Here is a 222018-nt window from a genome sequence, read left to right as displayed (position 1 = left end):
TATGCCGCTTTGCGTGCAAGCCCCCGAACCCCCATCCGTTGGCGACAAGCGCGGCGGTGCCGTAGCGCCACGCCGGCCCACCCGGGTTCGCCGTCCAGTACCGCGGCTCACGGCCGTGGACCCGTCTCTCGCCGTCCCGCTGGAGCAGCAGGTCTATTATGCCCTGCGCGAGGCCCTTATCGAAGGACGGGTGTCGGCCGGCACCGGGCTTTCCGTGCGATCGCTGGCCGAAGCCTTCGGCGTCAGCGCCGCCCCCGTCCGCGATGCGCTCAAGCGGCTTGAAGCCGACGGCGTCCTGTTCGTCCGTCCGCGCAGCGGCTTCTGCACCCGTCCGCTCAATCTGAACGAGTACGAAGACATCCTCGCCGTGCGCCTGCAGCTCGAACCCCAAGCTGCAGCCATTGCCGCAAGCCAGGCTTCGAAAGCACAGATCCAGGCAATGCGCGAAGCGCTCGCGCGTTACAACGCCGCGCTTGCCGATGGCGCCAGCAGCACCGAACTGGCGGCCGCCAACCAGGCCCTGCACTTTTCGATCTATCGCGGGGCAGGCAACGGCGTGCTGCTGGGCGTCATTTCCAATCTTTGGGTGCGATTGGGCCCGGTGCTTGCCGAGGTCGCCATCGATCTGATTGCGGGAGGGCAAGACCATCATGAGGTGGCTCTCCTTGCCATAGAAGCAGGCGAGCCTCAGCGCGCCGCCAGGGCCATAGCCGACGATATCGGCAGCGCTGCCCGCAGCATTCGCGAGACCATCGCGCGGTTGCAGGCCGTCGCGCCGGCTGCAACCGGGGATTTGGCCCATGTCATGCCCCTAAGGTCAAGCCCGAAATCTTGATCAAATTTCCGCAGGAGGTGTAGGCGCAGATGACCTGGCAGAATGCGACAGCTACCTCGCCACGAGCGGCTTGGGCAACGGTTGCGATCCTCACGCTCGCCTATGTCTTCTCGTTCCTCGATCGACAGATACTGGTGCTGCTTGTCGCGCCCGTGCGAGCAGACCTACAGATCGGCGATACCGCTTTCAGTCTGCTGGTCGGAGCAGCCTTCGCCCTGTTCTACGCCTTCATGGCCTTGCCGCTTGCCACGTATGCCGACAGGGGATCGCGTAAGCGGCTTGTCATGGCGGGCGTTGCGGTATGGGGCAGCATGACCGTTCTGTGCGGTCTCAGTCAGACTTATGCCATGCTGTTCCTTGCCCGTATGGGCGTCGGGATCGGCGAAGCGGCCCTCACGCCGACGACTTATTCGTTGATTGCCGATCTTTTTCCGCCCAGCCGACGCGCGCGCGCCATGGGGGTCTTCACCACGGCGTCCTTCATGGGCAGCGGCCTTTCGCTCCTTGCTGGCGGAGCAGTGGTTGCCGGTATCGGTGCGCTTGGCCCCGGCAATGCGGTATTCGGCCTCAAACCCTGGCAGCTTGCCTTCGTCGCCGTCGGTACGCTTACGCTTATGCTGCTTCTGCCTCTGTTCAGGATGGTCGATCCGGCACGCCCGTACCGCAGCCCCGCAAGAACCGCCGTGATCGGCCGGGGGGCCGCGCACGTCTGGGGCAATCGTGCAGCCTATGTCGGCCTCTTCGTCGGCATCCCTTTTGCCAATATGATCATGTACGGTGTGCAGGCGTGGCTCCCTTCGCTGTTCATCCGCAGCTATGGCTGGAGCGCAGAGCGCGCCGGTTACATGCTCGGCACCGTCACCATCGTGGCAGGCGTTGCCGGCGCCCTGGGCAGCGGCATGATCGCGGACCGCTGGCGGGCGAAAGGCCAAGCGGATGCGCCGCTTCGGCTCAACGCCGTGCTCCTGCTGCTTGCCGTGCCGGTACCGGCGCTTATCGCCTTTGCAGCAAACGCAGATTTGGCGCTTTTTGCGAGCGCGCTTTTCGTGCTGCTCGCCTCGCTCACGGTCCCGCTCGCGCCGACCGCGCTTCAGGCGATCACGCCACCGGACGTGCGCGCCCAGGTATCCGCGCTCTTCCTGCTGGTCGTCAATCTCGTCGGCATCGGCATCGGCCCGACGGCAGTGGCCTTTGTCAGCGATCTCATTTCCGGTGGGCGAGGGGCCATCGGCCCCGCACTCGCGCTTGTCGGAACCGGAAGCTATCTCGCTTCGGCAATCGTATTGTGGGCGGGCCTTGGCTCATTCCGGCGGGCTGTGGAACAACGCGAAGGACAAGATCATGTGGCTTGACCGTTTCCTGGGTCTATCGCTCGCCCTTGCGACGATTGCCGCGATTCCGGCAGTGCAGGCTGCTCCCCCGCCACCGGAGCCCCTACCGCGGGCAGGACAAGCCGAAATCCTGCGCGACCCTTGGGACGTACCGCACATATACGCCGCAAAGGAGGAGGACTCCTACTTCGCGCTAGGGTTCGCGATGGCGCAGGATCGCATCGCCAGCCTGGCCTTTAGCGTGCGCAGGGCGCGGGGCGAGCTCGCCGCCATTTTCACCCCGGCCGAAATTCCCGCGTTCGCCAAGCCGCTCGCCACGACCCGCGACGATCTTGTGGCACTCGATTACGAAACGCGGCTGTGGCAGCTCGAAAACCATGCGAAACGTGCAGCGAGCCGTCTCGACCCGCAAGTTCGCGCCGATTATGCCGCGTTCCTTGCGGGCATAGCATCCTGGCGGCGCCAGAATCCGGACAAGGTGCCGGTCTGGGCCCCGGCCACGATCACGCTTGCCGACCTGGTAGCAATTGGCCACGCCGACGTCTGGCTTTCCTATTGGGGCGGGATCGGCACCGACGATTGCACACGCGGCGGGGCAGAGCCTTTTCGCCCCAAGTCTCAGCCAAGGGGGGCTTCCAATGGTTGGGTGCTGATGCCGTCGCGCACGACCACGGGCGGCGCGATCCTGCTATCCGATCCGCACGGCCCCATCGACGGCCGCTTCGTCTATGAATACCGTCTTCACTCACCCACCCTGTCGTCGGCCGGTTTCGCGCAAGGGCCGATGCTGCTGGTGGCTCGCAATCAAAATGTCGGGTGGGCCTTTACCACCGGGTCGCCCGACGTTTCGGATTGCTATGTGATCAGGCGCAGCGCGCCGGGAGCCTGGAGCTACCGGTTCGACGGCACCCTGCGCAAGATCGAGCGGTTCGCCATACGGATCGACGTAAAAGGCGCGTCACCCCTCGCTCTTTCGGGCGCATTCACGCGCCACAACGGCGTCTATTCGCCGGTAATAGCTTACGATGCAACCCGGGCATGGGTGGTCTCAACGCCCTACATCGAACATCTCGAAGGCATCCATAATGCCGCTTGGCGGATGAACCGCGCGCGCTCCGTGGCCGAGCTCGCGCGTGCGCTGGACGTATCCGGAGCGCCGATCCAGAACATTACCGCAGCCGATACCGCGAGCCAATCCTATTACGTTCATCTCGGCATGACCCCGCGCCGGCGCGCGGGTTTCGACTGGCTCAAGCCGATCGACGGAAATACGGGCAAGACCGCGTGGCAGGGCTATCACCCTTATTCCGACATGGTCTCGGTAACCTCGCCGGCAGAAGGTTTCATCGAGAACAACAATGTCGATCCCCGCTTCATGTACGACGATGGGCGCGATGCGCATACCGCTGGAAAGCCCGAATACCTGCTTAGCGAAGGCTGGGCCCCGGCGAACCGCCGGACCGACCGGGCCGATCGCTTTTTGCTGGCGCTTCGGGAAAAGGCGCTGTTCGACGAGCAGGCGGCACGAAATCTGGCAGTGGACGTAACCGTTTCCCGCCATGAGCGCTGGATCGATCTTGTTCGGCTCGCCGACACCGAAGGGCGACCGCGTTTTACGGCCGATCTTGTTGCCTTCGATGGACAATTGCTGGCGGAGTCCACATCGGCCATGAAATTCATGCTCTGGCGGCGGGCCTTGCAGGCTGTATTAACAGCGGCCACGGCACAAGATCTCGCCGCATTCGTGATGCGCGGCGCTCCAGCGTCTCCAGACCTCATTGCCTTGGCAAGCCGCGCATTGGCAACCGCCGCGGAGCAGTCTGCCCAGCTCCCCACGGGCGACGACACCCGATATGGCGACATATTTCGCATTTCGAGCGACGGAGTGAGCCTCCCCATGTCGGGCGGGCGCCTTGGTGCGGATATTGCCCCCGGCGCAAAGCCGCCGATCGAATGCAAAGTCGAACCCTTGCTCTGCCCAACCACTCTGCTGGCCGTCGGCTATGGCCCCCCCTCCGCGGACGGCATGCGCACGGCGGTGGTCGGTTCGCGCATGATGCGGCTCGATTTCTATTCATCGAACGGGATACGTTCCTACACGATGCAGAACCCGGGGACGAGCCTGGACCCGGCCTCGCCCCACGCCACCGATCAGTTGCGCGAACTGGTCAGCAAGCGCGTGCTCAAACCCGTCCTGTTCGACTGGCCGGAACTAGCCCCGTCGATCGTATCGCGAACCACGGTCAACGCCGCAGAGCGGACGGGGGCATCGCTTTCGCCCTAGCCGTTCAAAGATTCCGAATAAGGCTGGAATCGATCTCTTCGATGCTGCGCACACCGGTCAGCGCCATTGCCACGCGAAGCTCGCCGGCCAGCAGTTTCAGCATCTGGGCAACACCCGCTTGCCCGCCGCTGGCGAGTGCGTAGGCCCAGGCGCGGCCAAGCATGACCGCGTCGGCTCCACTTGCCAACATGCGCAGAACGTCAAGACCCGAACGCACCCCGCCGTCGGCAAAAATCGTCTGCGCATCGCCGGCCGCTTCGCGGATCGGACCGAGCGCCCTTACCGTCGATATCGCTCCATCCAATTGCCGACCGCCATGGTTTGATACGACGATCGCGTCGGCGCCGAACCGGACCGCATCGCGCGCGTCTTCGGGATCGAGAATGCCTTTGACCACGATTTCGCCGGACCAGGCGTCGCGAACCGGCTCAAGATCGCGCCACGTCACCGATTGGTCAAAGTTTCGGCTTGTCCAGCCGAGAAAATCTTCCAGCCCGGTCATGTCGGGAATGTGCTGTGCAACATTTCCGAGTACCAGGGGTCGTCCTCTCAGGCCGACATCCAGGCACCACCGGGGGCGGCGCAGCGCCTGGGCTAGGCGCCGCATCTTACCATCAAAGCCTGGCGATCCTGCCAAGGCAGATCGATAATCCCGGTTGCGCCTGCCTGGCAGCGGGACGTCGACCGTCAGAACCAAAGTGGTACAGCCGAGCGCAGCGGCGCGCGCGAGCATGGCGGCAACAAACCCTCGATCGCGGGTCATATAGAGCTGGAACCATGGAGGGGCTTTCGCAACGGCGGCAACCTCTTCGATGGGGCACAGCGAAAGGGTGGAAAGGGTGAAAGGTATCCCCGCCTGATCGGCGGCACGCACCGCCTGGCATTCGCCCCGCCGCGCCGTAAGACCCGCAAGCCCGACCGGGCCCAAAACCACCGGTAACGCAGCGGGCCGCCCAAGAAGGTTTGCCGAGAGATCGAGGTCCGAACAATCGCGCAGCACGCGTTGCCGCAGGGTCACGGCGTCCAGATCGTCCGCGTTGCGGCGCAAGGTGATTTCGTCGTTCGCGCCGCCCTCGATGTAATCGAACAGAAAGCGCGGCAGCCTTCTGCGGGCGCGGTCCCGGAAATCGCCGAAGCAGACTGGCTGCATGCCTCACCTTTTTTGATCAAGATTGTGGGTCGAAGACAATGCGATCGATTGCTGCCACCCCCGCCTCGAGGATGGCGCTTCGCCAGGTCGCGGAAGCAGGGTAGAACTTTTCCCGCGACCAGAGCCGCAGCGGCAGAGCCTCTTCGCTCTCCAGCGAGCCATAATTGGCGTGGCATGAAAAATCCCGAAGCAAGTCGATATCCTCGCTTTCGCCGTCGGTGCCGAACTCGAGGCCTATCGAGCTTACCTCGGGCCGATGGTCGAGGTCCTGCCAACTGTCGAAAGGCGCGCGCGGATGCGCGGGGATCATCACGTCGCCCCCCTGTCGGAAAATCTGCTTTCCGAACCAGTGTTCGGTCCGCTCATGCCCCTTGCTGCCCGGTGCCGTGGACGGAATGAACAGAGCTTCGCCCGGTGCGCCAAAGCCGGTATGGATATCGAGGACATCGATGCGTTTTGTGGCGCCCAGATAGTGTGCAGCGCAGTCGTCCACCAGGCGGCTCGACCAGGTCGGACCGTTGCCGTTGAAAGTCATGCCCTGGGGAAACACGTGCTGCCCGCGGCGAATGGCAGCGACGACGCGGTCTGCGCCCTCCTGCGCGATCAAGCGCGCAAAGGCTTCATCGGCTCTTCGCGCAAAGGCCCTGAAACCGCTCGCGGGTTTATCGCCCGCTCGTGTTCGGCATAGAGCGTGTTGGTCGGGAACTCGGGTCCGCGATAGGACAGGTTGCGGAAGATATCGACGTTGTCCTCGTTTTCCCTGCGATCCCATGCCGCCCCCCATGGATTGACCAGATGGACCAGCAAGATGGCGGTGTCTTTGGGCAGGCACCGTGCTTTGTTGGCTGACAGCCACGCGCACTGCACGGCCGACCCCGCATAGCCCTCGATCCCGTGTACGCCCGAAGTCACGGCGATGACGCGAGGCGCGTCGGCGGGGCCGAGCCAGGCGGTGGCGGACCCGATGACGGTGCCGCCCGGGCCGCGAGCGGGATGCGGATGTTCGGTCACGACCGCGCCGGCCGATTCCACCGCGGCGATAAACCGCTGGTTTGCTTCCGATACCGTGTTCGAGAACGGAAAGTCGGTCATACACTCCCCCACTATAGCCGTACATTGATAAGGATTTGATCAAAATAGTCTATAGGACGAGCGGGCTGATCTGCGGTGATCCTGTTCCAGCCCGTGCTCCGGGACGAGTCCGGCGCAGGCAAGGTCGTCGACATGGTCGTCGCTGCACACATGTCGAGCATAAACGAAGCCTGGTTTCGAGCGCGCTTGGCCTCGACCGGGGTTCGCCCGGCCAGACCCGAGTGCCGACGCTGGGTGTTGTAATAGGTGATCCACCGGCCAAGGCCAGCCCGTAACTCGGAGCCAGTCTCGAAGGCATGGAGGTAGACGCACTCGTACTTCAGGAAGCGCCAGAGCCGCTCGATGAAGACATTGTCCATCCACCGCCCTCGGCCATCCATGCTGATGCGGACCTCGGCGTCGCGCAGCAGGCTGGTGAAGGCGAAGCTGGTAAACTGGCTGCCCTGGTCCGTATTGAAGATCTCGGGCCGACCATAACGGGCCAGCGCCTCCTCCAGACCAGTTGCCCGATCTTCGCGTGAAGCTTTTCCACCTCGCTCTCGCTGGCGGTCTTGGCCATAGCCCGCACCGGAGAACGTGCCGGCCATCCCGTCGATGGCCTGCCCCTTCCAGGATGCGATCATCGTATGGTGCACGTCATGCTTGGCGGCCAACTCCGCCAGCGTCAGGTCACCCCGGATTGCCTCAAGCGCCACCTTGGCCTTGAGCCGCAGGCCAGAGCAGCTAAATCCGCGCTGTAGCGCTTCCTCGTCGTCTTCATTCCCGTACCAGTCCTTCAGGTCGGGATTAGCTTAGGTCGTGAACTCATAAATGAGATCAGCGGACGATCTTCGGGCCATCCGGCAGAGAGGTGAGGTAATCTGCGATTGCGCTAGCCGTTGCCGTAGCGGCGTCGGGGTCTACGACTGATAGTCCCATATGATCGGATGCTATTCCGATAAGGTAAGTTGCCGCTTCGTCTTTCGAATCGCCGCGACATAGCTTACTGACGACCTGCAACAGATACCCGTCATATTCGTCGGCGCATCCTTCGCCGCAATAGCCGTTCTCATCCGCCAGACCGATCGGGTCCCAAAGCTTCCAACCGATCTCGCGCAAGCGGGAGAGCTGTATTTTGGGGTAGATCCTCATGCCGGGACTATAACATCGTAATCGGAACTCGACCAATCACCCTTTCCATTTCCACCGTTTGCTGATTCAGCGTCGGCATGAGCCGATATGACCTGACCGACTTCGAGTGGCGCGTGATCGAAGCGCTCTTGCCCAACAAGCCACGCGGCATGCCGCGTGTCGATGATCGCCGCGTGCTGAACGGCATTTTTTGGGTGCTGCGTTCTGGTGCGCCTTGGCGCGATCTGCCGGAGCGCTACGGCCCGCGCACCACCTGCTACAACCGCTTCGTGCGATGGCGGAAAGCAGGCGTGTGGGACCGGATGATGGACGCCATCACCGCCGCCCACGATGGCGACATCCAGATAATCGACAGCACATCCGTTCGCGCTCACCAGCAAGCCGCGACAGCAAAAGGGGGGATCGAGATCATTGTCTCGGTCGTTCCCGAGGCGGGCTCACGACCAAAATACATGCAGTCGTCGATAGGCAAGGCCTCCCGATCCGACTGAGCTTGACCGCAGGGCAAAGCCACGACGGCCAAGCTGCCGACGATCTGCTCGACCATGTCGGTGTCGGAACAATCGTGCTGGCCGACGAGGCATACGATGCCGACCGCATCCGGGGGACTCTGCGCGAAAGAGGTGCGTTCGCCAACATCCCACCCAAGTCCAACCGCCGATCAAAACCGTACTTCAGCACTTGGCTCTACCGTGAGCGGAACCTGATCGAGCGGTTCTTTTCAAAGCTGAAGCACTTCCGCAGAGTCGCCACACGATACGACAAGCTGGCCGAAAACTTCCTGGCTATGGTCCAACTCGCCTCAATGCGGCTGCGGCTCCGCGTTTATGAGTCTACGGCCCAGCCGCTGCTCAATTTCGGGATCGCCACCCGGCAATCCCGTCCAGTCCAAAATCCGGTCGCTTCCCTGGCATATCGAGCCGTCACCGAGCAGGACCAGAGGAAGCGACGTGGCTGAAGCACCCAAGCGTTTGGTGCGCAGCATGTGCGCCCTAGGCGCTAGCCGCTCCTCATCATACACGATCCCCTGACGATCCAGGACCCAGCGCGCCCGCTCGCAATAATGCGACGGCGGCAGGGTCAGGAGCAGTAGACGGCGGTTCTGGTTTCCGGTCACTCGGCCATTGTACTGCATTCGTCCGCCTGTAGTGTACGTAAAATCCACTTTCGTGTAGTCACCCCTACCAGCACCTTCCCGCGTCGCTGCGGCCTCTCGCCGATGTGCTCTGGGCAGTCCATACCAACGACTACGACTATGCCGCAAAGGGCGGCCCTGACGCGGTCTTAGACGAATATCAGGCCGTGTTCGTATCGCGCACGATCGAGGCAGAGCATCCGCTCGTGCGCGTCCATCCCGAAACCGGCGCACGCACGCTCGTACTGGGTAGCTTCTTCAAGCGTTTCGTCGGTTACAACCAGACCGATAGCACGCGGCTGTTCGAACTGTTCCAGGGCCACATCACCCGGCTGGAAAACACCGTGCGCTGGCGCTGGCAGCAAGGCGACGTGGCGATCTGGGACAATCGCGCCACCCAGCACTATGCGATCGACGACTATGGCAGTGCCCATCGCGTGGTATGCCGGTTCACCCTGTCAGGCGATGCCCCCGTCGCGATCGGCGGGCGCAGAAGCCGGGCCATTGCAGAGTAGGAAGGCCGATACCGTATTGAGCGAGCCTATTTCCGCCTTTTCACTTTGCTGAAAATGACATGGACAAGAAAATATAATATATTTATTGCGTTTTCTAAATAGAAATAAAACAAATGAATCTAGGCATAAAACTCATTTCGGTCTGAAATTGATATCCCCCAAGGATGAGCGGCAATTTTCAATTCGCTCATGAAATTGAGCTTCTGGGGGACAAATGAAAAACCGGACAGGTTCCGCGGCTCTGCGCCGCGTTTCTCGGTTTGCGCTCTGCATAACGTCATACTTGGCGTTAACCACGCAACTTGCGGCACAAACATCGCCGCAAACATCACCTGTGCCCGAAGCACCAGCCGCCCGTGCGGAAGACGGGGGTCTCGGCGAAATTCTGGTAACCGCGTCCCGACGTCAGGAAAGCGTGCGGCGCACCGCCATTGCCGTCACCGCGTTCAACGCCGATACCATTGCCCAGCAGCAGATCGCGACGTTCAGAGACCTGTCGGGCGGGAGAGTCCCGGGGCTGCTCGCGCCAAATCGTTCAACCGCCTACACGACGCAACAATATTCTATCCGCGGCATCGGCGAGATCGATACCTACCCGGAACCGGCGGTCGCGGTCTATATAGACGACGTCTATCTCGCCCGAACCGTGGGCTCCCTTTACGATACGCCCGATCTGGAAAGAGTCGAGGTGCTTCGCGGGCCGCAAGGTACGCTCTACGGGCGCAATTCCAGCGCCGGCGCCATTCGTTTCATAACAAAGGACCCGGTCGCCGACCCGTCGCTCGATGTTCGGGCGACGTATGGATCGTTCAACAATGTCAATCTCCAGGCGCGGCTCAATGGCCCGCTCTTGCCCGACGATGCGCTGAATGGATCGTTCTCGATAATCCGCCATACGCGCGACGGGTGGCAACACAGCGTGCCGCTCGACCGCGACGTAAACGATATCGATATCTGGGTCGTGCGCAGCAAGCTCAAGTCGCAAGTGGGGGATCGGCTTTCGTTGACCCTGTCCGGCGATGCGATGTTCGACCGGTCAAGCCAGAGTTACTATACGCCCGTGAACCAGCCGGACGGGCGCACCGGTACGGGCCAGGCGACCGACCCCGATCTCACCTGGTCCGACACTTTGCCCTATAACCGGACCACGACCTACGGCGGTTCGGTTACGGCCGCTTACGCGATTGCGGATCAACTCACGCTCAAGTCGGTCACGGCCTATCGCGGCCTGCATGGCCCCATCTATTACGACAACGACGGCGTGACCGCGATCAAGGGCGACAGCTATGCCGGGTTCTGGCAGAACCAGTTTACCGAGGAGCTCAACCTCAATGGGGAGTTCAATCGTTGGAACTTCATCGCTGGCATCTATTACTTCCAGGAATATTTTCACAATCATCGCTTGAGCCAGTCCGCCGGCGCCGCCGTGGACAATGTCGGCACGGTAACGCGCACCAACAACTGGCTGCGCACAACAAGCTGGGCCTTTTTCGGACAGGCGAACATCAAGCTCGATGATCGCCTCACGCTCACCGCTGGCGGGCGCTGGACGACCGACCTGCGCAAGTTCCGCAACATCGGTGAACAGGGAAGAGGCTGGTCACTCCACGATCCCCAGGAATGGAACTATGATCCGGAACAATTCTTTCGCCAGTGGCCGAGCGGCGTAAGCCCGTCGGCGACGTACACATCGTTCGACGTCACCGCGAAGCCGGCCCGGTTCTCGCGTTTCACGCCCAAACTCGGACTGCAGATCGACTGGACCCCCGATGTCTTTCAGTACGTCTCGTGGTCGCAAGGCTTCAAAAGCGGGGGGTATGACCTTCGGACAAATTCTGCCGTGGGGTCGGCAACGCCTTATCGCCCGCAGATCACCACGACATACGAGGCCGGCCTGAAAACGCGCCTGCACGGGGGCGCGGCTACGGTCAACATCGCTGTGTTCTACAATGATATCGAAGATCTTCAGGTCCGTGCGTCGAGTACGGCCGCGCTCGGCGCGGTCGTCAATCAGCTTATCAACGCAGGCAAGGCGGCTTCGTGGGGCGCTGAACTGGAATTCAGCGCCGTGCCTGTCAAAGGTTTGACGCTGAACGCGAATGCGGCATGGCTGCGAACGAAGTACCGCACTTTTACCGCAACGCTCCCAGCCAATGTGGCGGGGCGGACGACGCTGATCGGGCTGGACTTTCCCTACGCGCCGGAATGGCAATTGAGCGGTTCGGTCAACTACCGCTTACCTCTCGATACGGCCGGGGCCTGGCGGGTGGGGGCCGATGTTCAATACGAATCGCCGCGATATGCCGATATCTACAACACCGAGCAGACCAAGGTCAGAACACAGACTTACGTTAACGGCACGATCAACTATACCGCCGAAAACGAGCGATGGAACGCCGGTGTGGCAGTGCGCAACCTGTTCAATCTGCGTCGCTCGCAATTCGGCGGCTTTGCGCCTGCCAACGCGGGGCAATATCCACTTGACTATCGTGCCTATAACGAGCCTCGAACGATCAATCTGACGATCGCTTACGCCTTCCGCTGACGGTCCATGAAACCAGAAGATGCCGTGGCTTGGACAAGCTATGAACAACGCAAATCTGCGCTTTAGCCGTTCTTGCTGGAATAAATGCAACGGCTGCGTTCAGTTGCCGGGGAACGACGCAACCGGGGCAGTCGGGCTTCCCTTCGCGCACAGGAATTTTGATGGAACGGCTTGCTGTTTTTGCCGACTGGCTCGGTTCGACGGGCATTGCGCATTTCGTGACAAGCGCGGCGTGGATCGTGCCGGAACTTCAGGTTCTGCACATTCTTGCAATCGCCGCGCTGGTGATCGCCGCGCTGCTGATAAACCTGCGGAGTCTGGGCCTCGTGGACGAGAGCCTGCCGGCGGAAATCTATTTGAACCGGTTCCTGCCGGTCATCGGCGTGGCCATCGCTATCCTGGCGACGAGCGGCTTCCTGTTGATTGCCAGTGAACCGGACCGGGCTCTTTTTCGCAGCGTTTTCTGGATCAAGCTCGGCCTGATCGGCTTTGCGCTGCTGCTCACCTGGTTGCAAAGCCATCTGCTTCGGCACGGCAAGCCGTCGAACGTCGTTTGCTTCTTCATCGCGGTCGCGTCGCTCACCGCCTGGAGCGCCGTGATCTTTGCCGGGCGGTGGATCGCCTATGCCGATGCCTGGCCCGGCGCACCCGCATAAGCATATCCCGGAGCTATCAGATGACGATCGATGATCTTGCCGGTTGGATCGGCGAAACCGCCCTGGCCCAGATCCTGACGGACAGCGGTTGGCTGTTCGGAACGGTGGAAGCGCTCCATGTGCTGGCGCTCGCACTCGTGCTTGGCTCGATCGCCATAGCCGACTTGCGCCTGCTTGGCATTGCGATGCAGGGAGACGATGCGCGCGCCGTGCTACGGCGCTTTCTGCCGATAACCTGGATCGGCTTCGGCCTTGCCGCGGCAAGCGGGTTGGTCATGATCTTTGCAAATCCGTTCGGCTACTTCGGCAACTGGTTCTTTCAAGGCAAGCTGGTTCTCCTGGCACTGGCCGGGCTGAACATGCTTGGCTTTCACTATCTGATTTCGAAGAAAATCGACACGCCGGGAGCCTGGGCGCCGAAACTATCCGCGATAATTTCCCTGACGCTATGGTTCCTCATCGTCAATTTCGGCAGGTGGATCGGGTTTTCTATTTAATAAGTGGCCGGGCGTCATTTGACATGTCGAATTTGCTCATTTGACCGCGTTATTGGGAAGACGCTTTCTTCTCTATGTCGATAAGGCGCGCCTGCAAGACCTGGCCGCTATCCAGCAGTGTCACTTTGCGAAACCCACCCCCGGGTTTGCCATCGCGCAACGGATTGACTTCGACTGCCACGCGGTCGCCCGGTTTGAGCGAACGGCGGGTCCAGCCCAGCCGGGTCAGGTTGCCCGGGCTGGTAAGCTCGACCGCCCAGACCTGGCCCGCCGGTGCCGCCAGCGTCACGAACAGCGAAACGTGCGGGTTTACCCAGCGGAATTCCCGCACCGTGCCCTGCAGCGTGATCACCTTGGCAGGATCGAACATCGCAAAGCTGTGATGAGCGGAAGCAGGGGAAGCAGACGCGGCTGCGGCAAGGATTGCAACGGCGCGGACATGACGCATGGCGGCCCTCATGGCTGTGGTTTCGGCAGGATGTTGCCGTCCTGCTGATGGGTGGGAACATAGATCGGATTGCCCCAGCGGTCCTTGGCTTCCTCGAAATCGCCCTGGCGGCAGACCCCCTCGGTGATTTCAAAGCTGCGTTGGCGGTTGCGGTAATAGATGCGCCGGGTTTCCCACGACCGGGTCAGAATGGCTGGCGCTTCGATCGTCAGGTCGAAAGCCAGCGTGTCAGGCGCGATGAGGTGGATTTTTTCCCGCACCGCCATGCCGCCGCCGCTCGGAATGCCGACCGCTTCGCTCACCGCCAGCAAGACCTGCGGCAGGATACCCTTCGTTTCCACGACCAGCGCGCCATCTTCCCAATGGCCGACCGAATAGCCGTGGAAGCTGGGGTCGGGATCGTCCGGCATCGCCCGGCCGTCGGTCCAGATGCGCCGGAGACGATTTCCGTCGGATTCCCCCAGCAGGGTCACCCGGCCGGGCGTGAACAGGAATTCAAGCGCATTGTGCGTGATCAGGATCAGGCTGGGCATGCCATGCGGAAGGCAATCGAGCAAAAGACCGTGCGGCCGCCCCGCCTTTTCCTCCGCCGTCCAGTAATCGACCTGCGTCTGCACCTCGGGCTTCCAGGGAACGGGATTGGCCGCGATCTGACGGTTCTGGTCCGAAACGTCGGGCGACCAAGCGCCGGACCAGTCGGGTAGTTTCGCCAGTGCCGCCCAGTCGGCCGCACGGGGCGCGGGTACGATGCGGTCCTGTTCCTGCGCCCAAGCACCGCCGGGAGGCGGTAGGGAGGCCAGGGCGCCGGCTATCAGCAACAGGCGGTGCGTCATTTCGGGGGCTGCTGGCCGGGTATCGTGCCGATGCCCAATATCTGCCCGGTCGCCACGATCGTTGCCCGTTTGAACTGGCCCGATCGCCGGCCGTCCCGCATCGGATTGATCTCCACGATAACCTTGTCTCCCGGTTTGAGGGACGTGCGCGACCAGCCCATCTTGCTGAGATTGCCCGGGCTCGTCGGCAGTTCCAGCGACCAGAGCCCGGGTGCGTAACTGCCCACCGCGCCGGCGTTTATCCAGAGGATCGCGTGGGGCGCGGTCCACTGGAAATTGCGGACGACCGCCTCGAAGCGCATCGGCTTTGCCGGATCGAACATCGAGAAACTGTGATGGGCCACGGCAGATCGACCGGGCGCCATGCAAGCCAGGAGCGCGGACAAACCCAGAAAAGCACGTTTCATCGCTGCGCTCCGTTGGACGATTTTGGTGAGGCTGGAACACCCTGGTCAGGCGGGACGGGCGCTCCCCCGGGGTCCTTGGGAATCGGGGTGAACACGGCGTTGCCGTTGGCGTCGACATCATCGAAGAAATCGCCCTGCCGGCACGATGACTCGACGAAATCGTACTGCCGTTCACGGTGACGGGTGAACGTACGGCTGGCTTTCCACGGCGCGGCCAGAACCTTGGGCGCGTGAACCACCAGTTCCCAGGTCAGTTGGTCCGCCCCGGTCAGGGTAATGCGCTCTTCCACGCGCATGCCGCCATTGTTGGGAAAGCCCACCCCCTGGCTCAGCGGGATGAACACCTGCGGCAATATGCCGATTGTGTCGATCACCAGCGATGCCCCTTCCCAGTGCCCGATCGAATGGCCGCTGAACGTCGGGTCCGGATCGGGCGGATGGCCACGTCCGTCGGTCCAGATCCGGCGCAGCCGGTTGCCATCCAGTTCGCCCAGGATCGTGACTCTGCCGGGCGTGACCAGGAATTCGACCGAATTGAGCGTCTGCGTCACGCTGCTGGGCAAGCCTTCGGGCAGGCAATTGGTGTAGATGTTCTGCGGTGTGCCCGAAGCGTCCAGTTGCTTGAGGCGTTCCACCTGAACCGCAACGTCGGGCTTCCACTGCGGCGCAGTGGTGCTGCCGGGGCCGAACTTGTCGAGCGGTCCGGGTGTCCAGACGCCGGACAGGTCAGGAAGATCGGCGATGGCCGACCAATCCTGTCGTGAGAGCGCGCGATTGGCCTGCGCCTCTTCGGCCAAAACGGGCGTCGCCCCTGAAAATGCCGCGAATGACAACGCGAGAGAAGCGACCAGAACGCTTCGGATCGTCATTTCATGCTGTCGGGTGATCAAGTTTTCGCTCATCGGCTGCTCGGCATATTTATTGCCGCGCTTGCCCGTCGAACAAAATCCAAAAATTCTCGTTTCGTCTTGAGGATTATTGTGTGGACGAAAGCGGTGGGGTGGCGCGTTTTTCATGGCCTGACCACTGCATCGGAATTCTACATGGGCAAAGATCGCGTTCTCCACAAGTCCTTGTTGCGCCGGCCCTGGACGACAGCGATCGCCGCCGTGTTGCTGGTGTTGTCGGGCGGGGTGGCGACGCTTGCCTGGCGCAGCAATCCGGACCGGGGCAACGAACCATCGACGCTTGTCGTGGGCGATCAGCGCGGCGGCGTCCGCGCCTTGCTCAAGGCGGCGGGGGAACTCCAAAATGTACCTTACAAGATAGAATGGGCGCTGTTTCCTGCCGCTTCGCCCTTGCTTGAAGCACTGGGCGCTGGGGCCATCGATGTCGGCGGGGTCGGAGGCCCTCCCTTCGCCTATGCCTATGCCAGTGGTGCCAAAATCAAGGTCATCTTCGCAACGCGGGCCGTGTCGGGGCACGGCAGTGGGACATCGGCAATCATTGTCGAAGGCCGGTCGCCGATCCGGACCTTGGCCGATCTGCGGGGGAAAAAGCTCGCCACGGTAAGGGGCTCGGCCGGCCAGGATCTCGCGCTGCGATTGTTCCAGCGCCACGGACTGAAAGCCGACCAGGTAACCTGGGTCTATCTCAACAACAACGACGCCAAGGCCGCCTTGGCCAGCGGTGCTGTCGATGCCTGGTCGACCTGGGGCTCCTACACGGGTCTGGCTTTGACTGCAGACAAGGCCCGATCCATCGCCAATGCCCGCGCATTGCCGGCGCAGGCCGCGTTCTACGCCGCGCACGGCGGCGCTATCGCTGGCAAGGCGCCTTTGCTTGCCGATTTCGTGGCGCGGCTTTCGCGTGCCCGCAATTGGGTTCTGCGCAATCCTGATCGCTATGCGCAGGTCCTTTCGCAGGAAACCGGGATTCCGCTCGATGCCGCCCGCCTGACGGTGGAGGACGTGCTGACCAAGCCTGTTCCGATCGACGAGCGGCTGGCTGTCGAACTTGCAGGAATTCTGGAACGATACAAACGCGCCGGCGTGATCGAGGCGGCGCCTGATATTTCCGGGGCATTCGATCCGCAATTCTTCCGCGCCTCGCAAGCCGGCGCGGCGGCTTTGCCATGACGACCCGCGCGTTGCTCGGCCTGCTCGTGGCGGCATCGGCGATGGCGGCAAGCGCGGTACAGGCTTCCCGCTCCGAAAGCGCCGACCGCATCTGGAACAACCCCGATATGCGGCACATCGCCTTGCGCCGGGGCGCCAAAGCTTTTGCACGGCATTGCGCCGAATGCCACGGTGCCGATCTGAAAGGGCGCGAGGCGGCCCATGCGCCCGACCTGACCGATGGTCATTGGCTGTATGGCGGGGAAGACATCGACACCTTCATCATGCGTCCGTCGGATATCGAACGCACGATCCGGTACGGCATTCGCGCCGATCATCCACGTACGCGAAACTGGCCCGAGATGCCCGCGCGCGGTATCGGCCACAGCCTGGAGCCCGATGAAATCGCGGCGGTTACCGAATATGTGCTGAAGCTGAGCGGACAATCGCGCGATCCAACCAAAGTGGCATTCGGCCAGCAGGTGTTCGAAGGCGAAGGCGGCTGCGTCGATTGCCATACGGCCTAGGGATGGGGCGACACGGCCATAGGCGCAGCCGATCTCACGCATCCTGAAACCTATCTGTATGGCCGGGATCGCCAGGCGATCGCCGCGAGCATCACCGAGGGGCGCCGCGGCAGCTCGCCGGCGTTTGCCGGCAAGATGACCCCGGCAGAGATCAGGGCCCTTTCGGTCTATGTCCTCTCCCGCGCCGCCACGCGGAAATACAATTGATCCCGACCGCGCGGCAATCCGGATGGCAGGCCTGCGCGCATCGCGCCAGCCGGTGGGCAAAGGATAATAAGCCTATCTGCAAAGCTCGTTGGTCACCGCCGCGGGTTTGGTCCACCAGCAGGCGGTGGCGGCAGAAAGGGGAACCATGATCATATCCAGGTGCTCGCGCGCAATGCTTGCGGGGCTTTTCGTCTACGCAGGTTGGGCATGGTCGGGCCCGGCTCTGTCTGCGCCGGCATCGCAAGTGGCGCAGGTTCATGCCTTAGCCCTGCCGATCGATGCGCATCTCGATCTGCCCGAAACGTTCGATCCGGCCCGCGCCGATCAGCCAGGGCAAGGGCAATTCAGCCTGGACCTGGCACGCCAGGGTGGCTTGAAAGGCGCGGTGATCGCCGTGTTCGTGCCGCAGGGTGACGACTCCCCGGCAGCCCAGGCCGCCGCAACGGCAGGCGCGCTGCGCAAGCACGCGATGATCGAAACCTTGGCCACGGCGTGGCCAGCCCAGGCGGCGCGTGCTTCAAGTCCTGCGGACTTTCGCCGGATTGCTGCATCCGGCCGCCTCGCGGTGATCGAAAGCGTCGTCAACGGTGGCGCCTTCGTGCGCGATGCCGAGGATATCGATCCCTGGGTCCGGCGCGGCGTGCGCATATTCGGTTTCGTTCATGCCGGGCACAATGCCCTGGCCGACAGTTCGCGGCCGGCCAAGGCACGCAGAGAGGGGCTGGGGCGATGGGGCGGCCTGTCTCCGGCGGGCAAGCGCGTTCTGGCTCGCCTGAACGAACTGGGCGTGCTCGTCGATGTCTCGCAATTGAGCGATGCGGCCTTTGCCGATGTGCTGACGCTCAGCACGGCGCCGGTCATCGCCACCCATTCCGACGTGCGCGATCTCGTCGACAATACGCGCAATCTTTCGAATGCCCAGCTCGATGCGCTCAAGGCCAAAGGCGGGGTGATCGCGATCAATGCCTTCAGCGCCTATCTACGCCCGCGCGATCCGGCTTTCGCCCAGCGGATCGTGGCGCTGCAACGCGAATACGGGATTGCCGACGGGAAGACGACTCTGCCGCCGGACAAGGCGCTAGAGTATGACCGGCGCTATCACGAACTGCGCGCCCAGGAACCGCGCGCCAGCGTGAAGGACCTTGTCGATGCGCTGGATCACGCCGTGCAACGCATCGGCATCGATCATGTGGCACTGTCGAGCGATTTCAACCACGGCGGCGGCGTCATCGGCTGGGAAAATGAAAGCCAGGCACGCGCTGTGACCGCGGAACTCCTGAAGCGAGGCTACGCGCCGGCCGCGATCGCGAAGCTGTGGAGCGGGAACATCCTGCGCGTCTGGCAGGCGGCACTCGCCGCGCGACGATGACAGGGGTTCCTGTCCGGCCTGCTCATCGCTTTCGCCGAACAGTCGTTTTTCTTGAGTTTGCCGCAGGCTGATGTCCGATTTCGCTACCTTCAAAACCCGTGCCCTTGCCGATCTGCCAGAGCGGCTCGATCTGGCTGCGCTTGCACCGGAGGAGGTGGTCGATCTCGGCTCCCTGCCCCGGGTACTGACCCGCATCGTCGGGCTCACCCGGCCCTATTGGCGCACGGTCGCGCTTGCGACTTTGGCCACGTTGGGTACCAGCGCGGCCAGTCTGGCACTGCCACCCCTGCTTGGCCGGGCGGTAGACCTGGCGCAGGAGGCCTATGGTCATGCGCCTCACGCGGGGCCCGGCGGCGCGCAGATCCTCTATCGGCTCTGGCCTTTTGCCTTGGGCATCGTGCTGCTGGGAGTGGCGCGGGGGCTGCTGTCGATGGCGATGTGGTATCAGGGCGAAAAGGTCGGTCAGCATGTCGGCCATGATCTGCGAATGGCCTTTTTCGACCGGTTGCAGGTGCTGGGCTTCGATTTCCACGACCGCGTTCACACCGGCGAACTGATCACCCGCGGCATGCTCGATCTGGAAGGCGTGCGCGGCTTTGTCGAACAGGGATGGCAAAGGGTGGTGCTTCTGGTCCTGCTGCTGGGCATCGGCGCGGTGCAACTGGTGGCGCTCGATCCGGTGATGGCGCTGGTGGCCTTGTCTTTCGTGCCGGTCGTGGGCTGGCTGGCCGTGGATACCGGGTTTCGCATGCGGATCATCTGGGCGCGGCTGCAGGAGCGCAACGCGTGGCTCACCCGGATCATGGAAGAGAATCTGCAGGGCGTGCGCGTGGTCCGTGCATTTGCCGCGCAGACGTTCGAACTGACGCGTTATGCACATGCTTCGCGGCAAACCCTGCGCCTTGCCAATTATCGCATCCGCGTGCGCTCGGGCGGGCTGGCCGCCATGCAGACGGCCTTTTTCGCGGCCATGGGCCTGGTGCTCTGGCTGGGTGGAGAACGGGTTGCGGCCGGGCGGCTGAGCGTGGGGCAGCTGACGCAGATCCTGGCCACCATGACGGTTCTGCAAATGCCGGTGCGCCAGATCATCATGATCGTCAACGCGACCGCCCGGGCGGCGTCCTCGGCCCAGCGGCTCTTTGCGGTTATCGACCGCGCGCCGCGCATAGCCGACCGGCCCGATGCCCGCGGGCTTCCCGCGCCTCGCGGCGTGCTGCGCTTCGAGAGCGTATCCTTCCGCTATCCGGGCGCCGAGCAGGACGCGCTATCGGACATCAGCTTCGCAGTCGGGCCTGGCCGCGTGCTGGGGATCGTCGGGCCGCCGGGAGCCGGCAAATCGACGCTGGCCCATCTCATCCCCCGTTTTTACGGGGCCAGCGCAGGGCGGATCACGCTCGATGGCATGGCGGTCGACGATCTTGAACTTTCCGCCTTGCGCCGCGCCGTCGGGATCGTGGCGCAGGACATCTTTCTGTTCGACACGGCGGCGGCGGCGAACATCGCCTATGCCGTGCCGGATGCGCCGCGTGCCGATATAGAAGGCGCGGCGCAGACGGCCCGGATCCATGACCACATTGCGGCCATGGCACAAGGCTATGACACAAGGCTTGGCGAGCGGGGCGTGAGCTTGTCGGGCGGGCAGCGCCAGCGCATGAGCATCGCGCGCGGATTGCTGGCGGCACCGGCGGTTCTGGTGCTCGACGATGCGCTTTCGGCACTGGATACGGCAACCGAGGCGCAACTGCGCAAGGCCTTGCGGGAAAGCCGTAAGCACGGGGCCACGATCATCATCGCCCATCGCCTTTCCGCCCTTACCGATGCGGACGAGATCATCGTTCTGGAGCGGGGACGGATCGCGGAGCGCGGCACGCACCGCGATCTTGTGGCGCATGAGGGCGGCTATGCGCGCCTATGGGCCTTGCAACAGGCCGGCGCGGGCGCGGTGCGAGAGGTTGCGGAATGAACGCACCGGTCGATCCGCGCTATCTGCAGGACGAGGACGAAGTGGTCTTTGCCCGTTTCGACGGCCGGGTAGCGCGGCGCTTTGGCGCTTTCGTACAGCCCTACCGGCGCTTGTTGTATGCGGCGCTGGGGGCGGTGGCGCTGTTCGCCCTCTGCCAGCTGGCCTTTCCTCTGGTGATCCGTGCCGGGGTGGATGCGGCAGTCGGCGGGGGCGCGGGCTTTCACCGTGCCGTCGGCGTGTTCGGCGCGGTCGTGCTGGTCAATGCTGTTGCCGGCTATTGGCAGGAGCTCTGGGCGGCGCGCCTCGCACAGCAGGTGATTTTCGACCTGCGCAGCGCGATGGTGGCCCATTTGCAGCGCGTTTCGCTCGCGGTTCTGGATCAGACCCACGTCGGGCGGATCATGTCGCGGCTTCAGGGCGATGTGAACGCCTTGCAGGATTTCCTCGAAACCTCGGTCTCCGCTATTGGCGATCTGTTCCTGCTGATCGGCATCTGCGGCGCGCTGTTGTGGCTGGACTGGCGGCTGGGGGCGATCACCCTGACGGTATTGCCGGTCATGGTGGCCATCCGCGCCTGGTGGTTGCCCCGGGTGCGTGCCACCTTCCGCCGGGCGAGAGACGCCGCGTCCATCGTCAACGCCGCGCTGGCCGAAAACATCAATGGCATCCGCACGGTCGTCGCCGCCCGGCGCGAGCGGCACAATCTCGATGCATTCGGCGTGAAGGCGGCCGCCAATCGCGATGCGCAGGTCGCCGCGGCCCGCGCCGCCCATGCCCTGATCCCGCAGGCCGAGATTCTTACCGGCCTGGCGCTGGCCGTGATCGTGCTGGGTGGCGGCTGGGCGGTGGCGCAGGGACACATCGCGATGGGCGTTATGGTGGCCTACATTTTTTACGTCCAGCGCTTTTTCGACCCCATCCGCACGCTCACCCAGCAATATACCGTGATGCAGCGCGCCATGGCCGGCGGGCAACGCATTCTCGAAGTGCTCGATGTGCCCGTCCACATCGCCGATGCACCCGATGCGGCCGTGCTGACCGTGCGCGAGGCCGGGATCGAGCTGGATCACGTGACCTTCGGATATCGCGCGGGCCGGCCGGTGCTGCATGACGTTTCGCTCAAGCTCGCCCCGGGAGAGGTCGGCGCGCTGGTCGGCCCTACCGGTTCGGGCAAGACCAGCATTGCCGGGCTGGTGAAGCGTTTTCACGAGGCCTGGGAAGGCAGCGTGCGCGTCGGCGGGCTCGACGTGCGCGCGGTGACGCAAGCTTCGCTCGGGCGCACCGTCGGGATGGTGCTGCAGGAGCCGTTCCTGTTCACCGGCACCGTGTTCGAAAACATCCGGTTCAACAGCGGGGCAAAGGGCGAGGCGATCATCGCCGCCGCGCAGGCAGTGCACGCCCATGATTTCATCAGTGCCCTGCCGCAAGGTTATGATACCCAGCTTGACCAGCGCGGCAGCAATCTTTCGCAGGGTCAGCGGCAATTGCTGGGCTTTGCCCGCGCTCTCGTTGCCGATCCGGCCGTGCTGATACTGGACGAGGCGACTGCCAACGTCGACAGCTTTACCGAAGCAAAGATCCAGGCGGCGCTGCGGTTTCTGCTCAAAGGGCGCACCAGCCTGATCATCGCGCACCGACTGGCCACGATCCGCGATGCCGACCGGATCTTCGTGCTGGAGGCGGGCCACCTTGTCGAACAGGGGCGCCATGCGGAACTGCGGGCGGCAGGAGGGCTCTATGCGCGATTGGTGGCCAAGGGCGGCAACTCGTTCGACGATTGATTTCCGAGCAGCGGCAGAAGCATCTGCCCCTGCCGCTCCACTTCGACCAGATAAGGCGTGTCCGACAGGATGAAATGGGTGATGCCCAGCGCTTCATAGGCCTTGAGCGCCTGGGCCACTTCCGGCGCCGATCCCACCAGCCACGTGCTGGCCGCGCCCCCGCCTCCGAAACGCGCCGGGGCGGTGTAAAGGCAGGTGTCGAGCACGTCGCGTTCATGGTGCAGCCTATTGAGCCTTTCCTGCCCGGTGGCGGCCCCCTGCTGATGCACCCAGCTGGCCTCGCTCCAGCCTGTGGCCATGGCTGCCACTTTGGCATGGGCCGCGTCCCAGGCCTGCGCGCCGGTTTCCCGCACCAGCGTGGTGATCCGCAGGCCGAATTGCAGCGGGGGTAGATTGCGGTCGATCTGCTGGCTCAGACGCTTGAGGCGATCGATGCGTTCGGCAAGGCCCGCCAGCGGCTCGCCCCAGAACAATTGCACATCGGCCTGCGCTGCAGCGACCAGTTCGGCCTCGGCCGAGGCGCCGCCGAAATAGAGCGGCGGATGCGGGCGGCCCGCGCGCGGAACGATCGGGGGAACGAGCGATGCGTCTTGCGCCTGATAGAATTCGCCCGTGAAATTCACCCGTTCGCCGGACCAGAGCCGCCGCACCAGGGCCATGAATTCCCGCGAGCGGGCATAACGGCGCGATGACAGGCCTTCGCTGTCGCCATAGGCGGCAAACTGATCGCGGCCCGAAACGATATTGATGCGAACCCGTCCGCCGCTCATATGGTCGAGCGTCGCCGCGGCGGTGGCGAACTGGGCGGGCTGCCAGTAACCCGGGCGGATCGCGATTAGCGGTTCGAAACGCGCGGTAACCGCGGCCAGCGCCGTTGCCAGGGTGAACGTGTCCAGCCGGCCCCAGCTTGTGCCGATCAATGCGCCTTTCCAGCCATGGCGCTCGATCGCGCGGGCTTGTTCGACAAGGGCGGCAAGGCTGTTGTGATCGGCGCGCGCGGTATCGCCGCGATGGCCGCCCTCGTGCTGATTGGGAACATACCACATGAATTGGCTTTCGGGCATGGCCTGACTGTAAAGCGAGGCCAAGGTTACCCAATGCAGCTTTCGAAATAACGCTATTTAAAATCCCAAACGATCAGCCGATTCAGCCATGACAAACATTTCCCGGATCGGGTTCACGTTGTTTTGAAAAGGTCATAGATCACACGGGGATTGCAATTATCATTTCCCACGCGGTGCTATCAATCTCCTGTCCACCACGCCAACGTCGGCGCGATGGAGCAGTCAGCCATATCTGGGCAACTGGAGAAGATCGATGAGTGCACTTGCCGAACTCGAAAAAGTCAACGCCGCCGGCCTGACCTATACGCCGCTGCACCCGACGATCGGCGCAGAAGTGGAAGGCGTGGACCTTTCCAAGCCGATCGGCGATGCCGTGCGGGATGACCTGAAGGCCGCAATCCTGAAATACAAGGTCATCTTCTTCCGCGACCAGAATGTTGATCGCCGCCAGCATCTCGATTTCGCGAAGCGCTTCGGCGCGATCTACACGCCGCCCTACACGGAAGATCGTCTGATCGATCTCGATGGCGAGTCCGGCCTGCACCGCATCGGCGCCGATCCCTACGAGCGCGAACGGTTCGAAAGCCAGCGCCGGCCGGGCATCATCTACGATGGCTATCATTCCGATACCAACTGGCGCATCGTGCCGAGCTGGGGCGCGGTGCTGCGCGCGGTGAGCCTGCCACCGGTGGGCGGCGATACGATCTGGGTGGACGCCGCCGCAGCCTATCGCGATCTGCCCGAAAGCGTAAAAGCGCGGCTGGAAGGGTTGCATTCGATCGTCGATTTCCGCGACTCCCTGGCCCGCGCCGGCCATGATTATCCGCTGGTGGCGCATCCCGTGGTGCGTACCCATCGCGAAACGGGCGAAAAGATCCTGTGGGTCGATTTCGGGAAGCATCCGCAGATCGTGGGCGTTTCCGAAGAAGAGAACCGCGAGCTTTTGGGCCTCATCCTCGACCGTTATCGCAAATCCGAATACCAGGTGCGCTTCCGGTGGAAGCCCGGCTCGATCGCCTTCTGGGACAACCGCGCTACGGTGCATCGTGCCGTCCGCGATTATGGCGATTTCCCGCGCCTATTGGAGCGCGTGCTGATCGACGAAGAGCCGCTCTGGCGCAATCTTTGAAAACGGAAGACGGGAACGGGATGAGGGCGCGCGGAGTCAATCGTGCCCCGTCACGCCTTCATTATCGGTGGAACAGGCCAGATCGGCCGCGCCATAGCCAGCACCCTGCTGGCTGCCGGATGGGTGGTCTCGATCGCCTCCCGCAGTCTGCGCCCGCCGCCAGCCCAGCTTGCCCGTACGGGCGCAAAATTCGTCGTCCTTGATCGACAGTGCCCGGACGGGCTGGGCCGCGCCCTGGGTGACGGCGCCGATGCCCTGATTGACGTCACGGCCTATGGCGTCGCTGAGGGCCGCCAGCTTCTTGCCTTGCAGGGCAATGTGGGCGCCATGGTGGTCGTGTCGTCATCCAGCGTCTACCGGGATGATGCGGGCCGGACGCTGGACGAGGCTGCGCAGAACGGCTTTCCCGACCTCCCCGACCCCATTGCCGAAACGCAACCGACAGTCGCGCCCGGCGATGCGACCTATTCGACACGCAAGGTCGCTCTTGAGCATCTGCTGCTCGACAAGGCCTCGGTTCCCGTCACGATCCTGCGCCCCGCAGCGATTTACGGCCCAGGCTCCATCCATCCCCGCGAATGGTGGTTCGTCAAACGCATGCTGGACGGCCGGCAGGCAATACCGCTGGCCTATGAAGGGAAAAGCCGCTTCCACACCTCATCGGCGCACAATATCGCCGAACTGGTCCGCGTCGCGCTCGACCGGCCTGGCACCCGCGTCTTCAACATCGCCGACCCGGCCGCTCCGACCGTCGCCGAGATCGGTGCTGCGATTGCCAGGCACAGGGCCTATGCCGGCCAGTTGGTGCCTGTGGCCAGTACCGCCTTTCCCGCACGGATCGGTCGCACACCATGGTCCGTGCCGTGCCCCTTCGTGCTCGACACCAGCGCGGCGCTGGCGCTCGGCTACGTTCCGGTTGCGACCTATGCCGAAGCGGTAGGCGCAGTATGCAACGATCTTGTCGATGCAGGCGCGCGCGAAGACTGGCAGGCCCGCTTCCCGATCCTCGCCGCCTACCCCTATGACCTGTTCGATTATGCGGCCGAGGACGCAATTCTCGGCAAAAGTGTGCATGAGAACCGATGATGGCGATGATCAGACCCTATGGTTGCGCGGACTTCGACGCCGTTACCGCTATCTGGCTGGATAGCTGGCGCTCGACAGGGATCCCCTCGCCCGTGACACTCGAAGACCTCAGGGTAAGATGGCCAGACGCGCTTGCTAGGGGCTGGATGGTGGACGTTGCGGTGCGCGGGTCGGATATCGTGGCATACATCGCCATCGACGAAGACCGCATCGAACAACTTTTTGTAGCACCTGCATTTCAAGGGCACGGGATCGGCAAACAACTGCTCGATCATGCGAAAATCCGAATGCCCGCAGGTTTTCACCTTACCACGGCCCGGGAAAGCCGGGCGGGCAGGTTTTACGAGCGCGAAGGTCTGACGCCGGGCATCGAAACAATTCACCCGAGGTTCGGCCACCGGGTGATCGCGTATCGCTGGCAACCTGCGGAAAAACCTCGCGAGCCTTAAGATCTGGGTGCCGGCGCCTTGTGCATTGATCGCACTTCATAAGCCTGGGCTATGGCAGGCCGCCGCTTCAGCCGCACCTTTCAAGGTGGTCCAAGGGCTATCGAACGCCATGCGGACCTGGATGGCCGAGATGGCCAGCATGCTGTGCCAGAGCTGGCGCAATAGAGAAACCGGGGGCGAGTTCTCTTGGCCGATACGGGGTATTGCAGCATGATGCATGGCAGGCGTCCTTGTGAAGAGGAGAACTGCCACTCAAAATAGCGGCCAACACCCCCCGCCGGCCAACCAATTGATCGACGAACATCATTATCGGTGATTATGATATCAGCATGCGCAGAATCCCCCCTTTGGCCGCTGTCCGGGTCTTTGAAGCGGCCGCGCGTCATGAGAATTTCACGGCCGCCGCGCGCGAGCTGGGAATGACGCAGGCTGCGGTCAGCCACCAGATCCGCGTGATCGAAAGCCATCTGGGCCAGCAACTTTTCCGGCGCGAGCGCCAGCGCGTGGTCCTGACGGATGTGGCCCGCCGCGCGGCGGGAAACCTGAGCCAGGGCCTCGACATGATCGAGGCTGCGTTTGCAGAAATGCGCGCCGACGACGAAGGCCGGCTGACGATCTCGACCACGCCGACATTCGCGAATGCCTGGCTGGCGTGGCGGATAGGACGGTTCCAGATGCGTTATCCCGGTATCGCTGTCCGTCTGTTGACGCAGGAAAAGCTGGCCGATTTTTCCGCTGACGGTGTCGACGTGGCCGTGCGGTCGGGATACGGATCATGGCCGGATATTGCCGCGCACCGTTTGATGGAGCAGAATTTCACGCCGATGTGCAGTCCAGCGTTCCTGGCGGCGCAGGGCGGGCAGATCCTGGCCGAAGACTTGCTGCGTCTGCCGCTGATCAGCCCGCAAGATCCGTCCTGGGCCTGCTGGCTGGAGCATGCGGGGCTGGCTCAGGCCGACAAAGCATCCTTGCAGGGCGTGCGGATGGATTCGCAGGCGAACGAGGGCCATGCCGCCATGGCAGGGCAGGGCGTGGCCATGCTGACACCGTTTTTCTGGCATCAGGACCTGGCCGAAGGACGGTTGGTTCAATTGTTCTCGCAGGTGTCCAGCCTGGGCATGGCCTACTGGATCGTCTATCCCGACCATCGCCATCGGGCGCGCAAGATACGCCGTTTCCGCGAATGGCTGCTGGCCGAGATCGGCGCGCTCGGCCAACCGCGACAGGGGTGACCCTCTTATCAAATGATGCACGCAATCTATTCCGATTGCTCATTGGCAGGACCGGCGCGCCGCTCGTATTCGTCACGCCTATGCCGCAGTTCCAAAGATGGGTCCGGAGCCCGTTGCCGTAGTCTTTTGCTGACGTTTCGGCAACTCCGGCGCGTGCTTCCGCTGGACGATTTCATCAGTCAGGGCAATTTGCGACCGGTGCTTCGCTAACCGCGCAAGGCCCGGGCAGGATTGATCTTGCCTCGCACGCCGCCCACTTGCTTCATCACGCCCGTCAGGAAAGAGTATCAAGCCGATGAGCCAGTCCCGCCAGCTTCACCTCGGCGCATTCATGCGGCCGGTGTCGATCCATACCGGCGCCTGGCGCTACCCCGGCGCCTGGCCGGATGCCAACTTCAATCTTGCGCATATCACTCGGCTTGCCCGCACGCTCGAGGCTGCGAAGTTCGATGCCTTCTTCATGGCCGATCACCTTGCCGTGCTGAACATGCCGATCGAGGCGCTCAAGCGCAGCCACACGGTGACGTCGTTCGAGCCGTTCACGCTGCTCTCCGCGCTGGCCATGGTGACCGAGCGGATCGGCCTCGTCGCCACGGCCTCGACCACCTATGACGAGCCCTATCACATCGCCCGGCGCTTTGCCTCGCTCGACCATATCAGCGCGGGGCGTGCCGGGTGGAACATCGTGACCACGGGCAATCCCGAAACTTCGCACAACTTCGGAAGCGATCAGCACCTGGCGCATGCAACGCGCTATGCCCGCGCGCGCGAATTCTACGATGTTGTCACCGGGCTGTGGGACAGCTGGGCCGACGACGCCTTCGTTCGCGATGTCGACCAGGGGCTCTATTTCGATCCCGACAAGCTCCATGTCCTGGGCCATCAGGGTGATCACCTCTCGGTGCGCGGGCCGCTCAATATCGGCCGGCCGGTGCAAGGCTGGCCGGTGATCGTGCAGGCCGGCGCATCCGATGCCGGTCGCCAGCTGGCGGCCGAGACCGCGGAAGTGATCTTCGGATCGGAAGGCACATTGCAGAGCGGCAAGGCGTTCTACGCCGACGTGAAGGGGCGCATGAAAGCGATCGGGCGCGATCCCGATCACCTTAAGATCCTGCCCGCGGCCTTCGTGGTAGTGGGCGAAACGGTGGAGGACGCCCGCGGCCGACGCGCGCATCTCGACAGCCTTGTCCACTATGACAGCGGCATCCGCTCGCTGTCCATCATGCTGGACTACGACGTTTCGGGCTTCGATCCCGATGGCCCGCTGCCGGAGATCCCGGAAAGCAACGCGAGCAAGAGCGCGCGCGAAAGGACGATCGCGATGGCCCGGCGTGAAAACCTGACCATTCGCCAGCTCGCCGCACGTGCCGGCAGCTATGCCGGCCTGGCCTTTGTCGGCACCGCGCAGACGATTGCCGACGAGATGGAAGCATGGCTCCACGAGCGCGGATCGGACGGCTTCAACATCATGTTTCCATGGCTGCCGGGCGGGCTGGACGATTTCACCGCACAAGTCGTGCCCGAGTTGCAGCGGCGCGGCATCTTCCGCAAAGAGTACGAAGGCAGCACGCTGCGCGATCATCTTGGCCTGCCACGCCCGGAGAACCGCTTCTTTGCCAAGGTCCCCGCGGCGGAAGCAGCCGAATAGGCCCGTGCGGGTTCGCGCTTTCGCGTCCGCCGCTTCGATTGACGATAAGGCAACTCGGCTTTGCAACTCGTCATAACGCGCGGCGCGGACACCCTGATAGACCCAGGGTTCGAACTCGATCAGCACAGGGATCCGGAACATGGCCGATATCGTGAACAAGACCGCGCTGATCGTCGGCACGGGGCCAGGTATCAGCGCCTCGGTCGCACGCGCGCTGGCCGCGCAGGGTTACCGTCTGTCGCTCGCTGCGCGCAATCCCGACCGGCTTTCGGCCCTCGCTGCCGAAACCGGTGCGGCAACCTTTACCGTCGATGCCAGCAATCCAGCTGACGTCTCCGAACTGTTCCGCAATACCGAGCAGGCGATCGGTCTTCCCGAGGTTGTCGTGTTCAACGCCTCGGGCCGTTTGCGCGGACCCGTCGAAGGGCTCGACCCGGAGGTGGTGCGCCGGGTCATCGAGGTTTCGGCCTATGGCGGCTTCCTTGTCGTACAGCAGGCCGCACGACGCTTGGTCCCGCTCGGGCGCGGGGCAATCCTGCTTACCGGTGCCACGGCGAGCGTGAAGGGCTTTGCGAATTCGGCCGCGTTCGCCATCGGCAAGTTCGGCCTGCGCGGCCTTGCCCAGAGCGCCGCGCGCGAACTCGCGCCCAAGGGCGTGCACGTGGCCCATTTCATTATCGACGGAGCGGTGCGCAGCGCCGAGCGGCCCGACCCGGTCACCGCGCCGGACAGCACGCTCGATCCCGACGCGATTGCCCAGACCTATCTGGCGGTGCTCGCCCAGCCGCGCAGCGCCTGGACCTGGGAGCTTGCGGTGCGGCCCTTCGTGGAGCCGTTCTGAGCAGGCCCGCGCGGCGCTGACGCCGGATCGGATCCGCGGTGCCGAAAAGGCCCGTTTGACGGGCCGCAAAGACTCTATCTTTCGATAGAATTGAAGAATGCAGAGGGCCACGAAGCTCCGCGACGAGCCGAGGTGTGTGTGCCGGGCGGATCGGCCTGGCGGAGCGAAGCCCGAATGATCAGGTTTGAGGACGTGCACAAGCGGTTTCCCGTGCCGGCGGCGCGGCATTGGCCGGCGCCGATCTCGTTGTGCCGCGCGGGGAGGTTTTCGGCATCATCGGCCGGTCCGGCGCCGGCAAATCGACGCTCGTGCGCCTTATCAACGGCCTCGAGCGGCCGAGCGCCGGGCGCGTGACGATCGGCGGGGTCGATGTCGCGGGGCTCGATCCTGCTGCGCTGCGCGACCTGCGCCGGCGGGTGGGGATGATCTTCCAAAGCTTTGGCTTGCTGTGGTCGGCCACGGCGGCACAGAACGTGGCACTGCCGCTGCGCATTGCGGGCACGCCCGCAGCCGAGATACCGGCCAGGTGCAAGAGCTGCTCGGGCTCGTCGGGCTTTCCGACCATGCCGGCAAGTATCCGGTGCAACTTTCGGGCGGGCAGAAGCAGCGCGTGGGCATCGCGCGCGCTGGCGACACGGCCCGACGTGCTGCTTTGCGACGAGGCGACAAGCGCGCTCGATCCCGAGACCACGCGCGAAGTGCTGGCAGACCGATGTGATGGTCGTGACCGTCGCGGTGATGGTCGTGCTCGTCCAGATCCTGCAAATGCTTGGCGACCGCGTGGTCCGCCGCCTCAGCCGCCGATAGGAGAACGCCACATGCTGCGTCGTCTTGCCGCCCTTGCTGCACCTGCCCTGTTGCCGCTTTCCGCCTGCGGCAGCAAGCCTGCCACCGAGGGGTCGAACGGACCGCTGACCGTTGCCGCCACCGCGATCCCGCATGCCGAGATCCTCGAACATATCAAGCCCGCGCTGGCGAAACAGGGTGTTGACCTCAAAGTGCTGGTGCTCAACGATTTCGTCCAGCCCAACGTGCAAGTCGCCGAAGGCCGCGTCACGGTGAACTACTTCCAGACCAAGCCCTATCTCGATGAGTTCAACGCGAACCGCGCCGTGAAGCTGGTGACGATCGCGGGCATCCACGTCGAGCCGCTGGGCGGCTATTCGCGCAAGTGGAAGACGCTCGATCAATTGCCCCAAAGCGCAACCATTGCCATTCCCAACGAGGGCAGCAACGGCGGCCGCGCGCTAGCGCTGCTGGCCAAGGCGGGCGTGATCACGCTGAAACCGGAAGCCGGGGCGCTCGCCACGCCGCGCGATGTCGTTGCCAATCCGAAGAAGCTGCAGATCAAGGAGCTGGAAGCGGCCACTCTGCCCCGCGTGCTCGATCAGGTCGATCTCGCGCTGATCAACACCAACTATGCGCTGGTGGCCGGTCTCAATCCGGTGCGCGATTCGCTGGTGATCGAGGACAAGACCAGCCCTTAAGTGAATTACGTTGTCGGGCTGGAAAGCGCGAAAAGCGATCCGCGCGTGAAGAAGCTGGTGACCGCCTTGCGCAGCCAGGACGTGAAGGACTTCATCGAAAAGAAATATGGCGGCGCGGTTATCCCGGCGTTCTGACCGGGCCTGCCCGGCAACTATCGGTCCGGCTGCTTCTGCGCGCGCAATTCCAAGATATAGGGCGTATCCTGCGGCCTTCGCAACATCTTGGGATGCGGGTTGGCAAAATCGGCGCGGCGCCAGGTCGTCTGGCGTACGATCCCGAGATTGACCCCGGTCAGCGCCTGCTCAAAGTCGCACAGGGCATGAACGAACGTCGGCATTTCGAGGGTGGCGTCGGGGGTTTGAAAGCCGGCCTTGACGCCCTTGCTTGCCAGTTCGGGATGTATCTCGATGATAGCGACGTGACTGCCGGGGCGCACGAGGCGCGCCGCCTTCCGGAGCGGAGGTCTCAAGTCCGCAAGGTGTTCGAGCGTCAGGCAAAAGAGAACCAGATCCGCACTGCCGTCGGCGAACGGCGTGACCTTGCCATAGCCGCCCTGCACCAGGGTTGCTCCGCCCACGACTGTCGCAGCCTTTGCGAGCATATTGGCAGACGCGTCGACGCCGCCCAGCGATCGGGCGCCTTGCTCGGCAAAGTAGGCAAGGTTGCGGCCGCTACCGCATCCAAGCTCGACAATATCGCGGCCTGGGGCCAGGGCCGCCAAGCCCGCGATCACTTCGCCTGCGCCGATGACCAGGAGGTGGGAACGTCGTCGTACACGGCTGCCCAGAGGTCGTATGTCTCCGCAACGTCCAGCCGCACGGTGGCTCGGTCATTGGCCGTCGGCCCGGGGTGACGCTGATCGCGCAATCCGGCAGGCTCGGGCTCCTGATCCATTGCCGCCTCTTCAGCATCCGCCTGCACGACGAAAATCCCTGACAACCATGGCGAATTCGTACAGGCTGGATGTGGCACCCTCAAGTGGGATTGCGACGTTCGCGTTCAAGACGCCGGATCTGCCCCGCCCTCTCCACGCACCCAGCCAGGGCGCGCGAGGCACGTTTCGATCATCTGCCGGACAACGGCAATCAGGCTTGGCCCAGCATCTTCTGCATGAACGCCAGATCGAGCCATCGCCCGAACTTGCGCCCCACTTGCGGCAAACGCCCCGTCTGAAACCCAACGCAGCATGCAGCGCGATCGAGGCGGTATTGCCGGCATCGATGCCGGCAATCATCGTGTGGAACCCTGCCGCCTGGGCGTGGTCGACAAGCGCCAGCATCAGTCGCTTGCCAACCCCCGCGCCGCGGGCATAGGTCGCGATCTTGCGGTAGGCATCGAGCATGGCGAGCGTGGTGATCTTGCCGATGTCCGTCGAGGCATAGGCACCACCCAAGGCTCCGACGCCAAGATCGAGCAGGAGCCCGCCACCTACCAGTGTCACGTCCTTCTTGCGGGCGGAGCCCGTGGCTATCGGAGGGCTTGGGCATGCTTGATACTCCTCAGCGGTTACGCTCGAGACTGCGCTCGGGCAGGTCGATCTCGATCCCGGGTTTCTCGGCCGCTTCCTTGCGGGCGGACTGGGTATTCCTGCCCTGTCCGCCCGCATCCGCGCTCTTGCCTGCGCCGGCAAGGTCAAGGCCATGGGTTGGATAAAGGACCCGCCCCGGCGTGCTGGTCTCAAGGTCTGACGGGATGATGGGGCTGAAGCTGCCCGCCCGTGCAGGATCGATCCGGCTGATATCCCTTAACGGCTTCTCACCCGTCGTCTCGAGCGCGCTGAGCTTGTCGCCGGTGTTGTGTGATATTGTCTGGAGCAGCTTGTCGCGATCGTTGGTGAAGATCTCGACGTCCTCGCGCACGCGGGTCAGCATCACGTAGCTCAGGCGCTGGTTCGACAGGTTCTGCTCGGAGGAGTGCATGGCACCGATGCCCTTGTCGGTCGTCATGCCCTGGGCCTGGTGCATGTTGATCGCGTAAGCGAGCCCGAGCCGCTCGAGCATCCTGTCGCCATGGGCGAGCTCGATGACCTCTCCCTTTGCCGTCTCGACCTTCACGCCATGCTCGCCAATCGACAGGACCCGGGCGCCTTCGGAGTTCAGCAGGCCGCGCTGCTTGTCGTTATCGGTCCAGCGGATGCGATCGCCTGCGTAGAGGGTCATGTCCATTTTCTCGGAGAGTTTGAGCACATCGCGCTTGTCGGCAGGATCGATCTTCTGCAGATCGAATCGGATTTCCCGGCCGCGATCGTCGCGCAGGACGACCCGGCCCTTGCTGTCCGACCCGAGGACGTCGTAGCGCCCGACGAGAAGGCCAGCTTCGTTGTCCCGCCGGGCAACCTCTAGCATCAACCCCGTGCTGTAGATCCGCGCATGGCGCATCTCCTCCCTCGTCGCGTTGACCTGCTGCAATGTCGTGAGCCGCAGACCCTCGCCGCTGATCGTCCCCTCACGCTTCAGGCCATCCTGCACGAGCGCATTGAGCTCGGAGCGTGCCGCCCTGCCCGAAGCGTAGATCGCGGTGCGTTCGCGGTCCTCCGCCGACAGGCTCAGCCAGCGGTCGGCGGCTTTCTCGAGGTAGTCGTTGCCATGTGCCTGCACCCGTTCCCCGAGGACCTCGAAGGCTTCCCTAAAGCTGCCGGCGCGGCTCAGTCCCGCCACCTGCTGCATGTGCTCGGTCTTCTGGCGCTGGCTCGTGTCGAGCCGCGCCACGGCGGGATCGTGGCTCTGAACGAGCCCGAACGCCTTGCCCCAGTCGATCGAAGGCAGCTGCTTCGTATCCCCGAGCATCCACAGGCCATCGAGTTTGAAGGCATTGGCGATGGTGACGAGGTTGTTCATCGGCTCGTTGGCGAAGGCGCCGACTAGGCGGCCTTCGATGCGCACCGCCGGGCCAAGGGGCTCTGCTGAGGCAGCGGTGGTCATGGCGATCGAGGTCGATGATCCGGTCGAGCTCTGACCAGAAAGGCGCCGTCGGCGAAGGCACAGGCACGGATGATAGGATCGCGGCGATACCGTCCCTCGTCGATGATCCGAGCGGCAATTGCCTCGGGATAGTGGCGGACATCGACCCGGCCCGGGGGCGAGCCGCGCAGGTCGGCATGATGGATAAGCGCATAGTGTCTGAAGCCGAGGTCGGCGGTGACCGCCTCCATCAGCAGGGCAAGGTCGCTGGGCGACGCTGCCGCTCGGGCGGAGCGAATGAAGGCATCCGCCACGGCTACGCTTGGCGCCAGCCGCGACCGCCATCGGTCGGCAGGCATGCTCGGCTTTCCCCTCCCGCCGGGTCAGCCCGGCACCCAGACCCGTTCCCAAGGGCGCAACTGCGCGCGATCCGCAACGCCGCCGACATTCGGCGCCAATATTGCGCCCGCTCTTAATCCATGCACTGCAGGCGATGGCCCAGCAGGCCTATCCCGGCGGGTCAAATGGCCTGCGCGACAGGATGAAGCCGGCCAGATCAGGATGGCATCTCCCCTCGCGACGCTGCCGGGCGAGCGGCGACGCCTGAATGGTCGCGCGCGGGCGGGTTATGCCGAGGAACAGGCCCCCGACAATGGCCAATGCGGCCATGATCTTCCAGGCCTGGAGCGGCTCGGAGAGATACCAGGCGGAGGCTCCGAGTCCGAAGGCTGGCACGAGGAGCGCCAGCGGTACGATCCGCGACGCCGGATGCCGGGCCAGTAGCCAGTTCCACACGGCGTAGCCGAAGAGGGCGTTGGCAAGGGACTGCCACAAGACAACCATCCAGCCACCAAAGCTGGCATGGACAATGCTGCCAAGTACCCGACCCGGGCCGTCGACCAGAAGGGTCGCGGCAACCAGTGGCGGAATCGCGAAGAGATTGCTCCAGGCGACGAGCGAGATGGCTCGCGCTGGCCGGGCTCGGCGCACGATGATGTTCGCACAGGCCCAGGCGAGCGCAGCCCCAAGAACGCAGGCAATGCCGAGGATGCTGGCGTCGCCGTCCGCGACGTGGCCGCCGATTACAGCAATGCCCAACCCTGAAATGACGAGGCCCAGGACATCACGCCGGTCGAGGCGCTCGCTCCCTGCCAGGGCAGCGATGACCGCGGTGAAGAGGGCCTGCATCTGGAGCAAGGTCGAGGCCAGGCCGGGCGAGACATGCCCGTTCATTGCATAGAGCATCAGCCCGAACTGAAGGGCGCCGCTAAGCAGGCCGTATGAGACGAGCGTGAGCGGCCGGACGTCGGGCCAGGGCAGGAAGGGCAGCAAGGGCACCGAGGCAAAGAAGATGCGCAGCGCCCCGAGGGTCAGCGGGGAAAATTCCGCAAGGCCCTCGTGGATCACCACGAAGTTGGTTCCCCATCCCAGTGTTTGCCGCGGTGATAAACGCCGCGAACAGCATTGCTGTCACCGTGGGCCAAGCCGCGTTCAATTGCGTCTGGATTCCAGAGGCCGCTCTCGTTGAGCATAGTGGAGGCCGTAGCCCGAAGACCATGGGCGGTCACTTCGTCCTTCGTGAAGCCCATCCGTCGGAAAGCGGCGTTCAAGGTGTTTTCGCTCATCGGGCGGACGGAGGCGCGGGCTGACGGAAACACGTACCCTTCAGTGCCGACCATCTCGGCAAGTTCTTTGAGATACCCGACTACCTGTTTGGACAACGGCACGGCATGAGGGCGGCGCGCCTTCATCTTTCCCTCTGGGATGCGCCAGACGCCTTCTTCGAGGTCGATCTCCTTCCAATCGGCATGCCGCAGCTCGCCAGGGCGTACAAAGACATGGGGTGCGATGAGCAACGCGTACCGGGTGATGAAGTTGCCAGTGTAGTCCTGGATCGCACGGAGCAGCCCACCAAGATCCTTCGGCTCAAGGATCGCTGCATAGTGCTTTGCCTTGGGCGTGATCAGCGCCCCGCGGAGCATCGTCGTCGGGTCGCCTTTGCAGCGCGTCGTGGCAACCCCATAGCGAAACACGCGGCTCGCAAAGGATCGGGTCTTTTTGGCGGTCTCGTGCTTGCCCTTCGCTTCGAGGCGCTTGAGGGGAGCCAGCACCTCGAACGGCTCAATCTCATCGATCGGGCGGCTGCCGATGGCATCCGTCAGCTGGTCGAGGAAGAAGTTGGCCTTGATGATGGTCGCATCCGCCCGACCGTTCTGGACCATCATCTCATCAATGTACTCGCGTGCCACCGCCTCGAATGTCTGGGCGGAAAGGAATTCCGAACGGATTTTCTTCTTGCGCTTGTCCATCGCTGGGTCACCGCCCGCCGCGACTTTGACCCGCGCCTCATAGGCCGCTTGGCGTGCGTCCTTGATATTGATTTCGGGATAGGAGCCGATCGATAGCTTCTTTTCAACCGCGCCGATTCGATAGCGGAATCGCCAGAGTTTTCCGCCCGATGGGGACACCTCGATGTACAATCCGCGGTCATCGGCGACCTTGTACGGCTTGTCCTTTGGCTTGAGTGCGCGAAGCCGGGTTTCGGTCAGAGGCATGTGTGGGCCTTTTCCCAATGTGGTTTTCGCAAAGGCCCGTAAAAGGCCCGCAAAAATGTGCGGAACCCCCGAGAAAAGGTGGGACAATCCGGCACGATCCAAGGGCCAATTCCCTTGGATTTCTGCGGATTTAATACACTTGCTGGGTTCTTCTGAGAAGAACAAATGGTGCCCAGAAGAGGACTCGAAAGTGGCCTATTCCGGCGCGGAAAACCGCCATTTCTTGAGAGACATCATGAGGCGATACCCTCATCGATACCCTGGAACTTTTTATCGGAATGGTTCGAGTCCTGAAGGCTCCAGATCGTCAGCTTACATTGCTGATTCGTCGCCCGCTTACATTGAGCCCCTCTTTGATCGACCCATATTATTGGATGCTCGTTCTGAGCGATATGAACACCTTTATAAATCAAATAATGCTGTTGTTTGATCGATAGCCTCATAGCCCGGGTCATATTTTTGGAGATGCGTTTACGAATCTCTGCTCCCGATGATGATAAGAAAAGGGACTAAAGCCGGAGCATCTCGCCAAGGCGATCGGACGCGCTTCTTCACGGCCTATGGCTGAAGAGCCGTGCGGCCTTTCAGGTGTCTAACCGATGATGGTTGCTTCCTGGTCGCCGACCGTCAGCGTGTAGCCGAATTGGGCGGACGGGCGCGACGCAGCGATCTGCGCCAGGCTGGGGGCATCGTTGGTCACGACAATATGGATGTTTTGGCCTCGGGCATGGGCGGCGTCGACGATCCATTCGAGCGTCTCGTGGTCGGGGTTCCCATATTTGCCATTGGCCGAGATGACATAGGTCGCGGCCCGGACCTTCCGGAAGAAATCGCTGTCGGTGTTGCGGTCGCTGCCGTGGTGCTGAACCTTGAGGAGATCGATGTCGATACCCCCTTGCGCATCAAGGAGGCCAGCGGCGCCGAGCCCTTGCAGGATATGATCGCCGCGCGCATCGCCGGTGAGGAGAAAACGCTTGCCGCCCTCTTCGGCGAGCAGGACGATGCTGCTAAGATTGGGAATGCTCTTGTCGACATTGGCCAGGGCATTGGGCTGCCCGGCGGCGACCTTGGGGAGATTGTCGCGAACCCAGTCCAGCCATTGCTGGCGCAGCGCGTCGAGATTGGACTTGGTCGGACCGACGACGCGCAGGCTGAGCGTTCCGATCTTGTGGACAGGATCAGGCAGGCTGTCGGGCGAGATAATCGCGCCGCCGAACGCGGCATTGATCGGCACGCCCGACCGCTTGGCGCTGCGCTCGAGTTTATAGCCCTCGCTAATCCCGAGGAAATCGATCTGGCCCAGGGTCATCGCCATGTTGGCGGCACCGGCAAAGTCGAGGATCGACTGGATGCCCTGGGAGATTTCCTGGTCGGCGGTGTCGATCGTGTCGGTGAAGGCATTGTGCCATAGATCGCCGACCTGGAAGACGGGATCGTGGTTTACGGTGCGGCGCTCGAGCTCGGCGAAGAGGTCGAGCACGCCGATGATATGGTCCGCATCGACATGGCTGACGACGACCAACTCATAGGTGCCAGTCGGCCCCACGACGGCTTCGAGATAATCGGCTGCATAGTCGTCATAGGTATGCGGCGGACCGCCATCGATGAGAATGAAGCGGCCTTCGCTGCTTTCGAGCAGCAGGCAGTCGCCGTGGAAGGCATTGATGGCATGCAGTTTCACGGGTTCTCCACGATGCTCACGATCGCGCCGGTCGCCGCGAACGCATAGGTTTGCCGGTCGGTGGTGAGGAGGTCTGCGATCAGGGTCAGGGTGTAAATTCCGGCTGGCGCGTCCTCGACGCGGATTATATGGACATTGTTGTTGGCGTCGCGGTCGAAATGGATAGGAAGGTCCGCCCAGGCGAGTGGCGTGTCGATCTTGAGCAGCGAGGCGACCTTGCTGTTCGACAGCCATTTGTTGCCGAGCGCGCCATCGTCGAGCACGGCCATCAGGGTGTTCTGGAGGCCGCGCGCCGGTGGATCGGTCCAGGCGAGGCAGATCGAAAGTGGGCCCGGCGCATCGAGCGTGAGCTGCCAGCGGAAGCGCTGGCCGAGATCGGTGAATACCCAGCCGGTCGTGGCGGGGCTATCGACGAAGACCAGTCGCAAGTCCGGCGCGGTGTCGTTGGGAAGGGTGCGCCGCATGTCAATGCGCCCGAAGCCCTGATGGTAATTCGGATAGCCTTCGGGATCCGCCATTGCATCCCAATGGGTAAGCGGCACGGTGCCGTTGATGAGCGTCGCCTTGAGAAGGGCCGCGCTGGGATTGTGGCCGCGCTGCTCGCGATAATATTGGCGGATCAGGGCCGCGCAGCCGGCGGCAAGCGGCGCCGCCATGCTCGTGCCGCCCATGAAGGCATAGTCATTTGTGCCGGGATAGGCGCCCCAGAAGTTGCGTAGCGGGGCATCGGACGAACGGGTAGAGGCGATGTCCGTGCCGGGTGCGATGAGATCGGGCTTGACGCGTTGGTCGTCGACGGGGCCGCGCGCGCTGAAAGCCGCGAGGCCTTCGCTCTCGCTCGAGATCGTTTCGCTACCGATCGGATCTAGCGGAAAGGTCGTTTTCCAGGCCTGAGACCAAGAGAGCTGCGCGAAGCCGCCAGTGGTGCGCGAACTGCGGCTGGCGCCGACGGTCAGGCAATTCTTGGCGGATGCGGGTGAAGCCATGGACGGATAGTCGATGAAGCCCTGGCGCTTCTCCATTCTGCCCGGGAGGCAGCTTCCGTCATTGCCCGCGGCGACGACTGGGAGAAAGTCGGGATTGGCGTAGACGAACGCGTCGACCTGAAGCGAGGTGGCGCCGTAACGGGCATGGAGAAACGCGCCCCAGCTATTGTTATGGATGCGCACGCCTGCGTCATAGGCCGGTTGGAACAGGCGCTTCAGATCGGCGGGCAGCCCACCGAGCCGGCCGTTTACATCGAGCAGCGACTGAAAATAGAGCCGGGCGCCTGGCGCGATGCCGGCGAGCTTGCCGTTCGACCGGTTGCCGCTACCCAGGATCGAGCCAGCGACATGAGTACCATGGCCATTGGGATCGGAGGTGACGCCGGGCCGACCGAGGGGCACGAGGCCGACGATGCGGCCGGCAAAATCGGGATGATTGCTGTCGAGACCGGTGTCGGCGACGCCGATGATCTCGCCGGTGCCGTCGAGCGTGGTCACGCGTGTTAGGCTGTTGCTGTCGCGATCGACCCCGAGTAGCGGCCGGGCCATTTCATGGAAGAGCGTCGGCATGCGCACAGCCTGCAGCTGGGCGATCTGCGGCACATCGGCGATATCGACGAGCGCCACATTGTTGGGGAGGAGGCGCAGGACCTGATTGGATCGGTCGACAATGGTGGCGCCAAGCTTCTCGAGATCGGTGGCGACGGTTGTGGGATCGGCATCGCTATGCAGGGTCGCTTCATAGAGCTGGGCGCCGATCGTCTGCGAGTCCTGGTCGACCCGGCCAAGGTCGGGCATGCTGTAGCCGACCGGCGCGAGGGTTTCGGCTGCATCGAAAAGGCGGACATCGGAGATGAAGTCGAAGCCGAGCACGGCTTCGCGGCTAGGGAGTCGGGCGACATACCAATCGGCATGGTCGCGCTCGACGATCTCGATACCGCTGGCGACCAGAGCGCGCTTGCGCCCATTGCTGAGGCCGCCTGCGATCTTCAGCAGGAAATATTCGCGCTGCCCGTCGGGGCGCTGCACATCTGGCAAGGCCATAGGCGCGAACTCGGCGCCAGTGCGAACCGAGAAGGTCTTGAAGCCGCCCGGCCCGCCGTCTGCCGCCGCGTCCGGCAAGGGTGTCACGCTGACAGTCAGGCCCTTCTCGGCCATTTGCTTGACGAGGTCTTCGTCACCGACGCCCTGGACATAGCCGTCGAAGCGCTCGGGCTCGGCCATTTGCGGCGAGTTCAGAAAGGGCTCGGCCTGCGCGCGCTCGTCCTCGTGCGCGGTGATCGCCTTGATGAGATAGCGCATTGTGCCTCCCCCGGGGCTGAGAATCGACAATAGCAGATCGTCGCCACTTGAACCATCGAAGTCGTTCCTATTCTTTCATTTCGGAAACAATTCTTGGTTGCGTACGCGAAACTTACTTGCACGCGGGACTTGGATCAGCATACCAGACGGTATTGGCTTCGGGGGGCTTGGCCGAATTGATGAGACGCGTGCGCACGGCCTCTGTTCTTCATATCAAGGGTCCGCGCGGGGAAGACGTACCCTCGACCGGCCATCTGATCTTTGAGACCAGGCAAGGCGAGCAGGAGGCGCTGCGGCTCGAACAGCTAGCGCCCGGTCGGCTTGGCTATGCGATTGCCCGCGATGCCCAGCCGATGGTGGCAATCATCGTACCGGAAAAGCCGGGCTATTGGAGCACCCGGTCGGAAGAATGCTGGGACGGCGCCGATATCCTCAGCAAGGCGCTGGACGATGCCGACGAGCCGAGTTGGTGGCATCGGTTGCTCGGTGATCATGTGGACGATCCCGAGCGGGGCAGCGGCATCAAGATCGGCGTGATCGACGGCGGATTCGCGCCGATGGCGGGCATCGACCATATCGTTCGTCGCGAGGTGTCCGAGCCGCCGCCGATGGTGTTTGCCAAGCGGGGCTTCTGGCGCCATGGCGAGATCGTGTGCCGGATCATCGGTGATCGCGGCGCGCCCGCTGCGGCTGCTGCGATCGCGCCCGGTGCGGAGCTCTATTTCTCGAATGCGAGCTTTTCGCAGGCCACGCTCGACGATGCGGCGTTCCGCTTCCCCGCCGATGACGGATCACCGGACGACGAGCTCGATCCGCGGCTGGTGAACCGGGCGGTTCGCGACTTGGCCGAGCTGGTCGGCGTCGACATCCTGAATCTGAGCCTTGGATCGTTCGAGCCGCCGCTCGAGGCATCGGGGCTCGCCCAAACGATCCGCAGCGCGCGGGAGAATGGCACGATCGTGATCGTGGCGGCCGGCAATGAGCCGCGCAATGAAGCGGCATTTCCCGCCAATATGGAGGAATGTGTCGGCGTCGGTGCCTTCGGGGCGACGGGATGGGGTGCGGACGGAAGCGTGGCGCGTTATCTCTCCGATGGTGCGAACGAGGATCAGCTCGGCGCGCTCGACGAACTGGAGATCTTCTACTATGAGGAGAGCGCTTGGGGCGATGGCGTCAATCTGGTCGCACCAGGGGTCGGCATCATCACGTCACGCGATGGAAAATTGGCTTTCGATGTGACGGGGACGTCGTTCGCGGCGCCGATCGTGAGTGGGCTGCTGGCCGTTGCGCTCGCGCAGGACGAGCACTATCTCACGCTGCCACGAGACGAAAGTCGAGCGCGATATGCTGAGGAAAAGCTGGCAACCCTTTGCCGCGACAGTGGTTTCGATGTCGAGGGCAATTATGGCCTGCCCTCCCTCGAATGAAATGTTTACTTTTTCTGGCGATGATCCGGAGGCTATGGTAGGTCGCGCATGATGAAGCAGTTTATCCTGACGATGCGAAGCGACTTCGCTGAGCGGTATAAGCACAATGTGAAGGTGCTTGACGGCAGGACATTACTCTGCGGTCTCGACACCGCGCGCCTCATTGGATCGCTCGGCTACAGCATGCGGGTCGCGGTCGCGCCTGAGGAAGTTCAGGCGATGATGGACGCGCTCGACGACCGGTTCCTGATCGAGCCCGATCATGTGCTTCACACTTTTTCCAAGCGCGCTAAGCCGCGTCTCTCGCTGGCCCGACGCGTGAGCCGGCGCGCACCGGCGCTACGCGCCTGACGCCGTCGCTGACGAAAGCCGGCAGCCAACCAACTCCCCGCGCCTGATCGACCGCGATATCGTGCGGCATTCGCGTGCGGCCCTGCTGGCAGCGGATCGTTATCCGAAGGATCGAGAGCCGCGGTGCCCGCGCGGCCAGGCAGCCGCCACGCCTTTTTGCTTTGCCCGGTCTTTGTCTCCCCCGCAGAGGGGCAAGGCGCGACCGGCAATTTTGCATCCATCAAAGGTCTTTGATGCAATCTGCGCTCAATAGTATCCAAATTGGCGCGATGTTTTATTAGAGTCGCCATCATCCAATTCTTGACATCAGGCGCGCGCCCAATAGTCTTTCACCGGCTGAGAGTTCATCGTTTCTTAGAGCGCCCGATAAGGCCTGGGCCGCCTGATCCGGCTTGGGGGGAACAGCTGATGATGCGCGAGGATGCTTGGCTGGCGATCGGGAAAGCCATGGGAACAGGGGTGATTGCCTGCGCACTCGCCTCTTGCGGAGCGTTCAAGCCGCTCAAGGTCGAGAAGTTACCACCGCCCAAGACCATGCAGGAGGGCGTTGAGCTGAATGCGGTAGCCGTCTATTCCAAGTCTTGGCCCGAGTTGATCGACAGTCTTTCGCCCAAATTCGGGAACACGCCCGACGGCGCGCTCGCCCAGGTCGACCAAGTTCAGAGTTTCGCTGACAATCGCTTCTTGAACGCGATGGGCATCGGCGCGCAAGCAGGCGTCCAGTTCGGCCCGCAGATCTCAAGTTCGGACGAGACGACGCGCTCGATTGCCAGCAACGACGCGAGCGGCACGACGGTGGTCAGCAAGGACGATACGAGTCGCACGATCACGACCAAGCGGGAATCGAGCAATGCTTCGCCCGACCTGCCGGCGGCATCGGCCGGCGCAGGCGGCGGCCGCTCGGCAACCTCGCTTCCCGATCTCATCGGCGCGACGCGCAATCCCTCGACCGAGCCCTTTTTCCGCTATTCGGCCGCGAACGCGCTCTATCAGGAGATCGCACTCATCAATGACGCGGTGGCGGGTATTCCGGCCTTCCGGGACACCAAGCCATACATCGTGCGCCTGCGAGTGAGCGTGAAGCCCTATCGGCGCGACTTGCCCTGGGATCTCTACGCGCACTTCACGCTGTTCGAGGACCAGCCGAACGGGTCGAAGCCGGTGATCGTCCTGCCGATCCTGTCGACCGAGTCCTATCAGGGCACAATGGACGCCTCGGCGCTCCAGCAAGTCCTCGATCTGCGACTGAGCCTGCAGGCGGCGGTAAGCAACGCCAAGGCCGGGGCGAGCTTCGACAAGCTCAACGACCAGCTCACCAGCTTCCTGACGCGCCGCTATGAATCGACTCTGCATGTCGGTGGCGCGAGCGGCCGCAGCCTGCAGGTCAAGTTCGGCGCCGCGCGCGACAAGACAGGGTTCGCGCTCGAGGACCGGGACCATTTCGTAACAATCGTCGCCTATCTCAAACCGCCCTATCGTGACGAGGATCCGCGCTCCTATCGTTTCTATATGGACTATGAGGCGCGGAATTCGGAAACCGGTGTGCCGGTTACCGACAACAGCCAAGCATTCTACGAGAAGGTGGCGCCTGTAGTGGCCCGGCTCGGGCTTGTTGAGACCGATATCCGCACCGACAGTGTCGCGCGTCCCACCGAGACCCTCACCGAAGCACAGGGCGGAACGAAGGTCGACGGGCCGGCACAATTGTTCTGTGACCCGAAGATCGGGCGTTTGCTGTTCAATTTCGCCGACGACATCGGTCTTTATGACGGGCGGCGCGCCATCCTCAATCTCGCCGAGTGCTTCAAGCCGAGTTACTCCCGCAATGCGGTCCTCGCCAATGCGCTGTACCTTGTCAGCAAGGTCACCAATGCCCGGACGCTTGCGTCCGACACCTCGTTTAGCTTCGACCTCAAGCCGTTGTCGGTGGTCAAGGACGTGACGTTTAACGCGCGCGCAGCACCGCAGGTTCAGGTGACGAGGAAGGCCTTTACGGTGGCGGTACCATATGCGGGTGATCTCGACCTTGAGAAGGTGACGGCGTTGCTCACGCCCGATACGGATGCTAAGGCCGGTGCCTTCGAGCCACGCACGATCGCGCTAAAGACGACGGGACCCGTGTCGCAAATCGTGATGGACTTTCCGCCGCTGGCGAGCATGCAGTTCGACAGTTTGCCGGCGGCGGTGGTGACCAAACTCAAGGAGCCGGCGGGCTGGGACATCTGCGTCGCCGTTGCGCCGCAAGACGTCTCGGATTGTCCGACAACCGTGCCTGCGCCGGCCTCCGTCGTGCCAGGGGTCTACATGCGCGCCCTTTCGGCCGGTTACAGCAAAGCGTCGGCCGCCGACCCGCCGAGCTTCGCGCTGGCCACGCCCACGCAGAGCGTCAAGCAGGCGGCTGACGGCACGGTGACGTTCGGGGTTTATGTCGAGCCGCCCCAGGGATTGCCGGTCAAGCTCACGGTAACGGGCGGGGAACTGGTCGTCGGGGGCGCCGCGACCCAGGAGATTGCGGTCACAACGAAAGGCATGGTGTCGCTGACTGTCCGTAATTCGACGCCGGGCGGTCTCGTCGTCGTGCATGGGTTGAGCGTGTCGATAACTGATGTCGATGCCAAGACGACCAAGGACCTGTCGATTGCCGTTCAGGCGGGCGCGGCCGCGCCGCAGAACAAATAGGAGGATCTGGACATGCCTGAACCTGCGCCGCCTGTCGAAGCCGCACCGCCGCCGCCCGATGACGGCCGTCGCATCCCGCCGCCGGAAGATGGGCGGCGCATCCCGCCACCGCTTGTGACTGCGCTGATGAGCGCGACTCTGTTCGGAGCGATCGCCGGGCTCGGCGTCGGCGCGCTCGCCCATTTGCTTCGGAGCGATCGGCAGGATCGATAGCGGCTGCTTTAGACCGGTTGTCCCACGTGAGACGTGATACCGTCAGACAGCTTTGCGCTGGTTGGCGTTGACCTGGGCTTCCGGTTTCGCTTCAGAGCAATGGCGGAAAAGCTTCGACACAGGCACCGGCGTACGCCAGCGCAGTGAGGGCGGTTGGGCGCGCAACATCCTCAATTACTAAGGAACATCCACGGATTTTGCAGAAGAGGACTCGAAAACGCTATATTTATCTCTATAATTCAGTATCTTACTATGGACGCCATCGATCGATACCATAATCGATACCCTGGGACTTTTTGCTTCGGAGGTTCAAGTCCCTCGGCGCATGTTCAAGCGCGAAATCGAGTCCGTTAGCGGCGTGATTCGCTCCAGGCGTTGATCGGCACGAAAACCTAATTTCCGCGCAGCGCAATAACCTAAAATCCGAACGCCCCAGACAACTCGACCCAACCCCGGAGGCTGGCCGAGTCATCCCGCCTTGATGAGCAAGCGCCTGGCCCGATCAGCAATCAGATCGGCAAACCTGGCAAAGTTCTCACTGCCTGGCAGCCTCTGTTTCAGGCTGCTGTCGGGCGCATCCAATTGCGCCAAGGTCGCTTCGCACAACTGCCGTATGCGACGCCGAAGATAAGGGGCACCAATATTGACGTCCTCCGCGAACTGATCCCAGTGGCGTGACTCGATCTCTTCCAGCGTTGCCTTCTTCGCAATTTTCATCGCCAGCTTGGGCGATAGATCGCGATAGGCGACCGTGGAAAGTAGGTCATAGAGCGGCGCAAGCCGGATTGCCCCATCGATGTGCAGCAGGCTGAAATTCTTGGCGTGCGCGTCGGCATTGCCGATGATCAGATTGAAGATGGCCGCATCCGCCAGCTTCAATATGTCGCGCGCGGGGCGGGTGGCGGCCTGGCGTAGCAGAGCGAAGCTGTCCTTGAACGTGGGACCGCCTTCGCTGGCATATTTGCGCTGTGACGGGACGCCCAACGCCTGGGCAAAATCTTCCTGATGAAGGCGAACCAATCGGCCGTCGGCGTCCCGAGTTCGGTCGTAACGCTCGATCAGCAGGAAGGATTGATCCTGAACCCTCCGCATGGTGACCGATGCCACGTCCAGCCCGATCTCTCGGGCCAAGGTCATGCAGTAGTATTCGTTCTCGGTCGTCTGCTCGAACCGCGCGATCGGTGGCTTGAGAATATGGCTGGTGGGCTGCCCCGGTGCCGGGAGCGCGATATGATCGTCGATCAGCAGGACGGGCAGCTTGGACTGCGCGCCCGCCAGAGATAGGCGCAGACCGCCTTCACCGGCGAGCATAGGCCTCATCGGCAGATGCTGCAGCAATTGCAGCAAATGCCCATCATCAAGAATGTCAGGCGCTCCGCTCGCAGGTGCTGGTGGAAGCTGACCTTCCGGCAACAGCATCAGTGCGCCGGCGACTTCGCCGCCGAGATGCTCCAGCAACTGGAATTCATTTCCGGCCGAAACGCCTAATGCCCTGGCAATCGCGCTACGCTGCCCCTCTTCCGGCAGGATACCGCCGAAGAAGGAATGACATACCCGTCTGCCAAACGGCTCCACCTGCTTTGGCAACGAGAAAGACAGCGCTGGCGCGTCGGCGTCTTCGAGCCATTCGGGTGCGTAGCTGAACCCCATGTCGCCATAGTCGTTGAGGTGCAGGAATCCGGCGACCTTACCGCCCCACCATATGGAAAGCTGCTTGCTCATTTGATGCGTGCCGGCGTTGCAATGGAAACATCGCAGCCGAGGGTCGCAAGAACCTGCAATGCCTTGCCCAATTGCAGCGTCGGCTTGCCTGCCTCCAGATCGACGATGAAGCGCACTCCGACACCGCAAGCTGCGGCGAGCTCTTGCTGCCGCAACCCTTGCGCCTTGCGTTCTTCCCGAACGATCCTGCCAAGTGCGTTGCTATCCATATTCCCGAGCGGGAACATAAATCATCCGACCCGCCTAAACAAGGCGATTATTCCCGATCGGGAAATTATTTGATGACCGGATCTTCGAAGGGCTGAATTATTCCCGATCGGGAATTTCCTAGCGACTCTACGAAATCAGCCCGGAAAAAGTCGTGTGACAAAACCTATGACTTAATTTATTCTAATCCGAGGATTAATCACATGACCACTAACTCCGCAAGCCAGCGTGATTGCCTGACCAGCCTACTCCAACGCAGTGTTCTTCTGCGTGCTCGGGAGCTTCGCAACGCCGGGATAGCCTCGGAAACGATTGCGCGCGCGGTGAAGGCCGGCGAGATCGAGCGTGTAGCGCGTGGACTCTACCAGCACCCGGACGCACGGATTGATGCCGCGCACACACTCGCGGAGACCGCGAAGAAAATCCCCAAGGGCGTGATCGCCATGGTTTCGGCGCTCGCATTCCACGAACTCACCGACCAGATGCCGCGCAGAGTGTGGGTTGCGATCGGCCGTGGAGACTGGTCGCCCGTCGCTTTCTATCCTCCCACGCGGATTATCCGGCTCAGCGAGAAATATCTCCATCAAGGCGTCGAGCATCACATGATTTCGGGCGTCAGCGTCCCGGTCTACTCGGTTCCGAAAACGCTCGCCGATCTGTTTCGAAACTCCAGGCTGGTCGAACGCTCCATTGCGGTGGAGGGGCTGCGCGCGGCCCTTGCCCAGCGCAGAGCGACCCCGGGCGTGATCGCGCAAGCGGCCATCGCCGGCGGCGCATGGCGTATCATGCGGCCTTATCTCGAAGCTCTCACCTGCTAGCGCTCTACCAATCGCTTGATGCATCGGTAGGGGATGAACGTGGATCGCCCGATCTTGACGGTTTCGATCTCGCCGGATTGGATAAGCTCATAGAGGGTCGAACGGCCGATACCCGTCAACTTGACCGCCGTCTTGATCCGCACGGTGAGCGGTTCCATCGGCAGTGTATCCTGCTCGGCTATCGCCTCGAGCGCTTGCTTCCGACGCTCGCTGTCGCTCAGCCCGCGGGTCATGATCTAATCCGCGAACGCGCGAACCCGCGATCGCTTTCGAGAAAAGCCGTCAGCATCGCGGGGATGAGTTCAGCGATCGGTTCTTCACGCCCATAGGCTGCGGCGTAGAGCGCGGCATAGTCCTGCAGCATCTGGTGCAAGTCGGGTGTGACGGTGATCGGCAGTTTGATCGGCGTCCTATCCGGCAGCTTGGGAAGCTTGAGTTCCGGCATGTGTTCCTCCTAACCACGCCACGGCGCGAGAATGAGATCTCGATGTACGATGAGCCGGACGGGAGCGCCGGGCCGGATGGTGATGGTCGGTTGGATCTGCAGATTGCGGGATGTGATCTGGTCGCCGGCGCGCGACACGTTCTGCTGCGTCGATTCCCGGATCGCCTGGACGAGATCGCTCTCGCCGGAGAAGGTGACGTTCGCGCCCACGCCGAGCAAGGTCGAGATCGCGACGCCCTTGAGCAGCGTCCAGGTATGAAAATCGACCTTGTCGGCGAGCCCGGCATAGCCTGACGGGTCCGTAGCCGGCACGTTGTCGAGCCGGATTGAACTGCCGTCCGGGAAGATGATCCGCTGCCACACGACCAGCGCGCGCTTCTGCCCGAAGGCGACTACACTATCGTAGCTGCCGATCAGCCGCGCACCCTGCGGAATGAGAAGGATGCTGCCCGTCGCGCTGTCGAACACCCGCTCGGTAACCTGGGCGGTGACGAGACCGGGGAGGTCGGACCTGAGTCCGGTGATCAGGCTCGCCGCGATGACAGTGCCGGCGGACAACATGTTTGGCGACGCCGGCGGGCTCAACCGATGCTCGTTGACGTCGCCGCCGGTGTCGCGCGCTGCGACGAAGTCGGCCTTCCGTTGCTGGGCATTGGGATCACGATCAGGATCGATGGCGATGCGCGACGCATTGCTCGCTGCAGCCGGGGGAGATGATGATGTCGCATCCGCGCTGCGGGTCGGGTCGGTGCGAATGCCGGATTGCACCAGCAATCCCGACTCGCGCGCCGCCTTCAGCTCCGCGGCCTGTCGATCGCGTTCGGTGGCGGCGGCCTGGTCCGCGTGCCCGGTTCCGCCGTTCGCCGGATCGAGGCCCATCGCACGCTGATGATCGAGGATCGGTCGACCAAGATCGCCTGGCAGTGGCGGTCCGAGCTTCGGCACGTCGCCATAGCTGCCCGGCAGACCGTTCAGTGTATCGGCCGGCGCTTTCGCCGCGACCGACTGGTCGTCGGCTTGTCCAGCGAGATTCAATGCGGACGGCCGCAGCGCAACCCAGGCCGTTGCGATCAGGCTGACGGAGCCGAGCGCCGCGATCACAACGACGGCGCCCCGCTTGAAGCGGATCGCCCGCGCCGGCTGGGCGCGAAGGGCGAGCGTTTCCGGGTCCACCTTGCCCGGTGCGGCGGGGGTCTCGGATGCCGGTGGGGCTGCCGCCTCGGCGGTCATGATCCCCTCCGCTTGGGCGCGCCTTCCGCCACCCGGCTGATGCGGACAATCTGCTGGTGCTTTGTGCCGAGGCGAAGTTCGGCAACATCGAAGATGCGATCGACGACGTAGAAGCGGCCCTTCACGCGATAGTTGACGAGTTGGGCCTCGCCTTTCGCATCCACCAGGAAGATTGGCGGCGCCTCGCCGACGGCGAGCGTTGCCGGGAACTCGATGAAGGTCTGACGCCCGTCGTCGAAAGCACGAAATGGTCGCCAGGCCGGTCGATCACCGGAGACGGCATAGTTGAAATGAAGCTGCTCGACCTCGATCCCGGCCGCCACCGGAGCCGCCGCCTCGGTCGCTGCGGCGGCGCGCTTCAATGCGATCAGCGCATCCTGGGGATAGGTCCAGGAGAGTGCGGCCATCGCCGTCTTCATCACGCTGGTCAGCGCGATATGATAGCTGCGCCGGTCGGTGGTGATGACGAGATTGGTCGACAGGCCAGCGCTGAACGGCTTGACCAGCACATGGGCTCGCTTTTCCGCGCCCGACCCGCTTGTAGTATCGCCGATCACCCAGCGCACCGTGTCTCCGCTTGCCACGGCGACCAGCGTCTCACCCGGTTGCAGCGCGATGTCGGTCACCCGCTCGGGCGCGGTGATGACATGATAGATGGCGCCGTCGGCGAACGGATAGACCTGCGCGGCGTTGATGAAGCCCTGCGCGACGGGCTCGATCGTCGCCGCGCGGTTGGCAGCTGCGACCGGCGTGGTTTTGTGTGTGGTCGCCTCCGCGGGTTGGGCAGCAAGGATCAGGCAAGGCGCCAGCAGCGCGGCGGCTGCGAGAGTTCTAGTCATGGCTGGGTCTCCGTATTGACGGTCGGTTGAGCGGCAAGGTTCGGGTCGAGCGGCGAGCCGAGCGGCACGTCGCTGGGCGGCTGAGTGGTGCGCGCGGGAGCAGTCGACGCCGCGGGCTCGAGTTCGCGGCTCCAGTCGATCGCGTCGATGTAGATGCCGAGCGGGTTCTTGCCGAGTGTGTCGGCGGATGCCGGTGGCTTCGTCAGGATCGTCAGGATGCCGGTCCAGTGGGAGGAGCCAGCCTCACTCCCACGCTCATAGGCCGTCTCGGTCCATTTGACCTGGAATGAGCGGTCCGATGCCCGGACGACGCTGGTCACCTGGACCGACACGGTGCGCTCGCCGATTTTGGCGAAGGGGTCAGCAGCACGGGCATAGTCGCCGAGGAACTGGCTTCCCCGCGTGGTGGTAAAGTCATAGGCGGACAGCCAGTCGCGGCGCATCAGCACAGGATCGAGCGAGACCCCGCGGACATTCTCTATGAACTTCGCCAGATGCCAGGCGATCTGGGGGTCGGTGGGGTGATAGCCCGCTTCGGCTTCGGTCACCGCCCGGGCCTCGCCCAGGCGATCGACCTCGACGACATAGGGCGTGACACGGCTCTGCAGCGATTGCCAGATGAGCGCGCCCGACATGGCGGTCGACAGCGACAGCGTGCCGAACGCCATCAGGCGCCAGTTGCGGGCCTGGACACGCGCCGACCCGATGCGGTCATCCCAGGCCTGGCCAGCGCGTTGATAGGGCGTCTCGGGCTCGGGCGTCTGCGCGTAGCGCTGGACGGCGCGCTTAAAGAACATGGGGCTTGAAGATCATGGCTCAATCTTCCCTTTCCTTGATGTCGGGGGTGGCGGAGGCGCCGCCGCGATCGCCTTCCTTCAGCGTCTGCATGGCGACATGGCGGTGGTGACGGGCGTCCTGCTGACGGCGCAGCGAGCGTGCCCAGGACGGAGCGCCGTCAGCAGCACCGCCCGAAGATGATCCATTCGAATTGGCGCCGCCGTTGAGCGCGGACCAGGCGGCGTCACGGCCGCGTTCAGCCGCCTCGCCCAATCCCAGCGCCGTCGATGCTTTCTGGCGGGCGGCGCCCGCCGCCGCCTGCGCCATGCCGCCGATACCGGTGCCGACACTCGACGATCCGGCGGCGGTCTGGCCTAGCTGGTAGGAGGCTGAAGCCGCCGAACCCATGGTCGTGCCGGCCCGGATCGCACCGAGCGCAGCGCCACCGACCGCACGGGCCGCGCCCATCGCGGCACCGCCGCCAAGTGCGACGACGCCGGCCGCGCCGATGGTCGTACCGACCGTTGCACCTGCGCCCAATTGCGGTGCGCCAGCCACGAGGCCCGAGGCGATGCCGGGGCCGAAGATGCCGAGGCCGAATAGAGAGAGCGCGCCGAGCGTCAGGCTCATCGCGGCGCCGAGATCGGGTTCCTGCCCCTGCATCGAGGTCGTGAACTCGGCGAAGAAATTGGAGCCGATGCCAACGATCACGCCGAGCACCATCACCTTGATGCCCGACGAGACGACGTTGCCGAGCACGCGTTCGGCCAGGAAGCTGGTGCGATTCCAGAGCGCGAAGGGCACGAGGATGAAGCCGGCCAGCGAGGTCAATTTGAACTCGATGATGGTGACGAACATCTGCACGGAGAGGATGAAGAAGGCGAGGATGACGATCACCCAGGCGAACAGCAGCACCGCGATCGTCAGGAAATTCTCGAAGAAGCTGACGAACCCCATCATGCTCGACGCCTGCTGGAGCAGCGGCCAGGCGGCCGAGAAGCCGGTCGAGGCGACGCGGCCGGGCTTGAGCAGATCGTCAGCCGACAGGGTTCCGCCCCCGGCGGTGAGCCCGGCCTGCGCGAACGATTTGAAGATGATGTCGGCAAGGGTCGAGAAGCTGTTCAGGATGAACGCGAACGCGCCGATGTAGAGGATCTTCTTGATGAAGCGGCCGATGACATTGTCTTCGCCGCCCATCGCCCAGAACAGGCCGGCAAGCGTGATGTCGATGCCGATCAGCGTGACCGTCAGGAAGTGGACGTCGCCGCCCAGCAGCCCAAACCCGCTGTCGATGTAGCGGATGAAGGCCTGCATGAACCGGTCGATGACGCTGAGGTCGTTCACATGACTTTTCCATCAAGAGGGGTGCCGCGGGGAGCGCAAGGGGAGCATCACGCCCCCCGCGGCGACGGCGGCGGGAGGCGAAACCGCCGCCGCCTGGCCGGCGTCCGACTACTGGGGCGTGTAGGCGGTGCCGGTACCGAGGAACTTCGTCGTGGCGGCGCGTCCTTCGGCCTCGGCCTGGGCACGGCGCGCCGCCTCCGTGGCTTCGGCGCGGTATTGGGCCGCCATCAGGTTCTGGAGCTGGAACTGCTGCTTGGCGGTCAGCGCGAGCAACTGGTTGGTCGCCTGTTGCGCTTGCAGCGCGCCCTCGGCGCCCTGGCTTCGCGAAACGATGCCATTGAGGGTCTGTGCGTCAGCCTGGACATTCTCGACGACCTGCGCCTGCACGCCCATCGTCTGTTTGTAGGCCGCCATCTCGGTGTCGAGCCGCGTCCGCGCCGCAACAACCTGGCTGTTCATGGTCATCGCCTGGTTGAAGTTCTGGGGAAAGAGCTGGCGGAATTGCTGGTCGAGACCGTCGACACGGAACTGGATGCCCTGCGCCTGGCCCATCAACTGGTCGATCTGCTGGAGCGTGCTTGTGATCGCCTGGATCTCGGGAAAGCCGATTGTCGTGAGATTCTTCGCCTGGTTCATCAGGCTCTGGGCCTGATTCTGAAGCGAGCGGATCTGGTTGTTGACCTGCTGGAGGGTTCGCGCGGCGGTGAGAAGATTCTGGCTGTAGTTGCTCGGATCGAACACGGTGAACTGCGCGTGGGCGGGCGCACTCGGCACGATCAGCGCGACTGCGAGTGAACCGACGGCACCGGCCCCGAGCGCGGTCGCGATCAGATATTTGCGGACGGGAATAGGCATCACACTTTACTCCTTGGCTTGGGGGACGGGAAAATCGGCGAGGAGGCCGGCGGCCCAGTCGAGACCGCTTTCTTCAAGAAAGTGGGCCGCGAATTCCTCGGGGCCGTGCTCGGCCAGCAGAACGTCGATGCGGGCTTGGGTCGCGGGATCGGAGGCGCCGCACAGGGCGAGGGCAATCGGGCCAAGGCCCAGCTCGAACAGGCGGTTGCCGCGTGCGGATTGCAGGTAATAATGCCGCTTCGGCGTGGCGCGGCTGACCAGTTCGATCTGCCGCTCATTGAGGCCGAACCGCTCATAGGCAGCACGCGACTGCGGTTCGATCGCGCGGTCGTTGGGCAGCAATATGCGCTGCGGGCAGCTTTCGATGATGGCGGGCGCGATGCTGCTGTCGGCGACGTCCGCAAGACTTTGCGTCGCGAACAGCACCGCGACGTTCTTCTTGCGCAGGGTCTTCAGCCATTCGCGGATGCGGGCTGCGAACAGCGGGTGATCGAGGAAGATCCATGCCTCGTCGAGCACCAGCAATGTCGGCCGTCCGTCGAAGCGCTCCTCGAGGCGGTGAAAGAGATAGGTCAGCACCGGGGCGACGACGCCGGCCTGTCCCATCAGCGACTCGGTCTCGAAACACTGGACGTCGGCAAGCGCGAGATGCTGTTCCGCCGCGTCGAGGAGCCGGCCATAGGGACCGTCGAGCGTATAGGCGTTGAGCGCGGTGCGCAGCGCATTCGATTGGAGCAGCATGGCAAGCCCGGTCAGCGTGCGCTCCTCCGGGGGCGCCGATGCGAGACTGCCCAGCGCCGACCAGACGGCATCCTTCACCTCGGGGGTGACGATGACTTTCTCGTGCGCCAGCAGCGCCGCGATCCATTCCGCTGCCCAACTCCGCTCGCTGGAGTCATCGATCCGGCGGAGCGGCTGGAATGCCAGGGTTTCGCCACTGTCCGCGCCGAGGCCTAGGGCATGATGGGCGCCGTCCATCGCCAGCACCGCCGCGCGCGCCGAATAGCCCTTGTCGAAGATATAGATCTGGGAGCCGGCATAGCGCCGGAACTGCAAGGCGATGAGCGCCAGCAGCACCGACTTGCCCGCGCCCGTCGGGCCGACGACGAGCATGTGGCCGACATCGCCGACATGGGTCGCAAGTCGGAACGGCGTCGATCCGCTGGTCTGGGCGTAGAGCAGCGGAGGCCCGCCGAGATGCCGGTTTTCCGTTGGGCCTGCCCAGACCGACGACAGCGGCATGAGATGGGCGAGGTTGAGGGTATGGACCAGCGGCTGGCGCACATTCGCGTAGGCGTGGCCGGGCAGCGACGACAGCCACGCTTCGACCGCGTTGACGCCTTCGCGCTTGGCTGTGAACCCGAGGCCATTGACGATCCGCTCGACCGCGCGGACCTTGTCCTCGGCACGGTTGCGGTCGGCGTCCGATACCGTGATCGTCGTGGTCAGGTAGCCGAACGCGACATGATCGCCGCCGAGCGCCTGCAGTGCGAGATCGGCGTCGACCACCTTGTTGTCGGCGTCGGTGTCGAGGAGCTGGACCGGCTGGTTGTACATCACCTCGCGCAGCAGCGCGGTGATCGACTTGCGCTTGTTGAACCATTGCCGCCTGATCTTCGTCAGCGTCTTGGTCGCATCGGTCTTGTCGAGCGCGATGAAGCGCGTGACCCAGCGGTATCCGAAATCCTGGTGATTGAGCGCGTCGAGGATGCCGGGCCGGCTGAGGTTCGGGAATCCCAGCACCGTCAGCGTGCGCAGATGGGTCTGCCCAAGCATGGGCTCCAGCCCGCCCACCAGCGGCGTATCGGCGAGCAGGGCATCGAGATAGATCGGTGTTTCCGGCACGGCGACCGGGTGACGGCGGCTGGAAATGGTATCGTGGAGATAGGTAAGCGTTTCCGCGTCACCCAGCGCCCGTACTTCGGGCATGAAGCCCGACAGGAGGTCGAGCACGCGGTCGGTCTCGGCGATGAAGCCGGCGAGGCTGGCGTGCCAGTCCCGGCCCTTGGCATCATCCGGTCGCTCGACCAGTGTCCGTCCCGCCGCATCGCTGCTGTCGGCGGGCGGCAGCCAGACCAGCGTGCCATGGAAACGACTTTCGAAATGCTGGCCCTCGGCTTCGAACCCGGCACGCCGCTCCTGCTCGACGAGCCAGGACGCGGCGTCGGGAAAGGCGCCATCGGGATAGCCGAGCGCTTCGCGCCGCTCGGCCTCGAAGAACAAAGCCCAGCCCGAGCCGAGACGCTTGAGGACATTGTTCGCCCGCGCGCAGGCAGACACCAGTTCCGCCTCGGTCGCGCTTTCGAGATCGGGACCGCGAAAGGCGAAGCTGCGCTGGAAGCTGCCATCCTTGTTGAGGACGACGCCGGGTGCGACCAGTGCGGCCCATGGCAGATGGTCGGCGAGTCGATCGGCGCGCGAGCGATATTCGGCAAGATTCAGCATGCCAGATATCCTTTCTGGCGGAGATGGCGGAGCAGCACGGGCACGAAGTCCGGGTCGCGCCGGGCGGCGAACACCGCGATGCTGTGGCCGATCGCCCAGATCGCGATCCCGACCAGCCATTGCTGCAAGCCCAGGCCGACCGCCGCCGCGATCGTGCCGTTGACGATTGCGATGCCGCGGGGCGCACCGCCCAGGAGGATGGCTTGCCCCAGGCTGGCGTGGATCGGCGCCTCGAATCCCTCGATGTGGCTCACGCGACGAGCGCCCCACCGCCGAAGCTGAAGAAGGACAGGAAGAAGCTCGAGGCGGCGAACGCGATCGACAGGCCGAAGATGATCTGGATGAGCTTGCGGAACCCGCCGGCGGTCTCGCCGAACGCGAGCGCCAGCCCGGTGGAAATGATGATCAACACCGCGACGATCTTGGCGACCGGTCCCTGGACCGATTCCAGTACCTGCTGGAGTGGCTGCTCCCAAGGCATGCCTGCGCCGCTGGCATAGGCGCGGCTGGTCATGGTGATCGACAGGCCGAGCATCAGCCCGGTGGCGAAGAAGCGGTCGCGGTTGGGAATGCGAAAAATGGTCATGTCAGTCTCCTTCATGGTCAGGGGTCAGGGTCGGGGTGAGATCGACGACGGCGTAGCCGCCGTCGGGGGCGAGCCCGGCGACGCGGGCGATCGTCTCGATGCGCCGCGAGGTGCCGCGCCCGGCGATGAAGACGATCATGTCGATGGCCTCGGCGACCAGGCGGCGCGGCACGGTGACCACGGCTTCCTGGATGAGCTGCTCGATCCGGTAGAGCGCGGATGCCGCACTATTGGCGTGGACGGTCGCGATCCCGCCGGGATGGCCGGTGTTCCAGGCCTTGAGCATGTCGAGTGCCTCGCCGCCGCGGACTTCGCCGACGATGATCCGGTCGGGTCGAAGGCGCAGCGTCGAGCGCACGAGATCGCCCATGGTGACGGCGCCGGGCCGGGTCCTGAGCGCGACCGTATCGGGGGCCGGAGATTGCAGCTCGCGGGTGTCCTCGATCAGGATCACCCGTTCGTCGAGATGGGCCATCTCGGCGAGAAGCGCATTGGCGAGGGTCGTCTTGCCCGAACTGGTCCCGCCGGCGACGAGGATGTTGCGGCGGTCGACGACGGCGAGCGACAACAGGCGCGCGGCCTCCGCCGACATGATGCCGTCGGTCACATAGTCCATCAGCGTATAGATCCGCGCCGCGGGTTTCCGGATCGAAAAGCACGGGGCGGTTGATACGGGCGGCAGGATTCCCTCGAACCGCTCCCCCGCGCCGGAGCCCAGCGGCGGCAGTTCGGCCGACACGATGGGCTTGTCGCCGTGCACCTCGGATCGGACATGGGATGCCACCAACCGGATGATCCGCTCGACTTGGGGCGCATCGAGCTTCACGTCGGTATCGACACGGCCTTCGCCGAGGATATCGATGCGCAGCGCGCCGTCGGGATTGACCATGATCTCGAGGACGCGCGGGTCGCTGAGTGCAGCGGCAATTGCCGGCCCCATGGCGGTACGCAGCATGGCGCGGCGGCGTTCCGTCGAAACGCTATCGGCGGGAGGCGGCATTATGATGCAGCTCCATCGGTCTCGGAGGGTATGAGCGTCCGCCTGCCGCCGGCGAGGTGCCGACCGACCTGCGCGACGAATGCCTCGAAGCGGTCACGCCCGATCGCGCGGGCTGCGGCATCGGCTTCGGGCAACGGCGCCGTCACCATCAGTTGGTAGCGGACGAACAGCGCCAGGCTCTCCAGCAGCACGTCGATGTCGCGCCGCGCGCCAGCAAGCTCGCGGGTCAGGCGGTCGAGACGAACCTTGAGGAGGTCGTCGACTTCCTTGGTTCCACGGCGCGCCAGCCAATCCTTCAGCGCATCGTTGACGAGGTGGCTTTTGTTGCCCCGCGGACCGGCCGCGAGCGCTTCCAGCGCGTCGCTGAGTTCGCGGTCGATATAGAGGTTCTGGCGGATCTTCATCGCGGCCTCAGAAATCCGGTATGAGGTCGCGCTTCGCGCCCTCGTTGATGGCATGACCCCGGACGACGGCGTTTTGCCCTTGCGCCTGGTCCATGGCGCGCTTGTCGGCGGCGACATCGTGGTCGTCGGGCACGATCTGGGGATCGCGCGTTTCGGCGGCGTCGGTTGCCCTGGAAACCTGTTCGGGAAGGCCGGGATGGCGCTGCTGCTGCATGCCGCCATCGTCCTCGCCGCCTGCCGCGTCCTCCGCTTGGTGCAGGCGGTCGTCGGTGCTGCGCACCTGGTTGGACCAGTCGTCGCCGCGCGACTTCGGGCGGTCGACATATTGGCCCGATGCCAACACCGGCGCGGTAGCTACGCGCGCGGCGAAGTTGCGGTCGCGGAAATAGCGCAACTTGAGCGCCCGGATTGGCGCGAGCCCGGAGACGAGCACAAGCTCCTCGTCGGGCGAAAGCTGCATCACCTCGCCCGGCGTCAGGAGCTGGCGGGCGGTTTCCTGGCGGCTGACCATGACGTGGGCGAGCCAAGGTGCGAGCCGGTGCCCGGCATAGTTGCGCATCGCGCGCTGCTCGGTCGCAGTGCCGAGCGCGTCGGAAATGCGCTTGGCGGTGCGCTCGTCATTGGTCGCGAAGGCAACGCGGACATGGCAATTGTCGAGGATGGCGTTGTGGTCGCCATATGCCTTCTCGATCTGGTTGAGGCTCTGGGCGATCAGGAAGGCGCGGATGCCGTAGCCGGCCATGAAGGCGAGGCTGGTCTCGAAGAAATCGAGGCGCCCCAATGCCGGGAACTCGTCGAGCATCATCAGGAGCTGGTGCCGGCGCGAGGATGTGCCGGGCTGGTCCAGTCGCTCGGTGAGACGGCGGCCAATCTGGTTGAGCACGAGGCGGATCAGCGGCTTGGTGCGGCTGATGTCCGATGGCGGGATGACGAGGTAGAGCGACAAGGGCCGCTCGGCCTCGATCAGGTCGGCGATCCGCCAGTCGCAGCGCGACGTGACCTCGGCGACGGTCGGATCGCGATAGAGGCCGAGGAAGGACATCGCGGTCGACAGCACGCCAGAGCGCTCGTTCTCGCTCTTGTTGAGCAGCTCGCGCGCGGCGGAGGCGACGACGGGATGTACCCTGGGGTTCTTGTCGTCGCCGAGATGATTGGTGGTCATCATCCGACGGAGCGTGGCGACGAAGCTGCGCTGTGGATCGGAGAGGAAGGTCGCGACGCGCGCGAGCGTCTTCTCCTCCTCGGCGTAGAGGATGTGGAGGATCGCTCCGACCAACAGCGAATGGCTGGTCTTCTCCCAATGGTTGCGGCGTTCGAGCGCGCCTTCGGGATCGACGAGGATATCGGCGATGTTCTGCACGTCGCGCACCTCGTCGGTGCCGCGCCGGACCTCGAGCAGAGGATTGTAATGCGCCGACGCGGCGTCAGTCGGGTTGAAGAGCAGGCAGTGCGAAAAGCGCGCGCGCCAGCCGGCAGTCAGTGTCCAGTTCTCGCCCTTGATATCGTGGACGACCGTCGAGCCGGTCCAGGACAGCAAGGTGGGCACAACAAGGCCCACACCCTTGCCCGATCGCGTTGGCGCGAACGCCATGATATGCTCGGGGCCGTCATGGCGAAGATAGCGGCCACCGAGCGTGCCGAGCATGACACCCGCGTCGCGATGCAGCCCGGCGCGCTCGATCTCGCGGGGGCTTGCCCAGCGCGCCGAACCATAGGTGGTGACGTTGCTCGACTGGCGCGCGCGCCACAGCGAACCGAAAATCGCCGCCCCGCAGCCGACGAAACCGCTGGCACCGGCCAGTATCCCCGCCTTGTCGAACACGATCGGGGCATAGGCATCATAGTGATACCACCAGCCGAACAGCGCCCAAGGATGGTAGATGGGTATGGTGCCGAGCCGGAACCACGGCAGGCCGAGTTCGGGCTGGTAGGCCAGCATCGCCGCCGCCCACTGCGTCGCAGCCCAGACTCCTGCAATGACGATCGCGAAGACGACAAGGATTTGGCCGATGAGCAATTTTGTGGGTGTCACGTCGAGGCTCCCGCCCGCCGAACAGGATCGGCCTGAGCGGATTCAGACTCGGTGACGGAAGCCAAAAACGGAACGGCGCTGATGGGTGCAGATAGGCTCGCTTCGGTCCGTTCCGGCCAGATACCGGAACCGGAAGCTATCCGGCAGGTGTCGCCCGGCGGTTAGAGGCCGGCGTCTATCCGGAGCTGCTCGATGCGTTCGCGCGAAACGGTCTCGACGAGATCGCGGAGGGCACGGACAGCGTGCGACAGCGCATCGAGGTCATCATTGTCGATCTCGTAGCTCGCCGAATACCGCGCCTCGACATAGGCGCGCTTCAGAAGTTCAAAGCGGCGTCGGTCGATCCGGGAAGCGCGCGGCCATGCATCGATCAGGCGGGGGTCGCTGTCCTCGGCAAGCGAACGCAGGAACTTGATATTGTGCGAGCGCGGAAAATACAGGGTGCGAACAAGCAGGAAGCAGATATAGGCCCGCTCGGTCGCTTGATGGAGCAGGAAAGCCGCATCTTTCAATTCGCCCTCTTGAAGTGCGAATGCTGCCAGTTTGATCCCGCTGTCGACCTTGGCGAGCCAGTCTTGGAAGTAGGTGGAGGCCATCTCATAAGCATCGGCGGCCGTCAGCGGCTGCGGCGTGGCAAGTGCGCTCCCGGGCAATTCGTAGAGAACGATCCCGTCGCGCGCGATATCGACCCAGAAATATTCGCCACGGCTCAACGCCTGGTTCACCTCCTGCAGGGTATGGACGATGATGTTCACCGGCCGCGCGATCGAGGTATCGCGCAGGATTTTGTCCTCGGCCACGTACCAGTAGTCGGCGAGGTCGGTAAGATCGGGATGGCTGACGATGATCAGCAAGTCGTAGTCGGACTGGTAGCCATTCTCGGGTTCATCGACCCAATCGTCCCGCGCATAGCTGCCGAACAGGATGACCTTGAGAATACGCCCGTTCTTCTTCCACGGCTGGTTCGCGCGCGCCGTCGCTTCGGCAAACTCGCCCATCAGCAATTGCTTCACCCGATCCAGCTCGCCTTGCTGGATCGAGGGCAGGTGATCGACATCAGAACGCACGGTGGTGATTCTCGCGAGAGATTAGGCGCTTGGCAAGCCTCGACCGCGCGCATGTGCACGCCGATGACCCTGCCTCACGAGCGTAGCCTTGCAGATATCGAACGCGCCTGCGCATCGCCCCGTCGTTTCCCTTATTTAAGTCCGCTTGCCTTGACTAACTGCCTAATTAATTGAAGCGCCACTCGCTTAAATAAGGCGCCCGGTGTCACCCTCGAGCGACATCACCAGCCAGTTATTGATCTTCGATACCGCTATCCCTACAAGAGTTGGATCGAATTTGTGCGGCCATTTCAGTCGCTTTCCCAGAAACTTTGGCAACCGAACCAAGATCGCATTCCCAGGCGATGATCACGTGCCATTGAGCGGCATGCAGTTGATCGAGTACCGCCGCGTCGCGAGCGACGTTGCGACTGAACTTCTCGATCCAGAATTCGGTGTTGGACTTGGGCGTCGTTGCAATCTTGCAGCCTTCGTGCCGGTGCCAAAAACAGCCGTGCACGAAGATGACCGTGCGATATTTCGTTAGGACGATGTCCGGCTTTCCCGGCAAGCGACGTCCATGGACCCTGAACCGAAATCCGAGCCGGTGAAGTGCCTTCCGCAGGGCTACCTCGGGCTTCGTATCGGTGGACCGGATTCGCGACATCCGTTCGGATCGCTGCGCCGGGGTAAGGGTATCGACCATGCTTGCTAGTCGTCCTTCGCCCCGCGCCGCGCCTCCAGCTCGAAGAAGGGCAAGCCGCGGACCACTTCGCCGGGCACATCGAACGACTTGTAGAGGCATTGGTGTACTTGGAGCGACTTCACCCGTTCTGCCATCTCGGCGGCGCCGCCCGTCAGCCCCAGCGCGGACAGCTCGGCCGGCGTGACGTTCGGAACCTTGTGGACGAACCAACTGAGCAGCGGCTCTCGATAGTCGGTCGCGTTCACCTTGAAGTGCCGCAGGTATTGCGACGCAAGGATAACGCCGGTCCCGAACTCCCGGCCTTGCAAGAGCAGCTTGCGCAGCACGTCGAACTCATACCGCATGATGTTGTCGGCTTCGTCGACCAGCAAATAGGAATCAACCGCGCGAAGCTGCGGGTCGCTGCCAATGAAGGACCGCTTGGGCGTACGAAGCATGTTTTCGTAGAACATGTTGAGCATGACAGCGACGAGCATGTTCTTGCTGCGATCGTCCTGGCCCAGGGCATCGAGCGAGATGACTACCACGCCATCGAGAAACTCGTCGAATGGCTGCGTGTCGCTCGTCTTGGCGGCAAACACCTCCATGTCCACCAGGTCGTCGATGATCGCCATGGGCGAGTCCGACTTACCATCAAGCAGCTCGGCATAGGCCGCATGGACATCGTAAAGTGTTGGTTGTTGCCCAGGCAAGCACGCGTCATAGGCAGCGCGAACCGCCCGCTTGAGCTTGTCGCGCTGTACGGGTCCGATGCCGGTGTAGATCTTGTCGAGTACGTCGGCGAAGAAGCGGAACCGATCGAGCCAGGGCGCGGCGGCATCGCCGATCGCACTCGTGTCGAAAAGGTTGAGCGGCAGCCGGTATGGCTTCACGACGCGCGCGCCCGTTGCCTTGACGAACTCGGGACTGCTATAATCGCGCTTGTAGTCGAAGATCAGGAAGCGCGGCCGGATTCCGCGGTTGACGGCTGACGCGTCCGAAATCTGCATAATTAGCGACTTCAGCAGCTGCGTCTTGCCCGTGCCCAGATCGCCGACCACGCCCATGTTGAGCTGGTTCAACCGGGTGTCGGAAATATTTAGCTGGACCTCGCCGGGTCGGAAACTGTCCACGGTGGTGCCGATCGACAGCACGATCCCGGTCAAAACCTCGTCCGGCGTGGCCACGACCGGCATTGCGACCGGGGTTGGAACCCGCGCTAGCTCGACTGCGACCGGCGCCGCGCCTTCGTCCCCGGTGGGCGCCGATGCCGCCTCGGAGGTTGCTTCCGCATCCGGGTCTGCATGGGGTTGCACGAGGCCCGTGGTAAACGCGCCGGCGGCCGGGAAGAGATCCCATTGCCCAACCCTGGCCCGGACACTGTCGTAGAAGGCCAGTGGGTCTCCGGCGACAACTTGGCCGGCGTCGCTGCTGCCGATCGTGATGGTCTCGTCGAAGCCGTCGTCGTCACGGTCGCGCACGCCGCTGCGAGGACTGTCGTCCACGATTATCAGTCGGCCCCGCTGGTCGACCGAGACGCATGGTCCTGGATCGAGGATGGCGGATGCGATGCGCTCATGGAGCGACGCCCATTGTGCCTCCCGGCCAACGACATCTGGATGCTGGCTATAGACCCGCATGCCAAAGCCGATGATCGAGAGCAACAAATGCTGGAACCCAAGGGCCCAGGCGACCGGCTGGCCGTCGTGCGGGAGCATGCCGGCAAGAAGCCGGGAAAAGGTCCGCGCTTGCTCCAGCGCGTCGTTCACCTCCGACGGCGGGAACACGGACCCGGGGCGGCACTTCACCTCAATAGGCGTGAGGTGGATTCGGACGCCATCCGCCCCGAGCTTGACGCCCACGACCAGAAGGTCGGGACGAGAGAGGGAGGTGTCCTTCCGATCCTTGCCCAGGGATTTTGCGAGATCGGAGAAATACCCCCGAAACGGATCGACCGGCACGATGATGCAGACGGTGACGTCCTCGCCGGTGCCATCGATGACCGGGACTAGGCTCTCGCCAATGTTCGACAGCCGAAACCGATCCTGCAGTAATCGGACGGCCACGAACAAGCCAAGGTCGCCCGTCGCGCCGGCATTATCGCCAGCCAGGCCCCTAATCGTGGGAATCCCGCGGCGAGCGATCTCGAGCAAGACGTCCTGGACTTGGTCTGGCTCGATGGCTGCACATCCCGGGAGGCGGCCAAGCGCCTTTGAAAGGGCTTCGCGATCCGCCTGTTTGACCCGCGACAAAAGGTAGTAGCCGTTCGTATCGCCAGCCCGATGGGAATAGGACGGCATGTCATAATCCCAGAGGTAAGCGTCCTCCAGCCATCCGCCGAGGAAGCAGGCTGGATCGATCGCCGAGGACGAGACCGCGACGAAATCGGTCCGCCGCGTCTCGAGCATGTCGCGCACGGCGTTGACGTTCGGCGCGAATCGCATGCCGGTCCGACGATCGCCAAGGCTCTCCATCGTGCCAACGCAAGCCGCGACCTTGTCGGCAAGGACATCGCCGGAGGTCGACCCAGCCAGCGACTGGCGTGTCTCGCTCAGGAACGCACCAGGGAGCTGGCGGCGGACCCGATGGCGCAGCAAGCCGCCATGGCCAATTGGTGATCGACCCGAAACCGGCGCGGCGCTGGGCTCGGACATGTCCAGCTGCGCAATGATCCCAAGGTCGGGCCGGGCGGTCGCCGGCTGGCCATCGAACCACCGCACGCTGTTGCGGGTATCCTCCGACAGGTTGGCGATTGTTGCATCGTCCGGGCGTGAGTCGCCATCGCGGTGGTCATATATCTCGACGAAGCGCGGCCCCGCCGCCTGGCGGGGGGCGCGGCCGTCGCCATCGCGGTATCGATCCGAGCACCAGTTAATGAGGCCCTCGTTGCAAGCATCCGTCGTGCCGCCGGCGCTTGCCACCACGACACCGACGACCGGCTTTGCTGAGAGGAGGCCCGACACATCCTCCAGCGCTCGGGCGACCTGTGCCGCGCTAAATCCAACGGAAATGCCGCCAACCGAAATGCCGAAAGCTTCGCCGAATGGGGCGATCCTCGACCGGCTGGGAAGGCGGCCAAGTCGCTCGCCGTTCCACAAGACCGACCAGTAGTCGGTGCCATTTTCCACGGCTAGGAAATCGACCTTCTCGATGCCGCCAGGCGATCGAAGCGACAGCGTCAATAGGTCGGGGACGCAGTCGGGATCGAGGACGCTAACCGCCGGGCACGGATTCCCCCCGGACTCGGCCTCTAGCAGGACGCCTTGGGCAACAGCGTGCCATGCGAGACGGAGCGGGTGGAGCGGCGACAGCATGATCGCGTCGGGTATCCGGGAGATGGTCCTGCGATCATCCTCCAGCGACGTGATGATACCCACGTCGACCCAGCATGCCACGTCGGGTTCGGCGGCGAGCCACGCTTGGTAGGCGTCGAGATACTGCTCGACGAGGGCGCGGAAATCCTCGTCGCTAACGAGCCACTTCCCTAGTTCGGCCGACTCCATCAACCCAGTTTGGTCGCCAGTGCCGCGAATGCGCGCCGCAAGTTGCTGCCTCGCTTCCACGAAGCCAATTGGCGGCTGGAACTCGGCGGCGTCCGGGCGCGGATCCTGTAGAAAGCGCCCGGTAGAGAAGATTGGTCCGGTGCCGGTGCCCCAGACGGGCTGGACCCAGGCGTCGACATAGTCGTCGGCGAGCACGATCGGGAGATACGATCTCCCGGCGGAATCATCGGACAGCATCCAATCCTGCAGGCTCGAAGCCCGGGCGCTCCGGTTCAGCTGGACGACGGGCTTTGCCTCAGAAGGCTCGATCGCCCGACGATTGGCACGGATCAATCGTTCAAACTCGCTCCGGCAGCCCTGCTCGACGACGTCGTCGACCGCGAGGAACACGCGGCAGGTCTCGTGCGATACCGAGCCGTCCGCTGCTGGCCGGCTGAAGCCAATGTCAACTTGGTAGTTCGTTTCCGCTTCAACCTCGACCTGATGGAATCCTTCGCGCACGGGACGAACGACAAGTTGCTGGATGGCATCGATGCGATCCTGGGTATCGTCGGCAGTGCCTGTTGCCCCGGCGTCCAGTTCGACTCCTGGCGATGTGAACACCAACAGTTCGTAGCGACCGCCGCCGGGCACGACCAGACTCGTCTCAAATTCTGGCGCCCCTTTGGCGCGACGCGTAGGCTTGCGCGGCGGGGTCAGCTTGCGGGCGAGCCGGCAGGCGACGAAAATTCCGGGCTGCCAAGTCGCGAGCGACACGATCTTGATCGCGCCGGGTTTGAAGCCGTCGGCGGACGCCGCGTACCGAAGCGGCGTCTTGTGGCCGGGCGGCGCTTCATCGAGGAAGACAGCTTCCTCGTCGCCGACCCGGATCTCGCCGAGCTTGTTGCCCTTGCCGCGCTCGATCGACACCACGGTGCCCGTCGCGTCCGGGCCGACCGTCTCGAATGTGAGTGCAACATTGCCTTCCACGAGGATCGGCATGCCCTTGGCCAGCGGGACAAGCGCATTCGAGCAACCCATTCGGATGTCGCCCTGCGCGGCGGCATCCTCGGTCAGCAGCTCCGACCACTTCTCGGTTGTTAGCGCCCTCCACCAATCAGGTGCGACCGGCATGTCCAATCCGCTGTCCGGAGCATAGTAGGCGGCCGTCGCCCTTTCGAAGGCCGTTGGAAGGTCGCATGCCTCGCGCAAGTGGGCGAGGAAGGTGTCGAGATGGCGACTGTCTTCGTCGCTGGCATTCTCCTGCGCACGACGGACGCCGGGACCGAACCCATCAGACATGGCATCGGCGATCTTCTCCAGGACCGCCACTTGCTCGCGGGATGATATCGTGCCGTCGCGCATTGGCGGCATCCCGCAAGCAAGGCTGACCTGCTGCGCTGGCGTGAGGCCGGCCAAGCCCGGCACCACCGAGAACAGGCGCGAGAGCACCTTCCACGCGGCGGCGCGCTGGGTTCGCTCCGGATCCATTTCATCCGCGGCAGAAGCCGCTCGGCCAACCAAGGTCCGCGCATCGTCGCGCTGCTGCTGTTCCTGGATGCCTGCCTGAACAACGCCGACGCGTACCAATTCCTGGATGAACTCGTCCGCCCACCAATCCTCGAAGGGCACGTTGCCCCCGTTGTTGGCGGCAGCGACGCCGAACTCATCGGTCGTTGACGTCACGGAGCGCATGCTGTGCTGGCCCGGAGGGACAAGGGCCAGGAACGTCGGCTGGGAGGGTGAATTGCGCAGGTTGAGCAAATGGGTGTCGTCGCAACAGCCAGACACGCCGACCGGCGGGTTCTCCTCGCCCGGGGCCAAGCTTGGCAGCTGAAGCAGGATGGGCACCTTCGGACCTACCTCGTCATCGACGGCCAACAAGTCGAAGACCTTAGCCAGGATTTCCTTCTGGGGGCCGTGGAAGATCAGCCGCACTTCGCCATGCTCGCCGCCCGGGGCTTGCGAAAGCTTGTCACGAATGAGATCCGCGATGGTGGATGCCAAGCGGTTCATGCGGTTTCTTCCTGGCGGGTAGGAAAGGGCGGCACGAGCAGCATGCCGCTTTCCGCATCGGGGCTGTCGAGCACCAACCCGAGCATGCGTAGCTGGTGGCCGAGGTCGTTTGTCGCGATATCCCTATAGTCGACGATCGCCCCGTATCCGGCCAGATGCTGGGAGAGGCGGCGCACCGACCGTGGCCCTGTTGTGCCTGCCAAGGAGCAATGCACCAGCGCCAGCACGCTGACCGGTCCCAGGCCGACAACCCAGGGACTCGAATTGCTGGTGCCGCGCTTTCGGAGCGAGAAGCCCTGATCATAGCCGCGCAAGACCGGGTTCGCGGCCTGCCGCTGGCCGAGGACGTGGCGCGCGAATTCCATGATGTTCGAGCCAATTCCCTTCTTGCACAGGAGCGTACGAGTCTCACGTTCGGATACGTCGGCCAAGACATCGTGGACCCCGGTCGCCTCCACGGCGCTCGCGCTCGCCCGCACGCGTTCGCAAACTTCCGCGACGGCGGCCGCCGATGACAATGACGTTATCTCGATGCCGGCGGCCTGCAGCGCCCACAGCGTCGCGTTGAGGCCGAGACGGGCCTGGAGAAAGGCTGACGCGCGGTCCTTGATACCGGGAAGGGCGCGATCACCATAGGACAAGAACTGGAAGGCCTTGGGGTAAATCGCTGAGCGCGCCGCCGCCGCGTCGGCGGGACCGTTGCCGTCGAGCGCGCCCCTAATGCATTCCCATGACTTGGCATGGACGTCGCACAGCCAGATGACATGCGCGACCGCAGCAAGCCTGATGATCGCCTCAAGAAGGCTCGTCCATTGCCGGCGGGTCATCGAATCCTTGGCGGAAATGATTGAGCCAAGATCACGGACGAAGCGCCGTGCCGGATAATCCAAGCCATCTCTGTCGGCCGGGTCGAGCGTCGATTGCTCACCAGGCTCGACGGCCGCCCAGGCTGGCTGTTGCGACCAAGCCTCGATCTCGGCTTGGAGGAAGCGGGCGAAGATGTCGTCGTTTTCGGTCACCGAAAGGGCATCGAACAACGCTTGCCAAGTCTCCGTCGCCGTTACCGCGTCAGGCGACCCGAGCCACACCATGCGGCGGATCAACGCGCCTGCCGGCCATGAATTGCTGCTAAGCCGCGCCGATCCTGAGAAGACCGTGGCTTGGGGTACCAGCGGCGTAACCTGCACGAACCTCTTCGAGGATTGATTCGGGAGCTTGGGGCTTTCCAAGACTGAATGGAGCAGCATATGGAAGGTGTCCGCGTCGAGCGCCGCTGCATCTGGCTTGCGCGCCCGATCACGGTACCATTGGACTTCCTTGTCGAGGTCGCGCCCGCGCTGCGGCACGGTGCGTTCAGTTGCACCCTCCAGGCCGACATGCCGGTACAATGACGACAGGATGACCTCGGAGCTTGCATATTCGGGAGCGGGCGACATCGCGAGCGCCGAATCCTGATAGGCCGCATGGGAGGTGCGCCACGGTTCCTCCCTGAATTTTGCTAGCGTCATCGGCCCCCGCCTTCCTTGCGAATGGCGAAGCCCGTCCGCCGTTGAACGACCGACGTGCCGCTTGATCCAATCCGGATACGAGCCCGGTCGAGCACGAGCTTGTCCCTAACGATCGGGCCGGAAAGACGCGCACGCGTCGTATCGAGCAGCGCGAGCACGGTTCGCGGCAGCGACGCCACCGACATTCCCTTCTCGAGTTCCTTCACCGCCTTGAAGAGGTCGTAGGTCAACGCAGTTGGCTGGCCCGATCGACCATCGCCGACCATTAGAAAGCAAATCGGGGACGCCGGCCTTCCGGCCTTCTCTGCATCAAGCGGCTGCACCGAGCGGGACGGCACGACCAGGGTCGCACGCCGGATCATCGGCGGCAGCGGTTGGCCGAAGGTCGTCGTCAGGGAAATTTCGAAGTCCTGGTTCCGGTTTAGCAGCTGTTCTACCTCCTGCGCGACATCGAACAGGTCGTCGCCGGCAGTGTCCTCAAGCACGCGCTGGAAATCCTGGAGGATCGGCGCATCGAGCACGGCGGCTGTTCGGGTCCCAAGAGCCCGCCGGACGAGGCGGCAAGCAAAGTCGCGGACGAAGCGCTGCACATTGGTGGCCGATGTTGGCCTTTTCCGGCGAACTCCCCCGACCGACAGCGCTGCGTCAAGCTTGGCCAACCGCTCGACGAGGTCGACCTCGAGCCGCGATAGCACCTGCAGCTTCCGGACGTAGTCCAAGCCCTCTAGGACCGAGCGACTGAACCTGACATCGATCTCGCGGAGCGCAAAGCGGGTATTCTTGGTCGCCTGCACTTCCGTGTCGGGGTCGGTGAGCGCGGGGTCAAGCAGTTCGGCGACGCCTTCGAGTGCGCTGCCGATCATTGCGGGCAGGTATGCCGTCCGGCGGGACGACAGGAACCACTGCAAGCCCATCGCAGTGTTGTCGTCGTCCAGCTCAAGTTCCTTGATCTCGCGCATGAGGGCGGGACCGGCGTCGCGCTCCCAGCGGTGGAAAAGCGCATGCTGGTATTGCGAGGCGACCAATTGGAAGATGGCCGTCGATTGCTCCTTTGACGGCTTGCCGCCCCGGCGCGCTATCTCGTCGAGGCCAACGAGCTTCCCTGCCCATTCACAAGGTTCGAGGACGGCTTCCCGGGGCGATACGCGGTGGCCGGCAAGCAGGTAGGATGCCAGCGAGAATAGGTCGCGAAAACTCCAGCGCTTCCCGCTCGCCACCTCGAACCATCGAAGGATTTGTAGGAGCGACGTTTCCTCGCGTTCGCGCGCCAGCCGCTCGCGGCTGCCGCAAAATGGGCAGGAGGCGCCACCGGCGCACGACCCAGGTGCGGGCCATTTCTTGTCGTCGAGCGCGGTGCGCAACAGGCTCCGCGCTGGTTCCTCGCCGCCCGCTAGAGGTGGGAGGAGCAACGATTCCGCATCCATGGGCCACACGGCAACGTCGGAGAAGCCGGCGAGCGGCCAGCAAGATGGTGCGTCTGGAGCCAGGCTAACCGCGCGCGTCACGGCTTCGAGCAGGCGGCGAGAACCTTCTCGGTCGTTGTCGATTGCCTCAATCAGCGCATCATCAAGCACGCCGCGGTTCACGCAGCACAAATAGGCCTCGCCTGGACCGGCTGCCTGCACGGCGTTGAGCTCCTCGAGCAGGAGCTGCGCGGCTTGCTTGCCTGCCGCGCCAACGACAGCGGAGGCATCCTGGACGATCGACAAGCCCAGTTGGCGCGACCCAATCCCGAGACCCGTTGTATCGACGCGGACGAGCCGCGGAACCGCCGTACCCTCTGGCGGGAAAAAGGATTTCCTGAGCTCCGCCGCAAGTTTGCCATCGGCGCCCAACGCCGCGTCGAGCCAGCCCACCGTTGATTCGATCGCCTCGGTCTTGCCATTTCCTGGCCCGCCAACCAGCATCAAGATGCGCGGGACGCTACCTGACCCGGACGCGATCGATCCAGCCCAGGCTTCCAGGCGATGCAACAGGTTCGTCTCGAACACCGCTTGGCCTGGCCGGCCGCTGCCTGCATCGAATAGGCGGCGAACGCCGCCCGACCGGTTGCCGGCCCAATTCAGGAGTTGCGCCGGAAACGGCGCCACTATGGCTTCCCCCGTCATTATACCCCCTAGGCCGTCGCGACGGTCGGTAGTTCCGCTGCGCCGTCGCCGAACAACGATTTCGTTAGGGCGACTTCTTCAAGGAGCTTGCGCACCGCGATGCCGATCGCGCGCGCAAGGTAGGGCGGCACGGCGTTGCCAACCTGCGTGTAGCGCGGGCACTCCTTCGTGCGCCGGTCGCCACCGGTCGTGAACTTTCCCTTGAAGGCGAACCAATCCGGGAACGACTGGAGGCGAGCGCTTTCGCGAACGGTCAAGATGCGCGGCTCGCAATAATGGAGAATGTCGTCCGGCAAGGTGGTGACTGTCGGGGCGGGTTCGCCGCTGTCCATCGGATAGATCCGGTGCTTCTTGAGGCCGTAGGTCTTGCGGCTTTCGTCATCCATGCGGACGCCTTTGCGACATTCCACGAGGATGCGGGCGAACCGTTCCCTCACGTCGTCACGGTGCCGGGCGAGGCGCATGCTATCCATGCTGCCATCGTGCCCGGCTTGCATTAGCCGCTGGTAGGTCGTCGTCGGCGCGCTATATTTTACCTCGCGGAAGCCGCGGGTCGATTCCGGGTCGGTGCAGTCGATCATCTCACGGCCAGCGGTCTCCAGGTCTGATAACGCACTGGAGGCGCTGACCGCCTCTGGAAGGCCAAGCTCCTTGAGCTGCGCGAGCCTCGCTTCCTCGAGCAGCACGAACATGCGCGAGATACCGCCATCCAGCCATTCGCACAGGTCCCTCCGGATGCCGACGGCGATCAGGCGAGAGCGACGCTGGGGTACGCCGAACCGGGATGAATCCACCAGCATGGCCTCCATCTTATACCCAGCCACGTCGAGGCTATCGACGAGCTTGTCATAGAAGGACTTCGGCTTCTCAACCTGCTTGCCGGGAACCGGGAGGTCCACGACGTTTCGACGCGCATGGGCGACGCGCATCCCCGGCACGTTCTCTAGGATGAGAGCCTGTGGCTGGAGTGCGGCGACGACCTCCACATATTTCTCGAACAACAGGTTGCGGGGGTCTCCCTCGACGCGCCGCCCGGCAAAACTGAAGCCCTGGCAGGGCGGTCCACCGGCCAACACGTCGATCGTGCCCCGCAGCCCGACCAAGTCATCCTTGTGCTGCGCGAGGAGGAGTTCGATGTCCCAAGCCTGCTTCGCAAGCCAGGCCGGCCAATCAAAGGCGACCGTAGACCGTGGGCTATCGATGAAGTTGGCCGAAAAAGTCTCGAAGGCCATCGGATCGCGCTCGACCGCGAACTTACCCTTCAATCCTGCCAGCGACAGCCCAAGTGAAAGGCCCCCGCACCCTGCAAATAAATCGGCGAAACTATAGGACTTCATCGGCCACTAAATACCTCGTTGGCTTGCAGGCTATCCGGCAAGGCTAGCTTCAAGTTCCCATCATGCTTGGCCAAGGAAAATAACGGCCCAGGCCAGAGGCCTGGCCGGCGACATTGTCTCGACTTACCCGGGCCCATCAGGAGCATAGCAACGTCGCAACGATCATACCATCACGAAGAGGCGGACCGATCTCGCCGCGTCGCTATCAGCATGGCGGCGCTGGGAAGCTCGGAAATGGCGAGCGCTCGCGTCACAAACGGAGTTCTCGTTGCATTCCTAGCCGACGCTCGGCCGGTCGCTGCAGGCTTCGTTCAGCTCATGAAATGCTCGGTCCACTGCGACCGCGCCCGATCGACCAGCTAATGCCGTCGCCGCGCATCAATCCCGAGACCGATTTGCCGACCTGCCGCTCCAGCGCCGGGTGCCACGGCACCAGCGTGAAATCACGTGATCGCTCAACTAGCGCGAAGCGCCCGCTGACGAGATCAATCGAGCGGCGGTAGACGCCCTCGATCCGAGCGCCCTCGGCAGCTTCCCGGAACGGCATTTTAAGTTCGTCTGCGAGCTGCCCCGCAACCCGGAGCAACTCGCGCCGCTGAAGCGCGGCGATCATGCCGTTCGGAAACGTCGTGCTGCCGCCCGTCTCCTCGGCCAATCCCTGCGCCACCAGCCACTGCCGCCGACGCGCCTGGGCGTCGCGCAGGTCGTGGCCGAATCCGGCATCGCGAACAGGCTCGGGCGCGGCCGAAACAAGCTCGCGGTCGATCCAGGTCGCGGCGTCGACATCGGCCAGTCTATCGAGCGGCTGCGCCGACAACATGGTGATCGCGACCGGACGGTCCCGCAGCCTCGCTGTCTCATGGGCCGCCACGCGCTCGAGATGGTCCGGCGCGATGATCCAGTGGCCGGACGGCTCGCGCTCGACGATACCCGATGTCCGTCGCATCGCCTCGAGCCGCCGGACATGGGTTTCAGCGAAGGCCTGCGTGGCGGTCGGATCGTGGCGAAGGTGGCCATCGACATCGTATCGTCCACCATTGGCGGCGGCGACCGCGACGATGGTCCGATCCACCTCCCGTGCTGTCGGCCTGATCGGATCGATCCGCACGATCGCACCACGCGCCAAGCTGGCGTCGGTTTCCGTGCCCCCTTCGGCGAAGCTCAGGACAGGCTTGCCGATCGCCACATAGTGGCTGCGCCCGTCCACGCCATCGACGATCAGGAAATGGCTATCATCATGCTCGTCGGCGAGCCCGTGCGCCAGCACGCGACCGACCAGCGGGCGGGCATCGGGCGCGGCCGGATCGTAGATCGCCTGGTCGGCCGGCGCCCGGACGGTCGCAGTGCGCGAAAATTCGCGCTGCATCGTGCGGATGATGTCGCCGCGTTCGCCCAATGCGCGGAGCGTATCGGCGAGGTCCGGCGCGAGCCGGAAGCGACCGGCGCCGAGCGGGTCGGCCAGGCCCAGGCGCGACAGCTTCGCCAGCCGGCCGGCGCGCAGCGTCTGGTCGAAGGCGTCGCGACCATTGGTCGCCACCACCCGCTCGGCGTCCGCCCCCTTGAGCAAGGCCCGGTCGATGGAGGTCAGGCGCTCCTGCTCGACTTCGGCGCGCAGCGTCTGCGCGATCTCGCGGTGGGTGCGTGGGCCAAGGTCGAGATCGACCAGCTCGGCGGCGCGCTCGCGGATGCCGGTCGTCATATAGTCGCGGGCGATGACGAGATCGGCGCCACGATCGTCCTTCCCGCGCACGACGATATGGGTGTGCGGGTGGCCGGTGTTGAAATGGTCGACCGCGACCCAGTCGAGCTTCGTCCCGAGATCCTCTTCCATGCGCGCCATCAGCCGCCGGGTCAGGGGTTTCAGGTCCTCATACTGATCCCCGTCCTCGGGCGAGACGATGAAGCGGAATTGGTGGCGATCGCCAGCCCCGCGTTCGCCAAACGCCTTGCCGTCGATGGCGACGGCATCACGCCCGTAGAGCGTACCCCGCTCGCCCTCGCGCGTCGTGCCGTCGCGCTGGAGATAGCGCAGGTGCGCGGCAGCGGCCGACGCGCCCTTGCCGGCGAGTTTGACGATGCTTGCCTTGACGACGACGCGGCGGCTGTTCGACGCCGCATGTCCGCCGCGGCTGGCGAGCATCCGGCTGACACCCGCGCCACGCCCGATCCGGGTGCCCGAGTACGCTCCCCGTGCGAGGCCCGGGGCAGCCATGCCGCTGCGCGCAAGATTGGCGGCGGCAAGCACGCGGCCGAGATAGCACCGGGCGCGCTTGCCGCCCTGCTGGCGCTGGCGCCCAAGGCGCGGTTCAAAGCTGTCGTCGTCGGCCATTATCCTGATTCCGGGGGCATGGGGGGCAAGCATGACGCCCAGCGCTCCCCATGAAAACCGGTGCCGCCGAACATGGCGGAATGCCGTCCTTTCGGCGCGGAACGGCACTGGCGTCCAGAGGACAGTGCCGGTCACGGGTCCAAAAAACGATGTGCAGACATAGGCTTATGGCGCACCAGTGCCATAGCTTTATCTTGCCTTACGCCGCCCTCCCGTCTGAACTGCCCCTGCCGCCTATTTCCGCCTTCCTGTTGCCGGTCTATTTCGCCCGAGCCGAGGCAAAAGGAAGCCGGGACACGATGCCTGTCCGGCACCCTGTGCCGGCGTTTCCGATGCCCCGATCAATGTGTCGCGGCAAAGGCTTTGCGTGCCTGGCGTTCGCTCCTGAAGCTGCGCCGCCCCATCAATCCATGTGCGTTGCCATCGCCATCGACGATGCTCACCGCGACGAACCAGCGGCCATCCAGACGCCCCACGATCGCCACCCGATCGAGCTCGAAATCCTCCTCTTCGATGCTCTCATACGCCCCGAGCCAACGCTCCGACACGCGCGCATCCCATAGGAAATCGCTCTCCTCCGCCTCTAGGAACCGCTGCGCCAGCGCCTCGCCGGCACCCCGTCCGAACTCGATTTCGAGCCCTGCTACCAGCGTTGTCACTACGCGGTCCGACGCCGCACCGATGGATTGAAACATGGTCATGATCGCCTCCTTCGCTTGAAATCCTCCTCATTGAGGACAGACCTCCGAAGACGGGTGGCGGAGCGGCTGTCTGGGCCGCTGGAGGCGCAGCCGGAAGCGCCGCGCAGCGGCGGCGGAGGAACCCATTTTGTTGCGCTGGAACAAACAAAAGCGCGTGCGAAGCACGCTCTATCTCGCGGCAAAATTGGAGGGGCCGCCGGCCTTGCACAGCCGCTTCACCGCCCGTCATGCTGGTCCTTGCTCGAGACGAGCCCCTCCAACGTCCGCCGTCGCGCGGTGCCCTTTCAACCGGCACTGTTTGACGCTGCCGTCTATGCCCGCTCAGCGGGGTCCGCGAACCGCGAACAGCATATCCGGCGGTTCGTCCGGCGGGCGCGATGGTGATGGAGCGACGGATTGCTTGCTGGTCCGAAGCGCGACGAACAATGCGGGAGGCGGCTGCTGCGGAAGGGATTGCGGCGGCCCCGAAGGCATACCCGACACTTGCGCGAGATAGGCGCGCGTCTCGGCCGGCAGTGCGCGACCGGACGCCAGATGCGCGGCATAACGGCCGGGACCGGCATTGTAGGCGGCGAAGAGTCCGGGATAGCCGAAGCGGTCATACATCGCGCGCAGATAGGCCGTGCCAGCGAGAATGTTGTCACGCGGGTCATGAGGATTGCCGCCCAGGCCGTGCGCGGCGCGCATCGCCACCCAGGTCGCCGGCATCAATTGCATAAGGCCCATCGCGCCCGCGTGGGATGTGATCGGTCGCCCGCCAAGCATGGTCTGGCCACCGCTTTCGGCGCGAATCACCCGTTCGATCCACGTCACCGGCACGCCGAACCGCGCGGAAGCCTCGGCGATCTCTGCCCGCCAGCGATCGACGGGATCGGCAGCGGCGGGATACGCGATCAGCAGCGCGACGGCGAGCGCGAGCGGTTTCAGCGCAGCCACAACGGGGTCGCCTTGCCGATCACATCCTGCGCCAGCGTCGCACCGAAATAGCGGCCGTCGAACGAGTCCGGAGTCTCTGCCATGAGCAGGAAGACCATGCCCGGCCCGAGCCAGACGCATCCCTGCCACGCGGGCAGATCGCGGCCTTCCGCATCGGCGGCACGGCGGATTGCTACCGGCCGGCCGTTCACCATCACCGCGCGATCCACCGCACAGATTGTGTCTCCGGCGATGCCGGCGACGCGCTTCACCAGCGGCACATTGCTGGGCAGATAGCGGCGGCTAGCGGCCAGTTGCCGCGCTTCGGCCGGTGGCCAGGCGATCACCATGTCGCCGCGCCTGAGTGTCGCGCCGGGCGACACGGCATAGAGGCCGATCGGCGCGCTGGCGCTTGCGTTCCAGACCAGCCGGGGCAGCGGTGGCAGCGCGATCATGAGGCCGAGGCAGGCGATTCCGGCGCCCAGCACCGTGGCGTGGCGACGCAGCCTCGTGCGGCGTGCGCGGGCGGCGCGCAGCGCGTTGCCCCAGGCGAACAGCGGCAGGTCGCGGCGCTCAACCACGGTCGCCTCCGCGCGCGCGGGCCGCCGACCACGCCTCGATATCGTCGATATGATAGCGCCAGGTGCGGCCATGCAGGCGGCATTTCGGCCCCGTCCCCGTCTGGCGCAGGCGCTTCAGCGTCGAGTAGGCAAGGCCGAGATGAAAGGCCGCCTGCTTGGCGGTGAGGAAGGGGCAGGTCTCGCGCGCAGCCTGCGCACGTTCGGCGGTGTCGTCCATGATCCCAGTCCATCCGTGCCGGTGCATCGTGCGCCGGCTGATGAGCGCGGATTGGATCGATCCGGCCGTCTTCGGCAGGGTCGCAAATCGACCCACGCGATTCCGACCCCCTCGTTTCGGGCCGGTGGCGATGCCCCGCGCCCTTGCGGGACGCGGGGCGCCGGGTTCAGTCGGCCGGGCTCTTGAGGCTCGATTTCCTATAGCGGCGTGGGTTGAACCGGGTGGCACGGGCTTTCGTCCGTGCAACGGAAAGCGGACGGTGCAGACGCCCCCGCCTGCAGAGTCCCTCGCGAGCTATGGCAAAACCGGCGCACCGCTTCATGCCCTGCGCCCTTGGCGGACGCGGAGCGGTTCGCTCAATCGGCCGGGTTCCAGATGATCGCGAAGGCGTCGTCGTCATCCTGCCCGGCAGCGCGGCCGAGATTGGCGTAGAGCCGACGCGGGCCGAATTCGGGGGCGGCGAGCGACAGCGACACATAGTCCTTGCCGCTCATTTCGCCGCGCCGGACCCATCCGGCCCCGACCTCGACACCTGCCGCCGAGACGCGATAGTCGGGCTGGGTGTCGCCGGACTTGCGGGTGTTGGGAATGATCTCGATGTCGGTGCGAATCGAGAGCGTCTTGAGCTGGCCCTTGAAGCCTTGTCCGTCGCGGGTGACATAACCGATGGCTGGCATTGTTCGTCTCCTGAAAAGTCGCCCCGAACCGTTTCCGGGCGATGGGCGGACCGGAGGGACGGTCACAGCGGGCCTGCGAACCGAAGGCCGGAGCGAAAGCGGAGGACCGGAGCCGGAGGCTTATTTGAAGCGCAGCGACCGCGAGGAGCCCGCCTTGGCGGGCGGGGAAATAAGCCGCGCGGCGATGGTTTCGCGGGGTCGCGACCGCCCCAGGTCATGCGCCCGAGGAGCCGGAAACGGTGCGGGACACGGCAGTGGTAACGACGTCAATGCCGCCGGTTCAACCCTCGCGATGGATAGGTGGTGGACTGCGCGGACGCACCATCGCGCCATCGGATCGACCGCCCAAACGCACCACGGCGACACCGCCAGCGTCGCCGTTGGCGTGACCGATAGCGACCGGTCAGGGCTTCGGGTCAGGGGTAGAAGGCGATAGAGGCCAGCGACACATGTCGATGACCATCCTCCGCCTCCTGACCGGCAGCGACGCGCTCCTGCTGATCGCCGCCGCGCCGCCGGGCCAGGGGCGCGTCGGCTATGTCATCGATGATGATACCTTCCGGCTGGAGAGCGGCGAGCGCATCCGCATTGCCGGGATCGATGCGTCGGAAACCCATGCGGGACAGGCCAGATGCAGGGCCGAGATCGTGCTCGGACGATCCGCGACCGCGCGTGCCCGGATGCTGCTCGACGGCCGGACTGTCACGATCATGCGGGTCGGGCGCAGCTATAATCGCACGGTCGCGCGGGTGACGCTGGCCGGTCGCGATGTGGGATCCGAACTGGTGGCGACCGGCGTCGCGCGCTGGTGGCCGCGCTGGCAGCGCAAACCCGACTGGTGCGCGCGCGCACGCTGATGAGGACAAGGGAATAGCCGCGTCCCGGCCGCCGCAGCAGGTCGGGGCGCGGCCGATCGTCAGGGCATCAGCCGCAGCGGCGGCACCGCGCAATTGCACGCCGCGAAGTGGGCGAGGACCGCCTCGTTGCTGCCGAGACGTTTGACGGTGCAACGGCCGATCAGGAGACAGTCGTCCTCGTTGGCGGCATAACAGTGCACCTCGCCCGCGCCGGTGAACACCGCACGCTCGGCGCCCCGTTGGCCGCAATAGGCGCCCGACCAGCGGGCGAAGGGCAAGCCATGCGCGATGCACCAGCTTTCGCGGCGCTCGAACCGGCCCCAGGGCACTTCATGCGTCATGAGTTCAAGCGGCACGCCCTCGCGAAACATCGCGGGCGCGAAGGTTTCGCCGTCCCATCCGGTGGACAGTCCCTCTGTCTGAACGAGAGTGGCGAGATCGGGCAGCAGGGATCGCAACAGGGGTCGCCGCCGATCGTGATGCTCGCGGATACGCGGTCGGCCATGATGGCCTCCTTGCCCGCGCGCGCAAGCCCGTCAGGGCGAGGGCGCGCGGCCGAATTTTTTCGGGGTATGGAAGATGCGGGCGGCGGGGTTCGCGCCCCGCCGCCCGCAAGGGATCAGGCGGCGAGCCGGTCGGCCTCGTCGTCGGGGCCGGGCAGGGCCGCCACCGCGCCGGGTGCGCTCGGATCAGGCTCGTCGTCGCTCGGGTGGAGCCGCTCGACCTCGCGCGCGGCCTGCGCCTTGGCATGGGCCGCGACAGTGCCGATGCCGCCGCGCGCGGTGTAGGCGGCAGGCGGGAACGCCATCCAGCGCGGCACCCAGTTTTCGCGCCGGTCGCGCCCGTTGGTGCCGTCAAGATGGTCGCGGACGATGCGCTTCAGCGTCGAGGTCTTCTCGCCTGCATTGGCACTGGCCACGCTTTCGCCCGCCACTTCGGCGACGATCCGGATCAGCACTTCGCGGTCGCGGATCAGTTCGAAGAACGCATCGTCGGCCTGCCAGCAGCGGGCCATGTCGACGCCGATTTCCATGCCCACCGCCTCGACGGCGGCGCTGCCCGACGCCAGCGTTTCGCCCATGACGATGGCGATCACGTCCATGACGACCATGTCGGGAAGGTCGAGCAGCCGCCGGAACAGGCCGACGATGCCATAGTCGTCGCCATTGCCGCCGGTCACGGTCGGTTCCTCGAGCGAGAAGCCGAGCACCGCCAGCACGGCACGGCGATGTTCGTCGAACTCCGCCTCGGCCCGGCTGTTGTCGATGCTGTCGCGCACCTCGTCGTTGCTTGTTCGTTGCGGTTCGGGCTTGACCGACCAGAGGTGCGAGCCGGTGATGGCATGGGCCACCATCAGCCGCAGCGCGATCCTCGGATGGCCAAGCATCGCGGCGCGGACGGCGGCGTGGCGGTGCAGGTCGATATAGGTCTGCATCGTCGACGTCACCTCGGGTCGGGCCTGCTTTTGACCGGTCCCGCCACCGTTCTCCGACCCTTCCGCTTTGGCGAGACGCGCGGCCTCCTTACGGCTGATGTAGCCCTCATGGACGATCACCTCGCCGGAGGCGCGCACGTCGAGATAGACGCGCCCGCCCTTGCGCTTGCCCGCCTTCTCATATTCCCATGTCGAGAAATGTGTCGTGGGCGGCACGACGATCGCGTCGGCCCAGCCCTGTTCGACATAGGCCGCGCGCCGCGCCTCGATCTCGGCATTCTGGGCGGTCCAGAAGGCATCGGCATCGGCGGCATACCGGTCTTCGCCGAACAGGTCGGCGATGGTCGCAAGCCCGCTCGCGTCCACGTCGAACAGCGCATGTTTCACCGGGATCGACTGCCCGCCAAGCAGCCATGATTTCAACTGGTGGCCGGTCGGCAGATAGGCGTTCTCGTCGTCGGCCAGCGCCAGCCACGCCTTTTGCTGGCTCTTGGACGCCATCGTCAGATGGCGCACGGTCGCCGCGTCGATCCGTTCCTTGCGGTGAAGGTCGCGGATGGCGGGGAGCAGGTTGCCGAGCGCGAGCACGCGCTTGACGACGAGGTCGGGCAGTCCGAACGTCGCGGCGATGTCCTCGACCTTGCGACCCTCGCGGACGAGGCGGGTAAAATTCTCCCATTGCGTCACCTCGTCGGGGTCGAGCCTCGCCATGTTCTCGATCATCGAAGCCTCGATGGCGGCGGCGTCGTCGCCCTCGTCGAGGATCGCACAGGGAAGCATGGAGTCTTGGGGCTCGGGTATCACATCGCCCGCCGCGCGCCGTTCCTCGGCGACGATCTTCGCGGCGTGGAAGCGGCGGCATCCGGCGACGATCTCGAAGCCGTCGGGGGCGCATCCTGCGCCGGGCTCAGGGCAGGGTTGGGGGCGGACGATGACCGGCTGGATGACGCCACGACTGCGCACGGTCGGCAGGATATCGGACACGTCCGGGGCCTTCTTGCCGTAACGCATGTTGGCCTTGCTCACGACCAGCTTGTCGAGCGGGATAAAATCGAGTTTCATGGTCAGCACTCCTTGTGGGTGCCGGTCCGTCGCTCTTTGCGGGTAGGCGGACCGGCTTACGATATGCGACGTTACGCGCCGCGCGTCATCCGCCTTTCCCGCCCTCGGGATCGGTCGGAAGCTCGGGGACCGGCGCGGACTCGATGCGCCAGATGATGGATTGGGCTTGGCTGATCGAACCGGCCCGCCGCGCGATGTCGGCCCAGACCGACAGGCTGGCGGTCGTCGAAAAGCCGATATCGCGCTCGATGCCGAGGCCGAACGACAGGCGGATGTCCGCCAGTTCGGACAGGCTGAAACAGCCAAGTTCGGGACAGCCGAACCCAAGATCGGCCAGCCCGAACAGCGTGTCGCCATCGTCATGAAGCTCGGTCGCGAGCCATGTCGCCGCGCCCAGTGGATTGAAGAATTTGACGACCGGCGCGGGATCATGATCGCTCTCGGCGGAGCGGACAGCGTTCAAGCGCAACGCGGCGTGAAGTTCGGGCGTGAGCAGGATCATGCCGCCCTCCGTTCGCCAGTGTCGTCCTGGGTAGCCTCGGCTCTGGCTTCGGCGTGCCGCGCCAGCAGCCAGTCGGCAGCCTTGCTGGCGGCGCTCGCCGCGCGGAAGATCGCGCGATTGTCCTCGCGCAGCACATCCAGCCAGCTACCGAGATAGTCGGCATGGCGGACGGTTGGGACGATGCCGAGGGCTGCGCAGAGAAAGGCCGAACCCATTTCGGCAATCAATTCCTCGCGGGCATACTCCTTCGATTCAAAGCTGCCTGCGAGGTTCCGATTCAGCCGCGACTTGTGGCCGCTGCCGTGACAAAGTTCGTGCAGGCAGGTCCGGTAATAATTGATCTGCTCGAAGAAGGCCGGTTGCGGCGGCACCTGCACATAATCCTGCGCCGGGACATAGAAGGCGCGATTGCCGCCGACGCGGAACTCGATGCCGCTTGCCGCGATCACTTCCTCGGCGACCGGCACGATCTGGCGCTCGGGCAAGGGGACCGGATCGGGGGCGAGGCCGGGGCGCAGCCCCTCGCACTGCGCGACGTTGAACACGGTGAAGCGTTTCAGGAACGGAATGGTCCTGGCGTCGCCGCCGGTTTCGATGGCGCGCGCCTTCTCGGCCTCGGGGGTGAAGCGGTTGGCATAGACAACGGTCGTGCCGCGCTCGCCCTTCCTGACCGCGCCGCCAGCCTCCAGCGCCTGCTTGAAGGTCAGCCAGCCCTGCGAGGGAAAGCCGTGCTCGATCACCGCGCCCCACAGGATCAGGACATTGACCCCCGAATAGCGCCGCGCGGTCAGCGCATTGCGCGGCAGGGCGGGACCGATCGCGCCGCTGCCCGCGTCGGGCTGGCCCCAAGGCTGGACCCATGGGAAGCGGCCCGCCTCGAGCTCGCCGATGATCCGCGCGGTCACCTCGTCGTAGAGGTTCGCGCGGGTTTCCTCGCCCCCTTCGCTTTGCGTCCGCGCCTGGGCGGGCACGGCCCTTCCACCCTTGTTCGCGTGAGGTTTGCGACCCTTGCCGGACACGCGATGGCCAGTGGATGCACGCATCGTTTACCTCCTCAAGCCGCCCGAAAACCACCATGGCCTCCCCGAAAAGCGGGGGTGGGCGGCAAGATGCGACCGGAAAGGCCCGCCGCGAGCGGCGTCGGCACGCAAGCCGGGGTCCCCGTCGCGCCAGCGATGGGGTGGCGCAGGGCCGAAACGATAGTGGAGGAGCCGGTCCCGAGCGCAGTCGAGGGCCGGCTTGCCGGCGACGCGGGCGGGCCTAGCAGGGAGCGCCGCCCACCCGCGCTTGACCGGGAGAGGCCACCAGCAGCGCCGCCGCGCACAAGCGCGGCGACCGCGTCAAGGACGGGCGACGCCCGTCCGCCAGCGCCAGCCGATCGTTACCGTCAGGACGAGACCCGGTGAAAGCCGGGGCTCGGTGGCGAAGACGACGGAAAGCCTTGACGCCGCGGAGCCATAGAGCGCGGTCGCGCCGTCAGGCGCGAGGTGCCTTCGAAGACCGCTCCCTCTTTCCAACGGCGGTGCGCGATTTACACGACCACCTCGGCACCATCGATTATGCCGATGGCCGATCGTGATCCCATTCTTGTCGTTTCCGGGCGTTCCAGCATTGTCAAACAGGACGGTGTTGCGGTGGAGGACAATATCGTCCGGCTCGAGGACGAACCCGGCTGGTCGCTCGAAGTGGTCAACTCCAGGGCACTTCGACGGTGTGCGATGTTCAGTTCGCTACTGACGCGGCCGATAGGGACGCATTCCGACAGGCGGTTGCGCAGGAAAGCATCGCCTGTTTTTTGGACAGCGCCACGGTATTCCATGTCCCAGCCGATAGCATTTACCGGCAGCAGGCGACCTAAAGCCGGTCGTTCACTTAGTCCAGGGCGAAAGTCCGGTTTAGACCTAAGCTGCCACTTTCGCCGGCCAAGCCGACGGTCGGAATTTCGCGCCGCCGGACATGCGAAGGCCAGCGGCGTCAGGCGACCTGTTCGCCTTCGCAGGGTCAGTATCCACCGCAGAGCGCGGGCGTGAGACCTCCTAGCCTCGTTTCGACATTTGCGTGAGGGCCAATTCGGATTCATCAGCCAAGATCTAAATCGCGTCAGTTGACGGTTGAATGTTCGTCAATTGACGCCTACATGGCACTTGATGTAGGAGTTGACCATGGCGGACATCATCAAGCTGGGAGCCAGTGCTCCCCTTACCCCAATAGACGTCCAAACCTTCTCGAAGAGCGAGGATCGCAGCCGGCTGTCGGGCGTCGCGCTCAAGGCCTTCCGCGCGCTTATCGAGCATTGGGGTCTGTCCAATGCGGAAGCCGCCGCTCTTTTGGGGGTGAGCGACAGTACGTGGGACCGGATCAAGCGCGGTGCCTGGGACCAGCCTCTTTCGCAGGACCAGCTAACCCGGGCATCGGCGGCGATCGGCGTCTACAAGGGTCTCCATCTGCTCTTTGCGGACGAGATGGCCGATCGCTGGCCCAAGCTTCCCAATCGCGGCCCGATTTTCCAGCGGGCGACGCCGGTCCAGGCCATGATCGAGGGCGGTATTCCAGTCATGCTGGAGACCCGCCGGTATATCGACGCCGTGCGGGGTGGTCTCTAAAGCATGCTGGAAGGGCTGACCATTACCCGTGACGCCCTTCCGCGAACGATCCGCCTCGTCACGACGGCGCGGCTCCGTCCGCCCGTGCTCAGCCAGCTGGTCGATGCGGACGAGCTTGCCGCGCTGGCCGAGATCGAAGGCGCCACCAGCAACCGGCTGATGGCCCAGAATCGCGGCACCGCCGATGTTCAGGCTTACGAGCTGGTCTACGGCGTGCCGCACGCCGCGTTCATCAATGCCTCGTTCGCCTACGCCAAGCCGCGCGAAGCGAACCGTTTCAACGGGGCCGAGCGCGGCGCCTGGTATGCGGCACTCGACCTCGACACGTGTCTTGCAGAAGTTCGCCACCACCTGACCGACGCGCTTGCACAGACGGGCGTCTACGAGGCGGTTGTCGACTATGCCGAGCTCCACGCGAGCTTCGCCGGCGAGTTCGTCGACCTGCGGCTCCATTCCGATCACATCTGCCTGCACCCTGATAAGGGTGTCGGCTATCCCGCAGGCAACGCGCTGGCCGATGCGGCGCGGGCGCGAGGCCTCAACGGCATCATCTACCCCTCGGTCCGCCACGCGGGCGGCACCTGCATAGCGGCGCTGTTCCCCCACGCCGTCCAGTCGGTCGCGCAGGGCGACGTCTATCGCATGACCTGGCGAGGCGCCCCGGAGCCGGCGATCGAGAAGGTCAGCGGGTAATGGCGACCTATCCCCATCTCGGCGCATGCGCTCTCGATCTGCCGGACGGCTGGGTCGACGCGTGGAAGTTCGAAAAGGCGCTGCTGAAGTGCGGCGACGCGCTCGGCAGCTCGTTCAACACGATCACCATCAACGTCCCCGCCGGCTGCAAGCTGATGATCGACGTCATCGTGCGCCTCTTGAGCTTCTGCAATCAAGCCGTGACCTGCACCAAGCGCGTCCGGCTCGAGTTCGGCACGCCCGGAAGTGCGATGGGTTATCTCAATCGTATCGGATTTTTCGACCATCTCGCCCCCGCCGTCGAGGTCTCGCCGGCCCGCCCGGCCTATTCCGGCGCCGCGATCCATCGGGGCGGCAACCGCGGGCTCGTCGAGATCGAGCGGTTCAGCCGTGCCGCCTCGGTAGACCAGAATTTGGTGCCACGCCTCGTCGCGGCGGTCGAGCGCGGGTGCGCGGCTCGGCCCGAAGTCAAGCAGATCGGCGATGCGATGTTCAGCATCTTTGGCGAGCTGATCAAGAATGTGTTCGACCACAGCCAGACCAGCCTCGACGCTTACGCGGCGCTCCAGACCTATCCTCAGGGCAACCGTCTGACCGTCGCGGTGTCGGACAGCGGCATCGGCATCATGAAGAGCCTGCGACCGGCATTGACGGGCAGTAAGTGGCACAACCTCAGCGATGTCGACCTAGTCGTCGAGATCTTCCGCGAGGGGATTTCAAGCAAGCCCGAGGACAAGCGGGGCCTCGGGCTGAAGTCCAGCGCCCGGCACGCGATCGGCTTCAGGGCCGATCTCGACGTCCGCCTGCTCAACCAGCGTGTCCTGCTCAAGCCCTCCAACAACGAATATCAGCCCAACATGGCCTTTTCGCAGGACCAGCTGCCGCTTTTGTGGGGGACGCACATCGCTTTCTCGTTCAAACTCGATTGACAGGCCGAGCGCCATCTGATTAAATGCGTTCAGTTAACGAGAATCGGGAGCGTTTATTCGGCTGATCGACCTCATGGACGGGGCGACATCGGGCTGGGACCGTGAACAAGCGGTTCCTGTCGCGGCGAAACTCGTCTCGCATTTGGAAGCGATGTCGGATCAGCGCGCGGCGAAGATCTCGATGGCGGGTGTGGAGCGTATGGACGCTTCCTTCGCTTCGGAGGCGATCGTCGAGGTGGTGGGTCGGTATCGCAAGTCGAAGGGTATTTGCCTGGTCGATCTGAGCAACAGCGCGATCCGGCTCAACATCGACTTGGCGGCGGAGCGCATCGGGGTGCCGATCACAGTGTGGAACGGCACGGCGGTAGAGGTGATCGGTTTGAAGCCGAGCGCAGGCAATCGGGAGGCGCTCGACTACGCTTTGTCCCGGACCGAGGTCAGAACCGCGGCATTCGCGGAGAAGGCAGGAATATCGATCGCGAATGCTAGCACGAAGTTCAAGCAATTGTGGGAGCAGGGATTTCTGATGAGGACCGAAGGTGCTGCTGATAGCGGCGGCGTCGAATTTTTATACCGTCGCATCGGCTGATATTTTTTTGATTTTCGTTCAACAGTTTCATTGAACGAGTTTATGGAGTGAAGAGATGGCTGATATGAAGTTGCAGGATGACACCCTAGGGCTCAACGCCGCGCGCGAGATCGAGCCTCCGGACCCCCGCCGCATTCCGGTACGTTTTGAGGCGCGCGATCTCTTCATCGAGGTGCGCACCGGTGAGACCATCGAGCATCTGCTGACGATCGTCGCGACCGATCACGGCCTGTTGATCGAGGATATCTATATCGTGCGCGAGGGCGACGATTCGCTGCTCCCCTGCGAGCATCCGATCCATGACGGTCACCAGCGCCGCCATCACGTCCATCACCGCCAGCCGGTGACCGTCACGGTCAATTACCAGGCGGCCTCGCACCACCGCGAGTTCCGCCGCCATGCGACGCTCGAAGCGGTGCTCGACTGGACGATCGGCGCTTTCGGAATCGATACGTCGATGGCGGGCGAGTTCGAGCTGACCCGGTCGGGCAGCACCGAAGAGCTCCCGCTCAGCGACCATGTCGGCCACCTTGCCGGCAAGCAGGATGTGCTCGCGCTCGATCTGGTGCGTGGCGACATCGCCAACGGCGACAGCAATGCTTGACCCGGCCGAAACCCGTGTGCGGGCCGACCTCGACGACCCCGGCTTCATAGCCGGGGTCCTGGCTGACCGTTGGCGTATCCACGCCTTCGTCTTCCCCCGCCTCGATTTCTATATCGCGGCGACCGAGCCCGATGGCCGGACCGTGGCCTATGGCTTTCGCGGCGACGTCACCAACTTTCCGGCCACGAACCCGATGGTGCGGATCTGGGACCTCGAGGCGAACATGCCGCTCAGTGCCCCGTTGCGGCCCAAGGGCAACCAGCGGGTCGCGATCACTTTCCAGCAATGGGGCGACGATACCGTGTACCGGCCGTGGGACCGCATGACCGGTCCCCATAACAACAATGCGGCCAACCTGCCGCACCTCGCCTGGCGATCCGATCGCCGCCTCCAGTTTATCTTCGAGGACCTCCATGGCATCCTTAATCTCAACGCTCGCGCGCATCGCCTTCGGGCCGCCGCCTGAACTCGTCTGCGCGCGTGACGTCTGGCAGGCCGGCGTCGACGAGCTGCACAAGCGCACCCACGGAGAGCGCGAAGCTGGAGCCTTCCTGCTCGGCCGCCAGGGCAAACGGCGCGTGATCGAGGAATTCGTCTACTACGACGATGTCGATCCGCATTCTCTGGCGACCGGGATCGTCATCATCGACGGTCGGCGCCTGGGCGCGCTGTGGGCGCATTGCCGCGCGACGGGTCTGAAGGTGGTCGCCGACGTTCATGTCCATCCCGGCGGCTACGGACAGAGCGATTCCGACCAAGCCAACCCGATCATCGCAGAAGTCGGCCACATGGCGATCATCCTGCCCGATTTCGCGGGTCGCGCGACACGCCCGGGAGGCATCGGCGTACATCAATATCTGGGCAATAGGCAGTGGCGCGATCGCAGCCGCGAACGGCAGAATCCCTTCCATGTCGGGTGGTGGCCGCGATGACCCTGACCCGTCAGCTAAGCCGCATCGCCAAGCTGCTGGTAGATGCCGAGGGGATTGGCTTCCCAGAAGCGGAACAGCGCTTGCGCGCGATGACGCTCGACATCGTGGTGGGACCGGATGCGGCAAGCCCGGCCGGCCATGCCGCCGTTTTGACGGCGTTCGCGGTCAGCCGACGCACTTTCATGGGCGGTGTGCGTGTCACCGGGGATCGCGACCAGATCCTGCAATCGACCCTGTCAATGCAAGCGACCCTTGGCGAAGCACTCGAGGAGATCGGGACCAGCAGCTTCACGGGACCGGCCGCCGTCACGATCGGCATCGGCACGACGCAGGATGCCGGTACCCTATATGCCTGGTGGGATGGCTGGCGAGCCGGCGTTCAATCGGACGCGACGAATGCGCTGGGCTTCTCTAACAATCCGCTCGCCGGTGTGGCGGCGGGCGCCCATGCGGTCGGCGCGGCCTTCCAGAGATTGTGTGGGCGAACCGCCTTGCCCGGGGACCTCGATCTCTGGCCTGGGGCTGACGTCGCTCCCGACTTCGCAGAAGTGTTCCTACCCGCCGGACTCTGGCTGTTCGGCCTCGGCAATCTTGGACAGGCCTTCCTGTGGAGCCTGGCGGCGCTGCCTTACGCGCCGGGCGCCAGGCCCGCGCTGGTGCTGCAGGATTATGACCGGGTCAGCGAGGAGAATTGGGGCACGTCGATCCTGGTGCCGGACGATGCTTACGGCCATCTGAAAACCCGGATGGCCGAACGCTGGGCCGAGGCGTGCGGGTTCACGGTCGGGCGGATCGACCGGCCGCTGCGCGCCGACCTTCGGGTCGCAGATGGCGAACCGAGGCTTGCCTTGTCAGGCCTCGACAAGGTCACGCCCCGCCGGCTACTTGCGGAGACGGGATTTGAAGCCATCATCGACGTGGGGCTTGGCCGGACCTCCGCCGACTTCGACCGCTATCGGATCAATGTCTTCGACGCGCACCGGAGGATAGATGCGCATTTCGATGGCGTCGCTGATCCCGCTCCGAAACCAGCTGCGCCCGATTTGCCCGCCTATGCGAGACTTGAAGCCGAAATCGGCCGATGCGGTGCTGCGGAAATCGGCAATGCCAGTGTCGCTGCTCCCTATGTCAGCGCCGTTGCCGCGGCCGCGGCGGTTGCCCGCGCGATCGCCATTTGCTCGGGCCTACCCTGCAGTCCGGGGGAGGTCCAGAAGTTATCGGCCGAGAGCCGGAGAGCATCAGCGCATTCTTGCCTGCACGAAACGCGCGGCATTGGCCATGCGGGCCGGCCGCAACGGCCGACCCACAGCCGACAGTGAACCCAACGCGACCTCGCCGGTCGACTAGCGCTAGCCAGCACCGGACTCGGGATTGCTGAGTATCGCGATCATCTCGGCTTCTACGATCACCAACGTTGCCACGACCTGATCAAAGTCGCCCGGAAGGGCGAATTCTTCGGGGTGGGTATAGCGCAACCAGTGCTTCGCATACGGATCTCGAAGCGTCTCAAGTATGGGTCGCAGGTAAGGCGCCTCTGAGCCGAAGCCACGCTTCTCCGCTTCGTCCAATGCCTTCACGAGATCATGCCGAACCTCTTTCTGAAGATACTTCTCATCAACGCTGTCGTCCCCAGCGACGATTGCGGCTTTGAGGATGAGCTCAAGCCCAAGGCCGAGAAGATAGGTGATCGAGAGGGAATTGGGCCCATTGAACGCCACTGAGATCGGATCGTCGGCGCTATCCTCGGCGGCGTGCTCAACGGCGGCGCGGTATAGCAGGCACGCGGCCCCTGCATGGGATAGTCCGACCCGGTAGAGTTGCCGCGCAAGCGCGATCGTCATGCCAGCTCCTTCCACGTGATCGAACTTCCGAATGGCAGGCTTTTGCCAGGCTGGCGACAGCCAAGCCTCAGTCGGGCGTCATCCTACCGAATGGGTGCAATGGCCGGGTCGATCTCGCCGAAGATGATTTCGACCCAGTGGTCGCTATCGTCTTCGTCGGTCGGGATGATCTCGATGGATACCGGGAGGCGACCCTGCATCAGATTGCGCAACACCACGGCGCGCACATAGTTCGGCCTCTGAGGATGTTTGCGGGCGGCTTCGACAAATTTGGCGCCATTGTCTTCAAGGGTGCGCAAGCCGGCGAAGATTTCGGTGAACTCGCGTAGGCCAATGCGTATCTTGGAACCCGACAACGTATATCCTCCATGGTGCCCGAGGTCATAGTCGTCCTCTCGTGCCCGAAGCGCGCCGTTGACCGGCATCATCGCAGGCCTCGGAAATTCTGTCACCATGGCGCGAAACAGTTTGTCCAATCTGGAGCCAGCGTCGCACCCGTCACGGACGAACAGGCTCGCATAGTTTTGACGCACGGGCGGCGGGATCGGCCCCCAGCCCCTACGAGTCTCCCGGACGCTAAGGAGAAGCACGAAATCGACCGAAGAGAATTGCCGGAAGAACTCCTTCACGATCTGCTGTGTCGACACCTCGTCCCAATTCGCGGCGCGACCCGAGAGAGCGACACAATCGCCATCGCCCACGATGATACCGGTAAGGCCGTCCGGGCCCCGGAGTTGTTCGGCCTTGGCCTTGAGCGCATTGTAGAGGGGGTTGCGGTCCTTGATCTTGGGCACGTCATAGGCCGCGAAACTGCCCGAGCTGTGAGGAGAACCCGCCGGATTGATTGTGATCTCGAGGCCAAGATCATCGTCGTCGATCGCGATGCGGAGAACGGTTTCTCCGGCGTCGATCTGCTCGCGTAGCTGGGGCACGATCGTCTGCTGGACGAACGCCTGTAAGCTCTTGCGCGGTGGCAACCTCAACACGGTCCGGGTGCCTCGTTTCGTGCGATGGTGCCTGGAATGCACTTGGAGATGAAGGCCGCCGATTGGCAGGCCGAGCTTCCGCTTTGCAGCTTCGATTAGGTTGCTCAGCTCATGATACGGATTGTCATTGTCGAGGCCTTCGTCAGAGACCGCTGTGACATCGGCGATGAAGCGTAGGGTGTCTTGATTGAACTCGATATCGGGGCAGCGTCCGGACGCGAGCGGCACCTCGTTACGGAGCGCACCGCATCTCGACAATCCGTGGAGGACGATGACCTCCCACATCGCTGCGATGCGGTCCTTGCCGGCCCGGTTTAGGCGTGTGGCGAGCTTATCGATGGTGTCCTGGGCAAGCACGGCCCGAAGTTCATTAAGGCGGCGTTGAAGCGCGCGTCGCTGGTAGATCATGACGGAAGCTCCACGCCGCGACGCTTCTTACGGGGATCCGCATCTGCCTGAAGGTTCGTAGGCAGCTCACGGCGCTGCTCCAGTCGACCATAGCTCGCCGGTGTCTTCAAGATAGAAGGGAATATCACCATAATCTCCCGTTACCGACAACGGGCCGAGCCTGCGTTGAGCCAAGCGTCATGGCTTTTGGGGCATCCATTATCCCGGCCAGACATTCGCAGTTGAAGGCCAGCTTCCAGCCACGCTGAAGGTGCCAGGGTCCGCCTCTGTCGGAAGCCGTCTTTCGCCGTCGCTGTGTGGAATGGCAAATAAGTCCCAAGTTTGGTCGAACCGATTCTTTGCAGAACAACATTGTCATCGCGTAACGCGAGGTTGGCATCGCGATGAGTCTCGCAGCCATGTTCGAGCCTTGGCAGACGGAGAATCCAGTCGTTTCCGAATGAAATCTGTCGACGGCCCGCTTCCGTTTGCTGCGCGGCAAGGCCAGACGATCTCCACGACACTGGCGATCGCTGTGGCTGCGCCAGCCGATCGTCACCGCCAGGCCGAGGCCCGGCGCCGCCGGGACTCGGTGGCGAGGCATCAGAGCGCCAGCGCTTCTCTGATGCCGGAGCCATAGAGCGCGGTCGCGCCAGCGGGCAAAGCCCCGGCGCGAGGCGCCCGTCTGAACCTCCTCGTCGACGTACAACCAGCGATTCACCTCATCGTCTGCCGCGTATCAGGTCACGATACCCGCCCAATGCCAGGGTCTTCGCTTCGCGCACCAACCGCCGGATCCGCGAACGCAGCGAGTCGGATCGGTCGTTCCAGTCCTCGGCCACGCGTGCCTCGCCAAACAAGACGGCCCCGATTTCGCGCTGGGTCGCGCCTTGGGCGAGCGCGTCATGGATGCGCAGCAACTGGATGCCGCGGTCGATCCAGGGGTCGCGCGGGTACAACGAGCGGGCAAAGCGGCGATGGTGCTGGAGATGGAGGAGGCGGCGCAGCGGCAAAATGCCGACCTCGGCGCTGCCGAGTCCATGCAGGCTATAATGGAGATGGACCAGTGTCTCGCCCGTCAGCTGGCCTTGCGCGACATCGAGGCGGATATGGTGGCGACCGTCCGAGAGAACGGCGTGGTCACGTCCCCCCGGATCAGTGACCACGGTCAACCAGCCGGCGACTCGTTCCAGATCGAGACCGTCGGGATCGGCGCGATCAGTAGGGATCGCTATAACGGAAAGGGTCGCGGGATCGAGATCGGCATGCCAGATAATCCGCGCCTCGGGTGCCGACCGGGCCGGGTCTTCAGCGAAAGTGCAACCCCCACGCGCGCGGATCGACGCGGCCGCGGGTAACGCTGCTCGCCCGGGCATGCCAGGCGATATAAGCAGGATCGCGACGCAGCCACTCCCACATGATCCCGGCGCGATCGATACCGCGCAGCTGTGCATAGGCGGTGGTCTCGCGCCACGCCTGCAGCGGCGTCACGGGCCGAAATCCACAAACAGCGCTGAGGGATATATGCTGCAGGGCACCAGACAACTTCTGCGCGCCTCCACAATATGATATGAAAATTTCATGACAGGAGTCGCCCGGCAACGGCTTGAGGCCCCGCCGCCTGGCCCATAGGACCAAGAAAGGGCGATCGCCGGAATCCGGGCAGCACGAGACCCCGCCGACGGTCGAGACAGAACCAGATGCCTTGTTCGGGCATGGCGATGCAGCTTGCGCGCATCGTCGAAACGGTCGGCAGTGCGGATGAGCTTGCGGCGACCATGGCCGCCATCAGCGTGGAGCTGGGCTTCCAGTATTTCGCGCTCAGCCATCATGTCGACGTAGCCACGGCGGGTGACGCGGCGATCCGGCTGCATAATTATCCGCAGCGTTGGGCGGACTATTATGACGCGAACGCTCTGGCCGTGAGCGACCCGGTGCATCGCGCCAGCCATGTCACAAGCATCGGCTTCCCATGGTCGCAGATGGCGGCAATGATCCCGCTGACGCCGGGCGACCATCGGATACTGACGCTCGGCCGCGCTCAGGGCATCGGCGATGGCTTCACCGTTCCGGCCCATGTTCCCGGCGAAGCGCGCGGTTCCTGCTCCTTTGCGAGCGAAGCGGGGCGGCCGCTGTCGCAGGTCATGCTGCCGATGGCGCAACTCGCCGGCAATTTCGCATTCGAAGCGGCGCGCCGATTGTGGATGGGACGCGGCGGGCTCTTGCCGCGTCCGGGGCCGGCACTGACCGACCGGCAGCGCGACTGCGTCCTGTGGGTCGCGCGCGGCAAGGGCGACTGGGAGATCAGCCGCATCCTGGGGATCAGCGAAGAGACGGTGGCCCGGCATATCAAGCAGGCCTGCGAGCGCTACGGCGTGAACAAGCGGACATTGCTGGTAATCCGGACGCTGTTCGACGGAACACTCACCTTCTCGGATATCTTCCGCCGTCGCTATGCCCCTTTTCGGGCATAGCGCTGCGACCGGCATCTCGCCGACCCTCGGCCGATCACGGCCAAGGGAGCAAGAGCCATGCTGCATATCCTGCAATCCGCCCCGCCGTCTGCGTCGGACGCGGCGCTGCGCGCGATGTTCGCCGCGCGCAAGTCGGTCTTCGTCGACCTGCTCAAATGGGACGTGCCGGTTCTTGAGGGACGCTATGAAATCGACCAGTTCGACGATCTCAACGCCATCTATCTGATCCTCGCGGAGCCCGACGGGGCGCACCTGGGCTCGGCGCGTCTGCTGCCGACCATGCGTCCGCACATTCTCGACAGCCTCTATCCAGACCTGTGCGAGGACATGCCGCCGCGCGCGCCTGACATCTACGAGATCACCCGCTTCTGCCTCGACCGCCGGCTGCGCGCGGCCGATCGCCGCGCGGTGCGCGACACGCTGGTGACCGCGCTCGTCGATCATGCGCTGGATCATGGCATCACCGGCTACAGCGCGATCGCCGAAATGAGCTGGTTCCAGCAGATCCTCGCCTTCGGCTGGCGCTGCCGCCCGCTCGGACTGCCGCAAGTCGCCGGTGGCGCGAAGTTGGCGGCGCTGCGCATCGACATCGCTCCAGAAACGCCCGGCCTGCTCGCCGCAGCTGGCATCCAGGCGGCACCGGCCGTCCGGGACAGCCAGCGCATCGCGGCCTGAGACGAGGAGAAAGACGATGATCGACAGGATCGACGACGAGATTGCCCGCAGCGCGCGCGACCTTCTCGACCATGGCTGGTGCGTCCTTCCCGATGCCCTGCCGCCCGCGCAGATCCACGCGCTCGACGATGAACTGGCGGGCGATTTCGCGGCGACGCCGTTCGGGCAAGGCGGCTTCTACGGCAGCACCACCAAGCGGTTCGGCCGCCTGCTCACGCGCGCGGCCGGCGCCGCGGCGCTGGTCCAGCACCCACGCATTCTCGGTATCGTCGAGGCCGTGCTCGCGCCCTGGTGCGAGTGCATCCAGCTCAATACCACCCAGGCGATCGCGGTCCATCCCGGCGCGCCGGCGCAACTGCCGCACCGCGACCAGGATATGTGGCGGGGACCGGTCGGCGAGATCGAATATCTCGTCAATGTGATGTGGCCGCTGACTGATTTCACGGAGGAGAACGGCGCCACGCGTGTCTGGCCGGAGAGCCATGGCGTCAACGCGCTCGCCGAGCCGGACGGCGCACCTGTCGCTGCCGAGATGGCTCCCGGCGCGGCGCTTCTGTTCCTCGGCTCGACCCTCCACGGCGCGGGTGCCAACCGCACGCGGGACGTGCGACGCGGGATCGTGATCGGCTATGCACTGGGCTGGCTCAAGCCCTATGAAAACCAATGGCTCGCCTATCCGCCCGAGGTCGCGCGCGCGTTCCCGCCCGATCTGGCGGCGCTGGTCGGCTATCGCCAGCATCGGCCCAATCTCGGCAATTTCGAGGGGCAATGCCCTTCGGTGCTGCTGGGCGGGCGCGCGGACCAGCCGCTTGGCGCCGTCGATGCGCTCCGGCCCGACCAACAGGTGCTGGTCGATGCCTATGCACGGGAACAGCGAGAAGCGCAGTGAACGCCGGGGCGACCGCCGAACGGGTCCATGAGACGCTGCGCCTCCGGATCATGAGCCGTGAATTCCGACCAGGCGACCGGCTCGATCCGGCGGTGCTGGCCGCGCCGCTCGCCGCGAGCGTGACGCCCGTGCGCGACGCGCTACACCGACTGACCGGTGAGGGTCTGGTGGAGACACGTACCGCCGGCGGCTTCCATCTCCCTGCGCTCGATGAACCGGGCCTTGCGGATCTCTACGACTGGTCGGCCGACCTCGTCCTGCTTGCCATCAACGCATGGCGACACCCGGCCGCACTTCCGCCCCTTGGCGACCTCGCGGACGACGCGGGCCTGGCCGACCGGACTGCGGCGACGTTTCTGGCCGTCGCCCGCCATTCCGCCAATCGCGAGCATGCGCTTGCAATCGACCGGCTCAATGCCCGCCTTCACGCCGTCCGAACCATCGAAGAACATGTACTCGATGGAACCGGCGCCGAACTGCAGGCGCTGTGGCAGGCCGTCAGGATCGCCGAACGCCGGGACCTCAAAACCCTGTCTCACAGCTATCATCGCCGCCGCCGCCGCGCTGCCGCCGACATCGTGCGGGCCGTGTACCGCGCGGACTGACGCCCACCGCCGGCCAAACAAAATCGATATCAAATCCGTATAAAGTTCGAATACCCGACCGCCCTCCTTAGTCTGCCATGGCTGCATTTCGCAGCAGGACGAAGGAGTGCATCATGGAACGTGAAGACGAAGTGATCGACCTCGGCACCGCCAGCATTGAAACCAAGGGCGGCGCCGGCCTCGTCATCGATGCCAAGAACGGCCAGCAGCTCTTCGGCATTGCCGACGACTGACGGCGTCGGCGCGCGGTCCCATGGGATCGCGCGCCGATACAGGCTGCGATCCTGGGCGTTCGATCATGGGCTTCACCCTTCGCAATGGCATCTCCTTCTGCCGCGTCGGCGAGCGGATCATCTTTCTCGATATCATGGCAGACAGGTATTTCTGCCTTTCGCCAGACGCCGAGCACAGCTTCCTCGCGCTGGCAGAAGGCGGCGCTCGGCCGCCAGACGATGTGCATATCCAGGGACTGCTGGCGCGCGGCCTGCTGATGGCGTCGGCGGCTCCGGAGGCACCGGTCGCCTGCCGCCCGATCGTGATCCCGCAGACGAGTATTCTCGATCTGGACCTTCCGCGGCCCGGCTTCGCTGGGACGACCAGCGCCCTGTGCTGCCTTGCCGCCTCGCGCGTACGATTGAAGATGGCGGGTCTTGGCCGGACCCTCTCCTGGCTGTCGACCCGCAAGTCGCGCTTGCCGACGTCCCGTGCCCTGCCGGAAGGGCAGATAGAGCGGATCATGGCCGGGTTCGTTTCGGCGGCGCACATCGCCAGCCAGATCGACCTCTGCCTTACGAACTCCATCGCGGTGGCATCGCGCATGATCGCGAACGGCATGCGGCCAGATGTCATGCTGGGGGTGCAGCTCGGACCATTCTCCGCCCACTGCTGGGTTCAGCACGAGGACCGGATCGTCAATGACCGCGCCGACATGGTGCGGACCTTCACGGCGATCCTGGTCCTATGACAGGGCGCCGCTTTCTCGCGCTGATCGCGATTACCACCGAGCCTCTTCCTACGGGGCAGATCGAGAGGGCGCGCAAGGCTGCGGCATCGCTCGTGCCGCTGATCGAAACCGACCGCTTCATGCTGTGGAGCAACCACCGGCATGGGATCACACAGGCTGGCAGCCATGCGATAGTCGGTGAGCTGTTCGATCGTGGCGGCACGCGGCCGGAAACCACGCTTGACGATGTGGCATGGACGGCGATCGCCCGGTCGCGTGGCGAGAGACTGATCGAACGCTATTGGGGCAGCTATGTCGCTTTCACGACCGACGATAGGTGCATCGCGGTCGTACGTGCGCCGATGGGCGACCTGGGATGTTATCATGCCCGGGACGGCGATGTCCTTCTGGTCGCGTCTGATCTGGCCTTGCTCTCGGACTGCGGATGTCGCTTCGCCATCGATCGCGGCGCTCTTGCGCGTCACATCGCCTATCCCGAATGGCGGCGCAGCGAGACCTGCCTCGACGGGGTGGAGGAACTGCGCGGCGGCGATCGCCTGCTCGTCTCGGCGAACGGGGTAGAATGCGAGACATTATGGTCGCCCTGGGCCTTCGTTGCTCGGGACCGGGTGATCGACGATCCCGGGGAGGCGGTTCTCGCCGTGCGCAACGCGGTGCATCTTGCCGTGCGCGCCCGCGCCGCCGGCCATGATCGAGCCGTGCTGCTGCTCTCCGGTGGCCTCGATTCGGCGATCGTGGCCACCAGCCTTAAAGCGGCAGGCACGGAGGTGATCGGCCTCAACCTCATCGGCGACGACGCGGCAAGCGACGAGAGGCGCTATGCCGAGCAGGTCGCCCGGTCGTCCGGTATCGAACTGCTGACGCGGACGTTCGATTTGGACTGCCTCGATGTCCGCCGCTCGGGTGCGGCGCATATGCCCTATCCGGTGCATCGCTGTTTTACCCAGGCACAGGACATGATTGCGGCCGACACCGCAGAGCGATGCGGAGCCGATATACTCATCGATGGCGGGGGCGGCGACAATGTCTTCTTCGCTTCGCGCACCGTCTCGATCCTCGCCGACTGCCTCGTCACCGGCGGTTTCGGCAGGAAGTTCCGGGACGCCGCACGGACACTCGGCGACCTTGGCCAGACCGGGACATGGGCACTGGCTTGGCGCGCGGCGCATCGCGCCTGGTTGCGCTCGCCAGCCCCACGCCAGCCGCCGGCAGTCGCGTTTCTCTCCGATGCGGCAAGGTCGATCGTCGCCGACACCCTCGCGCACCCCTGGTTCCTGCCGCCGACGAGTGTCCTCCCCGGCCGGGCGAGCCATGTTGCCCTGCTTGCCCCGGCGCAGAATCTGGTGGAAGCGATCAATGCCCAGGCGCCGCACCGCACGATTTCACCGCTGGTCTCGCAGCCCGTGGTCGAAGCCTGCCTGCGGGTTCCGAGCTGGCATTGGCTCGCACTTGGACGGGACCGGGCCATTGTACGCCGCGCCTTCGCGCCGGATCTGCCCAAGGAAATCATCTCGCGCCGGTCGAAGGGCACGCCCACCGGTTTCGTCGCGACAATCTTCGACCGGCAACGGCAGGCGATCCGCAACATGCTGCTCGGCGGGCACCTGGCCAACTTCGGCCTTATTGATGAAGCCAAGCTCACGCAGGCGCTATCAGCGCCTGGCCCGGTTCGCGATCTGAGCTTCGTGCGGATCATGGAATTGGTCGATGCCGAGGCCTGGGCGGCGGCGGAATTTTAAGGACAACAACCGTGTGCGGAGCTTTGGCGCCTTCGTGAATGTGGAACAAACGCTTCGCCGTTCACCGTTGCCCCGATCGCCGGAGCATGGGACTTTCTTCCCGTCATTTTCGATGCGCTCTTTGAACGGCGGCTTCCGCTGGAAGCGGGCAAACCATGGCTACCAGAACAGCCCACCTACGATGTGCTAATTCAGTGAATTTCCATTTTGCTGTTTTGGAGAAGCGGCAGGCGGTAAATGCCCTCTCGTGTTCAGTCGATTAGCATTTACCACCTTACCGGTAAGACGATCTCAAGCGAAGATCGGGGGCGGCGCGATTAGGCTGTTTCCAGTACCTGCAGCGTGCTAACCCCCTCGTGACGGGGCCTGACCCGGATCTCGACATCGTGACCGAGTCTCCGAAGGCCTTCTGTGATGTAAGCCTCGCTGATGCCGTCAAAGCGGCCGCGAAGGATTTTGGAGAGCTTGGGTTGTGGCATGCCCGTGAGAGATGAAGCAGCGGTTTGCGTCAGACCTAATTCAATCATGCTGCGCTGAAGCGCAGCGGCGAGCTTGGACTTCACGAGACGCTCCTCGGGACCGGAGAGACCAAGATCCGCAAAGACGTTACCACTGGAAGTTACATGCTCGATGATCATGTCTGGGTCCTTAGATGTCCTGTTTGCGTTGTGCCCTCTTCTCAGCTGCCAACTTTTGGGCGGCTTTGAAACGGGTTTCGATTGTTTCTTTCACGTGCTTCGGAACAGCGATGCCGCTCGTCGACTTTTTCTGGAAAGCGTGAAGGACGTAGATGTCGTCGTCAATGTTGACGTTGTAGATACAGCGGTAGGTGTCGCCATCGTGCCGTTCAATGAGTTCAATACTCGGGCAGTAAGGCTTTGCATTTACATGTCTTAATCCATTCTGGGCCAAAAAGAGGCCGTGGCCGAACTCACTCCGACCGGCTTGGGAAGACAATGAGAGTGGCGAGTAATGCCAACCGGTTGCGTGCATGCAGTTCACTAAGGTTGAACCGCCCCGGGATCGCCGGAGGCCATTCGATTTTCTGCCTTAAACAGGTCAGGCGGATATCAGCAAATCAGCGGACTGGAACCGGCTCAGGTGAGGGCTGCGCACCGGATCGCATGGCGCGCCATCGGCGATATTGCGCGATCTTTGCGGCATTCGGATCCTCCCGGCCTTGAAGCCAGAAGGAGAACCAGTCCAAATTGCGCTCATAGACGGCGCGCCGGTGGATCGGCTGCCATTTCACGTGAAATTCGTCCGGATAGACATACATCTCCACCGGCTTGTTCTGCTCGTGAAGGGCGCCGAAGGCTTCGAGCGCCAGCCGGTACTCATTGTCGGCGAGTTGCATGAGCAGCGGCGTATCGATCCGGGCCGCATTACGGGCCAGCGACATGTCGCGCCAGAAGCCTGGATTGTCCCGGGTCGCGGGCGGATAGCCCATGCCGTGCAGCCACTCCGCCCAGGCGATGCCGCCATAGGTGGCCGTGGTGTTGGGTTCCATGCAACAGGTGCTGAGCGCCGCGGCTGCAAATGCCTTCGAATTGATCAAGGCGAAGGCAACGGTCGAAGCGCCGTCACTCAGGCCCGTGATGCCTACGCGCGCGGGATCAATGTCGCCACGATCAACTGCCATGCGCACGCCGGTGAGGACCGATGACAGCAGGCTGCGGCGTTCGCCCCAATCCTTCTGGTTGGCGGCATTGATCTCATACCAGGTCTTGAGCTGGGGAAAGGCCGCGGCGAAGAAATTGGGCCGCTCGGTACTGAGCACGGCGATCCCGCGCTGGGCGAGCAGGAAGATCGGATAATCGTCGCCGGTGCCACCGCGCAGGAAGCCGTCGCTATGATATTGTACGACAACCATCGGCAATTTCTCTCCGGGCTTGTGCCCTGGTGGCAGGACAAGGTCACCCCATGCTTCCAGCCCAAGATTGTTGCGCCATCTGAGCCGAGTGACGGAACCCAGGCGAATGCCGGAAAATTCGGGATTGGGATCGAAAATGGTGCGCATCCGGCCGTTCGCGGTGTTGATGGCAACCACCTTGCGCGGCATGCTGCTGTCCTCGCGGGTGCAGACCAGTTCTGTACCAGCCATCACGCAACCGTGCAGCACATCGGTTGTGCGCAACAGGGCGGTCGGACGGGCAGCGCCGGGTCGCCAGCGATAGAGCGCCATCGCTTCCTTAGCCCAGCCTTCCCGGCGCAGAATGAGCACCGATGCGCCTTGCCACCAAAGGGAGACGATACCGCCGGCACAGGCCTCGGCATCGCAGCGCCGACTGCTGTCGCCGTTCGTGACGACGAGCCTCGCGGGCGTCAGCGGCGAACTGTCCGGACGCTCAAGATGCGCCTTGCGGCCGTCATCACCGATGGCTTCCGAATCCACCGGCATGTCGGCGGGCGCGGCGCGTTCGATTGCCGCTTGCTCCGCAGCATCTGCTGGCACGGCTGCGCCGGTACGCAAATCGACGGCGCTGACCTCCAGCGCTTCGGTGGCCGGGGTGAGCGGCCGCGCGGAAATCTCTGGCGAGACCCTGCGGTCGTACAGCCAGCCTGACTGGCCTTCGCGATCCAATTCCGCCTGAAGGGCCGCCGCTCCCTTGTGCGTGCCATAGAGCAGCCGAGTCCCATCCTTGCTCCAGGCCACGGCTTCGACATCGACGTCAGAGCGCGTGACGGCGCGCGCGCCGCCGCCGTCCGCCTGTGCTACCCACGCCTGCGTCACGCCATGGTCGCGGCGCAGATAGGCGAGCCTGCGCCCATCAGGGGACCAGGACGGAACGATGGTGCGCGTTGCGCCACTCGGCAGGTAAAAGCCGCGCTGCACGTCCATAATCTTGATGAGTTCGCCGCCCCGATCGACAATATCTGGTGAGCGGACACCCGTCAGTCCGCTGACGACCAGTGCGCGGCAATAGCTGTTCGTCGCGAGATCGGCGCGGTTGATGATATAGGCGATGCGGGTGCCATCGGGCGAGACCGCGAAAGGGCTCGGGCCATTGAAAACCGCGGAATCGGGATCGCCGATTTCGCGCAGCTGGATGAGGTCCGCTGCGGCAAGGTCGCGCTTCACGGTACTCGATGCTTCATGCGCGGGCAGCACGTCTTCGCAGTTCGCCCACGTCGTGGTGGGAAACAGCAGGCACAAGACCCCAAGGCCGAGGCAGCCCCTGATATTGGCGCTCACCATTGCCGGGTGATCCCGAAGGCGATCATCCGGCCGACAGGTGAATAATTGGTCGAGTCGTAAGGCGTGTCGTAGGGTATCGAAGTCGCGATCGGATCGGGCTTGTCATTGAAGAGGTTCTGGACCGACAGGCTGAATTCGAGCTTCCCGAGCGGTGCCTCGGTATCGACCCGGTAGCGCGCGGTGAGGTCGAGCGTAGTCATCGAATCGATGCGCACGGCCGGTGTCGAGCGGGTGTCACTGACACCGCCGGTGTAATTGCCGTTGGCCGCCAGAGTGAGATTGCCACCAGTCCATGCGACGGCAGCCTGTCCGCGCCAATGGGGCGGATTGAAAATGGTGCCGGCAAGGTCGTAGATGGGCTGACCAGCGCTGAGTTGTTGGTCGCTCTCGATATAAGCGATGTCGAGTGAGAGGCGCAGTCGCTGGTCTGGCGCAATTGCGGCATTGTAGCTCGCCAGCACATCGACGCCCCTCGCGCGCTGCCGACCGGCATTGAGATTGGCATTGTCGACAATCGCGACGACGTTCGCCGGATCGTAGGGCACGCCGGTGATGTTGAGGAAGGTGCCAGCACTGGCAATGGCGGCCGCTTGTTGAGTAGCGCTCGGGTTGAGGATGATCTGGTCTGCGTAGATCGGATTGCTCAAGGCCTGGGCCAGCGAGGTGATCGGGGATACGATCCGGTCGCGATAGCGTACGCTGAAATAGCTGACCTCGAGGCTCGCGCCCTGCAGTGCGCGCGGATGCAGGGCTAGCGTGGTCGACCACGTCGTCGCCTTTTCCGGCTTGAGATCGGGATTGCCACCGAGAACAAGAATGGCCCCCGCGCCTGCCGACGTCCCCGTCGCGCCCAGCGCTGCGGGAGGAAACAGGTAGACCGCGCGCGGCTGATATTGCTGATAGAGCGTTGGCGCCCGGAAGGATTTGCCCCAGCTTCCTTTCAAGCTGATATCGCGCGTCATCGCCCATGACAGACCGAGCTTGGGCGTGGCGACTTCGCCGATGCCGGGGTAGCGCTCATAGCGCAGGGCGGCACTGGCATCGACTTTGGTCATGAGCGGTAGATTCTGATCCGGGCCGATCAGGGGGAGGCTCAATTCCCCGAAAGCGAACAGATTGTCCTGGGCGGCGACGGTGTTGACCGCGCTTCCGGCCCCAACGAACCGCTGGAAGCCGATATCGCGATAGCCGCCGCCAACGGCGATCTTGGCGATGCCACCGGGCAGGCGGAAGAGGTCGCCATTGGCATTGAGTTCGATCGATTTGGCCGTGTTGCGATAGAAGCTGGGGCCGGAATCGCTGCAGACCCCCGAGGCACATTCGACCTGATGATAGTCGACCCGTTCCCTGCCGTAGGTCCCGCCAAGCGCAATCTGCCAGCCACCGGACAGATCGAGCGTAAGGGTCGGCGCGACACCGAAGGATTTGTCGACCGACGAGAAGGTCGCCTTGCCATCGTCGAGATCGCCACCTGCCACCGTTGGAAATGTCAGGTCGCTCCAGCGGATATTATAAAGCCCGTCGATCGAGAAGGTCAGGCCGCCGCCCAGGTCCTGATGTCCGCTGGCAACGACGCTGTGATGGCGCAGCGCCGGGTAAAGATCGAGCCCCGGGGAGCGTGTCGCAGCGTAGGACCGCTGGCTCGCACGGATCGCAGTGTTGCTGCCGTATTCATAGGCGGCGAACAGTCCGCCCGATGCCCATGTGCGACCCGCCAACGCGCCATATTGCTGCTGGAAATCGCCGCCGTCCGTCGTACCGGCAAGACGCGCGCTGGTTTCGAGGCCATTATAGTCCCGGCGCAGGATGACGTTGGCGACGCCGGCGACCGCGTCCGACCCGTAGATCGCCGAGGCGCCGTCCGGAACGACCTCGATGCGGTCGACCGCGGAAACCGGGATACCCGATACATCGACGCTCTGCCGAACAGCGGTATAGGCGAGACGCCGGCCGTTGAGCAGCGTGAGCGTCGCATCGCTTCCAAGACCGCGCAGATTGATGGATGATCCGCCACCCACGTCGACGCCGCTGGCGTCGGGGACATTCATGCCGATCCCGGGATTTTGCCCGCCTCCGAAGCTTTGCGGTATACGGCGGACGACATCGCCAAGGCCAGCCTGGCCGGAATCGCGAATTTCTTCCTGACCGATCCGGACGACCGGCGATGCAATCGCGGCCCCGCGCAGCCGGCTCCCCGTGACGACGATATCCTGCCCGTCATTTGTCGAACTCCCGTCACGGCTCGCGCGGGCTGGCCGCACGGCAAAGCCGCCATCGACAGGCGTGTAGGCCAGCCCGGATCGGTCGAGCAGGATGCGCAGCGCTTCCTCGACCGTGTAGGAACCGTGAAGCGCCGGGGCCTGCTTGCCTGTCACGATCTTGCTGTCGACCAGCACGGTAATGCCGGATTGAAGTGCCAGCGCTTTTAGCGACGCGCCCAAGTCTTGCGCCGGCACTTCAAAGGAATGGCGCTTTACGTCCTGGCCTCGCGCGACCGAAGGGCCTGCCACCAGCGCCACGGCAGCGATGCTGTTGAACAGATATCTTGCGTCAAATCGAACCATTACCCTGTGTCTCCCCCCTGGCCACGTCGTGGCTGGTTGGCGGGGAGACGCCGGGTTCTGAAAACCCACGACAGATTTTTTCAGCGAAGGATCAAAACGTCCTAAGGAGCGCGGCGAAGAAGGATCACGCCCGGATCGGTTCGGTCAATACCGAGCCCGAATGTCGCCGCCACGGCCCGGGCAAAGGCGTCCGGATTGCGCACCTGGAAGGCGCCGGTAACCGACAGGCGTGCCAGCCCAGGCTCGGCAAGGCGTATCTGGATGCGGTTGTAGCGGTTGATTGCGGCGATGGCATCGCCAAGCAGGCTGCCGTCCAGCGCCAACATGCCGGACACCCATTGGGTTTCGCCCGCCTGCGTAGGACGGGGCGTCTCAGCATTGTCCAGGTTTGCGGTCTGCCCCGCGGCTAGCGTTCGAGCAGTACGGGAGGTCACGTCACTTGTGCTGGTGAGATCGACCCGCCCCTCGATCACCGCAACCACGGGACTTCCGCTTTCCACGCTGACGTCGACTAGCGTGCTTCGTGCAACGACAGTGCCGCCGGGAACCGTAACGGTGAAGGGGCGATTGCCGTCCGGCGCAACGCGAAAGCGCGCGCGGCCTCTTTCTAGCGAGACCTTCCGTTCGTTGGCGGTAAGGGTGACGTGCACGCGCGTGGCGGTGTCGAGCGTGAGCTGCGATCCGTCCGCCAGCGATATGGTCCTGATTTCGCCCAGCGCGGTCTCATAGGTCGCGGCCTGCGCTGGAGAAACCAGCTCGAGAGGCGATCCATAGCGCACCAAGCCGACACTGCCGATCCCGAGCAGGACGACGACACTGAGGCTGGCAGCCGCAACATGGGTACTGTGCCGCATCAGGAAGGGTGCGCGAACCAGCTTCCGCGTGCGGCCCACCTCGCTGTCGGCCAGCAAGCGGCTATGCTGCCAATCGCGCTCGGCCTGCTCATAAGCGATCCGGTGACGCGGATCAGCAGCCATCCAGACGGCGAAGGCCCGCTCGACATCTGGGCGGACAGGTTCCCGCCGGCGCGCCAGCCAGTCCCCAGCGGCATCCCGGATGGCGCGCGGAATGGCACGGACTTCGTCAGCCATGATCGCTGAGGTGCCGCCCCAGTTGCTTGATGGCCCGGCTCATCTGCTTTTCCACGCCTCGCACGCTCAATCCCGTCTGTTTCGCGATTTCGGCGTAACTATAACCATCAAGGCGGCAAGCGAGAAATATTTGCCGGGTCAGCGGCTTGAGGCGCAGGACGGCCTGTTCGATACGAGCAAGGCGGTCGCGGGCCTCCAACGCGGCGACAGGATCCCCGCTTCCAATTTCGACATCGTCGATCGGCACATGGTGAGACTGGTGATTGCGGGCAGCGCTGCGGGCGTGATCGCGCAGGAGATTGTGCGCGGCCTCGCGCAGATAGGCTCCGGGCGACTGAATCGCGACCGCATCGGTCTGCGCACGCGCGACCAGACGAGTGAAGACCTGCTGGACGATCTCCTCGGCGCGGTCGTCCGGAGCGCGACGATCGAGGAAGCGCAGGAGCCGCGGCCGTTCGGCCCGGTACATCTCCTCGATAGCAGTCGCCGTCGATGGCACACGATCGTGCGTCGGCGGCAGCGGCTCGCCTTCGTCGAGCGGCAAGCGGGCCGCTCCTAGCGCAGGCCGCATGGCTTGCGGCGCAGCGCGCCGATCCTGGCTGTGGATCGCATCGATCGCATCTCCTCGCTCTGGCGAGGCGATGCCGGCGAAAGCCGGGTGTTGAGAACATGCACGAGCACATGCGCCAACGCCTTTGGCCGCGAACGGCTTGGACATGCGCGTCAGCCACCCGGCCGCACGATGGCGGATCCATTTCATCTCGCACGAGGTTCTCACGCCTCGGCGCCATGCATCGATGGCGCGCCTTCAGCTTATCGCAGCTCATCCAAGACGCAAGCCCGGCTCTGCGGGACAAGCCGATTTAAGGCTCTGAACACGCATAATATCCGTCAAATCGAGCAGCGTCACTGCCGATGAATTTTTCTTGTCGGGTATCTCTGAATCCGAGCGTCATGGAATGATGGCGAAACGGTTTTGAGCTGCGGATCGGCAGCTTCCGGCGTCCTCATGCATGTGGCTTTGGAGTGAAAGACTGTCCGATGGATATGCCCACCACGCCGTTGGTCCCTGTGCTGCTGTCCCGTACCGAACTTCACGCTCTGGTCTGGGCCGAACCTCTCCGCCACCTCGCAGGACGCTTCGGCATCTCGGACCAAAGTCTCGCCAAACTATGCGACCGTTTCGATATCCCGCGTCCTCGGTCTGGCCACTGGAACAAGGTCGCGGTCGGCAGGGAGATCGCCATGCCGGTCCTGCCGCCCGCGAAAGCCGGCCTGGACGAGACGATAGAAATTACGCCACGGTCGGCTGGCGGAGTGGCAATGGAGGGCGACGTTGCTCTTGCGGCGGCCCGCCAGAATGGGAAAGCGGTGCGCGTGGCGGAGCGGCTCTCGGATCCGCATCCCATCATTGCCGGCTGGCTTGCAAATCGAAGGGAGGCGATCGCCCGGGGCCGGCTGGTCTATGACATCTGGCCCAACCGGCCGGTCCGGGCTGCGCCTTTCACGCCCGTCGAACGGCGTCGCCTCGGGATATTGGACGCCCTGTTCAAAGCCTTGGAGGCAGAGAAGATCGCCATTGCCGAGACAGGCCGGCATGGTCCCGTGGCGCGGTGCGGGCAGGACGAGATCGCATTTCAACTCAGGCCCAGGCTCAAGGGAGTGCGCCAGCTCCTCACCGCCGAAGAGAGACGGTGGCATGGCTCCCGCAAGCAATACCGGCGAGAACTGGTCGAGACGGATGTGCTGGTCTTCGAGATCAAGCGCTGGCTGCCGGGCAACTTGCCCCGCGTCTGGCAGGACGGTCGCAAGGGTATGATCAAGGACAGGGTAGGCGACATAGTCGCGACTCTGCTTGCGGCATTCCCGATGATGGCGGCGGCGCGCGAACAGACCGAGGAGCGGCAGCGGCTGAGGGAGATCGAGGAACGGCGTCGCCAGATGCTGGCGCGGGAACTCAAGCTCGACCGCGACCGCTTCCGATGCTTCCTCGAGCAGGCCGGCAGATGGCGCGAAGCGGGACTGGCGCGGGATTTCCTCATGGCGCTGCGCGCTGCAATCCCGGCTCTTCATTGGAAATTGGCGGCAGGCCTGCCACCGAGTGGCTGGAATGGGCGCAAGGGCATGTGCAGGCCCATGACCCGCTCACCCAGGATTCGTCCGCCGTCTTCCGGTCGATCGCCGAACTGACGGAGAGTACCTACCGTGATCGTTAGGTTGGGAGCCTCAGGCGCGTCGGAAATTGGGCTTCAGAACCCTCGCGCCCTCGCGCATCTCGTCGAGCTGATCCGACCAGTACTGCATCATCCGCACGCGCTCGTCCCAATATTCGCCGCGCGTGTAGGCACGCCGGATGGCGTTGGTCTCCATATGCGCGAGTTGGCGTTCGATGGCGTCGGGATTGAACTTGCCCGTTTCGTTGAGCAGCGTTGCCGCCATCGCCCGGAAGCCGTGCGCCGTCATCTCCTCCTGGCCGAACCCGAGCGCGCGAAGGGCCGCGTTGACCGTGTTCTCGGACATCGGGCGACGCGGCGAGCGGAAAGAGGGAAAGCAATATCGTCCTGTGCCCGTCAGCTCCCAGAGCTGTTCGAAAAGCCCGACCACCTGCGTGGACAGCGGCACGCGGTGCGGCCGTCGCATCTTCATCTTCTGCTCGGGGATGTTCCAGACGGAGCGGTCGAAGTCGAATTCGCTCCACTCGGCCTGGCGCAGTTCACCCGGGCGCACGAACAGATGGGCCGACAGCCTGAGCCCGAGAAGGGTGATGGCATGGCCGGTATAGCCCTCGATCGCGCGCATGAGTTCACCGGCACCCTTGGGCGTCGTGATGGCTGCGAGATGCTTTGCCTTGGGAACGGTCAGCGCGCCACGAAGGTCACGCGCCGGATCGGTTTCGGCCCGCGTGGTCGCGATGGCGTAGCGGAACACGCGGCTCAGCACGCTGCGCATCCGCCGCGCGCTTTCATATCGGCCGGTTGCCTCGATCGAACGGAGCACGGCAAGCACTTCCTGGGCGGTGATCTTGGCGACGGGACGGTTGCCGATCTTGGGATAGGCCTTGGCGAGCAGCCAGCGGATCTTGCTGAGGGTGATTTCGGCCATCCCTTCGCGCTCCTGCTTGGCAACCCATTCCTCCGCAACCAGCTCGAAGCTGTTTTCCTCGGACAGCATCGCGCGCGCTTCGGCAAGCTTTGCTTCGTGCGAGGGATCGAGGCCGGCGGCGATCAGCTTGCGGGCTTCGTCGCGCCGCTTGCGCGCATCGGCGAGACCGACGTCGGGCCACGCGCCGAAGGAGAGAGTGCGCTGCTTGCCGAGATAGGCGTAGTTGAGACGCCAGAGCTTCCTGCCGTTCGGCTTGACGAGAAGATAGAGGCCGGCGCCGTCGGTGAGCTTGTATTCGCGCTCTCTCGGCTTGGCGCTCGTGACGGTCGTCGCGAAGAGTTTTCCCATGGTATCGGCCCGTCCATAAGGGGCCTTCGATACCATGCAGGATACCATATTTGTTCCCGATTGGTGCCGGATCAGCCCGGATTTGACCGGACGGTCTTAGCACGAAAAACGGCTGAAATCAGCCACTTTCGGGACGTTCCCGGACGCTGCCGGAAGAACAAATGGTGCCCAGAAGAGGACTCGAACCTCCACGCCCTTTCGAGCGCCGCCACCTGAAGACGGTGCGTCTACCAATTCCGCCACCTGGGCACTTTGCGTTCGGCAGGAGCAGCGCGGCCGCTCGCCGTTGGTGGACGGGCCAATAGGGACGAGGTGGGGGGGTGTCAACCTGGGTTTGGCCACTTTCGTACCATCTTTTTGCATGGCGGCCGTTTTTTGGTGCAGGCGGGCACTGAGGCCGATCGAGGGCATTGATGCGCTGGCCCCTGCTGTGCCAAGGCGGGGAACGCATGGTGCGGAGCGGCGCTGGCCGTTCCTGCCGGAAACCCGGGAAGTGGACAGGGCAGACAGGTTATGGGCAACGAGCGCGATCTGGAAGGCAAGCTGATCGTCCTGCTGGGTGGCAGCGGCTTTTTCGGCAATCATCTGGCGCAGGAACTGCTGGAGCGCGGCGCACGCTTGCGCGTCTGCAGCCGCCATGTTGAGCGGGCCTTTTCGATAAAGCCGCTAGGCATTCTGGGCCAGGTGCAGCTGTTGCGTGTCAACGTGCGCGACGAACGGGCGCTTGGCGCCGCGTTCTACGGCGCCGATGCCGTGGTCAACCTGGTGGGCGCATTCAAGGGTGATCTCGATGCCTTGCAGGGCCGCGGCGCGGGCCGCGTGGCCGCACTGGCCAAGGCGGCCGGCGCAACCGCCTTCGTGCAGGTTTCGGCCATCGGCGCCGATGCCGGGTCCAGAGTGGCCTATGCCCGCACCAAGGCCGAAGGCGAAGTGGCGGTGGCGCAGGCTTTTCCCGGGGCCGTGGTGGTGCGCCCTTCGGTGCTGTTTGGGCCAGACGATACGTTCCTGAATCTTTTCGCCAAAGTGATCAGCCAGCTGCCGATCGTGCCGGTGTTCGGGCCGGAGGCCCGGCTGCAGCCGCTGTTTGTCGACGATGCGGCTTGCGCGGTTGGCACGATCCTGGGCAATTTCGAGGCACACGCCGGCCGGACGTTCGAACTGGCCGGGCCCGAAGTGCTCACCATGATGGAAATCAACCGGCGCATTGCCCAGGCGCAAGGGCGCCATCCTTTGCTGGTGCCGGTGGACGATGCCCTCGCCGGCGTCTTTGCCAGCATTCCCGGAACACCGCTGTCGCGCAACCAGCTTGCGCTGCTGAAAGCCGGCAGCGTGGCGAGCGGCGCGCTGCCGGGGCTGGCGGAGCTTGGCCTGCGCGCACGGCCGCTGGGTCTGTTCCTCGACCGGTGGATGATCCGCTATCGCAAGGCGGGGCGGTTCGGGGTCAAAAGCCTGGGTTGAATACCCCGCTGCCCGGCGTTACGCGTTCACGTCGGCATAATGGGCGGGCGGCTGGATCACGTCCATCCGTTCGGATAGGAGCGGGCGGAAGCTGGGCCGGCTCTTGAATACGGCATACCAATCGCGCGCCTGCTCGTGCCCGTTCCAGTCGATACCGCCCAGGTAATCGGCAACCGAAAGCTGCGCGGCAGCTGCAAGATCGGCAAGGCTCATCGTCGATCCGGCCAGCCAGGGACGGTTGTCGATCAGGTGATCGATGTAATAGAGGTGATCGTGTGCCAGGCGCAGCGCCTCGCGCAGCACCCGCGAATCGGGTGACTGGCGATAGACCAGCCGCTTTTTCATGCGTTCTTCAAGCAGCGGCAGCGTGACATCGGCAAAGAAGTTCTCGTCGAACAGGGCGACAAGGCGGCGGATTTCCGCGCGGTTGGCCGCCGTGCCGTTGATCATCGGGTTCTTGTCGCTGGTTTCTTCCAGATATTCGCAGACAGCACGGCTATCCACCAATGTGATGCCGCGGGCTTCGTCGCGCAGCACCGGAGTGCGCACGGCCGGGTTCAGTTTCTGGAATTCCTCGCGATACTCCCAGGGGTTTTCGCGGATCAGTTCGTAGGGAATGCCCTTTTCGGCCATGAGCAGCCGCACCTTGCGGCTGAACGGGCAAAGGGGAAACTGGTAGAGCTGCCACATGCCATGCTCCATGGACGAGGGCCATGGGGCAAGTCCAGCGCTGGCGTAAAGGATCGACACAATTTTTGTTTCGCGCGGCCTTTCAAAAGGGCTGGGTGCATGGCTGCCGTCAGGAAGCCTGCCCGCCGCACCGCATCAATGAAACAACCGCAAGCGATCGCGCAGTACGTCTATCCCGATCTTCTCGATCGCGCTGACCGGGCAATCGGCCTCGAGCAGCATGGCCAGCGAACGCTGCTTCTGCGCCATGAGGTCGATCGCTTGCAGGACGTCCATATGGCGCATGGCGATGTCCATATCGGTGCACAGCCGTGCGCCGAGTTCTTCCACTTCCTGCGCAAGCTCTTCCAGAACCACGGCGATATGATGATGGGCCGCATCCTTGGTCATGGCGGTCGTCTCCGGCAGGCAGGCGGTCAGGTGGGCAGGCGGTCGGGCGGGCAGGTGGGGCGGATCAGGCTGCTTCGGCCATGGAATCGCTGTCGGCCAGGGCCGCCAGGTTGAGCACCATCACCATCTTGTCCTCGATCGCGGCAAGCCCTTCGAGGAAAGGCACCACCGTGTCGCTGCCCGAGGCGGGCGGTGGCGGTTGCATTGCCTCATCGGGCACGGTGACGATATCGCTGACCGAATCGACGATCCAACCGCCGATCTGGTTGCCCAGCTGGGTAACGATGATGGCATGGCGCGGCGTCGGCTCAGTGGCCCTCCAGCCCAGGCGCGCGGCAAGATCGACCACCGGCAGCACGGTGCCGCGCAGATTGACCACCCCTGCCACATAGGACGGTACGCGCGGGAGGCGCGTGGTGGGGGTCCAGGCGCGGATTTCGCGGATGGCCATGATGTTAAGCCCGAAGACCTGGCCTTCCACTTCGAACGTGATCAATTCGCGGATCATTTGATAGCTCCCTTGCAGATGCCGATGGCGATGGGCTGAGGCGATCAGTGCGAAACGCGGCGCACGGCCGCAACCAGCTTGGCCGGATCAAACGGCTTGACAATCCAGCCCGTGGCGCCGGCGGCGCGCGCGCGGGCCTTTTTCTCTTCCGAGCTTTCGGTGGTGAGCACCAGAATCGGACGGTCGCGGTGGCGGCTGCCTTCGCGGAGGCGTTCGATCAGGCCGAACCCGTCGAGCCGGGGCATGTTGATGTCGGTGATCACCACATCGACCTCGTTGAGCGCCAGCCAGTCGAGCGCGGCAATGCCGTCTTCCGCCTGGGACACATCGAAGCCTTGGGAGGTGAGCGCGTGATTGAGCAAAGCCCGCATCGACGGGCTGTCGTCTACGGTCAGGATCCGGGTGGTCGTGGTCATGCCTGGACTCGCTTTTCCATTCAGAACAATTCGACATCGCCAAGCGATCGGGCCGGGCGTTCCGTGGGTTGCACAGGTGGCGCAAGCCGGTCTTCCACCGTGCGGAGGCGGACCTGGCCCGATGCCGGGCGGAAATCGACGCGCCGCGCCTGGGTTCCGCCCAGGTCTTCGCGCATCAACGCGATCCCTTCGTTGGCTAGGAACCGGCGGGCGAACTCGGCATTGACCGAGCCGATCTTCATCATGTTGCGGTTGACGTTGGCGCCGCCGTAAAGATGCGCCTTGAGCTTGGACTTGCGCGCACCTTTGGCCAGCATTTCGTTGACCAGCAGTTCCATGAGATAGAGCCCGTAGTGTTCGTCCACCGCGGTGTCATAGCCGGCCGGCGGCTCTGCCAGCAGGAAGTGGTTCATGCCGCCCACGCGCGCATCGGGATCGAACAGGCAGGTGGCGACGCAACTGCCCAGGACGGTGGAATATTCGACGCTGCTGTCGGCGCTGGCCAGCGCCTGGCCCTGCATCACGGTAATGCGTTCCAGGCCGCCGGGGAGGGGCAGGATGGGTCTGTGCAGCATGGTTCACGCCGCCTTGCTGAAAGCGTGGCGGGCAATCTGCCCGATCGGTGCGACAACCCGTGCCGCGCCCAGCGAGATCGCCGCGCGCGGCATGCCGAAGACGGTGCATGTCGCCTCGTCCTGGGCGATAGTGCACGCACCTTTCTGCGCCATGGCCAGCAGACCCCTTGCACCGTCGGCCCCCATGCCAGTCAGCAGGATGCCTACAGCCTGGGCGCCGACCACCTCGGCCACTGACGAAAACAGCACGTCCACCGAGGGCAGGTGGCCTGAAACCGGGTCTCCGCGGCGCAGCTTGGCATGCAGGCTCGCGGCGCCGCCGACGCTCAGATGGCGTTCGTCGCCCGGCGCCAGATAGACGTAACCTTCGCGCAGGGGCATGTCGGGCTCGGCCAGCTGGATGCGGGGCGGGCAGTGCTGATCGAGCGTGCGCGCCACGGCCGGGGCGAAACGTTCGTTGATATGCTGCACGATCAGCGTGGGCGGACAGTCCGCCGGAAAATCCGAGAGAAGAATCTGCAGCGCTTCAACCCCGCCGGTGGACGAACCGATGGCAATAAGGCGCGGCCGATCAGCAATCGACAGGCGGGCCTGGGCGGCGATGCGGCTGGCCGGCACGGCCGGCGCCGGCGTGCCGCGCGGGGCAAACCGCACTTTCGATGCGCTGCGGATCATGTCGGCCAGCCGCCCGCTGTCTTCCAGCGCCATGCCGCGGCCCATTTCACTTTTGGCATAGCAATCGACCGCACCCAGCGCGAGCGCGCGAGCGGTGGTATCGGTGCCGCGTTGCGTCGCGCCCGATACGATGATTACCGGCGTGGGACGCAACTGCATGATCTTTTCCAGGAAATCCAGGCCATTCATGCCCGGCATTTCCACATCGAGCGTGACCACGTCCGGGTCCAGTTCGCGGATTACCTGTCGCCCTTCGGCGGCATTGGCGGCGGCAGCCACCACTTCGATATCCGGTTCTCTCGACAGCCGGTTCATGAGGATGGCCCGCATCGTGGGCGAATCCTCGACAATCACCACACGGATCGTCATGCCGCCCTCCTTGCATAGATCGTCGGGCCCATGTTCGCCAGGTCGTCCAGCGCCGGACCCGTAACCCGCTCGCTATGGCCGATATAGAGATGGCCGCCGCGCACCAGTTTCTGGGCGAAGCGCGCCACCAACCGTTCTTTGGTTGGATTATCAAAGTATATCATAACATTACGGCAGAATATCACGTCAAAGGCACCAGCCATGGGCCAATCGCCCAGCAGATTGAGATGGCGGAAACGAACGAGGTTCTGCGCTTCGCCGGCAATCGTGGCATCCTGGCCGTCAGGCACGGTCCAGGCGCGGCGCAACGGTTCGGGCACCGGCTTCAGGTCTTCCTGGCGATACCGCGCGGCCTGGGCCTTGGCGATGGCATGGGTGGCGATGTCGCTGGCCAGGATGCGGATGTCCCGCCGCGCCAGCTTGAGGCCTTCGCCCCGTTCGGGCCCCAGCAAGGTCATGACCAGCGACCAGGTCTCTTCGCCGCTGGAGCACCCGGCCGACCACATCCGCACTTTGCCCCCGCGGTCGAGTTGCTCGAGCAGGCGAGGGCGCACGGCTTGCGCGAAATGTTCGAAATGATGCGCTTCGCGATAGAAGAAGGTGTGATTGGTGGTCAGCGCGCAGATCGCCTTGGTGCGCTCTGCGGCGTTTTCGCGGATGCGCTGGACATAGGCGGAAAACGTCTGGCAGCCGGTGTCGCGCACCAGGGGGGCCAGCCGGGAATAGACCAGCATCGCCTTGCCGGGCGGCAGAACGATACCGGCTTCGCGGTGGGCAATTTCGCTTACCGCCCGAAAATCGGCGGCATCGTATACCCCCGGGCTAACACCGGGCAGGTCCTTGTCAAAGGCGGCATGGACGCTCATGCGGCTTCGGCCAATCCAGCGCCCGCACCTGGGATTTGGCTGGAGCCGATCTGGCCATGGTCGGCCAGGCTGTGGGCGACAAGGCCATCGACATCGACGATCAAGGCTACGCGGCCATCGCCCAGGATCGTGGCCCCGGCCACGCCCTCGACGGACCGATAATGGGTATCGAGGCTTTTGATGACCACCTGGCGCTGATCGACGATCGAATCGACCAGCAGGGCGGCGCGGCCGGTCCCTTCGGTTTCGACCACGATCAGCACGCCGTCCTGCGGGGCCTCCACCGCGCCGAACGCGCCGACCGACGCGTGCAGCGGTACGACCGGAATGAAGCGGCCGCGCACGTTCATCATCGCCCGGTTCGCACCCAGGCCCTTGACGTCTTCCATCGTCGGCCGCAGCGATTCGACCACGTTGGCCAGCGGAACGACCAGCGTCTGATCACCGACGTTGACGACCATGCCATCGGATATGGCGAGCGTGAGCGGCAGGGTCAGCGTGAACGTGGTGCCCACTCCCTGTTCGGATTCGATCGTAATGCGCCCGCCCAGATCCTTGACGTTCTGGCGCACCACATCCATGCCGACGCCGCGGCCGGAAATGTTGGATACGGTCTGTGCCGTCGAAAAGCCGGGCGCAAAGATCAGCGCGTCGATTTCTTCCTTGGCCAGCTGGGCGTCGGGCGCGACCAGGCCTTTTTCGATTGCCTTGGCCAGCACGCGTTCGCGGTCGATGCCGCGTCCGTCATCGGCAATGCGAATGAGAATGCGGCCCGAACGGTGCTCGGCCGAAAGCGCCAGCGTGCCTTCGGCGCTCTTGCCGGCGGCCAGGCGTTCCTCGGGTCTTTCGATGCCATGGTCCACCGCGTTGCGGATCAGGTGGGTCAACGGCTCCCCCAGTCGCTCGATCACCGTCTTGTCGAGTTCGGTGCTTTCGCCCGACACTTCCAGCTTTACGTGCTTGCCGGTGGTGGCCGAAAGCTCGCGCAGGATGCGCGGCACCCGGCTGAAGACCGAGCCGATGGGCTGGGCACGGATGGCCATGGCGTTTTCCTGGATATCGCGGGTGAGGCCGTCGAGCACCGCGATCTCCTCGCTGGCGGCGAGTCCCTCGTTCGAAAGGCGCTGGGCCATCATTGCCTGGGCGATGACCAGTTCGCCCACGGCGTCGATCAGCTTGTCGAGCTTGGACAGCTCGATGCGGATCGATTGGCCGGGTGCGGGCGGCGCGGGCGGCGCCGCCGGGGCAGCGGCGGCGGTTGCCGCCGGCATCGCCGCAGCCGGGGCGGCAACGGTGGTCGCGGCGACGGCTGGGGTGGAAGTGGCGTCTGCTGCCGCGGCGGCTGTCAGCGGTGCGGCCGCCGGCGATATGTCCGCCAAGGGTGCGGGCGCTGGCGATGCGGACAGGGGGACGGGCTGAGGGGCGGACCGTGGGGTGGGCGTTGCCTGTGGGGCCGGCAGGCGCAGCGCGGGCATGGGTGCATCGGGGCCGATCGCGATTTCGCAATCGTCGCCAACGAAATCGAACACGTCGCGCACCGCGCCTTCATCGACATCGGCCGGCATGCGGAACGTCCAGCCGAGATAGCCCAGGCCCGGATCGAGCGCGTCGAGATGGGGCACGGCGCCCACATCGCACTCGATGCAGGTACCGCCCAGTTCCAGCACTTCGCGCAGCATCAGCATGGGTTCGCTGCCGTTGCGCATGGCGCCGGCGTGGGGGCGGATCCTGACCAGCCATCCCGCCGCCACCGCATCTTCGCCCGGCGCGGGCGCGGTGTCGCCGCTTCCCATGGCGCCGGCGATGCTATCGAGCATCGCATCGAAATCCAGGCCCATGTCATCGTCGGCACTGCTGCCCGCCTCGGGTTCGGGCGCAGCTTCTTCTTCCCGCGCGGCCGCCGGTTCCGGCGTGACGGCAGGCGCTGGCGCGCTGCCCGCATTGGCGGCCATGGCAGCCGTCAGTTCGGCCTGCAACGCGGCATCGTCGGGCGTTTCGCCCTGCCCACGGGCCGCCATGACGTGATCGCTCAGCGTATCGAGCGCGCGCAGCAGCAGATCGATCAGCGGCTCGGTGATCGGCACGGTGCCATCGCGCACGTCCGAAAGCAGCGTTTCGAAGGTGTGGGTATAGGCCTGCAGCGCGATGTACCCGAAAGCGCCGGCGCCGCCCTTTATCGAATGGACGCCGCGGAACACCGCGTTAACGGTGTCGGCATCCTGGGTGCCGTCCTTGCAGGCCGCCAGGCCCTGCTCTGCCGCAGCGAGCGATTCCTCGCATTCGGCAAAGAAGATCGCCTGAATTTCCTCGGCATTCATGCTGGGGCTCCGTCGAAGAGTTCGGCTTCCAGCCCGATCTGGCGGGCCGCCTCGCGCAAGGCGGGCGAAGGATCGATCACGGCGCCATCGCCGCTGCGGCGGGCACTGACCAGAACCTGGAACATGGCCTGGCCCACATGGGCACAGGCCGTACCGTCGATCTGGAGCGGGCCGGCACCCAGCCCGGCGAGCAGTTCGGGCAGCAGCGCTTCGGCGGCCGCACGATCGCAGCGGGATGGCAAAGTGATCGTGGGCATCGCGTCGGTTTCCCCTCGATAGCGCTCGGCGTCGTCATCGTCACGGCGGCAACGCGATCCGGACCGGGCATCGCCAGGATTGGCGTGGCCGGCCGGGGCGCGGTGTCGGGCGTTGGGCAGTGGAATAGACGGAATCGGGAAAGGCGCGCTTTCCGCCTGCTTACGTTGAGATACCTAGGGCCGCGGATGGAATTTGCATGGGCCTGCACGGGTAAAGAGAGCCGGCAAATGGCGCCGGGACGCGCGCCCAGACAGAGGTTTCACGATCCATGCACGAAGCTCGGGTTCTTGTGGTGGACGATTCGGCGGCAATGCGCGCGCTGTTCTCGGACATCCTCGATCAGACCAAGAATGTCGTCGTCGTCGGTGCGGCCGCCAATGCCGCGGACGCGCGCGAGCGGATCGCCGATCTCAAGCCCAACGTGATCACGCTCGACGTGGAAATGCCGGGGATGAGCGGGATCGAGTTTCTGGAAGAGATCATGGGCAGCAACCCGCTGCCGGTGGTGATGCTGTCCAGCCTCACCCAGGCCGGCACCGAAACCTCGCTCAAGGCGTTCGAGCTCGGCGCGGTGGAATGCTTTCCCAAGCCGCTCAAGGCAACGCCCGAACAGTTCGCCAAGACGGTGGGCAAGCTGGGCAAGATCGTGCTCGCCGCGGCCAACAGCAACGTGCGCGACCGGTCGCGGCAGCAGGCCAAGCGCGAAGCGGCCGCCGCCGAGGCTGCCCGGTTCGCCTGGAACGGCCGCTTCGTGGCATTCAGCGCCTCGATGGGCGGGATCGACGCCCTGACCACGATCCTGGCCAACTGGCCCGATGAATGCCCGCCCACGGTGATTTGCCTCCAGGCCGAACCGATGCTGGCGGAAACCTTTATCAAGCGGCTCGATTCCGAGCTTGGGTGCAGCGTCAAGATCGCGCGCGATGGCGCGGCCCTCAGCCAGGGCACGATCCATATCGCCGCCGATCCCGAACGGCATGTGGTGGTCGAACCGGGCCAGCCGCCCCGTATCCGCCTGATGCAGCGCGAACCGGTGGAAGGATCGCGCCCCTCCGCCAACCTGCTCTATGGTTCCATCGCGCGGGCCGGCATTCCGGCGGTCGGCGCACTGCTTACCGGCATGGGCAACGATGGCGCCAAGGGTCTGAAGCTGCTGCGCGATAGCGGGATGGACACGATCGTGCAGGATCCGCGCACCGCCCTCGTCAGCGAGGCGCCCGCCGCCGCGATCGATCTGGGTGCGGCGGGCCATCAGGTTTCGCTCGACGATCTGGGCGATGCCGTGATCGGATTGTGCAACCAGAGCTGACGCCCTGTTGCAGAGGTTTCCCGGCCTCTCCCTCCCCGGCCGGCGATCGGGCGGTAACGCCTGTCCTTGACCCGGCGCCTGCGATCTTCGCAGCGCCGGGTCTTTTGCGTCTCGCACCGATGGCATGTCGCTCGGGACGGTGCGACCCCGCATCGGGCCATGCAAAAAGCCCGGTGCGGCTTGGGCTGCACCGGGCTTTTGATTGCGTGCCGGGCGGCGTTCAACTGCCCATCATGGCTTGGCGGATCTCGAGAAAATCGTTGCGGATCGTTTCCATCTTCGCCCGGTCAAAACGCAGTGCGCTGTCCAGCACGGCGTGTCGCGCCGCCTGATAGAGCTGCATCAGCGCGGGGCCGGCAGGGCTTTCACTATCCACCCCCATCTGCAGCGCCGTCAGCGCCGAGACCGCACGGGTGAGCGCGGCGCTCTTGGCAGCGTTGTCGCCGGTTCTTTCGGCATAGATCGCGCGGCCGAGCGAGCTGGCCACCTGTTCCAGGCACAGATCGACAAGCTGCTGCGGGCTGGCACCGCATACGCGCGCGTCGAAATCGACGCGGCGATAGGCTTCCCCGGGATCGCGGTAATGGCGCATCTCAATCGCCCGACTTGTTCCACGAGGCGATCTGGTCTTTCAGGAACGAAAGCGTGGACTGCGAATCCGATACCTTGGTGGCAAGCGTGGAATAGCGGCCGACCAGTTGCGTACGCAGCGTTTCCTGCTTGGTCTGCAGATCGGAAAGCTGCGTCGCAAGAGACGTCTTCCTGCTGTTCAGCGCCGCGATCACGCCGCCCAGGGAATTGGAATCGGTGGTCGATGCCACATCGCGCGAAATCTTGTCGAACGTGCCATAAACGCCATAAAGGCCATTGGTGAACATGGCGGCGACGCCGTCGGGGCTCTTCGCCATGGTCTTGCTCAGCACGTTCGTATCCAGGCTGTAGGTCCCGTCGCGGTTGATCTTGAGGCCAAGGTCGCCAAGCGTTGCGGGCTGGCCGGCCGTCGCGTTGGGCATGATCACCGTGCTCGAAAGCTTGCTCAACGTCTGCCGCAGCGAACGGGCGCCGGCATTGTTGTTGAGCGAGCCGGTATTGGGATCGGTACCGGTGTTCAACGTCTTGACGATCTCGTTCAGCGCATCGACCAGATCGGTCATCGCCGACTGAATCGCGGTCGAAGGATCGGAAAAGCCGATCGTGGTAGGCGATCCGACGTTGGTTCCGGTCAGTTTCAGCGTGAGGCCTGGCGCCGCATCGGTGATCGTGTTCGATGTCGACGTGCGCGCGACGCCGTCAAGCGTGAACAGTGCATCGCTGGCCGAGGACTTGAGTCGTGTCGCATCGCCAGAGGCTGTCCAGCCGAATGCCGCGAGAGTCGTATCGCCGGAATCCGGGGTGGTTTCGATTTCGAACCCGTTGGCCGCGCCGTCGGCACCCTTGATCACCAGTTGCGCCCCGCCCGCACCCGTGGCGACATAGGCCGATACCCCCGCGCCCGCAGCGTTGATCTTCTGCGCCAGGGTGGAAAGCGTGTCGTCTGCGGTCAGGGCGATGTCCACCTGGCTGCGTGTGGCGTCTGCCGTGAACGCGCCGCCCGCCATGGTGCCGAAGCGCAGCGTGAACGTGCCGGTGCCCACGGCGCTCGTGGCCGATGTCATCGTGGGGCTGACCAGCGTCTGTCCCTTGGCCAGTTGCGTCACTTCGAGCGTCGATGTTCCGCTGCCGCTGAGCGAGCCCTTGGTCACCGTTGCCACCGCGCTGTTGGTGATCGTCGGTGTCACCGCCAGATCGCCCTGGCGCACGCGCGTGCCCAGCGACGAGGCCAGCGAACTGACCATCGACTTGAGTGTGGAGGCATCGGAAATCTGAGTTTCGACTTTGCTCTGCTTGTTCGTGACAGCGTCGATCCGGGCCGCATATTGTGCGGCCGAAAGCTGTTCGGCAAGGCCCGAGCTGTCGATCGAGTCGCTACCCAGCGACGCCAGCAGCTTGGCGGTGGCGGACGAGGACGAGGTGTTCGACGTTGAAGTGGTCGAACTGGTCGATGAAGTCGTGGTCATACTGTCCAGAACGTCCCTGCTTCAAGTTTCTTAAGGGGCGATCGCTTCCGGCCGGCCATCGGCGTCGAAGCGCAGGCTGACCGGCACGTTGATCATCGGAGTGGGCGGGGTTTCCCCGCGTTTGAGCGACATGACGAACGCCAGGATCGCCGCGATCGGGCCATAGAGTTCCTCGCGGATCACCTGCCGCTCGCGCGTGGTGTAATAGACCGAGCGCGCCAGGGCCGGATATTCCAGCGTGGGAACAGCAAGCTCGGCCGCCAGCTCGCGCATGGCCAGGGCTTTTTCCCCGCGCCCTTTGGCCAGCACCACGGGTGCGGCCGCCTTGTCTGGATCATAGGCGAGCGCCACGGCAAAATGCGTGGGATTGGTAATCATGAACTGCGCCTCGCGCATGGCCTTGTTGACCCCGGCCATGGCGATCTCGCGCTGGCGGCTGCGAATGGCGGATTTCTTTTCGGGCGATCCTTCGCTTTCCTTGGTTTCGTCGCGGATTTCCTGCAGGCTCATGCGCAGGCGCAGAAAACGCCGCGCGAACTGCACTGGAAAATCGACCAGCGCGATCAGCACCAGTCCCGATGCCAGCAGCACCAGCAGCGAAAGCATTGCATCCCAGGCATAGCCAAGCTGCCCGGCCAGCGCCCCGGTGGTGATCTGCCCGCCGCCAAGGCCCACAAGCCCCGTCAGCCGCCCCCGCATCCAGAACCACGCCATGCTGCCCAGCAGGATGACCTTGGCCAGGCCCTTGCCCAGCTCGATCAGGCCTTGCATGCCGAACATGCGGGCAAGGCCCTTGGCCGGATCGAGGCGCGACCCCTTGGGCGCGAGGTTGCCCGCGTTCCAGCGACCGGCCGAAAAGCCAAGCTGAGAAACCAGCGTAACCGCGATCAACCCGGCACCCAGCACCAGAATGGGCGGCAGCGTGGCGATCAGGGCCCCTGCCATGCGCCGGCCAGGGTCGAAATGATCGAGCGTGTCGCGGTCCCACGAAAGGCCGCTGCGGGTTATCTGGCCCATCTGCCCCAGGAGCCATGGTCCCGCCAGCCACAGCCAGGCGATGCCGGCAAAGACGCCCGCTGCCGTGCCAAGTTCGCGCGAGCGCAGTACGTCGCCATTCTGCGCCGCATCGCGTTTGCGCTTTTCGGTGGGGGCGAATGTCTTTTCGCCGCTGCCTTCGCCTTGTGCCATCGGCTACTTTGCCAGCAAGCCCTGGGCCTGGCCAAGACCAAGCGCCACGAGATCGGCAAGCGCATCAGCGACAAGCGGCGCGGAAGCGACCAGTGCCCCGATCCCGGCGATCACGCCCAGCGGCAGGCCCAGCGCAAAGATGTTGAGGCTGGGCGCCGAACGCGCCAGGATGCCGAACGTGATCTGCACCAGCATGAGCAGCAGCACCGTCGGCAGGGCGATGGCGAGTGCCGAAACGAACATCTGCGTGCCGAATCCGGCGATCAAGCCCATGCGATCGGGCGTGAACCAGCCGCTGCCCGGCGGAAAGGCGCGATAGCTTTCCACCAGCAGTGCAAACCACTGCAGATGGGCGCCAAGGCCCAGGAATATGATCGTCAGCAGCACCGAAAAGTATTGTCCCAGCGCCGGTGAGTGCCCGCCCGAAACCGGATCGGCAGCCGTCGCGATGCTCAGGCCCATGCTCGCGCCGATCAGCTCGGCCGCGATGACCGGCGCGGCAAAGGCGAATTGCAGCACGAAACCAAGCGCCAGCCCTATCGCCAATTCGCCAGCGATAGCCACCAGACCTGGCAGCGAAAACAGCGCCGCCGGTGCGGCCACCGTGGTCCAGTTGCACAGCAGCGCCGATAATGCCCCGGCCAGAACAACGCGCACCTGCATCGGCACCTGCTGACTGCCAAACAACGGCACGGCCACCAGCGCGGCGCCGCAGCGTGTCATCAGGAAGACCATGCGCCAGAATTCGGCTTCCAGTGCGCCGAACCCGAAGTTCATCTGGATCATCGCGCGTCCTACTGCCCCATTGCCGCGATCTGCGCGAAAATGTCTTTCGTGAAATCGGCGACCAGCCCCAGCATGGCCCCGCCCAGCAGCACCAGCACCAGTGCCGTTACCGCCAGCTTGGGCACGAAAGTCAGCGTCTGTTCGTTGACCGAGGTAGCCGCCTGGATGATCCCCACCACCAGGCCCACCGCCAGGCTCGCGATCAGCACGGGCGCGGCGACCAGCGCGGTGATCCACAGCATGCGATCGGCCAGCGCCATCAGGGATGCCGTATCGTCCATCGCGGCGTCTCCCCTAGCCGAAGCTCGAAGCCAGGCTGCCCATCAGCAGAGCCCAGCCATCGACCAGCACGAACAGCAACAGCTTGAACGGCAGCGAGACGACCGTGGGCGACATCATCATCATCCCCAGGCTCATCAACACCGACGAAACCACCAGATCAATCGCCAGAAAGGGCAGGAACAGCATGAATCCGATCTGGAACGCTGTTTTCAGTTCGCTGGTGACGAAGGCCGGCAGCAGGATGGAAAAGGGAACGTCGCGGCTGGCGGCATAATGCGGTGCCTTCGCCATGTCGGTGAACATCAGCAGATCGCGTTCGCGGGTCTGCCGCACCATGAACGCGTGAAATTCCATGCCCGCCGCGCCGATCGCCTGCTCGGCGTTGATCTGCCCGGCTGAATAGGGCTGTATCGCCGTTGCATTGACCCGGTCGAGTGTCGGGGCCATCACGAAAAGCGACAGGAACAGCGACAGCCCGATCAGAATCTGGTTGGGCGGCGATTGCTGCAGGCCCAGCGCGGTGCGCAGGATCGAGAGCACCACCAGAATGCGGGTGAAGCTCGTCATCATCAGGATCAGCGACGGCAGGATCGTGAGCAGCCCCATGATGAGGAGCAACTGCAACGACAGCGACAGGCTGCCTTGCGATTGTGCGCCCGCGATCTGGCTGAACGCGCGGTCGAGCGCGCCGGGTATGGCCGTCGCGCCCGGTGCACCGCCGGGGGCGGCCTGGGCCAGCGCCGCGCCGGGAAGCAGCAGCACGGCGAGCGCCAGTGCCCAGGCGGAAAGCGCGCGCGCCAAGCGCTTGGTGCGCATTTCCGTCATAGCTGCTCGTCTCGCCTGCGCGCCGGTGCTTCGGCCAGGCGCACGAGGCCGTTCTTCGACGTCGAAACCAGGATCTCCCGGTCGTGGAATTCGATCACGGCCAGACGCAAGGTGGGGGAAAGCATCTGGGTTTCGATAACTTTCACCGTCCGCTGGTTTGCGGGCGTGCCCATCCGGCCTTCGAAACGCTTGGCCAGGCGCAGCGAGCCCCAGGCCAGGCCGCCGATCAGCGGCAGCACGATCAGCAGCTTGAGAATATACCAGCCCATCACGCCACGTCCTTGCGCGGCGCGTTCTCGGTGCCGGCCAGTTCCACGATCCGCAGGCCGAAGCGATCGCCCTGGGCGACCACCTCACCCCGCGCGATCAGCTTGCCGTTGACCATCACGTCGAGCAGTTCGTCGGTCAGCCGGTCGAGCATGACGACGCTTTCCTGGCCAAGCGCCAGGACATCCTTGAGCTTCATTTCTGTTCGGCCCAGTTCGACGGTGAGGCGCACGTCGACGTCCTTGAGGAAATCGAAGCCGCGCGGTTGAAAGGACATTGTGAAACCCCCCAGGTCTGAAATCTAGAAAACGTGCGAAAGCTGGACGGCAAGGCGATCGTCGACCGCGCCCACCGTGCCATGGGCGATGGTCTGCCCGGCAACGCGCAACGGTACGGCGCGCGCGACAGGGACGGGCAGGATCTGGCCCACTTCCAGTGCTGAAATCGCCACGAGCGGCAGGCGCATGTCGACCAGAACGGCGCTGATCGGCAGCGGCACCTGGGCAAACGGCGCTTCGCGCGGGTCTGCCGGGGCAGGTTCGCCGCGGGGTGCCGGGCCATCGCCGTTGGCAAAAAGCGCGGCCAGCGTGGGATAGGGAAAAGCCATCTCGATCGCCCAGGGCGCGCGGCCCGGTTCGGTCACCGAAAACACCAGGGCAACAATCTCCGCGTCGTTGGCAAAGGGTGCGAGGTGGTCGATATTGCCTTCGCGGTGCAGCGGGCGGATGGCATCGGCCGCCTGTGCCCCAAGCGCTGCTGCCAGGCATCTGGCGATGAGGAGTTCCAGCCGGTGGACCATGAGTTCTGCCGACAAGGGCAGTTCGCGCGGCAATTGCTGCGGGGCAACGCCCGCACCGCCAAACGCGCGGTCGACCAGTCTCAGCACGACTTCGCCAGCCACCATGCCCAGGATGGGATCATTGCCGGCACCGGCCCCGAACAGTGTGTAGGCGCCCAGATTGCGATGCCCCATGACCTGCATGGTGGCGTAATCCGAATAGATCGTGCGTTCGGGCCGGCCGCATTCCACCAGCGGCTCTTCGCCTCCCAGCAGCCCGGCCAGCGCGGCGGCGAATTCGCGCGCCAGCTTTTCCGCGGTGCGGCTCAGCGCGTTCACCAGGTCTGCCTGGCTCGGGCCGGGGCGCAGCAACTGGCTGCAGTGGCGCGCGACCACTCGCTCTGCCACGAATTCCCGTTCAGGCTTCATCGTCTTGTTTCCCCATTGCCCCAAAGCGGATCGTCGGCGTGCGTCACTGCACGATGAACTGTCTGAAATAGACGGCGTCCACGCCGCCGAACCCTTCGGTATCGGTCAGCACCTTGTTGATCGCTGCGGTCATGCGCTGTTGCAGGCGCTGCTTGCCCACGGTCGTTTCCACATCGGTGTCCGGCGTATCGGCCAATACCGTCAGCAGGACCGAGCGGAGCGCCAACTCGTGCTTCTTCATCCACATCACTACCCGGTAATCGCGGCGCGTCGATGCGGCGATCGAGGTCTGGACGAGACGGTCGGAATCCTTGAGGTTCGACGTGAAATCGTCGGAAAACGAGAAATAGATGGTGCGGTACTGGCTGCCGCCCTCGCCGTTGATCTCCTTGCCGGCGCTTTCGCCGCCCTCGCCTTCGTCTTTCGCAACCGGGGCATAGGGATCTTCCTCACCCTTGCGGACCAGCCTGGGGTTGTTTTCCTCATGGGCGGAAACTTGGGGCAGGCCCAGCACGTGCATGGCGAACAGGGCATAGACCCCGCCGCCCCCGGCCACGAGCGTGCCCGCAGCCACGCCGGCAAGCAGCAGCGTGCGGCTCTTTCTTTTCTTGGACGTATCCTTGTCCTTCCTGTCGCTCATGCTCGGTCCTCAGATATTCGATGGGCATACGGGTTGTTGCGGCGGTCTTCAGGCGAAGACGCCGCCCTGTGTCTGATCGGGTTCGTCACCATGGCCCGCTTCGCGCCGTGCGGCGGGGCTGGCGCTATCGGGCAGGGGTGCGCGCGGCCGGCCATCGCCGCTCTGCCCGGGCGACTGGCCAGAGGATTGACCCTGCGACTGGCCTTGGCCCTGCGCCTGGCCGGCGAACCCTTGCGTCTGGGCATTGCCATTCTGGCCGCCGCCGCCGCTGTTTGCATTGGCAGATGCGCCCGTATCCGCCCGGCCGGCGGCCAGAACAGCGGGGGCGAAGCCGGGATCGGCGCTCGCCATGGTCACGGTCAGGCCCTTGTCTTTTGCCTGGAATTCCAGATCGATCCGGCCGAACGTGCCATGGGCAAGCGTGGCGGTGACGCTTGCGCCGATGCCGTCCTGGCGCGCCTGGGCCACGGCATCGACCAGCGCAGCCACTTGTGCGCCCGGAAGGACGCCGGCTGCCGTCGGGATCGTCGCCGCCGCGCCAGGCGTCGCGGCAGGCTGTATCGCTGCCGATTGCGGGGTGGGCACGATGATGGTGGAGGCCGCTGGCGGCACGGTCATCGCCTCTGCCGACCCATCGCTTGCGGCCGCCCCGGCAATGCGGGCAGAAGACGGCGTGATCGTCTGCGGGGCGGTTTGCGTCCCGCCGGCAGGAACCGGTGCAGCAGTATGCGACAGCGGCTGACGGGTGGCCAGTGCCTGCCGCGTAGAGCCGCCGGGCAGCCCGGCATCGCGGTCGTGCTCAATCTCGCCTTCGGCAGCGGGGCCTGTTCCGGGGGTAAGCGCGATCGGCGCGGTTTGCGGTTGCGCGCCGGCCAGAGACATATCGGCGGCAGCCTGCCGCGGGCTCATGCGCGTGTCTGGGGGCAAGGCGACGGGCGGTGCTGCAGGGGCGGGCGCCAGACCGTTGTGCGCAGCAATTGTGTGCGAGACGCCATCGCGCGCGGCAGCTTTGCCGGACGATGCCGGGGCTTGGTCCGGCGCCCCTTGCGTGATCGACGCACCGTGCTGGAGCAGCGCGAGCTGAGTCACGCCAGACGGGGTTACGCCAGACTGCCCCAGACCAGACTCGATCACGGCGGGCAAAGTCGGGCCGGGTTGCGCCAGGCCGGCTTGCGCATCGTGCGTGGCATCATCGGATGCGGGCCGTGCCGATGCGTCGGTGACAGGGGCGGCATCTGCGCCCGGATCCTCGTCGTCAGGTGTTTTGCGCGCAACCGCGAGGCCGGGCATGGCCGCTCGAATGGCGGCAGTCGCGGCTTGCTCACCGCCATCCGGCAGAGCCGCGATCCGCGCATCGACGGCCTCGCCGCCGTCGCTGGACGGGGCTGGCGATGCGGCGACTGGCAGGGTGGGGGCAGCGGCCGCCGTCATGGCGAGGTTCGCCGCGCCCGCTTGCGGGGCAGGTGTCACAACGACCGCGCCATCGCGTCCATCACCGGGGGCATTGCCGTTTGCCGGCAGGTTTTTGCCGTCTGCCGGCAGCAGCCTGGCGGTCGAAACGAGGCCGTTTGGGCGCGCCTCGCCATCGTCTCGTCCGGCGGGCGCGGGGCGCGGCTCTGCGGGCGTCGCTTCTGCGCTGTCGAGAAACGCTGCGAAACTGCGCGATTCCCCGGATGTCGCTTGCCCGGATGCGGTCAGTGCGGCCGGGCCGGGAAGGCCAGACGCGGCTGAATTGGCGGCGGGTGATGCAGCGATCGAAACCATTGCGAGGCAAGCTCCTGGGGCAATACGATCAGGGTTAATTCAAGACCCGTGCCAATCGCCGGGATTGGGCTCCGGCGTGACGGTGGATACGTGTTCTTCCCGGTTGCGCGCCGAGCCAAGCGGCGTTCCGGCCTGGGCCTGCGCACGGGCCAGCAGCCGCGCTTCGGCCGCGATCCGCTCCGCCACTGCGGCGCGGCGGCGCTCGGCGGCCGCCACTTCTGCGGCGCGGGCATCGGCAATGCGGCGGGCGGTATCGATTTCCGTTGCCGTGCTGTGAGCGATGCGATCGAGCCCGGCACGAAAGGCGCCGAGATGCGCCAGCGCCGCCCCGTCGGATGCATCGGTCCGGGTAGCATAGGTCTGCACAAGCTCGCCGGTGCGGTCGGCCAGGTGTTGCAGTTGCGCCAGCGTGCCTTCGGCATGGCCTGCAGCCACCACCGCCTGGCGGTGGCTGATCGCGCGCAGACGTTCGAGCCGGCGCAGCCGCGCCATTCGCTGATGCGGGGATTTGATGGACATCGCCGCGTCAGCTGCCCAGCAGCTGCGTCAACTCGGCAATGCTGGCCTCCATCGGCACGGTCGTGCGCGCGGGTTGCATCAGGAACGCGGCCAGCGCGCCATGCATGGCAATGGCCTGATCAAGCTGCGGATCGGTGCCCTGGCGATAGGCCCCCATCAGCACCAGATCGCGGTTCGTCTCATAAGTGGCGATGAGCGCGCGAAACTGCCGCGCAAGCTCCTGATGCCGTGGATCGGCGATATCGGTCATCACGCGGCTGAGCGATGCTGGAATGTCGATGGCCGGATAGTGTCCACGCTGCGCCAGTTCGCGCGAGAGCACGATATGGCCATCGAGGATCGATCGCGCCGTATCGACCACTGGATCATCCTGGTTGTCGCCATCGGCCAGAACCGTGTAGAGCCCGGTGATCGATCCGCCACTGGCGGCGGAATTGCCCGCCCGCTCAACCAGCTTGGTAATCGTGGCCAATGCCGAAGGCGGATAGCCCCGCGCCGCGCCCGGTTCGCCCAGCAGCAGCGCGATCTCGCGCCCGGCGTGGGCCACACGGGTCAGGCTGTCCATGATCAGCAGGACGCGCCGGCCCTGGGCGCGGAAGTATTCGGCCAGCGCAGTGGCCATCATTGCGCCACGGATGCGCAGGTTCGGGGCATGATCGGCCGGAACTGCGATCACGGCGCTATGCGCGCGTTTCGAGGCGGCCATATGCCGCTCCACGAAATCAGACACTTCGCGCGCGCGCTCGCCGATCAGCCCGACGATGACGATCTCGGCTTCGGCACCCTGCGCGATCATGTCGAGCAGCACCGACTTGCCCACGCCTGATCCGGCCATGATGCCGATGCGCTGGCCCACGCCGAAGGTGGCAAGCGCATTGAGCGCCCGTACACCGGTATCGAACACCTGGCGCACCGGGCTGCGGTCGAGCGCGCCAGCGCGCACCCCCCCGGCCGGCCACTCGCTTTGCGTGGCAAGGGGCGGGCCGCCGTCTATCGGCCGGCCTTCGCCATCCACGGCGCGACCCAAGAACGCTTCGCCAACCGGCACCATACCGGGCCGTCCTTCCGGACGCACCCTGGCCCCGGGGCGCAGCAGAACGGGATCGCCCAGCAGCATCATCAGGCTTCGGCCGTTGCGAAAGCCGATCACTTCGGCCGAAAGATCGCCATGCCCGTGGGCAATGCGGCATTGCGTGCCGATCGGGACGGCGAGGCCCGACACGTCCAGAAGACCGCCATCGCATGCGTTGAGCCGGCCATAGCGGCGCGGCGAAAGATCGGCCCGGGCACTGGCCAGCCTGGCCAGCATGGGCAGGGCCGGGTGCGGCAGGGATGCAGCATCGCCTGCTTCGATCAACATTGGCGCAGCGCCTCTTCCAGCGCGCGGCGCCATTGCGCCGGTCCGTCTTCCACCCCGCCCATCGCGCCATCCACGCGAACGGCGCCCCGATCCAGCCCGGCGTCGGGCTCGCAATGCCAATCCTGCGGCAGGTGGTTGCCAACCAGCGCCAGATCTTCGGGATGCAGGCGGATGACGCGGGCATCCTCGGCGCGGGCCAGCAACCGCGCGGCGCGGTGCACGCGCGCAGCCAGGGCCACGGGATCGATCGCCGCTTCGGCCAGCACCGCGTCGCACAGCGCCAGCACGGTCTGGCGCAGCCGTTCCTCGAGCGCCTGGACCTGCGCGGCATCCATCGCGTGCAAAGCGGTTTCCACGCGGTGTCGCGCGGCATCCTGCGCCGCCGCCAGAGCCTGCGCTTCCGCTCGCGCAGCAGCCTGCCCGGCGGCAAAGCCATCGGCATGAGCGCGCGCCACAGGATCGTCGCGTTCCGGCTCGGGCAGCGGGGCAAACTCCGCCGGCGCCGGGTTTGCGGCCGTCGGGCGGGAAAAACGCGGGTCCTGCGTAAAGCCGTGCGAAGGCGCCGGCATCGTGCCCCATGCGCGCAGCGTCCCCGTAGGCTCGGGAATGCGCAACAGGTCAGACATAGTCGTCCTCGCTCGAACCGAACATGATCACCCCTTCGGCCGAAAGGCGGCGGGCGGTGGTGATCATGGCCTTCTGCGCCTCGTTCACTTCGGCGCGTTTCAGGCGGCCGCGTGCGGCGATCTCATCACGCACGCCATCGGCCGCGCGGGTTGACATCGCGCGGAAGAACACGTCCCGCTGGGGTTCCTCGATGCCTTTGAGCGCGGCGATCAGCGTGTCGCTGTCGACCTCGCGCAGCATGGCGCCCATGGATTGCGGATCGAGAACGTAAAGATGCTCGAACTTGAACATCTCGTTCTCGATTTCCTTGGCCAGGGCTTTGTCCAGCTTGGAAATTTCGGGCATGACTCGCTTTTCGACGGTCTTTGCCGCAGCATTGATGATCTCGGCCGCTTCCCGCGGGCCGCCCATGTTCAGTGCGGCGCGGCTGTGCACGGCAACGATACGGCGGGTCAGCACCTGTTCCAGCATCGCCAGCGCTTCCCCCGAAACCTTGCCCAGCGTAGCGATGCGGTGCACCACCTGCGTCTGGGTCGCTTCGGGAAGCCCGTGCAGCACGGCTGCGGCGACATCGGAATCGATCTGCACAAGAAGCACGGCAATGGCTTGAGGATGCTCGTTTTTTATCAGTGGTACGAGCACTTCGGGAACAAGCCAGCGTGCCAGTTCGAGTGCGGACGTATCCTGCGCGGCCTCGGGCGCGATGCGATACATCAGATTGTCGGCCTTGACCTCGCCGACAGCGCGGGTCATCAGCGCGCGCACCTGGCCGACTCGGTCATGTGCCGGCAACCCCAGGCGTTCGGTCCTTTCCACAAAGCCGGTGATCGACTGTGCGATCGCCACGGGGCCGATTTCTCCCAGCGAGCACATCTTTTCGCCCAGCAGGCGCAACTCGCCGGGATCGAGCTGGGCCAGCAGGTCGGCCGCTTGCTGATCTTCCAGCAGCATGACCATGACCGCAGCCAGATCGGGATCGGTCAGGCTATCGCGTTGCAGGTCCATGTCACTCGGCGCCTTCTTCGACAGGTTCTTTCAGCATCTGGCGCAACACGGCCACGGCGCTGTCGGGCTTTTCCTGTACCAGGCGCTGGGCCAGGCCCACCTGGCGGCTGAGCAATTCGGTGTCGATCGCCCCGTTCTGGTCCTGTGCCGGCGCGAGCATCGGCCGGATCGTGCCGGTCGTGGCGCCGGGGCCGATGCTGCGGCCTGGGGGCGACCCGTCATCCGCAGCGATGGCATTGGCGCCAGTAAAGCCGCCGTCGGCAGTTTCGCCCGTTCTGCCGTCCGTCTTGCCGCTATCACGGCGCAGTGCCCTGAGCAGCGGGCGCACGCCCAGCAGCAGTGTCAACAGCACGGCCAGCAATGCCACACCGTTGCGCACGACCATGGCAAACCATGGCGTTTCATAGAAACTGGGCGGCGCGATATCGGGCGGGCTGAAGGCCCTGACGGCCACGGCCACCTGATCGCCGCGCCCCGGATCGGCGCCTACGGCGGCGCTGACGAGCTGCTTGATCTGGTCGATTTCGGCAGGTTTGGCTTTGACAAGCACGGCCGACGATAGTGCCACGGCCACGGTCAGTCGACGAATCCGGCCTGGCGTATTGTTGGTCACCGCCACTTCGCGGCCCAGTTCATAGGTTTTCGAAGACGCGCTTTCGCCATTGCTCGGCGCCCCGGACGGGGTCGAGGCAGGGGTTCCCTGCGGCGCGCCGACCGCTGCGGTGGTGGGGGCCGGCGGGGTGTTCGACAGAACGCCGGGCACGCCAATCGCACCGCTGCCGGTGGTTTGCGAGGCGCTTTGCGTTTCGCTGCGCACAGCGCCCTGCTTGTCATAGCTTTCGCGCGCCGAGGTCACCTGGTCCATATCCAGATCGACCTGCACTTCGCTGGAAAAATTGCCGGCGCCCAGCATGGGGGTCAGCAGCTGCGAAACCTGCTCGCGCAGCTTGTCCTCCAGCCGCCCCTGGATTTCCAGACGATCGGCATCGCCGGGGTTGGCCGACGAAAGCAGGCGTCCGTGCTGGTCGATCACCTTGACCGCATCGATCGACAGTTCCGGAACCGATCCTGCCACCAGATTGACAATGGCGGAAACCTGGCTGCTGGCAAGCTGGCGCCCCTTGGCCAGCCGCACCATGACCGAGGCCGAAGGGGCGGCATTGTCCCGCACGAAGACCGACTTTTCGGGCTGGGCCAGATGCACGCGCACGGCTTCCACACCGTCGATCTGCATGATCGTCAGTTCCAGCTCGCGTTCGCGCGCGGCTTGAAGACGCTGCCCTTCCACGGTGCGGCTGGCGCCCATGGGCAGCTTGTCGATCATCTGCTCGCCCGTTTCCGGCGCCGCCACCGCGCCGTCGGAAGCGGCCACCATGCGCGCCTTGTAAAGATCGCTCTCGCCCACGGTGATCGCGCCGGTCGCGGTGTCGATGCGGTAGGCGATCGATGCCTTGTCGAGCGCGGCCGTCACCTGTGCCCGCTCGGCATCGGAAAGATCGGAATAGAGCATCCGCTGCGGCGCCGGTGCCATGGCCAGCCACACCAGGGCGGTGAGACCGACGGCGGCAACCCCGCCCAGCCATGGCAAGGCGCGGCGCAGGGGCGGCTGACGCATGAACGCGGCAAAGCGCGCGGGCAGCGACCCGCCACCCGGAGCGGTAAGAGGCGCCAGAAGCGAGAGTGGCGGATTGCCACCGGCCCCGGCCGGAACCAGATCGGCCATCTATCAGACCCCCATCCGCATGATGTCCTGATAGGCGGTCAACAGCTTGTTGCGCACCTGCAGCGTTGCTTCGAATGCGACGCCGGCTTCCTGGCGGGCCAGCATGACCTTGGCGACATCGACGGTCTCGCCGGTTTCATAGGCCTTGCTCAAACCTTCGGCCTTGGCCTGGCTGTCATTGACCGTGTCGAGCGCCGATTTCAGCGCTTCGGTAAAGCCGCCCGCCGGGCTGCTGCCTTCGGCCGATGTGCCGGCATCGGGCGTGCGGATCTGTTGCAGCAATTGCGAACGGTCGATGATCTGCTGGCGCATGGCCATGATCTGCTGGATGCCACCGCCAGCGCCGATTCCACTGATCCCGCTCATCGCCGGCCTCCCGCAACGGCGATGCCGGCTTCACGAAAGCTCGCCAGGCGATAGCGCAGGGTGCGTTCGGAAATTCCCAGTTCCCGCGCGGCCGCCACGCGACTGCCGCCGCAAGCTTCGAGCGTGGCAAGGATCGCGCGTGCTTCGGAAAGCTGCACGATATTGGACAGCTTGCCGGCCTGGGGGGCGCGCACTTCGGCCAGCGCGGCATCGGTGGCGGGGCTTCGCGCCGGGCGATCGAACACGATGTGTTCTGGCCCTATTTCCGTCTGGGCGCCGGCCAGCAGCAAGGCCCGGCGCACCACGTTTTCCAGTTCGCGCACGTTACCCGGCCATGCATGGCAGCCCAGCATGGCCAGCGCGGCATCGGAAAGCCAGGGCAGCGGCCGGTCGACCGGGGCATGACGCAGGACCATGGCAAAGGCCAGGGGCGCGATGTCGTCGGGCCGTTCGACGAGCGCGCGCAGCGTCAGCGGAAAGACGTTCAGGCGATAATAGAGATCGGCGCGGAACTGGCCGTGCTCCACTTCGACAGGCAGATCGCGGTTGGCGCAGGCGATGATTCGCACGTCGACCTTGATAGGCTGGGTCGCGCCCAGCGGCACCACTTCCCCTTCCTGTAGCGCGCGCAACAGCTTGGCCTGGAGCGCCAGCGGCATTTCGGCGATTTCGTCGAGCAGCAGGGTGCCGCCATCGGCCGCACGAAAGAACCCTTCGCCCGCGGCGCTGGCGCCGGTGAAAGCACCTTTCTGATGGCCGAACAGCAGCGCTTCCAGCATGGTTTCGGGCATGGCGGCACAATTGACCGCAATGAACGGCTTGTCGCGGCGGGGGCTGGTGGCGTGGATGAAACGGCTCAGGACTTCCTTGCCCGTGCCTGTCGGCCCGTTGATCAGCACGGGAATGTCGCTGACGGCAAGGCGTTCGGCCAGCGCCAGAATGGAAAGGCTTTCGGGGTCGGCGGCAATCGGCATGCCCGGCGCCGTGGCGCAGGCGATGACCGCGGCGAGCGCGCTTTGCGAGAGCGGATCGGCATAGCGAATCAGATGGCGGCGCCCGGCGGCCATGCGCGCCAGTGCCGGATGGGCGCCGCGTTCCAGCACGATGGCGGGGCGGCGCGGATCGAGGGTGGCGATATCGGCCGTATCGGCCAGCAGCGGCATGGGCACGGGCATCACGCCCGGCGCTGCCAGCACCGATGCGGCGCGCATGGCCAGCGCGCCGTGGCGCGCCTGTGCCTGAGGACTGATCGACAGCCCTTCTCCGCTTTCGCGATTCATCATTTGACCCCCGGTTTAACCATATCCACGAGGCTGGTTGTCGCGCGAAACCGTCAAATGGTTCGAAACTTTAAGATCAGCGGACCTGCTAAGTGAAAGCCGCTAGAACGCGCCCTCCGAAATCGGCGAGGCGGCAAGATCTTGCCCTTAAATTGCCGGCCGCCCTGCCGGTCTTTGCCGTGCAGCCAGTCAATCCCTGGACCGGCGGCGATTGGGACCTATCCCGAAAATCGGAGAAACATCATGGCGGTAATCAATACCAACGTCAGCGCCATCAAGGCAGCCAACGCTTCCAACTCGGCAAGCAAGATGGCATCGACGGCGATGGAGCGGCTTTCCACCGGCAAGCGAATCAACAGCGCCAAGGACGACGCTGCGGGCCTTGCCATCACAACGACGATGACCTCGCAGATCAAGGGCATGTCGCAGGGCGTGCGCAACGCCAACGACGGCATCTCGATGGCGCAGACGGCCGAAGGTGCACTGTCGGAAGTGACCAACATGCTGCAGCGCGTGCGCGAGCTGGCGGTCCAGGCCAAGTCCGATACCTACCAGCAGTCTGACCGCGACGCGATGCAGTCGGAAGTCACGAACCTGACGCAGCAGATTTCGGACGTGCTCAACAACACGAAGTTCAACGGCAACAACGTGTTCAAGGTTTCGTCCGCGGCGGATGCCACCACCGACACCGACAGCGATGGCGTGACCGATCTGGCCGCCGACAATCTCAAGCTGTCGATCCAGACCGGTGCCAACACGTCGGACACCGTCGATCTGGTCAGCGCGGCCTTTGTCGGCAAGACGCTGTTCGGCGACGATGGCACCAACAACCTGACCGCTTACACCGCGTCTGATGCCACGGTGACCGTGACCCAGGCGCTGGACGTGTCCACGGCTGCCAAGGCATCGACCACGATCGACAATGTCGATGCGGCCCTTGCACAGGTGAACTCGACGCGTGCCACCTTCGGTGCCGGTCAGAACCGCCTCGAATCGGTGGTCAACAACCTGAACGACAACATCACTAACCTGTCGGACGCGCGCTCGCGCATTCTGGATACCGATTATTCGGCTGAAACGACCCAGATGGCCAAGGCGCAGATCCTGTCGCAGGCTTCGACGGCGATGATCTCGCAGGCCAACCAGAATCAGCAGAACGTGCTGACGCTGCTGCGCTGATCACGCTCGTAAACAGATCTGCTACTCCACGGTGCGCCGGCGTTTCCCTCGGGAAACGCCGGCCATCGGCCGTCCAGGCCATCAGGCCGGCTGGCTGAGCAGCCCATGGGCAAAGATCCGCGCCGCGTGAACCGCGTGGCGGCGAATCGTTTCGGCATCTGGCGGGTCCATGATGCCGATTGCCAGGCGCAGATGCAGGCGCCCGCGTACCATGCCCAAAAACTGGTCGGCGGCCATGCCCGGATCGGGCAACGACACGCCATGCTTGCGCGCCAGCCGTTCGAGCATGGCGGCTAGCGTGGCGGAACCCCGGTCGGGACCGTTGCGGAAGAACATCTCCGCGGCTTCGGGAAATTGCACGCCATCGGCATGGACCATGCGATAGACGTCGAGCGAGGTCTTTTGGCAGATGCCGGTCAGGAAGCGCGTGCCGAAATCGGCCAGCATTGCTTCAAGATCGTCCGAGTCGCTTTCCGCCAGTTCGGTCAGACTGCCCAGAAAAGTATCGCAACCCCGCACGAGAACCGCTTCGAACAAGTGCTCCTTGGAGGGAAAATACTTGTAAAGCGTGGCCTTGGAGCCACCGAGTTCCGCGGCAATGGCTGACATCGAGGTAGCGCCATAACCCGTCTGCGTGAACACGCGCGTGGCTACACACAGGATGTTTTCCCGCCGATCCTTGGGCGAACAGCGTTTGAGTCTGTTGTTGGACGACATAGTGACCATTCCGTACACATAGGTGTTGACAGGCGCGATGCAAGGGCGCAATGCGGGTTAGTAACCGATCCGTACACTACTTTTTGTTTCGTCCCCCTGCCGAAAGGCTCCCCTCATGACCGCCTCTTTCCCCGGCATGCTCAGACGCGCGCCGCTCCTGTGTGCCGGGGCAGCTGCAAGCTTGCTCGCAGGCTGTGCCGCAACGCCCGATCTGGGCCGCCTGCCCGCCATGCGCCAGGCCCTCGCAACCGATCTGCCGGCACCGGATGATCCGGACGCGCAACCATCAGCAGCCACGCCTGCAGATTGGCCGGCCGCAGACTGGTGGCAGGGCATTGGCGACGCGCAACTGACCCAGCTGATAGAGGAAGGCATTGCCCATGCGCCCGGCCTGGCCGTGGCCGAGGCCCGCCTGCGTGCCGCCCAGGGCTTGGCCCAGGCCAGCGGCGCCGCGCTGCTGCCCAGCGTTTCGGCAAGCGGCAGCGTCACGGAAACGAAGCAGAGCTACAACAACGGCATTCCCGTAGCGTTCGTGCCCAAGGGCTGGAACGATGCCGGCAGCGCTTTTCTCAACCTTAGCTACGAACTCGATTTCTTTGGCAGGAACCGCGCCGCGCTGCGGGCGGCAACGTCAGAGGCGCAGGCCACCGGTTTCGAAACGGGCGCGGCGCGGCTCGCCATCGCCACATCGGTTGCCGATGCCTATGCGACGCTGGGGCGCGCCGCCGCTGCGCGCGAGGTGCGCGTGCAGGCCTTGCAACTGCGCGAGGACACCGCGCGGCTGGTCGGCCAGCGAGTGCTGAACGGCCTTGATACCCGTGCCGAGCAACGCCAGGCCGACGCTGCTATTCCGGTGGCGCGTGCCGATCTGGCAGCCGCCGAGGAAGCGATTGTTCTGGCCCGACACGCCTTGGCGTTGCTGATCGGCGCACCGCCTGCGCGCGGCGATACCATTGCTCTGCCGCAATTGGCCGCGCTGGTTCCACAAGCCGGTCTTCCGGCCAATCTCGCGCTCGATCTGGTCGGCCGGCGGGCAGACGTGGCCGCTGCCCGGGCCCGGGCGGAGGCGGCCTCGGCACGGGTCAGAGTGGCGCGTGCCGCGTTCTATCCCAACATCAATCTCAATGCTTTCATCGGCCTTCAGGTGCTGGGCCTCGACAATCTGACTGTGCGCGGTTCCGAGGCCGGTGCGGTGGGGCCGGCTATCAGTTTGCCGCTTTTTTCCGGTGGGCGCCTTTCCGGCAACTATCGCCAGGCGCGCGGCTTGTACGATGAAGCTGTCGCCAGCTATGACGACACGCTGCTCAAGGCCTTGCGCGATGTGGCCGATGCAGCAACGACGCGGCGTTCGGTCGATGACCAGCTGGCCCAATTGCGCGAGGCGGTGGCCGCATCGGAAGATGCCTATCGCATCGCTCGGCGCCGCTACGAAGCCGGGCTGTCCACGTATCTGGCCGTGCTTTCGGCCCAGGATGCCCTGCTGGCCAACCGCCGCCTGCTGGCCGATCTTCAGGCCCGCACTCTTGCCGCCCACGTGGCACTGGTGCGGGCGCTGGGTGGTGGTTTCCGCACCGGCTGACCGCAGCCCGCGTCCTTTCCTGCCCTTTCCCTCCCTGTTCTGATGCCGAGACCCCCCATGGCTGAAATCGATTCCACGTTCACCGGCGAGGCCGCCAGCGATAACCAGGCCGATGCTGCCCGCAAGGCACGGCGCAAGCGCGGCTTTCTGCTTTTTGCCGGAGCGCTGGCGCTGGCCGGTGCCGGCATCGGCCTTTACGAGTGGATCGAGGGCGGGCGCTATGTCGATACCGATAACGCCTACGTCGCCGCCGAAGTGGCACAGGTCACGCCGCTGGTCGGTGGTCCGGTGTTGCGCGTGGGGGTGAGCGACACCCAGGTGGTGCGCAAGGGCGACATGCTGGTCGAGCTTGATCCCACCGACGCCAGGATCGCGCTGGCCGCGGCAGAAGCCGATTATGCCGACGCTTTGCGCAAAGTGCGCCAGACGATCGCCACCGGGGCTGCATTGTCTGCGCAAGTGGGCGAACGCCAGGCTGACATTGCGCGCATGGCGGCGCAGGTTCAGGTGGCGACAGCCGATCTCCAGCGTGCCGAAATCGATCTCAAGCGGCGCCAGTCGCTCGTGGCCGATGGCGGGGTTTCCGGCGAGGAGCTCACTACCGCCCGCAACGCCTATGCCGCGGCCCAGGGCCAGCTGGGCGCCGCACGGGCCAGCCTCGCTTCGGCCCAGGCGGCGCGCGGTACTGCCAATGGGCAGGAAGCGGCCAATGCCGCGCTGATCAGCGGCACCACGCCCGAAACCAATCCTCAGGTGCTGGCGGCCAAGGCCCGGCTCGACAAGGCGCGCATCGATCTGGCGCGCACGGTGATCCGTGCGCCGGTAAGCGGCGTTGTCACCCAGCGCGCTGTTCAGGTGGGGCAAAGCGTGGCCGTGGGCGCGCCGATCATGGCGATTGTGCCGATCAGCCAGGTGCATGTGGATGCCAATTTCAAGGAAAGTCAGCTCGCCCATGTCCGGCCGGGCCAGCCGGTCACGCTGACATCGGATCTGTATGGCGACGATGTGCTCTATCATGGCCGCGTGGTTGGCTTTTCAGGGGGTACCGGTTCGTCGCTGGCAGTGATTCCGGCGCAGAACGCCACGGGCAACTGGATCAAGGTGGTCCAGCGCCTGCCGGTGCGCGTTGCGCTTGATCCCGATCAGTTGGGCGCGCATCCGCTGCGCATCGGGCTGTCGATGACGGCCACGATCGATACCCGCCCCGACAAGAGCGGCAGCTGACATGGCCGGCGGACCGCCCATGGCCTTTGGCGGAGAAGGCCCGCCGCCGTTGCAAGGCATGCGCCTGGCGCTTGGCGGCTTTGCGCTGGCGCTGACCAATTTCATCGTTCTGCTCGACATCACCATTGCCAATGTTTCCGTGCCCCATATCGCCGGCAGCCTGGCGGTATCATCGACCCAGGGCACCTGGGTGCTGACGTCCTATGCGGTGGCAGAGGCGATCTGCGTTCCGCTTACGGGCTGGCTGGCCCGCACGTTCGGGGCGGTGCGGGTCTACCTCGTCGCGCTGTTCGGCTTCGGCTTTTTCTCGATGATGTGCGGGTTTTCGGGCTCGCTGGGCGCGCTGGTGCTGTTTCGCGTGTGCCAGGGTCTGTGCGGCGGGCCGATCCTGCCGATGACCCAGACTTTGCTGCTGCGGGTGTTTCCGCGCGACAAGACCGGCGCGGCGCTGGGCCTCTGGTCGATGACCACGGTGGTGGCGCCCATCGCCGGGCCGATCTGCGGCGGCTTCATTTCCGACAACTGGTCATGGCACTGGCTGTTTTTCATCAACATTCCGCTGGCGGCCTTGTGCATGGTGATCGCGTGGCGGCTGGTGCGGCCGTTCGAAACGCCCACGCAGCGCACGCCGATCGATTACGTCGGCCTGGTTCTGCTGGTGATATGGGTGGGCGCGTTCCAGATGATGCTCGACAAGGGGCGTGAGGAAGACTGGTTTTCCAGCACCTTCATCGTCGCGCTGGCGGTCGTCGCGGCCATCGGGTTCATGGCTTTCCTGATCTGGGAACTCACCGAAAAATATCCGATCGTCGACTTGTCGGTCTTCCGCAGCCGCGGCTTTACCGTCGCGGTGGTAACGCAATGCGTCGCCTATGCCGCCTTCTTCTCGTTCATCGTCCTCATACCGCTCTTCCTGCAGACCAATCTGAACTACACGGCGACCTGGGCCGGGCTGGCGGTCGGCTGGATCGGAGTGCTGGCCGTAGTCTTCGCGCCGATCGTCGCGCGGCTGGTGGGCAAGGTCGATACGCGGGCGCTCATTTCCTTCAGCGTGCTCTGGATGGGCATGATTGCGTTCGTCCGTACGCAATGGGTTACCGACATGGGATACTGGAGCATCGCCGTGCCCCAGTTGATCCAGGGAGTGGGCATACCGTTCTTCTTCGTCGGTTCCACCGCGCTCGCCGTAGCGTCCGTCCGCCCGGATCAGGCCGCTTCGGGGGCAGGTATCCAGAATTTCATGCGCACCATGGCGGGCGCATTTGCCACCTCGATGTCGACCACCTGGTGGGAGCATCAGACCAAGGTGAACCGCGCGGAACTGGTCGGCCTGATCCATCCGCCCACGGATGTTGCCCTGCCGGCCGCCCAGGCCCGCCTGGTGCTGAGCCAGATAGTCCAGACAGAGGCCGTGACGCTCGCCACGCGGCAGGTGTTCCTGGTGTGCATGCTGGTTTTCTTCGTGGCCGCCGCGCTGATCTGGCTGGCGCCGAAACCGCAGGCACAAACGGGCTGAAGCGCCGGCAATGGCGCTTCAGCGTTCAGTTCAGCAGCAAGACAGACATGCGCCGGTTGCGCGGATCGTTGGGATCGTCGGGTACCAGCGGCTCGCGGTCGGCCACGCCTTCGATGCGGCGGAAGCGTGCTTCTCCAACGCCGTTGCGCATCAGGGCAAGGCGCGTCGCCTCGGCCCGCCCGGCTGAAAGCGACCAGTTGTTGGCCGGATCGCCGGGCTTCCACTGCAGGGCATCGGTATGGCCGCGCACGGTCAGCCCGCCCGGATCGGGCGCTATTGCCTGGCCGATCGCGCGTACCAGTTCTAGCGCATCGGGCGTCAGGATCGTGGTGCCCAGGCGGAACATCGAAAAATCGGCATCATCGAGCATGTCGATGCGAATGCCTTCGGGCGTCATCGTCATGTGCACTTGCCGCGCGAGTTTGCGCAGCTTGTCGTTGGAATCGAGCTTTTCCTTCAGGCGCTGCTTCATCAACTCGGTGCGTTTCATTTTGGATCCGCCGTCCTTGGGTCCGCCGGCGGCATCGCGTGGAATGGTCAGCGTGCGCGTGCCGGTCTGCCCGGCCCGATACGGATAGTTGTCGGGATCGGTCAGCGACGATCCGCCCAGCAGCCCATCCGCCCCGGCGCTGCCCTTGCGCATATTCATCAGTGTCGGCGTGAAATAATCGGCAATGCCCCGGCGCTGTCGCTCGGTGGTCGCGCCCAGAAGCCACATGAGCAGGAAGAAGGCCATCATGGCCGTGACGAAATCGGCATACGCCACTTTCCACGCGCCGCCGTGATGGCCGCCGGCGACCACGGTGATCTTCTTGACGAAAATCGGCTTGGGCGGTTCCTTGCCTTTGGGCAGCCTGGCCATTGCGTTGGCTCCTCGGGTTCTTAGCGGCCGCGCAGCGCGTCAAGCAGTTCGGAAAGGCCCGGGCGGAAGGCATGGCCCAGCCCTGAGCGCGCGCTTTCCACCACCAGCGGCTGGGGCCAGCCATGCAGCGACGAAACGATGACCTGCTTGACCGCGTGATAGATCATCGCATCCTGATCCAGAACCTGCTTGAGGCGGCCGGCCATCGGCGCCACGATGCCATAGGCCAGAAGCACCCCCATGAACGTGCCGACCAGCGCCGAACCGATCATCGCGCCAAGGATGGCGGGCGGCTTGTCGATCGAACCCATGGTCTTGACCACGCCCAGCACGGCGGCGACGATGCCCAGTGCCGGCAGTGCGTCGGCCAGGCCCTGCAGCGCGTGCTGCGCTTCGCCCTGCTCCTGAAAATGGGTCTTCATGGCATGATCCATCACGTCTTCCACGGCATGGACTTCCAGCGTACCCGAAGACACGACGATGAGCGTAAGCGTATCGCAGATCAGGGCAACCAGCGCCTCGTGCGCCAGTAGACGCGGATATTCGGCGAAAAGCGTTGAACTTCTGGGATCGGCGACATGGCTTTCCAATGCCACCGGGCCGTCACTGCGCAGGATCTTCATCAGCTTGGTGCACAGCACGATGGCGTCGACATGATCCTGCCTGGTGTGCCGGGGGCCTTTGAACACTTTGGCCAGGCCCGCGCCAATGCCCTTCAACTCGTGCAGCGAATTGCCGGCGATCGTGGCGCCCAGGGCGGCGCCGCCGATGATCAGCATTTCGTGAGGAATGGCCTCGGCCACCGGGCCAATCGCCCCCCCGGTGAGCATGAACCCGCCGAACACCATAACGAGCAGAACAACGATGCCGATGCCAGCGTACATGAAACGATAACCTTGTCGATGAAGCGGGTGGCCCTGGGGTGTCGCCCCTGCCTTGCTGCCATGCAGAACGGCACGGGCGCGCGCGCTTTCAGGACATCATGTTGAACAGCGAGAGGCTGGAAATCTTGGTGAAGCTCGCCTGGCTGGCCTGAAGCACGGTGGATAGCTCCTGCAGCCGGGTATAGGCGGTCGGAATGTCCGTCGCCCCCAGCGTGCTCTGGTCCTGGGCGCGAGTCTCGCTCATCGTGGTCTGCCGCTCGGTGCTCAGGTCGATCCACGAAAGCCGCGTGCCCACCACCGTCTGGCCGGTGGAAACGGCGTTGATGGCATCGTCCAGCGTCGTCAATCCGGCCCGCGCCGCCGATTGCGCCCCGCTGCCCCCGGCATCGATTGCATCGGTGATGGTTTTCAGCACGGCAAAGACATCCGTCGCACTGCCGCCGGATGAAAAGCTGAGGAATTCCGGCCCGGTCAGGCTGCGCTTGACCGTTTGCCCATCGCCCAGTTCCAAGCTGCCCGCGCTGCCGCTCCCGACATAGCTGACCACGCCGGTCGTCGCATCCACCGTATAGGCATCGGTCGTGACGTCGCCGCCGAACAGGGCGTTGCCGGCGCTGTCGCGCGCGTTGGCCAACGACACCAGATTGGTGCGCAGCTGCGAGAGTTCCTTGCCGATGCTGGTGCGCTGGTCGTTGGACAGCGTTCCCGTGGCAGCCTGGTTGGCCAGCTGGCGCGCGCGCTGCAGCGTGTTGATCATTTCGGTCATGGCCGAATCGGACAGGTTGAGATCTGCCGTGGCGCGGTTGGCCGATGCGGAATCCACTTCGGCAATGGCATCCTGGCGTTGCAGGTTGCGCAAGCGCGAGGCGGTCAGCGGATCGTCGGACGAGGCGACCAGGCGGTTGCCGCTGGAGATCTGCGTCTGCACCTGCTCCATCTGAGCGCGCAGGCTGTTGAGGTCGAGCGAAGTCCGCTCGTAATAGGCCGAGGTCGTGGTCGAAACGCTGCGGGTCATAAGCGCCTACTTGATCGAGAGGATGGTGTCGAACAGGTTGCCGGCCACCTGCATGACGCGGCCCGAGGCCTGGAACGCCTGCTGAAACCGGGTGAGGTTGATGGCTTCGGTATCGAGATCGATGCCCGCCTGCGCGGAAAGGGCCGTCTTCGCGGCATCGGAAATGGTCTTGAGCGCATCGCGCGTCGTGGTGCGCGACTGGACGTTTGCCGATGTCTGGTACAGCAGATCGTCCAGCGTGCCAGTGGGGTCCGCGCTTTTCAGCGCGTTGCGCAGTGCAGTCAGATTGGTCGTGTCGCGGCTGTTCGCCGCTGCGCCGGCGGCCGCGGTGGCGATCGCGCTCCCGCTGGAGGTGGTCATGGCCATGTCGCCTGCGCCGGTGCCCGAAAGCAGCGCCGCGCCGGTGCTGCCATCGAGCGCAGCGCCGTTGCCCTGGGCGGTATTGACCGTGGAAATGATGGTCTGGGCCACGCTGTCGAGCTGGCTGCGCGTTTCGGCAACGCGCTGCAGCACCTGCTGCTGCCCGGAAAGCGACCCGGCGGAAAGCGTCACCGCTCCGCCGCTCACGTCGAACGTGATCGTGCCGTCGCTTGCGGTCGCCATCGTCAGGCTTTGTGCCGTTGTTCCAGTCACCAGCGGCGCGCCCGAAGTCCCGCCCAGTGTCACGTCCACTGTGCCATCGGAGTTGAAACTGGTCGCTATATCGGCATAGCCCGACAGCTTTTCGAGCAGGCTGTCACGCTGGTCGAGCAGCCCGCTGCGGTCGCTGCCGTTATCCGCAATGCGTACGAGGCGGCCGTTGACTTTGGCCAGTTCGGACGAAAGCGTGTTGACCTGGTTGACACCGTCGGCCGCGCCTTTCTGCTGGCCCTCCGCTGTCGCATCAAGCTGCCGCGATGCGATATTGAAGCTGCTGGCCATGGTTTCCCCGGCGGCGATGACCGACGCGCGCAGCGAACTCTTGGTGGGGTCCTGCGCCAGTTGGCTGAGCGACGTCTCGAATTCGGTGATAGCCGAATAAACGCCGGAATCCTCCAACGCGGCCTGGATATCTTCCAGCCCGCTGACTTCGGTATCGGCACGGGCGGTATCCGCACCGGTGCGGCGCACTTCGGCCTGGCGGAAAGCATCGGCATGGCGCACCACGCCGGTCACGCGCACGCCCGACAGCGAGACATCGCGGTTGCCGGCCACATAGCCGGGCGTCATGACTTCCTCGGTCGATGCACTGCGCCGGACATAGCCCTCGGTGCCGGCATTGCTGATGTTCTGCGCCGTCACGTCCAATTGGATGCGGGCGGCGCGAGTGCCGCTGCGGGCAATGGTAAGAAGATCGGATGCCATGGCGATCAGGCCTTTTCGGGATCGGGGGAAGACGCGCCGCCGCGGGGCAGGGCGCCGGCAAGCTGACTTTCGAGCCGCGCCGCCAGGCCCAACGTGCCCGTCTGCGCCGCGATTTCGGCAAAGCGCTCGTCACGCATCTGGGTAAAGGTATCGTCCTGCTTCTTGCCGAACAGGTCGTCTCCGCCCAAGTCTGTGCTGCGCGCCGCGCCGAGCATCTGGCGCAGAAACATCGCCTCGAACCCCTGCGCCGCCTTGCGCAAGGCGGCGCGATCGGCGGATCCGGGCGTGGTGCCGCCGGCGGGGGCGGCGGCATTGAAGGATGCAGACGTCATCAGATAACCACCATTTCGGCTTTGAGCGCGCCGGCCTGCTTGAGCGCTTCGAGGATCGCCACCAGATCGGACGGCGAAACGCCCAGTTTATTAAGGGCATTGACCAGCGACGAAAGCGAGGCACCGGGCTTGAACAGCGCCACGCGGTTGCCTTCTTCGGTGACGCTGATCTGGCTATTGGGCACCACCACCGTCTGCCCGGCGGAGAATGGGCCGGGCTGCGACACGCGCGGCTTCTCGTCGATCTTGACCACCAGCTTGCCGTGGCTGATCGCCGCGGGCGAAAGACGCACGGCGCTGTTGATCACGACCGTACCGGTACGGCTGTTGACGATCACTTTGGCGGCCGCTTCGGCCGGGCTCACCTCGACCGCCTCGATCCCGGCCATGGCGCTGGCGCGGGCATCGGCGCCGGCGGGCAGGCGCAACGCCAGAGTGACGCCGTCCTCCACGCTCGCCGTGCCCGGAAAACGCTTGTTGATCGCATCGCGTACGCGGGCGGCATTGAGGAAATCGGCGTCGAACAGATTCCAGCGCAGCACGTCGGCGCTGTCGAACCCGGTATCGACCGCGCGTTCAACGCTGGCACCTTCGGCAATGCGGCCGACGGTGGGGATGTTGACCGTCAGTTGCGATCCGTCCTTGGCAGTGATGCCGAGGCCGCCTACGGCCAGATTGCCCTGCGCCATGGCATAGATCCGTCCGTCCGCGCCATAGAGCGGGGCCAGCACGAGCGCGCCGCCACGCAGCGATTTGGCCCGGCCGATCGTGGACACCGTCACGTCGATGCGCTGGCCCGGCTTGGCAAAGGCCGGCAGATCGGCGGTGATCATCACCGCCGCCGCGTTTTTCAGCCCCGGCGCCACGCCAGCCGGCAAAGGTACGCCCAGCCGCCCTGAAACGCCGCGCATCGCCTGCGTCAGGTATTCCAGATTGTCGTCGCCCGTACCCGCCAGGCCCACGACAATGCCATAGCCGGTCAGCTGGTTGGACCGCACGCCCTGGAATTCGCCGAGATCGCGCACCCGTTCGGCATGTGCCGCCTGGGCCAGAAGGGGCAGGGCCGTGCAGGCGGCGGCTATCATCACCAGCCAGGTGCCGGGATGAGGCAGGCGGCGGCGCAGCAGCGGCCGCAGCGCCAGACCGGCCAGCACGGCCAGCATGAGATCGAAAGCGAAAGCCATGGCGGTTCCCTAGAACGGGCTGACAAGGTTGAAGAACTTGGTGAGCCAGCCCTGGCGGGCCGCGCGGCTGACGTCGCCGTTGCCGGCATAGGTGATGCGCGCATCGGCAACCTGGCCAGACCGCACGCGGTTGGTCGTGTCGATATCGGCCAGGCGCACGATGCCCGAAAGCTGCACCCATTCCTGGCCCTGGCTCAGCGTCAGGCGCTTTTCGCCGCGCACCAATGCGGTGCCGTTCGGGCGCACTTGCGCGATGGTCACCGAAATTTCGCCCCCCAGCGTGCTCGTCTGCGAGGCGTTGCCCTGGCCGTTGAACGCGCTGGCGCCGGAATTGTTGATGCCATTGGAACTGAGTATCGACAGCGGCCCCTTGTTGGGCGGGGTGAACGAGAACGAAGATGATTTGGCCGTCTTGCTCGCCGCCGTTTTCGAAGTGGAGAGCTGTTCGGCCAGAATGATGACGAGGCTGTCCCCCACGGCATGGGCGCGCGGGCCTTCGACAAGGCCGGCATAACCATTGGCGATGTTCAGAATGCTGCCATCGGCCGGCTTGGGCGTATCCTGATCGGGCAGGGCCGGTTCGAAGCCGGTGGCCGGGCGGCTGCGGGCCTTGGCAGCTGGTGCGGTGGCGAGGATCGCGGCGGCGATCAGCCCGGGTATTGCCAGTGCCGCCAGCAATCCCGCGCCACGGCCGCGGCGCCATAAGGGCCCGCGCAGACGCTCGACGCGCAGCGCCGTGTCGAACAGGGCATCGAACGGTGAGTCCATGATCCGCGCTTTCCCGCCTTACAGCGTCTGGTTGGCGTTCTTGAGCATCTCGTCGATCGCCGAGATCATCTTGGAATTGATTTCGTAAGCGCGCTGGCACTCGATCATGTCGACCAGCTCTTCCACCACGTTGACGTTCGAGGATTCGAGATAGCCCTGCTGGATATGGCCGCGGCCGGCTTCGCCGGGATTGCCGATCTGCGCGGGGCCGCTGGCCCCGGTTTCCACCAGGAAGTTGTCACCCACGGCTTTCAGGCCCTGGGGGTTGGCAAAGCTGGCGACCGTGATCTGGCCCAGCGTGGTCGCCTCGTTGGCCCCGGGAAGCGTGGCGGTCACCGTGCCGTCCTGCGCCACGGTGATCGAGCCGGCGCCTTCGGGCACGGTGATCGCCGGTTGCAGCGCATAGCCTTGCGAGGTGACCAGCGTGCCGTCGACAGCGCGGCTGAAATTGCCCGCGCGGGTATAGGCGAGCTGCCCGCCCGGCATGGCGATCTGAAAGAACCCGTCGCCATCAAGCGCCATGTCCAGCGCGTTGCCGGTGCTTTGCAACTGGCCCTGGGCCTCCATGCGCGCGGTGCCCTGCAGCGCAACCCCGGTGCCCAGGTTGAGGCCGGTGGCATAAGCCGTTTCGCTCGATGATTGCTGGCCGGCAACGCGCGCATCCTGATAGGCCAGCGTGGCGAAGCTGGCGCGATCGCGCTTGAAGCCGGTGGTGCTCACGTTGGCCAGATTGTTGGCGATCACGCGCATCCGCGTGTCCTGGGCTTCCAGGCCGGTGCGGGCGACATGCAGGGCGGAACTGGGCATGATGGATCTCTTTCAGCTTGGATCGTCAGGTGTTGATGCGCATGAGGCCTGCGGATTTCTCGTCCACCTCGCGCGCGGCGGCGGCCACTTTGGTGCGCATGTCGAACAGGCGCTGGGCCTCGACCATCTCGACGATCACTTGTGTCGGATCGACGTTGGATTGCTCGAGTGCGCCGGAGGTAAGGCGGGCGTCCTCATCCTGCGGCAGAGTGGCGGCCGCGTTGCCCGGGCCGCTCACGCGGAACAGCCCGTCGAGGCCCTTGCCCACCTGGCTGCCCTGGGTGGAAACCAGCTTGATGCGGGCGAGTGCCTGGGGCGGGGCTGACGGGTTCTGCGCATCGCCGGCCATCACGCTGCCATCGGGCGAAATGGTCAGGATCGCGTCGGGGGGGACAGTGATCGGCCCCGCATCGCCGATCACCGGCCGCCCGTCGCCGTTTTGCAGCACGCCGTCGGCGGTGATGCTGAGGTCCCCGCGCCGGGTATAGGCCTCGGTCCCGTCCTGTGCCTGCACGGCGAGCATGGTATCGCCCGAAAGCGCGACGTCGAGCGGGTTGTTCGTCGCGATCGTCGCGCCCTGCTTCATGCTGGCCCCCTGGACATAGCCCTCGGTCATGGCGCGGGCTTCCAGCGTGGGGCCTTTCAGGGTGATCGGCGTGGCGCTCAACATTTCCTGGCGGAAACCGATGGTCTGCGCGTTGGCCATGTTGCTGGCGATCACGCGCTGGCGCACCATCGATCCGCTCATGCCGGAATAGGCGGTGTAGATCAGCCGGTCCATGGCCGGGCGCCTCCCTCGTCGTTACGTGCGCAGGTTGAGGATGGCCTGGGTGGCCTGGGTCGCGGTGTCGATGGCCTTGGCATTGGCCTGATAGGCCCGCTGGGCCACGATCAGGCCGACCAGTTCGTCCGACACTTCCACGTTGGACCGTTCGAGATAGCCCGACATGAGCTTGCCGTACTGGCCGTTGTTGGGCTCGCCATAGTTCGCCACGCCGGAAAGGCCCGTCGCGGTCCAGTTGGCCGCGCCTTGCTGGCGCAGTCCCTGGGTGTTGAGGAATGTGGCAAGGCCGATCTTGCCGACCACGACATTGCTGCCGTCGGCATAGCTGGCAGTGACGTTGCCGTTCTCCGAAACCGTCAGCCCGGCGAACGTCGCATTGGCGGCATTGGTCGTGGGAACCTGGCAATCGGTCATGGTCGTACTGGTAACCGCGCCGCTGGCATCGGTCGGATAGACCTGCAGGCGGTTGCTGCGGGTATCGGTGATGTAACCGTCGGAATCCATCTGGAAAGCGCCGTTGCGGGTGTACATCGTCTCGTCCGTGGTGGGCGATTTGACCGTGAAGAACCCGTCGCCGCTGACCGCGACATCGAGCGAGGAACCTGTGGATTCGAGCGGCCCCTGCTTGAAGTTCTGGGTGATCGCTTCGACCTTGGCACCGATCCCTTCGATCAGGCGCGGATTGGTGAACGCGGTCCCGGCGACCACGTCGGCAAAGCTGACCGTGCTTTTCTTGAAGCCGTTGGTTTCCGAGTTGGCGATGTTGTTGCTCACGACGTTGAGATCGGTCTGCGCGTTCTTGAGGCCGTTGAGCGAGGTGTAGAAAGACATGGGCTGCGTTCCTGTCGGTTGGAAGAAAGAATCAGGCGGCCGGCGTGCTCGCGGCGTTCTGCGCGGCGGTGATCGAGGCCAACTGCGCCGAAATGGTCTTGAGCGTGGCGGCGATCTGGTCGTTGGAAGCGGAGGAATCGAGCGTGTCGAGCTTTTCGGAAATCTTGCTCAGCACGCTGTTGGTCTCGCTGGAATTGGACGCTGTCGAAATCTGGGCGAGCTGAGCCACCATCTCGGTATTGTCCACAGGATCGGTAGGGTCCTGATTCTGCAACTGCGCCGTCAGCATCTTGATAAAGTCGTCGGCGTCCAGGTTGCTCCACGAACTGTTCTTGGTGGAGGTGTTGTCGGCCGCGCTGGCAGCGCTTGTCGAATTAACGGTGGTCATGTCACTTCATCCTCATCGTATCGAGCATCAGTTGCTTGGCGGTCTGCATGGCTTCCACCACGTTCTGGTACTGGCGGCTGGCTTCCATCATCTCGACCATCTCGGCGTTTTCATCGACAGGCGCGGCCCAGACGTCGCCATTGGCATCGGCCAGCGGGTTGTCTGGCTCGTGCGTGCGCACGGCGCTGGCGTCGGTGCGGTAGACGCCTTTGACCTTGACGGTGGCCAGACCGGTGCGGCGATCGAGTTCCTCGGCAAAGACCGGGCGCAGCGGGCGATAGGCGGCGGCATCGCTGCTGGCGACATTGCCGGCGTTCGCCAGGTTCGATGCGGCCGCGTTCATGCGCACGAGCTGCGCGGACATCGCCCGCCCGGTGACACCAAAGAGCGTGAGCGGCGTGTTGCCATTGCCGGCCATCGTCATTCACCCTTGAGCGCGCGGGTGATCTGACCCACGCGCCCTTTGATGAATTCCAGCGTGGCGGCATAGCCCACCGCGTTCTCGGCAAAGGCCGTCTGTTCAGTGGCCATTTCCACGGTGTTGCCGTCCAGGCTGGGCATGACCGGCACGCGATAGAGCGTGGCGCCGGCTTCTGCCTGGCTTTCGGTTGCACCGGCAAGCCGCGCCTTGAGCGCCGCGCCGAAATCGATGTCGCGCGCCTTGTAGCCGGGCGTTGCGGCATTGGCGATGTTCGAGGCCAGCAGCCCCAGGCGCGTGGCGCGCAATTCCAGCGCGGCACCATGGATGCCGAACAGGCCGTTGTTCGATGCACTCTGGCTCATCGGTCGTGCTTTCGCTTTCCCTGGGCAAACAAACGATGCCCACCGTTCAGCAAGGGGCGTGCCAACTGCCACGGGGCGGGGAAAACGCGCCGGTCGGGCCGGTCTGCGCCGGGCTTGCGCGGCAAGGTCTTGCCGAAATGCCGGCAAGTGTTGCCGTCCGGGCCTGAAAACGGTGGGCGGGCCGCCGTTCTGGTCATTGAAGCTTGCGCGAAAGACGCCAAAGCTTGCGAAAGACAAGGCCGGATGGACCTTACACACCTGCTGGACGGCCAATCGGCCGCAATCGTGGTTGGCGGCACGCTGGCCGGCACCGTACTGCGCTGCGGCGGGCGCGACAGCATCACCGCTCTGCGTGCCGTTGCCGGCCTGTTCCGGCCCCGTTTCAAGGCCGATGCCATGCGCGCCGAACTGGCGCGCGAGGTGGCCCTGATCCGCCGGGACGGGGTCATCCGCGCCAATCCGCGCCGTCTGGCCGATCGCGAATTCGACTCCGCCACGAGCGCGCTGGTCCGCACCCGTTCGCTCGACGGGCTGATCGAACAGCACGAGGCTTCGCGCCGCGTGCGCTTGCGCCGGGCGACGGCCGCCGCGCGCACATTGGGCCAAGCGGCCGATCTTGCGCCGGTTTTCGGTCTTGCCGGCACGCTGGTGGCGCTCAGTCAGCTCAAAGTGGAGAGCCTGGCGCACGGCAATTTCATCGGCGCGATTTCCATGGCCGTGCTGACCACCCTTTACGGCCTGCTGCTTGCACATATCGTCATGGGGCCACTGGGTCGCGCGGTCGAGCGCGCGTCGCAAGCCGAGGAAGAGGCCCGAGCCGAGGTAATGACCTGGCTGGCGGATCAGGTCGGCCCGGCCTGCCCCGATCGCCATCGCGCCACGTCGGCGGCGCCGCATGCGTCCCATCGGCCTCAGGCCCCGGATCCTTCGCCCATGCCCCTGATGGCCAGCCCGGCCGAGGGCACGCCAGGGGCCGCGGACGACCCGCGCGAGGTGGCATGATCGCGCGCCCTGGGCAGATCGGGTGGCAGACCATTCTGGCCGATCTGGCCCTGATCCTGTTCATGATCTGCGCATCCGCCTTGTCTGCCGCCCGCGACGGGTCTGGACAGGCAAGCGTGGCAGCGCCGGCGCTGCTGCTGCCCGAAACCCCGCTTAACCTGGCGCCGTCACAACAGGCAGAGCCGGTGGGCGTGTGGCGCGACGGGCCAGGTGCGCCACCACTGGCGCGCTGGCTGGCCGATCAGGCGGCCGATCCGCGGCTGCGCCTATCGATCGCTGTCCGTTATGGCCCGTCCCCGGGCGGGCGCGAAGCCGCGCTGGACAAGGCCGCAGGGCTGGCGCGCCTTGCTGGCCGGCGGGCTGCCAGCGCACGCCTGGTCGTGGAGCCAGGCCCGCATCCGGGCGCAAGCGTCATGCTCGGCTATGACGAGGAGGGCTCGTGACGGCCTGCCCAGGCAATGTGGCATATCTTTTGCTGATCGATCCGGCAGACTTGCCACCTTTCAGGAAAAGCCAATGATCGCTGCCCCGCTTCGGCCCGTTCTTGCCGCCCTTGCTGCCGCCAGCCTTGCCGTTCCGGCAGCCCGCGGCCAGATCGCCCATGCGCCGGCCGCGCGGTTTGCCGATCCGGCCGCGATCGATCAGGCCGTGGCGCAATTCACAGGACGCACCATCGGCGTGCCCGGCGGCGCTGCGCAGCCGGTGGATCGCCGTCTGCGCCTTGCGGCGTGCACCGCGCCTCTGGTGCTCGGCTGGCGCATGGGCGCGCACGACAGCATTACCGTGCGCTGCCCCGATGTGGGCGGCTGGCGGCTGTTCGTGCCGGTTGCGCCGCCATTGGCCGAAGCCGCGCCGGCCCCGGCAACGCCAGCGATCCAGCGCGGCGAAAGCGTGACGATCGCCATGGTGGGAGAGGGTTTTTCGGTGGAGCAGTCGGGCGAAGCGCTTGATCCGGGGCCGGTCGGCGGCTGGGTCCGCGTGCGGACCGGTGCGCGCGCCGACGCCTTGCGGGGGCGCATCGTGCGGCCGGGCCTGGTGGAAGTGCCGGTGGATTGAGCAGCCGCGCGGCATGGACATCAGGCATGGACATCATGCCTGCCACGAAAATCCAGCCGGCAAAAATCCGCCGCCCGGCCCTTAAAGGTTCGCCACCGATACCGTTCTTCCCGGCATAACCCCGAGGAGTTCGACCATGTCCAACATCGAAATCGGAGCGTCGCGGCCGGTTGGCGCGGTCCAGGCCAAGGCAGTTTCTGCCGATGCGCCGGCCCCGGCCACCCCGGCAGTAACTGCTGTACCTGATGCCCCGGCCGCGCCGTCGGCCGCGGCCAAAGCGGGCGCGGCGACTGCCGCGACCGTCGCCACCAGCGATGCGACCCGCGCCGGCGAAGTGCCGGTCGATAACGATCGCGTCGCCGAAATTCGCAAGGCGATCGAGGATGGCCACTATCCGGTCATTCCCGCGCGGATCGCCGATGCCATGATTGCCGCTGGCATGCTGCTGAGGACCAACCGATGATCGCTGACGCACCGATTTGCCATCCCACCGACCTGCGCCTGGCACTGGGCGAAATGATTGCTCTGCTGCACGACGAGCGCCAGGCGCTCGCGGGTCTGGACATGGATGCGATCATGGGCTGTGCGGTGGACAAGGCGGCCTTGTGCACCCGCCTCGAAACCGTGGCTTCTGACGCGATCGACGAGGAATGCCGGGGCATGGTCGATGCAGCGCGCCGCCTTAACGAGGCCAACCGCCGCGTGCGCAACCTCATCGCAGCCAATGTCGCGGCGCGGCTCGATGCCTTGACCGGGGCACCGGCAGTCTATCGTGCCCGCGCCGCACAGGTGCGCGTCCATCACGCGCGCACGGCCCGGGTGCGTTAGCGCCCTCCGCACATCATGTCGGCGGCAGCGTGCCTTGCGCGCTCAACCGGCAAAATCCCTCCGGTGCCGCGTGCCGCCCGTTCCGGGTTGTCACGCGGCACTTTGTTTGTGCGCAGCAAAATACTGATTTTGAACATTTCATTCAGTTTTACGTAAACTGGCACAACCTTTGCTGATCTATCCTTGTCGCGGCGCGGGGTCTTGGCCCTGCTCTTTCAGCCGCTGCAAATACAAGGATAACAGCCTTGAGTTCAGTGCAAACATCTGCCGCTGGCTTTGCCGATCCGGCAATAGCGGGAAGTGCCGGCGGGGCGGCATCGGCCAGCCCTGTCCATGCGGCGATCGCCACGGCCGCCAGCGCGACAGGGGTCGATTTCAAATATCTCCTGGCACAGGCCCGGCTCGAATCCGGGCTCGACCCGCGCGCGCGGGCGCGCACCTCGAGCGCCGCCGGGCTCTATCAGTTCACCGGCCAGACCTGGCTCTCCACGCTGGCGCGCCATGGCGCCGATCATGGACTCGACTGGGCCAGCGATGCCGTCGCCAATCCGGCCCTGCGCAGCCAGCTTCTGGCGATGCGCCATGATCCGCAGCTTTCGGCGCTGCTGGCCGGCGATCTGGCCAACGACAACCGCGCCGCGCTGTCCGCCACCCTGGGCCGCGATCCCGACCATGCCGAACTCTATCTGGCACACTTCCTGGGCGCGGACGGCGCGGGCCGGTTCCTCACCGCGTTAAGCACCGATCCCGATGCCAGCGCCGCAGCCCTGCTGCCCAAGGCGGCGAGTGCCAATCGCGCGATCTTCTATGACCGCAGCGGGGCGCCGCGCTCGCTCGAAGGGGTCATGGCCTTGCTGCGCAGCCGGCTGGAGGCGGCCGGCAGCGGCAGCGCCATGCCGCCACTTTCAGGCCAATGGCCGCTGGCCACCATGCCTTATGGCGATCTTGCCGGGCTCGATGGCCCCTGGGCCGAAGCGCCCTCGGGCGCGCCCGATCTGGGCGCGCCCCGCCAAAGCTATACCGGCGGGCCGGTGGCCCAGGAATTCCAGCAGGTGGCCGGGGATGCAGCGCCATCGGGAAGCAGCGGCGGCACTGCCGCGCGAACATCGATGGCCGATACCCTGCGCGAGACGTTCGCGCTCGCCGGCCCGGCAATGCCGGGCACCGATCATGTCACCCGTGCCTATGGCCGGCTCAAGGCAATGGGACTCTAGACCGCCATGTTCAAGCGCTTCGCCTCGCCCGGTGCCATGGCCCTTCCGGCCGGCATCCTCATGCTCATCGTGCTGATGATCGTGCCGCTCCCTTCGGTGCTGCTCGACGTGTTCTTCGTGCTCAACATCGCGCTGTCGGTGGCCATCCTGATGGCGGCGATGAACGCGGAAAAGCCGCTGGATTTCAGTTCCTTCCCCTCGGTGCTGCTGTTCGCCACACTGCTGCGCCTGGCGCTCAACGTCGCTTCGACCCGCATTGTGCTGGTGCGCGGCCACGAAGGAGAAGCCGCGGCGGGCCACGTTATCGAGGCGTTTGGCGCCTTCCTGGTGGGCGGCAACTTTGCCGTCGGCCTGTTCGTGTTCATGATCCTGATGATCATCAACCTGGTGGTGGTAACCAAGGGGGCCGGCCGCGTTTCGGAAGTGTCCGCGCGGTTCACCCTCGATGCCTTGCCCGGCAAGCAGATGGCGATCGATGCCGATCTGGCCGCTGGGCTGATGAGTGCCGACGAAGCCAAGTCCCGCCGCCGCGAAGTGGCCACCGAGGCGGACTTCTATGGCGCGATGGACGGTGCCAGCAAGTTTGTGAAAGGCGATGCGATCGCCGCACTGCTGATCCTGGGCGTCAACATCCTGGCAGGCTTCTGCCTTGGCATGATCAGCCACGGTCTTAGCGCCGGGGAAGCGGCGCAGCGCTATGTCACGCTGGCCGTCGGCGATGCGCTGGTGGCGCAGGTGCCCTCGCTGCTGCTGTCGATCGCGGCGGCGGTGATCGTCACCCGCGTGTCCGACAGCCGCGATCTGGCCGGCCAGATCGGCCACCAGTTTGCGAACCCCGCCACCTGGCTGCCCGTGGCGGTGATCCTGGGCGCGATCGGTGTCATTCCGGCCATGCCGCAATCGGTATTCCTGCCCGCGGCGGCAGGGGCCGGCTGGCTGTGGTGGGCCTTGCGCCAGCGTGCGCGCCGCCCCGAGCCGGTGATGGAGCCCGAAGCCCCACCCAGCGATCCGGCGCGGATCACGCTGGAGGAAGTGAGCGATCATACGCTGGTGACCATCGAGCTGGGTTACGGCCTGGTCCATCTGGTGGACGAACGGCGCGGATCGCCGCTGGTGACGCGGATCACCGGCGTGCGCAAGCAGCTGAGCCAGGCGTTCGGGTTCGTCGTGCCGCAGTTCCGGGTGCGCGACAGCCTCGATCTTGGCCCCAACGACTATCGCATCATGCTGGGCGGCGTGCCGCTGGGCGGGGCGGTGGTGCGGGCCGATCGCGTTCTGGCCATCGATGCCGGCGAAGCGCGCGCCGATCATGGCCTGGCCGGGGAGGCCACGCGCGATCCCAGCTTTGGCTGTCCCGCGCTGTGGATCGAAAATCATCTGCGCGATCAGGCCATCGGGGAAGGTTTCCTGACGGTGGATGCCAGCACGGTAATCGCCACCCATCTCAACCAGCTGCTGGGCGAACGGCCGCAAATGCTGCTGGGGCCCGACGAAGTGCGCGCCATCCTGGACGCCGTGCGCGATCGGGCGCCTGGCCTTGTGGAAACGCTCCACCCGCAGCCCCTCTCGCTCGCCGCGCTCACCCGCCTGCTCCATGCCCTGCTGGAAGACGGGGTGACGATCGCCCACCCCATGCCGATCCTTGCCGCCCTCAGCCAGGCGGTGCTGCAGACCACCGATCACGACAGGCTGGTCGATCTGCTGCGGGCGGAACTGGGCGGGCTGATCGTGGCGCGGGTCTGCGGCCCGGCCGAAAGACTGCCCGTCCTGACGCTGTCGGCCCAGCTCGAAGGGATGATCGTGGGCGGGATGCAGGATCCGGTCACTGGCCTGCCGGTGATCGAACCCGATCTTGCCCGCACGATCGGCGAACGGGTCAATGCCATCATCGCCCAGCGCGGGCCTGGCGCGATCCCGCCAGCGCTGATCGTGCAGCCACGCGCCCGGCGTGTTCTGGCCACGCTGATGCGCCAGCGCGCGCCCGCCTGCCTGGTGCTGTCGATCGCCGAGTTGCCGCCGACCCAGCCCATCGAAGTGGTTGCCGTGATCGGCGAGGAGACGCCCACCGGGCCGCCGCAGCTGCCGCCGCCGGCCGAGCCCGCGCTGGCCGCCTGATTGCCGCTGCACCCATCCATTTATGCAAAGAAAAAGAGTTTTCATGAAACACGATCATCGCAGCTTTGCCGCCTCGCGTGCCTATCGTGACGATACCGCCGATCGCATTCGCCGGTTTCTGCCGATGGTGCGCCGCCTGGCCTGGCATGTCCATGGATCGGGCCATGCCGGTATCGATGTCGATGACCTGGTCCAGGCGGGGCTGGTGGCATTGACCGAATGCGCGCAGCGGCATTGCGGCCCCACGGAAGATGGCTTTGCCGCCTATGCCAAGCTGCGCGTGCGTGGCGCCATGGTCGATCTGCTGCGGCGGACCATGCCGCTGTCGCGCACCTCGTCCGACCGGCGGCGCACGTTGCGCGAAAAGACCAACCAGTTGACCGTCGAGCTGGGCCGCATGCCCACCGAGCCCGAACTGGCCACCGCGCTGGGCCTGTCTAGCGGCGAACTGGCCGAACTGCGCGCGGCAAGCGAGCCGGTGCGGATCGAGGCCATCGACGATGCCTATTCCGACAGCGACGCGGCCTTTGCCGATGACCGCCCCGATGCTTTTGCCCAGCTGGCCGACGCCGAAAGCCGGCAGATGCTGGCCGCCGCGATTGCCGAGCTGCCCGATCGGTTGCAACTCGTCATCCAGCTCTATTTCGTCGAAGAGCTGAACCTGGCGGAAATCGCCCAGGTGCTCGAAATCTCGGTGCCGCGCGTTCACCAGCTGAAAGCCCAGGCGATCGACAAGCTGCGCGTCACACTGGGAAGCGCGTTCGACTTAGTGTAATCGCCGCTTTGCCATCGACCCGGGAACCTACTCCATGCCGACGTTTCCGGATCGGTGTTCGGTCACCCGAGTTTCAAGCCAGCGGACCGCGAAGGCCAGGATAGGGCGGGCATCGACCAACAGCGAAGGCGCCGCACCGATCAGGCCCTGGCGGCCGCCGCCAGTTTCGACATAGGCGGTCACGATCTGCTCGATGTAGTTTTCCGGCAAAGCCGCGTGGACGGGTTCGGTCGTATCGAATTCTTCCACGAACCGCCATGTGATGCCGTCGCGCCCGGCAAACGGCGTTTCGATCCGGACCGTTTTCTTGCCGGGTATGTCGGCAAGATGGTCGGCATGATGGACCAGCGTCATGGTATCCCACGGCGCGCCCACCATAAGGACGCGGCCACCTGTCGCGACCAGCCTGGAAAAGGGCGTGTCTTCGCCATAGCCATAGTCAAGCCGGTGATCGGCGGTGATCCAGTCGGCCAGATTGCCAACCGCCGCAACCGATGCGCCAGGGTTGGCGCTGCGTCGTGCGCCTGGCATTGTCCGGACAAATTCGGCAATCACGCCGTTCAGCCGTGTGGCACGTGACGTTTCCGGATCGAACCTTGGCAGATGATCCCGCCACTCGGGCAAAACGCGGCTTTCATGGTCCAGCAGATCCTCGTGAAAGCTGTCCCAACTGGTGTAGACGAGCATCGTGCCGTCCGGGCCGATCACGTCGAGAATGGCGTGCGACAGCGTATCGGGCCCGTTGAGAAGCGGCCCCACCCGGCGCATGGCTGCATGAACCATCACGGTGTCGCCTGCTTGCAAGCCGAGGCGGATCAGGTCCTGGCCCAGCGAGGCGCGGGTGCGGAAATCGGGCAAGGCGTCCTCCATAGAGCCAGAATGACCGGAGAGGGCAGACTATGGGAAATGCTTCAAGGGCGACAGCCCGAACCACTTGGCGCAAGAAAGGGGCGCCTAGGCACCCGGGTTGATCGATCCGCCCACGTCCAGCCGTTTGCCGTCGGTGACGATGACCTTGTCGCCCAAGCTTGCCACTTTGAACAGGCGCTTGGCAAATTCGTTCGGCACGCCCACGCAGCCATTGGTGGCATAGCCTTTCTCCACTTTCGATCCATGGATCGAGACGCCATCGTTGGTAAGCCGCAGCATCCACGGCATTGGTGCGTCATAGATGCTGGAAACGTGGGTGGCATCCTTCTGAGTGATGGGAAAGACGCCCAGCGGCGTGGGCTTGTCGCCGTAGCCCTTGAGAATCGCGGTTGCGCCGATTTCGTGCCCGTTGCGGAACACCGACAGGACGCGGGCGGAGAGGTCGACCGTGATGACCAGCGGCCCCGGCTCGCCCCGGCTTTCGTCCCAATAGAATTCACCAAAGCGGATCGGACCGTCGATGCGCAGCACAGATTTGACCACGAAGGGCGTATTCGGGCCGGGTGGGGCCGGAGCAGGGGAGGGTGGCCCCCATACGGCCGAGGGTGCGCCCGTCTGCGCCAATGCCGTAGGCAGCGCGGCGGGGGCATCGTCATCGTCCCCGGCAAGGCTGCGCGCCAGATCCTGGCCAACGTGAAACGCAAGCAGCATGGCCAGCCCCGTGGCACAGGTGCCCAGGGCAAGCACGCCCAGGCGCAGCCAGCGCGCCTTGCGTGCGCCGGGGGTTTTTCCACCCGGCCAGAAAAACGCGCGCCATCGCATCGGCCCGCCCGCCATGCCAAACCGTCCTTTCACACTGACGACAGCTTGGTAACGATAGCTTCTGCCCACGCACGGGGAAAGCGTTCGATCCTCCCCGTCCCGCCCGGGGACATCGCCGGCCGGCAACGTTAACGGCCCCGCTTCCCCCGATGTCGCAAGGCCCCGGCAAGGACTTTTCGCCATGTTTCAGCTTGCGGCAAGGTTGGCTGTGGCAGGAAGGCCATGATGATCGATCCTGCGCATCTGCTCGGTACCCTGCCACCGTGGCTTACCAGCCCGTCGCCCTTGCTGGCGGCCGCTCTGGTGGCGATGGTCCTGGTTGTCTTTGCCGGCTTTGGCGGCGGCGCCCTCGCCCGCCTCATGCGGTTTTGCGGCAATCTGGTGCTGGTGGGCGTGTTTGCCGTGGCCTGCTTGCGCTTCGTTCACCTCGACCCGTCGTTCGCGCGCTTCATGCCCAGCATCGGCATGCCCGAGGCGCAAGTGGCCGGGGGCGAAGTTCGGGTGCCGCTGGCGGCCGACGGGCACTACTGGATCGAGGCCAGTGTCAACGGCACGCGCACGCGTTTCATGGTCGATACCGGCGCCACGATCACCACCCTATCGGCCGAAGGCGCGAACGCTGCGGCGATAGAGCCCGATCCCTTGCGCCTGCCGGTGGTCATGCGCACGGCGAATGGCGACATGGAAGCGCAGATGGCGCGGATGGAGACTTTGAAATTCGGTTCGATCGTGGCGCGCGACATGGACGTAGTGGTCAGCGACACCACGGGCGGCCTCAACGTGCTGGGCATGAACTTTCTCAACCGCCTGAAAGGCTGGCGGGTGGAAGAAGGCGTGCTGATCCTTACGCCGCGCCATCCGCAGGTGGTCTGACGCTCCGGAACGTCAGCCTCCGCCATCCCCATTCCAGCGGACCCTGGCCGAACCGGGTCAGCCAGACCCCTGGCCAGGCCAGCATCAGCATCCAGCCGCCGACCGCGAACAGCGGCAGGCTGGCGCGCGGCACCGCATGGTTGCCACCCCAGCCCAGACCGGCACCCCAGCCGCAGAACAAGGCGCTCATGACCACGCTGGTGCCGATGTAATTGGTGAAAGCGCAGCGTCCCGCAGCCACCAGCGCCCGCGCTACGGCTTTTAGCGCCAGTGCGGGCCAGGCCAGCAACAGCGCCGCGGCATAGCCCAGAGTCATGGCCAGGCGTGGCAGCGCAACAAGGTCGGTAGTGACGGCGAAGGTCAGTTGCGGCGGCCATCCGGCACGATCCGCCCACCAGGCCAGCGCGGCGGTGGCTGCTCCGCCCACGCCGATTCCGGCGATGGCCGTGGCCACCATGGCGCGGCGAGGCCAGCGCGCGGTGAAAAAGCCATTTTTCAGCAAGGCCATGCCAATCAGCATCAGCGGAAAAGTTTCGCTGAACGTGTTGAGCGTGGCCGTCAGCGGGAAAGCGGGTGTGCCTAGGGTGCGCAGCGCCACGGCCTCGCCCCAGCCGGCACGCAGCACCTTACCATCTGCGGCAAGCGACTGGCCGATGCGGGCAGCGATATCGGCCATCGCGGCCCGGTCGGCCGGCGTGCCGATCCCGGCCAGGGCCCGCTGTTCAACGGCGATCGCCGGCAGCGCCGCCAGCCCGTCAAGCGCATGCGCAAGCACGAAAACCGGCAGCGCGATGGCCAGCAGCGGCACCGGGTCGAGGCGCCGCAGCGGCATCGCCAGCAAGCCGCACAGGGCATAGGCAAACAGGATATCGCCCCACCACAGCAGCGCATAGTGCAGATAGCCGAACAGCAGCAGCCACAGCAGGCGCCGCGCCTGCACGGCATCGGGCGAAAGGCCCCGGCGCTGCACGCTTTGCGCGAACAGCACCATGCTGGCCCCGAACAGCAGCGTGAACAGGCCGCGCATCTTGCCGTCGAACAGCACGAAGCTGGCCACGAACCAGGCCAGGCCTGCCCCGTCCGGCTGCGGCAGCGCCGGGCTGAGGCTGGCCAGTTGGGGCCCCCAGAAGCCGGTGACGTTGATCGCCAGTATACCCAGCACCGCCAGCCCGCGCAGGAAATCCAGCGCTGCAATGCGTGGCGGCGGGGGTTGCCCACCCGTGGGAACGGGAACGTCACCCATGTTCATGCCCGCCGCCATGCACCCGGCACGGCGAGGGCGCAAAGCCCAATTTTGCGTGACTCCCGATCGGCCTGGGCCTCTAATCGGCTGGGTCAAAGCCGTCTAGGGCCTGAGCGGAATGCAATCCACGCCCGCGCTTTTCAATGCGGCACAGGCACGGGCGGCCTCGGCCTGGTTGGCAAAGCCGCCCGCCAGAACGCGGGTGACGCTGCCCTGCGTCAGATCGATGCGTGGGTGCCCGGCCATTTCCGGCCGCCCGCGCACGCGCGCCCACAAGCCATCGGCATTGCCCTTTTGCGCAAAGGCGCCCAGTTGCAGGCGCCAGGCGCCCGTTGCGGCCCGCACGATCTCTTTCGGCGGCTGCACGCCGGACAGTGCCTTTGCGGGAGGGACGGGCTGGGGCACGGCGGCCAGCCTGGGCCGGGCAGGCTGCGCCGCAGCGGGCGCGGCCATGCGAGGCCGCGGCACTTCCACCGGATTGGCATAGCTTGCTCCGGCCATGACCCGGTCGTCGCCGTCCGTGGCTGCCATGGCCTGCGACGGCGGCAGATCTACCGGCGTGAGCGGCGCCGGGCCGGGCCGGGTCGCGGGGATCCCCGGCAAGCGTGCCGCGGTGGCCGCAACGGGCGCGCCGGACGGCGCTTCGGGTGCGGGCGTCGCAACGCCAAGTTCGGCAGCGGCCAGTTCGCGCGAACGCTGATCGCTGGTGCGCGTTTCCAGTTCGCTGGCGAGCGAGGCGCCCATCTGGCGCTGTTGCAGGGGGATCACTTCGTTCATCATGCGCAGGCTGTCGATTGCCTGGGGCAGGCCCACGGCGGCCGCTCGCGTCATCAGGGCATAGGCGCGCACCCAATCCTTGGGCTGGAAATCGCCGTTGAATGCGGCCACGCCCAGAACGTACATCGCGCGCGGTTCACCGCGATCGGCCGAGGCTTTCAGCCATGGCACCGCTTGCGTCTGGCGTCCCGTCTGGAACAGGAGGATGCCATAGTTGTCGGCCGCGCGGGCGTGGCCCTGGCGCGCGGCCTTGTGAAACCAGTCTTCGGCTCTGGCCATGTCCCTGGGCATCCCACGCCCCAGCTTGGCCGCCTGGCCCATGTTGAATTGCGCATCGGCATCGCCGCTGGCCGCTGGTCCCTGCCATTGCTGGACAGCGGCGGCATAGTCCCCGCGTGACCATGCGTTCACCCCGTCGCGGACATCGGCCCGTGCCACGGCGGGAAGCAGTGCGGCCATCGCGGCAAGCGCGGCCATGGCCCGGATGGTGCCTGTCGTGGTTCGCATGCCTGTCGTGGTTCGCGGGGCTGTCATGGCGAAACGAATCTCTTGCCGTTGGTTGAACCGATGATTTCGCAAAGCACTTGCGCGGAAATGGTAAACAACTTTTCCCGTCTCGTCACCGCCGGCGTGGCCGCATGCGCGGCAGCGCATATTCCGGGCACCGGTTCGGCGGCCATGCAGGGCGTGGCGCAACCAGCACCTTCACGGCTGGAGTGTTAACCAAAATTTCAGCGCAATCTGCGAATCCCCCTCATCTGATCGCACTGCAGTTTCAGGGGGACATCTTGCGCGTATTGGCCTTGGCTTCGCAGAAAGGCGGATCGGGCAAGACCACGTTGTCCGGCCACCTCGCCGTGCAGGCGCAGCGTGCCGGTGCCGGACCGGTGGTGCTGATCGATATCGACCCGCAAGGTTCCCTCGCCGATTGGTGGAACGAGCGCGAAGCCGATTTTCCCGCCTTTGCGCAAACCACCGTGGGCCGTCTGGCCCAGGATCTGCAACTGCTGCGTCAGCAGGGTTTCAAGCTGGCGGTGATCGATACACCGCCCGCGATCACCATGGCGATCCAGTCGGTCATCGCGCTTGCCGAACTGATCGTGGTGCCGACCCGGCCATCGCCCCATGATCTGCGCGCGGTGGGGGCCACGGTCGATCTGTGCGAGCGCGCCGGCAAGCCGCTGATCTTTGCGGTCAACGGCGCCACGCCCAAGGCGCGCATCACGGCCGAAGCGATCGTCGCGCTTTCCCAGCATGGTACCGTGGCGCCGGTCACGATGCACCACCGCACCGATTTCGCCGCGTCGATGATCGACGGGCGCACCGTCATGGAAGTCGATCCCGCCGGCAAGTCCGCCGCCGAAATCGCCCAGCTGTGGAGCTATATATCCGAACGGCTCGAAAAGAACTTTCGCCGCACCGTGTTTGCCGTGCCGCAGCAGGGGCAGGCCGTCATGGCGCCGGTCAGCGCGCTTGGCGGCGTTGCGCCGCGCCCGGTGGGTAACTTCGGCCGTCGCGTGATCGGCTCGTGAGCGCAAGGGAACCGCTTATGCCCAGCCCGGAAGCCAAGCCTCTTGCCTCGCTCACCGCATCGTTGCTGGCGCGCAAGGGCACGGCGCGCCCGGCCATGCGCGGCCATGTCTCGCTCGATTGGGCCAGGACCGGAGATGCTCAGGCCGATCCGGCGCCGGCCGCCCTGCCGCCGCCGGCCGCCCTGCCGCCGCTGGCCGATGCCCTGCCGCTTGCCGAAGTTGTGGCTCTTGAGGAAGCCGGGGAAGATGAACGCCGCCCCGAAGTGCTGCGCCAGATCGTTCAGCTTCCGGCGCTGATGGAGCGCAAGGTTGCCGCCAATCGCCGTGCCACGCAGGATGTGGAGCAGCTGCCGGGCCGGAAAGTGGCTTTCACCTTGCGGCTCGATCCGCGCCGCCACGCCCTGTTGCGCGCCTGCTGCACCGCCGAACAGCGCAGCGCCCAGGCCTTGCTGGTCGAAGCCCTGGATCGCCTGGTCGATGCCACGCCCGGCCTGGAAGACGTGCTTGCCGAACTTGCCCAATCCGCCCTCTCGCCCCACGCGCACCCCGCTGCCAAGCGGCGGCCACGCTGATCTCATGCCGGGAAATATCATGATCGCGCACCAGATGTTCCGCATGCTTGCCACTACGGCGCTTGCCGCCGGCCTCGTTTCCGGGTGTGCCCAGGGCACGTCTCATCCTGGCCAGACAGCTTCCCGTGCACAGGCGAAACTGAATGGCGGGGAAGCCGTCAAGGCGGTTGCGCTGGCCGAACAGGCCGTGCTCGCCGATCCGCGCAACCCCGGCTATCGCATGCTGCTTGGCAGTGCTTATATGCGCGCGGGCCGCTTCCTGGCCGCGCGCCAGGCCTATGACGATGCCATGGAACTTGGCCTGGATGACGGCAAAGTGGCGTTGAGCCTGGCATTGACCGATATTGCGCTGGGCCACGGCGATGTCGCTCTCGATACGCTGGTTGCCCATCGCCAGCAGATTCCGGTGGCCGATTACGGGCTTGCCCTCGCCCTTGCCGGCCAGGCCGATCAGGCGGTGGCTCTGTTGAGCAACGCGGTGCGCGCCGGTGACGACACGCCCAAGCTGCGCCAGAACCTGGCCTATGCCCTGGCCATGGCTGGCCATTGGCGCGAAGCGCGCGAAATGGCGGCGCAAGATGTTCCGGCCGACCAGGTTCCCGGTCGCATGGCGCAGTGGGCGCAATTGAGCGATCCGGGCAACATGCGCCTGCGCGTGGCCAGCGTGCTGGGCGTGCCGGTGCGCATGGACGACGAAGGCCAGCCCATTGCGTTGGCCTTGGTCAATTCCCCCGCGCCCGGCACGGCCGGCAAGCCGGTTGAGCAGGCGGTCGAAGCAGCTACCGCCCAGGCCGGCGCCGCACCCATGCTGGCCCAATTCGCTGCGCAGGAACTGCCCGCCATCGACAATGGCGCTGCGCAACCGCAAATGGCCGATGCCAGCGCCGCATCCTCTGTGGAAAAGCTGGCGGCGATCGACATGCCCCCATCTGCCGCCGCTGGCGCCACGGCGCCGGCCGGATCTTCTCCGGCCCTGGCACCGGCGCCGCGTGCCGGCATTGCCGCGGTCCCCGCTCCGCTGCTTCTGCGCAAGCCCGCCAAGGCGGACCGTGCGCCCGCCCTGGTGGCCCGCGCCGCTCAAGTCCGCGCTGCCAGCCTGGCTGCGCGCCCCGACGCACGGCCCGCTGGCACGCATCTGGTACAGCTTGGCGCCTTCTCCACCCAGGAAGGCGCACACCGCGCCTGGCGCCACTATCTGGCGATGAACCCCGCGCTCAAGAGCTACCGCCTGGTCATCACCCCGGCAACGGTCAACGGCAAGCAATTCTGGCGTACCCAGGCCGCGGGCTTTGCCAGCGCCGATCCGGCGCGGTCGCTGTGCGGCTCGGTCAAGGCCAAGGGCGGTGCGTGCATCGTGCTCGACAGCCCGGTCACCGGCCGGCCCGGGGCGGCGCCGGCCGTGCGTTTCGCCAGCAACCGCCGCTGATCAGGACCGCGATTGAAGCCGGGGCGGGGAAGCCTATCCACTCCCCCGCCATGAACCGGCACGCCAGGCGTTACTCGGCGGCGATGCCGGCGGCGCCGAACATGTCCACGTCCGCCTCGGCCGGTTCGGCCGTGGTATTGGCGGCCTTGGCCATGCGGCGGTTGTCGAAATTGGACCACACGTCGTTCCAGTTGCCGCGCGTGGCGGCCTTGGAATATTCGGTGGCGCGGGTTTCGAAGAAGTTGGCATGCTCTACCCCGTTGAGCAGCGGGGCAAGCCAGGGCAGGGGGTGTTCCTCGATCATGTAGATCGGGTCAAAGCCCAGCTGGCCCAGCCGCCAGTCGGCGATGTAGCGGATGTACCGCTTGATTTCCTTGGGGCTCATTCCCGGCACCGGGCCTTGTTCGAATGCCAGATCGATAAAGGCGTCTTCGAGCCGCACGGTCTTCTGGCAGCAATCGAGAATATCTTCCTTCACGGCCTTGGTCAGGCAATGGCGCTCGGCACAGAATTCCTTGAACAGCCGCGTTATGCCCTCGCAATGCAGCGATTCGTCGCGCACCGACCAGCTTACGATCTGGCCCATGCCTTTCATCTTGTTGAAGCGCGGGAAATTCATCAGCATCGCGAACGAAGCGAACAGTTGCAGCCCTTCGGTAAAGCCGCCGAACATGGCCAGCGTGCGGGCGATATCCTCGTCGTTCTCCACGCCAAACTGCTGCATGTAATCATGCTTGTCGCGCATTTCGGCATATTCGAGGAACATGCCGTATTCGCTTTCGGGCATGCCGATCGTGTCGAGCAGGTGCGAATAGGCGGCGATGTGGATCGTTTCCATGTTGGAGAACGAGGCCAGCATCATTTTCACTTCGGTGGGCTTGAACACCCGGCCATACTTTTCGTGATAGCAATCCTGTACTTCCACGTCGGCCTGGGTGAAAAAGCGGAAGATCTGCGTCAGCAAATTGCGTTCGTGGTCCGACAGTTTCTGGGCCCAGTCGCGGCAATCCTCGCCCAGCGGCACTTCCTCGGGCATCCAGTGGATCTGTTGCTGGCGCTTCCAGTACTCGTAGGCCCAGGGATATTCAAAGGGCTTGTAGGTTTTGCGGGCTTCGAGAAGAGGCATGGCGGCTGTCCTGTTGGATCGGCTGATATAGGAGGCTTCAAGCGGCGGGAAAGGTCTGGGAAGCGACGGCGGTATCGGGGCCGGGCGGTGCCGGTCGACCCGGCAGAAAGAGCAGGTGCGGAACACGGGAACGGCCCGCCCGGCGCGGCATTGTTCGGAAAAGGGCATCCGGGCGAAAGACACCCGCGTTTCCCTTGCCAGACAATCGAGGAGGCTGGGCATGACCGGCAACGACAGCAATCCCGTCGCAAGCCAGATTCGCGAACACATGGCCGTCATCGGCGCCGACGGTGCCCCGGTGGGCACGGTCGATCATGTCGACGGGCACCACATCAAGCTGACCAGGGCCGAAAGCGGCGCCCATGCCGGGCACCATCACTACATTTCGCTGGGCCTTGTGGCGGGTGTGGAGGATGACATCGTGCGCCTTTCGGCCAATGCCGATGTCGCTATCACGTTCGAAGAAGAGGAAGGGGAGCAATAGCGCATCACGCCCCGTCCCGATCACGGTTTCCCGCAAAGCCGCGTCCCCTTCGCGGCCAGGTCGTCCCTGGCGACCGGAAGGCGTCCCGCTCCACGTCGTACGTTGCGGGACGCTTTTTCCGTCCACGGCCGCCCCAACCGCGGCGCGGACCGGGAACCTGACACTCAGTCCCAGAACCAGCCCGGCTTCAGGCCGCGATTCTTGCGGTTGCGCCACATCTGAACATACATCCAGAGGCCCGAAACGCCGAAGAAAATCATGGCGAAGCCCGATAGCGTGCTGATCGCCACGCCCACCGGGCCAAAGCTTTCCCCCGAATGCAGGTGATGCAGCAGGCCGACGACCGACCGGCCGCCGGTCGGCTTGGGCCGGCATATGTAGTTCGCCGGACAGACGAAGGCCGGTACGGGCGGCGGACCGGCCATGAGCGCTTCCTTGCCCGGGGGCGCCTTGCGTTCGCCACCGCTGAGCAGCGGCACGATCTGGCTGAGCGTGCCGGTCACGGCGATCCACAACAGGAAAATTCCGAAAAACACCGAAATCCAGCGATGCCACTTGCGCATTGGTCGATCCCCTATGGCTGATGCGCCCCATGCCGCCGTCCGTGCAGGCCTCCGGGCCGACATCGACGCCGGCCGGGCGAGGCCGGGCGCCGTTGTGCCGCTGCCCCGCCCCCGGGGGCAAGGCGCGAAATGTCGCCATATGTAACATGATCAGGCAGGTGGTCCGGTCCGGCATGGGGGCTACGCTGGCAAAAGGGCGAAACGAATGGGCCGGGCGGTGCCCATGGCGATGCGGCCACTGGATGTCCACCGAAAGGGTTCGGCGCGACATCCGATGCCCACGGTTACTGGCAGGCCAGGCATTCCTCGTAATCGGTCTGCTTCACGTCCAGTTCGATGCGCCGCGCCTCGGCGGTGTTGTCCGCTTCCACCCCGCCGGCGAAACCGGCTCGCTGGACCGATTTGGAACGCAGGTAATAGAGCGACTTGATACCCTTCTCCCAGGCCTGGAAGTGCAGCATCAGCAGATCCCACTTGTCGACGTCGGCAGGGATGTAGAGGTTCAGTGACTGTGCCTGATCGATATAGGGCGTCCGGTCTGCCGCAAATTCGAGCAGCCAGCGCTGGTCGATTTCGAAGCTGGTCTTGAACACCGCCTTCTCGTCGGCCGACAGGAACTCCAGATGCTGGACGGAACCGCCCCGCTCCAGAATCGAATTCCACACGTTGGTGGAATCCTTGGCTTTCTCGCGCAGCAGTTTTTCCAGATAGGGATTCTTGACCACGAACGAGCCGGATAGTGTCTTGTGCGTATAGATGTTGGCCGGAATCGGTTCGATGCAGGCTGACGTGCCGCCGCAGATGATCGAGATCGATGCCGTGGGGGCAATCGCCATCTTGCACGAAAAACGCTGCATCACGCCCATGTCGGCCGCATCGGGGCAGGGGCCGCGTTCCTGGGCCAGCAGCAGCGAGGCTTCGTCGGCTTTGGCGGCGATGTGGCGGAACATCTTGAGGTTCCACGCCTTGGCCATGGCGGATTCGAACCCGATGCCCTTCTTCTGCAGGAATGAATGGAAGCCCATCACCCCCATGCCGACCGAACGCTCGCGTGCGGCGGAATACTTGGCGCGGGCCATCTCGTCAGGGGCGCGATCGATGAAATCCTGCAGCACGTTGTCGAGGAAGCGCAGCACGTCCTCGACAAAATGCTTGTCGCCCTGCCATTCGTCCCAGGTTTCCAGGTTCAGCGAGGAAAGGCAGCACACTGCCGTGCGATCGTTGCCGAGGTGATCGATGCCCGTCGGCAACGTGATTTCCGAACAGAGGTTCGAGGTGGAAACCTTGAGGCCCAGATCGCGATGATGCCGGGGCATCATGCGGTTCACCGTGTCGGAAAAGACGATATAGGGCTCGCCCGTGGCCAGACGCACTTCCACCAGTTTCTGGAACAGCGAGCGGGCATCGACCTTGCCGCGCACCGAATTGTCCTTGGGGCTCCGCAGGGTGAATTCGGTGCCGTCGCGCACGGCTTCCATGAACGCGTCGGACAACAGTACGCCGTGGTGCAGGTTGAGTGCCTTGCGGTTGAAATCGCCCGACGATTTGCGGATTTCGAGAAATTCCTCGATTTCGGGATGCGAAATATCGAGATAGCAGGCGGCCGAGCCGCGGCGCAGCGAACCCTGGCTGATCGCCAGCGTCAGGCTGTCCATCACGCGCACGAACGGGATGATGCCGCTGGTCTTGCCGTTGAGGCCGACGTTCTCGCCGATTCCCCGCACGTTGCCCCAGTAGGTGCCGATGCCGCCCCCGCGCGAGGCGAGCCACACGTTCTCGTTCCAGGTCTTGACGATGCCCTCGAGGCTGTCTTCCACCGAATTGAGATAGCACGAAATGGGCAGGCCCCGGCCAGTGCCCCCGTTCGACAGCACCGGCGTTGCCGGCATGAACCACAGGTTGGAAATGTAATCGTAAAGCCGCTGGGCGTGATCCTTATCATCGGCATAGGCATCGGCCACGCGCGCAAACAGATCCTGATAGGATTCGCCGGGCAGCAGATAGCGATCGTCGAGCGTTTCCTTGCCGAACGCGGTCAGCTTGGCATCACGGGCCGCATCGGTGACGATGGCAAAGCGGCGCGGGTTGACTGACTTGGAATCGAGCGGGGCCTTGACCGCGGCCGCGCGCGCCGCATCCGCTGCAATCGCCGTGGCAACGGCTGCGAAAGGGGCTCCCGGCGGGGCCGTCACCGGGTCCGCAGCAGCATCCGCATTGTGCTTGTCGTCTGCCTGCATGTCCTGCGTCCTTGCTGCAAGTGTGGCCAGCCCACCTTCCAGTCCCAGTTCGTCCTGCGCCATCAACGCCGTCCCATCGCTCAGTTCCCCGGTCCTGAAATTCACGCTCGTTCCCCAGCTTGCCATCAACGAAACAGAAAGGGAACAAAATCCCGCCCTGTTCGATCATCGTGCCAGTCGCGACACCAAAAACGCCAGCAACGTCAAAGGGTCCGCTCGATATCGAACGGCGCGCGACCCGATATGGGTACCGCTTGACGATAACTAGGTTTGGTTGCCCCCGGTCAACGCGACCACAACCCATAGTGCTTGAACCGCGAGTGGCAGGCAAGTGGGGCATTGCGGTAGGAGGCATGCGATTCGTCGCAAGCACGATTCGCTTCGTCGCTAAAACGCCACGTTGCAGCGCAGCGACGCGCGAGGTTTCCATGGGTTCAAGAGGCAAAGTGCCGCGGCATGGATTTTTTTGCCCTTGCCGGCTTTGCTGTGGACAACGAAATGTCCAGCCACGGTTGGCGCGATATCCCCGGTTGTTCGACACGCCGCGCGGGGGCTGCGCTGCTGGCGCGAAATCAAGGAATTCTGGTCATGGGCTATGTTTTCTCGATGCTGTTGTTGGGCTTGATGGTAGGCATCGCTGCCCGGTTTTTCTATCCCGGGGCCGTGGAAATGGGGCTGATGCGGACGATCCTTCTTGGCATCGGCGGGGCATTGGTGGCAGGCTTCGCGGCGAGCCTGGCCGGCCGTGGCAGTGTGCGCGACGGGTTCGACCGCGCTGGGTGCCTGGCCTCGACCGTGGGCGCGATGCTGCTGATCTTCCTTGGCCGGCATGTCTGGTAAGCCGGTGGCGCCGCTTCGAGCCTAGCCGCTTCGAGCCTAGTCGCTTCAAGCTTAGTCCGGGACCAGGATCGTTTCGCGCGCAGCCGGCTGGGCCTGCGGAAAATCCTGGTTGTAGTGCAGCCCACGGCTCTCGCGGCGCGCCCTGGCGCTCTGCACGATAAGATCCGCCGCTTCGAGCAGATTGCGCAACTCGATCAGATCGGCCGTGACGCGCACGTTGCCGTAATATTCGTGGATTTCGCTTTTGAGCATGGCGATGCGGTGAGCGGCGCGTTCCAGCCGCTTGTTGGTTCGCACGATGCCTACGTAATTCCACATGAACCGGCGCAGTTCGGTCCAGTTCTGCTTGATCACCACGTCCTCGTCGGAATCCGATACGCGGCTTTCGTCCCACACGCGCACGGCGGGCGGCAGGGAAAACGCGTCCCAGCGATCGATAATGTTGCGCGCGGCGGCGTCGCCGAAGACGAAGCATTCGAGCAGGCTGTTCGAAGCCAGGCGATTGGCGCCGTGCAGCCCGCTTTCGGAACATTCGCCCACCGCATAGAGCCCGGCCAGATCGGTGCGCCCGGCCAGATCCACCAGCACGCCGCCACAGGTATAATGCTGCGCCGGCACCACCGGGATCGGCTCGCGCGTCATGTCGATGCCGAGCCCCAGCAGTCGCTCGTAGATGTTGGGAAAGTGGCCGCGGACGAACTCGGGATCCTGATGGCTGATGTCGAGATGGACGTAATCGAGCCCCAGCCGCTTGATCTCGTGGTCGATCGCGCGGGCCACCACATCGCGCGGGGCCAGTTCTTCGCGCGGGTCGAAGCGCGGCATGAAGCGCTTGCCTCCACCAGGAAAACCCGGGGGGATTTTCAGATGGCCGCCTTCGCCGCGCACCGCCTCGGTGATCAGGAAGTTCTTGACCTCGAGATTGTAAAGGCACGTGGGGTGGAATTGCATGAATTCCATGTTGGAAATGCGGCAGCCCGCGCGCCAGGCCATGGCGATGCCGTCGCCAGTGGCGCCGCGCGGAGCGGTGCTGAACAGATAGGTGCGCCCGGCACCGCCGGTGGCCAGGATCGTGGCCCGCGCCGTCAGGCACTCCACCTTGCCGGTCGCGGCATTGAGCGCATAGACGCCCCATACCCGCCGATCGCCTTTGGGGTGGGAACGATGGCGGTCGGTAACCAGGTCGATCGCCACCATATCGGGCTTCAAAGTGATGTTGGGATGCGCCATCGCGGCACGGATCAGCGCATTTTGCACGGCAGCGCCCGTGGCATCGTCCACATGCACGATGCGCCGATGCGAATGGCCGCCTTCGCGCGTCAGATGCAGGCTGCCGGCGTCTTCGTTGAACGGCACCCCGATCTGGGCCAGCCGGGCGATCGCCTCGGGCGCATGCTCGACGACATGTTCCACCGTTTCCCGGCGATTGAGGCCGCACCCCGCGATCATCGTATCGCGCACGTGATCTTCGAACGTGTCGCCTTCGTCGAGCACGGCGGCAATGCCCCCCTGCGCCCAGGCCGTGGATCCACCGTCGAGGCGGCCTTTGGCCAGGACCAGCACCCGGCAGCGCTCGGCCAGAACCAGCGCCGCCGTAAGGCCTGCGGCACCCGAGCCGACGATAACCACATCCTGCCCGCTCATGGCCGGGTCCTGCGAAAAAGAGGCGGAATCTTCACGCGGGTCTCTTTGCCCGGGCGGCTGCCGTTTGAAAAGCCATTTGGCAATCGGCCGGCTTGGGCAAGGGGGCGTTCCGCCCACAGAGGCATAACTTAAGTTATATGACGATAGCTGATTCCTCTTCAGATTTGATCTACAGATTGTTAAATTGATCTGTCTCGTACGCGAACGAGGGAGTCGGGGGATGAAATGATGTTCGGTCGTTTTCTGTGCCTGTTCAACCGCCATCGCCCCCAGCGTGACAAAGTCACTTGGGACGGCCTTAACTACCATGCCGAATGCATCCATTGCGGCCGGCCGGTCTACCGCCTCCATGGCGGCGGATGGCGTCTGCGCCGTATCGCGGTTGCAGCTGAAAAAAGCAGCTAAAACAGAAAATTAATTTGAACTGACGGGATCGGATGGAAACACGGACGGGCGCGGTCGCAAAAGACCGCGCCCTTTTCCTTTCGGAATGTTGCCGTCCAGGACCCAGCGCTGTTTCAGGCCGAGGCTGTCAGGCTCACGAACACGTCTTCGAGATCGGCTTCGCGGGTCGATACATCGAGAATGTCGACACCCAGGGTTTGGATCAGGCTTAACACTTCGCCCGCATTGCTGCGATCCTTGTCATAGGTGATCTCGACCTGTCTTTCGTTAAGGATGGACCGGACGAAGGCAGGGTGCTGCGGCGCCTGTTCCAGCGGCCGGTCGAGCGTCAGCACCACGACCTTTTCGCGCGCCATGCCCACCAGTTCGCGCGTCGGCTTGTTGGCGATCAGCCGCCCATGGTTGATGATGGCGATGCGGTCGCACAGTTGTTCCGCCTCTTCGAGGTAATGGGTGGTGAGCACCACGGTAACGCCGCCGGCGTTGAGTTCGCTCACCAGTTCCCACAGCTGGCGCCGCAATTCCACGTCCACCCCGGCAGTCGGCTCGTCCAGCACCAGCACGGGCGGCGTGTGGACCATGGCTTTGGCGATCAGCAGACGGCGTTTCATGCCGCCTGAAAGCGAACGGGAATAGGCCTTGGCCTTGTCGGCCAGATGAACCGCGCGCAGCAGTTCCATCGAGCGGCGCAGATGCCTGGGCACGCCATAAAGCCCGGCCTGAATATCGAGGACCTCGATCGGGGTGAAAAACGGATCGAACACGATTTCCTGCGGTACGATGCCGATCGCGGCCTTGGCATTGCGCCGATCGGCATCGATGTCGTGCCCCCAGATTTCCACCGTGCCCGAGGTTTTCAGCACCAGGCCAGCCAGGGTATTGATCAGCGTGGATTTGCCCGCGCCATTGGGGCCGAGCAGGCCGAAGATTTCCCCGCGCGGCACATCGAAGCTGACCCCTTCGAGCGCAAGCTTGGCCGGCGCCTTGCCGGCAGCGGCATAACGCTTGACCAGATCGCGGATGCGAATGGCGGGGGGAGCGGCGGTTTCGCGCAAGGCGGCAGGCGTATTCATGGCCCGCTTCCTGCCCCCAGTTGCGGGCCAGGTAAAGGCTTCAATCGGCAAAACGGCAATTGTGCGGTGCGGTCGCATTTGCTAGGCGGCGGGCATGATCCAGCCACCCGAAACGATCTTCACCGATGCCACCCGCGTGAGCTGCGACGGGTCGACCGGCATTCGCACTACCGGCGCTTTCAAGCCTTCGGCGCTCGGCCATCCACGCGTGTGGATGGAAATCGACGAACGGGGCTATGCCGAGTGCGGCTATTGCGACAAGCGCTTCGTGCTCAAGGGTGGCCCGGCCGATATCTCGGCCGGCACTGGCGAGAACCAGGCCGCCTGAAGAATAGGGCTGCCCGAAGAACCAGGCCGCCTGACAGTCCGGTTTCCGCATTGGCTGGCGCGCGGGCCGGTGGGTGCCTATATCGGTGCGATGACGCCTTCCACCGACACCCGCTCGCTGCTTTATCGCCCCGGCCTGCTGACGCCCGATGACGCGCAACGCCTCGTTCGCACGGCTCTCGGGGCTTGCGACGATGGCGAGCTTTTCCTGCAATTCGTGGCGAGCGAGAGTTTCGGCTTCGATGACGGCCGCCTCAAGACTGCCGACTATTCGCGTGACGCCGGTTTTGGCCTGCGCGGCGTTTCGGGCGAAATGACCGGGTTTGCCCATGCTAACGAGATTTCCGCCGCCGCCATTGCCCGCGCGGGAGAAACGCTCAAGTTGCTCGATCCGGCCAAGAGCCGTGCCGCGCCACCTCCACGGCGCAACAACCGTCATCTTTATACCGATGCCTCGCCGCTCGATGGCGTGCCGTTCGAGGCCAAGGTGCGCCTTCTGGAACAGATCGATTCTGCCGCGCGCGCCCGCGATCCGCGGGTGGTGCAGGTATCCGCCTCGCTTGTCGCGTCGTGGTCGATCGTTGAAGTGGTACGGGCCGACGGTTTTGTCGCGCATGACGTGCGCCCGCTCGTGCGGCTCAACGTGGCAGTGGTGGTCGAGGAGAACGGACGGCGCGAAACCGGCTCGTTCGGCATCGGGGGGCGGCGGCTTTACGATGATCTGTTCCGGCCTGAAACCTGGAACCGAGGCATCGACCAGGCGCTGCACCAGGCGCTGACCAATCTTGCGGCGGTGGCCGCTCCGGCAGGCGAGATGACCGTGCTGGTCGGCCCCGGCTGGCCTGGCGTCCTGCTGCACGAGGCAGTGGGCCACGGGCTGGAAGGTGATTTCAACCGCAAGGGCACCAGCGCCTTTTCCGGCCGCATCGGCCAGCGCGTGGCGGCGCCGGGCGTAACCGTGGTGGACGACGGCACCCTGCTGGATACAGGGGGACAGGGGCGGCGCGGTTCCCTTTCCATCGACGACGAAGGCACGCCAACTCAGGAAAACGTGCTGATCGAGGACGGCATTCTGAAAGGTTATATCCATGACCGGCTCAATGCCCGGCTGATGGGCGTTGCCCCCACCGGCAACGGCCGCCGCGAAAGCTATGCCCACGCGCCTCTGCCGCGGATGACCAATACTTTCATGCGTGGCGGCAACGACGATCCGGCCGAGCTGTTGTCGCGGATCAAGGACGGCATCTTCGCCAAATCGTTTGGCGGCGGGCAGGTCGACATTACCAGCGGCAAGTTCGTGTTCACCTGCACCGAAGCCTATCGCGTCAAGGATGGCAAGCTGGGCGATCCGGTCAAGGGCGCCACTCTGATCGGCGACGGCCCCACGGTGCTGACCCGCGTGACCTGCATTGGCAACGATTTCGCGCTGGACGAAGGCATCGGCGTGTGCGGCAAAGCCGGGCAGAGCGTGCCGGCGGGGGTAGGGCAACCCAGCGTGCTGGTCGATGGATTGACGGTCGGGGGAACGGCCTGACGCCACCTTTCAGGCGCAGTTCAGACCGAAGGCCGTATCGCTGCGTGCGGTCGACGTCGCATACAGGAGACGTCGTATCCAGGAAAAGAGGCAAATCATGATGAAGCAGGCTGAAGTGCTGGCTGTTTCGCTCGCCCTTGGCGGCATGATGCTGGCTGGAACCATGGCCCAGGCCAAATCGAAGCCGACCCCGCAGGAACAACTGGACAAGCGCCTTGACGGTCGCGTGCCGGGCAAGCCGGTGAACTGCATCAGCCTGCCCAGGGTTTCCAGCTCGCAAGTCTATGACAAGACCGCGATCGTTTATGATGCCGGCAACACGCTATACGTGCAGAAGCCGCGCACCGGGGCGGAATGGCTGCGCAGCGACGATGTGCTGGTGACCCGACTGCCCAATGCGCAGCTTTGCGCGATCGATACGGTGCAACTGCACGACAGGGTCAGCGGGTTCTGGCGCGGCTTCGTCGGCCTCGATCAGTTCGTGCCGTATACCCGGCCGAACAAGGCAGCTCAGGCCGGCTGAACGGCAGCACAGTGGGCACGCCACGCGTCTGGGCGCAGGATCTTTTGCATCTCTGGTTCCACCGGCTTTCGCCGAAGGCACGCTTTGCCGTCGATCCCGCGCTCGATGCCTTGCTGGCAGCGCGTTACGGGCGCTGGCTGGCGGCGCTGGCGGCCCGGCCCGTGAGCAGCCTGGCCAGAGACCGTGACACGCTGCGAGCCGCCGTCCTGCTGTTCGACCAGGTACCACGCAACATGTTCCGGGGCACGGCGCGGGCTTTTGCCCATGATGTCCGTGCAGTTGCCCTGGCGCGGCTTGCGCTGCGGCGCGGCTGGGACCGGGGGCTCGATACCCAAGCGCGCCAATTCCTTCTGCTGCCGCTGATGCACAGCGAACACCGTGCCGATCAGCGTGAGAGCCTGCGGCGCTTTACCGCGCTTGGCAGCAGCGAGGTTCGCCGTTTCGCCGTGGCCCATGCGCGCATGGTCATGCGATTCGGGCGCTTTCCCCATCGCAATGCGGTGCTGGGCCGGGTCAGTACCGCGGCCGAACGGCGCGCCCTGGCCGCCGGCAACCGGTGGTAGAAATTTCCGCCCGCCGACCCTATTGACCCGGCATGACCATCCTGCGCCTTGCCCGTCCCGAAGACGCAGTGCCGCTCGCCGCCCTGGCCCATCGCGCCCTTTCCGCCAAGTTCGCGCATCTCTACGCGCCCGAGGACTTTGCCGCGTTCCTGGCCGAGGCGCATAGCGACGCGGTCACCGCGCGCCAGATCGTCGATCCGGGCATGCGCGTGGCGGTGATCGAAGAAGACGGGCGCCTGATTGCGTTCTGCAAACTGGTGCTCGACAGCACGCTGCCCCGCCAGTTCAGCAATCCGCAGCGGCCGATCGAGCTGAAACAGCTCTATACCGATCCCGACCGCATCGGCGGGGGCCTGGGCCGCCGGTTGATGGATTGGGCACTCGCGGTCGCCCGCGATCGTGGTGCAGACGAGATGCAACTGACCGTCTATAGCGACAACCCCGGGGCACAGCGCTTCTACCATCGTTTCGGCTTTGAAAAGATCGCCGATATCGAATTCTGGGTGGGCAATCACTGCGATCCCGAATTTCTTTTTGCCTGCAAACTCTGACGGTCTTTCGTGCCGGGTGGCGCTATGCCTGTGCAGCAGGTATAAGCCGTTGCCATGAGCGAAATCCGTCCATGGCGCACGATCGTGCGCCGCAAGAGCCGCCAGATCATGGTGGGCAGCGTACCTGTCGGGGGCGATGCCCCGATCACGGTCCAGACCATGACCAACACGCCCACATCCGACGCGGTGGCGACGATCGACCAGATCCGCCGCTGCGAGGACGCCGGGGCGGATCTTATCCGTGTGTCCTGCCCCGATGTGGAAAGCACGGCCGCTTTCGGCAAGATCGCCAAGGCGGCGCGCATTCCCGTCATCGCGGACATCCATTTTCACTACAAGCGCGCGCTTGAAGCGGCCGATGCCGGCGCGGCCTGCCTGCGCATCAATCCCGGCAACATCGGTTCTCCCGATCGCGTCGCCGAAGTGGTGCGTGCGGCCAAGGCCAACGGCTGTGCCATCCGCATCGGCGTCAATGGCGGCAGCCTGGAAAAGCACCTTCTCGAAAAGTATGGCGAGCCGTGCCCGGAGGCGCTGGTGGAATCGGCGCTCGACCACATCAAGCTTCTGCAGGATCACGATTTCCACGAATACAAGGTCGCGGTTAAGGCCTCTGACGTGTTTCTCGCGGTTTCGGCTTACATGGCGCTGGCCGAGGCGGTGGATTGCCCGCTGCACCTGGGGATCACCGAGGCCGGAGGCCTTATCGGCGGTACGGTCAAATCGGCGATCGGCATCGGCAATCTGCTGTGGGCCGGCATCGGCGATACGGTGCGCGTTTCGCTTTCGGCCGAGCCGGAAGAGGAAGTGCGGGTCGGTTTCGAGATTCTGAAAAGCCTGGGCCTGCGCACGCGCGGGGTGCGCGTGGTCTCGTGCCCCAGTTGTGCCCGGCAGGGTTTCGACGTGATCCGCACGGTCGAAGCGCTGGAGGCAAGGCTTCAGCATATCAAGACGCCGCTGTCGCTTTCGGTGCTCGGCTGCGTGGTCAATGGCCCGGGCGAAGCGCGTGAGACCGACATCGGCCTTACCGGCGGTGGCAACGGCAAGCACATGGTCTATCTTTCGGGCGTCACCGATCACACCGTGCAATCCGAAGAGATGCTCGATCACATCGTCGCGCTGGTCGAGGCCAAGGCAGCCGAAATGGAAGCCGCGGCACAGGCCGCTGCGCTACCCAAAGTGGGCGAACCGGCCGAGTGAGACGCGCTGTCGCGTCGATTGTCACCTCGGTCATGCTCGTGGCCGGCGCCGCCCGGGCGCAGAGCCCCGGCACCGTCGGCGATCAGGCGTTTCAGGCTGCTCTTGCCCGGTTCGAACAGGGCGATACCAGCATCGATGCCCGTGCGCTGCGCTGGCAGAATCGGGCGCGGCTGGGGGGCGCCGTGCCGGAATGGGTCGATGCGCGGGCGGCCTGGGCGCGGGTCGAGCGCGATCCGGCAGGCAGCCTGGACCTGGCGCAAGCGCACCGCTCGATCGATCCGCTCAATCTCAACGCGCTCTATCTCGAAGAGCAGGCTTTGCCCCGGCTGGGCCGCGCCGATGAAGCGCGCCTGCGCCATGCCCAGATCCTGATCCTGTTGCGCGGTATCACCGGGGGGCAGGACGGCACGACGCGCGACAAGGCGTGGAACGTGGTCAGCGCCGCGGAAAAGGACAGTGCCCTTGCCCTGCTGGGTTTCAAAGTCACTGCCGAAACCGTCCGTCGCGATGCCGGTCATGCCTTTGCCGTGGTCACCGCCGCGCCGCCGACGGGAGGCGCGGCGGTGACCATCTGGATCGGCATCGATGCGCTGGTGGCCCCGCAGGCGGCGCCGGGCGGGCCGCAATGATGGCGAACATCCGTTCCGCCACGCGCGCGGATCTGCCGCTCATCGCCGCGCTGATCCGCGATCTGGCGGCCTATGAAAAGCTGAGCCATGACGTGCGCTTTGACGAGGCCGTTCTGGCTGATCACTTGTTTGGCCCGCGCCCCATGGCCGAGGTCCTGGTGGCCGAAGTGGACGGGACCGGGCAGGGCTTTGCTTTGTTCTTCCACAATTTTTCCACGTTCGAAGGCCGCCCGGGCCTCTATCTGGAAGACCTTTACGTGCGGCCCGAGGCGCGCGGCGCCGGGTTGGGCAAGGCCTTGTTGCAGCGCCTGGCCGCGCTTGCGGTGGAGCGGGGCTGCGCGCGGCTGGAATGGTCGGTGCTGGACTGGAATGCGCCGTCCATTGCCTTTTATCGCGCGCTGGGCGCGCGGATGATGGATGCGTGGCGGATCATGCGCGTGGATGGCGTTGCGTTGCAGCAACTGGGCACTGTGGCATAAGGATATTTCATGCTAATGCTATTCAGCTTTTGACCATGAAGCCGATGGCATGATCGGGATTATGACGCGGAACCGGGCACGCTTTTCTTTCGCCACGCTGCAGGCGTCTTTCGGAACGCCACAGGCGTCTTTCGGAACGCCACAGGCGTCTTTCGGAACGCCACAGGCGATCGCCGCTGCGGGGCTGTCCCGCCGCGGCCTGTTGCGCGGGGCCATGGCCACGGGCGCGGCGCTGACCGGCGCCCTGGCAGCGCCGCGCGTTTTTGCCCAGGCCTGGTCGATGCCGGCGCAGCACCGTCGCGTGCTGGATCTGGCGGCGCAGCAAAGGGACCGCGTGGCCAATCTGCTGTGGCATACCGATGTGGTGGGCATTGCTGATTTCGGACTGCCTTCAGCGCTGCCGCGTTTCCATTTCGCCGATCTGGAAGCGGGGCGGGTCGATTCGGTCCTGGTCGCCCACGGGCGGGGATCAGACCCCGAGCATGATGGATTTCTGAAGTTGTTTTCGAATCAGATCAACAGCCTGGCTACATCGCGCGGGGCCTTCGTGACCAACGAATGGTATCGCGGCAAATATGGCAGCTCGATTCGCTTGACCGGGGTGGATCCGGATAACAACCTGGCCCAGGATCGCGCCATCGTGGTGCACCCGGCCTGGTATGCCAATCCCGACATGCTGGAAAAGTGGGGCAAGCTTGGGCGCAGCGATGGCTGTTTTGCCATGCCCGAGGCCGATTTCGGCAAGGCCTTGTGGCGCCTCGCGGCCGGGCGCCTGATCTATGCCGATCGGTTGAGCTTTGCTTGAGCCCGCGGCGCGCTCGTTCAGAAATCGATTGCGATACCGTTCTTTTCCCAGTCGCCATAGCGGGTGGGGTCGATCCCGTCGGGGTCGTCACCCCGTTCCACCGCGCGCGGCGGCGGGGCAGGGGCATCTGTCCAGTGGGCGGGCTTGGCAAAAGGCGCCGGGCGCTGCGTCGCGCGTTGCCGATTGGCGGGAAGCGGCTTGTCCATCCCCCAGCCATGCGCCTTTGCCGCCGTGCGCGCAATTGCCAAATGGGACATAAGCAGCGATAGGCGCGGGGATGGCAAGACCGCACCAGGCAACCCCGCAAGCAACGGCGCAGGTAGAGGAATCGCCCGGCGTGCCCGCGCGCCGCGCCTCGCTGCGCCTGCTCGATGCCGTGCTGCGGCGGGGCGAGTCGCTGGATCAGGCCGCGCCCCCGGTTCTGCGCGCGATCGCACGGGCCGATGATCGTGCCCTGACCATGGCGACAGTGCAGGAGGCTTTGCGCTGGCTGCCCGATCTCGACGCGCTGATCGACAGCGCCACGCGGACCGTGCTGCCGGAAGACGCCAAAGCGCGGGCGGTTTTGCAACTGATGCTGGCGCAGGCCTTGCGGCTTGACCTGCCGCCCCATGCGGTGATCGCCACCGGCCTGCCGCTGCTTGCCGGCGGGCCGCGCCGTTTGGCCCATGGTGTGTTTTCCGCCCTGCTAAAGCGGCACGCCGCCCTGCCTGACGTGCCCACCCTGCCCGCCGCGGTTGCCGCCCGCTGGGATGCGGCCTGGCCCGGCCGACTTGGCGCGATAGCCGCCGGCATCGCCACGCCGCCGCCGCTCGATCTTGCCCTGCGCGATCCGGCGCAGACGGCGGAATGGGCCGAGCGGCTGGGCGGCGTTTCGCTGATGCCGGGCCATGTGCGCGTGCCGCGCGGGCAGGCGGTGGAAAGCCTGCCCGGTTTCGCGCAAGGGTCCTGGTGGGTGCAGGACCTGGCGGCCGGCCTGCCCGCCCGGTTGCTCGGCGCAGGGAACGGACGCCGCGTGCTGGATCTGTGCGCTGCGCCGGGCGGCAAGACCATGCAACTGGCGGCGGCCGGCTGGCGGGTCACCGCCCTCGACAAATCCGCCCGCCGGCTCGAGCGGCTGTCCGCCAACCTTGCCCGGACGGGGCTTGCCGCAGAGGTGGTGCAGGGCGCCATTCTGCAATGGCAGCCCGAAGCGCCTTTTGATGCCGTGCTGCTCGATGCGCCGTGCAGCGCCACGGGCACGTGCCGGCGTCATCCCGACGTGCTGCACCGCCCGGCCGCGATCGACGAACTGGCGCAACTGCAGGCGCAGATGCTGGCTCGCGCCGGGGAATGGCTCCAACCGGGCGGCACTCTGGTATACGCCACGTGTTCGCTCGAACCGGAAGAGGGCGAGGCGCGGGCCGCCGCCTTTGCCGCCTTGGCGCCCGCGCCGGTCACGCCCGGCGAATTGCCGGCCGGCATTGTCCCCACGGCGCAAGGCTGGCTGCGCAGCGACCCGGGCATGCTGGCCGAGGCGGGCGGGATCGACGGGTTCTTTGCCGCGCGATGGGCCAGGGTCTGATCGGCGTGTCCGGCAATTCGTTTTGCCTGAAGGCCGTTTCCCGGTAAGCCCGCGTCATGTCTGCCCACCGCCATCACCATCATGATCACGTTTCGCATGCTCACGCCCATCATGATCATGCGGGCGATCATGGGCATAACGATCATGGACATCATCACCACGGGCCGGGCCATTCGCACGCCCCGGCAAGCTTTGGCCGCGCGTTTGCCCTTGGTATTGCGCTCAATGCGGGGTTCGTGCTGATCGAGGGCGGCTATGGCATCGCCAGCGGGTCCATGGCCCTGGTAGCCGATGCCGGGCACAACCTGTCGGATGTGCTCAGCCTGGCCATGGCCTGGGGCGCCAGCCTGCTTTCGGCTCGTCCGCCCCGGGGACGCTTCACATATGGCTTCAAGTCCAGCTCCATCCTGGCGGCGCTGGGCAATGCGGCGCTGCTGCTGGTGGCATTGGGCGCCATCCTGGTGGAAAGCGTGCGCCGGCTGCTGCAACCCGAAGCGGTCGAACCGGGCATGGTGATGATCGTGGCCGCGATCGGCATCGTCATCAACACGTTTACCGCGCTCTTGTTCATGCGCGGCAGCAAGCACGACATCAACCTGCGCGGCGCCTATCTGCACATGGCCGCCGATGCCGCCGTTTCGGCCGGAGTCGTGCTGGCGGGCCTTGCCATCGCGCTTACCGGCTGGGTCTGGATCGATCCGGTCACCAGTCTGGCGATCGTGGTGGTAATCGCGGTGGGCACCTGGGGCCTGGCACGCGATTCGCTGAAACTGGGGCTCCAGGCCGTGCCACCCGGAATCGATCCGGCCAGCGTAGCAGCCGTGCTTGCCGCGATGCCGGGCGTCGCCCGCGTCCACGATCTGCACATCTGGCCGATGAGTACCGTCGAAACGGCACTGACCGCTCACCTCGTCATGCCTAGAGGCCACCCCGGCGATGCTTTTCTGGGCGAACTGGCGCACCGCCTGGATCACGAATTCGGCATCGGCCATGTCACCATTCAGGTGGAAACCGACGATTGCGGGGGCTGTTCGCTCCGGGCCTGAACGTTCAGGGTGCGGCTTGGGTCTCCTCGGCCGGTGCCGTGGCATCGACCAGCGGCGGCGGCGCCGGGCGGCTGTCGAGCATGGCGGCCGCTTCGTCCAGCGCGCGTGCTTCGCCGCGGGTCACCCCGCCGGGGCCCGGGTCGCTGTCCTGCTGGCAGGCGCCAAGCAACAGCGGCAGCGCAAGGATCAGGAAGTTGCGCATGATCGGGGGCGCGAAAGGGCCGGGGCCGTCTTTCGCGCCGCGTTCCTTTTACATCTTGGGGTTGGTCGCGGCGGCGCCATTGGCACCATCGGCCTCGGCCGCAGCCGCGGCAGCCTTGGCCGCATCGGCGGCAGCGGCGGCATTGTCAGCCGCGCTGCGGGCGGCGTCTTCGGGCGTCTGGGCGGCGGCGCTGGTATCGGCTGCCGGGGCATCGACCGGCGCTGGCGCGGCGGCAGAAACGTCGGTGGCCGGCAGATCGTCGGCCGGCATTTCCACGTTGTCGGGCGTCGCTTCCGTCGAGGCATCGTCCGAACGGCCGCAGGCGGCAAGCGAAAGTGCGGCGGCGCCCAGAACGGCGATGGGGAAGAGCTTCTTCATCGTGGGTTTCCTTGTTCTTTCCATTGGCGCATGGCCGATCCTACTTTGCCGGTATTATCGGCGTGCCCGCGCCAAGCCAATCGCAAACTTGGCGGGGCCTTGGTATCCTGCGATAAGACAGCATCGATCCGGGACATCCGTCGGATGAAGCTGGCCTATCATATAAAGAAGTCTTTATACGAATTGACCTATATAAAGAATTCTTTATATCTGAATGTCGATGAACCTGCTCGAATCCCTTCGCGCCCTGGCGGATCCCACCCGTCTGCGCATCATGCGGCTTTTGGCCAGCATGGAACTGGCCGTGGGGGAACTGGCGCAGGTCTTGGGGCAAAGCCAGCCGCGGGTTTCGCGCCATGTCAAGATCCTTTGCGATGCTGCGCTGGCCAAGCGCAGGCGCGAGGGGGGATGGGTGTTCCTGCGCGCAGCGATTGCCGAAGAGACGGCCCAGCGCGGCAGGCCGTCGGCGCTCGGCACCGCGCTGGCCCGCGCGCTTGCCGCGGCAGAGGCGGAAGACGATGATTTTGCCCGGCAGGTGCGCGAAGATCGCCAGCATCTGGATGCGATCCGCGCCGCGCGCGAAGCCAGTGCGGCCGAATATTTCGCCCGTCATGCCGCCGATTGGGATCGGTTGCGCAGCCTGCATATTGCGGACGGGCCGGTGGAAGCGGCGCTGCTCGCCATGCTCGATCACACGGGCCAAGATAACACAGGCCAAAATAACACAGGCCAGGACGACACGGGCCAGAATGACATGGGCGGGGGCGCGGCGCTGGGCCAGCTGCTGGACGTCGGCACCGGCACCGGGCGCATTGCCGAATTGCTGGCCCCGCGGGCCGCGCATGTGACGGCGCTGGACAAGAGCCCCGAGATGCTGCGCCTGGCCCGCGCCCGGCTTCAGGGCCTGCCCGCCGGTCAGGTCGATCTGGTACAGGCCGATTTCCTGTCCTTGCCCTTTGCCGCCGGCGCTTTCGATACGGTGCTGTTCCACCAGGTTCTGCACTATGCCCTGGCCCCCGAAGCCGTGCTGGCCGAAGCAGCCCGCGTCACCGCGCCGGGCGGGCGCATCGCGGTGGTCGATTTCGCCGCCCACGACCGGGAAGACTTGCGCCTGGCGCATGCCCACGCGCGTCTCGGCTTTTCCGACGCGCAGATGGCCAAGCTGCTGGCCGATGCCGGCTTTGCCCCGCTGGCCGAACGCGCGCTGGCCGGGCATGAACTGATCGTCAAGCTGTGGATCGCGCGCCGTGGCGAAGCCGCCGCACGCGCACCGCTTGTTTCCGCCCTTGCCAAGAGTTGAAAACCATGACCGGCTATGACCAGCTGCGCGAGGCGCGCACGGCACTCGATACCCCGCTTTTCGCCGGCCTGCCCGGGGACATCCGGGTAAGCTTCGAATTCTTCCCGCCCAAGACCGAAACCTTGATGGCGCAGCTGTGGGACGTGGTGCAGACGCTGGCACCGCTGCAGCCCGAATTCGTTTCGGTCACTTATGGCGCGGGCGGCTCCACGCGCGATCGCACGCACGATACGGTGGCTCGCATCATCCGCGAAGCACGCCTGCCGGCTGCCGCGCATCTCACCTGCGTCGATGCCGCCAAGCGGGAAATCCAGGCCGTGGCCGAGGCTTATTGGGAAGCGGGCGTGCGCCACATCGTGGCTTTGCGCGGCGACATGGGCGCGCCCGGCGTTCCCTTTACCCCGCATCCCGATGGCTATGCCAATGCTGCCGAACTGGTTGCCGGGCTCAAGGCAATTGCCCCGTTCGATATTTCCGTGGCCGCCTATCCCGAATCTCATCCGGATTCGCCCGATAGCCAGGCCGATATCGACAATCTCAAGCGCAAGCTTGACGCAGGCGCATCGCGCGCGATCACGCAGTTCTTTTTCGAACCCGAAACGTTCTTCCGTTTCCAGGACAGGCTGGCCGCCGCCGGGATCGATGCGCCCGTGCTGCCGGGCATCCTGCCGGTTTCGAACTTTGCCCAGACGCGCAAGTTTGCCCAGGCTTGTGGCGCGGCCCTGCCGGGCTGGCTGGAAAGCCTGTTCGCCGGGCTGGACACGCATCCGGCCTCGCGCCAGCTGGTGGCGGCGACGGTGGCAGCCGAGTTCTGCCGCCGCCTCTATGCCGGGGGGGTGCGCGATTTCCATTTCTATACGCTCAACCGTGCAGAGCTGAGCTATGCGATCTGCCACTTGCTGGGCCGCCGCCCGCAAGGCGCGGCCGGGCTGGAGAACGCGGCATGACCGTGCCGGCCCCCAGTGTCGCACGCATCGCGCTGCTCGAGGCCGCCCGGCAGCGCATTCTCGTCACCGATGGCGCATTCGGCACGGAAATCCAGAACCGCAAGCTGACGGAAAGCGACTATGCCGGCAGCCTTGGCCTGACTCACGATCAAAAGGGCAACAACGACATTCTCGCGCTGACCCGGCCCGACGTACCCGAGGCGATTCACCGCGCTTACTTCGCGGCCGGCGCCGACATTGCGGAAACCAATACCTTTTCGGCCAATCGCATCAGCCAGGCCGATTACGGTGCAGAGCACCTGGTACACGCGATCAACCTCGAGTCCGCGCGCCTCGCCCGCCGCGTGGCCGATGAGTTCGCCGCCGCCGACGGGCGCCCCCGGTTCGTCGCAGGCGCCATCGGCCCCACCAACAAGACCCTGTCGCTGTCACCCGATGTCAACGATCCCGGCTATCGGGAGATTGACTGGGATTTCCTGGTCGATGTCTATCGCGAGCAGGCCGAGGCCCTGGTCGAAGGCGGCGCCGATTTCATCCTCGTGGAAACGGTGTTCGACACTCTCAATTGCAAGGCCGCGATCATGGCGGTCAAGCAGCTGGAACGGCAGCTGGGCCGCGAAGTGCCGATCATGCTGTCGATGACTCTGACCGATCTTTCCGGCCGCAATCTTTCCGGTCATACGGTGGAAGCATTCTGGTATGCCGTCCGCCATGCCCGGCCGGTGACGGTGGGGCTCAACTGCTCGTTCGGCGCCACCCAGTTGCGCCCTCATGTCAAGGCGCTGGCCGAAATCGCCGATACGCTGATCATGGTCTATCCCAATGCGGGCCTGCCCAACGAGTTGGGCCAGTATGACGAAGAACCCGATACCACCGCCGCTCTGGTGGGCGAATGGGCCGTTGCCGGCCAGGTCAACGTTCTCGGTGGCTGCTGCGGCTCCACCCCGGCGCATATCGCGGCAATGGCGCGCAAGGTGGCGGGTCTGCCACCGCGCCGGATAGCACGGCCCGATCCGCTTACCCGCCTTGCCGGGCTCGAACCTTTTGTGATGACAAGGTAATGACTGACACCAGCAATTCCGGCGCCCGCTTCGTCAACGTGGGCGAGCGCACCAACGTCACCGGCTCGGCCGCGTTCAAGAAGCTGATCCTGGCGGGCGATTATGCCAAAGCGGTGGAAGTGGCCCGCCAGCAGGTGGAAAACGGCGCTCAGGTGATCGACGTCAACATGGACGAAGGCCTGCTCGACGCGGTCGAGGCCATGACCACCTATCTCAAGCTGATCGCCGCCGAGCCCGACATCGCCCGCGTGCCGGTGATGATCGACAGTTCCAAGTGGGACGTGATCGAGGCCGGCCTCAAGTGCGTTTCGGGCAAGCCGATCGTCAATTCGATCTCGATGAAAGAAGGCGAGGACGCTTTTCTGCACTATGCGCGCCTGTGCATGGATTATGGCGCCGCCGTGGTGGTCATGGCGTTCGACGAAAAGGGCCAGGCCGATACCCGCGATCGCAAGGTGGATATCTGCTGCCGGGCCTATGATCTCCTGATGGGCATCGGCTTTCCGCCGGAAGACGTCATTTTCGATCCCAACGTCTTTGCCGTTGCCACGGGCATCGAAGAACATGATCGCTACGCACTCGATTTCATCGAGGCGACGCGCGAAATCAAGGCGCGCTGCCCGCACGTGCATATCTCGGGCGGCCTGTCCAACCTGTCATTCAGTTTCCGCGGCAACGAGATCGTTCGCCGGGCGATGCATTCGGTGTTCCTCTATCACGCGATTCCCGCCGGGATGGACATGGCCATCGTCAACGCCGGCCAACTCGACATCTACGACCAGATCGACCCGGTCTTGCGCGAAGCGTGCGAGGATGTGCTGCTGATGCGCCATCCCGACGCGACCGAACGCCTCATCGGGCTGGCCGAAAGCTTCAAAGGCAAGGATAAAGCGGCCGAAAAGGCGGCGGAGGAATGGCGCGGGTGGGACGTCGTGCGCCGCCTTGAACATGCGCTCGTCAAAGGCCTCGATCAGCACATCGTCGACGATACGGAGGAAGCCCGCGCGATGATCGCGGCACGCGGGGGGCGCCCGATCGAAGTGATCGAAGGCCCGCTGATGCAGGGCATGAACACGGTGGGCGACCTTTTCGGCTCGGGCAAGATGTTCCTGCCGCAGGTGGTCAAATCGGCGCGGGTGATGAAAAAGGCCGTGGCCCATCTCATTCCCTTTATCGAGGCGGGCAAGGACGCGGGCGCCAAGGCCAAGGGCCGTATCGTGATGGCTACGGTCAAGGGCGACGTCCATGATATCGGCAAGAATATCGTCGGCGTCGTGCTGCAATGCAACGGCTATGAAGTGATCGACCTGGGCGTCATGGTGCCCTGGGCCACGATTCTCGATGTCGCGCAAAAGGAAGGGGCCGACATGATCGGTCTTTCCGGCCTGATCACGCCTTCGCTTGACGAGATGGTGACGGTGGCCGAGGAGATGCAGCGCGCGGAAATGGCCATTCCGCTGCTGATCGGGGGGGCTACCACCAGCAAGGTGCACACCGCGCTGCGCATCGATCCTGCCTATGACGGGCCGGTCGTGCATGTGCTTGACGCCAGCCGCGCGGTGGGCGTCGCTAGCCAGCTCTTGTCCGATACCCAGGCCGAAGGCTTCATCGCCGCCACGGCGGACGAATACCAGCACATCCGCGAAGCGCGCGCGGGCAAAGGCGGGTCAAAGCTGCTGTCGATCGAAGAGGCCCGCGCCAACGCCTTCGTGGCGGAATTCGCGCACAAGCCGGCACCGCCGGCGCAGCCGGGGTTGCATGTATTCCCGCATTGGGACCTGGCCGATCTGGTATCGTGTTTCGACTGGACACCGTTCTTCCGCGCCTGGGAACTGGCCGGCACCTATCCAGCTATTCTCGATGATGCCGTGGTTGGCGAAAGTGCGCGCGGGCTTTTTGCCGATGCCCAGGCGATGCTGGAGAAAATCGTTGCCGAAAAGTGGCTGACGGCCAGGGGCGTCTGCAGCTTCTGGCCGGTCGCGCGCCATGGCGACGACGTGGTGCTGCATCCCGGCGATGGCGCGCGCATGGTCCGCCTGCCGTTCCTGCGCCAGCAATTCGCCAAGAGCCGGGGCCGCGCCAACTTCTGCCTGGCCGATTTCATTGATCCGGCAGGCGATTGGCTGGGCGGCTTTGCCGTGGCGATCCATGGCATCGAGCCGCATCTGGCCCGCTTCAAGGCCGGCCACGACGATTATGCCGACATTCTGCTCAAAGCGCTCGCCGACCGTTTTGCCGAAGCTTTCGCCGAACGGCTGCATCAACACGTGCGCACCACGTTGTGGGGCTATGCTCCTGGCGAACAGTTGACCAACGAAGCGCTGATCCGCGAGGAATATCGCGGCATTCGCCCGGCGCCGGGCTATCCCGCCTGCCCGGACCACAGCCTCAAGCCGATCCTGTTCGATCTGCTGGATGCCCCGGGCAACGCCGGGATCACACTGACCGAAAGCCAGGCCATGCTGCCCACCGCGGCCGTATCGGGCTTTTACTTCGCCCACCCCGACAGCCAGTACTTCGGTGTCGCCACGATCGGGCGCGACCAGTTGGTCGATTATGCCATGCGGCGCGGGATCGACGTCGCTGCCGCCGAACGCTGGCTGCGCCCCAATCTGGATTGAGATCGGTTTCGGGAGGTTCTTCGTCCGCATCCCTGCCGCCACCCCGGGTCAGCCCCGGGTGGCGAAGGGAGTGACGGATTTGTTATTGCGCCAAATTCCGGAAGCGACACCATCAAGGATGGACCGGCTGCTCGTCGGCATAGATCGCCACTTCGGGCGGCTGCTTGCTGCTGATCGAACCGCGGAACATGCCCGCGGTGTTGAGGGCAAAGCCGACATGGCCCTCGCGGTCCATGGCGATCAACCCGCCGTCCCCACCGATCTCGCCGATGGCGTCGATCGTGTTCTGCGCTGCGTCGGCCACGTTCTCGCCGTGCCAGGCAATGCGGTCGCAGACCTGGCGGCCGGCCGATTGGCGGATGAAATATTCGCCGGTGCCGGTGGCCGAAACCGCGCAATCGCCATCGATGGCATAGGTGCCGGCGCCGATGATCGGCGAATCGCCGATCCGGCCCCAGCGCTTGCCGGTCAGCCCGCCGGTTGACGTGGCGGCGGCCAGGTGCCCGTGCACGTCGCGTGCGACCGCGCCCACCGTGCCATAGCGGTGTTCGGGCCGGGGCGTCGCGTCGAGCACGCGCGGTGACAGCGCGCCGACGTGCTCCTTCTTCCAATCGAGATAATCCTGCCAGCGCTTCTGCGTGAAGAAATAGGCGGGATCGACCTGTTCGATGCCTTGTTCCCGGGCAAACTGGTCCGCCCCGGCGCCGGCCAGCAGCACGTGGCGTGAATGCTCCATCACGGCGCGGGCCACGCGGACCGGATTCCGGGTGGTGGTCAGCGCCGCCACGGCGCCCGCTTCCCCGGTGCTGCCGTCCATGATCGCCGCATCGAGCTGGTTCTTACCCTCCGCGTCGAACACGGCGCCACGCCCGGCATTGAACTGGGGATCGTCTTCCAGCACGCGCACGGCTGCTTCCACCGCGTCAAGGCTCGATCCGCCGGCGCGCAACACGGCCGAACCCGCCGCCAGCGCGGCTTTGAGCCCGGCACGATAAGCCGCGTCCTCGGCCGGGGTGGTTTCCCCCCGCGGCGCGGCGCCGGCGCCCCCGTGAATCGCGAGGGACCAGCCGGCACCCGCCGAATAAGGCACGTTGGCCAGCCTGCCGGCCTTGACCGTGGCCGTGCCGGCAAATGCCGGGGCAGACACGGCGAACGTGGTCAGATCCAGCGTGCTGGCCGGGCCTATGGCGGTGATTTGAACGGCGGGCCAGTCCAGCGGCTGGCCCGGTCGGGCGCCCGGCTGCCCCTGGGGCTGCACCAGCCAGGCATAAGTGCCGGCCGGACCTTTCAGTCGCGCAACGCCGTGTCCGTCGACGATCAGCGCGGCCCCTTCGTCAACGCCCAGGCCAAGGGCTGCGGTGTCGGCGGTGGAGGCTCTGGTCTTGGCAACGAAAGCGATCAGCCGGCCCAGCCGGTCTCGCCCGGTGAAATGGGTATCGGTGATCACGTGGGCCATGCGCGGCAGATGCAGAAAATCATCCACCATGGTCACGCCGGCGCCCAGCGGATCGCGCAGCGCGGCGCCCGAGGTGATGCTGCCGGCATCCAGCGCGCCATAGGCATGGCCGCCCAGAATGGCGAGGCCGGCGCTGGTGCCGCCGATCGGGCGGCCGCTGGCAACGTGCCTGTCGAGCGCGGCGGACAGCGGCGTGCCCTGCCAGAACCGGACATAGCGGGCCTGATCGCCCCCGGCGATATAGATGCCGTCGGCCTGGGCCACGGCCTTGAGCACCGCCGGATCGCTGGCCGCCTTGCGATCGTCGAACACGAAGGTTTCGACCGAGACGAGGCCGCCGATGCGACGCATGAATTCGTCGCCGGTTTCCCCCGCACCCGATGCACGCAAGACAACGATATGGCCGTTTCCGGCCTGCGCGGCGAACCAGCGAAAGGCCTCGCTATCCCATTCGCCACCGCCAGCCAGCAGCATGCCGGGGGAAACCTTGCCGGGTGTCGGCGCCGTCGGGTTGCCTGCCACATAGCGCGTATAGCCCGCTGGCGTTGCCCAAGCCATTCCACCCGCCGTTGCGAGCATGCCGGCGACCGCGATCAAACCCTTGCGCCAAAAATGCATTCTATCTGCCTTGGTTGTCCGTTCTTTCGGCCAAGCTAGCCGCTAATGGGCCATCGCGCCATGGCTGTCTGTCCGGCGGCGCAGGTTCCTCTGACGGGTGGACCCCGTCAGCCGCACTGCCCGCGATGCAGCAGTTTCTGGTCGGCAAGCACCAGCCCCATCATCGCCTCGACCACGGGCACGCCGCGAATGCCCACGCAAGGATCGTGGCGGCCTTTCGTCAGCAGGTCCGTCGCCTCGCCTGTGCGGGTTACCGTGGGCATGGGGGTGAGGATGGACGAGGTCGGCTTGAACGCGACCCGCACGGTCACCGGCTGGCCGGTGGAAATGCCTCCGGTAATGCCCCCGGCGTGATTGGTCAGGAAAACAGGCCCGTCATTGCCGCCATCGGTGCGCGGGCGCATCGGATCGGCATTGCCTTCGCCGGTGTTGGCCGCGGCGGCAAACCCGTCGCCGATCTCCACGCCCTTGACCGCGTTGATCCCCATCATCGCGTGGGCCAGTTCCGCGTCCAGCTTGGCATAGAGCGGCGCGCCCCATCCGGCCGGCACGCCCGTGGCGACGCATTCGACCACCGCGCCCAGCGAGGAGCCGGACTTGCGCGCCTCGTCCACCAGGCTCTCCCAGCGTGCCGCGGCCTGGGCGTCGGGGCAGAAGAACGGGTTCTGCCCGATCTGTGCGGCATCGAAACGGGCCCTGTCGATGGCATCGCCGCCGATCGCGCTGACCCAGGCCAGAATCGTCACTTCGGGAATCACCAGCCGCGCCACCGCGCCCGCCGCCACCCGCGCGGCGGTTTCGCGGGCCGAAGAACGCCCACCGCCGCGATAGTCGCGAAAGCCGTACTTGGCATCATAGGCATAGTCGGCATGGCCGGGACGATAGGCCTTGGCGACCTCGGAATAGTCCTTCGATCGCTGGTCGGTGTTCTCGATCATCAGGCTGATCGGCGTGCCGGTGGTGCGCCCCTCGAACACGCCCGAAAGGATCCTCACCTGGTCGGGTTCCCGCCGCTGCGTGGTAAAGCGCGATTGGCCCGGCCGCCGCGCATCCAGATAGGGCTGGATCACCCCTTCATCGATCGCCAGCCCCGGCGGGCAGCCATCGACCACCGCGCCCAGCGCCGGCCCGTGGCTTTCCCCCCAGGTGGTGAAACGGAACAGATGTCCGAAGGAATTGATGCTCATGGGCCAAGCGCTCTGTCGCATGGCGGGGCAAATGTCCACTGGCCGATGGCGGTGCGCGGCTTTATGGCGGCGCCATGTATCTCGTCGTCTTTCGCAATCGCAAGCATCCCGGCATCGATGCCGCCGCCTATGCCGCCGATGCCCAGGCGATGGAGGACCTGGCCCGCCGCCAGCCCGGTTTCCGCAGCTTCAAATCCTATGCGGCCGAAGATGGCGAAGTGATTGCCCTTTCGGAATGGGACAGCGAAGCGGCCGCCCGCGCCTGGCGCGCCCAGGCCGATCACGCCCAGGTGCAGGGCCGCGGTCGGGCGGAATACTATGAAAGTTACACCCTCTTTGCCGGCACCCCGAGCCGCATCCATCATTTCATGCGAAAAGAGGCCTGAGCCGGGGGGGTATCCCAGATTGCGAGAAATCTGGCAGGGTGTTGGCGCAGAAATCAATTGGATGACCGCTTGCGGAGAGATTTGCCGAGATCGGGAATGGCTGGGATCGGGTGGATTCCGGTCAGGCAGTGACACTGGCGAGAAAGCTGGCGACCTGCTCATTCAGCTCGCTATAGGCCGGCTGCTCGATAGGTAGGTGGGAACCGTTACTCAGCTCCAAAAATCGCTTCTTCGCGTCAATCCGGTCGAAGGTGGCAAGGCTCATGGCAGTCGGAGTCCAAGCATCCGCACCGGGATGGATAAGCAGCAATGGGCAATCAAGCCTGAGCGACGGCGGCTCGTAGTCGCGCACTGTCCTGAAGAACCGGATCGGCTTCCAACTGGTGCCTATGAGCGGATCGGCAGAAAAATATTCTGCCATATGCCGGTTCGCACTCATTGTATCGAGCGGCGCTGCAAGGCTTAGCGGGAGCTTGATGCGGTCCACCAGACCCGGCACGAGCACCATACCCAACAAGCTGACGCGGCCAAGCCAGGGCCAACGGGCGACCTTTACGAAGTGCCGATCCACTGAAGCGTCGAGCAGGGTTGTCGCGACGACCCCGGCAACGTTGTCGCTATGCTGGGCTGCAAAGACCGCCGTCAGTCCGCCGAGTGAGAGACCCATGAGAACGACTGGTGCGTCCTGTGCATTGGCAAGTTCGGCAATGACCCGCGGCCACTCCGCATAGTTCCAATCGAAGGTTGGCGAGGGTTCGGTCAAGCCGAACCCTGGAAGGTCCGGGGCCAGGACACGCCATCCCTGCCTTGCAATCGGTTCGGCGAAAGGGGCGAGGATTCGCCCGTTGCCACCGCCGCCATGCACAAGAATGACGGTTCCGCGAGTTGACCCCGAGGCAGGCCATTCGTCTGTCCGCAGGCGGTGTCCACGGATTTGCATGAGGCGCTCCGCCGGGGTCGTCTCCAATCGGATGCTGAATTCTTCGGCGAGGATGGCTCGGTAGGTCTTCCAGGAATCGAGTTCGGAAAAGGTCTGCATGAGGCAATTATTGAATATTTGCTGAGTTTATGAAACTCGGGTTAGCATGAAGGCGGAATGCAACTTCAGAAGCCGGAAGAAGGTCCCGCGACAGGCTATTCAGGTGCGTTCCCGAAACACCGTCGAGACCATCATTGAGGCCGCTACTCGGATTTTAGCGGACGGGGGATGGGCTGCCCTTAACACCAACGCGATCGCGCGGGTGGCGGGCGTGTCGATCGGATCGGTCTACGAGTATTTCGGGAACAAGCAGGCGATCCTTGACGTGATTCTAGACCGTCACCTTTCGAATGGTGAGGCGCGATTGGCAGGATTGGCCGGGCTCGCGTCCGAAAGCCTTGCGCTTGAAGAAATCGTCCGGCTGTTGGTCGACGGCTTCGTCGCCGTTCATTGCGACAGCCCTAGATTGCACCGGGTCCTTTCGGGAGAAGTGCCCCTTTCAGAGCGGCAACGTGACCGGATCGCTCAAATCCGCGCCCGGGCGATTGCGGTGCTTGCTGCTGTGCTGCAAGGGAAGGCGGAGCGCCCCGAACTCAAAGCCACGATGATGATCGATGCGGCTGATGCGCTGACCCACAGATGGTTCGTTGACGAGCATGGTAAGCCCGCACGACCAGATGATATGACGCGGGAGCTGCAAAAGATGCTGAGCTACTATATCTCCGCATGAGGCAGGTTCGGCGCCTCCAATTGCGGATGTCCAAGGCATAATAAGGTTTTACAATGTCTTATATCAAACTTTATGGCATTCCCAACTGCGATACCGTGAAAAAGGCGCGTGCCTGGCTCGATGGGCAAGGACTGGCCCATACGTTTCATGATTACAAGAAGCAGGGCGCCGATGCCGCGCAGGTGGCGGGCTGGGTGGCGCAGGCGGGGGTGGACATGGTGCTGAACAAGGCCGGCACCACGTTCCGCAAGCTGCCCGACGAGGACAAGGCTAATCTGACCGCCGACAAGGCCGTCGCGTTGATGGTGGCGCAGCCGTCGCTGATCCGGCGGCCGATCGTGGAGCACCCAAGCGGCCTGCTCGTGGGGTTCAAGCAGGCCGCTTGGGAAGCGTCGCTCAAGCCCGCGTGACAGTGACGATATAGTTCAGCGCCAGATCGTCGGACAGGTGCAGGCCTTTGGCAGGATGCCAGGCGATGCCCTGCGGGTTGCCCATCGTGAGGCCCGCCGCCTGGAGCAGATCGTGCAGTTCGAGCGGCATGACGAAATCGGCCCAATGGTGCGTGCCGCGTGGCACCATGCCCAGCCGCTCGGCCGCTTCCACCATCAGCAGGCGCGAGGCCGGGGTGCGGTTGGGGGTGGAAACGATCATCAGCCCGCCTTTGTCCAGCGTCGCGGCGAGGGCGGCAATGAATGCGGCCTTGTCGGCCACGTGCTCGATCACTTCGAGCGCGGTGACGAGATCGAACCCGGCAAGGCCCAGCGCTGCCAGCTCGCCATGGCGATAATCGATCGTCAGGCCCGCGCCGGCGGCATGATCACGCGCTGCGGCGACGTTTTCGGCCGCTGCGTCCACCGCCGTCACGCTGGCCCCCATCCGGCACAGCGGCTCGGCCAGAAGGCCGGCGCCGCAGCCCACGTCGAGCGCGCGGCGGCCCGCCAGCGGCCTGATCGCGCGCGGATCGGCGCCGAAATGGGCATCGATCGCGGCGCGGATGAACGTGAGGCGCACCGGATTGAGCCGGTGGAGCATGGCCGAACGGCCTTTCGGGTCCCACCAGTCGGCGGCCAGGCGCCCGAAATGGGCGGCTTCCCCGGGGCGGATCGTCGCGGCGTTCAAGGTGGTTGCATTGCTCATGCCACCTTTCTAAAGCGCCGCATCCGCGTGGTCCATGGGGCATGCGGGCAAGATTCTTTCTTTCGGCAGGCGAACAGGAGCACACGCGTTGGCCCGGATCGTGATGAAATTCGGCGGCACCTCGATGGCCGGAACCGAGCGAATCCGTCGGGTCGCGCGGATCGTCCAGCGCCAGCAGGCGGCGGGGCACGAAGTGGCCGTGGTCGTTTCGGCCATGGCGGGCGAGACTGATCGTCTGGTTAACTTCTGCCGCGAAGCCAGCGCGCTTTACGATCCGGCCGAATACGACGTGGTGGTGGCCAGCGGCGAACAGGTGACTTCGGGCCTTTTGGCCATGCATCTTCAGGCGCTGGGCAGCAAGGCCCGCTCGTGGCTGGGCTGGCAACTGCCGGTTCGCACCGACGATGCCTTTTCCAAGGCGCGCATCGAAAGCATCGATTCGGCCGAGCTGCTGGCGAGCATGGCCTCAGGCGAGATTGCCGTCATTCCCGGCTTCCAGGGCCTGGCCGAAGGCAACCGCGTCACCACCCTGGGGCGGGGCGGTTCGGATACCTCGGCGGTAGCGGTGGCGGCGGCGATCGGGGCCGATCGCTGCGACATCTATACCGACGTGGACGGCGTCTATACCACCGATCCGCGCATCGTGGCCAAGGCCCGCAAGCTCAAGGCCGTGACTTACGAAGAAATGCTGGAGCTGGCCTCGGTCGGCTCCAAGGTCCTGCAAACCCGCTCGGTCTCGCTCGCGATGAAAGAGAACGTGCGGGTGCAGGTGTTGTCATCGTTCATCGACGACGATGCCCCGGCGGCGGACACGATCCCGGGCACGATGATCGTCGCGGACGAGGAACTGGAAGGGTATGAAATGGAACGCCAGCTGATCACCGGCATCGCCGCCGACAAGAACGAGGCCAAGGTCACGCTGACCAGGATCGCCGATCGCCCCGGTGCCGTCGCTTCGATCTTTGCGCCGCTGGCCGACGCCAACATCAATGTTGACATGATCATCCAGAACATCGCCAAGGACAAGGGCGAGACGGATGTGACTTTTACCTGCCCGCAGGCAGACCTGGCCCGCACCCAGGCCTTGCTGGAAGACTGCAAGGACCAGATCGGCTGGTATCGCATGATCGCCGACAGCAAGGTGGCCAAAGTGTCCGTGGTGGGCGTGGGCATGCGCAGCCATGCCGGCGTTGCCAGCACGATGTTCAAGGCGCTGGCCGATCGCGGTATCAATATCCAGGCGATTTCCACCAGCGAAATCAAGGTTTCGGTGCTGATCGATGCCGACGAGGTGGAGCTGGCCGTGCGCATCCTCCACACTGCCTATGGGTTGGACGCGCAGTAAAAGGCGCATGATGGCCGGCAGGCGCCGTCGTTGGCAAGGGAAGGCGTCAGAGCGGGTTCAGCGCCCTTTCCTGGTGACCGTTGCAGTGAAGTCCGGGTCCTTGTTCGCCACCCAGTCCACGAACTTGCGGATCGGCGGATAGGCCAGTAGCGGCGCAACGTCGAGCCCGGCCCGCTGCAATTCGGAATTGGTGAAATTGGCGATCAGCGTCTGCTGGCAGATGCCGTGCATCGGCACAACGTCACGCCCGCCCCGGCTTTTGGGCACGGGGTGATGCCATACGATCACCGCGCCGGTCGGCCTGCCGCATAGCCAGCACGGGACGGCCGGGGGCGCTTCCGCGTCGGCCTCGGGCTCGTCGGCCCAACCGCCGCGCTTGGCATGCTTGCGGGCCATCAGAGGCTCAGCCGTTCCCAGTCCTGCATCAGGTCGGCGCAGTCCTTGATGTCTCCGGCAATGGCATCGTGCAGGCCCTGCTCGTCACCCTTGGCGATGGCCTTGGCCGCGGCCTGGTGATGATCGACCAGGAATGCAGTGCCATAACGGCCATAGACCACGCGCATGAACGGGCCGAACTGCATCCACAGGCTTTCGATCATGCGGTTGGCCAGCGGCATGGGGGCGGCGCCATAGATCAGCGAATGGAAGCGGAAGTTCGATTCCATGTAGGCGTTGACGTCGCCTTCGCCCAGGGCGGTGTCGGTCGCTTCGTCCGCCGCGCGGATTTCGCGCAGGCGCTCGGCATGGATGTGCGGCAGGGCGGCCACGGCGGCCACGGGTTCGAGCAAGGTGCGCAGGCGCATGATCTCGTCAAAGCGCTCCAGCGTCATCCTGGGCACCATCACCGCGCGTTTCGAGCGGATGTCGACCGCGCCTTCGGCGGCAATGCGGCTGAGCGCGTCGCGCACCGGCATCTGGCTGACGCCCATCTGCTGGGCCAGGCCGCGCGTGGAAATGCCCACGCCCGGCGCGATCTTGCCGGTGATAAGGCGATAGCGCAGGTCTTCATAGACCTGTTCGCGCAGTGACGAGCTGACTTCCGCTTCGTCCGCCTTGGCCGCGACCGCCATCGTCCTGGCAGCGCGAACCGTGCGCGCGGGCGATGCCTTGCCCGTGACAGCCTTGCCCGTCGCAGCCTTGCCCGTCGCAGCTTTGGCCGTCGCAGCCTTGCCGGCCGCCGCCTTTATCTGGCCCTTGGCGGTGGTGACGCCGATCTTCATGCCTGTCTTTTCCAAATCAACCTGTCGTCGTGCGGGCACATGGCGTGAAAGGGCAAAACCGTGATCTTGGATCAAGCCGTGCTGCTGGCAACCGTGATGAACGTTTTGCGCGCCAACGCCAAGGGTTTTCATTGACGCCTGTTACGCGCAGCCATATCTGTGATCTTAGAATTCGCCGGGACTGCCGCATGACTCTTGTCCGCAACCACGACATCGCCACGTTGCGCCAGCTCGATCTGGCTCATCACCTTCCCGCGCAATCCAGCTATGCCCTGCAGCAGCAGCTGGGCGGCAGCCGGGTCATCACCCATGCCAGGGGATGCACGATTACCGATGGCGACGGGCACAGCCTGCTCGACGGCATGGCCGGCCTGTGGTGCGTGAACGTGGGCTATGGCCGGGAGGAGCTGGCCGACGTGGCGCGCGCGCAGATGCTTGAGCTGCCGTTCTACAACACCTTTTTCCGCACGGCGACGCCGCCGCCGATCGAACTTGCCGCCCGTCTTGCCGGCCTGCTTGGCGGCGAATTGCAGCACGTTTTCTTCAACAACAGTGGCTCTGAATCCAATGACACCGTCTTTCGCCTGGTGCGCACCTACTGGGCTCTGAAAGGACAGCCCCGACGCACGACATTCATCAGCCGGCATAACGCCTATCACGGCTCCACCGTCGCTTCGGCCAGCCTGGGCGGCATGGATTTCATGCACGTTCAGGGCGGCCTGCCCATTCCAGGCGTGGAACACGTGATGCAGCCCTATGCTTTTGGCGAAGGCTTCGGCGAGGACCCTGACCGTTTCGCCACCCGCGCCGCGGCGGCGATCGAAGAACGCATTCTCGCGGTCGGGCCGGAAAACGTCGCTGCTTTCATCGGCGAGCCGGTGCAGGGTGCGGGCGGAGTTGTCATACCGCCGCCCGGCTATTGGCGCCAGGTCGAGGCGATCTGCCGCAAGTATGGCATTCTGCTGGTGGCCGACGAAGTGATCTGCGGCTTTGGCCGGCTGGGCGCCTGGTTCGGGTTTCAGCATTTCGGCTTCACGCCCGATATCGTCTCGATGGCCAAGGGGCTGTCATCGGGCTACCTGCCGATTTCAGCCACGGCAGTCAGCCGGGACATCGTCGCGACACTGCGCGCTTCGGGCGAGGAATTCGCCCACGGCTATACCTATTCGGGCCATCCCGTCTGCGCGGCGGTGGCGCTGCGCAATCTCGACATTCTCGAGCGGGAGGATCTGGTGGGTCGCACCGCGCGCGACACCGGGCCTTATCTGGCCGCTGCCCTGGCCGAACGGCTGGCGCCGCATCCGCTGGTGGGGGAAACCCGGTCGCTGGGCCTGATCGGCGCGGTGGAGATCGTGGCTGAAAAAGGCACCAACCGGCGGCATGGCAAAGGCGGCCAGGCCGCGCCGATCGTCCGCGATCACTGCATCGCGCGCGGGCTGATGGTGCGTGCGGTGCGCGATGCCATCGTAATGAGCCCGCCATTGATCATCACCCATGCCGAAATCGATCAACTGGTCGATACGATCCGCGCTGCGCTCGATGCGGCGCAAGGCGAACTGGCACTGCTCTGACCGGCGCAGGACGAGGAGGCGATCCGGCGTTCAGGCGGGGCGGCGTGCGGCCAGCAGCGCTGCGGCTCGCGCCAGATCATCGGGACGATCGATGTCGAGTGCCTGCTCCGGCGTGAGAGGCAGCATGGGCGCACCGCGCAGCAAAGCCCCGGCGCCGCGATCGCCGGTCAAGGCCATGAGCGCGGGAAAATGCCGCGCGCCGATCAGTGCCGGGGGCATTGGCTGCCCGCCGCATGCGCTTGCCAGGCGATCACCATCGAACGCTTCGATCAGGGCGACGAAATGCATTGCGGGCACCAGGGGCATATCGGCAAGGGCAATCAAGGCCGCATCCGCGCCGGCCCCGTGTCGCACCGCCGCGATGCCCTGCGCTACCGAGCGCGAGAGCGGGGCGCCTGGCGGATCGAGCGCGATGCGGATGAACCCGGGCATGTCAGGCACCCCGGGCGCGGCGACCACGATGCGCCGGGCAAGGGAAAGCGCGGCCGTGTTGGCGGCAACATGCGCGATCACCGGTTTTCCCGCGAGCAAGGCAGCCAGCTTGTCACCGCCGAACCGGGTGCCCCGACCGCTGGCGAGCACTACCAGCGCAATGCGCGGAGGCTTTTGCGGCGCACCGTTCATCGCGCGCGCCGCACGCGGCTTTCGCTGATCAGGGGCGCGGGGCGGTTGATGAACGTTTTCAGGGCAAAGCTGCTTTGCACATGGGCAACGCCGGGAATCTGCGTAAGGCGTTCGAGCAATTCGCGATAGTGATCGAGATCGCGCACCACACAGCGCAGCAGGAAGTCCGATCCGCCGGACATCAGGAAGCCGCTCATGATCTCGGGCAGTTCGCTTACCTGCGCTTCGAACCCGTCGATCGCCTCACGCTGCTGGCGTTCGAGAGTCACGGAGATGAACACGCTCATTTTGCCGGCCAGGGCGCGCTCGTCCAGCCGGGCGAAATAGCCGGTGATCAGCCCGGCTGCTTCCAGTTGCCGGACCCGGCGGATCGTGGGGGTGAGCGACAGGCCGATTTCTTCGGCCAGATCCCGCCACGACATCCGCCCGTCGCGTGTCAGGCACTGCAGAATGCGAATATCCCATGAATCGAGTTCGGGCGGCGTGGCGGTTTCCGTCATGGGCGTGTAAATGCACTATGAAGAAAGCCGTTCATAGTGCAAATTACCGCAAACCTGTTTTCCTGCTGTTGCAATTGGCAACCCTTCCCAACCTTTTGGGTTTATACTGTCCGTCCATATCGACGGCTTGGGAGACGAAAGCCCGTGGCAGATTTGCCCAATCAGCAGCCCCTGGCACTTCACGTGCCCGAGCCCAAAGCCCGCCCCGGTGCAGAGCCGGACTGGAGCCATCTGCAATTACCCGCCGCCGGTGCCCAGCCGCGCCCCGACGAAACCTGCTCCCCCGCGCAGACCTGGCCGCTGTGCAACGACCTGATCCGCGTGCTGGACGACCAGGGCCAGGCGCAAGGCCCGTGGAACCCGCGGCTCGATCCCCAAACATTGCGCACCATGCTGCGCAACATGGCGCTGACGCGCGCGTTCGACGAACGCATGTTTCGCAGCCAGCGCCAGGGCAAGACCAGCTTCTACATGAAAAGCACCGGCGAAGAGGCGACCTCGGTCGCGCCGGCGATGGCCCTGGCGGCCGACGACATGACTTTTCCCACTTATCGTCAGCAGGGCATCCTGATTACCCGCGGCTATCCGCTGGTGGAGATGATCAACCAGATCTATTCCAACAAGGGTGACCGCCTTAAAGGGCGACAGTTGCCGGTCATGTATTCGGCGCGGGACTATGGTTTCTTCACCATTTCGGGCAATCTTGCCACGCAATTGCCGCAGGCGGTGGGTTGGGCAATGGCCAGCGCGATTTCCGCAGGCACGCGCATCGCCGCGGCCTGGGTGGGCGAAGGATCGACTGCCGAAGGCGATTTCCATTCGGCGATGACCTTCGCCACGGTCTACAACGTTCCGGTGGTGCTGAACGTGGTGAACAATCAGTGGGCGATCTCCAGCTTTTCGGGCTTTGCCGGGGGCGAGCGCCAGACGTTTGCGGCGCGCGCGATCGGCTATGGCGTGGCGGGACTGCGGGTGGACGGCAACGATCCGCTGGCTGTCTATGCGGCTACGCGCTGGGCCGCGAACCGTGCGCGCAGCAATGCAGGGCCAACGCTGATCGAACATTTCACCTATCGTGCCGAGGGGCATTCGACGTCCGACGATCCGTCCCAGTACCGCAGCGCCATGGAGCGCAGCACCTGGCCGCTGGGCGATCCGATCGTACGGTTGAAGGATCATCTGATCGCGCTGGGGGAATGGGATGAAGCGCGCCAGGCGGCAATGGACCAGGCCCTGGCCGAAGAGGTAAAGGCCGCCACGCGCGCGGCCGAAGCCAACGGCGTGCTGGGCCACGGGCTGCATCATCCGTTCCACACCATGTTCGAAGACGTGTTCGAAACCTTGCCCTGGCACCTTCGGGAACAGAGCGAGCAGGCGATGCGCGAGCGCCGGATCAAGTGGCCCGACTGGCGACCCGAAAATGGGGAGGACATGCCATGAGCCGCCGCCTGACGATGATCGAGGCGATCAACGACGCGCTCGACGTGATGATGGAACGCGATCCCAGCGTAGTGATCCTGGGCGAGGACGTGGGGTATTTCGGCGGGGTGTTCCGCGCCACGGCCGGCTTGCAGAAGAAATACGGCAAGAACCGCGTGTTCGACACGCCGATCAGCGAGAACGGGATCATCGGCGTGGCCGTGGGCATGGGTGCCTATGGCCTTCGCCCCGTGCCCGAAATCCAATTTGCCGATTATATCTATCCCGGTCTCGACCAGTTGGTTTCGGAAGCGGCCAGGCTGCGCTATCGCTCCGCCGGCGAATTCATTGCGCCGCTCACGGTGCGTTCGCCTTTTGGCGGGGGCATTTTCGGCGGGCAGACCCACAGTCAGAGCCCTGAAGCCCTGTTTGCCCATGTGGCCGGGCTGAAAACCGTGATCCCTTCCACGCCCTACGACGCCAAGGGGCTGTTGATCGCGGCGATCGAAGACAACGATCCGGTGATCTTTTTCGAGCCCAAGCGCATCTACAACGGGCCGTTCACCGGTGCCTATGACCGGCCGGTGGAGCCGTGGAGCAAACATCCCGACAGCGAAGTGCCCGAAGGCCATTATACCGTGCCGCTGGGCAAGGCGCGCGTGGTGCGCGATGGGGAGGCGGTGACCGTGCTGGCCTATGGCACGATGGTGCACGTGGCGCACGCGGTGTGCCTCGACAAGGGCGTCGATGCCGAAGTGATCGACCTGCGCACGCTCGTGCCGCTCGACATCGAGACGATCCAGGCTTCCGTGCAGAAGACCGGACGCTGCTTGATCGTGCACGAGGCGACCCGCACCGGCGGTTTTGGCGCAGAGCTTTCCGCCCTGGTGCAGGAGCGTTGCTTCCACCATCTGGAAGCGCCGATCGAGCGCGTGACCGGCTTTGACACGCCTTATCCCCACAGCCTGGAATGGGCTTATTTCCCGGGGGCCGTACGCATCGGCGAAGCCCTCGATCGCATTTGCAAGGATTGATCCCATGGCGCTTTACACATTCCGCCTGCCCGATATCGGCGAAGGCATCGCCGAGGCCGAGATCGTGGCCTGGCATGTGCAACCCGGCAGCATCGTTGCCGAAGACGGCCCCCTGGCCGACATGATGACCGACAAGGCCACGGTGGAGATGGAAAGCCCGGTTGCGGGGCGCATTGTGTCGATCGCGGGCGAAGTGGGCGATCGCATCCCGATCGGCTCGGTCCTGGTGGAAATCGAAATCGAAGGTGCCAGCGACGGCGCAGGTGCGGCAGGTGCCCCTGCGGCAGCGGCCAAGCCCGCGGAAACCGTCCCCGTTGCCGCCGCGCCGGTGGAAGCGGGCGCGGCCGCGGTGGAGCCGCCGGGTCCCGCCAGTGTGCCTGCGGCCGATGCGGCACCGGCAACGATGCCCGCCGCTCGCCCCGCGCCGGCCGCAACGCCGCAAGGTGCCGCCGTATTGGCCAGCCCTGCGGTACGCGCGCGGGCGCGCGATCTGGGCATCGATCTGGCCCAGGTCCGCCCTTCGCAGGATGGCCGCGTGCGGCATGGCGATCTGGACCAGTTCCTGGCCTATAACCGTGGCTATGCCCCCGTTGGCACCGCGCGCCCGGATGAACTGGTGAAAGTGATCGGCCTGCGCCGCCGCATTGCCGAAAACATGGCCGCATCCAAGCGCGCGATCCCGCATTTTTCCTATGTCGAGGAATGCGATGTCACCGCGCTTGAAGATCTGCGCGGCCAATTGAACGCCGCCGGGCTAGACCGGCCGCGGCTGACCATGCTGCCGCTGCTGATCGTCGCGATCTGCCGCACGCTGCCGCAATATCCGATGCTCAACGCGCGCTTCGACGACGAAGCAGGCGTCGTCACCCGCCATGGCGCAGTGCATCTGGGCATGGCCACGCAGACGCCGGCTGGCCTGATGGTGCCGGTGATCCGCAATGCCGAAAGCAGGAATCCCTGGGCTCTGGCACAGGAGATCGCCCGCCTGGCCGATGCGGCGCGCAATGGAACGGCGCGGGCGGACGAACTTTCCGGCTCGACCATCACCGTCACCTCGCTGGGGCCGCTTGGCGGCATCGCGACGACGCCGGTGATCAACCGGCCCGAAGTGGCGATCATCGGCCCCAACCGCATTATCGAGCGGCCGATGTTCGTGCCCGACGGGATGGGCGGCGAACGGATCGTCAAGCGCAAGCTGATGAATATCTCGATCAGTTGCGATCATCGCGTCGTCGACGGCTGGGATGCGGCAAGTTTCGTCCAGGCCCTCAAGAAGCTGATCGAAACCCCTGCGCTGCTTCTCGCATGAGGTAAAAGCAACCACGCATTGCTGAGGGGCCGGCTGGGCCGCGTTACTTCACGACGTCGGCCGCGTGCCAGACCACCGCCTGAGCCACCTTGATGCAATCCATGCCTCCGTCATACGTGATCGAAGGGGACCCATAGAGGCGCCAGCCCTGGGCCAGCGCCTCGGACACGCGCTCGCAGAAGGCGCGGTCGTCCTTGCCGGTCAGCAGGCGGTAGATCGGGCGGTCGTCAGGCGTTTCGTGCATGCCCGGCCTCTATCATGCCGGGCGGCCGCTGTGCCAGACCCGCCATCAGAGCCAGACCCGCCATCAGAGAATGTACTTCGACAGATCGGCATTGCCGGCCAGGCCTGCAAGGCGCGCGGCAACATAGGCCTCGTCGACGGTGACAGTCGTGCCCTGGCGGTCTTCCGCATCGAAACTGACCTCTTCGAGCAGCTTTTCCATCACTGTCTGCAGCCGGCGGGCACCGATGTTCTCCACGCTTTCGTTCACTTGCGCGGCGGTGCGGGCGATCGCGCGGACCGCCTGCGGGGTGAAATCCAGGATCACCTGCTCGGTGCCCAGCAAGGCGCGGTACTGTTCCACCAGATTGGCCCGGGTTTCAGCCAGAATGCGGACGAAATCGTCCTCGCTCAACGCCTTGAGCTCTACCCGGATGGGCAGGCGGCCCTGCAGTTCCGGCAGCATGTCCGACGGTTTGGCCACGTGAAACGCGCCAGAGGCGATGAACAGCACGTGGTCTGTCTTCATCGGGCCATATTTGGTGGCGACGGTGGTGCCCTCGATCAAAGGCAGCAGATCGCGCTGCACACCTTCACGGCTTACGCTGCCGCCGCGCACGTCGGAGACGGCGATCTTGTCGATCTCGTCGATGAACACGATGCCGTTGGTCTCCGCGTTCTGCAGCGCCACGCGGGCAACGTCGTCCTGATCCATGCGCTTTTCGGACTCTTCGTCCACCAGCTTGTCCCAGGCATCGGCCACCCGCATCTTGCGTCGCTTGAGCGGCTGGCGGCCGAAGGCCTTGCCCATCATGTCAGACAGGTTGATCATGCCTACGCTGCCGCCAAGACCGGGGATCTCCATCGGGGCGGCCGGGGCATCCTCCACCTCGATTTCCACTTCCACCTCGTTCATCGCGCCTTCGCGCAACCGCTGGCGAAAGCTTTCGCGCGTCGCCTCGCTGGCGCCGTCGCCCACCAGCGCCTTGAGCAGGCGGTCCATCGCCGCCTTGCTGGCGGCTTCGCGCACCGCTTCGCGGCGGCGGTCCTTTTCCAGCCGGATCGCTTCTTCGGCCAGATCGCGGGCGATCTGTTCGACATCGCGGCCGACATAGCCCACCTCGGTGAATTTGGTCGCTTCCACTTTCACGAAGGGAGCATCGGCCAGCCGGGCCAGCCGGCGGCTTATTTCGGTCTTGCCGCAGCCGGTCGGCCCGATCATGAGGATGTTCTTGGGGCTTACCTCGTCACGCAGGTCGGCGGGCAGGCGCTGGCGCCGCCAGCGGTTGCGCAAGGCCACAGCCACCGCGCGCTTGGCGTCGGCCTGGCCGACGATGTGTTCGTCCAGCGCGCGGACGATGGCCTTGGGGGTCAGACTGTCAAGCATCAGATTTCTTCCACCGTCACGCGGTCGTTGGTGAATACGCAGATTTCGGCCGCCACCTGCATGGCGCGGCGCGCGATTTTTTCGGGATCGTCCTCATACAGGTCGAGCGCGCGCGCCGCCGACAAGGCATAGTTGCCGCCCGAACCGATGGCGGCGATGCCGCCTTCTGGTTCCAGCACGTCGCCATTGCCGGTCAGCACCAGCAGCGTGGTGGTATCGGCCACGATCATCAGCGCTTCCAGATTGCGCAGGTATTTGTCAGTGCGCCAGTCCTTGGCCAGCTCCACCGCTGCGCGCATCAACTGGCCGCGGTGCTGTTCCAGCTTGCGCTCAAGCCGTTCGAACAGGGTGAATGCATCGGCCGTCGCCCCGGCAAAGCCGGCGATCACCGATCCGTCGCCAATGCGCCGCACTTTGCGGGCATTGGGTTTCATCACGGTGTTGCCCATGGAAACCTGGCCGTCGCCCGCGATCACGGTACGGCCGTTCTTCTTCACCCCGATGATCGTGGTGCCGTGCCACTGGACCAGGCCGTGGCTCGCCTTGCTATCGTCCATGTCGGCGATATGGGATCGCCGCCCCGTGGTTCAAGCAGACCGGTTCAAGCAGGCGTGGTTCAAGCTAGCGGTCAGCTGCCGTTGGGGCCGGATCCGGTCGGGCCGCGGCCCTGGCCGCCCGGGCCACCGGCGCCGCCTGTCCCGCCCGGGATCGCGCCCACGGCGCCGATATTGCCGAACAGATCCTGGAAGAAGCTGCGGTTTCGGCCCAGCGTGGGGGTCGTCTCGCGCACCGGATGGATCGTGGGGACGCGTGTCAGGTTGAGGCGATCGACCGTTCTGACATTGCCGGCCGCGTCGAAATTCACTTTCAGCACCTGTTCGTTCACGGTGCGCGGGCGCTTGAACGGCTTTTGCCGGGTGTCGACGGAAACGTAATACCAGACCTGGGGCCCGAACTGGCTTTTGAACGTCGCCTGGCCCAACGCGCGTTCCACCGACATCCGGTTATCCACCCCGGGCTGCACCGAATCGGTCAGGGCCTTGTCCATCTGGAACCCGCGGTGATCGCGGATGCTGGCGCAACCGCCTGCCAACACGGCCAGCCCGGCCGCGAGCCCGGCCGCCCGCCCAGCCTTTGCCACGCTTTTCAGGGCCATCCGATTCTCGCGCATTCCGTCACTCCAAAACCCAGCTTCTGCGGGCATCCGGGCGCCATACTGCCCCGATGCCCGTCGGCACCACGCACAAAGGCCCACTTTGCCTTCGCGCTGCAGCACTCTATATCCGCGCAAGCCTTAGGGGCGAAACGGGTTGTCCGCAATGGCGGCGTGCCGGTTTGCGCCGCCGGCGGCAAATTCGCGGCGCCCGCCGCTTTCGCAACGCTGTAAAGGAAATCCGCGCCATGTCCCTGCTCGCCCGCCTTCTGGGGCAGACCCGCGACGATCGCGATGCGGCCCGCCCCCTGTGGCATCGCGTGGTCGAGATCGCCCGCGAAAAGGAATGGTATGCGACGTGCGGCGTGGTCGACAGCGTGGCCGGCCGGTTCGACATGATCACGCTGGTACTAAGCCTGGTGCTGGTGCGGATGGAGCGCGAGACGGCGCTGATTCAGCCTTCGGTCTGGCTGACCGAGTTGTTCGTTGACGACATGGACGGGCAGCTGCGCGAAAGCGGGGTCGGTGATCTGGTCGTGGGCAAGCATGTCGGCAGGCTGATGAGCACGCTGGGCGGCCGGCTGGGCGCTTACCGCGAGGGGCTGGCGGCCGGCGAGGACGTCTTTGCCGCGGCCCTTGCCCGCAACATGACACTGACGCCGGGCGCGGACCCGGTACCGCTCGCCCGCCGCGCTCGCGCCTTTGCCGCGGGACTGGCTCTGGTGCCGGCCGACCGGGTTCTGGCCGCAGAGATCGGCCGATGAGTGCAACGCCGGAATTTTCCCATCTGATCGACTTGCGCCAGATTGCCGAGGGACCCGTGGTGGTTGAGCCCGACGCGACCGCACGGCGCCGCCTGGCGGGCCGCTTCGGCTTGTCGGCCATTCATGCCATGCGGGCCGAGGTACGCCTGATCGCCGACGGCCCCGTCGTGCGTGCCGACGGGCGGCTGAAAGCCGCGATCGAACAGGCCTGTGCCATTTCGGGCGAAGACTTTCCGGTGGCGATCGACGAGCCGCTGCACTTGCGATTCGTGCCCGAAACCGAAGTCACGGTCGAACCGGACGAGGAGATCGAGCTTTCCGCCGACGATTGCGACGACATTCCCTACAGCGGGCTGACCTTCGATCTGGGCGAAGCGGTGGCGCAAAGCCTGGCGCTTGCCATCGATCCTTTTGCCGAAGGCCCGCTGGCCGACAGGGCACGGGCCGACCACAACCTCGCCGGCGATAACGCCGATGGGCCGTTTGCCGCGCTGTCGGCGTTGCGTCGCAAGGATTGAACGCATGGCAGGCCCGCAACGCAACACCGCCCCTGGCGGCCCCGGCACGCGCGACCTGACGCGCGGCCCCATTCTGAAAACGCTGCTGCTGTTTTCCCTGCCCACGCTGGCGGGCAACATCCTCCAGTCCCTGAACGGTTCGATCAACACGATCTGGGTGGGGCGGCTGATCGGCGCTTCTGCGTTGGCCGCAACCACCAACGCCAACGTGGTCATGTTCCTGGTCTTTGCCGCCGTGTTCGGGTTCGGGATGGCGGCCACGGTGAAAGTGGGCCAGTCGTTCGGCGCGGGCAATGTCGATGCCGCACGGCGCACGTTCGGTTCGGCCGTGGGGTTCTGCGTGGGGCTCTCGGTGATCGTCGCCACGGTCGGGTGGCTCAATGCCCCGGCGCTGCTGCGCGTCATGTCGACCCCCGACGATATCTTTGCCCTTGCCGAAGCCTATCTGCGGGTCATCTTCGTGGCGATGCCCGCGACGATGATCTCGGTGATGATCTCGATGGGGCTGCGCGGGGCGGGCGATGCCAAGACCAGCCTCTATCTCATGATCGTCTCGGTCGTGCTCGATTGCGGGCTCAACCCCGTGTTCATCGCCGGGCTGGGGCCGATCCCGGCCATGGGCATTGCCGGGTCAGCGCTGGCCACGGCGATTTCGTCCTATGTCGCGATGCTGGCACTGGTGATCTATGTCTATGCGCGCAATCTGCCGCTGCGGCTGCGGGGGGCGGAACTGGGCTATCTGGTGCCGCGCCTTGAAGAGCTGCGCTACATCGTTACCAAGGGCCTGCCGATGGGCGCGCAGATGCTGATCGTGTCGAGCGCGGGGATCGTGATGCTGGGGCTGGCCAACCGCGAAGGCTCCATCGCCAGTGCCGCCTATGGCGCCTCGCTTCAGGTGTGGACGTACCTGCAGATGCCGGCCATGGCCATTTCCGCCGGGCTCAGTGCAATGGCCGCGCAATCGATCGGGGCGGGCCTCATCGATCGGCTGGGGCGCATCACCCGCGCGGGCCTTGTTCTCAATCTGGCGATCACCGGCGTCATGACGGCGCTGCTCCTGGGGTTCGACCGGCCCGTGCTGGTGCTGTTTCTGGGATCGACCAGCCCGGCGGTGGACATGGCGCGCCACATCCAGTGGCTGGGCAGCTGGAGCTATATCCTGTTCGGCATGACGGTTGCGCTGTTCGGCACGATGCGCGCGGGTGGGGTCGTCCTGGCCCCGCTTATCGTGCTCAGCATCACCATGTTTCCGGTCCGGCTGGGGTTCTATTCCCTGGCCTATCCGTTCCTCGGCGCCGATGCGCTGTGGCTGACCTTTCCGGTGGGATCGTTTGCCGCGGTGATCCTGGCCGCGATCGCCTATTCGCAGCCCGGATGGCGCGAACGCGCCCGCGCGATAAGTGCCGCCCGGCGCCAGGAAACCGAAGCGGCCGCGGAATGCTCGTCCAAGACCGCCGCGGGATGAGGAAGACGGCCCGGACCGACGCAGAGATGGGGAAGGTGGGGGGATTTCTGTTGCCCGGCACCCCCCGGGCCGCTGGTATCACTTCTGTTGACCGGTGTGTCCGACCGCGCTTTCGCTTTGTAAGATCAGGCCGTTAGGCCGTCAGGTTACGCGGCGAGAGCAAGTGCTTCGTTGTCGTTGGCACTTGTGGGTTTTGAGCCTTTAACGGGTTACTCAGCCCGGGCGAAAACAGCGCTTTTCAACACACGTCGATCCTAGTTCGGCCCCGTCATCTTTCCCGCGCCGTAGCGGAAAACATGGTGGAGCCGCCGGGTACCGCCCCCGGGTCCGCTGCGCCTATTGCACGCCGCAGTTTATCGCCATATCCGGCCAAAGCCGGCAAATCCTCATATAGGCATTCGTGCGGCAATGGGAAGAGGCGGCGGCGACCGGCCGCTTCAGTTCCTTGCCTTGAGCGCGTCCCTGATTTCGATCAGCAGGTCCACCTCGCTCGGTCCCTTGGGTGCCGCCGGCTTTTCGGCTTCCTTGCGGATCAACGAGTTGGCCACTTTCACGATCAGGAAAATGATGAAGGCAACGATCAGGAAATTGACCGCCTGGGTGATGAAATCGCCATAGCCGACCATTGACACGCCGGCGGCCTTGAGTTGGGCATAGCTTTCCGGATCGCCCTTGAAAGTCGCGGGGATCGGCCCGAGGCGCACGAAAAAGCGCGTGAAATCGACACCCCCGGTGATGAAGCCCACCACCGGCATGATCACGCTTTCGGTGAGCGAGCTGACGATCTTGCCGAACGCGCCGCCGATGATGACGCCGACGGCCAGGTCCAGCACGTTGCCGCGGGCGATGAAAGTCTTGAACTCGTCGAGAATGGCCATGGCCCCGTTTCTCCTTGTTAACCAAGTCGTCGCGGATGATTGCCACTGCAACCGGCCGGCGGCAAGCCGGCTTGGAAAAGCCCGATCGTTCGACAAACGACGTGGCATGCCCTTGATCCGCAACAGGCGCGCGCTATGTCATCTGCGCATCTGCAACGAGGATCAACCCATGTCCCGCGCATTCCACCGCTTCGTTCCCCGCTTTGCCCTGGCTGCCGTTGCTGCCGGCAGCCTGGCCGGCTGCGGCGTCAACACCATTCCCACGGCCGAGGAGAATGCCAAGGCCAAGTGGGCCGATGTGCAGAACCAGTATCAGCGCCGCGCCGATCTCATTCCCAATCTGGTCGCCACGGTCAAAGGCTATGCCAAGCAGGAACAGGATACCCTGGTCAAAGTGACCGAGGCACGCGCCAAGGCCACATCGGTCCAGATCACTGCGGCCGATCTGACCGATCCTGCCAAGGTGGCCGCCTATCAGCAGGCGCAGGGCGCCCTTTCCCAGGGGCTTGGCCGCCTGATGGCCAATGTCGAAGCCTATCCCGATCTCAAGTCCAACGAGAATTTCCTGGCCCTGCAAAGTCAGCTCGAAGGCACCGAGAACCGCATTGCCGTGGCCCGGCGCGATTACAACGATGCCGTCCAGTCCTACAACACCACGATCCGCACGTTTCCGGCGGTGATCGGTGCCAAGGTGATCTATGGCGCCAAGCCGATGGTGCCGTTCCAGGCCACCACGCCGGGGGCCGATACCGCGCCCAAGATCAATTTCAACTAAGCGGGTGAAACGGCTCGCGCTCTTGTGCATGGTCGTGCTGGCATGGCTTGCTGGCCCGGCCATGGCGCAGACCTTTCCCGCGCTCACCGGCCGGGTGGTGGACGATGCCCATCTGCTTGATCCCCGGCAGATCGCCGTGCTCGATGCAAAGCTCGCGGCGCTGGAACAGCAATCGCAGCGCCAGCTGGTCGTGGCGACGGTACCCGATCTGCAGGGCTACGAGATCGAGGACTACGGCTATCGCCTGGGCCGCGCCTGGGGGCTGGGCGACAAGCAGCGCAACGACGGGGCGGTCCTGCTCGTCGCGCCAAGGGAGCGGAAGGTGAGGATCGAGGTCGGCTATGGCCTGGAAGGGATCCTGACCGACGCCCTTTCCGAAGTGATCATCCAGCGCGAGGTTCTGCCACGGTTCAAGGCGGGCGATTATCCCGGCGGCATCGCGGCCGCCACCGATCAGCTGATCGCCCAGCTCAAGCTGCCCGACGATCAGGCGCGGCAAGTGGCCAGCCAGGCCGAAAAAGCCCAGAAGCGGGCGCGCGAACCCCGTTTCGACGCCGGGACGGTGGTTTTCCTGATCATCTTCGGCCTGTTCTTCGTGGTTCCCTTCATCCGATCGATGCGCGGTGGCGGTCGGCGCTATGGCGGTGGCCCGGGGGTGTTCATCTTCCCGACCGGCGGCTGGGGCGGCGGTGGATCCGGCTTTGGCGGTGGATCGGACTGGGGCGGTGGCGGCGGCTTTTCGGGTGGCGGCGGCAGCTTCGGCGGCGGCGGCGCTTCGGGAGATTGGTGAGATGACGCTGAGCGAGGATGACCGTACCCGCATTGCCCAGGCCGTCGCCCAGGCCGAAGGGGAAACAGCCGGAGAGATCGTTACCGTCGTCACGCCGGCTTCGGACCCCTATACCGATGTCGCGCTGGCCTGGGCGGCGTTCGTGGCGTTCCTGGCACTGGCCGCACTGGAAACGGCGCCTGCCTTCTATGTTGCGCTGGTCGATCGCGTCCTGGGACTCTGGGCCACGGACTGGAGTGCGCGCGCTTACTTCGGGCTTGCCCTGACCGTCGCCGTGCTCAAGTTCGCAGGCATGCTTGCCATCCTGCAATGGCGGCCGCTGCGCCTGTGGCTGACACCCGCGCCGATCAAGCGCGCGCGGGTGCACGCCCGCGCTCTCACGGCCTTTCGCCTGGGGGCCGAAAGCCGCACGACCGGGCGTACCGGGGTGGTGCTCTATGTCTCGCTGGCCGAGCGCAAGGCCGAAATCATTGCGGACCAGGCAATCGCCCGGCAGGTCAGCCCCGACGTGTGGGGCGATGCCATGGCCGCGCTGCTGGCGCCGGTACGCGAGGGGCGCCTGGCAGACGGCATGGAAGCGGCCATCGTGCGAATTGGCGCCGTGCTGCGCCGGATCGCCCCGCGCCAGCGGAACGATGCCAACGAACTGCCCGACGGGCCGGTCATGCTGTGAGCCTGGAAGACGAATTCCGCGACAATCCCGAAGAAACCCGCTGGGAGGGGCGCTTCATCGCGGCCAAGACGCGAGGGCGGTGGGAATATGTCAGCCGCGCGCGCAATATTCGCGCGGCCGTGATCCTAGCGATCACCGATGCGCGCGAAGTGGTTCTGGTGGAGCAGTTCCGCGTGCCGCTGGGCCGCGCGTGCATCGAATTGCCGGCCGGCCTGATCGGTGACGACGACGGCAGCGCCAACGAGGACGCGGCGCGCGCCGCGCAGCGCGAGCTGGAAGAAGAAACCGGTTACCGGGCCACGCAGATGGAAGCGCTGGGGGAATTCTGGTCGAGCCCTGGCATGGTATCGGAAAGCTTCACCCTGTTCCGCGCCCGGGGCCTTGTCCGCGTCGCGGACGGCGGCGGTGTCGAGGGCGAGGGGATCACTGTGCATCATGTGCCGGTCGACGGCATTGCCGGCTATCTTGCCGCGCGCCGCGCGGAAGACATGGCGGTTGACGTCAAGCTCCTCGCCTTGCTGGGGCCGGGCCTGCTCGACTGAGTTATTCGGCGGCCTGGCCCAGCTCCTCGCTTTCGGCGGCCTGGCGTGCCCACATTTCGGCATAGAGGCCGGCGCGGCGCAGCAGTTCGGCATGGCTGCCCTGCTCCACCAGGCGGCCTTGCTCGATCACCAGGATCGTGTCGCTGTCCGCTATGGTCGACAGGCGATGAGCGATCGACAGCGTCGTGCGGTTGGCCGCAACATCGCGCAGCGTGCCCAGAATGTCCTGCTCCGTTCGGGTGTCGAGCGCGCTGGTCGCTTCGTCGAACAGCAGGATCGGCGGGTTCTTGACCAGCGTGCGGGCAATCGCCACGCGCTGCTTTTCGCCGCCCGACAGCTTCAGCCCGCGCTCGCCCACTTCGGTTTCGAGGCCCTGGGGCAGGCGCGCGATGAAATCGGCAATCGCGGCGCCGCGCACGGCAGCATCGACATCGGCCGGTGTCGCGCCTTCGCGGCCATAGGCGATGTTATAACCGATGGTATCGTTGAACAGTACCGAATCCTGCGGCACGATGCCGATCGCCGCGCGCAGCGATGCCTGGGTGACGGTGGCGATATCCTGCCCGTCGATCAGGATCCGCCCTGACAGGGGATCGTAAAAGCGGAACAGCAGCCGCGCGATCGTGGACTTGCCCGCGCCAGACGGGCCCACAATGGCCACCCGGTTGCCTGCCGGCACTTCGAACGAAAGGCCGTGCAGGATGGTGCGGTCGGGATCGTAACCGAAAACCACATTGTCGAACGTGACCGAAGGGCGCCGCACCACCAGCGCCGGAGCGCCGGGCGCATCGGCCACTTCCACCTGCGTATCGATCAGCCGGAACATCTCGGCCATGTCGATCAACCCCTGGCGGATAGTGCGATAGACCATGCCCAGCATGTCGAGCGGGCGGAACAGCTGGGTAAGATAGGTCTGCACGAAGATCAGCTGCCCGGCGGTGTATTGTCCGCGCCACCAGCCCCAGACGGTATAGGCCAGTGCCCCGGCCATCAGCAGGTTGACCACCAGAGCCTGCGCGATGTTGAGCAGGCCCAGGCTGTTTTCGCTGGTCACGGCGGCATCGGCATAGGCCCGCGTCGCCTGACCATAGCGGGCTTCCTCGCGCCGTTCCGCACCGAAATACTTCACCGTTTCATAGTTGAGCAGCGAGTCAACCGCCCGCGACAGTGCCTGGCCGTCCAGCCGGTTCATGCGCTCGCGCAAATGGGTGCGCCATTCGGTGATCGTGCGCGTCACCCAGATGTAGGCCGCCACCGCAACAGCCGTCGCCGCGACCAGACCCCAGCCGAAGCTGACCCAGAAAATCACCGCCACCACGATCAGTTGCAGGATCGTGGGGGCAATGTTGAACAGCATGAAATAGAGCATCGTGTCGATACTCTTGGTGCCGCGCTCGATCGTCTTGGTGACTTCGCCGGTGCGGCGCGCCAGGTGAAAGCGCAACGACAGGCGGTGAAGCTGGGCAAAGACATGTTCCGCGAGCGCGCGCGTGGCATCCTGACCCACCCGCTCGAACACGATGTTGCGCAGATTGTCGAACGCCACCCCGGCAAAGCGACCGGCGGCATAGCCAAGCACGGTCCACATCGCCAGCATGCCCAGGCGCGGCCCCGACACGTTCATGGCATCCACCGCCCATTTCAGCAGATAGGGCAGGTAGAGCTGAACCGCCGTGGACGCGACAATGAACAGGCACGCCACCACGATGCGCCGGCGCAGGGCCGGATTGTCCGCCGGCCAGAGATAGGGCGCAAATCGCTTGAGCGTGTGCCAGCCATCGTGGCGGGCGGCGGGATTGTCGGGTCGTTCGGGCGGCATTGCCACTCACATAGGCATTCTGACGCGCGATGCCACCCGAAACCCTTTTTCCCTTATCGCGCCGCCAGTGCGGGCGGCGCGGCCGGTGTGTAATCGAACAGGACTTTGCGCTTGGCAAAGTCTATGGCCACTTTCTGGAATGCGCTGAGATCGTGCATGCCCAGCAGCAGTGCGGGGCGGCGGTTGAGCTTGAGATGGGCAAAGGCCGGTGCGTCGGTAAACGCGAACGTCAGGTTCCTGATGTCCATCCCGCCGATCCGCATGGAGCGTGCATGGCCCACGTCGGCGATGATGCTCTGCCCCGTCACCGCCACCAGCTGTGCTTGCTGCTTGCCGCCGCGATGATCGAGAGCGCGTTGCAGCGCACGGTTGCCGATCGAGATATCCGAGCCTGTGTCGATCATCACGTCGGTACGGACACCATCGACCATAGCCTCGGTCATGATCAGTTGCCCCGACCGACGCCGCGCGGTCACGACGATATCGTAATTGTCGCCCTGCGGCGCTGCTGATGCAGCATCGCCGATCAACATGCGCTGCGCCGCGAAATCGATCGTGATCCGCTGGTTCTGCAGGCCATCAAGCCCCACGATCCCTTCCGCTTCCAGATTGGCGCCATCCACCAGCGGCGCCTCGAGCCCGGCGAACCGGCGCGTACCCAGAAAGAGTTCGTCGATCTTGACGAGCGGCACGTCCTCCAGGCCGGCAACGCTCACCAGCCTGGCGCTGCCGCTTGGCGTCAACCCGAGGGCCAGCGCTGTCTGCCGGGTCAGCACCGTGCGCTGCGCCCCGGTATCGACCATGAAAGCAAAGGGACCGGCCGCGCCGATCGACACGGGCACGGTCAGCCGGGCATAGGGGTCTCGCTTCAGGGCGATGGTTTCCATCTCGGCCGCATCGGGCGTTTCGCTACCGATATCTTGGCGTCCGGTATCTTGGCGCTCGGTATTTCGGCCCGCGATGCCCCGGCCATCGGGCATGGCAGCAGGTGTCAGGGTGGATTGCGCGGTCTGCGCCGACACGGGCAGGGCCACGCCAGTCAAAGCCAGCAGGCCCAGTGCGCCGGCAACCTTATGGGCCAGCATCGACATTGTTTTTTCCTCTCCGCTACGGAGCTTACGCCCCGTTATCGGGCAACGCTACCGAAAATTGCAATGCTGCACCGCGAATTTCATCCGGCTTCAACCCGGAACCGACTGCTTGCGCCCGGGCAGCGCGGCGACGATTTCGTGCAGCAGGGCCAGCATTTCGCCAAGCAGGGGATGACGTGTCAGCCGCAGCATGGCCAGCCAGCACAGCACGCCCGCCCCTATCATCGCTGCCGCCTGGGCAAGGCTGCATCGCGCGGGCCCCGCCAACAGGGCATAGCTTGCCAGCAGCGGCGTGATCGCGGCAATCGTGGCCAGAAGGCTCTGCGCATAGATCCTCACCAGATCGCGCCACGCGAAATCCAGCATGCCGCGCAGGAACGGGGCATAGATGGCAATCCACACGACGCCGTGAACGAAGCGCGACAAAGCCACCGCTACCAGGCCGAACGGGGCCGTAGCCAGGATCAGCCCCACCGAAAGTACGGTTTCGGCCACATTGCGACGGATCAACCCGCGTTTGCGGCCAAGCAGCAAAGGCAGATCGGCGTTGAGCGGCAGTGCAACATAGCACAGCTGCGCCAGCGCGACCCACAGCAGCAGGGGTGCCGCCGCCAGCCAGCGTCCACCATAGAGCGCCCCGATCAGCGGCTGGGCCAGTGCGGCGATTCCCGCCATTGCCGGCCAGGTCACGCCGGTATAGGCAGCCACCACGCGCAGATAGGGCGGCCCCAGCGGTTCACCGTTGTCGCGCACGCGGCGGAACGCGGGATAGAATACGCCCGTCACCGCGCCCGCCACCAGCATGCGCAGTTGCAGCGCCAGGCCCGAAGCCCGGGCGAAAAGGCCCACGGCGGTGTTGTCGATCAACCGGCCGATGATCAGTTCGGGCGCGCGCGCGGTGATCGAATAGCAGGTTGACAGCACGGAATTGGCGCCGCCCAGTTCCAGCATCGGCCGCGCCCCATGCAGTCTTAGCGGCCAGGGCACCATCGGCCCGGCGCGCCATTGGCTGACGACCAGGCGCGCGCCCTGCTGGGCAAAGGCGCCCCAGGCCAGGGCGAGCGCCCCGTGGCCCAGCACGGCCAGCGTCACCGCCGTCACGGCATTGGCGATGGAGGAGCCGACTTCGATCATGGTGTTGGACTTGTAGTCCATCCGCCGCTGGCAGGTGGCCTGCGGCACGATCGACAGCGGCACCAGCAGATAGGATGACGCCACGACGAGGAGCACGGGCAGCAGCGCCGGATCGCCATAGAAACGCGCCACCGGCACGGCACAGGCGAGCGCCAGAACGGCAATGCCCCAGGCAAAGACCACCGAAATGGTAAAAGCCGTCTGCAGCTTCTGGGGGGTCAGGTCGCGCTCCCCGTTGATATAGCGCGCGACGCCGAAATCCTGCAGGAACGCCACCACCGTGACGGCGGCAAAGGCGATGGAGAACAACCCCAGTTGCGCCGGGGTGATGAACCACCGGGCTAGCACCACGCTGGTCGCGAACTGGATCGCGAACGAGGCATACTGCGAAACCAGCGCCCACGCCGCCGCCGTGCGTACCGACATTTCGGGTGGCGGGCTGCCGGTCGCCGGATGGTGCCGGCGCGGGGCAGGGCTGTCCTCCGGTGCGCTCATCGCGCGTGCCTTGCGAGTTTGGCCATGGCCTGCACCGCGCGCACCGGATGCCCTGCCCGCAGCAGCCGCAGCGCCACGCGCCACAGCCGCGGTTGCGCGCCCGCGTCGGCAATGTGCCCGATCAGCACGTCCCACGCCTCGTCAACCAAGCGGTCGGGCGCATAGAGCAGGCGGTCGATCATCCGCCGCCGCACATAGGCCGCGCTGCCCGGCCCAAGCAGCGGATCGAGCCGGTCGATCGCCGGCAGTTGCGCCAGGCCCGCGGTCGGATCCAGCCCGGTGGTCTGCCGGGCGCGATGTGCGAGCCAGGCGATCGCGGCATTGCGGGCCTGGTCGACCAGATGGCGGGTGCTGACCTGGCCGGGGGTTATGCGATAGGCCAGCAGACATTCGGGCAGATTGGCCATACGGGTCCGCTCTGCCAGGCGCAGCCACAGGTCGTAATCCTCGGCATGGATATAGGCCTGGCGATAACCGCCAGCTTCGCGCACCAGATCGGCACGCACGGTAACGGCGCTGTGGCACAGGATCGGCCCTTGCTCCAGCCCAGCGATGATAGCGGCATGATCGCGCGGCCGGTAGATCGGCGTGTTGGACGCCGGGTGACCCCGGCTGTCGATGAAAGCCGTTTCGCAGGCCACCAGGCCATGGTCGGGGTTGGCGGCAAGGAAAGCCAGTTGCCGCTCAAGCCGTTCCGGCATGCAGATGTCGTCGGCATCGAACCGTGCGACCAGCGAGGCCCGCGCTTCGGCGAACAACTGGTTGAGACTGCGCACCAGCCCCTGCCGCGGCATGGCGATCAGGCGGATGCGCGCGTCGCGTGCGGCATAGGATTGCGCGATGGCCAGGCTGTCGTCGGTAGAACCGTCGTCCAGGATCAGGAATTCGAAATCGCCGAATGTCTGGCCCAGCACGCTTTCGATTGCCGGCGCCAGCGTCGCAGCCGCGTCGTACATGCTGGTAGCCACCGTGACGGCCGGGATGGCGACAGGTATCGTCAACGCTCGGTTTCCAGAAAGCTGGGTGATGGCGTGCCGCGCTTGGCGCCGCGCCGGTGGGTGTGCCGGCGCCAGCGCAGCATCGGCGCGGCAAGGCCGGGCAGCCAGTGCCACAGAGCCAGGGCCAGCTGCCATAGCGGTCCGTCCATGTGCCCTTTGATATGGTTGCCGATCTTGCGCAGGTCGGCCAGGCCCGGTCGCGTCTGTCCGGCCATTATCCGGTCGATCGCCTCTTCCAGCGCCAGGGCATCGCGCGTCTCGTTCATCAATCGCTCGATCGCGGCAATCTCCGGCGCGCCGGCGGGCAGGCGCGCCCGCGCCTTGGCCTGCACTTTCAGGCTTCCCCGTAACAGGCGCAGCGCCTGGGCCGAGGCGGAGCCGGCACGCACCCGGTACTCGCCCAGAACTTCGTCGACATAACGGGCATGGCCGCCCAGCGCCAGCAGGCGGACCCACAGGTCAAGGTCCTCGGCATGAGTCATGGCCTCGTCAAAGCTGCCTGCCGCCAGGAAATCCGCGCGGCGAAAGGTCGATCCGATATAGACGTTGAACGATCGGTCCAGCACTTCCACCCAGGTGCCGCAGGCCGGCTGGGGGTATTCCACGCAATGGCGTTCCCCGGCCACCGCGCCGAAGATTCGGGCGTTGCAGGTCGCCAGGCGCACCTCGGGCTCGTTTTCCAGCAACGGCACGGTGCGGGCCAGATAATCGGGCCGGAACAGATCGTCGCCATCGAGCAGTGCGATCAACGGCGCACGGGCCGCGGCGATCGCGGTATTGCGGGCCGCGGAAACGCCACGGTTGCCGGTCTCGATCAGGCGGATCCTGTGGTCGGCCAGGAACGGGGCCACGGCCGGCGCCACCGCCTTGTCCCCGTCGTCGATCACCACGGCTTCCCATGCCTCGAGGCTTTGCCGCTGCAGCGATGTCAACGCCTCGCCCAGGAACGGCGCGACACCGAAGCCGGGCACGATCACGCTGACGCGCGCGACTGTTGCACCGGGCAGAGGGGGTGGCGTGAATGCGGAAACCATCGATAGGGTGTAGCTAATGCGGGTTTAACGATTGGCTTACAAGGCGGTAAAAATTCAGGCGAATCATCGCCGGCGGCAAACGCTTCGGCGCTACCGCATGGTGGCCGGCGGGCTCATGTTCGCCTGGAAAAGCGAAGACCGTCAAATATTTACGCAAAAACTGAAACAAAAGTGCAAAGCCCCATTGACGCTTATGGGAGTGATTTATATATGGCGCTTCACCGACGCGGTTGTGCGGCTGGTTTTGGCTGGCTGCATGCGGGTTGCATCTTCGTTGGGTGCATCTGCGCGGGTTGCGTTGTGACTGTCGGATAGCTGGGGTTGGCATGGTTTCCGGTGAGAGCCGGGGATTGTTTGCCGGTCTTTGTTTTTGCTGTTTGCGGTTTGGTTCTTTGACATTGTTGATGAGATGAAGGGACATGCGGGCGACGGCGCCTGGTGCCGGGGGTCTTTGGGCTCCGGCGGC

At 65.0% G+C, this 222018-nt stretch carries 221 protein-coding genes, 1 tRNA gene, 1 other RNA gene and 4 pseudogenes; 92 read left to right on the top strand and 135 right to left on the bottom strand.

Translation table 11 applies throughout. From position 1 onward, the window contains the following. Positions 1–115: 115 nt before the first annotated feature. The 3 genes from AC3EDY_RS09895 to AC3EDY_RS09885 are packed head-to-tail and all read left to right on the top strand — an operon-like array spanning position 116 to position 4450. Complete coding sequence (locus AC3EDY_RS09895) at positions 116–835, top strand: GntR family transcriptional regulator (protein ID WP_488572317.1); 720 nt, start codon at positions 116–118, stop codon at positions 833–835. 29 nt (positions 836–864) lie between these two features. Further along, positions 865–2187, top strand: a complete 1323-nt coding sequence (locus AC3EDY_RS09890) for an MFS transporter (protein WP_488572316.1) — start codon at positions 865–867, stop codon at positions 2185–2187. Beyond that, positions 2177–4450: a penicillin acylase family protein gene (locus AC3EDY_RS09885; protein ID WP_488572336.1), complete on the top strand. Its 2274-nt coding sequence runs from the start codon at positions 2177–2179 to the stop codon at positions 4448–4450. Before AC3EDY_RS09890 ends, AC3EDY_RS09885 begins: the two co-directional genes overlap by 11 nt. Before the next feature lie 4 nt (positions 4451–4454). On the opposite strand, the gene AC3EDY_RS09880 is transcribed toward AC3EDY_RS09885, so the two are convergent. The 5 genes and pseudogenes from AC3EDY_RS09880 to AC3EDY_RS09860 form a co-directional block, all read right to left on the bottom strand. Then, positions 4455–5600, bottom strand: coding sequence for an L-lactate dehydrogenase (locus AC3EDY_RS09880; RefSeq protein WP_488572315.1), 1146 nt, complete (start codon positions 5598–5600; stop codon positions 4455–4457). A gap of 16 nt (positions 5601–5616) precedes the next feature. Next, the gene (locus AC3EDY_RS09875; RefSeq protein ID WP_488572314.1) at positions 5617–6207 is read right to left on the bottom strand and encodes a DUF2817 domain-containing protein; all 591 of its coding nucleotides are present in this window, start codon (positions 6205–6207) and stop codon (positions 5617–5619) included. Next, complete coding sequence (locus tag AC3EDY_RS09870) at positions 6204–6692, bottom strand: DUF2817 domain-containing protein (RefSeq protein ID WP_488572313.1); 489 nt, start codon at positions 6690–6692, stop codon at positions 6204–6206. Before AC3EDY_RS09870 ends, AC3EDY_RS09875 begins: the two co-directional genes overlap by 4 nt. A gap of 188 nt (positions 6693–6880) precedes the next feature. Beyond that, positions 6881–7189 (bottom strand): annotated as a pseudogene (locus tag AC3EDY_RS09865) (transposase); the annotation flags it as partial. Positions 7190–7508: 319 nt separating this feature from the next. Beyond that, a complete protein-coding gene (locus tag AC3EDY_RS09860; protein WP_488572312.1) occupies positions 7509–7823 on the bottom strand; it encodes a hypothetical protein in 315 nt (104 codons plus the stop codon). Between the two features lie 77 nt (positions 7824–7900). On the opposite strand from AC3EDY_RS09860, the pseudogene AC3EDY_RS09855 reads away from it, so the two are divergent. Beyond that, positions 7901–8628, top strand: a pseudogene (locus AC3EDY_RS09855) (IS5 family transposase); the annotation flags it as partial. On the opposite strand, the gene AC3EDY_RS09850 reads toward AC3EDY_RS09855, so the two are convergent. Further along, positions 8626–8958, bottom strand: a complete 333-nt coding sequence (locus AC3EDY_RS09850; RefSeq protein ID WP_488572311.1) for a glutathione S-transferase N-terminal domain-containing protein — start codon at positions 8956–8958, stop codon at positions 8626–8628. The pseudogene AC3EDY_RS09855 and the gene AC3EDY_RS09850 sit on opposite strands and share 3 nt — an antisense overlap. 59 nt (positions 8959–9017) lie before the next feature. Between AC3EDY_RS09850 and AC3EDY_RS09845 the strand changes: the two are divergent. The 4 genes and pseudogenes from AC3EDY_RS09845 to AC3EDY_RS09830 form a co-directional block, all read left to right on the top strand. Beyond that, positions 9018–9473 (top strand): annotated as a pseudogene (locus AC3EDY_RS09845) (TauD/TfdA dioxygenase family protein); the annotation flags it as partial. A 334-nt stretch (positions 9474–9807) separates the two neighbouring features. Further along, positions 9808–12018, top strand: coding sequence for a TonB-dependent receptor (locus AC3EDY_RS09840; protein WP_488572310.1), 2211 nt, complete (start codon positions 9808–9810; stop codon positions 12016–12018). A gap of 161 nt (positions 12019–12179) precedes the next feature. Further along, positions 12180–12674: a DUF6644 family protein gene (locus AC3EDY_RS09835; protein WP_488572309.1), complete on the top strand. Its 495-nt coding sequence runs from the start codon at positions 12180–12182 to the stop codon at positions 12672–12674. A 20-nt stretch (positions 12675–12694) separates the two neighbouring features. After that, complete coding sequence (locus tag AC3EDY_RS09830) at positions 12695–13171, top strand: DUF6644 family protein (protein ID WP_488572308.1); 477 nt, start codon at positions 12695–12697, stop codon at positions 13169–13171. A gap of 49 nt (positions 13172–13220) precedes the next feature. Here AC3EDY_RS09830 and AC3EDY_RS09825 read toward each other — a convergent pair whose 3' ends face one another. Genes AC3EDY_RS09825 through AC3EDY_RS09810 form a run of 4 tightly spaced genes read right to left on the bottom strand, consistent with a single transcriptional unit; the run spans position 13221 to position 15761 of the window. Continuing rightward, complete coding sequence (locus tag AC3EDY_RS09825; protein ID WP_488572307.1) at positions 13221–13631, bottom strand: DUF6152 family protein; 411 nt, start codon at positions 13629–13631, stop codon at positions 13221–13223. Then, complete coding sequence (locus AC3EDY_RS09820; protein ID WP_488572306.1) at positions 13628–14452, bottom strand: hypothetical protein; 825 nt, start codon at positions 14450–14452, stop codon at positions 13628–13630. The genes AC3EDY_RS09825 and AC3EDY_RS09820 overlap by 4 nt, the downstream gene beginning before the upstream one ends. Beyond that, entirely contained in the window at positions 14449–14859 is a 411-nt protein-coding gene (locus tag AC3EDY_RS09815) for a DUF6152 family protein (RefSeq protein ID WP_488572305.1), read from the bottom strand. Before AC3EDY_RS09815 ends, AC3EDY_RS09820 begins: the two co-directional genes overlap by 4 nt. Next, positions 14856–15761, bottom strand: coding sequence for a hypothetical protein (locus AC3EDY_RS09810; RefSeq protein WP_488572304.1), 906 nt, complete (start codon positions 15759–15761; stop codon positions 14856–14858). Before AC3EDY_RS09810 ends, AC3EDY_RS09815 begins: the two co-directional genes overlap by 4 nt. A 66-nt stretch (positions 15762–15827) precedes the next feature. Here AC3EDY_RS09810 and AC3EDY_RS09805 point away from each other — a divergent pair, with 66 nt between their 5' ends. From AC3EDY_RS09805 to AC3EDY_RS09785, 5 genes are all read left to right on the top strand, one after another. After that, positions 15828–16937 carry an ABC transporter substrate-binding protein gene (locus tag AC3EDY_RS09805; RefSeq protein WP_488572303.1) on the top strand — a complete coding sequence of 370 codons (1110 nt, stop codon included), beginning with the start codon at positions 15828–15830 and terminating at the stop codon, positions 16935–16937. Then, positions 16934–17443, top strand: coding sequence for a c-type cytochrome (locus tag AC3EDY_RS09800; RefSeq protein WP_488572302.1), 510 nt, complete (start codon positions 16934–16936; stop codon positions 17441–17443). Before AC3EDY_RS09805 ends, AC3EDY_RS09800 begins: the two co-directional genes overlap by 4 nt. Positions 17444–17822: 379 nt before the next feature. Next, positions 17823–19019 carry a dipeptidase gene (locus AC3EDY_RS09795; RefSeq protein WP_488572301.1) on the top strand — a complete coding sequence of 399 codons (1197 nt, stop codon included), beginning with the start codon at positions 17823–17825 and terminating at the stop codon, positions 19017–19019. Positions 19020–19089: 70 nt separating this feature from the next. Continuing rightward, positions 19090–20982, top strand: a complete 1893-nt coding sequence (locus AC3EDY_RS09790; protein ID WP_488572300.1) for an ABC transporter ATP-binding protein — start codon at positions 19090–19092, stop codon at positions 20980–20982. Continuing rightward, positions 20979–22763 (top strand): ABC transporter ATP-binding protein, encoded by a 1785-nt coding sequence (locus tag AC3EDY_RS09785; RefSeq protein WP_488572299.1) that lies wholly within the window; start codon positions 20979–20981, stop codon positions 22761–22763. The genes AC3EDY_RS09790 and AC3EDY_RS09785 overlap by 4 nt, the downstream gene beginning before the upstream one ends. Here AC3EDY_RS09785 and AC3EDY_RS09780 read toward each other — a convergent pair. After that, positions 22718–23827 carry an LLM class flavin-dependent oxidoreductase gene (locus AC3EDY_RS09780; RefSeq protein ID WP_488572298.1) on the bottom strand — a complete coding sequence of 370 codons (1110 nt, stop codon included), beginning with the start codon at positions 23825–23827 and terminating at the stop codon, positions 22718–22720. The two genes, AC3EDY_RS09785 and AC3EDY_RS09780, sit on opposite strands and share 46 nt — an antisense overlap. A 253-nt stretch (positions 23828–24080) precedes the next feature. Between AC3EDY_RS09780 and AC3EDY_RS09775 the strand changes: the two genes are divergently transcribed. The 7 genes and pseudogenes from AC3EDY_RS09775 (at position 24081) to AC3EDY_RS09745 (ending at position 31834) form a co-directional block, all read left to right on the top strand. Further along, positions 24081–24956: a TauD/TfdA dioxygenase family protein gene (locus AC3EDY_RS09775; protein WP_488572297.1), complete on the top strand. Its 876-nt coding sequence runs from the start codon at positions 24081–24083 to the stop codon at positions 24954–24956. Positions 24957–24998: 42 nt separating this feature from the next. After that, a complete protein-coding gene (locus AC3EDY_RS09770; RefSeq protein WP_488572296.1) occupies positions 24999–26042 on the top strand; it encodes an NAD-dependent epimerase/dehydratase family protein in 1044 nt (347 codons plus the stop codon). After that, positions 26039–26491, top strand: a complete 453-nt coding sequence (locus tag AC3EDY_RS09765) for a GNAT family N-acetyltransferase (protein ID WP_488572295.1) — start codon at positions 26039–26041, stop codon at positions 26489–26491. Before AC3EDY_RS09770 ends, AC3EDY_RS09765 begins: the two co-directional genes overlap by 4 nt. A gap of 329 nt (positions 26492–26820) precedes the next feature. Then, the gene (gene gcvA, locus AC3EDY_RS09760; RefSeq protein ID WP_488572294.1) at positions 26821–27723 is read left to right on the top strand and encodes a transcriptional regulator GcvA; all 903 of its coding nucleotides are present in this window, start codon (positions 26821–26823) and stop codon (positions 27721–27723) included. Positions 27724–28018: 295 nt separating this feature from the next. Then, entirely contained in the window at positions 28019–29371 is a 1353-nt protein-coding gene (locus tag AC3EDY_RS09755; protein WP_488572293.1) for an LLM class flavin-dependent oxidoreductase, read from the top strand. A 139-nt stretch (positions 29372–29510) separates the two neighbouring features. Further along, the gene (locus AC3EDY_RS09750) at positions 29511–30212 is read left to right on the top strand and encodes an SDR family NAD(P)-dependent oxidoreductase (protein ID WP_488572292.1); all 702 of its coding nucleotides are present in this window, start codon (positions 29511–29513) and stop codon (positions 30210–30212) included. A gap of 248 nt (positions 30213–30460) precedes the next feature. Further along, positions 30461–31834: pseudogene (locus tag AC3EDY_RS09745) on the top strand (MetQ/NlpA family ABC transporter substrate-binding protein). Between the two features lie 17 nt (positions 31835–31851). On the opposite strand, the gene AC3EDY_RS09740 reads toward AC3EDY_RS09745, so the two are convergent. The 8 genes from AC3EDY_RS09740 to AC3EDY_RS09705 all read right to left on the bottom strand — a co-directional run bounded on the left by AC3EDY_RS09740 (position 31852) and on the right by AC3EDY_RS09705 (position 41124). Next, the gene (locus tag AC3EDY_RS09740; protein WP_488572291.1) at positions 31852–32421 is read right to left on the bottom strand and encodes a class I SAM-dependent methyltransferase; all 570 of its coding nucleotides are present in this window, start codon (positions 32419–32421) and stop codon (positions 31852–31854) included. 183 nt (positions 32422–32604) lie between these two features. Then, complete coding sequence (locus tag AC3EDY_RS09735) at positions 32605–33141, bottom strand: GNAT family N-acetyltransferase (protein WP_488572290.1); 537 nt, start codon at positions 33139–33141, stop codon at positions 32605–32607. Positions 33142–33199: 58 nt separating this feature from the next. Further along, positions 33200–34621 (bottom strand): AAA family ATPase, encoded by a 1422-nt coding sequence (locus AC3EDY_RS09730; RefSeq protein ID WP_488572289.1) that lies wholly within the window; start codon positions 34619–34621, stop codon positions 33200–33202. After that, positions 34618–34959: an autoinducer binding domain-containing protein gene (locus tag AC3EDY_RS09725; RefSeq protein WP_488572288.1), complete on the bottom strand. Its 342-nt coding sequence runs from the start codon at positions 34957–34959 to the stop codon at positions 34618–34620. The genes AC3EDY_RS09730 and AC3EDY_RS09725 overlap by 4 nt, the downstream gene beginning before the upstream one ends. A 148-nt stretch (positions 34960–35107) precedes the next feature. Beyond that, on the bottom strand, positions 35108–36010 hold the full coding sequence (locus tag AC3EDY_RS09720; protein WP_488572287.1) for an EamA family transporter: 903 nt from the start codon (positions 36008–36010) through the stop codon (positions 35108–35110). Further along, entirely contained in the window at positions 36004–37155 is a 1152-nt protein-coding gene (locus AC3EDY_RS09715; RefSeq protein WP_488572286.1) for a tyrosine-type recombinase/integrase, read from the bottom strand. The genes AC3EDY_RS09720 and AC3EDY_RS09715 overlap by 7 nt, the downstream gene beginning before the upstream one ends. Positions 37156–37747: 592 nt before the next feature. Beyond that, positions 37748–38836, bottom strand: a complete 1089-nt coding sequence (locus AC3EDY_RS09710; RefSeq protein ID WP_488572285.1) for a ComEC/Rec2 family competence protein — start codon at positions 38834–38836, stop codon at positions 37748–37750. Beyond that, complete coding sequence (locus tag AC3EDY_RS09705; RefSeq protein WP_488572284.1) at positions 38833–41124, bottom strand: S8 family serine peptidase; 2292 nt, start codon at positions 41122–41124, stop codon at positions 38833–38835. Before AC3EDY_RS09705 ends, AC3EDY_RS09710 begins: the two co-directional genes overlap by 4 nt. Before the next feature lie 167 nt (positions 41125–41291). Between AC3EDY_RS09705 and AC3EDY_RS09700 the strand changes: the two genes are divergently transcribed. The 4 genes from AC3EDY_RS09700 (at position 41292) to AC3EDY_RS09685 (ending at position 45794) form a co-directional block, all read left to right on the top strand. Continuing rightward, positions 41292–42551: a S8 family peptidase gene (locus tag AC3EDY_RS09700; RefSeq protein ID WP_488572283.1), complete on the top strand. Its 1260-nt coding sequence runs from the start codon at positions 41292–41294 to the stop codon at positions 42549–42551. A gap of 48 nt (positions 42552–42599) precedes the next feature. Further along, on the top strand, positions 42600–42902 hold the full coding sequence (locus AC3EDY_RS09695) for a hypothetical protein (RefSeq protein WP_488572282.1): 303 nt from the start codon (positions 42600–42602) through the stop codon (positions 42900–42902). Positions 42903–43310: 408 nt separating this feature from the next. Beyond that, positions 43311–45581, top strand: coding sequence for a hypothetical protein (locus tag AC3EDY_RS09690; RefSeq protein WP_488572281.1), 2271 nt, complete (start codon positions 43311–43313; stop codon positions 45579–45581). 12 nt (positions 45582–45593) lie between these two features. Then, the gene (locus tag AC3EDY_RS09685) at positions 45594–45794 is read left to right on the top strand and encodes a hypothetical protein (protein WP_488572280.1); all 201 of its coding nucleotides are present in this window, start codon (positions 45594–45596) and stop codon (positions 45792–45794) included. A 468-nt stretch (positions 45795–46262) separates the two neighbouring features. On the opposite strand, the gene AC3EDY_RS09680 is transcribed toward AC3EDY_RS09685, so the two are convergent. Together AC3EDY_RS09680 and AC3EDY_RS09675 are read right to left on the bottom strand one after the other, a co-directional pair. Beyond that, entirely contained in the window at positions 46263–47516 is a 1254-nt protein-coding gene (locus AC3EDY_RS09680; RefSeq protein ID WP_488572279.1) for a HipA domain-containing protein, read from the bottom strand. Beyond that, the gene (locus tag AC3EDY_RS09675; protein WP_371262321.1) at positions 47513–47743 is read right to left on the bottom strand and encodes a type II toxin-antitoxin system Y4mF family antitoxin; all 231 of its coding nucleotides are present in this window, start codon (positions 47741–47743) and stop codon (positions 47513–47515) included. Before AC3EDY_RS09675 ends, AC3EDY_RS09680 begins: the two co-directional genes overlap by 4 nt. Positions 47744–47926: 183 nt before the next feature. Here AC3EDY_RS09675 and AC3EDY_RS09670 point away from each other — a divergent pair, with 183 nt between their 5' ends. After that, positions 47927–48541: a type IV toxin-antitoxin system AbiEi family antitoxin domain-containing protein gene (locus tag AC3EDY_RS09670; RefSeq protein WP_488572278.1), complete on the top strand. Its 615-nt coding sequence runs from the start codon at positions 47927–47929 to the stop codon at positions 48539–48541. Here AC3EDY_RS09670 and AC3EDY_RS09665 read toward each other — a convergent pair. The 25 genes from AC3EDY_RS09665 to AC3EDY_RS09545 form a co-directional block, all read right to left on the bottom strand. Then, a complete protein-coding gene (locus AC3EDY_RS09665) occupies positions 48538–48774 on the bottom strand; it encodes a helix-turn-helix domain-containing protein (protein ID WP_488572277.1) in 237 nt (78 codons plus the stop codon). The genes AC3EDY_RS09670 and AC3EDY_RS09665 overlap by 4 nt on opposite strands. Next, the gene (locus AC3EDY_RS09660; RefSeq protein WP_093017067.1) at positions 48771–48986 is read right to left on the bottom strand and encodes a DUF2274 domain-containing protein; all 216 of its coding nucleotides are present in this window, start codon (positions 48984–48986) and stop codon (positions 48771–48773) included. The genes AC3EDY_RS09665 and AC3EDY_RS09660 overlap by 4 nt, the downstream gene beginning before the upstream one ends. 9 nt (positions 48987–48995) lie before the next feature. Then, positions 48996–50216, bottom strand: a complete 1221-nt coding sequence (locus AC3EDY_RS09655) for a TraB/TrbI/VirB10 family type IV secretion system protein (protein WP_488572276.1) — start codon at positions 50214–50216, stop codon at positions 48996–48998. Beyond that, a complete protein-coding gene (gene trbG / locus AC3EDY_RS09650) occupies positions 50213–51055 on the bottom strand; it encodes a P-type conjugative transfer protein TrbG (RefSeq protein ID WP_488572275.1) in 843 nt (280 codons plus the stop codon). The genes AC3EDY_RS09655 and trbG overlap by 4 nt, the downstream gene beginning before the upstream one ends. Next, on the bottom strand, positions 51052–51852 hold the full coding sequence (gene trbF / locus AC3EDY_RS09645) for a conjugal transfer protein TrbF (protein ID WP_488572274.1): 801 nt from the start codon (positions 51850–51852) through the stop codon (positions 51052–51054). The genes trbG and trbF overlap by 4 nt, the downstream gene beginning before the upstream one ends. Before the next feature lie 19 nt (positions 51853–51871). Then, positions 51872–53176 (bottom strand): P-type conjugative transfer protein TrbL, encoded by a 1305-nt coding sequence (gene trbL / locus AC3EDY_RS09640; protein ID WP_488572273.1) that lies wholly within the window; start codon positions 53174–53176, stop codon positions 51872–51874. A gap of 108 nt (positions 53177–53284) precedes the next feature. After that, positions 53285–54031: a P-type conjugative transfer protein TrbJ gene (gene trbJ, locus AC3EDY_RS09635; protein WP_488572272.1), complete on the bottom strand. Its 747-nt coding sequence runs from the start codon at positions 54029–54031 to the stop codon at positions 53285–53287. 6 nt (positions 54032–54037) lie between these two features. Then, complete coding sequence (gene trbE / locus AC3EDY_RS09630; protein ID WP_488572271.1) at positions 54038–56476, bottom strand: conjugal transfer protein TrbE; 2439 nt, start codon at positions 56474–56476, stop codon at positions 54038–54040. Next, on the bottom strand, positions 56470–56730 hold the full coding sequence (locus AC3EDY_RS09625; protein ID WP_033964516.1) for a VirB3 family type IV secretion system protein: 261 nt from the start codon (positions 56728–56730) through the stop codon (positions 56470–56472). The genes trbE and AC3EDY_RS09625 overlap by 7 nt, the downstream gene beginning before the upstream one ends. Then, positions 56727–57062 carry a TrbC/VirB2 family type IV secretion system protein gene (locus AC3EDY_RS09620; protein WP_459121653.1) on the bottom strand — a complete coding sequence of 112 codons (336 nt, stop codon included), beginning with the start codon at positions 57060–57062 and terminating at the stop codon, positions 56727–56729. Before AC3EDY_RS09620 ends, AC3EDY_RS09625 begins: the two co-directional genes overlap by 4 nt. Before the next feature lies 1 nt (position 57063). Further along, positions 57064–58062, bottom strand: coding sequence for a P-type conjugative transfer ATPase TrbB (gene trbB, locus AC3EDY_RS09615; RefSeq protein ID WP_488572270.1), 999 nt, complete (start codon positions 58060–58062; stop codon positions 57064–57066). Beyond that, the gene (locus AC3EDY_RS09610; protein ID WP_488572269.1) at positions 58062–58466 is read right to left on the bottom strand and encodes a CopG family transcriptional regulator; all 405 of its coding nucleotides are present in this window, start codon (positions 58464–58466) and stop codon (positions 58062–58064) included. The genes trbB and AC3EDY_RS09610 overlap by 1 nt, the downstream gene beginning before the upstream one ends. A gap of 7 nt (positions 58467–58473) precedes the next feature. Further along, positions 58474–60498, bottom strand: a complete 2025-nt coding sequence (locus AC3EDY_RS09605; RefSeq protein WP_488572268.1) for a conjugal transfer protein TraG — start codon at positions 60496–60498, stop codon at positions 58474–58476. A 161-nt stretch (positions 60499–60659) separates the two neighbouring features. Then, positions 60660–61565: a HEPN domain-containing protein gene (locus tag AC3EDY_RS09600; protein ID WP_488572267.1), complete on the bottom strand. Its 906-nt coding sequence runs from the start codon at positions 61563–61565 to the stop codon at positions 60660–60662. Positions 61566–61797: 232 nt separating this feature from the next. Then, positions 61798–62250, bottom strand: coding sequence for a very short patch repair endonuclease (locus tag AC3EDY_RS09595; protein ID WP_488572266.1), 453 nt, complete (start codon positions 62248–62250; stop codon positions 61798–61800). A gap of 5 nt (positions 62251–62255) precedes the next feature. After that, complete coding sequence (locus AC3EDY_RS09590) at positions 62256–67727, bottom strand: ATP-binding protein (RefSeq protein ID WP_488572265.1); 5472 nt, start codon at positions 67725–67727, stop codon at positions 62256–62258. After that, the gene (locus AC3EDY_RS09585) at positions 67724–69235 is read right to left on the bottom strand and encodes a hypothetical protein (RefSeq protein ID WP_488572264.1); all 1512 of its coding nucleotides are present in this window, start codon (positions 69233–69235) and stop codon (positions 67724–67726) included. Before AC3EDY_RS09585 ends, AC3EDY_RS09590 begins: the two co-directional genes overlap by 4 nt. Further along, entirely contained in the window at positions 69232–71343 is a 2112-nt protein-coding gene (locus AC3EDY_RS09580) for a hypothetical protein (RefSeq protein ID WP_488572263.1), read from the bottom strand. The genes AC3EDY_RS09585 and AC3EDY_RS09580 overlap by 4 nt, the downstream gene beginning before the upstream one ends. An 8-nt stretch (positions 71344–71351) precedes the next feature. Next, positions 71352–72680, bottom strand: a complete 1329-nt coding sequence (locus tag AC3EDY_RS09575) for a DNA cytosine methyltransferase (RefSeq protein ID WP_488572262.1) — start codon at positions 72678–72680, stop codon at positions 71352–71354. A gap of 316 nt (positions 72681–72996) precedes the next feature. Continuing rightward, complete coding sequence (gene rlxS, locus AC3EDY_RS09570) at positions 72997–75009, bottom strand: relaxase/mobilization nuclease RlxS (RefSeq protein ID WP_488572261.1); 2013 nt, start codon at positions 75007–75009, stop codon at positions 72997–72999. 341 nt (positions 75010–75350) lie between these two features. Further along, complete coding sequence (locus AC3EDY_RS09565) at positions 75351–75710, bottom strand: hypothetical protein (protein WP_488572260.1); 360 nt, start codon at positions 75708–75710, stop codon at positions 75351–75353. 321 nt (positions 75711–76031) lie between these two features. Further along, positions 76032–76646: a lytic transglycosylase domain-containing protein gene (locus AC3EDY_RS09560; RefSeq protein ID WP_488572259.1), complete on the bottom strand. Its 615-nt coding sequence runs from the start codon at positions 76644–76646 to the stop codon at positions 76032–76034. Continuing rightward, a complete protein-coding gene (locus tag AC3EDY_RS09555) occupies positions 76634–77206 on the bottom strand; it encodes a S26 family signal peptidase (protein ID WP_488572258.1) in 573 nt (190 codons plus the stop codon). The genes AC3EDY_RS09560 and AC3EDY_RS09555 overlap by 13 nt, the downstream gene beginning before the upstream one ends. Then, positions 77199–77423: a helix-turn-helix transcriptional regulator gene (locus AC3EDY_RS09550; RefSeq protein WP_460989175.1), complete on the bottom strand. Its 225-nt coding sequence runs from the start codon at positions 77421–77423 to the stop codon at positions 77199–77201. The genes AC3EDY_RS09555 and AC3EDY_RS09550 overlap by 8 nt, the downstream gene beginning before the upstream one ends. 356 nt (positions 77424–77779) lie before the next feature. Next, on the bottom strand, positions 77780–78100 hold the full coding sequence (locus tag AC3EDY_RS09545) for a DUF736 domain-containing protein (RefSeq protein WP_488572257.1): 321 nt from the start codon (positions 78098–78100) through the stop codon (positions 77780–77782). A gap of 449 nt (positions 78101–78549) precedes the next feature. Here AC3EDY_RS09545 and AC3EDY_RS09540 point away from each other — a divergent pair, with 449 nt between their 5' ends. Further along, positions 78550–78957 carry a thermonuclease family protein gene (locus AC3EDY_RS09540; RefSeq protein ID WP_488572256.1) on the top strand — a complete coding sequence of 136 codons (408 nt, stop codon included), beginning with the start codon at positions 78550–78552 and terminating at the stop codon, positions 78955–78957. A 59-nt stretch (positions 78958–79016) separates the two neighbouring features. Here the strand turns inward: AC3EDY_RS09540 and AC3EDY_RS09535 are convergent, their stop codons facing one another. From AC3EDY_RS09535 to AC3EDY_RS09520, 4 genes are all read right to left on the bottom strand, one after another. Further along, the gene (locus AC3EDY_RS09535) at positions 79017–79415 is read right to left on the bottom strand and encodes a hypothetical protein (protein ID WP_488572255.1); all 399 of its coding nucleotides are present in this window, start codon (positions 79413–79415) and stop codon (positions 79017–79019) included. Between the two features lie 161 nt (positions 79416–79576). Then, the gene (locus AC3EDY_RS09530) at positions 79577–81454 is read right to left on the bottom strand and encodes a ParB/RepB/Spo0J family partition protein (protein ID WP_488572254.1); all 1878 of its coding nucleotides are present in this window, start codon (positions 81452–81454) and stop codon (positions 79577–79579) included. Positions 81455–81539: 85 nt separating this feature from the next. Continuing rightward, positions 81540–81956 carry a DUF2958 domain-containing protein gene (locus tag AC3EDY_RS09525; RefSeq protein ID WP_488572253.1) on the bottom strand — a complete coding sequence of 139 codons (417 nt, stop codon included), beginning with the start codon at positions 81954–81956 and terminating at the stop codon, positions 81540–81542. Next, entirely contained in the window at positions 81953–82927 is a 975-nt protein-coding gene (locus AC3EDY_RS09520; RefSeq protein WP_488572252.1) for an ArdC family protein, read from the bottom strand. The genes AC3EDY_RS09525 and AC3EDY_RS09520 overlap by 4 nt, the downstream gene beginning before the upstream one ends. 1191 nt (positions 82928–84118) lie before the next feature. Here AC3EDY_RS09520 and AC3EDY_RS09515 point away from each other — a divergent pair. The 8 genes from AC3EDY_RS09515 (at position 84119) to AC3EDY_RS09480 (ending at position 89625) form a co-directional block, all read left to right on the top strand. After that, positions 84119–84559, top strand: a complete 441-nt coding sequence (locus AC3EDY_RS09515; RefSeq protein ID WP_488572251.1) for an antitoxin Xre-like helix-turn-helix domain-containing protein — start codon at positions 84119–84121, stop codon at positions 84557–84559. Positions 84560–84562: 3 nt separating this feature from the next. Beyond that, positions 84563–85252, top strand: coding sequence for an RES family NAD+ phosphorylase (locus AC3EDY_RS09510; RefSeq protein ID WP_488572250.1), 690 nt, complete (start codon positions 84563–84565; stop codon positions 85250–85252). After that, positions 85252–86181: a hypothetical protein gene (locus AC3EDY_RS09505; protein ID WP_488572249.1), complete on the top strand. Its 930-nt coding sequence runs from the start codon at positions 85252–85254 to the stop codon at positions 86179–86181. Before AC3EDY_RS09510 ends, AC3EDY_RS09505 begins: the two co-directional genes overlap by 1 nt. Before the next feature lie 73 nt (positions 86182–86254). Next, positions 86255–86770, top strand: a complete 516-nt coding sequence (locus AC3EDY_RS09500; RefSeq protein ID WP_488572248.1) for a hypothetical protein — start codon at positions 86255–86257, stop codon at positions 86768–86770. 55 nt (positions 86771–86825) lie between these two features. Then, the gene (locus AC3EDY_RS09495; RefSeq protein ID WP_488572247.1) at positions 86826–87374 is read left to right on the top strand and encodes a hypothetical protein; all 549 of its coding nucleotides are present in this window, start codon (positions 86826–86828) and stop codon (positions 87372–87374) included. Then, on the top strand, positions 87367–87840 hold the full coding sequence (locus AC3EDY_RS09490; protein WP_488572246.1) for a DUF7665 family protein: 474 nt from the start codon (positions 87367–87369) through the stop codon (positions 87838–87840). Before AC3EDY_RS09495 ends, AC3EDY_RS09490 begins: the two co-directional genes overlap by 8 nt. Further along, positions 87788–88306, top strand: a complete 519-nt coding sequence (locus tag AC3EDY_RS09485; RefSeq protein WP_488572245.1) for a hypothetical protein — start codon at positions 87788–87790, stop codon at positions 88304–88306. Before AC3EDY_RS09490 ends, AC3EDY_RS09485 begins: the two co-directional genes overlap by 53 nt. Continuing rightward, a complete protein-coding gene (locus tag AC3EDY_RS09480) occupies positions 88303–89625 on the top strand; it encodes a hypothetical protein (protein ID WP_488572244.1) in 1323 nt (440 codons plus the stop codon). The genes AC3EDY_RS09485 and AC3EDY_RS09480 overlap by 4 nt, the downstream gene beginning before the upstream one ends. Before the next feature lie 30 nt (positions 89626–89655). Here the strand turns inward: AC3EDY_RS09480 and AC3EDY_RS09475 are convergent, their stop codons facing one another. From AC3EDY_RS09475 to AC3EDY_RS09460, 4 genes are all read right to left on the bottom strand, one after another. Continuing rightward, a complete protein-coding gene (locus tag AC3EDY_RS09475; RefSeq protein WP_488572243.1) occupies positions 89656–90147 on the bottom strand; it encodes a hypothetical protein in 492 nt (163 codons plus the stop codon). An 83-nt stretch (positions 90148–90230) separates the two neighbouring features. After that, positions 90231–91541 (bottom strand): hypothetical protein, encoded by a 1311-nt coding sequence (locus AC3EDY_RS09470; protein WP_488572242.1) that lies wholly within the window; start codon positions 91539–91541, stop codon positions 90231–90233. Between the two features lie 701 nt (positions 91542–92242). Beyond that, positions 92243–92686, bottom strand: coding sequence for a DNA -binding domain-containing protein (locus AC3EDY_RS09465; RefSeq protein WP_488572335.1), 444 nt, complete (start codon positions 92684–92686; stop codon positions 92243–92245). A gap of 142 nt (positions 92687–92828) precedes the next feature. Further along, positions 92829–93011, bottom strand: coding sequence for a transcriptional regulator domain-containing protein (locus tag AC3EDY_RS09460; RefSeq protein WP_488572241.1), 183 nt, complete (start codon positions 93009–93011; stop codon positions 92829–92831). A gap of 224 nt (positions 93012–93235) precedes the next feature. Here AC3EDY_RS09460 and AC3EDY_RS09455 point away from each other — a divergent pair, with 224 nt between their 5' ends. The 7 genes from AC3EDY_RS09455 (at position 93236) to AC3EDY_RS09425 (ending at position 98866) form a co-directional block, all read left to right on the top strand. Continuing rightward, positions 93236–93994: a LuxR family transcriptional regulator gene (locus AC3EDY_RS09455; protein WP_488572240.1), complete on the top strand. Its 759-nt coding sequence runs from the start codon at positions 93236–93238 to the stop codon at positions 93992–93994. Between the two features lie 57 nt (positions 93995–94051). Next, the gene (locus AC3EDY_RS09450; protein ID WP_488572239.1) at positions 94052–94669 is read left to right on the top strand and encodes an acyl-homoserine-lactone synthase; all 618 of its coding nucleotides are present in this window, start codon (positions 94052–94054) and stop codon (positions 94667–94669) included. A gap of 16 nt (positions 94670–94685) precedes the next feature. Next, entirely contained in the window at positions 94686–95558 is an 873-nt protein-coding gene (locus AC3EDY_RS09445) for a phytanoyl-CoA dioxygenase family protein (RefSeq protein WP_488572238.1), read from the top strand. Continuing rightward, the gene (locus AC3EDY_RS09440) at positions 95555–96163 is read left to right on the top strand and encodes a GntR family transcriptional regulator (RefSeq protein ID WP_488572237.1); all 609 of its coding nucleotides are present in this window, start codon (positions 95555–95557) and stop codon (positions 96161–96163) included. The genes AC3EDY_RS09445 and AC3EDY_RS09440 overlap by 4 nt, the downstream gene beginning before the upstream one ends. 113 nt (positions 96164–96276) lie before the next feature. Continuing rightward, positions 96277–96396 carry a benenodin family lasso peptide gene (locus AC3EDY_RS09435; protein WP_129927693.1) on the top strand — a complete coding sequence of 40 codons (120 nt, stop codon included), beginning with the start codon at positions 96277–96279 and terminating at the stop codon, positions 96394–96396. A 20-nt stretch (positions 96397–96416) separates the two neighbouring features. Beyond that, positions 96417–97127, top strand: a complete 711-nt coding sequence (locus AC3EDY_RS09430; protein ID WP_488572236.1) for a lasso peptide biosynthesis B2 protein — start codon at positions 96417–96419, stop codon at positions 97125–97127. Then, positions 97124–98866 (top strand): asparagine synthase-related protein, encoded by a 1743-nt coding sequence (locus AC3EDY_RS09425; protein ID WP_488572235.1) that lies wholly within the window; start codon positions 97124–97126, stop codon positions 98864–98866. Before AC3EDY_RS09430 ends, AC3EDY_RS09425 begins: the two co-directional genes overlap by 4 nt. Positions 98867–99183: 317 nt before the next feature. On the opposite strand, the gene AC3EDY_RS09420 is transcribed toward AC3EDY_RS09425, so the two are convergent. The 6 genes from AC3EDY_RS09420 to AC3EDY_RS09395 all read right to left on the bottom strand — a co-directional run bounded on the left by AC3EDY_RS09420 (position 99184) and on the right by AC3EDY_RS09395 (position 106480). After that, the gene (locus AC3EDY_RS09420) at positions 99184–99504 is read right to left on the bottom strand and encodes a helix-turn-helix domain-containing protein (protein ID WP_488572234.1); all 321 of its coding nucleotides are present in this window, start codon (positions 99502–99504) and stop codon (positions 99184–99186) included. A 10-nt stretch (positions 99505–99514) separates the two neighbouring features. Further along, positions 99515–99823 (bottom strand): type II toxin-antitoxin system RelE/ParE family toxin, encoded by a 309-nt coding sequence (locus AC3EDY_RS09415; RefSeq protein ID WP_488572233.1) that lies wholly within the window; start codon positions 99821–99823, stop codon positions 99515–99517. A 121-nt stretch (positions 99824–99944) separates the two neighbouring features. Continuing rightward, on the bottom strand, positions 99945–102065 hold the full coding sequence (locus tag AC3EDY_RS09410; RefSeq protein ID WP_488572232.1) for an Atxe2 family lasso peptide isopeptidase: 2121 nt from the start codon (positions 102063–102065) through the stop codon (positions 99945–99947). Then, positions 102059–104629: a TonB-dependent receptor domain-containing protein gene (locus AC3EDY_RS09405; protein WP_488572231.1), complete on the bottom strand. Its 2571-nt coding sequence runs from the start codon at positions 104627–104629 to the stop codon at positions 102059–102061. The genes AC3EDY_RS09410 and AC3EDY_RS09405 overlap by 7 nt, the downstream gene beginning before the upstream one ends. Before the next feature lie 101 nt (positions 104630–104730). Beyond that, complete coding sequence (locus tag AC3EDY_RS09400; RefSeq protein ID WP_488572230.1) at positions 104731–105720, bottom strand: FecR family protein; 990 nt, start codon at positions 105718–105720, stop codon at positions 104731–104733. Next, a complete protein-coding gene (locus AC3EDY_RS09395) occupies positions 105713–106480 on the bottom strand; it encodes an RNA polymerase sigma factor (RefSeq protein ID WP_488572229.1) in 768 nt (255 codons plus the stop codon). The genes AC3EDY_RS09400 and AC3EDY_RS09395 overlap by 8 nt, the downstream gene beginning before the upstream one ends. Before the next feature lie 281 nt (positions 106481–106761). On the opposite strand from AC3EDY_RS09395, the gene AC3EDY_RS09390 reads away from it, so the two are divergent. Next, positions 106762–107910, top strand: coding sequence for a hypothetical protein (locus tag AC3EDY_RS09390; RefSeq protein WP_488572228.1), 1149 nt, complete (start codon positions 106762–106764; stop codon positions 107908–107910). Between the two features lie 36 nt (positions 107911–107946). On the opposite strand, the gene AC3EDY_RS09385 is transcribed toward AC3EDY_RS09390, so the two are convergent. Together AC3EDY_RS09385 and AC3EDY_RS09380 are read right to left on the bottom strand one after the other, a co-directional pair. Next, positions 107947–109206 carry a tyrosine-type recombinase/integrase gene (locus tag AC3EDY_RS09385; protein ID WP_488572227.1) on the bottom strand — a complete coding sequence of 420 codons (1260 nt, stop codon included), beginning with the start codon at positions 109204–109206 and terminating at the stop codon, positions 107947–107949. A 126-nt stretch (positions 109207–109332) separates the two neighbouring features. Then, a tRNA-Leu gene (locus tag AC3EDY_RS09380) sits at positions 109333–109419 on the bottom strand. 264 nt (positions 109420–109683) lie between these two features. Between AC3EDY_RS09380 and AC3EDY_RS09375 the strand changes: the two genes are divergently transcribed. After that, complete coding sequence (locus AC3EDY_RS09375; RefSeq protein WP_488572226.1) at positions 109684–110628, top strand: complex I NDUFA9 subunit family protein; 945 nt, start codon at positions 109684–109686, stop codon at positions 110626–110628. An 18-nt stretch (positions 110629–110646) separates the two neighbouring features. Here the strand turns inward: AC3EDY_RS09375 and AC3EDY_RS09370 are convergent, their stop codons facing one another. The 9 genes from AC3EDY_RS09370 to AC3EDY_RS09330 form a co-directional block, all read right to left on the bottom strand. Further along, positions 110647–111318 (bottom strand): glutathione S-transferase family protein, encoded by a 672-nt coding sequence (locus tag AC3EDY_RS09370; RefSeq protein WP_488572334.1) that lies wholly within the window; start codon positions 111316–111318, stop codon positions 110647–110649. Between the two features lie 135 nt (positions 111319–111453). Continuing rightward, complete coding sequence (locus tag AC3EDY_RS09365; protein ID WP_488572225.1) at positions 111454–111708, bottom strand: hypothetical protein; 255 nt, start codon at positions 111706–111708, stop codon at positions 111454–111456. A 64-nt stretch (positions 111709–111772) separates the two neighbouring features. Next, a complete protein-coding gene (locus AC3EDY_RS09360) occupies positions 111773–112216 on the bottom strand; it encodes a chemotaxis protein CheW (RefSeq protein ID WP_488572224.1) in 444 nt (147 codons plus the stop codon). 44 nt (positions 112217–112260) lie between these two features. Beyond that, positions 112261–112632: a response regulator gene (locus AC3EDY_RS09355; RefSeq protein WP_022677527.1), complete on the bottom strand. Its 372-nt coding sequence runs from the start codon at positions 112630–112632 to the stop codon at positions 112261–112263. A 20-nt stretch (positions 112633–112652) separates the two neighbouring features. Further along, positions 112653–113207: a chemotaxis protein CheD gene (locus AC3EDY_RS09350; RefSeq protein WP_488572223.1), complete on the bottom strand. Its 555-nt coding sequence runs from the start codon at positions 113205–113207 to the stop codon at positions 112653–112655. A gap of 3 nt (positions 113208–113210) precedes the next feature. Continuing rightward, positions 113211–114251 carry a protein-glutamate methylesterase/protein-glutamine glutaminase gene (locus AC3EDY_RS09345; protein WP_488572222.1) on the bottom strand — a complete coding sequence of 347 codons (1041 nt, stop codon included), beginning with the start codon at positions 114249–114251 and terminating at the stop codon, positions 113211–113213. Further along, positions 114248–115117 carry a CheR family methyltransferase gene (locus tag AC3EDY_RS09340; protein WP_488572221.1) on the bottom strand — a complete coding sequence of 290 codons (870 nt, stop codon included), beginning with the start codon at positions 115115–115117 and terminating at the stop codon, positions 114248–114250. Before AC3EDY_RS09340 ends, AC3EDY_RS09345 begins: the two co-directional genes overlap by 4 nt. Beyond that, entirely contained in the window at positions 115114–117435 is a 2322-nt protein-coding gene (locus AC3EDY_RS09335) for a chemotaxis protein CheA (RefSeq protein ID WP_488572220.1), read from the bottom strand. Before AC3EDY_RS09335 ends, AC3EDY_RS09340 begins: the two co-directional genes overlap by 4 nt. After that, positions 117432–117692 carry an STAS domain-containing protein gene (locus AC3EDY_RS09330; protein ID WP_488572219.1) on the bottom strand — a complete coding sequence of 87 codons (261 nt, stop codon included), beginning with the start codon at positions 117690–117692 and terminating at the stop codon, positions 117432–117434. Before AC3EDY_RS09330 ends, AC3EDY_RS09335 begins: the two co-directional genes overlap by 4 nt. Positions 117693–117961: 269 nt before the next feature. Between AC3EDY_RS09330 and AC3EDY_RS09325 the strand changes: the two genes are divergently transcribed. Then, a complete protein-coding gene (locus tag AC3EDY_RS09325) occupies positions 117962–119002 on the top strand; it encodes a chemotaxis protein CheB (RefSeq protein ID WP_488572218.1) in 1041 nt (346 codons plus the stop codon). A gap of 220 nt (positions 119003–119222) precedes the next feature. Here the strand turns inward: AC3EDY_RS09325 and AC3EDY_RS09320 are convergent, their stop codons facing one another. From AC3EDY_RS09320 to AC3EDY_RS09235, 18 genes are read right to left on the bottom strand one after another with little or no spacing between them, the layout of a single operon-like run. Then, positions 119223–119594 (bottom strand): flagellar export chaperone FliS, encoded by a 372-nt coding sequence (locus AC3EDY_RS09320; RefSeq protein WP_488572217.1) that lies wholly within the window; start codon positions 119592–119594, stop codon positions 119223–119225. Position 119595: 1 nt separating this feature from the next. Beyond that, complete coding sequence (gene fliD, locus AC3EDY_RS09315) at positions 119596–121059, bottom strand: flagellar filament capping protein FliD (protein WP_488572216.1); 1464 nt, start codon at positions 121057–121059, stop codon at positions 119596–119598. Between the two features lie 30 nt (positions 121060–121089). Next, positions 121090–122247, bottom strand: coding sequence for an EscU/YscU/HrcU family type III secretion system export apparatus switch protein (locus tag AC3EDY_RS09310; RefSeq protein ID WP_488572215.1), 1158 nt, complete (start codon positions 122245–122247; stop codon positions 121090–121092). A gap of 3 nt (positions 122248–122250) precedes the next feature. Continuing rightward, positions 122251–123033, bottom strand: a complete 783-nt coding sequence (gene fliR / locus AC3EDY_RS09305) for a flagellar biosynthetic protein FliR (protein WP_488572214.1) — start codon at positions 123031–123033, stop codon at positions 122251–122253. An 8-nt stretch (positions 123034–123041) separates the two neighbouring features. Then, positions 123042–123314 carry a flagellar biosynthesis protein FliQ gene (gene fliQ / locus AC3EDY_RS09300; RefSeq protein WP_488572213.1) on the bottom strand — a complete coding sequence of 91 codons (273 nt, stop codon included), beginning with the start codon at positions 123312–123314 and terminating at the stop codon, positions 123042–123044. Positions 123315–123327: 13 nt separating this feature from the next. Then, the gene (fliP, locus tag AC3EDY_RS09295; RefSeq protein ID WP_488572212.1) at positions 123328–124140 is read right to left on the bottom strand and encodes a flagellar type III secretion system pore protein FliP; all 813 of its coding nucleotides are present in this window, start codon (positions 124138–124140) and stop codon (positions 123328–123330) included. Then, on the bottom strand, positions 124137–124409 hold the full coding sequence (locus AC3EDY_RS09290) for a flagellar biosynthetic protein FliO (RefSeq protein ID WP_488572333.1): 273 nt from the start codon (positions 124407–124409) through the stop codon (positions 124137–124139). Before AC3EDY_RS09290 ends, fliP begins: the two co-directional genes overlap by 4 nt. Then, on the bottom strand, positions 124409–124684 hold the full coding sequence (gene fliN, locus AC3EDY_RS09285; RefSeq protein ID WP_488572211.1) for a flagellar motor switch protein FliN: 276 nt from the start codon (positions 124682–124684) through the stop codon (positions 124409–124411). The genes AC3EDY_RS09290 and fliN overlap by 1 nt, the downstream gene beginning before the upstream one ends. A 24-nt stretch (positions 124685–124708) precedes the next feature. Continuing rightward, on the bottom strand, positions 124709–125614 hold the full coding sequence (locus tag AC3EDY_RS09280; RefSeq protein WP_488572210.1) for a FliM/FliN family flagellar motor switch protein: 906 nt from the start codon (positions 125612–125614) through the stop codon (positions 124709–124711). Between the two features lie 43 nt (positions 125615–125657). Continuing rightward, positions 125658–126254: a flagellar basal body-associated FliL family protein gene (locus AC3EDY_RS09275; RefSeq protein ID WP_488572209.1), complete on the bottom strand. Its 597-nt coding sequence runs from the start codon at positions 126252–126254 to the stop codon at positions 125658–125660. Positions 126255–126302: 48 nt separating this feature from the next. Beyond that, positions 126303–128018, bottom strand: a complete 1716-nt coding sequence (locus tag AC3EDY_RS09270; RefSeq protein WP_488572208.1) for a hypothetical protein — start codon at positions 128016–128018, stop codon at positions 126303–126305. 39 nt (positions 128019–128057) lie between these two features. Next, entirely contained in the window at positions 128058–128537 is a 480-nt protein-coding gene (locus AC3EDY_RS09265) for a hypothetical protein (RefSeq protein WP_488572207.1), read from the bottom strand. Positions 128538–128544: 7 nt separating this feature from the next. Next, positions 128545–129897, bottom strand: coding sequence for a FliI/YscN family ATPase (locus tag AC3EDY_RS09260; protein WP_488572206.1), 1353 nt, complete (start codon positions 129895–129897; stop codon positions 128545–128547). Further along, on the bottom strand, positions 129891–130523 hold the full coding sequence (locus AC3EDY_RS09255; RefSeq protein WP_488572205.1) for a FliH/SctL family protein: 633 nt from the start codon (positions 130521–130523) through the stop codon (positions 129891–129893). The genes AC3EDY_RS09260 and AC3EDY_RS09255 overlap by 7 nt, the downstream gene beginning before the upstream one ends. Next, positions 130516–131529 carry a flagellar motor switch protein FliG gene (locus AC3EDY_RS09250; protein ID WP_488572204.1) on the bottom strand — a complete coding sequence of 338 codons (1014 nt, stop codon included), beginning with the start codon at positions 131527–131529 and terminating at the stop codon, positions 130516–130518. The genes AC3EDY_RS09255 and AC3EDY_RS09250 overlap by 8 nt, the downstream gene beginning before the upstream one ends. 1 nt (position 131530) lies before the next feature. Beyond that, complete coding sequence (fliF, locus tag AC3EDY_RS09245; RefSeq protein ID WP_488572203.1) at positions 131531–133252, bottom strand: flagellar basal-body MS-ring/collar protein FliF; 1722 nt, start codon at positions 133250–133252, stop codon at positions 131531–131533. Between the two features lie 3 nt (positions 133253–133255). Further along, positions 133256–133618, bottom strand: coding sequence for a flagellar hook-basal body complex protein FliE (gene fliE / locus AC3EDY_RS09240; RefSeq protein ID WP_488572202.1), 363 nt, complete (start codon positions 133616–133618; stop codon positions 133256–133258). Then, positions 133615–134898, bottom strand: a complete 1284-nt coding sequence (locus AC3EDY_RS09235) for a sigma-54 interaction domain-containing protein (protein ID WP_488572332.1) — start codon at positions 134896–134898, stop codon at positions 133615–133617. Before AC3EDY_RS09235 ends, fliE begins: the two co-directional genes overlap by 4 nt. 243 nt (positions 134899–135141) lie before the next feature. Here AC3EDY_RS09235 and AC3EDY_RS09230 point away from each other — a divergent pair, with 243 nt between their 5' ends. After that, complete coding sequence (locus AC3EDY_RS09230) at positions 135142–136077, top strand: flagellin N-terminal helical domain-containing protein (protein WP_488572201.1); 936 nt, start codon at positions 135142–135144, stop codon at positions 136075–136077. An 81-nt stretch (positions 136078–136158) separates the two neighbouring features. Here the strand turns inward: AC3EDY_RS09230 and AC3EDY_RS09225 are convergent, their stop codons facing one another. Continuing rightward, complete coding sequence (locus AC3EDY_RS09225) at positions 136159–136794, bottom strand: TetR/AcrR family transcriptional regulator (protein WP_488572200.1); 636 nt, start codon at positions 136792–136794, stop codon at positions 136159–136161. A gap of 115 nt (positions 136795–136909) precedes the next feature. On the opposite strand from AC3EDY_RS09225, the gene AC3EDY_RS09220 reads away from it, so the two are divergent. Genes AC3EDY_RS09220 through AC3EDY_RS09210 form a run of 3 tightly spaced genes read left to right on the top strand, consistent with a single transcriptional unit; the run spans position 136910 to position 141113 of the window. Next, positions 136910–138373 carry an efflux transporter outer membrane subunit gene (locus AC3EDY_RS09220; RefSeq protein ID WP_488572199.1) on the top strand — a complete coding sequence of 488 codons (1464 nt, stop codon included), beginning with the start codon at positions 136910–136912 and terminating at the stop codon, positions 138371–138373. Positions 138374–138430: 57 nt separating this feature from the next. Beyond that, complete coding sequence (locus tag AC3EDY_RS09215; RefSeq protein WP_488572198.1) at positions 138431–139597, top strand: EmrA/EmrK family multidrug efflux transporter periplasmic adaptor subunit; 1167 nt, start codon at positions 138431–138433, stop codon at positions 139595–139597. 1 nt (position 139598) lies between these two features. Then, on the top strand, positions 139599–141113 hold the full coding sequence (locus AC3EDY_RS09210; RefSeq protein WP_488572197.1) for a DHA2 family efflux MFS transporter permease subunit: 1515 nt from the start codon (positions 139599–139601) through the stop codon (positions 141111–141113). A gap of 25 nt (positions 141114–141138) precedes the next feature. On the opposite strand, the gene AC3EDY_RS09205 is transcribed toward AC3EDY_RS09210, so the two are convergent. The 13 genes from AC3EDY_RS09205 to flgB all read right to left on the bottom strand — a co-directional run bounded on the left by AC3EDY_RS09205 (position 141139) and on the right by flgB (position 151095). After that, positions 141139–141975: a flagellar motor protein MotB gene (locus AC3EDY_RS09205; protein ID WP_488572196.1), complete on the bottom strand. Its 837-nt coding sequence runs from the start codon at positions 141973–141975 to the stop codon at positions 141139–141141. Between the two features lie 20 nt (positions 141976–141995). Beyond that, on the bottom strand, positions 141996–142859 hold the full coding sequence (motA, locus tag AC3EDY_RS09200; RefSeq protein WP_488572195.1) for a flagellar motor stator protein MotA: 864 nt from the start codon (positions 142857–142859) through the stop codon (positions 141996–141998). Positions 142860–142947: 88 nt separating this feature from the next. Next, entirely contained in the window at positions 142948–143874 is a 927-nt protein-coding gene (locus AC3EDY_RS09195) for a flagellin N-terminal helical domain-containing protein (RefSeq protein ID WP_488572194.1), read from the bottom strand. Between the two features lie 6 nt (positions 143875–143880). Continuing rightward, entirely contained in the window at positions 143881–145218 is a 1338-nt protein-coding gene (flgK, locus tag AC3EDY_RS09190; protein ID WP_488572193.1) for a flagellar hook-associated protein FlgK, read from the bottom strand. A gap of 5 nt (positions 145219–145223) precedes the next feature. Beyond that, positions 145224–145550, bottom strand: coding sequence for a rod-binding protein (locus AC3EDY_RS09185; RefSeq protein WP_488572192.1), 327 nt, complete (start codon positions 145548–145550; stop codon positions 145224–145226). Further along, the gene (locus AC3EDY_RS09180; RefSeq protein ID WP_488572331.1) at positions 145550–146635 is read right to left on the bottom strand and encodes a flagellar basal body P-ring protein FlgI; all 1086 of its coding nucleotides are present in this window, start codon (positions 146633–146635) and stop codon (positions 145550–145552) included. Before AC3EDY_RS09180 ends, AC3EDY_RS09185 begins: the two co-directional genes overlap by 1 nt. Positions 146636–146743: 108 nt before the next feature. After that, on the bottom strand, positions 146744–147502 hold the full coding sequence (locus AC3EDY_RS09175) for a flagellar basal body L-ring protein FlgH (RefSeq protein ID WP_488572191.1): 759 nt from the start codon (positions 147500–147502) through the stop codon (positions 146744–146746). Between the two features lie 18 nt (positions 147503–147520). Further along, positions 147521–148309, bottom strand: a complete 789-nt coding sequence (gene flgG, locus AC3EDY_RS09170; protein ID WP_488572190.1) for a flagellar basal-body rod protein FlgG — start codon at positions 148307–148309, stop codon at positions 147521–147523. A 25-nt stretch (positions 148310–148334) separates the two neighbouring features. After that, positions 148335–149090 (bottom strand): flagellar basal body rod protein FlgF, encoded by a 756-nt coding sequence (locus AC3EDY_RS09165; RefSeq protein ID WP_488572189.1) that lies wholly within the window; start codon positions 149088–149090, stop codon positions 148335–148337. Positions 149091–149111: 21 nt separating this feature from the next. After that, a complete protein-coding gene (locus AC3EDY_RS09160; RefSeq protein ID WP_488572188.1) occupies positions 149112–149924 on the bottom strand; it encodes a flagellar hook-basal body protein in 813 nt (270 codons plus the stop codon). A gap of 31 nt (positions 149925–149955) precedes the next feature. Beyond that, the gene (locus AC3EDY_RS09155) at positions 149956–150312 is read right to left on the bottom strand and encodes a flagellar hook assembly protein FlgD (protein ID WP_488572187.1); all 357 of its coding nucleotides are present in this window, start codon (positions 150310–150312) and stop codon (positions 149956–149958) included. A 1-nt stretch (position 150313) separates the two neighbouring features. Continuing rightward, positions 150314–150730, bottom strand: coding sequence for a flagellar basal body rod protein FlgC (gene flgC / locus AC3EDY_RS09150; RefSeq protein WP_488572330.1), 417 nt, complete (start codon positions 150728–150730; stop codon positions 150314–150316). Positions 150731–150732: 2 nt separating this feature from the next. Beyond that, the gene (gene flgB / locus AC3EDY_RS09145; protein WP_488572186.1) at positions 150733–151095 is read right to left on the bottom strand and encodes a flagellar basal body rod protein FlgB; all 363 of its coding nucleotides are present in this window, start codon (positions 151093–151095) and stop codon (positions 150733–150735) included. Between the two features lie 243 nt (positions 151096–151338). Here flgB and AC3EDY_RS09140 point away from each other — a divergent pair, with 243 nt between their 5' ends. From AC3EDY_RS09140 to AC3EDY_RS09105, 8 genes are all read left to right on the top strand, one after another. After that, on the top strand, positions 151339–152097 hold the full coding sequence (locus AC3EDY_RS09140) for a MotA/TolQ/ExbB proton channel family protein (RefSeq protein ID WP_488572185.1): 759 nt from the start codon (positions 151339–151341) through the stop codon (positions 152095–152097). Further along, the gene (locus AC3EDY_RS09135; RefSeq protein WP_488572184.1) at positions 152094–152540 is read left to right on the top strand and encodes a hypothetical protein; all 447 of its coding nucleotides are present in this window, start codon (positions 152094–152096) and stop codon (positions 152538–152540) included. Before AC3EDY_RS09140 ends, AC3EDY_RS09135 begins: the two co-directional genes overlap by 4 nt. A 73-nt stretch (positions 152541–152613) precedes the next feature. Further along, a complete protein-coding gene (locus AC3EDY_RS09130; protein ID WP_488572183.1) occupies positions 152614–153153 on the top strand; it encodes a flagella basal body P-ring formation protein FlgA in 540 nt (179 codons plus the stop codon). A gap of 136 nt (positions 153154–153289) precedes the next feature. Next, the gene (gene flgM / locus AC3EDY_RS09125; protein ID WP_488572182.1) at positions 153290–153616 is read left to right on the top strand and encodes a flagellar biosynthesis anti-sigma factor FlgM; all 327 of its coding nucleotides are present in this window, start codon (positions 153290–153292) and stop codon (positions 153614–153616) included. Beyond that, entirely contained in the window at positions 153613–153981 is a 369-nt protein-coding gene (locus AC3EDY_RS09120) for a flagellar protein FlgN (protein WP_488572181.1), read from the top strand. The genes flgM and AC3EDY_RS09120 overlap by 4 nt, the downstream gene beginning before the upstream one ends. A 254-nt stretch (positions 153982–154235) precedes the next feature. Then, positions 154236–155195, top strand: coding sequence for a lytic transglycosylase domain-containing protein (locus AC3EDY_RS09115; protein WP_488572329.1), 960 nt, complete (start codon positions 154236–154238; stop codon positions 155193–155195). Positions 155196–155201: 6 nt separating this feature from the next. Further along, positions 155202–157310 carry a flagellar biosynthesis protein FlhA gene (locus AC3EDY_RS09110; protein ID WP_488572180.1) on the top strand — a complete coding sequence of 703 codons (2109 nt, stop codon included), beginning with the start codon at positions 155202–155204 and terminating at the stop codon, positions 157308–157310. A gap of 43 nt (positions 157311–157353) precedes the next feature. Further along, complete coding sequence (locus tag AC3EDY_RS09105; RefSeq protein WP_488572179.1) at positions 157354–158085, top strand: sigma-70 family RNA polymerase sigma factor; 732 nt, start codon at positions 157354–157356, stop codon at positions 158083–158085. 27 nt (positions 158086–158112) lie between these two features. Here AC3EDY_RS09105 and aac(3) read toward each other — a convergent pair whose 3' ends face one another. Both aac(3) and AC3EDY_RS09095 read right to left on the bottom strand, forming a co-directional pair. Beyond that, positions 158113–158955: an aminoglycoside 3-N-acetyltransferase gene (gene aac(3), locus AC3EDY_RS09100; RefSeq protein WP_488572178.1), complete on the bottom strand. Its 843-nt coding sequence runs from the start codon at positions 158953–158955 to the stop codon at positions 158113–158115. A gap of 84 nt (positions 158956–159039) precedes the next feature. Then, the gene (locus tag AC3EDY_RS09095; protein ID WP_488572177.1) at positions 159040–159792 is read right to left on the bottom strand and encodes a L,D-transpeptidase family protein; all 753 of its coding nucleotides are present in this window, start codon (positions 159790–159792) and stop codon (positions 159040–159042) included. Between the two features lie 207 nt (positions 159793–159999). Here AC3EDY_RS09095 and AC3EDY_RS09090 point away from each other — a divergent pair, with 207 nt between their 5' ends. Next, positions 160000–160650 carry a retropepsin-like aspartic protease family protein gene (locus tag AC3EDY_RS09090; RefSeq protein ID WP_488572176.1) on the top strand — a complete coding sequence of 217 codons (651 nt, stop codon included), beginning with the start codon at positions 160000–160002 and terminating at the stop codon, positions 160648–160650. Here AC3EDY_RS09090 and AC3EDY_RS09085 read toward each other — a convergent pair. Both AC3EDY_RS09085 and AC3EDY_RS09080 read right to left on the bottom strand, forming a co-directional pair. After that, positions 160622–161899, bottom strand: coding sequence for a DUF418 domain-containing protein (locus AC3EDY_RS09085; protein ID WP_488572175.1), 1278 nt, complete (start codon positions 161897–161899; stop codon positions 160622–160624). The two genes, AC3EDY_RS09090 and AC3EDY_RS09085, sit on opposite strands and share 29 nt — an antisense overlap. A 96-nt stretch (positions 161900–161995) precedes the next feature. Next, positions 161996–163177 carry an SPOR domain-containing protein gene (locus AC3EDY_RS09080; RefSeq protein ID WP_488572174.1) on the bottom strand — a complete coding sequence of 394 codons (1182 nt, stop codon included), beginning with the start codon at positions 163175–163177 and terminating at the stop codon, positions 161996–161998. Between the two features lie 281 nt (positions 163178–163458). Here AC3EDY_RS09080 and AC3EDY_RS09075 point away from each other — a divergent pair, with 281 nt between their 5' ends. The 3 genes from AC3EDY_RS09075 to AC3EDY_RS09065 are packed head-to-tail and all read left to right on the top strand — an operon-like array spanning position 163459 to position 166200. Further along, positions 163459–164202 (top strand): AAA family ATPase, encoded by a 744-nt coding sequence (locus tag AC3EDY_RS09075; RefSeq protein WP_488572173.1) that lies wholly within the window; start codon positions 163459–163461, stop codon positions 164200–164202. Between the two features lie 17 nt (positions 164203–164219). Beyond that, complete coding sequence (locus AC3EDY_RS09070; RefSeq protein WP_488572172.1) at positions 164220–164774, top strand: hypothetical protein; 555 nt, start codon at positions 164220–164222, stop codon at positions 164772–164774. 19 nt (positions 164775–164793) lie between these two features. After that, positions 164794–166200 (top strand): SPOR domain-containing protein, encoded by a 1407-nt coding sequence (locus tag AC3EDY_RS09065; RefSeq protein ID WP_488572171.1) that lies wholly within the window; start codon positions 164794–164796, stop codon positions 166198–166200. 70 nt (positions 166201–166270) lie between these two features. Here AC3EDY_RS09065 and AC3EDY_RS09060 read toward each other — a convergent pair whose 3' ends face one another. Further along, the gene (locus AC3EDY_RS09060; protein ID WP_488572170.1) at positions 166271–167326 is read right to left on the bottom strand and encodes a ribonucleotide-diphosphate reductase subunit beta; all 1056 of its coding nucleotides are present in this window, start codon (positions 167324–167326) and stop codon (positions 166271–166273) included. 220 nt (positions 167327–167546) lie between these two features. Between AC3EDY_RS09060 and AC3EDY_RS09055 the strand changes: the two genes are divergently transcribed. Next, entirely contained in the window at positions 167547–167810 is a 264-nt protein-coding gene (locus AC3EDY_RS09055) for a DUF2171 domain-containing protein (protein WP_488572169.1), read from the top strand. Between the two features lie 164 nt (positions 167811–167974). Here AC3EDY_RS09055 and AC3EDY_RS09050 read toward each other — a convergent pair whose 3' ends face one another. Both AC3EDY_RS09050 and AC3EDY_RS09045 read right to left on the bottom strand, forming a co-directional pair. After that, positions 167975–168373: a PepSY domain-containing protein gene (locus AC3EDY_RS09050; RefSeq protein ID WP_488572168.1), complete on the bottom strand. Its 399-nt coding sequence runs from the start codon at positions 168371–168373 to the stop codon at positions 167975–167977. Between the two features lie 284 nt (positions 168374–168657). Continuing rightward, positions 168658–170673: a ribonucleoside-diphosphate reductase subunit alpha gene (locus AC3EDY_RS09045; RefSeq protein ID WP_488572328.1), complete on the bottom strand. Its 2016-nt coding sequence runs from the start codon at positions 170671–170673 to the stop codon at positions 168658–168660. A 393-nt stretch (positions 170674–171066) separates the two neighbouring features. Between AC3EDY_RS09045 and AC3EDY_RS09040 the strand changes: the two genes are divergently transcribed. Then, positions 171067–171450, top strand: coding sequence for a GlsB/YeaQ/YmgE family stress response membrane protein (locus AC3EDY_RS09040; protein ID WP_488572167.1), 384 nt, complete (start codon positions 171067–171069; stop codon positions 171448–171450). Between the two features lie 51 nt (positions 171451–171501). Here the strand turns inward: AC3EDY_RS09040 and nadB are convergent, their stop codons facing one another. Together nadB and AC3EDY_RS09030 are read right to left on the bottom strand one after the other, a co-directional pair. Further along, entirely contained in the window at positions 171502–173094 is a 1593-nt protein-coding gene (gene nadB / locus AC3EDY_RS09035; protein ID WP_488572166.1) for an L-aspartate oxidase, read from the bottom strand. A gap of 518 nt (positions 173095–173612) precedes the next feature. Next, on the bottom strand, positions 173613–174572 hold the full coding sequence (locus tag AC3EDY_RS09030) for an ABC transporter ATP-binding protein (protein ID WP_488572165.1): 960 nt from the start codon (positions 174570–174572) through the stop codon (positions 173613–173615). A 94-nt stretch (positions 174573–174666) separates the two neighbouring features. Between AC3EDY_RS09030 and AC3EDY_RS09025 the strand changes: the two genes are divergently transcribed. The 9 genes from AC3EDY_RS09025 to AC3EDY_RS08985 all read left to right on the top strand — a co-directional run bounded on the left by AC3EDY_RS09025 (position 174667) and on the right by AC3EDY_RS08985 (position 181180). Further along, positions 174667–174900: a zinc-finger domain-containing protein gene (locus AC3EDY_RS09025; RefSeq protein WP_488572164.1), complete on the top strand. Its 234-nt coding sequence runs from the start codon at positions 174667–174669 to the stop codon at positions 174898–174900. A gap of 90 nt (positions 174901–174990) precedes the next feature. Beyond that, positions 174991–176433 (top strand): metalloprotease TldD, encoded by a 1443-nt coding sequence (gene tldD, locus AC3EDY_RS09020; RefSeq protein WP_488572163.1) that lies wholly within the window; start codon positions 174991–174993, stop codon positions 176431–176433. A 97-nt stretch (positions 176434–176530) separates the two neighbouring features. Further along, entirely contained in the window at positions 176531–176956 is a 426-nt protein-coding gene (locus AC3EDY_RS09015; protein WP_488572162.1) for a hypothetical protein, read from the top strand. Between the two features lie 11 nt (positions 176957–176967). Then, complete coding sequence (locus AC3EDY_RS09010; RefSeq protein ID WP_488572161.1) at positions 176968–177519, top strand: DUF924 family protein; 552 nt, start codon at positions 176968–176970, stop codon at positions 177517–177519. 32 nt (positions 177520–177551) lie between these two features. Further along, positions 177552–178070, top strand: coding sequence for a GNAT family N-acetyltransferase (locus AC3EDY_RS09005; RefSeq protein WP_488572160.1), 519 nt, complete (start codon positions 177552–177554; stop codon positions 178068–178070). Between the two features lie 54 nt (positions 178071–178124). Continuing rightward, positions 178125–179267 (top strand): flavodoxin-dependent (E)-4-hydroxy-3-methylbut-2-enyl-diphosphate synthase, encoded by a 1143-nt coding sequence (gene ispG / locus AC3EDY_RS09000; protein ID WP_488572159.1) that lies wholly within the window; start codon positions 178125–178127, stop codon positions 179265–179267. After that, positions 179264–179896, top strand: a complete 633-nt coding sequence (locus AC3EDY_RS08995) for a hypothetical protein (protein WP_488572158.1) — start codon at positions 179264–179266, stop codon at positions 179894–179896. The genes ispG and AC3EDY_RS08995 overlap by 4 nt, the downstream gene beginning before the upstream one ends. Further along, complete coding sequence (locus AC3EDY_RS08990; RefSeq protein WP_488572157.1) at positions 179893–180375, top strand: GNAT family N-acetyltransferase; 483 nt, start codon at positions 179893–179895, stop codon at positions 180373–180375. Before AC3EDY_RS08995 ends, AC3EDY_RS08990 begins: the two co-directional genes overlap by 4 nt. A gap of 49 nt (positions 180376–180424) precedes the next feature. Then, complete coding sequence (locus tag AC3EDY_RS08985; protein ID WP_488572156.1) at positions 180425–181180, top strand: murein L,D-transpeptidase catalytic domain-containing protein; 756 nt, start codon at positions 180425–180427, stop codon at positions 181178–181180. 17 nt (positions 181181–181197) lie between these two features. Here AC3EDY_RS08985 and AC3EDY_RS08980 read toward each other — a convergent pair whose 3' ends face one another. Continuing rightward, positions 181198–181386 (bottom strand): DUF1674 domain-containing protein, encoded by a 189-nt coding sequence (locus tag AC3EDY_RS08980; protein WP_488572155.1) that lies wholly within the window; start codon positions 181384–181386, stop codon positions 181198–181200. A gap of 71 nt (positions 181387–181457) precedes the next feature. Here AC3EDY_RS08980 and AC3EDY_RS08975 point away from each other — a divergent pair, with 71 nt between their 5' ends. Together AC3EDY_RS08975 and AC3EDY_RS08970 are read left to right on the top strand one after the other, a co-directional pair. Next, on the top strand, positions 181458–182744 hold the full coding sequence (locus AC3EDY_RS08975; protein WP_488572154.1) for an RsmB/NOP family class I SAM-dependent RNA methyltransferase: 1287 nt from the start codon (positions 181458–181460) through the stop codon (positions 182742–182744). Between the two features lie 56 nt (positions 182745–182800). Next, positions 182801–183790, top strand: coding sequence for a cation diffusion facilitator family transporter (locus AC3EDY_RS08970; RefSeq protein WP_488572153.1), 990 nt, complete (start codon positions 182801–182803; stop codon positions 183788–183790). Between the two features lie 4 nt (positions 183791–183794). On the opposite strand, the gene AC3EDY_RS08965 is transcribed toward AC3EDY_RS08970, so the two are convergent. Further along, complete coding sequence (locus AC3EDY_RS08965) at positions 183795–183992, bottom strand: hypothetical protein (RefSeq protein ID WP_488572152.1); 198 nt, start codon at positions 183990–183992, stop codon at positions 183795–183797. A gap of 48 nt (positions 183993–184040) precedes the next feature. Beyond that, on the bottom strand, positions 184041–184370 hold the full coding sequence (locus AC3EDY_RS08960) for a hypothetical protein (RefSeq protein ID WP_488572151.1): 330 nt from the start codon (positions 184368–184370) through the stop codon (positions 184041–184043). 220 nt (positions 184371–184590) lie between these two features. Here AC3EDY_RS08960 and AC3EDY_RS08955 point away from each other — a divergent pair, with 220 nt between their 5' ends. The 4 genes from AC3EDY_RS08955 to metH are packed head-to-tail and all read left to right on the top strand — an operon-like array spanning position 184591 to position 190299. Further along, positions 184591–185670, top strand: a complete 1080-nt coding sequence (locus tag AC3EDY_RS08955) for an ArsR/SmtB family transcription factor (protein WP_488572150.1) — start codon at positions 184591–184593, stop codon at positions 185668–185670. A 5-nt stretch (positions 185671–185675) separates the two neighbouring features. Then, a complete protein-coding gene (gene metF / locus AC3EDY_RS08950; RefSeq protein ID WP_488572149.1) occupies positions 185676–186617 on the top strand; it encodes a methylenetetrahydrofolate reductase [NAD(P)H] in 942 nt (313 codons plus the stop codon). Continuing rightward, complete coding sequence (locus AC3EDY_RS08945) at positions 186614–187678, top strand: homocysteine S-methyltransferase family protein (protein WP_488572148.1); 1065 nt, start codon at positions 186614–186616, stop codon at positions 187676–187678. The genes metF and AC3EDY_RS08945 overlap by 4 nt, the downstream gene beginning before the upstream one ends. Then, positions 187678–190299 carry a methionine synthase gene (gene metH, locus AC3EDY_RS08940; RefSeq protein WP_488572147.1) on the top strand — a complete coding sequence of 874 codons (2622 nt, stop codon included), beginning with the start codon at positions 187678–187680 and terminating at the stop codon, positions 190297–190299. The genes AC3EDY_RS08945 and metH overlap by 1 nt, the downstream gene beginning before the upstream one ends. Before the next feature lie 112 nt (positions 190300–190411). Here the strand turns inward: metH and AC3EDY_RS08935 are convergent, their stop codons facing one another. After that, positions 190412–192313 (bottom strand): isoaspartyl peptidase/L-asparaginase, encoded by a 1902-nt coding sequence (locus AC3EDY_RS08935; protein ID WP_488572146.1) that lies wholly within the window; start codon positions 192311–192313, stop codon positions 190412–190414. Between the two features lie 167 nt (positions 192314–192480). Beyond that, positions 192481–193560: a chorismate synthase gene (aroC, locus tag AC3EDY_RS08930; RefSeq protein ID WP_488572145.1), complete on the bottom strand. Its 1080-nt coding sequence runs from the start codon at positions 193558–193560 to the stop codon at positions 192481–192483. Between the two features lie 74 nt (positions 193561–193634). Here aroC and AC3EDY_RS08925 point away from each other — a divergent pair, with 74 nt between their 5' ends. Further along, the gene (locus AC3EDY_RS08925) at positions 193635–193946 is read left to right on the top strand and encodes an antibiotic biosynthesis monooxygenase family protein (RefSeq protein WP_488572144.1); all 312 of its coding nucleotides are present in this window, start codon (positions 193635–193637) and stop codon (positions 193944–193946) included. 121 nt (positions 193947–194067) lie between these two features. On the opposite strand, the gene AC3EDY_RS08920 is transcribed toward AC3EDY_RS08925, so the two are convergent. Next, positions 194068–194985, bottom strand: a complete 918-nt coding sequence (locus tag AC3EDY_RS08920) for an alpha/beta hydrolase (protein WP_488572143.1) — start codon at positions 194983–194985, stop codon at positions 194068–194070. Positions 194986–195031: 46 nt separating this feature from the next. Here AC3EDY_RS08920 and AC3EDY_RS08915 point away from each other — a divergent pair, with 46 nt between their 5' ends. Together AC3EDY_RS08915 and AC3EDY_RS08910 are read left to right on the top strand one after the other, a co-directional pair. After that, complete coding sequence (locus AC3EDY_RS08915) at positions 195032–195655, top strand: TetR/AcrR family transcriptional regulator (RefSeq protein WP_488572142.1); 624 nt, start codon at positions 195032–195034, stop codon at positions 195653–195655. 53 nt (positions 195656–195708) lie between these two features. Continuing rightward, positions 195709–196065 carry an arsenate reductase gene (locus tag AC3EDY_RS08910; RefSeq protein ID WP_488572141.1) on the top strand — a complete coding sequence of 119 codons (357 nt, stop codon included), beginning with the start codon at positions 195709–195711 and terminating at the stop codon, positions 196063–196065. Here AC3EDY_RS08910 and ubiG read toward each other — a convergent pair. Then, a complete protein-coding gene (ubiG, locus tag AC3EDY_RS08905; protein ID WP_488572140.1) occupies positions 196052–196792 on the bottom strand; it encodes a bifunctional 2-polyprenyl-6-hydroxyphenol methylase/3-demethylubiquinol 3-O-methyltransferase UbiG in 741 nt (246 codons plus the stop codon). The two genes, AC3EDY_RS08910 and ubiG, sit on opposite strands and share 14 nt — an antisense overlap. Positions 196793–196880: 88 nt before the next feature. Between ubiG and AC3EDY_RS08900 the strand changes: the two genes are divergently transcribed. After that, complete coding sequence (locus AC3EDY_RS08900) at positions 196881–198137, top strand: aspartate kinase (RefSeq protein WP_488572139.1); 1257 nt, start codon at positions 196881–196883, stop codon at positions 198135–198137. Positions 198138–198194: 57 nt separating this feature from the next. On the opposite strand, the gene AC3EDY_RS08895 is transcribed toward AC3EDY_RS08900, so the two are convergent. Together AC3EDY_RS08895 and AC3EDY_RS08890 are read right to left on the bottom strand one after the other, a co-directional pair. After that, positions 198195–198533: a hypothetical protein gene (locus AC3EDY_RS08895; RefSeq protein WP_488572138.1), complete on the bottom strand. Its 339-nt coding sequence runs from the start codon at positions 198531–198533 to the stop codon at positions 198195–198197. Beyond that, a complete protein-coding gene (locus tag AC3EDY_RS08890) occupies positions 198533–199357 on the bottom strand; it encodes a GntR family transcriptional regulator (RefSeq protein ID WP_488572137.1) in 825 nt (274 codons plus the stop codon). The genes AC3EDY_RS08895 and AC3EDY_RS08890 overlap by 1 nt, the downstream gene beginning before the upstream one ends. 188 nt (positions 199358–199545) lie before the next feature. Between AC3EDY_RS08890 and AC3EDY_RS08885 the strand changes: the two genes are divergently transcribed. Then, a complete protein-coding gene (locus AC3EDY_RS08885) occupies positions 199546–200928 on the top strand; it encodes an aminotransferase (RefSeq protein WP_488572136.1) in 1383 nt (460 codons plus the stop codon). Between the two features lie 30 nt (positions 200929–200958). Here AC3EDY_RS08885 and AC3EDY_RS08880 read toward each other — a convergent pair whose 3' ends face one another. Both AC3EDY_RS08880 and AC3EDY_RS08875 read right to left on the bottom strand, forming a co-directional pair. Beyond that, positions 200959–201552, bottom strand: coding sequence for an NTP transferase domain-containing protein (locus tag AC3EDY_RS08880; RefSeq protein WP_488572135.1), 594 nt, complete (start codon positions 201550–201552; stop codon positions 200959–200961). Beyond that, a complete protein-coding gene (locus AC3EDY_RS08875) occupies positions 201549–202052 on the bottom strand; it encodes an Lrp/AsnC family transcriptional regulator (protein WP_488572134.1) in 504 nt (167 codons plus the stop codon). Before AC3EDY_RS08875 ends, AC3EDY_RS08880 begins: the two co-directional genes overlap by 4 nt. Positions 202053–202196: 144 nt before the next feature. Between AC3EDY_RS08875 and AC3EDY_RS08870 the strand changes: the two genes are divergently transcribed. The 3 genes from AC3EDY_RS08870 to AC3EDY_RS08860 are packed head-to-tail and all read left to right on the top strand — an operon-like array spanning position 202197 to position 205814. Further along, a complete protein-coding gene (locus AC3EDY_RS08870) occupies positions 202197–203492 on the top strand; it encodes a thiamine pyrophosphate-dependent enzyme (RefSeq protein WP_488572133.1) in 1296 nt (431 codons plus the stop codon). After that, positions 203489–204505: an alpha-ketoacid dehydrogenase subunit beta gene (locus AC3EDY_RS08865; RefSeq protein ID WP_488572132.1), complete on the top strand. Its 1017-nt coding sequence runs from the start codon at positions 203489–203491 to the stop codon at positions 204503–204505. Before AC3EDY_RS08870 ends, AC3EDY_RS08865 begins: the two co-directional genes overlap by 4 nt. A gap of 4 nt (positions 204506–204509) precedes the next feature. Further along, positions 204510–205814 (top strand): dihydrolipoamide acetyltransferase family protein, encoded by a 1305-nt coding sequence (locus AC3EDY_RS08860; protein ID WP_488572131.1) that lies wholly within the window; start codon positions 204510–204512, stop codon positions 205812–205814. Positions 205815–205857: 43 nt separating this feature from the next. Here the strand turns inward: AC3EDY_RS08860 and AC3EDY_RS08855 are convergent, their stop codons facing one another. The 4 genes from AC3EDY_RS08855 to AC3EDY_RS08840 form a co-directional block, all read right to left on the bottom strand. Continuing rightward, positions 205858–206058, bottom strand: coding sequence for a DUF1737 domain-containing protein (locus AC3EDY_RS08855; RefSeq protein WP_488572130.1), 201 nt, complete (start codon positions 206056–206058; stop codon positions 205858–205860). 63 nt (positions 206059–206121) lie between these two features. Further along, complete coding sequence (gene hslU, locus AC3EDY_RS08850; RefSeq protein WP_488572129.1) at positions 206122–207423, bottom strand: ATP-dependent protease ATPase subunit HslU; 1302 nt, start codon at positions 207421–207423, stop codon at positions 206122–206124. Beyond that, positions 207423–207980 carry an ATP-dependent protease subunit HslV gene (gene hslV / locus AC3EDY_RS08845; RefSeq protein WP_488572128.1) on the bottom strand — a complete coding sequence of 186 codons (558 nt, stop codon included), beginning with the start codon at positions 207978–207980 and terminating at the stop codon, positions 207423–207425. The genes hslU and hslV overlap by 1 nt, the downstream gene beginning before the upstream one ends. A 71-nt stretch (positions 207981–208051) precedes the next feature. Next, positions 208052–208594, bottom strand: a complete 543-nt coding sequence (locus AC3EDY_RS08840; protein WP_488572127.1) for an outer membrane protein assembly factor BamE — start codon at positions 208592–208594, stop codon at positions 208052–208054. 230 nt (positions 208595–208824) lie between these two features. On the opposite strand from AC3EDY_RS08840, the gene AC3EDY_RS08835 reads away from it, so the two are divergent. Genes AC3EDY_RS08835 through AC3EDY_RS08825 form a run of 3 tightly spaced genes read left to right on the top strand, consistent with a single transcriptional unit; the run spans position 208825 to position 211323 of the window. Further along, the gene (locus AC3EDY_RS08835) at positions 208825–209340 is read left to right on the top strand and encodes a ubiquinol-cytochrome C chaperone family protein (RefSeq protein WP_488572126.1); all 516 of its coding nucleotides are present in this window, start codon (positions 208825–208827) and stop codon (positions 209338–209340) included. Then, entirely contained in the window at positions 209337–209858 is a 522-nt protein-coding gene (locus AC3EDY_RS08830; RefSeq protein WP_488572125.1) for a YceD family protein, read from the top strand. Before AC3EDY_RS08835 ends, AC3EDY_RS08830 begins: the two co-directional genes overlap by 4 nt. Positions 209859–209862: 4 nt before the next feature. Continuing rightward, complete coding sequence (locus AC3EDY_RS08825) at positions 209863–211323, top strand: MATE family efflux transporter (protein WP_488572124.1); 1461 nt, start codon at positions 209863–209865, stop codon at positions 211321–211323. Between the two features lie 73 nt (positions 211324–211396). Here the strand turns inward: AC3EDY_RS08825 and ssrA are convergent. Together ssrA and mscL are read right to left on the bottom strand one after the other, a co-directional pair. Next, positions 211397–211742: a transfer-messenger RNA gene (gene ssrA / locus AC3EDY_RS08820) on the bottom strand. Between the two features lie 18 nt (positions 211743–211760). Beyond that, positions 211761–212201: a large conductance mechanosensitive channel protein MscL gene (gene mscL / locus AC3EDY_RS08815; RefSeq protein ID WP_488572123.1), complete on the bottom strand. Its 441-nt coding sequence runs from the start codon at positions 212199–212201 to the stop codon at positions 211761–211763. A 169-nt stretch (positions 212202–212370) separates the two neighbouring features. On the opposite strand from mscL, the gene AC3EDY_RS08810 reads away from it, so the two are divergent. Genes AC3EDY_RS08810 through AC3EDY_RS08795 form a run of 4 tightly spaced genes read left to right on the top strand, consistent with a single transcriptional unit; the run spans position 212371 to position 214981 of the window. Continuing rightward, the gene (locus tag AC3EDY_RS08810; protein WP_488572122.1) at positions 212371–212976 is read left to right on the top strand and encodes a LemA family protein; all 606 of its coding nucleotides are present in this window, start codon (positions 212371–212373) and stop codon (positions 212974–212976) included. Positions 212977–213004: 28 nt separating this feature from the next. Continuing rightward, complete coding sequence (locus AC3EDY_RS08805) at positions 213005–213766, top strand: TPM domain-containing protein (protein ID WP_488572121.1); 762 nt, start codon at positions 213005–213007, stop codon at positions 213764–213766. A 1-nt stretch (position 213767) separates the two neighbouring features. Continuing rightward, on the top strand, positions 213768–214439 hold the full coding sequence (locus AC3EDY_RS08800) for a TPM domain-containing protein (RefSeq protein ID WP_488572120.1): 672 nt from the start codon (positions 213768–213770) through the stop codon (positions 214437–214439). Continuing rightward, positions 214436–214981: an NUDIX hydrolase gene (locus AC3EDY_RS08795; protein WP_488572119.1), complete on the top strand. Its 546-nt coding sequence runs from the start codon at positions 214436–214438 to the stop codon at positions 214979–214981. The genes AC3EDY_RS08800 and AC3EDY_RS08795 overlap by 4 nt, the downstream gene beginning before the upstream one ends. A gap of 1 nt (position 214982) precedes the next feature. Here the strand turns inward: AC3EDY_RS08795 and AC3EDY_RS08790 are convergent, their stop codons facing one another. From AC3EDY_RS08790 to AC3EDY_RS08765, 6 genes are all read right to left on the bottom strand, one after another. Next, positions 214983–216800, bottom strand: coding sequence for an ABCB family ABC transporter ATP-binding protein/permease (locus AC3EDY_RS08790; RefSeq protein WP_488572327.1), 1818 nt, complete (start codon positions 216798–216800; stop codon positions 214983–214985). Between the two features lie 53 nt (positions 216801–216853). Continuing rightward, entirely contained in the window at positions 216854–217891 is a 1038-nt protein-coding gene (locus tag AC3EDY_RS08785; RefSeq protein ID WP_488572118.1) for a retroviral-like aspartic protease family protein, read from the bottom strand. Between the two features lie 90 nt (positions 217892–217981). Next, complete coding sequence (locus AC3EDY_RS08780) at positions 217982–219520, bottom strand: lipopolysaccharide biosynthesis protein (RefSeq protein WP_488572117.1); 1539 nt, start codon at positions 219518–219520, stop codon at positions 217982–217984. Next, positions 219517–220521 (bottom strand): glycosyltransferase family 2 protein, encoded by a 1005-nt coding sequence (locus tag AC3EDY_RS08775; protein WP_488572116.1) that lies wholly within the window; start codon positions 220519–220521, stop codon positions 219517–219519. Before AC3EDY_RS08775 ends, AC3EDY_RS08780 begins: the two co-directional genes overlap by 4 nt. After that, entirely contained in the window at positions 220518–221552 is a 1035-nt protein-coding gene (locus tag AC3EDY_RS08770; RefSeq protein WP_488572115.1) for a glycosyltransferase family A protein, read from the bottom strand. Before AC3EDY_RS08770 ends, AC3EDY_RS08775 begins: the two co-directional genes overlap by 4 nt. A 13-nt stretch (positions 221553–221565) precedes the next feature. Then, positions 221566–222018 (bottom strand): hypothetical protein (locus AC3EDY_RS08765; protein ID WP_488572114.1); only part of this gene is annotated, 453 nt, incomplete at its 5' end.

This window comes from Novosphingobium sp. DS6-6 (genome assembly GCF_057784975.1).
This window is presented reverse-complemented; position numbering and strand designations above follow the sequence as displayed.

Bases quoted from the DNA above. Each gene is read 5' to 3' on its own strand.
- AC3EDY_RS09890 (WP_488572316.1), top strand. From the start codon at position 865: ATGACCTGGCAGAATGCGACAGCTACCTCGCCACGAGCGGCTTGGGCA.
- AC3EDY_RS09885 (WP_488572336.1), top strand. From the start codon at position 2,177: ATGTGGCTTGACCGTTTCCTGGGTCTATCGCTCGCCCTTGCGACGATT.
- AC3EDY_RS09880 (WP_488572315.1), bottom strand. From the start codon at position 5,600: ATGCAGCCAGTCTGCTTCGGCGATTTCCGGGACCGCGCCCGCAGAAGG.
- AC3EDY_RS09870 (WP_488572313.1), bottom strand. From the start codon at position 6,692: ATGACCGACTTTCCGTTCTCGAACACGGTATCGGAAGCAAACCAGCGG.
- AC3EDY_RS09860 (WP_488572312.1), bottom strand. From the start codon at position 7,823: ATGAGGATCTACCCCAAAATACAGCTCTCCCGCTTGCGCGAGATCGGT.
- AC3EDY_RS09850 (WP_488572311.1), bottom strand. From the start codon at position 8,958: ATGCAGTACAATGGCCGAGTGACCGGAAACCAGAACCGCCGTCTACTG.
- AC3EDY_RS09835 (WP_488572309.1), top strand. From the start codon at position 12,180: ATGGAACGGCTTGCTGTTTTTGCCGACTGGCTCGGTTCGACGGGCATT.
- AC3EDY_RS09830 (WP_488572308.1), top strand. From the start codon at position 12,695: ATGACGATCGATGATCTTGCCGGTTGGATCGGCGAAACCGCCCTGGCC.
- AC3EDY_RS09825 (WP_488572307.1), bottom strand. From the start codon at position 13,631: ATGAGGGCCGCCATGCGTCATGTCCGCGCCGTTGCAATCCTTGCCGCA.
- AC3EDY_RS09820 (WP_488572306.1), bottom strand. From the start codon at position 14,452: ATGACGCACCGCCTGTTGCTGATAGCCGGCGCCCTGGCCTCCCTACCG.
- AC3EDY_RS09815 (WP_488572305.1), bottom strand. From the start codon at position 14,859: ATGAAACGTGCTTTTCTGGGTTTGTCCGCGCTCCTGGCTTGCATGGCG.
- AC3EDY_RS09810 (WP_488572304.1), bottom strand. From the start codon at position 15,761: ATGAGCGAAAACTTGATCACCCGACAGCATGAAATGACGATCCGAAGC.
- AC3EDY_RS09800 (WP_488572302.1), top strand. From the start codon at position 16,934: ATGACGACCCGCGCGTTGCTCGGCCTGCTCGTGGCGGCATCGGCGATG.
- AC3EDY_RS09795 (WP_488572301.1), top strand. From the start codon at position 17,823: ATGCTTGCGGGGCTTTTCGTCTACGCAGGTTGGGCATGGTCGGGCCCG.
- AC3EDY_RS09790 (WP_488572300.1), top strand. From the start codon at position 19,090: ATGTCCGATTTCGCTACCTTCAAAACCCGTGCCCTTGCCGATCTGCCA.
- AC3EDY_RS09785 (WP_488572299.1), top strand. From the start codon at position 20,979: ATGAACGCACCGGTCGATCCGCGCTATCTGCAGGACGAGGACGAAGTG.
- AC3EDY_RS09780 (WP_488572298.1), bottom strand. From the start codon at position 23,827: ATGCCCGAAAGCCAATTCATGTGGTATGTTCCCAATCAGCACGAGGGC.
- AC3EDY_RS09775 (WP_488572297.1), top strand. From the start codon at position 24,081: ATGAGTGCACTTGCCGAACTCGAAAAAGTCAACGCCGCCGGCCTGACC.
- AC3EDY_RS09765 (WP_488572295.1), top strand. From the start codon at position 26,039: ATGATGGCGATGATCAGACCCTATGGTTGCGCGGACTTCGACGCCGTT.
- gcvA (WP_488572294.1), top strand. From the start codon at position 26,821: ATGCGCAGAATCCCCCCTTTGGCCGCTGTCCGGGTCTTTGAAGCGGCC.
- AC3EDY_RS09755 (WP_488572293.1), top strand. From the start codon at position 28,019: ATGAGCCAGTCCCGCCAGCTTCACCTCGGCGCATTCATGCGGCCGGTG.
- AC3EDY_RS09750 (WP_488572292.1), top strand. From the start codon at position 29,511: ATGGCCGATATCGTGAACAAGACCGCGCTGATCGTCGGCACGGGGCCA.
- AC3EDY_RS09730 (WP_488572289.1), bottom strand. From the start codon at position 34,621: ATGACCACCGCTGCCTCAGCAGAGCCCCTTGGCCCGGCGGTGCGCATC.
- AC3EDY_RS09725 (WP_488572288.1), bottom strand. From the start codon at position 34,959: ATGCCTGCCGACCGATGGCGGTCGCGGCTGGCGCCAAGCGTAGCCGTG.
- AC3EDY_RS09715 (WP_488572286.1), bottom strand. From the start codon at position 37,155: ATGCCTCTGACCGAAACCCGGCTTCGCGCACTCAAGCCAAAGGACAAG.
- AC3EDY_RS09705 (WP_488572284.1), bottom strand. From the start codon at position 41,124: ATGCGCTATCTCATCAAGGCGATCACCGCGCACGAGGACGAGCGCGCG.
- AC3EDY_RS09695 (WP_488572282.1), top strand. From the start codon at position 42,600: ATGATGAAGCAGTTTATCCTGACGATGCGAAGCGACTTCGCTGAGCGG.
- AC3EDY_RS09690 (WP_488572281.1), top strand. From the start codon at position 43,311: ATGATGCGCGAGGATGCTTGGCTGGCGATCGGGAAAGCCATGGGAACA.
- AC3EDY_RS09685 (WP_488572280.1), top strand. From the start codon at position 45,594: ATGCCTGAACCTGCGCCGCCTGTCGAAGCCGCACCGCCGCCGCCCGAT.
- AC3EDY_RS09680 (WP_488572279.1), bottom strand. From the start codon at position 47,516: ATGAGCAAGCAGCTTTCCATATGGTGGGGCGGTAAGGTCGCCGGATTC.
- AC3EDY_RS09675 (WP_371262321.1), bottom strand. From the start codon at position 47,743: ATGTTCCCGCTCGGGAATATGGATAGCAACGCACTTGGCAGGATCGTT.
- AC3EDY_RS09670 (WP_488572278.1), top strand. From the start codon at position 47,927: ATGACCACTAACTCCGCAAGCCAGCGTGATTGCCTGACCAGCCTACTC.
- AC3EDY_RS09665 (WP_488572277.1), bottom strand. From the start codon at position 48,774: ATGACCCGCGGGCTGAGCGACAGCGAGCGTCGGAAGCAAGCGCTCGAG.
- AC3EDY_RS09660 (WP_093017067.1), bottom strand. From the start codon at position 48,986: ATGCCGGAACTCAAGCTTCCCAAGCTGCCGGATAGGACGCCGATCAAA.
- AC3EDY_RS09655 (WP_488572276.1), bottom strand. From the start codon at position 50,216: ATGACCGCCGAGGCGGCAGCCCCACCGGCATCCGAGACCCCCGCCGCA.
- trbG (WP_488572275.1), bottom strand. From the start codon at position 51,055: ATGACTAGAACTCTCGCAGCCGCCGCGCTGCTGGCGCCTTGCCTGATC.
- trbF (WP_488572274.1), bottom strand. From the start codon at position 51,852: ATGTTCTTTAAGCGCGCCGTCCAGCGCTACGCGCAGACGCCCGAGCCC.
- trbJ (WP_488572272.1), bottom strand. From the start codon at position 54,031: ATGCCTATTCCCGTCCGCAAATATCTGATCGCGACCGCGCTCGGGGCC.
- trbE (WP_488572271.1), bottom strand. From the start codon at position 56,476: ATGCTGAATCTTGCCGAATATCGCTCGCGCGCCGATCGACTCGCCGAC.
- AC3EDY_RS09620 (WP_459121653.1), bottom strand. From the start codon at position 57,062: ATGACCATTTTTCGCATTCCCAACCGCGACCGCTTCTTCGCCACCGGG.
- trbB (WP_488572270.1), bottom strand. From the start codon at position 58,062: ATGCCGCCTCCCGCCGATAGCGTTTCGACGGAACGCCGCCGCGCCATG.
- AC3EDY_RS09610 (WP_488572269.1), bottom strand. From the start codon at position 58,466: ATGAAGATCCGCCAGAACCTCTATATCGACCGCGAACTCAGCGACGCG.
- AC3EDY_RS09595 (WP_488572266.1), bottom strand. From the start codon at position 62,250: ATGGTCGATACCCTTACCCCGGCGCAGCGATCCGAACGGATGTCGCGA.
- AC3EDY_RS09590 (WP_488572265.1), bottom strand. From the start codon at position 67,727: ATGAACCGCTTGGCATCCACCATCGCGGATCTCATTCGTGACAAGCTT.
- AC3EDY_RS09585 (WP_488572264.1), bottom strand. From the start codon at position 69,235: ATGACGCTAGCAAAATTCAGGGAGGAACCGTGGCGCACCTCCCATGCG.
- AC3EDY_RS09580 (WP_488572263.1), bottom strand. From the start codon at position 71,343: ATGACGGGGGAAGCCATAGTGGCGCCGTTTCCGGCGCAACTCCTGAAT.
- AC3EDY_RS09575 (WP_488572262.1), bottom strand. From the start codon at position 72,680: ATGAAGTCCTATAGTTTCGCCGATTTATTTGCAGGGTGCGGGGGCCTT.
- rlxS (WP_488572261.1), bottom strand. From the start codon at position 75,009: ATGGCCGACGACGACAGCTTTGAACCGCGCCTTGGGCGCCAGCGCCAG.
- AC3EDY_RS09565 (WP_488572260.1), bottom strand. From the start codon at position 75,710: ATGACCATGTTTCAATCCATCGGTGCGGCGTCGGACCGCGTAGTGACA.
- AC3EDY_RS09550 (WP_460989175.1), bottom strand. From the start codon at position 77,423: ATGGACGACACCGCCGAACGTGCGCAGGCTGCGCGCGAGACCTGCCCC.
- AC3EDY_RS09545 (WP_488572257.1), bottom strand. From the start codon at position 78,100: ATGCCAGCCATCGGTTATGTCACCCGCGACGGACAAGGCTTCAAGGGC.
- AC3EDY_RS09540 (WP_488572256.1), top strand. From the start codon at position 78,550: ATGTCGATGACCATCCTCCGCCTCCTGACCGGCAGCGACGCGCTCCTG.
- AC3EDY_RS09530 (WP_488572254.1), bottom strand. From the start codon at position 81,454: ATGAAACTCGATTTTATCCCGCTCGACAAGCTGGTCGTGAGCAAGGCC.
- AC3EDY_RS09525 (WP_488572253.1), bottom strand. From the start codon at position 81,956: ATGATCCTGCTCACGCCCGAACTTCACGCCGCGTTGCGCTTGAACGCT.
- AC3EDY_RS09515 (WP_488572251.1), top strand. From the start codon at position 84,119: ATGGCGGACATCATCAAGCTGGGAGCCAGTGCTCCCCTTACCCCAATA.
- AC3EDY_RS09510 (WP_488572250.1), top strand. From the start codon at position 84,563: ATGCTGGAAGGGCTGACCATTACCCGTGACGCCCTTCCGCGAACGATC.
- AC3EDY_RS09505 (WP_488572249.1), top strand. From the start codon at position 85,252: ATGGCGACCTATCCCCATCTCGGCGCATGCGCTCTCGATCTGCCGGAC.
- AC3EDY_RS09500 (WP_488572248.1), top strand. From the start codon at position 86,255: ATGGACGGGGCGACATCGGGCTGGGACCGTGAACAAGCGGTTCCTGTC.
- AC3EDY_RS09495 (WP_488572247.1), top strand. From the start codon at position 86,826: ATGGCTGATATGAAGTTGCAGGATGACACCCTAGGGCTCAACGCCGCG.
- AC3EDY_RS09490 (WP_488572246.1), top strand. From the start codon at position 87,367: ATGCTTGACCCGGCCGAAACCCGTGTGCGGGCCGACCTCGACGACCCC.
- AC3EDY_RS09485 (WP_488572245.1), top strand. From the start codon at position 87,788: ATGGCATCCTTAATCTCAACGCTCGCGCGCATCGCCTTCGGGCCGCCG.
- AC3EDY_RS09480 (WP_488572244.1), top strand. From the start codon at position 88,303: ATGACCCTGACCCGTCAGCTAAGCCGCATCGCCAAGCTGCTGGTAGAT.
- AC3EDY_RS09475 (WP_488572243.1), bottom strand. From the start codon at position 90,147: ATGACGATCGCGCTTGCGCGGCAACTCTACCGGGTCGGACTATCCCAT.
- AC3EDY_RS09470 (WP_488572242.1), bottom strand. From the start codon at position 91,541: ATGATCTACCAGCGACGCGCGCTTCAACGCCGCCTTAATGAACTTCGG.
- AC3EDY_RS09455 (WP_488572240.1), top strand. From the start codon at position 93,236: ATGGCGATGCAGCTTGCGCGCATCGTCGAAACGGTCGGCAGTGCGGAT.
- AC3EDY_RS09450 (WP_488572239.1), top strand. From the start codon at position 94,052: ATGCTGCATATCCTGCAATCCGCCCCGCCGTCTGCGTCGGACGCGGCG.
- AC3EDY_RS09445 (WP_488572238.1), top strand. From the start codon at position 94,686: ATGATCGACAGGATCGACGACGAGATTGCCCGCAGCGCGCGCGACCTT.
- AC3EDY_RS09435 (WP_129927693.1), top strand. From the start codon at position 96,277: ATGGAACGTGAAGACGAAGTGATCGACCTCGGCACCGCCAGCATTGAA.
- AC3EDY_RS09430 (WP_488572236.1), top strand. From the start codon at position 96,417: ATGGGATCGCGCGCCGATACAGGCTGCGATCCTGGGCGTTCGATCATG.
- AC3EDY_RS09425 (WP_488572235.1), top strand. From the start codon at position 97,124: ATGACAGGGCGCCGCTTTCTCGCGCTGATCGCGATTACCACCGAGCCT.
- AC3EDY_RS09420 (WP_488572234.1), bottom strand. From the start codon at position 99,504: ATGATCATCGAGCATGTAACTTCCAGTGGTAACGTCTTTGCGGATCTT.
- AC3EDY_RS09410 (WP_488572232.1), bottom strand. From the start codon at position 102,065: ATGGTGAGCGCCAATATCAGGGGCTGCCTCGGCCTTGGGGTCTTGTGC.
- AC3EDY_RS09405 (WP_488572231.1), bottom strand. From the start codon at position 104,629: ATGGTTCGATTTGACGCAAGATATCTGTTCAACAGCATCGCTGCCGTG.
- AC3EDY_RS09400 (WP_488572230.1), bottom strand. From the start codon at position 105,720: ATGGCTGACGAAGTCCGTGCCATTCCGCGCGCCATCCGGGATGCCGCT.
- AC3EDY_RS09395 (WP_488572229.1), bottom strand. From the start codon at position 106,480: ATGAAATGGATCCGCCATCGTGCGGCCGGGTGGCTGACGCGCATGTCC.
- AC3EDY_RS09390 (WP_488572228.1), top strand. From the start codon at position 106,762: ATGGATATGCCCACCACGCCGTTGGTCCCTGTGCTGCTGTCCCGTACC.
- AC3EDY_RS09385 (WP_488572227.1), bottom strand. From the start codon at position 109,206: ATGGTATCGAAGGCCCCTTATGGACGGGCCGATACCATGGGAAAACTC.
- AC3EDY_RS09375 (WP_488572226.1), top strand. From the start codon at position 109,684: ATGGGCAACGAGCGCGATCTGGAAGGCAAGCTGATCGTCCTGCTGGGT.
- AC3EDY_RS09370 (WP_488572334.1), bottom strand. From the start codon at position 111,318: ATGTGGCAGCTCTACCAGTTTCCCCTTTGCCCGTTCAGCCGCAAGGTG.
- AC3EDY_RS09365 (WP_488572225.1), bottom strand. From the start codon at position 111,708: ATGACCAAGGATGCGGCCCATCATCATATCGCCGTGGTTCTGGAAGAG.
- AC3EDY_RS09360 (WP_488572224.1), bottom strand. From the start codon at position 112,216: ATGATCCGCGAATTGATCACGTTCGAAGTGGAAGGCCAGGTCTTCGGG.
- AC3EDY_RS09355 (WP_022677527.1), bottom strand. From the start codon at position 112,632: ATGACCACGACCACCCGGATCCTGACCGTAGACGACAGCCCGTCGATG.
- AC3EDY_RS09350 (WP_488572223.1), bottom strand. From the start codon at position 113,207: ATGCTGCACAGACCCATCCTGCCCCTCCCCGGCGGCCTGGAACGCATT.
- AC3EDY_RS09345 (WP_488572222.1), bottom strand. From the start codon at position 114,251: ATGACGATCCGTGTGGTGATTGTCGAGGATTCGCCCACGATGCGGGCC.
- AC3EDY_RS09340 (WP_488572221.1), bottom strand. From the start codon at position 115,117: ATGAGCGTCCATGCCGCCTTTGACAAGGACCTGCCCGGTGTTAGCCCG.
- AC3EDY_RS09335 (WP_488572220.1), bottom strand. From the start codon at position 117,435: ATGAATGCCGAGGAAATTCAGGCGATCTTCTTTGCCGAATGCGAGGAA.
- AC3EDY_RS09330 (WP_488572219.1), bottom strand. From the start codon at position 117,692: ATGCCCACGATCACTTTGCCATCCCGCTGCGATCGTGCGGCCGCCGAA.
- AC3EDY_RS09325 (WP_488572218.1), top strand. From the start codon at position 117,962: ATGCACGAAGCTCGGGTTCTTGTGGTGGACGATTCGGCGGCAATGCGC.
- AC3EDY_RS09320 (WP_488572217.1), bottom strand. From the start codon at position 119,594: ATGCGCCATTACCGCGATCCCGGGGAAGCCTATCGCCGCGTCGATTTC.
- fliD (WP_488572216.1), bottom strand. From the start codon at position 121,059: ATGACCACGACTTCATCGACCAGTTCGACCACTTCAACGTCGAACACC.
- AC3EDY_RS09310 (WP_488572215.1), bottom strand. From the start codon at position 122,247: ATGGCACAAGGCGAAGGCAGCGGCGAAAAGACATTCGCCCCCACCGAA.
- fliR (WP_488572214.1), bottom strand. From the start codon at position 123,033: ATGATCCAGATGAACTTCGGGTTCGGCGCACTGGAAGCCGAATTCTGG.
- fliQ (WP_488572213.1), bottom strand. From the start codon at position 123,314: ATGGACGATACGGCATCCCTGATGGCGCTGGCCGATCGCATGCTGTGG.
- fliP (WP_488572212.1), bottom strand. From the start codon at position 124,140: ATGACGGAAATGCGCACCAAGCGCTTGGCGCGCGCGCTTTCCGCCTGG.
- AC3EDY_RS09290 (WP_488572333.1), bottom strand. From the start codon at position 124,409: ATGGGCTGGTATATTCTCAAGCTGCTGATCGTGCTGCCGCTGATCGGC.
- fliN (WP_488572211.1), bottom strand. From the start codon at position 124,684: ATGTCCTTTCAACCGCGCGGCTTCGATTTCCTCAAGGACGTCGACGTG.
- AC3EDY_RS09280 (WP_488572210.1), bottom strand. From the start codon at position 125,614: ATGAAGCCTGAACGGGAATTCGTGGCAGAGCGAGTGGTCGCGCGCCAC.
- AC3EDY_RS09275 (WP_488572209.1), bottom strand. From the start codon at position 126,254: ATGAGCGACAGGAAGGACAAGGATACGTCCAAGAAAAGAAAGAGCCGC.
- AC3EDY_RS09270 (WP_488572208.1), bottom strand. From the start codon at position 128,018: ATGGTTTCGATCGCTGCATCACCCGCCGCCAATTCAGCCGCGTCTGGC.
- AC3EDY_RS09265 (WP_488572207.1), bottom strand. From the start codon at position 128,537: ATGTCCATCAAATCCCCGCATCAGCGAATGGCGCGGCTGCGCCGGCTC.
- AC3EDY_RS09260 (WP_488572206.1), bottom strand. From the start codon at position 129,897: ATGTTGATCGAAGCAGGCGATGCTGCATCCCTGCCGCACCCGGCCCTG.
- AC3EDY_RS09255 (WP_488572205.1), bottom strand. From the start codon at position 130,523: ATGTCTGACCTGTTGCGCATTCCCGAGCCTACGGGGACGCTGCGCGCA.
- AC3EDY_RS09250 (WP_488572204.1), bottom strand. From the start codon at position 131,529: ATGGACCTGCAACGCGATAGCCTGACCGATCCCGATCTGGCTGCGGTC.
- fliF (WP_488572203.1), bottom strand. From the start codon at position 133,252: ATGGCCGATCTGGTTCCGGCCGGGGCCGGTGGCAATCCGCCACTCTCG.
- fliE (WP_488572202.1), bottom strand. From the start codon at position 133,618: ATGAGCGGGATCAGTGGAATCGGCGCTGGCGGTGGCATCCAGCAGATC.
- AC3EDY_RS09235 (WP_488572332.1), bottom strand. From the start codon at position 134,898: ATGAATCGCGAAAGCGGAGAAGGGCTGTCGATCAGTCCTCAGGCACAG.
- AC3EDY_RS09230 (WP_488572201.1), top strand. From the start codon at position 135,142: ATGGCGGTAATCAATACCAACGTCAGCGCCATCAAGGCAGCCAACGCT.
- AC3EDY_RS09225 (WP_488572200.1), bottom strand. From the start codon at position 136,794: ATGTCGTCCAACAACAGACTCAAACGCTGTTCGCCCAAGGATCGGCGG.
- AC3EDY_RS09220 (WP_488572199.1), top strand. From the start codon at position 136,910: ATGACCGCCTCTTTCCCCGGCATGCTCAGACGCGCGCCGCTCCTGTGT.
- AC3EDY_RS09215 (WP_488572198.1), top strand. From the start codon at position 138,431: ATGGCTGAAATCGATTCCACGTTCACCGGCGAGGCCGCCAGCGATAAC.
- AC3EDY_RS09210 (WP_488572197.1), top strand. From the start codon at position 139,599: ATGGCCGGCGGACCGCCCATGGCCTTTGGCGGAGAAGGCCCGCCGCCG.
- AC3EDY_RS09205 (WP_488572196.1), bottom strand. From the start codon at position 141,975: ATGGCCAGGCTGCCCAAAGGCAAGGAACCGCCCAAGCCGATTTTCGTC.
- motA (WP_488572195.1), bottom strand. From the start codon at position 142,859: ATGTACGCTGGCATCGGCATCGTTGTTCTGCTCGTTATGGTGTTCGGC.
- AC3EDY_RS09195 (WP_488572194.1), bottom strand. From the start codon at position 143,874: ATGACCCGCAGCGTTTCGACCACGACCTCGGCCTATTACGAGCGGACT.
- flgK (WP_488572193.1), bottom strand. From the start codon at position 145,218: ATGGCATCCGATCTTCTTACCATTGCCCGCAGCGGCACTCGCGCCGCC.
- AC3EDY_RS09185 (WP_488572192.1), bottom strand. From the start codon at position 145,550: ATGACGTCTGCATCCTTCAATGCCGCCGCCCCCGCCGGCGGCACCACG.
- AC3EDY_RS09180 (WP_488572331.1), bottom strand. From the start codon at position 146,635: ATGATAGCCGCCGCCTGCACGGCCCTGCCCCTTCTGGCCCAGGCGGCA.
- AC3EDY_RS09175 (WP_488572191.1), bottom strand. From the start codon at position 147,502: ATGGACTCACCGTTCGATGCCCTGTTCGACACGGCGCTGCGCGTCGAG.
- flgG (WP_488572190.1), bottom strand. From the start codon at position 148,309: ATGCCCAGTTCCGCCCTGCATGTCGCCCGCACCGGCCTGGAAGCCCAG.
- AC3EDY_RS09165 (WP_488572189.1), bottom strand. From the start codon at position 149,090: ATGGACCGGCTGATCTACACCGCCTATTCCGGCATGAGCGGATCGATG.
- AC3EDY_RS09160 (WP_488572188.1), bottom strand. From the start codon at position 149,924: ATGTCTTTCTACACCTCGCTCAACGGCCTCAAGAACGCGCAGACCGAT.
- AC3EDY_RS09155 (WP_488572187.1), bottom strand. From the start codon at position 150,312: ATGACCACCGTTAATTCGACAAGCGCTGCCAGCGCGGCCGACAACACC.
- flgC (WP_488572330.1), bottom strand. From the start codon at position 150,730: ATGGCCGGCAATGGCAACACGCCGCTCACGCTCTTTGGTGTCACCGGG.
- flgB (WP_488572186.1), bottom strand. From the start codon at position 151,095: ATGAGCCAGAGTGCATCGAACAACGGCCTGTTCGGCATCCATGGTGCC.
- AC3EDY_RS09140 (WP_488572185.1), top strand. From the start codon at position 151,339: ATGGACCTTACACACCTGCTGGACGGCCAATCGGCCGCAATCGTGGTT.
- AC3EDY_RS09135 (WP_488572184.1), top strand. From the start codon at position 152,094: ATGATCGCGCGCCCTGGGCAGATCGGGTGGCAGACCATTCTGGCCGAT.
- AC3EDY_RS09130 (WP_488572183.1), top strand. From the start codon at position 152,614: ATGATCGCTGCCCCGCTTCGGCCCGTTCTTGCCGCCCTTGCTGCCGCC.
- flgM (WP_488572182.1), top strand. From the start codon at position 153,290: ATGTCCAACATCGAAATCGGAGCGTCGCGGCCGGTTGGCGCGGTCCAG.
- AC3EDY_RS09120 (WP_488572181.1), top strand. From the start codon at position 153,613: ATGATCGCTGACGCACCGATTTGCCATCCCACCGACCTGCGCCTGGCA.
- AC3EDY_RS09110 (WP_488572180.1), top strand. From the start codon at position 155,202: ATGTTCAAGCGCTTCGCCTCGCCCGGTGCCATGGCCCTTCCGGCCGGC.
- AC3EDY_RS09105 (WP_488572179.1), top strand. From the start codon at position 157,354: ATGAAACACGATCATCGCAGCTTTGCCGCCTCGCGTGCCTATCGTGAC.
- AC3EDY_RS09095 (WP_488572177.1), bottom strand. From the start codon at position 159,792: ATGGCGGGCGGGCCGATGCGATGGCGCGCGTTTTTCTGGCCGGGTGGA.
- AC3EDY_RS09090 (WP_488572176.1), top strand. From the start codon at position 160,000: ATGATGATCGATCCTGCGCATCTGCTCGGTACCCTGCCACCGTGGCTT.
- AC3EDY_RS09085 (WP_488572175.1), bottom strand. From the start codon at position 161,899: ATGAACATGGGTGACGTTCCCGTTCCCACGGGTGGGCAACCCCCGCCG.
- AC3EDY_RS09080 (WP_488572174.1), bottom strand. From the start codon at position 163,177: ATGCGAACCACGACAGGCACCATCCGGGCCATGGCCGCGCTTGCCGCG.
- AC3EDY_RS09070 (WP_488572172.1), top strand. From the start codon at position 164,220: ATGCCCAGCCCGGAAGCCAAGCCTCTTGCCTCGCTCACCGCATCGTTG.
- AC3EDY_RS09065 (WP_488572171.1), top strand. From the start codon at position 164,794: ATGATCGCGCACCAGATGTTCCGCATGCTTGCCACTACGGCGCTTGCC.
- AC3EDY_RS09060 (WP_488572170.1), bottom strand. From the start codon at position 167,326: ATGCCTCTTCTCGAAGCCCGCAAAACCTACAAGCCCTTTGAATATCCC.
- AC3EDY_RS09055 (WP_488572169.1), top strand. From the start codon at position 167,547: ATGACCGGCAACGACAGCAATCCCGTCGCAAGCCAGATTCGCGAACAC.
- AC3EDY_RS09050 (WP_488572168.1), bottom strand. From the start codon at position 168,373: ATGCGCAAGTGGCATCGCTGGATTTCGGTGTTTTTCGGAATTTTCCTG.
- AC3EDY_RS09045 (WP_488572328.1), bottom strand. From the start codon at position 170,673: ATGGCGCAGGACGAACTGGGACTGGAAGGTGGGCTGGCCACACTTGCA.
- AC3EDY_RS09040 (WP_488572167.1), top strand. From the start codon at position 171,067: ATGGATTTTTTTGCCCTTGCCGGCTTTGCTGTGGACAACGAAATGTCC.
- nadB (WP_488572166.1), bottom strand. From the start codon at position 173,094: ATGAGCGGGCAGGATGTGGTTATCGTCGGCTCGGGTGCCGCAGGCCTT.
- AC3EDY_RS09030 (WP_488572165.1), bottom strand. From the start codon at position 174,572: ATGAATACGCCTGCCGCCTTGCGCGAAACCGCCGCTCCCCCCGCCATT.
- AC3EDY_RS09025 (WP_488572164.1), top strand. From the start codon at position 174,667: ATGATCCAGCCACCCGAAACGATCTTCACCGATGCCACCCGCGTGAGC.
- tldD (WP_488572163.1), top strand. From the start codon at position 174,991: ATGACGCCTTCCACCGACACCCGCTCGCTGCTTTATCGCCCCGGCCTG.
- AC3EDY_RS09015 (WP_488572162.1), top strand. From the start codon at position 176,531: ATGATGAAGCAGGCTGAAGTGCTGGCTGTTTCGCTCGCCCTTGGCGGC.
- AC3EDY_RS09005 (WP_488572160.1), top strand. From the start codon at position 177,552: ATGACCATCCTGCGCCTTGCCCGTCCCGAAGACGCAGTGCCGCTCGCC.
- ispG (WP_488572159.1), top strand. From the start codon at position 178,125: ATGAGCGAAATCCGTCCATGGCGCACGATCGTGCGCCGCAAGAGCCGC.
- AC3EDY_RS08990 (WP_488572157.1), top strand. From the start codon at position 179,893: ATGATGGCGAACATCCGTTCCGCCACGCGCGCGGATCTGCCGCTCATC.
- AC3EDY_RS08985 (WP_488572156.1), top strand. From the start codon at position 180,425: ATGATCGGGATTATGACGCGGAACCGGGCACGCTTTTCTTTCGCCACG.
- AC3EDY_RS08980 (WP_488572155.1), bottom strand. From the start codon at position 181,386: ATGGACAAGCCGCTTCCCGCCAATCGGCAACGCGCGACGCAGCGCCCG.
- AC3EDY_RS08975 (WP_488572154.1), top strand. From the start codon at position 181,458: ATGGCAAGACCGCACCAGGCAACCCCGCAAGCAACGGCGCAGGTAGAG.
- AC3EDY_RS08970 (WP_488572153.1), top strand. From the start codon at position 182,801: ATGTCTGCCCACCGCCATCACCATCATGATCACGTTTCGCATGCTCAC.
- AC3EDY_RS08965 (WP_488572152.1), bottom strand. From the start codon at position 183,992: ATGCGCAACTTCCTGATCCTTGCGCTGCCGCTGTTGCTTGGCGCCTGC.
- AC3EDY_RS08960 (WP_488572151.1), bottom strand. From the start codon at position 184,370: ATGAAGAAGCTCTTCCCCATCGCCGTTCTGGGCGCCGCCGCACTTTCG.
- AC3EDY_RS08955 (WP_488572150.1), top strand. From the start codon at position 184,591: ATGAACCTGCTCGAATCCCTTCGCGCCCTGGCGGATCCCACCCGTCTG.
- metF (WP_488572149.1), top strand. From the start codon at position 185,676: ATGACCGGCTATGACCAGCTGCGCGAGGCGCGCACGGCACTCGATACC.
- AC3EDY_RS08945 (WP_488572148.1), top strand. From the start codon at position 186,614: ATGACCGTGCCGGCCCCCAGTGTCGCACGCATCGCGCTGCTCGAGGCC.
- metH (WP_488572147.1), top strand. From the start codon at position 187,678: ATGACTGACACCAGCAATTCCGGCGCCCGCTTCGTCAACGTGGGCGAG.
- AC3EDY_RS08935 (WP_488572146.1), bottom strand. From the start codon at position 192,313: ATGGCTTGGGCAACGCCAGCGGGCTATACGCGCTATGTGGCAGGCAAC.
- aroC (WP_488572145.1), bottom strand. From the start codon at position 193,560: ATGAGCATCAATTCCTTCGGACATCTGTTCCGTTTCACCACCTGGGGG.
- AC3EDY_RS08925 (WP_488572144.1), top strand. From the start codon at position 193,635: ATGTATCTCGTCGTCTTTCGCAATCGCAAGCATCCCGGCATCGATGCC.
- AC3EDY_RS08920 (WP_488572143.1), bottom strand. From the start codon at position 194,985: ATGCAGACCTTTTCCGAACTCGATTCCTGGAAGACCTACCGAGCCATC.
- AC3EDY_RS08915 (WP_488572142.1), top strand. From the start codon at position 195,032: ATGAAGGCGGAATGCAACTTCAGAAGCCGGAAGAAGGTCCCGCGACAG.
- AC3EDY_RS08910 (WP_488572141.1), top strand. From the start codon at position 195,709: ATGTCTTATATCAAACTTTATGGCATTCCCAACTGCGATACCGTGAAA.
- ubiG (WP_488572140.1), bottom strand. From the start codon at position 196,792: ATGAGCAATGCAACCACCTTGAACGCCGCGACGATCCGCCCCGGGGAA.
- AC3EDY_RS08895 (WP_488572138.1), bottom strand. From the start codon at position 198,533: ATGGCCCGCAAGCATGCCAAGCGCGGCGGTTGGGCCGACGAGCCCGAG.
- AC3EDY_RS08890 (WP_488572137.1), bottom strand. From the start codon at position 199,357: ATGAAGATCGGCGTCACCACCGCCAAGGGCCAGATAAAGGCGGCGGCC.
- AC3EDY_RS08885 (WP_488572136.1), top strand. From the start codon at position 199,546: ATGACTCTTGTCCGCAACCACGACATCGCCACGTTGCGCCAGCTCGAT.
- AC3EDY_RS08880 (WP_488572135.1), bottom strand. From the start codon at position 201,552: ATGAACGGTGCGCCGCAAAAGCCTCCGCGCATTGCGCTGGTAGTGCTC.
- AC3EDY_RS08875 (WP_488572134.1), bottom strand. From the start codon at position 202,052: ATGACGGAAACCGCCACGCCGCCCGAACTCGATTCATGGGATATTCGC.
- AC3EDY_RS08865 (WP_488572132.1), top strand. From the start codon at position 203,489: ATGAGCCGCCGCCTGACGATGATCGAGGCGATCAACGACGCGCTCGAC.
- AC3EDY_RS08860 (WP_488572131.1), top strand. From the start codon at position 204,510: ATGGCGCTTTACACATTCCGCCTGCCCGATATCGGCGAAGGCATCGCC.
- AC3EDY_RS08855 (WP_488572130.1), bottom strand. From the start codon at position 206,058: ATGCACGAAACGCCTGACGACCGCCCGATCTACCGCCTGCTGACCGGC.
- hslU (WP_488572129.1), bottom strand. From the start codon at position 207,423: ATGCTTGACAGTCTGACCCCCAAGGCCATCGTCCGCGCGCTGGACGAA.
- hslV (WP_488572128.1), bottom strand. From the start codon at position 207,980: ATGGACGATAGCAAGGCGAGCCACGGCCTGGTCCAGTGGCACGGCACC.
- AC3EDY_RS08840 (WP_488572127.1), bottom strand. From the start codon at position 208,594: ATGCGCGAGAATCGGATGGCCCTGAAAAGCGTGGCAAAGGCTGGGCGG.
- AC3EDY_RS08835 (WP_488572126.1), top strand. From the start codon at position 208,825: ATGTCCCTGCTCGCCCGCCTTCTGGGGCAGACCCGCGACGATCGCGAT.
- AC3EDY_RS08830 (WP_488572125.1), top strand. From the start codon at position 209,337: ATGAGTGCAACGCCGGAATTTTCCCATCTGATCGACTTGCGCCAGATT.
- AC3EDY_RS08825 (WP_488572124.1), top strand. From the start codon at position 209,863: ATGGCAGGCCCGCAACGCAACACCGCCCCTGGCGGCCCCGGCACGCGC.
- mscL (WP_488572123.1), bottom strand. From the start codon at position 212,201: ATGGCCATTCTCGACGAGTTCAAGACTTTCATCGCCCGCGGCAACGTG.
- AC3EDY_RS08810 (WP_488572122.1), top strand. From the start codon at position 212,371: ATGTCCCGCGCATTCCACCGCTTCGTTCCCCGCTTTGCCCTGGCTGCC.
- AC3EDY_RS08805 (WP_488572121.1), top strand. From the start codon at position 213,005: ATGGTCGTGCTGGCATGGCTTGCTGGCCCGGCCATGGCGCAGACCTTT.
- AC3EDY_RS08800 (WP_488572120.1), top strand. From the start codon at position 213,768: ATGACGCTGAGCGAGGATGACCGTACCCGCATTGCCCAGGCCGTCGCC.
- AC3EDY_RS08790 (WP_488572327.1), bottom strand. From the start codon at position 216,800: ATGCCGCCCGAACGACCCGACAATCCCGCCGCCCGCCACGATGGCTGG.
- AC3EDY_RS08785 (WP_488572118.1), bottom strand. From the start codon at position 217,891: ATGTCGATGCTGGCCCATAAGGTTGCCGGCGCACTGGGCCTGCTGGCT.
- AC3EDY_RS08780 (WP_488572117.1), bottom strand. From the start codon at position 219,520: ATGAGCGCACCGGAGGACAGCCCTGCCCCGCGCCGGCACCATCCGGCG.
- AC3EDY_RS08770 (WP_488572115.1), bottom strand. From the start codon at position 221,552: ATGGTTTCCGCATTCACGCCACCCCCTCTGCCCGGTGCAACAGTCGCG.